The organism is Streptomyces sp. NPDC048270 (assembly GCF_040652335.1).
In the GTDB taxonomy this organism is placed as follows: domain Bacteria; phylum Actinomycetota; class Actinomycetes; order Streptomycetales; family Streptomycetaceae; genus Streptomyces.
This window is the reverse complement of record NZ_JBEZLV010000013.1, coordinates 1-170,381: the sequence shown is the minus strand read 5'-3', so window position 1 is coordinate 170,381 and position 170,381 is coordinate 1. Positions and strand designations below refer to the sequence as shown.

At 74.7% G+C, this 170,381-nt stretch carries 143 protein-coding genes and 4 pseudogenes; 61 read left to right on the top strand and 86 right to left on the bottom strand.

The annotated features are described in order from the left end of the window. Nucleotides 1–123 precede the first annotated feature (123 nt). Entirely contained in the window at nt 124–555 is a 432-nt protein-coding gene (locus AB0D66_RS14780; protein WP_362301997.1) for a VOC family protein, read from the bottom strand. Between the two features lie 227 nt (nt 556–782). On the opposite strand from AB0D66_RS14780, the gene AB0D66_RS14775 reads away from it, so the two are divergent. After that, entirely contained in the window at nt 783–2,078 is a 1,296-nt protein-coding gene (locus AB0D66_RS14775; protein WP_362301994.1) for a phosphoribosyltransferase family protein, read from the top strand. Nucleotides 2,079–2,401: 323 nt separating this feature from the next. Here the strand turns inward: AB0D66_RS14775 and AB0D66_RS14770 are convergent, their stop codons facing one another. The 3 genes from AB0D66_RS14770 to AB0D66_RS14760 form a co-directional block, all read right to left on the bottom strand. Beyond that, nucleotides 2,402–4,351, bottom strand: coding sequence for an NAD-binding protein (locus AB0D66_RS14770; RefSeq protein ID WP_362301991.1), 1,950 nt, complete (start codon nt 4,349–4,351; stop codon nt 2,402–2,404). A 63-nt stretch (nt 4,352–4,414) separates the two neighbouring features. Then, nucleotides 4,415–5,371: an NmrA/HSCARG family protein gene (locus tag AB0D66_RS14765; RefSeq protein WP_362301988.1), complete on the bottom strand. Its 957-nt coding sequence runs from the start codon at nt 5,369–5,371 to the stop codon at nt 4,415–4,417. A 62-nt stretch (nt 5,372–5,433) separates the two neighbouring features. Further along, on the bottom strand, nt 5,434–5,727 hold the full coding sequence (locus AB0D66_RS14760) for a hypothetical protein (protein ID WP_362301985.1): 294 nt from the start codon (nt 5,725–5,727) through the stop codon (nt 5,434–5,436). A gap of 580 nt (nt 5,728–6,307) precedes the next feature. On the opposite strand from AB0D66_RS14760, the gene fusA reads away from it, so the two are divergent. From fusA to AB0D66_RS14740, 4 genes are all read left to right on the top strand, one after another. Beyond that, a complete protein-coding gene (fusA, locus tag AB0D66_RS14755; protein ID WP_362301982.1) occupies nt 6,308–8,389 on the top strand; it encodes an elongation factor G in 2,082 nt (693 codons plus the stop codon). 133 nt (nt 8,390–8,522) lie between these two features. Then, complete coding sequence (locus AB0D66_RS14750; protein ID WP_362301979.1) at nt 8,523–9,065, top strand: FABP family protein; 543 nt, start codon at nt 8,523–8,525, stop codon at nt 9,063–9,065. A gap of 133 nt (nt 9,066–9,198) precedes the next feature. Continuing rightward, nucleotides 9,199–10,074 carry a polysaccharide deacetylase family protein gene (locus tag AB0D66_RS14745; protein ID WP_362301976.1) on the top strand — a complete coding sequence of 292 codons (876 nt, stop codon included), beginning with the start codon at nt 9,199–9,201 and terminating at the stop codon, nt 10,072–10,074. Continuing rightward, entirely contained in the window at nt 10,058–10,561 is a 504-nt protein-coding gene (locus AB0D66_RS14740) for an FBP domain-containing protein (RefSeq protein WP_362301974.1), read from the top strand. The genes AB0D66_RS14745 and AB0D66_RS14740 overlap by 17 nt, the downstream gene beginning before the upstream one ends. 64 nt (nt 10,562–10,625) lie before the next feature. Here AB0D66_RS14740 and AB0D66_RS14735 read toward each other — a convergent pair whose 3' ends face one another. Then, on the bottom strand, nt 10,626–11,165 hold the full coding sequence (locus AB0D66_RS14735; protein ID WP_362301971.1) for a DoxX family membrane protein: 540 nt from the start codon (nt 11,163–11,165) through the stop codon (nt 10,626–10,628). A 115-nt stretch (nt 11,166–11,280) separates the two neighbouring features. Between AB0D66_RS14735 and AB0D66_RS14730 the strand changes: the two genes are divergently transcribed. From AB0D66_RS14730 to AB0D66_RS14720, 3 genes are all read left to right on the top strand, one after another. After that, complete coding sequence (locus AB0D66_RS14730) at nt 11,281–11,772, top strand: hypothetical protein (RefSeq protein WP_362301968.1); 492 nt, start codon at nt 11,281–11,283, stop codon at nt 11,770–11,772. Next, complete coding sequence (locus AB0D66_RS14725; protein ID WP_361756046.1) at nt 11,769–12,119, top strand: metalloregulator ArsR/SmtB family transcription factor; 351 nt, start codon at nt 11,769–11,771, stop codon at nt 12,117–12,119. The genes AB0D66_RS14730 and AB0D66_RS14725 overlap by 4 nt, the downstream gene beginning before the upstream one ends. Before the next feature lie 78 nt (nt 12,120–12,197). Continuing rightward, nucleotides 12,198–13,568, top strand: coding sequence for an MFS transporter (locus AB0D66_RS14720; RefSeq protein ID WP_362301964.1), 1,371 nt, complete (start codon nt 12,198–12,200; stop codon nt 13,566–13,568). Here the strand turns inward: AB0D66_RS14720 and AB0D66_RS14715 are convergent. The 9 genes from AB0D66_RS14715 to AB0D66_RS14675 form a co-directional block, all read right to left on the bottom strand. After that, nucleotides 13,543–15,636: a SpoIIE family protein phosphatase gene (locus AB0D66_RS14715; RefSeq protein WP_362301962.1), complete on the bottom strand. Its 2,094-nt coding sequence runs from the start codon at nt 15,634–15,636 to the stop codon at nt 13,543–13,545. The genes AB0D66_RS14720 and AB0D66_RS14715 overlap by 26 nt on opposite strands. Nucleotides 15,637–15,802: 166 nt before the next feature. After that, entirely contained in the window at nt 15,803–17,956 is a 2,154-nt protein-coding gene (locus tag AB0D66_RS14710; protein ID WP_362301959.1) for a xanthine dehydrogenase family protein molybdopterin-binding subunit, read from the bottom strand. Nucleotides 17,957–18,153: 197 nt separating this feature from the next. Then, nucleotides 18,154–19,170 (bottom strand): xanthine dehydrogenase family protein subunit M, encoded by a 1,017-nt coding sequence (locus AB0D66_RS14705; protein WP_362301956.1) that lies wholly within the window; start codon nt 19,168–19,170, stop codon nt 18,154–18,156. Further along, nucleotides 19,167–19,706 carry a 2Fe-2S iron-sulfur cluster-binding protein gene (locus AB0D66_RS14700; protein WP_362301953.1) on the bottom strand — a complete coding sequence of 180 codons (540 nt, stop codon included), beginning with the start codon at nt 19,704–19,706 and terminating at the stop codon, nt 19,167–19,169. Before AB0D66_RS14700 ends, AB0D66_RS14705 begins: the two co-directional genes overlap by 4 nt. Before the next feature lie 631 nt (nt 19,707–20,337). After that, entirely contained in the window at nt 20,338–21,324 is a 987-nt protein-coding gene (locus AB0D66_RS14695) for an oxidoreductase (protein ID WP_362301950.1), read from the bottom strand. Between the two features lie 78 nt (nt 21,325–21,402). Next, nucleotides 21,403–22,194, bottom strand: a complete 792-nt coding sequence (locus tag AB0D66_RS14690) for a class I SAM-dependent methyltransferase (RefSeq protein WP_362301947.1) — start codon at nt 22,192–22,194, stop codon at nt 21,403–21,405. Between the two features lie 90 nt (nt 22,195–22,284). Next, nucleotides 22,285–24,360, bottom strand: a complete 2,076-nt coding sequence (locus AB0D66_RS14685; protein WP_362301944.1) for a dynamin family protein — start codon at nt 24,358–24,360, stop codon at nt 22,285–22,287. Continuing rightward, a complete protein-coding gene (locus AB0D66_RS14680) occupies nt 24,360–26,204 on the bottom strand; it encodes a dynamin family protein (RefSeq protein ID WP_362301941.1) in 1,845 nt (614 codons plus the stop codon). Before AB0D66_RS14680 ends, AB0D66_RS14685 begins: the two co-directional genes overlap by 1 nt. 96 nt (nt 26,205–26,300) lie before the next feature. After that, entirely contained in the window at nt 26,301–27,737 is a 1,437-nt protein-coding gene (locus tag AB0D66_RS14675) for an Ig-like domain-containing protein (protein ID WP_362301938.1), read from the bottom strand. Between the two features lie 170 nt (nt 27,738–27,907). Here AB0D66_RS14675 and AB0D66_RS14670 point away from each other — a divergent pair, with 170 nt between their 5' ends. Continuing rightward, on the top strand, nt 27,908–28,414 hold the full coding sequence (locus tag AB0D66_RS14670; RefSeq protein ID WP_362301936.1) for a GNAT family N-acetyltransferase: 507 nt from the start codon (nt 27,908–27,910) through the stop codon (nt 28,412–28,414). Nucleotides 28,415–28,426: 12 nt separating this feature from the next. On the opposite strand, the gene AB0D66_RS14665 is transcribed toward AB0D66_RS14670, so the two are convergent. After that, entirely contained in the window at nt 28,427–28,933 is a 507-nt protein-coding gene (locus AB0D66_RS14665) for a GNAT family N-acetyltransferase (protein WP_362301933.1), read from the bottom strand. A gap of 274 nt (nt 28,934–29,207) precedes the next feature. Between AB0D66_RS14665 and AB0D66_RS14660 the strand changes: the two genes are divergently transcribed. The 6 genes from AB0D66_RS14660 (at nt 29,208) to AB0D66_RS14635 (ending at nt 34,252) form a co-directional block, all read left to right on the top strand. Beyond that, the gene (locus tag AB0D66_RS14660) at nt 29,208–30,674 is read left to right on the top strand and encodes an ankyrin repeat domain-containing protein (protein WP_362301930.1); all 1,467 of its coding nucleotides are present in this window, start codon (nt 29,208–29,210) and stop codon (nt 30,672–30,674) included. Between the two features lie 51 nt (nt 30,675–30,725). After that, nucleotides 30,726–31,103, top strand: coding sequence for a VOC family protein (locus AB0D66_RS14655; RefSeq protein WP_362301927.1), 378 nt, complete (start codon nt 30,726–30,728; stop codon nt 31,101–31,103). Between the two features lie 88 nt (nt 31,104–31,191). Next, nucleotides 31,192–31,728: a SigE family RNA polymerase sigma factor gene (locus AB0D66_RS14650; RefSeq protein ID WP_362301924.1), complete on the top strand. Its 537-nt coding sequence runs from the start codon at nt 31,192–31,194 to the stop codon at nt 31,726–31,728. Further along, on the top strand, nt 31,721–32,104 hold the full coding sequence (locus tag AB0D66_RS14645) for a hypothetical protein (protein ID WP_362301921.1): 384 nt from the start codon (nt 31,721–31,723) through the stop codon (nt 32,102–32,104). Before AB0D66_RS14650 ends, AB0D66_RS14645 begins: the two co-directional genes overlap by 8 nt. A gap of 144 nt (nt 32,105–32,248) precedes the next feature. Further along, a complete protein-coding gene (locus tag AB0D66_RS14640; protein ID WP_362301917.1) occupies nt 32,249–33,475 on the top strand; it encodes a mannosyltransferase family protein in 1,227 nt (408 codons plus the stop codon). 33 nt (nt 33,476–33,508) lie between these two features. Further along, nucleotides 33,509–34,252, top strand: a complete 744-nt coding sequence (locus AB0D66_RS14635; protein ID WP_362301915.1) for a tyrosine-protein phosphatase — start codon at nt 33,509–33,511, stop codon at nt 34,250–34,252. Nucleotides 34,253–34,378: 126 nt separating this feature from the next. On the opposite strand, the gene AB0D66_RS14630 is transcribed toward AB0D66_RS14635, so the two are convergent. From AB0D66_RS14630 to AB0D66_RS14615, 4 genes are all read right to left on the bottom strand, one after another. Next, a complete protein-coding gene (locus AB0D66_RS14630) occupies nt 34,379–35,356 on the bottom strand; it encodes a hydroxyacid dehydrogenase (RefSeq protein WP_362302021.1) in 978 nt (325 codons plus the stop codon). A gap of 74 nt (nt 35,357–35,430) precedes the next feature. After that, nucleotides 35,431–36,363 carry a carbohydrate ABC transporter permease gene (locus AB0D66_RS14625; RefSeq protein WP_362301912.1) on the bottom strand — a complete coding sequence of 311 codons (933 nt, stop codon included), beginning with the start codon at nt 36,361–36,363 and terminating at the stop codon, nt 35,431–35,433. Beyond that, the gene (locus AB0D66_RS14620; protein ID WP_362302017.1) at nt 36,360–37,175 is read right to left on the bottom strand and encodes a sugar ABC transporter permease; all 816 of its coding nucleotides are present in this window, start codon (nt 37,173–37,175) and stop codon (nt 36,360–36,362) included. The genes AB0D66_RS14625 and AB0D66_RS14620 overlap by 4 nt, the downstream gene beginning before the upstream one ends. Before the next feature lie 318 nt (nt 37,176–37,493). Further along, nucleotides 37,494–38,813: an extracellular solute-binding protein gene (locus AB0D66_RS14615; protein ID WP_362301909.1), complete on the bottom strand. Its 1,320-nt coding sequence runs from the start codon at nt 38,811–38,813 to the stop codon at nt 37,494–37,496. Between the two features lie 311 nt (nt 38,814–39,124). Between AB0D66_RS14615 and AB0D66_RS14610 the strand changes: the two genes are divergently transcribed. Both AB0D66_RS14610 and AB0D66_RS14605 read left to right on the top strand, forming a co-directional pair. Beyond that, nucleotides 39,125–39,628: a hypothetical protein gene (locus AB0D66_RS14610; RefSeq protein WP_362301906.1), complete on the top strand. Its 504-nt coding sequence runs from the start codon at nt 39,125–39,127 to the stop codon at nt 39,626–39,628. A gap of 192 nt (nt 39,629–39,820) precedes the next feature. Continuing rightward, a complete protein-coding gene (locus AB0D66_RS14605) occupies nt 39,821–41,071 on the top strand; it encodes a hypothetical protein (RefSeq protein WP_362301903.1) in 1,251 nt (416 codons plus the stop codon). Nucleotides 41,072–41,323: 252 nt separating this feature from the next. Here the strand turns inward: AB0D66_RS14605 and AB0D66_RS14600 are convergent, their stop codons facing one another. Further along, on the bottom strand, nt 41,324–41,617 hold the full coding sequence (locus tag AB0D66_RS14600; protein ID WP_362301900.1) for a hypothetical protein: 294 nt from the start codon (nt 41,615–41,617) through the stop codon (nt 41,324–41,326). Nucleotides 41,618–41,824: 207 nt separating this feature from the next. On the opposite strand from AB0D66_RS14600, the pseudogene AB0D66_RS14595 reads away from it, so the two are divergent. After that, nucleotides 41,825–41,986: pseudogene (locus AB0D66_RS14595) on the top strand (cyanate hydratase); the annotation flags it as partial. A gap of 198 nt (nt 41,987–42,184) precedes the next feature. On the opposite strand, the gene AB0D66_RS14590 reads toward AB0D66_RS14595, so the two are convergent. After that, complete coding sequence (locus tag AB0D66_RS14590) at nt 42,185–42,595, bottom strand: rodlin (RefSeq protein ID WP_362301896.1); 411 nt, start codon at nt 42,593–42,595, stop codon at nt 42,185–42,187. Nucleotides 42,596–42,719: 124 nt separating this feature from the next. Between AB0D66_RS14590 and AB0D66_RS14585 the strand changes: the two genes are divergently transcribed. Next, nucleotides 42,720–44,219 carry an AMP-binding protein gene (locus tag AB0D66_RS14585; protein WP_362301894.1) on the top strand — a complete coding sequence of 500 codons (1,500 nt, stop codon included), beginning with the start codon at nt 42,720–42,722 and terminating at the stop codon, nt 44,217–44,219. Nucleotides 44,220–44,351: 132 nt separating this feature from the next. On the opposite strand, the gene AB0D66_RS14580 is transcribed toward AB0D66_RS14585, so the two are convergent. Then, a complete protein-coding gene (locus AB0D66_RS14580) occupies nt 44,352–44,531 on the bottom strand; it encodes a hypothetical protein (RefSeq protein ID WP_362301892.1) in 180 nt (59 codons plus the stop codon). 70 nt (nt 44,532–44,601) lie between these two features. Then, nucleotides 44,602–45,024: a YciI family protein gene (locus AB0D66_RS14575; RefSeq protein WP_362301889.1), complete on the bottom strand. Its 423-nt coding sequence runs from the start codon at nt 45,022–45,024 to the stop codon at nt 44,602–44,604. Between the two features lie 124 nt (nt 45,025–45,148). On the opposite strand from AB0D66_RS14575, the gene AB0D66_RS14570 reads away from it, so the two are divergent. Further along, on the top strand, nt 45,149–45,580 hold the full coding sequence (locus tag AB0D66_RS14570; RefSeq protein WP_362301886.1) for a GNAT family N-acetyltransferase: 432 nt from the start codon (nt 45,149–45,151) through the stop codon (nt 45,578–45,580). Nucleotides 45,581–45,719: 139 nt separating this feature from the next. After that, nucleotides 45,720–46,454: a hypothetical protein gene (locus AB0D66_RS14565; protein ID WP_362301882.1), complete on the top strand. Its 735-nt coding sequence runs from the start codon at nt 45,720–45,722 to the stop codon at nt 46,452–46,454. Here AB0D66_RS14565 and AB0D66_RS14560 read toward each other — a convergent pair. After that, on the bottom strand, nt 46,390–47,100 hold the full coding sequence (locus tag AB0D66_RS14560; protein ID WP_362301879.1) for a lysophospholipid acyltransferase family protein: 711 nt from the start codon (nt 47,098–47,100) through the stop codon (nt 46,390–46,392). The two genes, AB0D66_RS14565 and AB0D66_RS14560, sit on opposite strands and share 65 nt — an antisense overlap. A gap of 255 nt (nt 47,101–47,355) precedes the next feature. On the opposite strand from AB0D66_RS14560, the pseudogene AB0D66_RS14555 reads away from it, so the two are divergent. The 3 genes and pseudogenes from AB0D66_RS14555 to AB0D66_RS14545 form a co-directional block, all read left to right on the top strand. After that, nucleotides 47,356–49,800: pseudogene (locus AB0D66_RS14555) on the top strand (discoidin domain-containing protein); the annotation flags it as partial. Between the two features lie 51 nt (nt 49,801–49,851). Continuing rightward, a complete protein-coding gene (locus AB0D66_RS14550) occupies nt 49,852–50,250 on the top strand; it encodes a discoidin domain-containing protein (RefSeq protein WP_362302014.1) in 399 nt (132 codons plus the stop codon). Nucleotides 50,251–50,409: 159 nt separating this feature from the next. Then, complete coding sequence (locus tag AB0D66_RS14545; RefSeq protein WP_362301876.1) at nt 50,410–53,241, top strand: serine hydrolase; 2,832 nt, start codon at nt 50,410–50,412, stop codon at nt 53,239–53,241. A 124-nt stretch (nt 53,242–53,365) separates the two neighbouring features. Here the strand turns inward: AB0D66_RS14545 and AB0D66_RS14540 are convergent, their stop codons facing one another. The 4 genes from AB0D66_RS14540 to AB0D66_RS14525 all read right to left on the bottom strand — a co-directional run bounded on the left by AB0D66_RS14540 (nt 53,366) and on the right by AB0D66_RS14525 (nt 57,759). Beyond that, a complete protein-coding gene (locus AB0D66_RS14540; protein ID WP_362301873.1) occupies nt 53,366–54,160 on the bottom strand; it encodes a hypothetical protein in 795 nt (264 codons plus the stop codon). After that, nucleotides 54,160–55,437 carry a VWA domain-containing protein gene (locus tag AB0D66_RS14535; RefSeq protein ID WP_362301870.1) on the bottom strand — a complete coding sequence of 426 codons (1,278 nt, stop codon included), beginning with the start codon at nt 55,435–55,437 and terminating at the stop codon, nt 54,160–54,162. The genes AB0D66_RS14540 and AB0D66_RS14535 overlap by 1 nt, the downstream gene beginning before the upstream one ends. A gap of 69 nt (nt 55,438–55,506) precedes the next feature. Beyond that, nucleotides 55,507–57,138 (bottom strand): FAD-dependent monooxygenase, encoded by a 1,632-nt coding sequence (locus tag AB0D66_RS14530; RefSeq protein ID WP_362301867.1) that lies wholly within the window; start codon nt 57,136–57,138, stop codon nt 55,507–55,509. A gap of 210 nt (nt 57,139–57,348) precedes the next feature. Continuing rightward, complete coding sequence (locus tag AB0D66_RS14525; protein ID WP_362301864.1) at nt 57,349–57,759, bottom strand: organic hydroperoxide resistance protein; 411 nt, start codon at nt 57,757–57,759, stop codon at nt 57,349–57,351. A gap of 126 nt (nt 57,760–57,885) precedes the next feature. Between AB0D66_RS14525 and AB0D66_RS14520 the strand changes: the two genes are divergently transcribed. After that, nucleotides 57,886–58,362, top strand: coding sequence for a MarR family transcriptional regulator (locus AB0D66_RS14520; protein WP_362301861.1), 477 nt, complete (start codon nt 57,886–57,888; stop codon nt 58,360–58,362). Nucleotides 58,363–58,409: 47 nt separating this feature from the next. Then, nucleotides 58,410–59,447 carry a PHP domain-containing protein gene (locus tag AB0D66_RS14515; protein ID WP_362301858.1) on the top strand — a complete coding sequence of 346 codons (1,038 nt, stop codon included), beginning with the start codon at nt 58,410–58,412 and terminating at the stop codon, nt 59,445–59,447. Here the strand turns inward: AB0D66_RS14515 and AB0D66_RS14510 are convergent. Beyond that, the gene (locus tag AB0D66_RS14510) at nt 59,434–60,330 is read right to left on the bottom strand and encodes a UbiA family prenyltransferase (protein ID WP_362301855.1); all 897 of its coding nucleotides are present in this window, start codon (nt 60,328–60,330) and stop codon (nt 59,434–59,436) included. The two genes, AB0D66_RS14515 and AB0D66_RS14510, sit on opposite strands and share 14 nt — an antisense overlap. Nucleotides 60,331–60,406: 76 nt before the next feature. Between AB0D66_RS14510 and AB0D66_RS14505 the strand changes: the two genes are divergently transcribed. The 3 genes from AB0D66_RS14505 to AB0D66_RS14495 are packed head-to-tail and all read left to right on the top strand — an operon-like array spanning nt 60,407 to nt 63,104. Continuing rightward, nucleotides 60,407–61,468 carry a 3-oxoacyl-[acyl-carrier-protein] synthase III C-terminal domain-containing protein gene (locus AB0D66_RS14505; protein ID WP_362301852.1) on the top strand — a complete coding sequence of 354 codons (1,062 nt, stop codon included), beginning with the start codon at nt 60,407–60,409 and terminating at the stop codon, nt 61,466–61,468. 59 nt (nt 61,469–61,527) lie between these two features. Further along, entirely contained in the window at nt 61,528–62,082 is a 555-nt protein-coding gene (locus AB0D66_RS14500; protein ID WP_362302011.1) for an isoprenylcysteine carboxyl methyltransferase family protein, read from the top strand. Beyond that, the gene (locus AB0D66_RS14495) at nt 62,079–63,104 is read left to right on the top strand and encodes an NAD(P)/FAD-dependent oxidoreductase (RefSeq protein WP_362301851.1); all 1,026 of its coding nucleotides are present in this window, start codon (nt 62,079–62,081) and stop codon (nt 63,102–63,104) included. Before AB0D66_RS14500 ends, AB0D66_RS14495 begins: the two co-directional genes overlap by 4 nt. Nucleotides 63,105–63,231: 127 nt before the next feature. Here AB0D66_RS14495 and AB0D66_RS14490 read toward each other — a convergent pair whose 3' ends face one another. After that, nucleotides 63,232–64,197: a hypothetical protein gene (locus AB0D66_RS14490; protein ID WP_362301848.1), complete on the bottom strand. Its 966-nt coding sequence runs from the start codon at nt 64,195–64,197 to the stop codon at nt 63,232–63,234. A 189-nt stretch (nt 64,198–64,386) separates the two neighbouring features. Here AB0D66_RS14490 and AB0D66_RS14485 point away from each other — a divergent pair, with 189 nt between their 5' ends. Next, nucleotides 64,387–66,165 carry a carboxylesterase family protein gene (locus AB0D66_RS14485; RefSeq protein WP_362301845.1) on the top strand — a complete coding sequence of 593 codons (1,779 nt, stop codon included), beginning with the start codon at nt 64,387–64,389 and terminating at the stop codon, nt 66,163–66,165. Nucleotides 66,166–66,208: 43 nt separating this feature from the next. On the opposite strand, the gene AB0D66_RS14480 is transcribed toward AB0D66_RS14485, so the two are convergent. The 5 genes from AB0D66_RS14480 to AB0D66_RS14460 form a co-directional block, all read right to left on the bottom strand. After that, a complete protein-coding gene (locus AB0D66_RS14480; protein WP_362301842.1) occupies nt 66,209–68,707 on the bottom strand; it encodes a hypothetical protein in 2,499 nt (832 codons plus the stop codon). After that, complete coding sequence (locus AB0D66_RS14475; RefSeq protein ID WP_362301840.1) at nt 68,704–72,414, bottom strand: DUF5682 family protein; 3,711 nt, start codon at nt 72,412–72,414, stop codon at nt 68,704–68,706. Before AB0D66_RS14475 ends, AB0D66_RS14480 begins: the two co-directional genes overlap by 4 nt. Before the next feature lie 464 nt (nt 72,415–72,878). Next, nucleotides 72,879–74,033 carry an AAA family ATPase gene (locus AB0D66_RS14470; RefSeq protein ID WP_362301837.1) on the bottom strand — a complete coding sequence of 385 codons (1,155 nt, stop codon included), beginning with the start codon at nt 74,031–74,033 and terminating at the stop codon, nt 72,879–72,881. Between the two features lie 250 nt (nt 74,034–74,283). After that, on the bottom strand, nt 74,284–79,164 hold the full coding sequence (locus tag AB0D66_RS14465; protein WP_362302008.1) for a DNA-binding protein: 4,881 nt from the start codon (nt 79,162–79,164) through the stop codon (nt 74,284–74,286). Between the two features lie 59 nt (nt 79,165–79,223). Beyond that, entirely contained in the window at nt 79,224–80,090 is an 867-nt protein-coding gene (locus AB0D66_RS14460; protein ID WP_362301834.1) for a DUF4132 domain-containing protein, read from the bottom strand. 199 nt (nt 80,091–80,289) lie between these two features. On the opposite strand from AB0D66_RS14460, the gene AB0D66_RS14455 reads away from it, so the two are divergent. Continuing rightward, nucleotides 80,290–81,021 carry a DUF1524 domain-containing protein gene (locus AB0D66_RS14455; RefSeq protein ID WP_362301831.1) on the top strand — a complete coding sequence of 244 codons (732 nt, stop codon included), beginning with the start codon at nt 80,290–80,292 and terminating at the stop codon, nt 81,019–81,021. Next, nucleotides 81,018–81,299, top strand: coding sequence for a hypothetical protein (locus AB0D66_RS14450; protein WP_362301828.1), 282 nt, complete (start codon nt 81,018–81,020; stop codon nt 81,297–81,299). Before AB0D66_RS14455 ends, AB0D66_RS14450 begins: the two co-directional genes overlap by 4 nt. Nucleotides 81,300–81,323: 24 nt before the next feature. Here AB0D66_RS14450 and AB0D66_RS14445 read toward each other — a convergent pair whose 3' ends face one another. Then, entirely contained in the window at nt 81,324–81,857 is a 534-nt protein-coding gene (locus AB0D66_RS14445) for a GNAT family N-acetyltransferase (RefSeq protein WP_362301825.1), read from the bottom strand. A gap of 159 nt (nt 81,858–82,016) precedes the next feature. Between AB0D66_RS14445 and AB0D66_RS14440 the strand changes: the two genes are divergently transcribed. Beyond that, the gene (locus AB0D66_RS14440; protein WP_362301822.1) at nt 82,017–83,282 is read left to right on the top strand and encodes a sulfite oxidase; all 1,266 of its coding nucleotides are present in this window, start codon (nt 82,017–82,019) and stop codon (nt 83,280–83,282) included. A gap of 8 nt (nt 83,283–83,290) precedes the next feature. Here AB0D66_RS14440 and AB0D66_RS14435 read toward each other — a convergent pair whose 3' ends face one another. Both AB0D66_RS14435 and AB0D66_RS14430 read right to left on the bottom strand, forming a co-directional pair. Continuing rightward, nucleotides 83,291–84,454 (bottom strand): alpha/beta hydrolase, encoded by a 1,164-nt coding sequence (locus AB0D66_RS14435; RefSeq protein ID WP_362301819.1) that lies wholly within the window; start codon nt 84,452–84,454, stop codon nt 83,291–83,293. Nucleotides 84,455–84,536: 82 nt separating this feature from the next. Beyond that, entirely contained in the window at nt 84,537–85,523 is a 987-nt protein-coding gene (locus AB0D66_RS14430) for a 2-oxoglutarate and iron-dependent oxygenase domain-containing protein (RefSeq protein ID WP_362301816.1), read from the bottom strand. 262 nt (nt 85,524–85,785) lie between these two features. Here AB0D66_RS14430 and AB0D66_RS14425 point away from each other — a divergent pair, with 262 nt between their 5' ends. Beyond that, the gene (locus tag AB0D66_RS14425) at nt 85,786–86,532 is read left to right on the top strand and encodes a VOC family protein (RefSeq protein ID WP_362302005.1); all 747 of its coding nucleotides are present in this window, start codon (nt 85,786–85,788) and stop codon (nt 86,530–86,532) included. A gap of 70 nt (nt 86,533–86,602) precedes the next feature. Here the strand turns inward: AB0D66_RS14425 and AB0D66_RS14420 are convergent, their stop codons facing one another. Further along, nucleotides 86,603–87,445 carry a class II glutamine amidotransferase gene (locus tag AB0D66_RS14420; RefSeq protein WP_362301813.1) on the bottom strand — a complete coding sequence of 281 codons (843 nt, stop codon included), beginning with the start codon at nt 87,443–87,445 and terminating at the stop codon, nt 86,603–86,605. Nucleotides 87,446–87,614: 169 nt separating this feature from the next. Between AB0D66_RS14420 and AB0D66_RS14415 the strand changes: the two genes are divergently transcribed. Together AB0D66_RS14415 and AB0D66_RS14410 are read left to right on the top strand one after the other, a co-directional pair. Continuing rightward, complete coding sequence (locus AB0D66_RS14415; protein ID WP_362301810.1) at nt 87,615–87,803, top strand: DUF6381 family protein; 189 nt, start codon at nt 87,615–87,617, stop codon at nt 87,801–87,803. A 204-nt stretch (nt 87,804–88,007) separates the two neighbouring features. Then, nucleotides 88,008–88,805: a DUF1206 domain-containing protein gene (locus AB0D66_RS14410; RefSeq protein ID WP_362301807.1), complete on the top strand. Its 798-nt coding sequence runs from the start codon at nt 88,008–88,010 to the stop codon at nt 88,803–88,805. 18 nt (nt 88,806–88,823) lie between these two features. On the opposite strand, the gene AB0D66_RS14405 is transcribed toward AB0D66_RS14410, so the two are convergent. Continuing rightward, a complete protein-coding gene (locus tag AB0D66_RS14405; protein WP_362301804.1) occupies nt 88,824–90,185 on the bottom strand; it encodes a M64 family metallopeptidase in 1,362 nt (453 codons plus the stop codon). A gap of 139 nt (nt 90,186–90,324) precedes the next feature. Between AB0D66_RS14405 and AB0D66_RS14400 the strand changes: the two genes are divergently transcribed. Continuing rightward, nucleotides 90,325–91,704, top strand: a complete 1,380-nt coding sequence (locus tag AB0D66_RS14400; protein WP_362301801.1) for a helix-turn-helix transcriptional regulator — start codon at nt 90,325–90,327, stop codon at nt 91,702–91,704. On the opposite strand, the gene AB0D66_RS14395 is transcribed toward AB0D66_RS14400, so the two are convergent. Continuing rightward, nucleotides 91,667–93,190, bottom strand: coding sequence for an MFS transporter (locus tag AB0D66_RS14395; RefSeq protein WP_362301798.1), 1,524 nt, complete (start codon nt 93,188–93,190; stop codon nt 91,667–91,669). The two genes, AB0D66_RS14400 and AB0D66_RS14395, sit on opposite strands and share 38 nt — an antisense overlap. 42 nt (nt 93,191–93,232) lie before the next feature. Further along, on the bottom strand, nt 93,233–93,799 hold the full coding sequence (locus AB0D66_RS14390) for a TetR/AcrR family transcriptional regulator (protein WP_362301795.1): 567 nt from the start codon (nt 93,797–93,799) through the stop codon (nt 93,233–93,235). A gap of 147 nt (nt 93,800–93,946) precedes the next feature. Between AB0D66_RS14390 and AB0D66_RS14385 the strand changes: the two genes are divergently transcribed. After that, on the top strand, nt 93,947–94,450 hold the full coding sequence (locus AB0D66_RS14385) for a DUF6328 family protein (RefSeq protein ID WP_362301792.1): 504 nt from the start codon (nt 93,947–93,949) through the stop codon (nt 94,448–94,450). An 84-nt stretch (nt 94,451–94,534) separates the two neighbouring features. On the opposite strand, the gene AB0D66_RS14380 is transcribed toward AB0D66_RS14385, so the two are convergent. From AB0D66_RS14380 to AB0D66_RS14305, 16 genes are all read right to left on the bottom strand, one after another. After that, nucleotides 94,535–94,789, bottom strand: coding sequence for a DUF6158 family protein (locus tag AB0D66_RS14380; RefSeq protein WP_362301789.1), 255 nt, complete (start codon nt 94,787–94,789; stop codon nt 94,535–94,537). 80 nt (nt 94,790–94,869) lie between these two features. Continuing rightward, a complete protein-coding gene (hypE, locus tag AB0D66_RS14375) occupies nt 94,870–95,946 on the bottom strand; it encodes a hydrogenase expression/formation protein HypE (RefSeq protein WP_362301786.1) in 1,077 nt (358 codons plus the stop codon). After that, the gene (gene hypD, locus AB0D66_RS14370) at nt 95,939–97,075 is read right to left on the bottom strand and encodes a hydrogenase formation protein HypD (RefSeq protein WP_362301784.1); all 1,137 of its coding nucleotides are present in this window, start codon (nt 97,073–97,075) and stop codon (nt 95,939–95,941) included. The genes hypE and hypD overlap by 8 nt, the downstream gene beginning before the upstream one ends. Then, the gene (locus AB0D66_RS14365; RefSeq protein WP_362301781.1) at nt 97,072–97,407 is read right to left on the bottom strand and encodes a HypC/HybG/HupF family hydrogenase formation chaperone; all 336 of its coding nucleotides are present in this window, start codon (nt 97,405–97,407) and stop codon (nt 97,072–97,074) included. Before AB0D66_RS14365 ends, hypD begins: the two co-directional genes overlap by 4 nt. Nucleotides 97,408–97,421: 14 nt before the next feature. Continuing rightward, entirely contained in the window at nt 97,422–99,770 is a 2,349-nt protein-coding gene (hypF, locus tag AB0D66_RS14360; protein WP_362301778.1) for a carbamoyltransferase HypF, read from the bottom strand. Next, nucleotides 99,770–100,633: a hydrogenase nickel incorporation protein HypB gene (gene hypB, locus AB0D66_RS14355; RefSeq protein ID WP_362301775.1), complete on the bottom strand. Its 864-nt coding sequence runs from the start codon at nt 100,631–100,633 to the stop codon at nt 99,770–99,772. The genes hypF and hypB overlap by 1 nt, the downstream gene beginning before the upstream one ends. Before the next feature lie 3 nt (nt 100,634–100,636). Next, nucleotides 100,637–101,038, bottom strand: a complete 402-nt coding sequence (locus tag AB0D66_RS14350; protein ID WP_362301772.1) for a hydrogenase maturation nickel metallochaperone HypA — start codon at nt 101,036–101,038, stop codon at nt 100,637–100,639. Nucleotides 101,039–101,301: 263 nt separating this feature from the next. Then, entirely contained in the window at nt 101,302–101,817 is a 516-nt protein-coding gene (locus AB0D66_RS14345; RefSeq protein WP_362301769.1) for a hydrogenase maturation protease, read from the bottom strand. Continuing rightward, nucleotides 101,814–103,244, bottom strand: coding sequence for a hypothetical protein (locus AB0D66_RS14340; protein WP_362301766.1), 1,431 nt, complete (start codon nt 103,242–103,244; stop codon nt 101,814–101,816). The genes AB0D66_RS14345 and AB0D66_RS14340 overlap by 4 nt, the downstream gene beginning before the upstream one ends. Beyond that, a complete protein-coding gene (locus tag AB0D66_RS14335; protein ID WP_362301763.1) occupies nt 103,241–103,939 on the bottom strand; it encodes a DUF6084 family protein in 699 nt (232 codons plus the stop codon). The genes AB0D66_RS14340 and AB0D66_RS14335 overlap by 4 nt, the downstream gene beginning before the upstream one ends. Continuing rightward, on the bottom strand, nt 103,936–104,595 hold the full coding sequence (locus AB0D66_RS14330; RefSeq protein ID WP_362301760.1) for a DUF5947 family protein: 660 nt from the start codon (nt 104,593–104,595) through the stop codon (nt 103,936–103,938). Before AB0D66_RS14330 ends, AB0D66_RS14335 begins: the two co-directional genes overlap by 4 nt. Beyond that, complete coding sequence (locus tag AB0D66_RS14325) at nt 104,592–105,107, bottom strand: hypothetical protein (RefSeq protein WP_362301757.1); 516 nt, start codon at nt 105,105–105,107, stop codon at nt 104,592–104,594. The genes AB0D66_RS14330 and AB0D66_RS14325 overlap by 4 nt, the downstream gene beginning before the upstream one ends. Beyond that, nucleotides 105,104–106,888 (bottom strand): nickel-dependent hydrogenase large subunit, encoded by a 1,785-nt coding sequence (locus AB0D66_RS14320; protein ID WP_362301754.1) that lies wholly within the window; start codon nt 106,886–106,888, stop codon nt 105,104–105,106. Before AB0D66_RS14320 ends, AB0D66_RS14325 begins: the two co-directional genes overlap by 4 nt. 70 nt (nt 106,889–106,958) lie before the next feature. Then, nucleotides 106,959–108,014 carry a hydrogenase expression protein HypE gene (locus AB0D66_RS14315; protein WP_362301751.1) on the bottom strand — a complete coding sequence of 352 codons (1,056 nt, stop codon included), beginning with the start codon at nt 108,012–108,014 and terminating at the stop codon, nt 106,959–106,961. Nucleotides 108,015–108,086: 72 nt separating this feature from the next. After that, complete coding sequence (locus AB0D66_RS14310; RefSeq protein WP_362301748.1) at nt 108,087–109,856, bottom strand: hydrogenase maturation protein; 1,770 nt, start codon at nt 109,854–109,856, stop codon at nt 108,087–108,089. 234 nt (nt 109,857–110,090) lie between these two features. Continuing rightward, nucleotides 110,091–110,996, bottom strand: coding sequence for a LysR family transcriptional regulator (locus AB0D66_RS14305; RefSeq protein WP_362301745.1), 906 nt, complete (start codon nt 110,994–110,996; stop codon nt 110,091–110,093). Nucleotides 110,997–111,313: 317 nt separating this feature from the next. Between AB0D66_RS14305 and AB0D66_RS14300 the strand changes: the two genes are divergently transcribed. Next, on the top strand, nt 111,314–111,844 hold the full coding sequence (locus AB0D66_RS14300) for a DUF6817 domain-containing protein (RefSeq protein ID WP_362301742.1): 531 nt from the start codon (nt 111,314–111,316) through the stop codon (nt 111,842–111,844). A 9-nt stretch (nt 111,845–111,853) separates the two neighbouring features. Here AB0D66_RS14300 and AB0D66_RS14295 read toward each other — a convergent pair whose 3' ends face one another. From AB0D66_RS14295 to AB0D66_RS14275, 5 genes are all read right to left on the bottom strand, one after another. Beyond that, a complete protein-coding gene (locus tag AB0D66_RS14295; protein WP_362301739.1) occupies nt 111,854–115,180 on the bottom strand; it encodes a TIM-barrel domain-containing protein in 3,327 nt (1,108 codons plus the stop codon). A 206-nt stretch (nt 115,181–115,386) separates the two neighbouring features. Beyond that, nucleotides 115,387–115,593, bottom strand: a complete 207-nt coding sequence (locus AB0D66_RS14290; RefSeq protein WP_362301736.1) for a hypothetical protein — start codon at nt 115,591–115,593, stop codon at nt 115,387–115,389. Between the two features lie 275 nt (nt 115,594–115,868). Next, nucleotides 115,869–117,662, bottom strand: coding sequence for an ABC transporter permease/substrate binding protein (locus AB0D66_RS14285; RefSeq protein ID WP_362301733.1), 1,794 nt, complete (start codon nt 117,660–117,662; stop codon nt 115,869–115,871). Beyond that, nucleotides 117,662–118,714, bottom strand: coding sequence for a glycine betaine/L-proline ABC transporter ATP-binding protein (locus AB0D66_RS14280; RefSeq protein ID WP_362302002.1), 1,053 nt, complete (start codon nt 118,712–118,714; stop codon nt 117,662–117,664). Before AB0D66_RS14280 ends, AB0D66_RS14285 begins: the two co-directional genes overlap by 1 nt. Before the next feature lie 175 nt (nt 118,715–118,889). Then, complete coding sequence (locus AB0D66_RS14275) at nt 118,890–119,882, bottom strand: SigB/SigF/SigG family RNA polymerase sigma factor (protein ID WP_362301730.1); 993 nt, start codon at nt 119,880–119,882, stop codon at nt 118,890–118,892. A 145-nt stretch (nt 119,883–120,027) separates the two neighbouring features. Here AB0D66_RS14275 and AB0D66_RS14270 point away from each other — a divergent pair, with 145 nt between their 5' ends. Beyond that, the gene (locus AB0D66_RS14270) at nt 120,028–120,441 is read left to right on the top strand and encodes a helix-turn-helix domain-containing protein (RefSeq protein ID WP_362301727.1); all 414 of its coding nucleotides are present in this window, start codon (nt 120,028–120,030) and stop codon (nt 120,439–120,441) included. On the opposite strand, the gene AB0D66_RS14265 is transcribed toward AB0D66_RS14270, so the two are convergent. Both AB0D66_RS14265 and AB0D66_RS14260 read right to left on the bottom strand, forming a co-directional pair. Continuing rightward, nucleotides 120,419–121,231: a GntR family transcriptional regulator gene (locus AB0D66_RS14265; protein ID WP_362301724.1), complete on the bottom strand. Its 813-nt coding sequence runs from the start codon at nt 121,229–121,231 to the stop codon at nt 120,419–120,421. The genes AB0D66_RS14270 and AB0D66_RS14265 overlap by 23 nt on opposite strands. A 114-nt stretch (nt 121,232–121,345) precedes the next feature. Continuing rightward, nucleotides 121,346–122,899 (bottom strand): IucA/IucC family protein, encoded by a 1,554-nt coding sequence (locus AB0D66_RS14260; RefSeq protein WP_362301721.1) that lies wholly within the window; start codon nt 122,897–122,899, stop codon nt 121,346–121,348. A 121-nt stretch (nt 122,900–123,020) separates the two neighbouring features. Here AB0D66_RS14260 and AB0D66_RS14255 point away from each other — a divergent pair, with 121 nt between their 5' ends. The 4 genes from AB0D66_RS14255 (at nt 123,021) to AB0D66_RS14240 (ending at nt 128,965) form a co-directional block, all read left to right on the top strand. Further along, the gene (locus AB0D66_RS14255; protein WP_362301718.1) at nt 123,021–124,625 is read left to right on the top strand and encodes an IucA/IucC family siderophore biosynthesis protein; all 1,605 of its coding nucleotides are present in this window, start codon (nt 123,021–123,023) and stop codon (nt 124,623–124,625) included. Between the two features lie 121 nt (nt 124,626–124,746). Further along, on the top strand, nt 124,747–126,198 hold the full coding sequence (gene argG, locus AB0D66_RS14250) for an argininosuccinate synthase (protein ID WP_362301715.1): 1,452 nt from the start codon (nt 124,747–124,749) through the stop codon (nt 126,196–126,198). Nucleotides 126,199–126,363: 165 nt separating this feature from the next. Next, nucleotides 126,364–127,875 (top strand): FAD-binding oxidoreductase, encoded by a 1,512-nt coding sequence (locus tag AB0D66_RS14245; protein ID WP_362301712.1) that lies wholly within the window; start codon nt 126,364–126,366, stop codon nt 127,873–127,875. A 7-nt stretch (nt 127,876–127,882) separates the two neighbouring features. Then, nucleotides 127,883–128,965, top strand: a complete 1,083-nt coding sequence (locus AB0D66_RS14240) for a trypsin-like peptidase domain-containing protein (protein WP_362301709.1) — start codon at nt 127,883–127,885, stop codon at nt 128,963–128,965. Here AB0D66_RS14240 and AB0D66_RS14235 read toward each other — a convergent pair. Continuing rightward, the gene (locus AB0D66_RS14235; protein WP_362301706.1) at nt 128,919–129,311 is read right to left on the bottom strand and encodes a hypothetical protein; all 393 of its coding nucleotides are present in this window, start codon (nt 129,309–129,311) and stop codon (nt 128,919–128,921) included. The genes AB0D66_RS14240 and AB0D66_RS14235 overlap by 47 nt on opposite strands. Nucleotides 129,312–129,387: 76 nt before the next feature. Continuing rightward, on the bottom strand, nt 129,388–130,335 hold the full coding sequence (locus AB0D66_RS14230; protein WP_362301703.1) for an AEC family transporter: 948 nt from the start codon (nt 130,333–130,335) through the stop codon (nt 129,388–129,390). Nucleotides 130,336–130,408: 73 nt separating this feature from the next. Between AB0D66_RS14230 and AB0D66_RS14225 the strand changes: the two genes are divergently transcribed. The 4 genes from AB0D66_RS14225 to AB0D66_RS14210 all read left to right on the top strand — a co-directional run bounded on the left by AB0D66_RS14225 (nt 130,409) and on the right by AB0D66_RS14210 (nt 134,824). Further along, the gene (locus tag AB0D66_RS14225; protein WP_362301700.1) at nt 130,409–131,758 is read left to right on the top strand and encodes a histidine kinase; all 1,350 of its coding nucleotides are present in this window, start codon (nt 130,409–130,411) and stop codon (nt 131,756–131,758) included. After that, nucleotides 131,755–132,435, top strand: coding sequence for a response regulator transcription factor (locus AB0D66_RS14220; RefSeq protein ID WP_362301698.1), 681 nt, complete (start codon nt 131,755–131,757; stop codon nt 132,433–132,435). Before AB0D66_RS14225 ends, AB0D66_RS14220 begins: the two co-directional genes overlap by 4 nt. Before the next feature lie 119 nt (nt 132,436–132,554). Beyond that, entirely contained in the window at nt 132,555–133,598 is a 1,044-nt protein-coding gene (locus AB0D66_RS14215) for an alpha/beta hydrolase (protein WP_362301695.1), read from the top strand. After that, nucleotides 133,595–134,824, top strand: coding sequence for an acyltransferase (locus AB0D66_RS14210; RefSeq protein WP_362301692.1), 1,230 nt, complete (start codon nt 133,595–133,597; stop codon nt 134,822–134,824). The genes AB0D66_RS14215 and AB0D66_RS14210 overlap by 4 nt, the downstream gene beginning before the upstream one ends. A 69-nt stretch (nt 134,825–134,893) precedes the next feature. Here AB0D66_RS14210 and AB0D66_RS14205 read toward each other — a convergent pair whose 3' ends face one another. Beyond that, a complete protein-coding gene (locus AB0D66_RS14205; RefSeq protein ID WP_069923065.1) occupies nt 134,894–135,316 on the bottom strand; it encodes a DUF350 domain-containing protein in 423 nt (140 codons plus the stop codon). Nucleotides 135,317–135,411: 95 nt separating this feature from the next. Here AB0D66_RS14205 and AB0D66_RS14200 point away from each other — a divergent pair, with 95 nt between their 5' ends. Next, nucleotides 135,412–137,175 carry a GNAT family N-acetyltransferase gene (locus tag AB0D66_RS14200; protein WP_362301690.1) on the top strand — a complete coding sequence of 588 codons (1,764 nt, stop codon included), beginning with the start codon at nt 135,412–135,414 and terminating at the stop codon, nt 137,173–137,175. A 13-nt stretch (nt 137,176–137,188) separates the two neighbouring features. On the opposite strand, the gene AB0D66_RS14195 is transcribed toward AB0D66_RS14200, so the two are convergent. Further along, on the bottom strand, nt 137,189–139,225 hold the full coding sequence (locus AB0D66_RS14195; RefSeq protein WP_362301687.1) for an AMP-binding protein: 2,037 nt from the start codon (nt 139,223–139,225) through the stop codon (nt 137,189–137,191). A gap of 137 nt (nt 139,226–139,362) precedes the next feature. On the opposite strand from AB0D66_RS14195, the gene AB0D66_RS14190 reads away from it, so the two are divergent. Both AB0D66_RS14190 and AB0D66_RS14185 read left to right on the top strand, forming a co-directional pair. Further along, nucleotides 139,363–141,276: an ABC transporter ATP-binding protein gene (locus tag AB0D66_RS14190; RefSeq protein WP_362301684.1), complete on the top strand. Its 1,914-nt coding sequence runs from the start codon at nt 139,363–139,365 to the stop codon at nt 141,274–141,276. A 7-nt stretch (nt 141,277–141,283) separates the two neighbouring features. Next, nucleotides 141,284–141,661: a VOC family protein gene (locus AB0D66_RS14185; protein WP_362301681.1), complete on the top strand. Its 378-nt coding sequence runs from the start codon at nt 141,284–141,286 to the stop codon at nt 141,659–141,661. Between the two features lie 156 nt (nt 141,662–141,817). Here AB0D66_RS14185 and AB0D66_RS14180 read toward each other — a convergent pair whose 3' ends face one another. Further along, nucleotides 141,818–142,165 (bottom strand): hypothetical protein, encoded by a 348-nt coding sequence (locus AB0D66_RS14180; RefSeq protein WP_362301676.1) that lies wholly within the window; start codon nt 142,163–142,165, stop codon nt 141,818–141,820. 134 nt (nt 142,166–142,299) lie between these two features. On the opposite strand from AB0D66_RS14180, the gene AB0D66_RS14175 reads away from it, so the two are divergent. Continuing rightward, entirely contained in the window at nt 142,300–143,184 is an 885-nt protein-coding gene (locus tag AB0D66_RS14175) for a sigma-70 family RNA polymerase sigma factor (protein WP_362301673.1), read from the top strand. A 62-nt stretch (nt 143,185–143,246) separates the two neighbouring features. On the opposite strand, the gene AB0D66_RS14170 is transcribed toward AB0D66_RS14175, so the two are convergent. Beyond that, complete coding sequence (locus tag AB0D66_RS14170) at nt 143,247–144,149, bottom strand: DUF3626 domain-containing protein (protein WP_362301670.1); 903 nt, start codon at nt 144,147–144,149, stop codon at nt 143,247–143,249. A 55-nt stretch (nt 144,150–144,204) separates the two neighbouring features. Then, entirely contained in the window at nt 144,205–144,921 is a 717-nt protein-coding gene (locus tag AB0D66_RS14165; RefSeq protein ID WP_362301667.1) for an FCD domain-containing protein, read from the bottom strand. A 134-nt stretch (nt 144,922–145,055) separates the two neighbouring features. Between AB0D66_RS14165 and AB0D66_RS14160 the strand changes: the two genes are divergently transcribed. Both AB0D66_RS14160 and AB0D66_RS14155 read left to right on the top strand, forming a co-directional pair. Then, nucleotides 145,056–145,583 (top strand): gluconokinase, encoded by a 528-nt coding sequence (locus tag AB0D66_RS14160; RefSeq protein WP_362301664.1) that lies wholly within the window; start codon nt 145,056–145,058, stop codon nt 145,581–145,583. Between the two features lie 35 nt (nt 145,584–145,618). Beyond that, complete coding sequence (locus AB0D66_RS14155) at nt 145,619–147,016, top strand: gluconate:H+ symporter (protein ID WP_362301661.1); 1,398 nt, start codon at nt 145,619–145,621, stop codon at nt 147,014–147,016. A gap of 80 nt (nt 147,017–147,096) precedes the next feature. Here the strand turns inward: AB0D66_RS14155 and AB0D66_RS14150 are convergent, their stop codons facing one another. The 3 genes from AB0D66_RS14150 to AB0D66_RS14140 all read right to left on the bottom strand — a co-directional run bounded on the left by AB0D66_RS14150 (nt 147,097) and on the right by AB0D66_RS14140 (nt 152,698). Then, nucleotides 147,097–148,074, bottom strand: a complete 978-nt coding sequence (locus tag AB0D66_RS14150) for a hypothetical protein (RefSeq protein WP_362301659.1) — start codon at nt 148,072–148,074, stop codon at nt 147,097–147,099. Nucleotides 148,075–148,224: 150 nt separating this feature from the next. After that, on the bottom strand, nt 148,225–148,983 hold the full coding sequence (locus tag AB0D66_RS14145; protein ID WP_362301656.1) for a hypothetical protein: 759 nt from the start codon (nt 148,981–148,983) through the stop codon (nt 148,225–148,227). Nucleotides 148,984–149,137: 154 nt separating this feature from the next. Beyond that, nucleotides 149,138–152,698, bottom strand: a complete 3,561-nt coding sequence (locus tag AB0D66_RS14140; protein ID WP_362301653.1) for a S8 family serine peptidase — start codon at nt 152,696–152,698, stop codon at nt 149,138–149,140. Between the two features lie 222 nt (nt 152,699–152,920). Here AB0D66_RS14140 and AB0D66_RS14135 point away from each other — a divergent pair, with 222 nt between their 5' ends. The 4 genes from AB0D66_RS14135 to AB0D66_RS14120 all read left to right on the top strand — a co-directional run bounded on the left by AB0D66_RS14135 (nt 152,921) and on the right by AB0D66_RS14120 (nt 158,010). Then, complete coding sequence (locus tag AB0D66_RS14135) at nt 152,921–154,423, top strand: MFS transporter (protein WP_362301650.1); 1,503 nt, start codon at nt 152,921–152,923, stop codon at nt 154,421–154,423. A 59-nt stretch (nt 154,424–154,482) separates the two neighbouring features. Next, the gene (locus tag AB0D66_RS14130; protein WP_362301647.1) at nt 154,483–155,616 is read left to right on the top strand and encodes an agmatine deiminase family protein; all 1,134 of its coding nucleotides are present in this window, start codon (nt 154,483–154,485) and stop codon (nt 155,614–155,616) included. A gap of 9 nt (nt 155,617–155,625) precedes the next feature. Further along, nucleotides 155,626–156,270 (top strand): DUF6629 family protein, encoded by a 645-nt coding sequence (locus tag AB0D66_RS14125; RefSeq protein ID WP_362301644.1) that lies wholly within the window; start codon nt 155,626–155,628, stop codon nt 156,268–156,270. A gap of 90 nt (nt 156,271–156,360) precedes the next feature. Beyond that, complete coding sequence (locus tag AB0D66_RS14120; RefSeq protein WP_362301642.1) at nt 156,361–158,010, top strand: GMC oxidoreductase; 1,650 nt, start codon at nt 156,361–156,363, stop codon at nt 158,008–158,010. A gap of 60 nt (nt 158,011–158,070) precedes the next feature. Here the strand turns inward: AB0D66_RS14120 and AB0D66_RS14115 are convergent, their stop codons facing one another. From AB0D66_RS14115 to AB0D66_RS14095, 5 genes are all read right to left on the bottom strand, one after another. After that, the gene (locus AB0D66_RS14115; protein ID WP_362301639.1) at nt 158,071–158,550 is read right to left on the bottom strand and encodes a carboxymuconolactone decarboxylase family protein; all 480 of its coding nucleotides are present in this window, start codon (nt 158,548–158,550) and stop codon (nt 158,071–158,073) included. Beyond that, nucleotides 158,547–159,629 carry a dihydrodipicolinate reductase gene (locus AB0D66_RS14110; RefSeq protein ID WP_362301636.1) on the bottom strand — a complete coding sequence of 361 codons (1,083 nt, stop codon included), beginning with the start codon at nt 159,627–159,629 and terminating at the stop codon, nt 158,547–158,549. The genes AB0D66_RS14115 and AB0D66_RS14110 overlap by 4 nt, the downstream gene beginning before the upstream one ends. 84 nt (nt 159,630–159,713) lie before the next feature. Further along, nucleotides 159,714–159,872 (bottom strand): DUF6126 family protein, encoded by a 159-nt coding sequence (locus AB0D66_RS14105; protein ID WP_362301633.1) that lies wholly within the window; start codon nt 159,870–159,872, stop codon nt 159,714–159,716. A 16-nt stretch (nt 159,873–159,888) separates the two neighbouring features. Further along, complete coding sequence (locus AB0D66_RS14100) at nt 159,889–160,512, bottom strand: helix-turn-helix domain-containing protein (RefSeq protein ID WP_362301630.1); 624 nt, start codon at nt 160,510–160,512, stop codon at nt 159,889–159,891. Nucleotides 160,513–160,590: 78 nt separating this feature from the next. Continuing rightward, a complete protein-coding gene (locus AB0D66_RS14095) occupies nt 160,591–162,126 on the bottom strand; it encodes an ATP-dependent DNA ligase (RefSeq protein WP_362301627.1) in 1,536 nt (511 codons plus the stop codon). Nucleotides 162,127–162,288: 162 nt separating this feature from the next. On the opposite strand from AB0D66_RS14095, the gene AB0D66_RS14090 reads away from it, so the two are divergent. Both AB0D66_RS14090 and AB0D66_RS14085 read left to right on the top strand, forming a co-directional pair. Continuing rightward, the gene (locus AB0D66_RS14090) at nt 162,289–165,012 is read left to right on the top strand and encodes an alpha/beta fold hydrolase (protein WP_362301624.1); all 2,724 of its coding nucleotides are present in this window, start codon (nt 162,289–162,291) and stop codon (nt 165,010–165,012) included. After that, a complete protein-coding gene (locus AB0D66_RS14085) occupies nt 165,009–165,872 on the top strand; it encodes an ABC transporter permease (protein ID WP_069923047.1) in 864 nt (287 codons plus the stop codon). The genes AB0D66_RS14090 and AB0D66_RS14085 overlap by 4 nt, the downstream gene beginning before the upstream one ends. A gap of 28 nt (nt 165,873–165,900) precedes the next feature. On the opposite strand, the gene AB0D66_RS14080 is transcribed toward AB0D66_RS14085, so the two are convergent. From AB0D66_RS14080 to AB0D66_RS14070, 3 genes are read right to left on the bottom strand one after another with little or no spacing between them, the layout of a single operon-like run. After that, nucleotides 165,901–166,866 carry a D-2-hydroxyacid dehydrogenase family protein gene (locus AB0D66_RS14080; RefSeq protein WP_362301620.1) on the bottom strand — a complete coding sequence of 322 codons (966 nt, stop codon included), beginning with the start codon at nt 166,864–166,866 and terminating at the stop codon, nt 165,901–165,903. After that, nucleotides 166,863–167,813 carry an aldo/keto reductase gene (locus AB0D66_RS14075; protein WP_362301617.1) on the bottom strand — a complete coding sequence of 317 codons (951 nt, stop codon included), beginning with the start codon at nt 167,811–167,813 and terminating at the stop codon, nt 166,863–166,865. The genes AB0D66_RS14080 and AB0D66_RS14075 overlap by 4 nt, the downstream gene beginning before the upstream one ends. A 51-nt stretch (nt 167,814–167,864) precedes the next feature. After that, on the bottom strand, nt 167,865–168,050 hold the full coding sequence (locus AB0D66_RS14070) for a hypothetical protein (protein ID WP_362301614.1): 186 nt from the start codon (nt 168,048–168,050) through the stop codon (nt 167,865–167,867). 5 nt (nt 168,051–168,055) lie between these two features. Here AB0D66_RS14070 and AB0D66_RS14065 point away from each other — a divergent pair. Then, nucleotides 168,056–168,214 (top strand): annotated as a pseudogene (locus AB0D66_RS14065) (IS982 family transposase); the annotation flags it as partial. A gap of 55 nt (nt 168,215–168,269) precedes the next feature. Here AB0D66_RS14065 and AB0D66_RS14060 read toward each other — a convergent pair. From AB0D66_RS14060 to AB0D66_RS14050, 3 genes and pseudogenes are all read right to left on the bottom strand, one after another. Next, nucleotides 168,270–169,061 (bottom strand): DUF2785 domain-containing protein, encoded by a 792-nt coding sequence (locus AB0D66_RS14060; RefSeq protein ID WP_362301611.1) that lies wholly within the window; start codon nt 169,059–169,061, stop codon nt 168,270–168,272. Between the two features lie 49 nt (nt 169,062–169,110). Then, complete coding sequence (gene galK, locus AB0D66_RS14055; RefSeq protein WP_362301609.1) at nt 169,111–170,268, bottom strand: galactokinase; 1,158 nt, start codon at nt 170,266–170,268, stop codon at nt 169,111–169,113. Further along, a pseudogene (locus AB0D66_RS14050) lies at nt 170,265–170,381 on the bottom strand (galactose-1-phosphate uridylyltransferase); the annotation flags it as partial. The pseudogene AB0D66_RS14050 and the gene galK, both read right to left, overlap by 4 nt.

The following is a 170,381-nucleotide window of genomic DNA, read 5'->3' as shown; positions in this document are numbered from 1 at the left end:
CCCCGGGGTGGGGGGTGCACACCCGCCCCTCCCAGCCGCCACCCCCCACCCCCCCCCCCCACCCCCCCCGCGGGGGGGGGGCGCCCCGGGGGGGGGGGGCGGGGGGGGGGGCCCCCCGCCCGCTCAGCGCTCCGACAGCTCCGACGGGGCCTCCTGGACCAACCAGCCGTTGCCGTCCGGGTCCTCGAACGTCATGAACGAGTTCCAGGTCCCGCCCTTGCCCTCCGTCCAGCCCGACTCGCCGACGTGGCGGACCGGGGAGACCTCCACCCCGCGGGCCACCAGCTCCGCGCGGGCCGCCTCGATGTCCGTCACGCAGATCTGGAGCCCCTGGAGCGTCCCCGGGGCCATCTCCTTCGTACCGGGCGCTGCGGGCATCCCCTGGAGCATCGCGATCGAGCAGCGGGAGCCGGACGGGGTCATCTGGATGATCCGCACGCCGGGGGCGACCTCGTTGTCGAGGTCGACCGCGAAGCCCGCCTTGTCGGCGTAGAACTCCTTCGCCCGGTCCATGTCGCTGACAGGGATCGGGACGACTTCGAGTGTCCAGTTCACGGCAAACGTCTCCTCACGAACGAACGGATCGGGCCGGGTCCACCCTCGCCCACGAAGGAGCGGCCCCGCACGCCGAAACGCCGGATCGCCGGACGGCGCGTCGCCGCCCGGGTCCGGGGCCGCCGATTTGCGGTGCGCCCCGATGTGGGGTTGGTTCGAGGTAGGCGTATACGTGGGTTTCCGACTCCCCGTCTCCCCGTCTCCCCTGGGTTTGGGGGTGAACCACCGTGTTCTTCGCCGACCGCGAGGACGCCGGACGGCGCCTCGCCGCGGTCCTCGGGCACCTGGAGCAAGAGCATCCCGTCGTCCTCGGCCTGCCGCGCGGCGGGGTCCCCGTCGCCTTCGAGGTGGCCCGGGCTCTCGGGGCCCCGCTCGATGTGATCGTGGTCCGCAAGCTCGGGGTTCCGTACCACCGCGAGCTGGGCTTCGGTGCCATCGGCGAGGGCGGGGTACGGGTGATCAGCGAGGAGATCGTGCGCAGCAGCCGGGTCGCGGCCGGGGACCTCGCGGCCGTCGAGCACGCCGAGGAGGCGGAGCTCGTACGGCAGGCCGGGCGGTTCCGCGCCGGCCGGGAACGGGTGCGGCTCGACGGGCGGACGGTGCTCGTCGTCGACGACGGGATCGCGACCGGGGCCACCGCCGCGGCCGCCTGCCGGGTGGTACGGGCGATGGGCGCGGCCCGGGTGGTGCTGGCCGCTCCGGTGGCTCCCCCGGACGCGGTCGCCCGGCTGCGCACCGAGGCGGACGAGGTCGTGTGCCTGTCCGCGCCGAGCGGGTTCTCGGCCGTCGGCCAGTGGTACCAGGACTTCTCCCAGACCCCGGACGAGGAGGTCGTCTTCCTGCTGGCCCAGGCCGCCGGGAGCGGGCCGAAAGCGGAGACCGCGCAGGAGGTGCGGGTGGACGCGGGCGGGGTCAGGCTGGCCGGTGACCTCGCGCTGCCGCCGGACGCCGGAGCCGTGGTCGTGTTCGCGCACGGCTCCGGCAGCAGCCGCCACAGCCCGCGCAACCAGGCGGTGGCCACCGCCCTGCGCCGGGCGGGCCTGGGCACCCTGCTCTTCGACCTGCTCACCCCGGCCGAGGAGGCCCGCCGCGCCAACGTCTTCGACATCGGGACGCTCGCCCGGCGGCTGACGGAGGCCACGCTCTGGCTGCGGCGCCGCGAGCCCCTGCCCGTCGGCTACTTCGGAGCGAGCACCGGCGCGGCGGCCGCCCTGAGCGCCGCCGCGGCCGCCGGCCCCGAGGTCGGCGCGGTGGTCTCCCGCGGCGGCCGCCCCGACCTGGCCGGGGAACTGCTCGCCGGCGTCCGGGCGCCGACACTGCTGATCGTGGGCGGCCTCGACACCACGGTCCTCGAACTCAACCGGCAGGCCCAGGCCCGGCTGCGCTGCGAGAACCGCCTCGACGTCGTCCCCGGCGCCACGCACCTCTTCGAGGAGCCGGGAGCCCTGGAGGAGGTCTCCGGCCTCGCCCGCGACTGGTTCACGCGGTACCTGGGACAACCGGACCGGCCGGCGCACCGGTAGGCCCGGGGCACCCGGCGGACCCGGCGGACCTGCCCGCCCGGGCCGGCGGCCCAGCCGGTCTGCTCCGCGCGGCCCCCCTTGACCGGCGCGGCGACCGTGGCGTCGTAGGACTTCCTCAAGTCGGTGGATGGTGTGCTGTCCGCCTGCCACCTGACCGTGCAGGACCTGAGGGCCGGCGGGATTTCATCCGCGGGCTGCCGCGCGGCGAACGCGGCCGCTGTGGCGGCGGCCTCGATCTCCTTCTCCACCGCCGCGACGTCCAGGCCGCCGCCGGTCCGCACTTCCGTTCGCCCACGGCCGGGATGGCGGACGGCCGCGGCCCCTCAGGGCCGGGAGGCGGAGGCGCCCGTGCGGCCGAGGAGCTCGGCCAGGCCCCGGCGGGTGGCCGCCAGGACCACGCGGTCCTCGGCCTTGAGGACGTAGCCCGGGTGCGGCTGCCACACCAGCCCCGGCCCGGGGACCGAACCCTCGCGCGGCACGGTGGCCAGGTCGGGGCGGCGCTCCGCGGGCGCGGCCGTGTCGAGGGCGACGACCCGCCAGGCCCCGGGGCGGAAGGCCTCGGTGACCGTCCGGCCTTCGAGCCTGGGGTGCCCCGCCACGTCGACGACGGCGAAGAGCAGCACCCGGCGCTCCACTGCTATGGCCCCGAGGATCTGGCGGCCCATCATCGCCCCGGCGAAGGCGGGGGCGGCGAGGTGGGTGACGCTCCGGCTGCGGGTGAGCGCGCCCGGGTGGGCGGCGCGCAGGGTGCGGTAGACGGCCGTCGCGAAGTCGTCCTCGTACAGGCGCATCACCACCCGGAGATCGGGTTTGACCCCGCGCGCGTACAGGGCGGCCTCCAGATTGGTGGTGTCCGAGCTGGTGACGGCGAGCAGGGCGTGCGCCCGGTGGACACGGGCGGCCTCCAGCACGCCCTCGTCGGTGACGTCGCCGACGACCACGGGCACCCGCAGCCGGCGGGCCAGGGCCAGTCCGCGGGCGCGCGGGTCGGACTCCACGCAGACCACCGGGATCTCCAGCTCCCGCAGCCGCGCCAGCACCCGGGTGCCGATCTTGCCCAGGCCCAGCAGCACCACGTGCCCGGACAGCCCGCGGGGCGGGCGGCGCAGCACCGTGGCCGTACGGAAGGCACCCAGCGCCTCGATCGCGGCCGCCACCAGGACGGGCAGCAGCAGGAGGCCGGCGAACCCGGTCAGGATCTGGAGCACCTGCCGCTGCGTCGTGGCGCCGACCGCCGGTTCGTTGATCGCGAAGAGGTCGAGCAGGGTGACGTACGCGGCGTGCAGGGGGTGGTCGCCCGTGGTCACCCAGGAGGCCACGGCCAGCGCGGTGACGGCGGCCGCGATGCCGGCCAGCGACCAGCGCAGCCTCCGGGAGAAGAGCGAGGCCACCGGCAGTGAGGCGGCGCTGAGGCGCGGCGGCGCCGGCTGCGCCGGACCCGTGTGGGCGACCGTCTCCAGGGCCACGGTGGCGCGTCCCGTCGCGGCCGCCACCGCCCGGTCGTCGGGCAGCAGTTGGAGCCCGCGCTCGCCGCCGAGCACCGAACTCTCGCTGCCGGCCGGATCGGTGGACGTCGCGGACAGCAGCGCGAGGGTGCACAGTCCCGGATCGGCCCGCTCGCCGCGCCCCGGCGGCGGGCGCTCCACGGCGCGCAGCAGCAGTCCGTCGGCCTGGACCACCTTGCTCGTTCCGGCGACCGCGCTCGCGGCCAGGGCGGGCGCGGCCGTGTCGGCGTCGGACAGCACGGTCGTGGCGGAGTCCCGGACGCGCGGACCGATCTCCGGCTCGGCCACGATCGCCGCCTGGTCCAGGAGGTCCTCGAGGTGCTCGCCGAGCTTGCGGTTGTAGAGCCGGATCACCAGCCGCAGCCTGGGGTAGAGCCGTCGGGCCACCAGGGCCGCCCGCACGTTGCGGTCGTCGTCCTCGTAGACGAGCGCGAGGGCGGCCGCGCCGGCCGCCACGGCGGCCAGCACCTCCTCGTCCGGCTCCGCGGCCTCCACGATCCGCGGTTCCCGCGGCGGCCGCGCCTGCGCCGGTCCGCGGGACCCGTCGGCCGAGGGGACGCGCCCCCAGCGCCCGCGCCGCGCCGGCGGCCCCACCGCGAGCGGCGGCTCGCTCGCGGGCGGCACGACGAGCGTGACGCGCTCCCCGTACACCTCGGCGAGTTCGGCCGCCAGCCTGCGGGCCAGCCCGTCGTCCCCGCACACCACCATCCGCCCCGTGCCGCCCGGGACTTGAAGAACCTGCTGCGGAATCTGCACGGGCCCCAGCATGCCGTGCGGCGGTGACACCGGAGCCGGCGGGCCCGCCCGGCGCCGGGCCGGAGCCCGCGCGGGCTACTGGGCGAAGGCGGTGCGCAGTTCGTCGCGGTGGGCGGCGAGCCAGGTCCCGAAGTCCTGGAGTTCGGGGTTGAGTTCGCGGATGGCGGTGAGGTCCCGGGCCGCCGTGAACCGGTCCGCGCAGTCGGCGTAGTACTGGAACATGTTCCCGGCCTCGTCGGCACCCGGGAAGCCCTGCGCACGGAAGGCGTCCGCGGTCAGGGGGCGGTAGCGCACGGTTTCGCCGACCGTTTCGGTCAGGGCCGCGGCCATGCCGGCGAGCGTGAGGTGCTCGCCGGCGATGCTGATGGTGGCGGCGATCAGGTCGGTGTCGCGCTGGAAGACGGCCAGGGCCGTCCGGCCGACGTCCGCCACGGCGATGCCGGAGAGCCGGCTGTCGCCCATCGGGACGGCCAGCTCGAGGACGCCGTCCTCGCCGCGCTGCGGGGCGAAGGTGGTGAGCAGATTCTCCCAGAAGAAGGTGGTCCGCAGGAAGGTGGTGGGCACGCCCTCCTCGGCGAAGTAGTGGTCCGCCTCCGCCTTGCCGTCGAAGTGCGGCACCTTGTAGCGCTCCTGGAGCGTGGGCATCCGCGGGTCCTCGAGCGGGATGCAGGCGCGCGTGTCCTCCAGCGTGGACCAGATCGCGTGCTGGATCCCGGCGTGCGAGGCGGCCCGGGCGAGGGCCAGGGCCTGGGCCTTCTCGCGTTCGGCGGACATGTGCTCCCAGAAGTCGGTGACCAGGTACGCCCCGTAGGCGTGCTCGAAGGCGGGGGCCAGGCTCGCCTCGTCGTCCATGTCGCCCTGGACCACCTCCGCCCCGAGCCGGGCCAGCTCCACGGCCCGCGGCGCGTCCGGGTGGCGGGTCACGGCGCGCACCCCGAAGCCGCCCTCCGGGTCCGCCAGGATCGCCCGTACCAGGCTGCCGCCCTGTGAGCCGGTGGCGCCGAACACTGTGATGGTCTTCTTCTCAGCCATGCCCTCCTTCTTCGCACACTCTCCGCGCCCGGGCCGTCACGCCACGCCACGCGCGGGGTGCTTCAGGGGCCCGGCCGCAGCGGAACGTCCGGCATCGGGTACCGCGTCCCGGACTCCATCAGGGCGCACACGGGGCTGTCCGCGGGGTCGGCCGGGCAGGCCAGGTCGATGGCGAAGGGCTGCGGCGGATCACCCGGCAGCTCGGCCGTCAGTACGGTGCGGGCGGCCTTGGGGGCGCGGCCCATGACGACGGTCCTGCCGTCGACGAGCACCTCGACGGGCCGGCGCGGGCCCTCGTACAGCACGCTGATCGAGTGACCGTTCTGATCCAGTTGGAAACAGTGCCGGATGGTCATCACGCACTCCCGGGACGACGCGTCCCCTCCTTCTTTGCATCGTACGGCGCAACTCCGCGGGGCGGGTGCGTAACCCCTTGCGTGGCGGATCGTTTCTCCGTACGTCGCAGATACACACCCGCGTCCCCCGCGGTGTCCGCGGCCCAGGGTCCGGGGAGCACCATCACTCCCCGGGCCCTCGGTCATCCGGCCCCCTGCGCGCCGGGCCGGAAAATACGGTGCCCCGGCCCGGGCCGGTTCCCTAGACTCGCCGCACGCGCTGCCGACAGAGCGGCGCGCGCCTCATGCCGAGTGAAGAGAAGGGGAGCCGGGCCATGTGCGTTCACCGCACCGCAAGCGCCTTCGCCGCCCCGTCCCGGTACGACGTGATCCCGGTGTCTCACGCCTGACGGTGCCGGCTGCGCGGCCGCCACCGTTCCCGTGACGCATCCTCAGTTCCCCGCCCCCGCCCCGCCCTTGCCCTGCCCCCGCCCTGCACGTACGGGCGCCAGTCCGGGCCGGGCCGGCTGCCGGGCTGCGCCGTCCGGGAATCGCGCGCCCTTCTCCTCATCGTTCGACATCATTCGAAAGGCCCCGGGCCATGCGCACCAACCGGCGATCTGCCGCCACCGCCTCCCCCGCCGACACCGTCCGGAACCTGGGCATCCTCGCCCACGTCGACGCCGGCAAGACCACGATCACCGAACGCATCCTGTTCGCGGCCGGCGCCATCCACAAGCGGGGCGAGGTCCACGACGGCACGACCGTCACCGACTACGACGCCCAGGAACGCGACCGCGGCATCACCATCTTCGCCGCCGCGGTCAGCTGCGCCTGGGACGGGCACCGGGTGAACCTCATCGACACCCCCGGCCACGTCGACTTCTCCGACGAGGTCGAGCGCTCCCTGCGGGTGCTGGACGGGGCCGTCGCCGTGTTCGACGCCGTGGCCGGCGTCGAACCGCAGAGCGAGTCGGTGTGGCGGCAGGCCGACCGGCACGGCGTACCGCGGATCGCCTTCGTCAACAAGCTCGACCGGGCGGGCGCCGATCTCGACACGGCCGTCACCTCGATCCGCGAACGGCTGGGCGCCGTACCGCTGGTGGTCCAGCTGCCCATCGGCAGCGAGGACGCCTTCACCGGTGTCGTCGACCTGCTGGGGATGCGCGCGCTGGTCTGGCACCCGGGCGCCGACACGTACGAGACGGGGCCCGTCCCCGAGCCGCTGCGCGAGGAGGCGGCCCGGCGCCGCCGGATCCTCGAGGAGGCGGTGGCCGAGCTCGACGCGGAGGCGCTGGAGGAGTTCTGCGCGGCCTCGGCGCTGTCCGAACGGACCCTGGCCCGCGGTCTGCGCGCGGTGACGCTGCGCGGGGACGGTGTGGTCGTGCTGTGCGGCTCGGCGTACAAGAACCGCGGGGTCGAGCCGCTGCTGGACGCGGTCCTCGCCTATCTGCCGTCGCCCGCCGACATGCCGCCGGTGCGCGGGACGGCGGACGGCGCGGAGGTGGAGCGCGCGCCGGACCCGGCGGAGCCGTTCGCCGCGCTCGCCTTCAAGGTGACGGCGACGCCCACCGGGCGCCTCACCCACCTGCGGGTCTACGCGGGCACGCTGCGCACGGGCGAGTCCGTACTGGACGCCGGTACGGGTCGTACGGAGCGGGTCGGCAGGATCCTGCGGGTCCAGGCGGACCGGCACGAGGAACGGGAGGAAGCGGTGGCCGGTGACATCGTCGCCGTGGTCGGGGTGAAGGCCGCCCGGGCCGGCACCACCCTGTGCGCTCCGGGGGCGCCGCTGGTCCTCGAACCGCCCTCGGTGGCCGACCCGGTGGTGTCCGTGGCCGTCGAGGCCCGTCGCGGCGGCGACACGGGACGGCTCGCGTCGGCCCTGGCACGGCTCGCCGAGGAGGACCCGTCCCTGGTGGTGCGGTCCGACGCGGAGACCGGCCAGACCGTGCTGTCGGGGCTGGGCGAACTCCACCTGGAGGTCGCCGTGGAGAAGATCCGCAGCGGCCACGGGGTGGAGGTCGTCGTCGGCCGTCCGCAGGTCTCCTACCGGGAGACCGTCGTGCGCGGGGTGACCGGCCTGGTCCACCGGCACGTCAAACAGGACGGCGGTGCGGGGCAGTTCGCGCATGTCGTCATCGACGTCGAGCCGCTGGAGGAGGGCGTGACGGGATTCGAGTTCCGCTCGGCGGTCGTCGGCGGCCGGGTGCCGCAGGAGTACGCGCGGGCCGTGGAGGCGGGCTGCCGGGACGCCCTCGCCGAGGGCCCCCTCGGCGGGTTCCCGGTGACCGGGCTGCGGGTCACGCTCACCGACGGGGCGACCCACTCCAAGGACTCCTCGGACCTGGCGTTCCGGGCGGCCGGCCGCTTCGCCCTGCGCGAGGCGCTGCGCCAGAGCACGGTGGAGCTCCTGGAGCCGGTCGCGGAGGTCACCGTGACGGTCCCGCAGGACTGCGTGGGCGCGGTGCTGGGCGACCTCGCGGCCCGCCGCGGGCGGGTCTCGGGATCCACCTCCCGGTCCGGGACCGCGGTGGTCACGGCCGCCGTTCCGCTGGGCGAGCTCTTCGGCTACGCGTCGCGGCTGCGCGGCCGTACGCAGGGCCGCGGGACCTTCACCACCCGCCAGGCCGGCCTCGCGCCGGTCCCGCCCTCCGTCGCGGGGACGCTCCTCGCCCGGTAGCCGCCGCGCGGGAGACCCGGTGCGCACGGTCCCGCCCCCGGCCACGGGGGCGGGGCCCACCCGCACGGCCCGGCCCCGGCCCCGGCACTAGGCTGCGTGTCCCGAGGACCCGTCACGACAGCAAGGTGCGCACATGTTCGAGTCGCCGCAGGAGAATCCGTACCCGGACAGCCACGTCCTCGGCGAGGGACCCGAACCGCACCCGCTGCTGCGGCCCGTGCTGCCCCTGCTGGGGCGCTGGCACGGCCGGGGCCGGGGCGAGTACCCGACCCTGGAGCAGGACTTCCGGTACGAGCAGGAGATCGCCTTCAGCCACGACGGGCGCCCGTTCCTGCGCTATGAGGCCCGCGCGTGGCTGATCGACGCGTCGGGCGCCCCGGTGCGCCCGGCGGGGCGGGAGGCCGGGTGGTGGCGGGTGACGCCCGACGCCACCCTGGAAGTCGTCCTCGCCCACCCGACCGGCATCGTGGAGACGTACGTCGGGCGGGTGTCCGACACGGAGATCGAGATCGAGACCAAGGACGTGGCGCTGACGCCCCTGGCCAAGGAGGTCACCGGCACCCGGCGCCACTACGCGCTCCGGGGAGCCGAGATGACGCTCACCCACGACATGGCGGCAGTCGGTCAGCCGCTGCAGCACCACCTCACGGCCCACCTGCGCCGACGCCCCTGCTGACGCTTCCCGCGTCCCGCGGGCCGCGGAATCACCCGGGTGCCCGGCAGGTTCCGGCCCGCAGCCGGGTCCCCGCTCTCGCATAGTCGAGGTACGCCGTGGCCGCCACGGCGCCGTGCCGGAGGGAGAGACCGTGGTGGATACGGGACGACGTACCGCGATGACCGCACTGCTGGCCGCGGGGCTCGCCCCGGGTACGGCCGCCGCCGCGGCCTCGCGCCGGCCGGCCGACGCCGGGCTCGTCCCGGGTGCCGCGGCCCCGGCCTCGCCGGCGCGGGCCGTGCCGGCCGCCGGGGCGGGCCCGCGCCCGCCGGCGGCACTGCTCGGCGCCGAGATCCGCCGGCTGCCCACGTCCCGGAAGGTCGTGGCGCTCACGTTCAACGCCGCGTGGGACGAGAGCGGGCTGGACACGGTGCTGGGGGAACTGCGCCGCCGGAAGCTGCCCGCCACGTTCTTCCCGACGGGCGACTTCGCCGATGCCCACCCCGCCGCCGTGCGGGCCATGGGCGCGGCGCACGGCCTGGGCAACCACTCGTACAGCCACCCCTACTTCAATGACCTGAGCACCCAGGAGCGGGCGGACGAGGTCGGCCGCGCCGACACGGCGATCCGCCGGGCGTCCGGGACCGAGCCGCTGCCGTTCTTCCGCTTCCCCTACAGCGCCACGAGCGAGGACGCCATCGCCGACGTCAACGACCTCGGCTACGCGGCGATCGAGTTCACCGCCGACACCAACGGCTACCTCGGGCCGGCCCGCGGCATGACCGTGGACGAGGCGGTCCGGCGCGCCGTCGACGCCCTCACGCCCGGCGCGATCATCCAGATGCACGTGGGCAGCACGGGGGACGGCGTCGTCCTCGACGCCCAGGCCCTCCCCCGGATCATCGACGCCGCCCAGGCCGCCGGCTACACGGTCACCGACCTGCGCGACTTCCTCACCGAGGACCCGGAAATCGGGATGCGCGCAGGTCAGCGGGTGCGTAGGGTCGATCCACGTGGAACCACTCACTGAGAAACAGATCCGCTCGTCGTTCGTGAACTGCACGAAGGGCGAGGCAGCGCGCCTGCGGCTGCCGCTGGACTTCGCCGAACTGCCCTGGGAGGACCTGGACTTCCTGGGCTGGGTGGATCCGGGAGCGCCGCTGCGGGCCCATCTGGTGCTGCCCGGGGCCCAGGGACCGGTGGGGATCTCGCTGCGCGTGCCCTCGGTGGGCCGCACCAGCGCGGTGAAGTCCAGCCTGTGCCAGATCTGCCTGACCGGTCACGCGTCGTCCGGGGTCACCCTGCTCGCCGCGCCGCTGGCGGGCGCCCGCGGCCGGGAGGGCAACACGGTCGGCATCTACGTCTGCGCGGACCTGGCCTGCCCCCTGTACGTACGGGGCAAGCGCCAGCCGAAGCTGCGGGCCGGGCGGTACGAGGAGTCCCTGACGCTGGACGAGCGCCTCGCGCGCATGTCGGGCAACCTCGACGCCTTCGCGGCCAGGGTCACCGCGGCGTGACCGGTCCCGGGCCCCCGCCGCGGCGAGGGCGGGGCCCGGGGGCCGGCCTCGGGGGGGCGGGCGGTCAGCCGCCGCGCTGCTCCTCGCGTACCCGCTCCTCCTGCTGCGCCCGGGCGCGCCTGGTCACCACCGCGGCGGCCGCGAGCGCGCTGCCCGCGAAGGCCAGCGCGACCGTCCACGGCTGGTCGAAGTGGTGCCGGGTGACGTGGTCGACGGAGTAGCGGCCCGGCCCGGCGAGGCCGACGGCGGCCGCGGTGAAACCGAGGAAGGCCGGGTACTCGAATCCGCCGCCCTGGTTGAAGAACCCGGCGGGCGCGTGGACCGACACGGCCCCGGCCATGGCCCCCGCCGCGGCGGCGCCGGCGGCCGGTGTGGCCAGGCCGAGGACGAGCAGGGCCCCGCCTCCGGCCTCACCCAGGCCGGCGGCGATCGCGCTCTGCCGCCCGGGCCTGAACCCCATGTGCTCCATCGCGGCCGCCGTCCCCGCCAGGCCCCCGCCGCCGAACCAGCCGAAGAGCTTCTGCGTCCCGTGCGCCATCAGCACCGCGCCGGTGCCGGCGCGCAGCGCCAGCAGGGCGAGGTCACGGCGGTTGATGCAGGTCATCGGGTCTCCTCACACAGCGGTTGCGGTACGCACCATCCGTATCCGTTCCGGCACCACCGCCCACACATATGCCCGCAGATCCTCCATACGGCCGGACTGCGGCGGAAGGGACGCCATGTACTTCGAGCAGGTCTTCACGTACGCGTGGGAGCACCACACGGGCAGGGGCGCCGCCGTGCTCTCCGTGGCCTGTGAACCGGAGGAGGCGGGACGGCCGCGGCGCTGGCTGCTGCTGGCGGCACAGCCGGACTTCAGCGAACTCCTGGCCTTCGAAGATGCCGCGCACGCCCGGGAGTTCGCTACGGCGGTCCTCGAACTGCCGTCGTCGCGGCGGTTCCACGAGCGGGACATCGAGCTGTACGAGACGGGCCCGGGGCAGGACCGCCAGGCCACCCTGACGGTGGGCCGCGACCCGGCCGACGGGCTCCGCGCCTACTTCGCATACCAGTCCTTCTACCTGTTCCCCGACCGCGACGGCCGGCCGGGCCCGGCCGCCCTCGGCCTGGAGGTGGTCTGCGACGACGTCGACGTGGAACGGGCCAAGGCCGAGGCCCGCGCACTGCTCGCGGTCCTCGACGGGGCCGGCCCGCCTACCATGTGCCCATGAGCGCGAGCACGCACCTGGCAGGTGCACACGGTGCGCAGCCGCGAGAGGAGCGGCTGGCGGTCGCGGTGTCCGTCCTGGCGCTGCTCGCGGATGCCACCCGGCTGGCGCTGCTGGACGAGCTGGGGCGGGGCGAGGCCGATGTCGGCACGCTCACCGAGGCCTGCGGTGCGGCCCGGCCCTCCGTGAGCCAGCACCTCGCCAAGCTGCGCCTCGCCGGTCTGGTCACCAGCCGCAAGGACGGACGGCGCGTGGTCTACGCCCTGGGCCACGGCCATCTGCGGCGGCTGGTGGACGAGGCCCTGAGCGTCGCCGATCACCAGCTGCGCGCCCTTCCGCCGCACGACTGAACGCTCCGGGTCGCCGCCTCGTGGACACCGCCACTCCATCATGTGCACAGGTGCGCACATGATGGCTATGGTGGTCCGGTGCTGTCCGTCCTGCGCAACCGCACCTACCGGCGCCTGTTCACGGCGCAGGCCGTCGCCCTGGCGGGCACCGGGCTCGCCACCGTCGCGCTGAGCCTGCTGGCCTACGACATCGCCGGGACCGGCGCCTCGGCGGTGCTGGGCACGGCCCTGGCGGTCAAGATGGTCGCCTACGTCGGCATCGCCCCCCTGGCCGGCGCGCTCGCCGACCGGATCCCGCGGCGCACGCTCATGGCGGCGCTGGACCTCACCCGCGCCGGGCTCGCCCTGGCTCTCCCGTTCGTCACCGAGATCTGGCAGATCCTCCTCCTGGTCTTCCTGCTCCAGGCGGCATCGGCCGCGTTCACCCCGGTCTTCCAGGCCACCGTCCCCGAGGTGCTGCCCGCCGAGAGCGACTACACCCGCGCCCTGTCGCTGTCCCGGCTCGCCTACGACCTGGAGAGCCTGTTCAGCCCCGCCCTGGCCGCCGCCCTGCTGGCGTTCGTCTCCTACGACCGGCTCTTCGCCGGCACCTGCCTCGGCTTCCTCGCCTCCGCCGCCCTCGTCGTCGCCACCGTGCTGCCGCGGCCCGCACCCGCCGAGCGCACCGGCGGCGCCTGCGCCGAGGCCGCCTTCGGCGCCCGGCTGTTCTGGGCGACGCCCCGGCTGCGGGCCCTGCTCGCCCTGGACCTCGCGGTCGCCGCCGCCGGCGCCCTCGTCTTCGTCGACACCGTCGTCCTGGTCCAGGGCCATTTCGGCCGCTCCGCGGGCGCCGTCTCCCTGGCCCTCGGCGCCTACGGGGCGGGGTCCGTACTGACCGCGCTGCTGCTGCCGCGCCTGCTGCTGCGGCGCACCGACCGCGCCGTGATGCTCCCGGCCGCCTTCGCCCTGCCCGCGGTCCTGGCCGCAGTCGCCGCCCTGACCGCGGCGGCGCCGGGCGGCTGGTCCTGGTGCGCGGTCCTCGCCGGGTGGGCCGCGATCGGCGCGGCCTCCTGCGCCGTACTGACCCCCGGCGGCCGGGTGGTCCGCCGCTCCACCGCCGATCCGGACCTGCCCCGCGCCTTCGCCGCCCGCTTCTCCCTGTCCCACGGCTGCTGGCTGCTGACGTATCCCCTGGCGGGCTTCCTCGCCGCTTGGGCGGGGCTCGCGGTGACCGCGCTGGTCCTCGGCGGCGTCTGCCTGGCGGCCACCGCGGCGGCCGCCGCCGTCTGGCCGGCCCGCGATCCGTCCCGGCTCGAACACGTCCACCCCGACCTGCCCGCGGACCACCCCCACCTCGCCGACGCGCTGCCCGCGGCGGACGGCTGGCGGCACGGGCACCACTACGTCATCGACCGGCACCACCACCGCTGGCCGGCCCCCGGCCTCACAGGGCCTTCGCCCGGGCGATGACCAGGGCGACGTCGTCGTGGTCGTCCGGCCGGCGCAGGGTGTCCAGGAGCCGGTCGCAGGTCTCCTCCAGCGGGCGGCTGGTGTCGGCGAGCAGCTCCAGCAGCAGGGCGAGGCGCTCGTCGATGGGCTGGTCCCGGGTCTCCACCAGCCCGTCCGTGTACAGCACCAGCTGGTCCCCGGGCTCCATCGGCACGGCGGTGACCTCGAAGGGGACGCCTCCCACGCCCAGGGGCGTGCCGGTGGGCAGGTCCAGCAGCCGGGGGGCCCGGCCGGCCCGGATCAGGACCGGGGGGAGGTGGCCGGCGACGGCGATGCGGCACTGCGCGCGGTGGGGGTCGTAGACGGCGTACACGCAGGTCGCGATGGTCTCCTCCAGCGCGCTCGTGGTGCGGTCCAGCTGTTCCAGGACACGGGTCGGGTCGAGCGACAGTTCGGCGAGGGTGCGGGTGGCGGTGCGCAGCTGTCCCATCCCGGCGGCGGCGTTGATGCCGCTGCCCATGACGTCTCCGACGACCAGGACGGTGGTGTCGTCGGGCTGGGCGATGGCGTCGAACCAGTCACCGCCGATCTCGCTGGTGGCCGCGGCGGGCCGGTACCGGTAGGCGACCTCCAGACCGGGGGTGGGCGGCGGGTGGTGCGGCAGGAGGTGGTGCTGGAGGGCGAGGGCGGTGTGGTGCGCGTTGCGGTACCAGCGGGCGTTGTCGATGCACACGGCGGCGCGGGCGGCCAGTTCGCCGGCCAGGATGATGTCGTCGTCGTTGAAGGGCCTCGGGTTGCGGGTGCGCTTGAGGTCGAGCGCGCCGAGGACCTCGCCGCGGGCGATGAGCGGCACGGCCAGGTACGAGCGCAGCCCGGCGCGGGCCAGCAGGGCGGCCGCGTCGTCGTCGCGGGCGATGCGGGAGATGTCCCGGGCGTGGACGTGGGCGACCAAAACCGGATGGCCGGTGGTCACGGACTGGGTGACCAGCCGGTCCGCCTCGTAGCGGGCGATGTCGCCCGGCGGGTCGGCGGCGCGCACGGCCTCGCTGGGATAGGAGGACGCCACGGCCAGGGCCCGGAACACCGCCGGTTCGTGGGCGGACGACTTCAGGCTGGGGCGGCCTTCGAGGACGGAGTCGAGGATGTCGACGGCGGCGATGTCGGCGAGCTCGGGTACGACCACGTCGGCGAGCTCGCGGGCGGTCTGCTCCAGGTCGAGGGTGGTGCCGATGCGGACGGTGGCGTCGGCGATCAGGGCGAGGCGGCGCCGGCTGAGGGCGATCTCCTTGGCCGCCTGGTGACTCTGCGTGACGTCCACCACGGAGGTGGCCAGGCCCAGCACGCGCCCGCCGGCGTCCTCCAGCCGGTAGTACGAGACCGACCAGGCGTGCTCGTAGTGCTGGTCGCCGTGCGTGTGCCCCGCCGTGAACTGCTCGACCAGCGGTGTCCCCGTGGCCAGTACCTGGCGCATCGCCGACTCGACGGCGCCCGCGTCGTCGAGGAAGGACAGCGCGTCGCGGACGCTGCGCCCGATGTGGTCGGCGGCGGGCAGCCCGTTGATGCGCTCCAGCGAGGGATTGACCAGGACGTAGCGCAGGTCCGTGTCCAGGACCGCCAGCCCGATCGGGGACTGGGCGACCAGCCGGGCGGAGAGGGCCAGGTCCCGCTCCAGCCGGCGCAGGCGCGTACGGTCCGTGGCGATGCCGAGGGCGAACAGGTCGCCGTGCTCGTCGAGCAGGCGCATGTTGCGGAACTCGACCAGGCGCGTGCTGCCGTCCTTGTGCCGTACGGGGAAGGCCCCGGCCCAGTCGCCGGCGCCGCCCATCACCCGGGCGAACAGCTCCACGACCAGGTCCGCGTGGTCGTGGGACGCCAGCAGCCGGGCGGCGGGCCGGCCGAGGGCCTCCTTCGCCGTCCACCCGAACAGCTGCTCGGCCTGCGGGCTCCACAGGGCGACCCGCCCCTGCGCGTCCAGGACGACCGCGGCGACGTTCAGGACGTCGAGCAGCCCGCTCGGCGGGGACACCCCGGGCGCTGTGCGCCCCGCAGGGTCCGCCCGGCCTCCCCCGAAGGCTCCGGTCGCATCCATCCAAGGCGCTCCCTTCCGGCGCGGCTGTCTTCATCGTCCCCCCAAATCCGCCCTCCAGCCCTCCGGCCCCGCGCGTTCGGCTGGGGGCACGGCCGGTCCCGGCCCCGGACGCCGCGGCGGGAGCGGGCGGCCGCCGCGGTGCGGGCCGGCCCGCACGGCACGGTGCTCAGCCGCTCCCCGCGCCGGAACCGGCCGGCGTGGCCGCCGTGAGGGCCGCCAGGACGCGGTCCGGGGTGAGGGGGAGATCGCGCAGGCGCCGGCCGGTGGCGTGGCACACGGCGTTGCCGATCGCGGCGGCCGTGCCGACAATGCCGATCTCGCCGATGCCCTTGCTGCCCATCGGGTTGAGGTGCTCGTCGTGCTCGTCGATCCAGCCGACCTCGATCTCGGGCACGTCGGCGTGGGCCGGCACGTGGTAGGCCGCCAGGTCGTCCTCGGCGAAGCCGCCGTGGACGGGGTCGACCGTACTGCGCTCCGTCAGGGCCATGCCGAGGCCCATCACCATCGCTCCGGTGAACTGGGAGCGGGCCGTCACCGGGTTCAGGATGCGCCCGGCCGCGAAGACGCCGAGCAGTCGGCGTACCCGCACCTCTCCGGTGACCGTGTCGACCCGGACCTCGGCGAAGTGGGCTCCGAAGGCGTGGCGGGCGTACGGGGAGCCCTTCTCGACCGCCTCCGTGGTGTCGGCCGACGCCGAGAGCCCCTCGGCGGGCAGGGCGCCCCGGTGGCCCGCCAGGCGGGCGGCCAGGGCGGTGCAGGCCTCGTGCACGGCCCAGCCCCAGGAGGCCGTGCCGCAGGATCCGCCGGCCAGGGAGGCCCGGGGCAGGTCGGTGCTGCCGATGGCCACCGTCACCGAGTCCAGCGGGACGGCCAGGGCGTCGGCCGCCACCTGGGCGAGGACGGTCCGGGCGCCGGTGCCGATGTCGGTGGCGTTGATCTCGACGAGGCGGCTGCCGTCGGGCCGGGCGTGGGCCCGGGCGGTGGAGGGCGCGATGTACACGGGATACGTGGCCGCGGCCACCCCCACACCGTGCAGGAACGGTCCGTCCCTGCGCGGCGTACGGGACGCCGTCCAGCCGAAGCGGGCGGCGCCCTCCCGCAGGCACTCCACGAGGTGCCGGCTGCTGAAGGGGCGGTCCGTGTCGGGTTCGAGGGCGGGCTCGTTGCGGACGCGCAGTTCCACCGGGTCCATCCCCAGGGCGTCGGCCAGTTCGTCCATGGCCGACTCCAGGGCGTACATGCCGGGCGCCTCGCCCGGGGCGCGCATCCAGGAGGGCGTCGGCACGTCCAGGGGGACGGCCCGGTGGAGCGTGCGGCTGTCCGGTACGGCGTACATGACGCGGGCCGGGACGGCCGCCTGTTCGACGAACTCCCTGACGCGGGAGGTGTGCGTGGTGGCCTCGTGGACCAGGGCGGTGAGCGTGCCGTCGGGTCGCGCGCCGAGGCCGATCCGGTGCAGGGTCGGCGCCCGGTGCCCGACGACGGCGGGCAGGTGGCGCCGGGGCAGGGCGAGTTGGACGGGCCGGCCGAGGCTGCGGGCGGCCATCGCGGCCAGGACGACGTGCGGGCGGGGGGTGCCCTTGCAGCCGAAGCCTCCGCCGACGTGTTCGCTGATGACCGTGATGCGGTCCTCGGGCAGGTCGAACAGCGAGGCCAGCGCCGTACGGACGGCGCCCGCGCCCTGGCTGGAGTCCCATACCGTCAGGTGCCCGCCGGCCTCGTCCCAGGCCGCGGTGGCGGCGTGCGGCTCCATCGGGTGGTTGTGCAGCGGCGGCACGGTGTAGACGCAGTCGACGCGTACGGGCGCGGCGGCGAGGGCCGCGTCCGGGTCGCCCCGCTCCCTGAGGGCGGGGTGGCCCCCGTTGACCTCCTCGGGCGTGTAGGCGTCGGGATGGCCGGCGCGCAGGGTGCCGTCGTGGTCCTCGGTCGCGTAGCGGATCCGCAGGGCTTCGGCGCCGGCCCTGGCTGCTTCGAGGGTCTCGGCGACCACCAGGGCCACGTACCAGCCGCGGTGCGGGACCTCGGTGTTCTGCAGCACCTGGAGCACGGGGTCGTCGGAAGGGCCCAGGCGGGGCGCGTCGCCGGCGGTGAGGACGCCGAGGACGCCGGGTACCTCCAGGCAGGGGCCGGTGTCGAAGGCGGTGACGCGGCCGCGGGGCACGTCGGCGGGGACCGGCCAGGCGTGGACGCGGCCGGGCGGGTGGTGGTCGGTGGCGTAGCGGGCGGCGCCGGTGACCTTCTGGGGGGCCTCGGAGCGGACGGCGGGGGTGCCGAGGACGGAGTCGGGGCGTTCGGGGCGTCGGGAGCGGTCGGCGGGCATTGCTGCTCCTAGGGGGTGATCTGTCGGGCCGGATCGGGGAGCGGCGTCTGCCGCCGTGGCGCACGTGGCGGAGGAGGAAGTCGATGCGGTGGCGCTCCCCGCCTCCCTGCGGTGGCCGGCGGGCGCCGACGCCCGACGGTGACGTGGCGAGGCGCGGTGCCGGACCGCACGGGCCCGGCCTGAACGGCCACGACCCCCTACGGGGTGCGGGGCTGTCCGGCCTGCGCCTGCCGGGCGAGCGTGGCGAGTGCGTCGCACGCCAGGTTGCGGGCGAGCGTGACCTTGTACGCGTTGTCGCGCAGGGGCCGGGCCTGGGCCAGTTCCGCCTCCACCGCCTCCCGCACGGCCTCGGCGGTGGGCTCGCCGCCGGTCAGCCGTGCCTCGGCCGTCGCGGCCCGCCAGGGCCGGTGGGCGAGGCCGCCGAAGGCGAGGGCGACCCGTCGTACGCGCCGGCCGTCGGGTTCGAGTTCGAGTACGGCGGCCACCGAGGCCAGGGCGAAGGCGTACGAGGCCCGCTCGCGGGCCTTGCGGTAGAGGGAGACGGCGCCGGGGGCGGCGGCGGGCAGCAGGACCGCGGTGACGATCTCGCCGTGCCGCAGGACGGTGTCCTGCTCGGGCCGGTCGCCGGGCAGCCGGTGGAAGGAGGTGGCGGGCACGGTCCGGGCGCCCTCCTCGCCGTGCAGCTCGATCTCGGCGTCGAGGGCGGCGAGGGCGACGGCCATGTCCGAGGGGTGGGTGGCGATGCAGTGCTCGGAGTGGCCCAGAACGGCGTGGTCGCGGTGGACCGCGTCGCGGGCCGCGCAGCCGGTGCCCGGGTCGCGCTTGTTGCAGGCCGCGGAGACGTCCTGGAAGTAGGGGCACCGGGTGCGCTGGAGCAGGTTGCCGCCCGTGGTGGCCGCGTTGCGCAGCTGCGCCGACGCTCCCGCGAGCAGGGCCTGGGTGAGGGCGGGGTGGCGCGAGCGGACCAGGGGGTGGGCCGCGACGTCGCTGTTGCGCGCGGTGCCGCCGATGCGCAGGACGCCGCCGGGGAGTTGCTCGACGCCGTCCAGGGGCAGCCGGGCGAGGTCGACGAGGGTGGCCGGGCGCTCGACGCCGCGCTTCATTAGGTCCACGAGGTTGGTGCCGCCGGCGAGGTAGCGCGAGCCGGGCAGGCCGGCGTGGGCGGCGGTCGCCTCCTGGAGGCTGGTCGCACGCACGTAGGCGAAGGGTTTCACGCGGTCACGTCCCGTACGGCGTCGACGATGCGGGGGTAGGCGCCGCAGCGGCAGAGGTTGCCGCTGAGCCGTTCCCGGATCTCCTCGGCGGTCAGCCGCGCGGGGGCCGGATCGGCGAGGGCCTCGGCGGGTGTGGCGTGCGAGGGGTGGCCCGCGGCGGCCTCTTCGATGGCCCCGAGGGCGGAGCACAGCTGGCCGGGGGTGCAGAACCCGCACTGGAGGGCGTCCCGGTCGATGAAGGCCTGCTGTAGCGGGTGCAGGGCGCCGGAGGGGTCGGCGAGCCCTTCCACGGTGGTGACGTGCGCGCCGTCCTGCGCGACGGCGAGCAGCAGGCAGGCGTTCACCCGGCGTCCGTCGAGGAGCACGGTGCAGGCCCCGCACTGGCCGTGGTCGCACCCCTTCTTGGCGCCGGTCAGGCCGAGGTGCTCGCGCAGGGCGTCGAGGAGGGTGACGCGGTGGTCGAGCCGCAGGACGTGTTCCGCGCCGTTGACGCGGAGCGTGACGGGGGAGGCTGGTGCCCCGGTTCCACTCGGCACCGCCGGTCTCCCTTCGGCCGGGTGGGACGTCCCGTCCGGGTGGGACGTCGCCGCACCACGTCGTATCCCGCCGCGGCCCCGACGGCCACCGTGCCACGCGGATACCTCCCACCCCGGGCCCCCGATCTTCCCTCGGTCGGCCCCGTCCGCATGCCCCGCCCCGACCCGGGCAGGGGCCCCGTACGGGGCGCGGCCTGGCCACCCGGCCGCGACGGGGTCGCGTCCCGGCGAACGCGCCCGTCCGGCCGCTCTCCCCACCCCGGCCCCGGCCCCCGCCCCGGGCGCGGATACACAAACAGCCCGGCGGCGGCCCAGCGCAAGCCCGGGGAGCGGCCCGGCGTAAGCCCAGCGGCGGCCCGGGAGCGGCGCCGGCGCCGTCACACCGCAAGCCCGGGAGCGGCCCGGCGGGGCGGCCCGGCGGCGGCCCGGCACAAGCCCGGGAGCGGCCCGGCGGGGGCCCGGCGCAAGCCCGGCAGCGGCCCGGCGGGGCGGCCCGGCACAAGCCAGGCGGGGGCGGTGCGCAAGCCCGGGAGCGGCCCAGCGGCGGCCCAGCCCAAGCCCGGGAGCCGCGTCGGCGGGGGCGGTGCGCAAGTCCGGGAGCGGTTCGGGCGGGCGGGCTGGCGGCTCGGGGCTAGCCCAGGGCCGCCAGGAGTTCGCGTTCGCGGGTGGGGGTGAGGCCCGTGCGGCGGGGGCGGTGCAGGCCGGTCTCGCGTTCCCAGGCCAGGGTGTCCGTCAGGAGGGCCGTCCGGGGGCGGTGGCGGAGGCCGGCGGCCTCGGCGGCGGCGCCGCTGCGGGCGCAGAAGCCGGCCATTTCCGGGTCGGCCATCCACATGGCGAGGGACTCCGGCCCCATGAACTCGCCCACCCCCTGCCCGAGCAGCCAGTCGCGGCCGGCCGGCACCACCGGCCCGGTGTGGCCGCCGATCTCGCGCGACAGGGCGAGCCACTCGCCGAAGGGCACCTCCGGGCCGACCGCGTCGTACGTGCCGGTCGTCTTCTGCTCGGCGCAGTCGAGCAGCCATGCCGCCAGGTCGCGTACGTCGACCGCCTGGGTCGGGACGTCCAGCGGGTCCGGCACCAGCATCGGCGCGAGCGGCTCCCGGGCCGCGCGGCCGACCCAGTACCCGGTCCGGCCGCTGTGGTCGCCCGGCCCGCCGATCAGTCCGGCCCGCGCGATCAGCAGCCGCTCGCCCAGCGCGGCCGTCGCGGCCTGCTCGCAGGCCACCTTGGCCTGCCCGTACTCCTCACGGCCCAGCTCGTCCGCCGCGGCCGCCGGCAGCAGCTCGGCCGTCTCGTCCGCGCCCGGCCGCGCGTGCGAGGCGTACGCGCTGACCGAGGAGACGTACGTCCAGTGGCCGGCCCGTCCGCCGAGCGCCTCCAGCGCGCCGCGGACGAAGCCGGGCTGCCAGGACACCTCCACCACCGCGTCCCAGTCCCGGCCCGCCAGGCCCGCGTACGCGGACGCCTCGCGGCGGTCCGCGGCCACCAGCGCCGCGCCCTCGGCGACCTCGCCGCTCTCGCCGCGGGCCAGGCACGTCACCCGGTGCCCGCGTGCCACTGCCTGCCTCGAGATCTCGCGGCCCACCCAGGCCGTCCCGCCCAATACCAGAATGTCCATCCGCCCACCCCAACACGGGCGGTGGCGCCGCGCCCAGGGTCTTTCGCCGAGAGCGCACCGCCGGCGCACCGGCCCCGATCAGGCCGCCAGCGCCGTGGTGACCACCAGCGGCGGGCGCCTGCGCTCCGCCTCCCAGTCGTGGCCGCGCGGGAGTTGCGGGTCCGCCAGGGCGAGCGCCTCCTCGACGGTCGGGCGGTGCTGGACCACGTCCCGGAAGCCGGTGCGTTCCAGCAGCGCCGGGATCAGCGCGACGGGCCACGCGTGGTTGCGCACCTCCTGCCAGGAACCGTCGGTGCGCCGGAGCCGTACGGTCAGCTGGTCGCCCGGGCCGTGGGCCTCGCCCGGGCCGCCGATGCGCAGCGAGGCGTAGTCCAGGCCCGTGCAGTCCGGGTCGGTGACGAGCAGCACGAACGGGGCTCCGGGCCGCAGCAGCCGGCGGACCTCCGTGAACACCGCGAGCACCGCGTCCTCGCCGGGCAGCGAGGCGAGCACGTGGTTGCACATCACGGCGTCCGCGCAGCCGTCGGCCAGGCCGGCCGCGCGTCCGTCCCGGACGAGGTGGTACTCGGCCACGGCCGTGCCCGAACCGCGGGCGAGCGCCAGCATCTCGGGCGAGGTGTCCGCGCCCAGCACCCGCGCCCCCAGCCGGCGGGCGGCGTGGTCGGCCACCGTGCCCGGCCCGCACCCGTAGTCCACCAGGACCCCGCCGCCGCCGAGCCGGCGGGACAGCTCCCGGAAGACGAAGGGGTATCCGAGGAGCCAGTCCGTGGCGGCGTCCACCGCCGCGAAGGCCTGCGCGCCCTCGTGGCCCGACCATGCGGCGTTCTCTCCGGCTCGGGGGTCCCCGGAGCCCTGCGACCAGTCGCTCACGGCCTCACTATCGGCCCACCGGGGCCGTGCCCGGGTGGTACGACACGGGGTTCGGCCCGCCTTGCCCGGCCGAGCCCCGCCCCGCGGGGGTCAGGGCTGCTCGTGCTCGGCCTCCGACACGAAGGGCTGGAGGAAGCCTCCGATGAGCTGCTCGATCTCGGTGATGCGCTGTTCGTGCGTGTACAGCTCGTCCCTGAGGTCCGCCTTGCCCTGTTCGTCGTGCCGGGACTCGTCGATGTTGCGCTGGACGATGCCGATGAGGTCCTGGAGCTGGGTGTGGAGCGTCTCGCTGATCCCGCCCCACACGGCGCGCAGATCGGCGGCGCGGCTGTCGGCGTACTGGCGCGCTGCCATCGTCGCCGACTCCTTGACGTGGTCGGAGAACTCCTGCGCCGCACGGGCCTGCAGTTTGCCGTCGGCGAAGAGGACCGCGCCGGAGGCCATCAGCGGTCCGACGGCGGCGCCGATGGCGATCGCGACGCCGACCGGGGGCACGGTCAGCCCCAGGGTGATCAGGCCGGCCGTGGCGGCGGCGGCCGTGCCGCCCGCGACGGCCGCCCCGGTGCCCGCTCCGATGGCCATGAGGGAGCTGGGCCGGTACATCAGCGGCACGTCGTCCCGGCGCCGCCGTCCGCTGCGGCCGTTGCCCTTGCCCGCCGCGATGGCGAGGGTGTAGAGGAGGTGGTTCTGGTCCCGGACCGACTGGGCGCCGGTGAGCTCGGCGCGGAGCTTGTCGAGGAGGTCCGCGTGCGCCCGGATCAGCGGTTCGAGCTGGCGCAGCAGATCGGACTGCCGCTGCTCGATGAGCTGGTCGAGGGTCTGTGCGCAGAAGACCTGCATCCGCTCCTGGAGTTGGGCGGTGTAGGCGTCCATGAGCTCGTGCTGGGCCGCCACGCGGCCGTCCTTGGTGAAGGAGCGGACGGCCCGGCTGAAGCGGCCGGGGCCGCTCGTCACGTGCCAGCCGGAGATCTCGCCGCTGGTGTCGGACAGGAAGGTGGCGAACCTCAGCTGCAGTTCGCTCTCGATGTCGAGGATCCGGCCGCCCACGATGTCCCGGATGGCGTCGGCGCTGGTCCGCAGCTGGTCCTGGGTGGCCTGGCTGCGCACCAGCAGCTCGCGCAGCTCCGCCGTGGACTTCATCAGGATCGCGCCCTCGTCGTGCAGCCGCAGGCGCAGGTTGACGGCGTTGTGCCGGAGGAATTCGGCGAGCCGGACGAACTTCACCCGGGCCGCGTCGCGCATGCAGAAGACCTCCAGGGCGGACTCCAGTTCGCCGATGCCCGAGTCCCGCAGACGCATCTCGTCGCCGTCGATCCGAGCCTTCAGCGCTTGGAGCGCGCTGACGAAGAACACGTTGGAGACGGCGGGCGAATCGGTGTCGCCGCCGAGCTCGGCCACCGCGTTGCGGCAGCGGCTCATGACCTCCGCTCGTTCCTCCTGCTCGATCCGGTCGAACTGGTTCACCACGAAGAAGATGTCGCGGTGTCCGAGCCGCTTGACGCGTTCGAGGTAGTTCTCGGTCTCGTGGAGGGTGAAGGGCCGTCCCGCGTCGGTGACGAACACGACGGCGTCCACCTCCTCCAGGTACCTCAGGGTGACCAGTTCACGGTCCGGGCTCTCGTTGATGCCCGCCGAGTCGACGATCTCCACGGATCTGCGCAGCAGTTCCAGCGGCTGTTCGACGACGGCCAGCGCGAACGAGGGGGCCCGCGGTGCGCCGTGGGCGTCGATCTGGAGGGAGACCTCCCGCTTGAACTCCTCGGTGGTGACGGCTGTCTCGCCGCCGCGCCGGTCCGCGTCCCGGTAGAGCCAGGCCCGCTCGGTCTCGCCCCAGCGCAGGACGGTGGTGAACGCGGTCGCCGGATTGGCCTTGGTGGGCAGCAGCCGCTTCCCCAGCAGGGCGTTGATCAGGGTGCTCTTGCCGCTGCTGAACTCGCCGAGCACCATGATCCGGAAGGTCTCGCGTTCGAAGACCGAGCCGTTGATGCCCAGTTCCAGCTCCCTGACCGGGCCGCCGGGCGGGGCCATGGCCACCGCCGCCTCGCCGGCCACCTGGTGCAGTCGCCGGTAGTAGGAGCGCAGCGCTCCGATGTGGTTGCTCCAGCCGCGGAAATGCGTGGCCGCGGACTCCGGGCCGGGCGGCGGCTGCCGGTTCTCGTGGTCCATCAGGCCCCTTCCAGGGGGGAGAGGTGGGCGTGTACGGAACGGCTCAGCGACCGGGCGGTGCCGCGCAGCGAATTCCAGTGCCCGAAGGAGTCCGGGCGGGCCGCGACGGCCGTCGTGTGCAGCCGCCACCACTGCTCGTCGCGGTCCCTGGCCTCGCTGAGCAGGCGGTCGTACACCTGGCCGATCCGCGCGTCGGTACGGGCCACTTGTTCGGTGAAGGCGGTCTCGACGATGCGCTCCAGGTCGTCGATGGTGCGTTCGCGGCGCTCCGCCTGGCCGTGTTCGAGCGCCTCGGTCACCAGGGCCGTGCCGGCCGCCCCGGCGATCTGTGCGACGACCTCGGTGGAGACGGGGGTCAGCACGCTCTCGATGGCGGTGCCGACGAACTCCGGCAGCCAGGAGGCGTCCCAGCCGGTCGCGTTCTGCGATTCGGCGGCGGCCGCGGTCCCGGCGACCCCGGGCAGGGCGGCCGTCGGCACGATCCGCCGGGAGTCGGGGGCGGCCAGTCCCTGGAACAGCTCCTCGCCGGGCCGGTTGCGGAGCAGGACGTCGCGCAGCCTGCGGGTGTCCTGTTCGAGCACCCGGTCGACGGTGGCGGTGGTCCAGGCTTCGAAGCCCTGGAGCGCTTCCGCGGTGTACGGGATCGTGTGCAGCCGGATGAAGTGCTGTTCCTCCGGGGTCTCCAGCATCCCGGAGAAGCGGGAGGCGAGTTCGCTCGCCGCGGCGGCCCGGCGCCTGCGGGCCTCGGCGGCTATCGCCGCGGCGAGCGCGGCGCGCCACTCCCCCACGTCGGCGCTGAGGACGATCCAGTGGAAGCGGGCGCTCTCGTGCGCCGTGTGCCAGATCTGTGCGGCGCGGGCCCGGACCGGGTCGGAGCGGTCCGCGTCCGCCAAGGCCCGGGCGGCGGCCTCCTCGACCAGGTCGCAGGTGGCCGCGAGCAGGTACAGCCTGCGGATCGTCCGTAACGCGCGGCGCAGCCGGACACCGGCGAGCTGGGCGAGTACGGAGCGCACCCGGTCGATCCCGTCGGCCGCTTCGGCCGCGGACGCCGCGCCGGGTGCGCGGACCGGCCCGGGCACCACCAGCGCCTCGGGGGCCAGGATCCCGACGAGGTGCCGGACGCGTCGCAGGATGTCGGCCGCCTCGTCCTCGACCTCGTCGAGCTTGGTGACGACGACCGCGAGCGGCGGGGTGTGCGGGGCGGCGGCCAGCGCCTTGATCCTGGCCTGTTCGGTGGCGAGCATCGCCCGCCGGGCCTCGGTGACCACGACCACCACGTCGCCGTCGGCCACGATCCGGGCGAGGGCTGCGGTGTCGGGCTGCCGTATGCCGGACCAGCCCTCCCAGCCGGGCGTGTCCACGAGTTCCACTCCGGCCCGGGCCAGCCAGGAATCCGCCGGCACCGGGACCCGTACGGTGCGCGGCCGCGCGGGATCGGCGGGCTCGGCACCGGCGGCCGTGGAGGGCGCCTCCGCGGTCCCGGGTCCCGCCGCCTCGTGTCCTGCCGGTCCGGCTTCCGCCGCTCCGGCTTCCGCAGTCCTGGCGTCCGCCGCTCCGGCGGCGGGGTCCGGCCGGACGACGACGGGCGGCCCCTTCGTCGGGTGGACGGAGACGGGCAGGCAGTCCTCGCCGACCAGGTCGTTGACGAGCCGGGACTTGCCGACGTTGCTGCCGCCGATGACGCAGATCCGGGCCAGCGGGGATTCGGCCCTGCGGGCGGCCCGGCGGATCAGCGAGGCCGCCGAGTCCGCCCCCGCCTGGTCCGCGAGCAGGGCGACGCGCTCCGCCAGTTCGCCGATCGGCTCGCGCCGCGGCTCGCCCCGGGGCAGATCCCGCCCGTGCATGCCCGTACCGCCCACGGCGCCGCCACCCCACCCCGTCCCGACCGACCCGCCGCGACCATGATGCCAACGGACGCGGCCCGGTGTCGGCGATTCGGATCAGGTGGTGGGATGCAGGCGGGCCGGTGCGAGCGGCGCGGCGCCGTGCCGGCGCGCGTCGGCGGCGGCCAGGGCGCTGCCGGCCAGCCAGCTGCCCCAGTCCACGTTCCAGTCGCCGAAGCCGTTGTCGAAGGGGGCCATCATCTCGCCGCCGCTGTTGACCACTTCGACGATGTCCCCTTCGCGCACCGTCTCGAAGAACCAGGCGGCGTCCTCGGTGCTCATCCCCGTGCAGCCGTGGCTGACGTTCGCCTCGCCCTGCGCCTCGACCGACCAGGGCGCGGCGTGGATGTACTCCCCGCTCCAGGTCACCCGGGTCGCGTAGCGCACGGGCAGGTCGTAGAACTCCGCGGTGCCGCGCTTGATGCCGACGGTGTCGCCCCGCATGCGGACCTTGGACTCCTTGCGGAGCACGACCTTGATGCCGGCGCGCGTCCTGAACCCGGGCTTTCCGGTGGTGACCGGGATGGTCCTGATGACCCGTCCGTTGCGGCGTACGGTCATCTCGTGGGCGGCGGAGTCGGTGACGGCCTCGATCCGGTCCCCGACGGTGAACTCCAGCGGCTCCGAGGGGCCGCCGTGGCCGAGGTCCCCGAGCTCCACCCCGTCGAGGCCGCTGCGCACCCGGACCACGGTGTGGGCGGGCCAGTAGGTGCGCGGCCGGTAGTGCAGCGTGGACGGGCCGACCCAGTGCCAGGCGCCCTCGACCTGGGGTTCCGAGGTCACCTGCAGGGCCTGTTCGACCCGTTCGCGGGCCAGTGGGTCGTCGGCGGGCACCGGGCGGCTGAGGTCGGCGGTGACGATCTCCCCGGCGCCGTAGGTCCCCGGGCGGGGCCCGAACTCGGCCGTCAGCCGGCCCCCGTCGGCGGGCGGGGCGGTCCGGAAGGCCATGGTCACGCCGACCGGGGTGCCGGCCGCGTCCTGGGCGCCGACCTGCACGGTGTACGTCTCGCCCGCCCGGAGCGGCTCGGTGTTGAGCCAGTGCCCGCTGTCGGGGCCGAGCTCTCCGGCCAGGTGGCGGCCGTGGCCGTCGGTCACGGTGACGTCGGTGAGTCGTCCCGGTTCGGCGAGGGCGATCTCCAGCGGGGCGCCGGCGTCCGTGGGCAGCCCGTCCGCGCGGGCGCCGTGGGAGGGGTCGCCGAGGGCCGGCATCCGCAGGACGGTGCCGTTGCCGCGGGCGGTGGCCCGGACCCGCTCCTCCCGCCAGCCGCCGCACAGTCCGGGCCGCGAGGTGTGGACCGAGCAGCGGCCGACGCCCGTCCGCCCGCCGTCGTCCACCGCCCGGCCGACCAGCAGGGTGACGGCCGCCTCCGCCGCCGCGCGCCCGGCCGGGTGCTCCGCGGCGTCCGCGTCGGACGCCCGGCCCGGCGCCGCCGCGGCCACCAGCATGGCTCCCGTCACGGCGGCCACCACGCCCCACGCCTTGGTCAGTTGCATTCGTTGCCCTCCCAGATCGCACACGGCCGGATGGCAGTATCAAAACGATGGGGAGCCAAAATGATGATCATGAACTCGGCTCTGCGGCCGAACGGGCGCCCCAAGTGAACTCGTACGGAGCACACGCCCGGCCGTTGGCCGTCGCGATCGGGGGTGCGTAGCATCCGGGCATGTCCGCCTTCCCACGGCTCCAGCGCCTGCGCGACGACCACGCCCCGGCCCTGCTCGCCTTCGAGCGGGAGAACCGGGCCTACTTCGCCGCGTCGGTTCCCGACCGCGGCGACCTCTACTTCGTGCGCTTCGGCGAACGGCACGCCGCCCTGCTGGCCGAGCAGGCCGCCGGGCTGCACCACTTCCACGTGCTGGTGGGCGAGGGGGGCGAGGTGCTCGGACGGTTCAACCTGGTCGACGTGGCGGACGGTTCGGCCGAGCTGGGGTACCGGATGGCCGAGCGGGCCGCGGGCCGGGGCCTGGCCACGGCCGCCGTCGGCGAGGTCTGCGCCCTGGCGGCCGCGGAGTACGGCCTGACCTCCCTGCGGGCCGTCACCACGCTCGACAACGCCGGCTCGCGGGCGGTCCTGGAGCGTGCGGGTTTCACGCCCGCCGGCGAGATCGAGGTGGACGGCCGCCCGGGCCTGCGCTTCGTGCGGGCCCTCGGCGCCGCGTCGCACGGATAGGGCCCCGGGCGGTCAGAGGGTCCGGCGCATGCAGGTCCGGGGCCACAGGTCCAGGCCGTGCCGCGCCTCCCGTGCGCGGATCTCCCGCAGGCCCGGTGTGAGGGCCGCGTCGTCGAGCGGGAGGAAGCCGCAGCGCGCGTAGTACGGGGCGTTCCAGGGGACCTCGGTGAACGTGGTGAGGGTCAGTGCGGGCGCCCCCTCGCGGCGGGCGAACGCGGCCAGGTGGTCCAGGAGCGACCGGCCGATGCGGCGGTGCGCGCTGTCGGGGTGCACCGACACCTGCTCGACGTGGAGGTTGCCGTCGACGCGGTCGGCGATCAGATACGCGACCGGGGCGCCGGTCGGACCCGCGGCGACCCAGGCCAGACCGGCCCGCTGGTAGCCGGCGAGTTCGCCGACCGGCAGCGGTTCGTCGTCGGCGATCTCCGGCATGCCGATGTCCCGGAAGCACAGCCCGGCCGCCCGCTCGATGTCCTGGAGCAGGGGCAGTTCGTCCGGGCGTGCCGCTCGTATGCGCATGGGGGCATTGTCGGGTAGGGGCCGCGCGGTGCCACCTGGTTTACCGGCGGTCGGGGAGCTGGTCGACGCGGACCGTGGTGAGGTCCTCGTCGAAGCCCTGCTCGGCGAGGGGCCGGAGTGGTGGGCGGCGGGCCGTCGTTATGATCACCGGCGGCAGGGCCGTAGCGCAGAGGTCGTCGCACCTGGCTTGCTCAGCCGGAGGACGTCGGTTCGAATCCGACCGGCCCCGCCACCCGTTCCCCGCCTCCCCTCCCGCCCCGAAAGGTGCTGACTCGTGAGCAGAGAACCGCTGGTGGGCGGGCTCCCCGTCGAGGAGGTCGCCGTGTGGCACCGGGTACGGCGCTTCGCCGTACCCCGCTGGATGATCGAGGATGCGACCGGGGCCCGGCTCGCCGGCGACTGGCGCGGGGCCTGCGCGGCCGCGGCCGTGGACGTGGCGCTCGACCCGGCACGGATCGGGGCCTCGCACGGCGGCGCCGTACGGTCCGCGGTCGAGGCCGACCTCGCGCACCTGGCTCCCGACCTGCTCCGCTGGCACCTGCCCCGGGCGCTCGCGAGCGGCACGATGCTGATGGGGGGACGCACGGTCGTCCTCGCCCGCCACGGCGGCCGCCGGCGCGGCTTCCGGGCGAAGGCGCCGGCGTCCTGCCTGGTCGTCCGCACCCCCGCGGGGGACGCCCCGCAGCGGCTGGTGCTGGACTTCGTGGCCGCCGACGACCCCGGCCTGCGGCGCGAGTACCTCGTCGACGACTGGACCGCGGCCCGCCACTTCTGGGACGCCCGGCACGCTCCCGGGCTCCGCGCCTGGTGCGGGGGCGACGCGGAGCGGCTTCCCTTCTTCCGCGCGGACGGCACCCCGCTCGGCCCCCGGGAGCTGCCCGACACCGATCCCGGATCCGCCGACCCGGTCGCCCGGGAAGAGTGGATCGCCGTCCTCCAGGCCCGCGGGGACACGGTGGCCGCCTTCGCGGCCGCGGGGGTGGAGGTCGACCTGGCCACCTGGTCGGGCCCCTCGCACTGGGGGCCGGCGCAACCGGAGGTCGTCGTCACGAAGCTGCCCCTGGAGCTGCCCCGGATCGTGCGGGAGGTACGGCGCCTGCTCGCGGCGGGCGACGCCCCCCGGTTCCGGATACCGGGTGCCTACCGCGGCGACTTCCTGCTGGAGCCGGCCGGCCCGGGAGCGCACGCCGCCCTGCGCGCCCATGTCGGCGCGCCGTACGCGAGCACGGGCGCGACCGCGCTCCCGGACATCGTGTGGCGCCGGCTGCCCGACCTCCAGCTGGTCCGGACCGGCCGCCTCACCCCGGAGGAGCTCCATCCGCTGGTGGCGGCCGCGCTCTTCCCGGCCTCGGGCCCCGGCTGCGGTCCGCCCGGCCCGCCCGCCGTCCTGGAACCGGTACGGGTCCGGTGCGGCGGCGCCTGGCACCTGGTCGGCTTCCGCGACGGGGAGCTGCGCATCCCGCACAGCGCACGGGAGCAGCAGCGCGAGCAGGCCCTCATGGCCTTCGGCGGCGCGGTCTCCGGCTGCTTCGCCGTGCGGCAGGCGTGGGCCACGGGGCGGGGGCGGCTGCCGCGCGCCCTGCGGCCGCTGCGGCGGGAGGTCTTCGAGCGCGCGCGGCACGGCGACGCCCCGGGGGTCGCCGCCCTGCTGGCCGCCGGGCTGGATCCCGCCGTCCGGGACACCGAGACCGGCCGCTCCCTCGCGCAGGCGCTGGGCCGCTTCGCCCCCGAGGCAGGCTGAAGCCGCCGGGAGGAGACTGGGAGGGGGGCCGACGCGGCGACGGGAGCGGTCATGTTCCAGGACAGCAAGGCGTTCAGCGGCTTCTCGGTGGACGACATCGGGAAGGCCAAGGAGTTCTACGGCGGGACGCTCGGCGTACGGGTCTCGGAGGAGAACGGCATGCTCGCCCTGCACCTCGGGGGCGGCGGCACCGTGCTGGTGTACCCCAAGGACGACCACCGGCCGGCGGAGTTCACCGTCCTCAACTTCCCGGTGGACGACGTCGACGAGACCGTGGACGCGCTGACGGCGCTCGGGGTGGCCTTCGAGCGCTATCCCGGCTTCGACTCCGACGACAAGGGCATCGTCAGGGGCCAGGGCGAGGGCATGCCGACGATCGCCTGGTTCAAGGACCCGGCGGGCAACGTCCTGTCCGTGCTCACCGAATAGGGCGCCGCGGGGGTGCGGCACGGGGGTGTGACGGCACTCACACGATTTCCTGCCGATCCGTGTCGACCGGATGCTGTGCGGCGGGCGTATGCCCGGTGAGAGGGACACATGGATTCGGGAGCGATTTTTGACCGTCGAGGAGTTCGAACAGTTCTACGCACAGGCGGCGGGACGGCTGACGGGCCAGTTGTACGTGATGCTCGGCGACCACCATGAGGCGCAGGACGTGGTGCAGGAGGCCTTCGTCCGGGGCTGGGGCAGACGCCGTCAGCTGGACCGCGACGGCCGGCCCGAGGCATGGATCCGCACCGTCGCCTGGCGGCTCGCGGTGAGCCGGTGGCGCGTGCGCCGGCGCAGCGCCGAGGCCTGGCAGCGCACGGCCCCGGCGGGCCATGTGGAGGGGCCGGGGCCGGAGGCGGTCGCCCTCGTCGACGCGCTGCGGCAGCTCCCGCTCAAGCAGCGCCGGACCATGGCGCTGCACTACGTGTGCGACCTGACGGTCGAGCAGATCGCCGCCGAGACCTCCCTGTCCGCGAGCACGGTCAAGACCCACCTGTCCCGGGGGCGGACCGCCCTCTCCCGCCATCTGCAGGACCCCCGCATTGAGGAGGCACCCGATGCATGACGCCCAGGATCCGCTGCGGTCCCTGTTCCGGGAAGCGGCCTCGGCGGGGCGGAGCGGTGCCGTCCTCCCTCCCGTCTCCGTCATCGCCCGGCGCGGCGAGCAGGTCCGGCGGCGCCGGATCGTCTCCGTCGCGGCCGCCTGCCTCCTGGTCCTCGGCGGCAGCAGCGCCGCCGTGGCCGCGCTGCTGCCGCACGACCCGGGTCCCACCCTCCCGGCGACCACTCCCTCTCCCCGGCCGCCGTCCCCCTCGGCCACGTCTCCGGACTCCCCGCCCACGCCGGTGAGGACCTCGACGTCCCCCGGTCCCCCGCCGGCCACGGCCACCTCGCAGCCGGACACGTCCACCACGCCCACTTCGCGCCGCCCGCCTCAGTAGCCCCGCCGCACTAGCCCGCCTCAGTAGCCCCGCCTCAGTAACCCCGCCCCAGGAGACCTTCCCCCTTCCGCGTTCCCCCGGACACCGGCCCTTGGACCACGGCCGGCGGTTCCGCACGCCTTCAGCCGAGCAGGAGATCCCGACATGTCCGTTTCCGCCCCGCCCCGGCCGTCCGCACCGGCCCCTCACCGGCCCCCCGCGCACCGCCCTGTGCTCGCGTGGCGCCCGGTGCTCGCGTGGCGCCCGGGCCGTGCGGACCTCGAGGTGCTGTGGCTCTACCTGCTGACCCGCATCGGCCTGTGGACCACCGCGGGCGCCGTCCGCTGGCTGTTCCCCTCCGACAGCCAGGCCCGGGAGCCCGCCTCGTTCCTGTCCCCCTGGCAGCAGTGGGACTGGCAGCACTACCTCCACATAGCCAGGGACGGCTACTTCCCCGGCCAGGCGGGGCCCTGGACGGCCGGCTGGGACAACCGGGAGGCCTTCCTCCCCGGTTTCCCCCTCACCCTGCGCGCCGTCCACACGGTGGTCCCCGACTGGGCCGCGGCCGGAGCGCTGATCTCGTTCGCCGCGGGCGGGGTCGCCGTCCTGGCACTGGCGCGCATCGCCCGCCACCACCTCCCCCACCCGGACGCGGGGCGCCGTACGGTGCTGTTCCTCCTGCTCTCGCCGTGCGCCGTGTTCCTCGCCGCCGGCTACACCGAGGCCCTGTTCCTGGCCCTGGCCCTGCCCGCCTGGCTGGCCGCCCAGCGCCGGAACTGGCCGGTCGCCGCGGTCCTGGCCGCGCTGGCCTGCTCCGTACGCGTCACCGGGCTCTTCCTCGCGGCCGCGCTGGTCCTGCACTTCGTACGGACCGCCGCCCGGGACCGGCGGGCCTGGCGCGCGGCGCCCTGGCTGCTGCTGCCCGCCCTCTCCCCCGCCCTGTTCAGCTGGTACCTGCAGGCGCGCACCGGGGACTGGATGGCCTGGAAGCACGCCCAGGAACGCGGCTGGTACCGGGACTTCCACACGCCGTGGGAAGCCTGGTCCCACACCTGGGAGGCGGCGTTCCACCACCTCCACCCCACCGGGTACGCCCTGATGTGGCAGGCGGAACTCCTGGCCATGCTGGCCGGGTTGGCCCTCCTGATCGTGCTCGTGCTGCGCCGCCGCTGGCCCGAGGCTCTGTACATCGGCCTCACCCTGTGGGCGCTGGGCACCTCCTACTGGTACACGTCGGTGCCCCGTTCCACCCTGCTGTGGTGGCCGCTCTGGATCGGCCTGGCCTCCTGGAGCCTGCGCCGCCCCCAGGTGCTGACCGCGTACCTGTGCGTCGCGGCCCCGCTGGCCACCGTCGTCGCCATCACCTTCCTCACCGGGCGGTGGGCGGGCTGAAGCCGCCCGCCCGGCCCGGCATAGAGTGCCGCCGTGGACAGACACGTATCCTTCGGACGGCTGCACAACTTCCGCGACCTGGGCGGCTATCGGGCCGCGGACGGCCTGGCGGTGCGCTGGAACCGGCTGTACCGGTCCGACTCCCTGGGCAAGCTGCGGGGCGGGGACTGGGAGCGGTTCCTGGAGCTCGGCGTGGGGGCGGTCATCGACCTGCGCTACTCCTGGGAGATCGACGCGAAGGGCCGGGTGCCCGAGCACCCGTCCTTCGCCTACCACCACCTCAGCATCGAGCACCGCCCCTACGACCAGGCGGCCCTCGGCCCCGGCGTCGATACCGGCCCCTACCTCGCCGAGCGCTACCTGGAGGTCGCCCACGACGGCGTCGGCGAACTGGGCTCCGCCCTGCGGGTGATCGCCGCCGCGGAGGGCCCGGTCGCCTTCCACTGCGCGTCCGGCAAGGACCGCACCGGCCTGCTGGCTGCGGTGGTCCTGGCCCTGCTCGGGGTGTCCGAGGAGGTCATCGTCGAGGACTTCGCCCTCACCGGGCTCGCGACCGGCCGGCTGCTCGCGGACTGGCGGGCGGAGCACCCCGGCCGGGAGCCCGCCTGGCCGGGGTACGGGCAGGCTCCCGCCGAGGTGATGCGCCTGTTCCTCGACGCCCTGTCCCGCGAGCACGGGTCCGTACGGGCCTACGCGACGGACCTGTTGGGCGCGGACGACGCCCTGGTCGCGGCCCTGCGCGCGCGCCTGCTCGAACCCGCCCGGCAGGACGCGTGAGGCGGACCCGCCCGGCCGCGCCTCCTCGCCGGCCCGGCGGGTGAAGCCGCAACCGCCCCCGACCGCGCCGCGCGCGGCTTCGCCGCCGAGACTCGGGATCAGGCCGGCGGAGCCGAGCCTGCCGGGTCATGCCGAGCGCAGCAGCTCGTCCGGGCCGACTCCGTGCGCGAAGGGAAGGCCCTGTGCGTAGCGTTCCACCTCGTCGATCGCCCAATGCGCCATACGCGTCAGCTCGTTGCCGAGCGAGCCCGCGATGTGCGGGGTGAGGAGGACGTTGGGCAGGGTGAAGAGGGGCGAGCCGGCGGGCGGCTCCTCGGGGTCGGTGACGTCGATGACGGCGTGGATGCGGCCGGTCCGCAGCTCGGCGACGAGGGCGTCGGTGTCGACGAGGGAGCCCCGGGCGGTGTTGACGAGAGTGGCGCCGTCGGCGAGCCGTCCGAGCATCTCCGCGTCGAACATGTGCCGCGTCTCGGGGAGTTGGGGTGCGTGGATGGAGACCACGTGGCTCTGCGAGACGAGTTCGGCGAGCGGGAGGGGACGTACCCCGAGCGCTGCGGCCTCCGCCGGGTCCACGTACGGGTCGTACAGGAGCACGTCGAGGTCGAAGGGGCGCAGCAGCTCGATGACGCGGCGGCCGATGCGGGAGGCGCCGACGATGCCCACGGTGCGCCGGTAGTTGCCGTGCCCGGCGAAGTACGGCAGGAGTTCGTACGCGCTCTGTTCTTGGCGGTAGCGCCGGGCGCTCTCCAGGACCCGCTTGTTCGCGAAGAGGATGGCGGCGAGGGTGAACTCGGCGACGGGCTGGGCGTTGGCCCCCGCGGCGGAGGAGACGGTGATGCCCCGCTCCCAGACGGCCGGGGTGATGTGGTGCTTGACGGACCCGGCGGCGTGCACGACGGCCTCGAGCGCGGGCAGCCGGCGCAGCGCGTCCTCGTCGAGGACCGGGGAGCCCCAGTGGGTGAAGAGGACCTCGGTGCGGGCGAGCAGCTGCGGGTCGGCGGCCCGGTAGTCGGTGACGAGCAGGCCGGGGTCGGTGTCGGCGATGCGGGGCAGCCGCTCGAGCGCGGCGGCCCCGAGGAGGGTGCGGTGGATGGCGGCGCCCATGGCGAGCACGGTGCGCGGGGGTGCGGCCGCGGCGGGCCGGCCCGGTCGCTGTACGGGTGCGGTGGTGGTCACGGTCACTTCACCGCGCCCGCGGTCAGGCCCGAGCGCCAGAAGCGCTGGAGGCAGACGAAGGCCACGGCGAGCGGCAGGACGGAGACCAGGGAGCCGGTGATGAGCAGGGCGTACTGATCGGGGTACTGGCTCAGGGTGGCGTTCCAGTTGAACAGGCCCAGTCCCACCGGGTAGAGCTCGTGGTCGTTGAGCATGACCAGCGGCAGGAAGAAGCTGTTCCAGCTGCCGGTGAAGGAGAAGAGGAAGACGGTGACGAAGGCGGGGGCGAGCATCGGCAGGGCGACGGAGCCGAAGATGCGCAGTTCCCCGGCGCCGTCCATGCGCGCGGCCTCCAGGGTCTCGCCGGGGACGTAGCCCTCGGCGAAGATCCGGGAGAGGTAGACGCCGAAGGGGCTGACCAGGCCGGGGATCAGGATCGCCCAGTAGCTGTTGACGATCCCGACCTTGGAGGCGAGCAGGTACATGGGCAGGGAGATGACGGTGGCGGGGACCAGCAGGCCGAGGAGGATGAAGCCGTACAGCTTCTCCTTGCCCCGGAAGTCGTACTTGTCGAAGGCGTAGCCGGCGCCGATGCTCAGGATGGTCGAGGCGAGGGACCCGAGGACGGAGTAGACGAAGCTGTTGAGCAGCCAGCGCCCGAAGATGCCGTCGTTGTACGCGATGAGGTCGCCCAGGTTGGCGAACAGGTTGAAGTCCCCGAGGGTGAAGCCGGGCTTGCCGAAGAGGTCCGCGTTGTTCTTGGTCGCGGCGAACAGCAGCCAGGTGAGCGGCATCAGGGTGTAGAGGGCGATCAGCACGAGGAGGCCGTTGACCGCGGCCTTCGAGGCGAGGATCCGGCCGCCGGTGCGCGGGCGGCGGGGCGGGTGCGGGGGGCGGCGGCGCGGGGGGCCGTCGGGCGCGGGGGGCGTGGTCTTGTCCAGGGTGAGGGTGCTCATGCTTCCTTCCACCGGTTTCCGAGCCTGGTGACGACAAAGGACAGCAGGGCGCCGAGCAGGGCCAGGATGAGCGAGGCCGCGGCGGCGATCCCGTAGTCGTGCTTGGAGAAGGCGGCCTGGTAGATGAACATCGTCGGGGACCACTCGGCCGACAGGCCGGTGGCGTCGTAGCGGAAGGTCTCCGGCTCGGTGAACAGCTGGATGGCGCCGATGCAGGTGAAGAGGGTGGTGAGGACCACCGAGGAGCGGATCATGGGGAGTTTGACGGACAGGGCGGTGCGGACGGCACCGGAGCCGTCGACGATCGCTGCCTCCAGGGTCTCGCGCGGGATCGCCTGCAGGGCCGCGTAGAAGATCACCATGTTGTAGCCGATCCACTGCCAGGCGGTGGTGTTGGCCATCGAGAACAGGATGGCGTCGTCGCCGAAGAAGTCGACCCGGGCGCCGGCCCAGTCGAGGAACTGGTGGATGGGGCTGAGGCCAGGGGTGTAGAGGAACACCCAGATGATGGCGGCGATCAGTGCGGGCACCGCGTGCGGCAGGAAGGCGGCGAGCTGGAAGAACCGCTTGGCGCGGGCCAGGGTCGAGTCGATGAGCAGGGCGAGGACCAGGGCCCCGCCGATCATGACGGGGATGTAGACCGCGCAGTACGCGGCGATGTGCAGGAAGCCCCTCTGCAGGGCGGGGGCGGTCAGCGCCCGGACGTAGTTGTCGATGCCGCTGAAGAAGGTCTGCGTACCGCCGAATCCGAGGCCGGAGGACTGCTCTCGGAAGAGGCTGAGGTAGGCCGCGTACCCGATGGGCACGACCATGACGGCGAGGAAGAGCAGGACGAACGGTCCGATGAGCAAGGTGGCGGCGGTGCGTTGACCGCGTCGGCTGCGGCTGCCTGGGCGCCGCGTACTGCTGGGGGCGAGCGGTGCTGTCACCGGGGCACCTCCGGGGCCGGGGGAAGGAAGGACGGGGTAAGGACGGACGGGGACGGACGGACGGGGACGGACGGGCGGCGCGGGGCGGGGACGGACGGCGAGCGGGCGGGCCGGGGGTGCGGAGCGGGGGCCGGGAGTGCCGAGCGGGGGCCGGGGCCCGGCGGCGCGCGGTGCGGGCGCGGGCCGGGCCCGGCCGCGCCGCTACTTCGCGAGCTTCAGACCGCGGTCGTTGATCAGCTTCTCGGCCGTGGCCTGAGCCGTGTCGAAGGCGGGGGCGAAGTCGCCGCCCCGGGCCTTGGCGAGGGCGGAGGCGAGTTCGACCGCGGTCGCGTTGTGGACCGGGCTCCAGATCCAGCCGGTGGCGATGTTCGGGACCTGCTCGGCGGCGGCGGCGTAGATGTCCTGGCCGCCGTAGAACGTGGTGTCGAAGGAGGCCTTGGCCGTCTCGCGCAGCGCCGCGTCGGCGGGCAGGGCACTGGAGGTGCCCAGGCTCAGCCGGGCCTTGACGGCCTCCGGGCTGGTGGTGGCCCACTTGATGAACTCGGCGGCCGCCTCCGCCTTCTTGCTGTCCTTGATGACGGCGAAGGAGGAGCCGCCCACCATGCCGATCTTGCCGTCACCCCAGCTCGGCAGCGCGACGGAGGCCCACTTGCCCTCCTGCTTGGCCTGCTCGGTCTTCAGACTGCCCGCGCTCCAGGAGGCACCGAGCCGGGTGTACACCTTGTTCTCGGCGGCCGCCTTGGTCGACTCCGGGCTCCACGCCTTGTGGTTGAAGACCAGGTCGTTCTTGACGAGGTCGCCCCAGTACGCGGCGACCTTCTTGGTGGCGGCGTCGTTGATGCTCACCTTCCACGCCTCGCCCTCGGTGCCGTACCACTTGGCACCGGCCTGCTGGGCCAGGCCCGCCCAGGTCGCCGCCTCGTCGCCCCAGAACGAGGTGATGCGCGCCTCGGGGTCGGCCTTCTTGACCTCCTCGGCGGCGGTTCTGAACTCCGCCCAGGTCTTGGGCACGGTGATCTTGTGCTGTTCGAAGAGGTCCTTGCGGTAGTAGAGCATCTGCGGGCCCACGTCGAAGGGTGCGGCCCACTGCTTGCCGCCGAGGGTGACGAGGGCCTGCACCTGCTCCGGCTGCTTCTTGACGGTGGGTCCGAGGAGCTTGGAGGAGTCGGCGAGCAGTCCCTGGGTGACGAGGTCGGGGATGGCCTGGTACTCGATGTTCATGACGTCGGGGCCGTTTCCGGCCTTCACGCCGGCGGCGAGCTTGTCGTAGCCGCCGGACTGGCCCGCGGGCACCTCGGCGAACTTCACCTTGATGGTGTCGTGGCTCGCGTTGAAGGCCTCGGCCGTCTGCTTCGTGCCCGGCATCCAGGACCAGTAGGTGATCTCCACGGGCTGGGCGGCGGTGCCGCCCGCGGCCTTGTCGGAACCGTCGCCGTCACCGCAGGCGGTGGCCAGAAGCCCCAGGGCGGTGAGGGTCGCGGTGGCGGCGGCTATGCGGAACGAACGTGAAGTGCGCGACATGGCACGGCTCCTACGGGGGCCTCGTACGGAAGGAGTGGAGTGAACGGGCACCATCGTTTGTCCGAAACCGATCACAGTCAAGGGTGAACGCACATAACAATCGAGTAGGCAGGGCGATTTCGCGAGATATCGATCGAGACGTTCAATACGTTCACCTCAAAGCGCGACGGGCGGCTTCAAGCCAGTCCTTGAGCTGCACCTGACAATTCAAGGTCCCTGTGCGACTCTCCGTGACGCACTCCCGCACGCACTCCCGCGGGGCCCTCGGGCCCTCGCATCACCCCCACAAGGACGTGGCAAGGAGGAGCGACATGAGGCACATCCCCACACGCACAGCACTCGCCGCACTGGCGATCGCGGCTACCGTCGCCGGCACTTCGGCGGCCGTCGCGGCGGGCCCCACCGTCGACCAGAAGGTGGACGGGGTCATCGTGGTCGCCGGCAGCACCTGCACCTGGACCAACGCGAGCACCAGCGCCGTCCCGCCGAGCGCTCTCACCGTCGACCGCACGACGATCAACGCACCCGGCGGCAACCTCGCCTGCAGCGGCGGCATCACCGCCTCCCTCAACAACAACCCCGCCTTCACCTTCGACGACGCCGGAGCCGTGGCGAGGACGGACGCCATCGACATCACGGGCAGGCAGAGCTTCATCTCCTGCCGGTACAAGGCGACGAACCTCGTGTGGGACCGGGACGGAACCACCCGCAAGTACCTCAACAGGGCCTTCACGGCCACCAAGACCTCGGGCAGCTTCCTGTGTCCGGGCTCGGTCGCCACCCCGGCCGGGGACGCCTCCATGCTGTTCCACTGAGCACCGGCGCCCCTCGGGCCCGGCCGCGTCCGGCGCTCCCGCCGGCGGGGCCGGGCCTCCCCGGCCCGGTCAGGGCCATGAACCGCCGTCAGCCGGGCGGCCGCGACCGCCGGTTCGGGGTTTGCGCGGCCGCGCTGCCAAGATCTACATTCTCGCCACATGACCATGTCACGCAGGACGATCATCAGGGGAATGGCTGCCGCGCCGTTCGTCACGGCCGCCGGCGCCGCCCTCGCCCCCGCCGCGGCCGAGGCCGCGACCATCACCCCGGGCCAGTTCACGCTCGCCGAGCGGACCTCCAACTCGTCCGGCCCCTACGCGGAGCACATCGCGGGCTTGGCCCGGACCCTGCCCCGGGCGCAGATATCCGATGTGCTGGCCGTCGCCAACCGCGACGCTACCCGCCTCTCCTCGGCCCCCGCGGGGGTCGGCGGCTTCTCCCACGGCTTCACCTGGAACACGGGCGACCAGGACGCGGTCGAGTGGATCCCGCAGGGCATCACCACCAGCGCGGACGCGCTCGGCGCCGGCCTGTGGCCCGCCGGGGGCAAGCGCGTGGTGATGGTCTCCTGGTACTTCGAGACCGACCCCGACGGCAACGGTGTCGACGACTTCCTCCTCGACAAGGGCATCCGCGTCAGCTTCGTCGACCTCACCTCGGCCGCCGCGCCCGTCTACCGGCACGTGCTGCTGGTGGAGCCCGTGCGCGGAGCCGGCGGCACCTTCACCTACGAACCGGTCCGCAAGCACGCCGGCGGCATCATGTGGTACGGAAACCGGCTGTACGTCGTGGACACGTACAAGGGCCTGCGGGTCTTCGACCTGGACAACATCCTCGAGGTGGCCACCGGCCGCCCGGACGCCTGCGGGCTCCAGTCCGACGGCAGTTACCACGCCTACGACTACCGCTTCGTCCTCCCGCAGTGCGCCGCCTACGACAACACGGGCACGCTGCTGCGCTTCTCGGCGATCGGCCTCGACCGCGCCTCCAGCCCGGACAGCCTCACCGTGAGCGAGTACGCGACGAGCCTGACCAGCCCCGTGGTGGACTACTCGGGGAACGCCTGGAACGGCAACGGCAAGACGGTGGCCCTGCCCAAGGTCGTCCGCTGGCCGCTCGACTACACGACCCGGGGGCTCGCCTCCACCACGGCCACCGAGGCCGTCACGGTCAAGCAGGGCAAGATCCAGGGCGTGGTCTCGCGCAAGACCAGGCACTACCTGTCGGCGAGCGACGGCCCGAGCTCCAACGGCAGCCTGCGCGCCGTCACCTCCGGCACCGACGTGCCCTCCACCGTGGTCCGCCTCGGCAAGGGCTGCGAGGACCTCAGCTTCCACAGTGCCGACGCCGCCGACTGGGCCTACCGCGAGTCCGTGGTCTGGAACCTGAGCGAGTACGCCGGCCGGCGTGACGTCTACGCGGTGTTCGCCGACGGCTCCTGAAGGGCCCCGCACCTGCGCCCATGCGCATGCGGTGCGTCCGCCGCTCCGGCCGGCGGTCGGTGATCGGCCGATGACCCGGTCCGCGGGCTCCTCCCCCGCCCGGAGGAGGAGCCCGCCGCCGCACGGCATCAGCCGGTACTCGGGGAAGTTGCCCGGCAGCCGCTCACCCGCGGGGCCGCCGCTGTCCGCGTCGGTGCCCGCGGCACGGCGGCAGGGCCGGACCGGCGGGGAGCGCCTCTGCGCCGGCGGGCCCTACTGCCGCCGGCCCGCCGCGCCCTTCCCCGCGTCCGGGGCGATGAGGGCCGTCATGCCGGGGTCCAGCTCCGATCCGTCCACCAGCACGGCCTCGACCGTGCGGGTGACCGGGTCGATGTCGGCCTCCATCCCCTCCCCGACGTAGCGCGGGTAGCCGGAGGCGCCCGTCCTGCCGGTCGCCTCGACCACCGCCGATCGCAGGGGATGGTCCGCCTGGGGAGCTGCACCGCTCCGGTTCTTGACGTGCTCGGGTACCAACAGGATCTCGAAGCGCTGCGGCTCGGTGGTCATGTCCCGACGCTAGACACCGGCCCTCCGGGCATGCAAGAACCCGTGGGCCCTGCGGGGAGCACTGCGGCCAAATGTCACGAGGTCGGCTCTGTGGCGGGGCGGGGGCGGGACACCGCGCCCGCGGTTCCCCGGCCCGCGGGCGCCGGCCGGTGCGCTACGCCGGGAGGTGGCCGCGGGAGCGCACAGGCCCCGGAGGAGTCCGGTGAGGGCACGGGACGCCGCGCTCTCGTGGTCCACGAGCAGTTCGGGGACGGCAGCATCAGCGCGATCGACCTCACGCTGGACGTCCGCAAGGTGGCGGACCCCGAGGGCGGGGAGCGCGCCGTCATCCCCCTGGACGGCGAGTACCTGCCGACCAAGCCCTGCTGACCGGCCCCCTCACGTCAGAGAGCCTCTCGCCCGGCCGGCGAGAGGCTCTGTGACGTGAGGACCGGTGCCCGTCCCGGCGGCCCCGGGGCCGCCGCACGCCTGCGGAAGGGTCGGATCCGCGGATCCGGGTGGAACAAGCCGGGGCCCCGTGGGCACTCGCGCAGGCGTCGGAGGCCCCGGCTCGCAGAGGGAACCGCGTCAGCTGCCGGCCGAGAGGTTGCCCGACAGGACCGGGATGTTGCTGAGGATGTGCGACAGCGGCTCGTCGCCCTTGGCCTGGGTCGAGTTCTCGGTGCACTGCTGGTTCATCGGGTTGGACAGGACGTTGATGTCCTGGACGCCGACATTGATCAGCGCGACCAGCGACTGGGCGTTGACCTTCGCGGGCAGGCCGATGCAGGGCTTGTTCAGGGTGCCCTGGACCAGGCCGAGCTGCGGGCTCAGGTCACCGTGGGTCTTCTGGTTGCCGTAGACCTGCGAAGCGCCGTTGCCGTTCACGGTGTTGATGCCGTTGTCGTTGCCGATGGCCATGGCCGGGGCGGCCACAGCGGCGCCCGCGCCGACGAGGGAGGCGGTGGCAGCGGCGGTGGCCATAATCTTCTTGATCATCAGTGGTCCTTCTGTTGCACGAGTGCACGGTGGTGAGCGCCTTGATCAACGCGTCGACCGCACCGCTGGTTGCGGGGGTTCACCCGATCAGCCCCGCGACGGGGCCCGAAGAGACAGGCAGCGCATGGTGGCCGCACGGTATGTCACGGAACTGACGGAAGCGCTGGAGCAGTACGCGGACCGGCCCGCGATCGGCGCCGGGCCCGTCCTCATGTCCTACGCGGACGTACGGGAGGACACCTGGCGGCTGGCCGGGGCCCTCGCGGAGGCAGGGGTCGGGCGCGGGTCCGGACTCGCCTGCGTGGCGGGCCGCAACCGGCCCGAGGTCCTGCTGGTGCGGCTGGCCGCGCACGTCCTGGGGGCGCGGCTGACCCAGGTGGTCGCCGGGCCGGCGCTGTACGGGCTGGAGTTCATCCTGCGCGACTGCCGGCCGGACCTGGTGCTGCACGACACCCCCGTGCCCGACACCGGCACGCCCCGGCTGGGGCTGGACGGGCTGCTGCGACGCGCCGCCGGCCGCGACCCCGTGCCGGTGGAGGTACGGGCGCGGGAGGACGACGTGGCCCGGGTGACCTACACGGGCGGCACGACGGGCCTGCCCAAGGGCGTGGCCTCGACCTTCGGCGCGATGGCCGCGCGCAACACCGGCCGGGCGGCCGACCCGGACCGGCCGGACCCGGTCTACCTGTCGGTCACCTCGCTGGCGCAGCGGTCCGGAGGGCGGTCCCTGGAGCAGTTGCGGGCCGGGGGGCGGGTGGAGGTCCTCGACCCGTTCACGCCCCGGTCGTTCGCCGAGGCCTGCCGCCGGCTGGGGCGGGTGTCGACGTACCTGACGACCTCGATGGTGTACCGGCTGCTGGACGATCCCCTGACCGCCCCGGGCGTGCCGGGGCTGGAAGCGGTCTCGTACGGGGACTCCCCCATCCTCCCCGCGCGACTGCGGGAGGCGGTGACCCGCTGGGGCGGCCGGTGGCGGCAGGGCTACGGCATGAACGAGGCGGCGGTGATCTGCCGCCTCACTCCCGAGGACCACGCCGCGGCGGTGGACACCCGGCCGGAGCTGCTGGCCTCCGTGGGGCGGCCCGTGGCGGGGGTGGGGGTCGAGGTGCGGGACACGGCCGGCGCCGCGCTGCCCCCGGGCGGCACGGGCGAGGTGTGGATGCGGTCGGCCGCGATGATGGCCGGCTACTGGGGCCGGCCCGATCTGACGGCGGCGGCGCTGCGCGGCGGATGGCTGCGCACCGGGGACCTCGGCCACCTGGGCGAGGACGGCTACCTGTACCTCGACGACCGCGTCGAGGACGTGGTGATGGTGGACGGGGACAACGTGTACTGCGTACCGGTGGAGGCCGCGCTCGCCCGGCATCCCGCCGTGGGCGAGGCGGCGGTGGTGGCCCGGCACAGCGACCTCACCGGCGAGGAGGTGTGCGCCTTCCTGGTACCGGCGCCGGGGTGCGCGCCCGGCGCCGGGTTCGCGGACGAGGCCTGTGACCTGGTGGAGAAGGCGCTGTCCCCGGCACACCGGCCGACCGCGGTGTTCTGGGAACGTGCGCTCCCGCGGACCCCGCGCGGGAAGCCGGACAAGCGGCGGCTGCGGGAACGCGCGGCGGGCGCGGGCGGCTAGAACGGCGGGGCTCGGGCGGCGGGGCGGGGGCGGCGCGGGCCGCCAGAACCGGGGCGGGCTCGGTGGGGGGCTGCGGGCTGGGACGGTCGCGGCGGCGGCCTCGGCCTCCGCCGGCCGCCTTCCCGGCCTCGGCTACGCGGCGGGCACGACCGACGCGCGTATCGCCGCGGCCCACTCCGCCAAAAGCATGGCGTGCCGCACGCGTTCGGTGTCGGTCAGGCGGCCTTCGGCGCGGGCGAAGAGGCCGCGGATGTCGGCGTTGATCTCGGCGAGGGGGCGCTCGGGGGCCGGGTGGTCAGGGGTCGGGCTCACTTGATCAAGAGTAGGCGGTGCCACTGACAACGGTGACCGCCGTCCGGCATGCGGACGGCGCCGTCCGTGATCAGGACCCTTCCTCCTGCACCGGGGCCTCGCCCACCGGGTGCACGACGACGGGATAGTTCGGCGCGCCCTCGGGGATCGGGCAGGCGAAGGCGCGGGCGGCGATCTCGGCCGCCCGGTCGAAGTCGGCGACGTCCACCACCCAGTACCCGGCGAGGACCGCGCTGGTCTCCCCGTACGGAACGTCGGACACGTGCGGTGTGCCGTCGGCCCCGGCGGTCACCAGGCGGGCCCGGCGGGGTTCGGCGAGTCCCTGGGCGTCGACCCACTCCCCCGCGGCGACCAGCTCCGCGTTCAGCGCCTCCATGTGCTCGACCATCGCCTTGAGGTCGGCCGGCGACCAGGCCGGGCCGTCGCCGCCCGCCCGGCCCGCCATGGCGTCGTAGTCGGCCTGCTTGCCCAGGAGCATCAGCATGTACTTCATGGGTGCCGTTCCTTCCGCCCGCTGACAGCGGTCCCTCCCATTCCGACACATCGGCGGGGGCGGCGCTAGACGGCGCTCCGTCCCCGGCTCTTCCGGGAAGGCCGGTCCCGTTTAGGCTGGCCCCATGAAGATCATCGACCTGGAGCCCGGCGACGCGCGGCTGACAGACGACCTGCTCCCCGTCCTGCTCGAGCTCCGCCCCCACCTGACCGAGGACCTGTTCCGCTCGATCCTCTCGGAGGGGCAGAGCCAGGGGCTGCGCTTCACCGCGGCCTACGACGAGGAAGGCGTCTGCGTCGGCGCGGCGGGCTGGCGGATCGTCGCGAACACCTACCTGGTCCGCAAGCTCTACGTCGACGACCTGGTCACCGCCGCCGCCTCCCGCTCCACCGGCGTGGGCCACGCGCTCCTCGCCCACCTCGAGGGACACGCCAGGGCCGCCGACTGCACCGTGCTCGCCCTGGACTCGGGCACCCAGCGCACCGACGCGCACCGTTTCTACTTCCGCGAGCGGATGGCCGTCACCGCCTTCAGCTTCGAGAAGCCCCTCGCCTGAGCGGCGGGCGGGAGGCGGTGGACGGGTGCCGCGGCGGCGTGACCGAACCGTCTCCGCTCCGATGCCCGACCGACCTCGTCGGCGCGGCGCGGGCTTGTTAGGTTCCTCCCTCAGCTCACCCCGAGGAGAACCGATCGCCATGCCCCCCTCCGCCGACCGCCGCCGTGCGTTCACCGCCGCGGCCGCGGCCGCCGTGCTGCTGGCGAGCCTGACCGGCCTGACCGGATGCGGGGACAAGGACGCCGCGACCCCGGCGGCGGCGTCCCCCGCCGGGTCCGCCCCGGCTTCGGAGACGGCTTCCGCGACGGCTTCCGCGACAGCGGATCCCAACGCCCGCGCCTCCCCGCCGGTTTCGGTACCGCCCTCGCCCTCTCCCTCCGCGCCGTCCGCCCCCTCCTCGACGCGCGCCACGCCCCTGCCGGCGGCCCCGACCCGGCTGCGGGCCGCGGTCGACACCCGGGGCGGCGGGCTGGCCCTGGTCCGCGGCGGCGCGGCGCAGGAGTTCACCGTCACCCTGCGCAACGGGAACTCCGCCGAGTACCGGCATCTGCTGGTCGCCTTCCAGATGGAGTCCCTCGTGGGCGAACCGGGCGACCGGCCGGGCAGCGGACCGGGCTTCCTGCTGGAGCGCCTCGACCCGGCCTCGGGCACCTGGCGCCCGGCCGCGCTGCGCGTCGCCAACGACCACATGCCCGCGTCCGTGTTCACCGGCGGCACTCCGCTCGCCCGCGAGGCCGTCCGCTCCGAGCGCTACCGGCTGCGGGCGACCGCGGTCGGTGCCACCGGCAGCAGCCCCCTGGTGGTGTCCTTCATCGACACCGACGCCGACCGGGAGGCCGCGGCCCGCGTGGTCCTGGCGCACACCACGCGCTGACCGGCTCCCCGAGGGTGAGCGCCGCGGTACGCCAGGCGGCGGTGACCGCCTCGCGGGCCTGCTCCGTCGCCTCGGGCACCCGGTCGGGCAGGTGGAGCGGCGAGCCGATGTGCACGTGCAGGCCGGGCCGCCGCAGCGGGGCGGTCAGGGCTCCGGCGAGCTGTTTGGCGCGGCCGCCGGAACACAGCCGGCGCGCCCCGGCCTGGCCCACGGGCACCACCGGGGCGCCGGTCACGGCGGCGAGCCGGGCCAGGCCGCTGCGGAAGGGACCGGGAGCGGCCTCGCCCGCATCGCGGCGGCCGGGCAGTCCGCCTTCCCCGTAGAGCAGCACGCTGCGGCCCGCGGCGAGGGCGGCGGCCGCGGCGTCGAGGGAGTCGGCGGCGCGCCGCGTGCCGCGGTGGACGGCGATGTGGCCCTCGCGCCGCAGGGCGGCCCCGAGCAGAGGAACCCGCCATAGACCGCCGGTGGCCAGGATGACCGGTTCGATCCCGTACCGGCGGAGCGCGGCGACGACCACCGCGGGATCGGCGAGGGAGGTGTGGTTGGCCACGAGGATGCTGCCCCCGGCGGGCCGCGCCCCGGGGTCGGCGCTGACCGTCAGGGTGCCGAAGGCGGGTACGACGGCGGCGGCGAATCGGCTGAGCATGGACGACCCCGTTCGGATGGTGCGGTGGTGGTGTGCTCCATGGTCGGCGGCCGTCGCGGCACGGTCATGAGTAGCGGTACTCACCCGGCGTAGGCGGGTGGACGGCCCCTACCCAGGCAGCACCCCACAGGGATATTGCGATGTCGAGTCGATTTTTTGCGTCTCTTCATAGACTTCCTTCCGGCGGAGTCGTAGCCTCCTGCGTTGAACCCGACTCCCCCACCCGCCCATCGAGCCGCAAGGACGTGCCTGCCCATGTCCCAAGCTCCGCCCAGCCAGGCCCCCACTCCCGGACAGGTCCGCCGGATCAGACGCCGGGGCGCCGCCGTCTTCCTGGCCCTGTCCCTGACCGCGACCGCCGCACTGACCGCCCTCACCTTCGCCGGAGCCCCCGCCGCCCACGCCGCGGGCGTGCCCGCCCCCTCGCCGATCGGCATACCCGGCCGCGGCGCCGACGTGCCGTTCACCGAGCTGGAGGCCGAGTACGCGCAGTCCAACGGCACACTGATCGGCCCCGACCGGTACTACGGCCACCTGCCCTCGGAGGCGTCGGGGCGGCAGGCGGTGACGCTGAACGCCGCCGGACAGTACGTGGAGTTCACCCTCACCAAGCCGGCCAACGCGATGTCCCTGCGCTACAGCCTCCCCGACACGGCCGACGGGAAGGGGCGCGACGCCACCCTGGACGTGCGGGTGAACGGCCAGTCGGTGCGCACCCTGCCGGTGACCTCCAAGTACAGCTGGTACTACGGCGGTTACCCCTTCAACAACAACCCGGGCGACACCAACCCGCACCACTTCTACGACGAGTCCCGGGCCCTGCTCGGCGCCACCTATCCGATCGGCGCGAAGGTCCGGGTGCAGGTGACCTCCACGGCGCAGTCGCCGAGCTTCACCATCGACCTCGCCGACTTCGAGCAGGTCGCGCCGGCCGCGGCCAAGCCGGCCGGAGCCCTCGACGCCGTCGCGGACTTCGGCGCCGACCCCACCGGAGCCACCGACTCCACCGCCAGGATGCAGACGGCGGTCGATGCCGGGCGTGCGCAGGGCAGGACGGTCTTCGTGCCGCCCGGCACCTACACGCTGTACGACCACGTGGTGGTGGACGGGGTCACCGTCCAGGGTGCGGGCCCCTGGCACACGGTCTTCGGCGGCCGCGACCCCGTGCAGCGCAACCGGGCCGCCGGGTTCTACGGCAAGTACGTCCCGGGCGGCGGGTACACCGGTCCGGTCCGGCCGCACGAGGCGAACGGGCCGAGCAGAAACGTCACGCTGAGGGACTTCGCGATCATCGGCGACATCCGCGAGCGGATCGACGACGACCAGGTGAACGCCATCGGCGGCGCGATGTCCGACTCGACCGTGGACAACATCTGGGTGCAGCACGTCAAGGTCGCCGCGTGGATGGACGGTCCGATGGACCGCTTCACCATCAAGAACAGCCGTTTCCTCGACATGACGGCCGATGGCGTGAATTTCCACACGGGTGTCACGAATTCCCGCGTGACCAACACCTTCGTGCGCAACGCCGGTGATGACGGACTGGCCTCCTGGCCGCAGGACAAGCCGAACGTCAACATCAGCTTCGACCACAACACGGTGGTCCTGCCGATCCTGGCCAACAACATCGTCACGTACGGCGGCAGGGACTTCACCATCTCGGACAACGTCATGTCCGACACCGTCAGCAACGGCGGCGGACTGCACATCGCCAACCGCTACCCCGGCGTCAACTCCGGGAAGGGCACCGCCGTCGCCGGCACGATCACCGCGGCCCGCAACACCCTGATACGGGCCGGGAACAGCGACTTCAACTGGAACTTCGGCGTCGGCGCGATCTGGTTCTCCGGACTGAACGAGCCGGTACAGGGCGCGGCCATCAACATCTCCGACACCGACGTACTCGACTCCTCCTACGCCGCCATCCACTCGATCGAGGGCTCCATCAGCGGGGTCAGCCTCACCAACGTCACCATCGACGGAGCCGGCACCTACGCCGTCCAGGCGCAGGCCGCCATCGCGATGAAGTTCACCAACGTCACGGCGAAGCACATCGCGCAGGCCGCGACTCCGGTCCACAACTGCATCGGCACCGGCCTCCAGATCACCGACGGCGGCGGCAACTCCGGCTGGAACACCGGCCAGACCTGCTCCGGCACCTGGCCCGACCCGGTGTGGACCAACGGGGGCGTCCCCGGCGGCGGAGGCACCACGCCACCGACCACGCCCCCCACCACCCCGCCCACCACTCCCCCGACGACCCCGCCGCCCACCACCCCGCCGAACGGCAACCTGGCGCAGGGCCGGCCCGCCGCCGCCTCGTCCTCGGTCCAGTCGTACAGTGCCGCGAACGCGGTGGACGGCAACGCGTCGACCTACTGGGAGAGCAACGGCAACTCCTTCCCGCAGACGCTCACCGTCGACCTCGGCGAGGCGAAGACCGTCGGCAGGGTCGCGCTCAGGCTGCCGCCCTCGGCGGACTGGGCGACGCGGACCCAAACCCTGTCGGTGCTCGGCTCCGCCGACGGCAGCTCCTGGTCCACGCTGAGGGGTTCCTCGGGCGTCACGTTCGATCCCGCCACCGGCAACAGCGCGACGCTCACCTTCGACGCGGCCTCCGTGCGCCACGTCCGGGTGCACGTCACCGGCAACACCGGCTGGGCGGCCGGCCAGGTCTCGGAGTTCGAGGTCTACGCCGCCGGCGGCGAACCGACGGCCCCGCCGAGCCCTCCGGCGGGCACCAACCTCGCCCTGGGCCGGGCCGCCTCGGACACCGGCCACAGCCAGGGGTACGTGGCCGGCCACACCACCGACGGCCAGGCGGGCACGTACTGGGAGAGCGCCAACCAGGCCTTCCCGCAGTCCCTGACCGTGGACCTCGGCGCCCAGCGGACGGTGGGCCGGCTGGTCGTCAAGCTCCCCGCCCCGTGGGGGACCCGCACCCAGACCTTCTCGGTGCTCGGCTCCGCGGACGGGACCGCGTGGTCCACGCTGAAGGCACCGGCCCCGTACGTGTTCTCAGCGGGGGTCAACACCGTCACCATCCCCCTACCGGCGGCGGCCGGCGTCCGCCATCTGCGGCTGACGTTCTCGGCCAACACGGGCTGGCCGGCGGGGCAGGTGTCCGAACTGGAGGCGTACTCCTCCTAAACGGAACGCCGAATATGACCAAACGGTCACAGCCTCGGGCCGGTGGAACGGGCCGGGCCCCCCGGGCATCTAGCACATCGGCGCGGCTCCACGGAGGGCCGCGCCGGTCGTGTTGGCAAGACCGGCGGCAGCCGGGTACGAGGGCAAGGCGGGGCTGGGATGAAGGCGACAACGGTGGCGGGCGGTTCCCCGGACAATCCGGAAGCCGAGGAGACGGACACCCCGGCCGCGAGCCCCGTCCCGCCCGAAACCACCCCCGGAGCCCAATCTGATGCCGAGGCGGGTGCCCGCGCCCGCGACGAGGTAGTGGCGCAGGCGGGAGCCGACCGCGTCGCGGCAGCCAAGGCCGAGCCGGGACCGCGGGCGAAGGCCGGGTCCGAGGGCTCGGCAGAAGCCGGGGCCGAGTCCCGGAACGGGCCCGACGCACAGGCCGAACCGGACACGGTAGCCGAGGACGAGGCCCCGCCGGCAGGGCCGGGCGCGGCGCGGGGCAAGGCGGGAGGCCCGGGCGCGGGGCATGCCCAGTCCGAAGGCCCGGGCGCGGCGCGGGCCTCGGCCGACCCCCGCAACGCCGGGGGCGCCCGCACCCCCGCAGCCCCCGAGCCCATGGCCGCGCCGCGGCCCGTAACCGGGACCGCACCCGAGCCCGAAGACGCGGGCGACACCCGCACGCCCGCGGCCGCGCCCAAGACCGAGATCCCCGACCCGCGCGGGGCCGCGCCCCGGCCCGAACCCGAGGCGGGGCCCGCGACCGGACCGGAAGCCGAGTCCGCTCCCGAAGGCCCGGGCAACGCCGGCAAGCCCTCGACCGCGACCCAGGCCAACGGCAAGGGCGCCGCACGCTCCGACACCCTCCGGCCCAACGCCCGGGCCGACGCGGAGCCGGAGGCCGCGCCGCGGCCCGAAGCCGGTCCCGACTCCGAAGCCGCTCCCGAGAGCGCGGCCAACGCGGACAGACGCGCAGCCGCACGCCAGCCCGAAGCGAAGACCGAAGGCCCGGCCGTCTCCGGCACCCCGGGGGCCAAGCCCGCGCCCACCGCCTCGGGCAACACCCCCAAGCCCCCGGCCACACCCGAGCCCGACGCCAAGACCCACCCCACGGCCGGCCCCGCCACCCCCGACGCTGACCCCGAGGCCGCACCCGGGTCAGACGACCTCACCATGGCCGTGCGACGGCCCGCAACCTGGCCCAAGGCCAAGCCCACGCCCACCGCCTCGGGCAACACACCCAAACCCCCGACCACACCCGAGCCCGACGCCAAGACCCACCCCACGGCCGGCCCCGCCACCCCCGACGCTGACCCCGACGCCGCACCCGGGTCAGACGACCTCACCATGGCCGTACGGCGACCCGCAACCTGGCCCAAGGCCAAGCCCACGCCCACCGCCTCGGGCAACACCCCCAAGCCCCCGACCACACCCGGGCCCGACGGCGCGGGCAGCTCCGGCGTGCCTGAGGCCGAGGCCTCGTCCGGGCGGCCCGGCGCGGGGACCCGTGACGCGGCCGAGGGGTCCCGGCGCGTGCCCTCCTGGGCTCAAGGGCAGGCGGGCGGGAGCGACTCCGAGCGGACGAGCAAGTTCGTCGCGCTCAAGCCGCTGGACGCCCCGGCTCCCGCACCGGCCCCGGCATCCGCATCCGCACCCGCACCGGCCGGAGCCATCCGCCGGCCGGCCCCGGCGGCCCCCTCGGCAGAGGCCCCGGCCCCCCTCGGGCTGCTCGCCGAGCTCACCAACACCGCGCCCCCGCCGGAGACCCCGCGCCGCAGTGCCCTGCGGCGCGTCAAGATCTGGACCCCGATCCTCCTGCTCCTCGTCGGCGGTGTCGCCGGCGCGCAGCTGCTGCGCCCGCTGCCCGCCCCGGAGATCGTCGCGGCCGAGACCGGCCACACCGTGGCCGGGCAGCTGTCCATCCCCTGGCCCGCCAAGGGCCAGGGCGCCATCCGCGTGCCCGGCTCCGGCGACATCGGCACCTTCGGCGAGCAGAAGCCCGTCCCGACCGCCAGTGTGGCGAAGGTGATGACCGCCTACGTCATCCTCAAGAACCACCCGCTGAAGAAGAACGACCCCGGCCCTTCCATCAAGATCGACGCGAAGACCGTGGCGGACGGCACCTCCGAGAACGAGTCCCGCATCGTCGGCCTCACCGCCGGCACCGAGTTCAGCCAGCAGGACATGCTGAAGATGCTGATGATCCCCTCCGGCAACAACGTCGCCCGCCTGCTGGCCCGCTGGGACACCGGCAGCGACTCGGAGGCCGCGTTCGTCGAGAAGATGAACGCCGCCGCCAGGGAACTCGGCATGGCGAACACGGTCTACACCGACCCCAGCGGCCTGGACGCCGGCACCGTCAGCACCGCCACCGACCAGCTGAAGCTCGCCGAGGCCGTCATGAAGGACGAGGTGTTCCGCGCGATCGTGGCGTTGCCGAACGCCCCGGTCGAGGGATTGAGGCAGCCGCTCGACAACAACAACGACCTGCTCAACTCGAGCATCAGGGGCATCAAGACCGGCTCCAGCACGCCGGCCGGCGGGGCGCTGATGTGGGCGGCGTACAAGTCGGTCGGCGACGAGACCCCGCTGGTCCTCGGCACGCTGATGGACCAGCGCGTCGACGGCCCGGACCCGAACGCCACGAAGAGCCTGAAGCTGGCCCTGGACAACAGCAAGAAGATCATCGAGGCGGTACGGACGGCCCTCGCGTCGGCCCCGGTCGTCCGCAAGGGCGACACCGTCGGGTACGTCGACGACGGGCTCGGCGGCCGCACTCCGCTGGTGGCCGCCAAGGACCTCAACGTGGTCGGCGTGCCCGGGCAGCAGCTGAAGCTCGCCCTCAAGCCCGGCGCCTCGCCGCTGCCGCACACCGCCAAGGCCGGCGCCGAGGTCGCCGTCCTGACGGCGGGCGACGGCGAGGGCGCCAGGAGCGTGCCGGTGGCGGTCGGGAAGCAGCTCGCCGAGCCCTCGTTCGGGACCAGGCTCACCCGCCTCCGCTGAGGCCCCTCACCGGCAGCCGCACGGGGGCGGGGAGACGCGGGGAGAAGCGGGAGCACGACGACGGCCGGGTCCCGGGGGAACTCCCCCCGGGGCCCGGCCGTCCGTCGTGCGGCAGCCGCCTCGGTCAGGCGCGGGGCGGCACCCGGGACGGGCGGCCCGAGCCGCGCGTCAGGGAGTAGCCCAGGATGCCCGCGAGGGCGCCGAGCACCCCGCCCGCCGCGGTCCAGATCCAGCGGTCCGACCACCAGCCGCCGGACCAGCCGTCCTCGGGCTCGCGCAGCGAGCCGGTCACGGTGGCGGGGACCAGCGGCGCGGAGAGGGCGCCGTCCACGGCGTACGCGCCGCCGGCCTCGTGCACCGAGGCCTCGACGGCCGCGCGCAGCGGCAGACCGAGGTCCTCCTCCGGTACGTCGACGACGGTCAGGCGTACGTAGTAGCTGCCCGGCAGCGGGTCGTCGGCCCACTGCTCGGCTCCGGCGCGGACCGTGCGCAGGGTGCAGGAGAGCTCGACCGCGGCCGCTTCCGGGGCCGCGGCCCGGGTCTGGGTGCCGTAGGCGCACGGCTGGCGGCGGCGCAGTCCGTCGTAGACGTCGAGCTGCCAGGTCGAGGCGCCGTGCCGGCTCTTCGCCTCGGGCAGGGTGACCGCGGCCTTCACGGTCAGCCGCTGCTGCGCGTCGACCGGGACGACCCAGTAGAGGTAGTCGCCGGTGGAGGCGTCGGCCGTGGCCTTCTGGCCCGGCCGGAACGCCGCGGCGGTCCGGAAGCCGGTGCCCGCCTCGGTCGGGGCGGCCGCTTCCCCGGCGGACGCCGAGCGGGGGCTGGGGCTCGCCGAGGGGGTGTCGGCCAGAGCCGTCCCCGTCACCGTGAGGGCGGCGACCGCGGCCAGCAGGCCGGCGGTCAGGGTGCGTACGGTACGCATCAGTTGGTCCTCCAGACGGAGATGCGCCAGCGCGAGATCCAGCCCCACACCACACCGGCGGCCAGCCCGGCGAGCGCCAGGACGGCCAGCAGCCACCAGCCGCGGCCGAGCCCGAAGGCGGCGGCGTCGGACGCCTCGTCGGGACCGTCCACCACGTCGATGGTCAGCTCGACGGGCATGCCGGGGGTGGTCTTGACGGAGGCGGGGGCGGAGAAGGAGTTGCTGACCTGGAGGCAGACGGTCTCCGCCGCGTCCTCGGCGGCGCCGTCGGTTCCGCCGGCCTCGGCCTTCGGATAGCGCAGGCCGGTCGACAGCACGTCCGTGCGTCCGTCGCCCGCCTCCGAGCCCCGTACGATCTCGCGGCCGTGCACGGTGGTGGCGCGCAGCAGGACGCCGTAGTCGTTGTTGACGGCCCGGTCCGCGGCGAGGCTCACCGAGGCGCGCAGCTCCTGGCCGGGGCGGACGTCGACCCGGTACCAGCGGTGCTCGCCGAAGGTCTCGCGGTCGCTGTAGAGGCCGGGCTTCAGCCGGGGGGCGTTCGCGCACTGCTTCGCGCCCTCGGTGGCGACCGGGTTGACGACCGGCTCGGCGGCCCGGTCGACGAGCTGTTTCACCCTGCTGGAGAGTTCGGCGGTGTGCTGCACCGAGGTGTACGTGCCGCCGGTCGCCTCGGCGATGCAGGTGAGCTGGGCGCGGATCTTGGCGTCCGGGACCAGGCCGAGGGTGTCGATGACCAGGTGGATGCCCTTGGCGGCGATGTCGCGCGCGACTTCGCACGGGTCCAGCGGGGCGCAGGTGTCCTCGCCGTCGGTGATGAGCACGATCCGCTTGGTGCCGTCTCCGCCGTCGAGGTCCTGGGCGGCGGCGAGCAGGGCGGGGCCGATCGGCGTCCACCCGGTGGGGGCGAGGGTGGCGACGGCGGTCTTGGCCTCGGTCCGGTTCAGCGGGCCCACCGGGTACAGCTGCTTGGTGTCCTTGCAGCCGAGGGCCTTGTCCTCGCCGGGGTAGGTGGCGCCCAAGGTGCGTATGCCGAGCCGCACTTCGTCGGGTACCGAGTCGATGACCTCGTTGAAGGCCTGCTTGGCGGCGGCCATCCGGGACTGGCCGTCGATGTCGTTCGCCCGCATGGAGCCGCTGACGTCGAGGACGAGATCGACCTTCGGGGGTTCCTTCGCCGTCGGCCCGTCGGCGGCGGTGGCACTCGCCGGGAAGAGCCCGACGGCCAGGGCGGCGAGCAGTCCGCACGCCCGGGCCGCAAGCCGTTTTCTTGTGATCATCGCCGGATCGTATTGAGGATCTTCCGGCATTCCAAAACGGGCCGCCGGCCGGGGTCTTCGGGCGGGGGACTACTCCTCGGGCCCCGGGGCGAAGGTGGTGGCGAGGTGGGCCGCCAGGGCCCGCGGGTCGGGTGGGGAGAGGCGGGCGGCGAGGTGGCCGTCCGGGCGGATCACGAAGGCCGCCGGTCCGTCCACCGCGTAGCGGCGGGCGAATTCGCCGCCGGTGTCGCGGTATTCGGGCAGGCCGGTCGTCTCGGCCGGGGCGCCGGGGTCGAGGATCGCGCAGGCCGCCATCCCACCCGCCGAGGACTCCCGTGCCGTCCGCGCGAGTTCGCCGGTCCGCGGATCGTCTCCGTAGACGAGCAGGACGTGTCCGCGGTCGCGCAGCAGGTCGTACAGGCGCAGCGGGTGGGCGGCGATCGGGCCGGTGAGGCCGCCGCAGTCCGGTGCCCGGTCCCCCGGCCGCGGTCCCGGGCCCTCGCCGGACGGGTCCACGATCGGGCTGCCCCGGTACGTGACGAGCAGTTGGGCCTCGCGCAGCATCACGGTCTCGGGGGCGTCCGGGTCGGCTTGGACGCCCGCTTCGGCGTGCCGGACGGTGCGGCCGACGACCTCCTCGCCGACCGGGCGGCGTTCGGTGTCGTAGCTCGCGAGCAGGCCGGGGCGGGCCCGGCCGTCGACCGCGAGGGCGAGTTTCCAGGCGAGGTTCCAGGCGTCCTGGATACCGGTGTTCATGCCCTGGGCGCCGGTCGGCGGGTGGATGTGCGCGGCGTCCCCGGCGACGAAGACCCGGCCGTCGGCGTACCGGTCCACGATGCGGTGGCTGATGCGGAACACCGAGGCCCAGCGGATGTTCGAGGCGGTGGCGGGCTGCGGCGACAGCCGGTCCAGGACGGTCTGGATGTCGGGGAGTCCGGGAGCCCGGCCGGTCTGCAGGCCGTGCGCGACGCCGCCGGAGACCGCGTCGGCCTGCTGTGCGGTGGAGAGTTCGGGCGGGACCAGCATCGAGACCCGGTACCGGCCGGGGCCGGGCAGCGGGATGCACACCAGCACGTCGTCGATCGCGCCGGCGGCGCCGCGGTGCATCGAGCGGACGGCGTAGCCGTGCGGCAGGTCCCAGTCGACCTCCACATCGCCGAGCATGTACTCCTCGGGGAAGGCGCCGCCCTCGTAGCCGAGGCCGAGCCCCTTGCGGACGATGCTGTGCGCCCCGTCGCAGCCCACCAGGTACCGGGTGCGCACCTCTTCCTCCGCGCCCGAGGGGGTGAGCAGCCGGCCGGTCACCCCGTCGGCGTCCTGCGCGAACGACACCAGTTCCGTGCCGCGCTCGACGGCGGTCCCGAAGCGGGCGAGGAACTCGTCGAGGATGCGCTCGGTCTCGTACTGGGGCAGCGCGGCGAACCCGTACGGCACGTCGGGCGGCAGTGCGAAGTCGAGGCGCGGCTGCTCTGCGCCGTTGAGATAGGCGAGCTGCCCGCGCAGGGGGACGGCCGCTTCCATGGCGGCGCGGACCAGTCCCATGCGGTCCCACAGTTCCAGGGTGCGCGGCTGGATGCCGACCGCCTTGGCGAACGGGAGCCGGGCGGGCAGCCGGTCGACGATCCGGCAGGAGACCCCGCGCCTGCGGAGCTCGACGGCGGCGGTCAGGCCGACCGGTCCCGCGCCCACGACCAGTACGTCTGTTGAGTAGGTGTGCGCCACTGGCGCCTCCCGGCGGACGACCCCCGTGCGGGGCGATGCCCTTCCATGGTCGCCGCCCGCGGTGGTCCCGGCATCTCCGGCCGCGGCCGGAACCCCCCGGGCGGCCGCGGCCGCAGCCGCCGGCCACGCCAGGGCGGCCGACACGTCGGCCACCCTGGCGTCTGGCGTCTGGCGTCTGGCGTCTGGCGTCTGGCGTCCGGCGTCCGGCGTCTACTCGATGACGAGGTCCACGTCGATGTTGCCGCGCGTGGCGCGGGAGTACGGGCAGACCTCGTGCGCCTGCTTGACCAGCAGGGCGCCCGTCTCGCCCGCGAGGGATTCGGGGAGCTCGACGCGCAGGACCGCGGCCAGGCCGAAGCCGGCGCCGTCCTTGCCGATGGAGACCTCGGCCGTGACCGAGACCTCGCTGGTGTCGACCTTGGCCTGGCGGCCGACCAGGCCGAGCGCGCTGGCGAAGCAGGCGGCGTACCCGGCGGCGAAGAGCTGCTCGGGGTTGGTGCCCTGTCCGTTGCCGCCGAGCGCCGGGGGCATGGCGAGGGCGAGGTCGAGCTGGCCGTCGGAGCTGACGGTGCGGCCCTCGCGGCCGTTGGCGGTGGCGACAGCGGTGTACAGCGCGTCCATCGGAGTTCCTCTCGCAGAAATGTCCGTTGCGGCGGCCGGTGGTCGACCGCGCTCCACCATTAGAGCACGCAATTCAGTTGTGCACAATTCAATGCCTCACTGCACTCCCCGGCTACACTGGGCTCCATGACCGAGCAGCCGACCGCACTCCACCCCGACCAGGACTTCCTGCGCCTGGACGGCCAGATCTGCTTCGCGCTGAACGCGGCGAGCCGCGCCTTCGGCGGCCTGTACCGCGTGGTCCTCAAGGACCTGGGCCTGACCTACCCGCAGTACCTCGTGATGCTGGTGTTGTGGGAGCACGGCGAGCTGCCGGTCAAGGAGATCGGGCAGCACCTGCGCCTGGACTCCGGGACGCTCTCCCCGCTGCTCAAGCGGCTGGAGGCGGCCGGCCTGGTCCGCCGCGAGCGCAGCACCGAGGACGAGCGGTCCGTCCGCGCCCGCCTGACCGGGGAGGGCGCCGCGCTGCGCGCCCGCGCGGTGGAGGTCCCGCGCCGGATCGCGGCGGCGACCGGGTTCGAGCTGACCGAGATCCTCGAGCTCCAGACCCGCCTGAACCGCCTCACCGCCGCGCTCGACGCCGCCGTGCCGCAAGAGGCGTAACCGGGCGGACCGCCGGACACTGGGTCCGGGAGGCAGGAGGTACGCCGATGGACCCGGTGGCGGCGCTGGACCGGATCGCGTTCCTGCTGGAGCGCGCCCAGGAGCCCACCTACCGGGTACGGGCCTTCCGCACGGCCGCGGCCGCCGTCCAGCACCTGGGCGAGCAGGAGACGGCCGAGCGCGTGGCCGCCGGCTCCCTCGAAGCGGTCAAGGGCATCGGCCCCAAGACCGCCCAGGTGGTGCGGGAGGCGCTCGCCGGGACGGTCCCGGCCTACCTGCGGAAGCTGGAGGACGAGGTCGCCGCGCTCCCCCAGGGCCCGCCGGCCACGCCCGCCGCCACCGCGCTGCGGGAGGCGCTGCGCGGGGACTGCCACGTGCACTCGGACTGGTCCGACGGCGGCAGCCCGATCGAGGCGATGGGCCGGGCGGCGGCTTCGCTGGGGCACGAGTACGCCGTGCTCACCGACCATTCGCCGCGGCTCACGGTCGCCCGGGGGCTCTCCCCGGAGCGGCTGCGCGAGCAGCTGCGGGTGGTGGCGGAGCTCAACGAGGCCTGGGCGCCGTTCAGGCTGCTGACCGGCATCGAGTGCGACATCCTCGACGACGGTTCGCTGGACCAGGAGCCGGAGCTCCTCGACGCGCTCGACCTCGTCGTCGGCTCCGTCCACTCCAAGCTGCGGATGGAGGCGCCCGCCATGACCCGGCGGCTGCTGGCGGCCGTGGCCAATCCCCTGATGGACGTACTGGGCCACTGCACGGGGCGGCTCGTGACCGGCCGGACCCGGCCCCCCTCCCGGTTCGACGCCGAGGCCGTCTTCGCGGCCTGCGCCGAGTCCGGCACAGCCGTGGAGATCAACAGCCGGCCCGAGCGGCTGGACCCGCCCCGGGAGCTGCTGCGCCTCGCCGTGGCCGCCGGGACCTCCTTCGCGATCGACACCGACGCCCACGCCCCCGGCCAGCTGGACTGGCAGATGCTCGGCTGCGAACGGGCCGCGGAATGCGGGGTCCCCGCCGAGCACGTGATCAACACCTGGCCGGCCGAGCAGCTCCTGGAATGGACCCGGACCCGTACTAGGCCGGCCTGAGCTGCACCACCAGCAGCAGGACATCGGCTCCGGCCACGGCCAGCACGGCCAGGAAGGGGAGCCGGCCGGCCGGGCGCCGGGCCGCGAGGAGCAGCCCGGCCGCCGTCCCCGCCAGCAGGCCCCAGCCGTACGCCGTCACCCGCCCGGGCGGCCCCGCCACCAGGGCCGCGGCCGAGCCGAGGACGAGGAGCGCGGCGAGCGCGGCCGAGTACCGGGCGCCGAGCCGCTGGGGCAGGCCCGCTACACCGGTGGCCAGGTCGTCGGCGATGTCCGGCAGCACGTTGGCGAAGTGCGCGCCCGCTCCCAGCAGGGCCGCCGCCGCCGTGAGCCAGGGTGGCGGCCAGGGCGCGCCGGGCAGGCCGAGGGTGATGAACGCGGGCAGCAGGCCGAAGGCCAGGGCGTACGGGAGCCAGGACGCGGCCGTGCGCTTCAGCCACAGGTTGTACCCCCAGGCGGCCGCCACCCCGACGAGGTGCACGGTCCCGGCGAGCAGCCCGCCGGCCAGCGAGAGGGGGACGCAGAGCAGGAGGGCCAGGGCCGCCGCGGCGGTCACGGCGGCGGGTCGCACCGTACCGGCGACCAGCGGTTTGTCCCGGCGCCCCACGGCCCGGTCGCGCCGCAGGTCGGCCCGGTCGTTGCTCCAGCCGACCGAGAGCTGCCCGGCGGCCACCGCGGCCGCCGCGGCGGCCCCGCCCGCGAGATCGTGCCCCGCTGCGGTCGCGAGCGCCGCGGCGAAGAGGGTGACGGCTGCCGCCGGCAGCGGATGGCAGGCCGCCAGCAGCCCCGCGGCCGGGCCGCCGCGCAGGCGTCGTACGGCCGCGGCGGCGGCGGTGGCGGTCGTGGGGGCGGTGGCAGGTCCGGCTGCCGTGGTTCGTGCGGGCACGGCGACACGCTATGCCGCGCCGCGCCCGGTTCGCCTGATTCATAATGATGTGTCAGTTGTTTTCTATGGTGAGCGAATGACGCGTGTCCTGGCAGTGAGCAGCGTGTTCCCGCCCCACCTCCATCAGCAGGCCGAGATCACGGCCGCGCTCGCCCGCTTCCTGCCGCCGGGCTCCGACACCGCCCTGCTGCACAGGGTGCACGCCTCGGTGCGCGTCCACAGCCGCCACCTCGCCCTCCCGTTGGAGCGGTACGGGCCGTCGAACGACTTCGGCACCACCAACGCCCTGTTCCTGGAGGCGGCCCTCGAACTCGGCGGCCGGGCCCTCGCGCTCGCCCTCGCCGAAGCCGGGCTGGCGGCGGCGGAGATCGACCTCGTCATGTCGACCACCGTGACCGGGCTCGCGACGCCCTCGCTGGAGGCCCGCCTCGCCGCGAGCGCCGGACTGCGCCCCGACGTACGGCGGGTGCCGCTCTTCGGCCTCGGCTGCGCGGCGGGCGCCGCGGGTGTGGGCCACCTGCACGACCACCTGGCGGGCCGGCCCGGCCACGCGGCCGTGCTGCTGTCCACCGAACTGTGCTCCCTCACCCTGCAGTGCCAGGACACCTCGATGGCGAACCTGGTGGCCGGGGCCCTGTTCGGAGACGGGGCGGGCGCGCTCGTCGCGGTGGGCGACGAGCACCCCCTGCACGCCACCGGGGCCGGACCCTCGGTGGTGGCCGCGCGCAGCCGCCTCTACCCCGGCACCGAGCACCTGCTCGGCTGGGACATCGGCCACTGGGGGATGCGCATGGTCCTCGGCCGCGAACTGCCCGACCTGGTCAGGCTGCACGTGGCCGAGGAGGTGGAGACCTTCCTCGCCGCGCACGACCTCAAGCCCTCGGACGTCGACGCCTGGATCTGCCATCCGGGCGGCCCGAAGATCCTCGACGCGCTGGGCGAGGCACTGGCCCTGCCCGCCTCGGCGTTCGCGGCGAGCCACCGCTCGCTGGCCGCCGTCGGCAACCTCTCCTCGGCCTCGGTCCTGCACATCCTGGGCGGCATCCAGAGCGCGGGGCCGCCGCCGCCCGGATCGTTCGGCCTGATGCTGGCCTTCGGACCGGGCTTCGCCTCCGAACTCGTCCTGCTCCGCTGGTGACCACTGCGGTGGCCGCCCGACTCCCCCTGGCTGGTGACTCCATGGCCCTCACTCCGTCCATGACCTGGTACCTGCTGCTCATCGGCCTCGTCGCGGCCGAGCGGCTCGCCGAACTGGCCACGGCCCGCCGCCACGCGGCGTGGAGCCTGGCCCGCGGCGGCCGCGAGTACGGCCGCGGCCACTACCCCGTGATGGTCGCCCTGCACACCGCGCTGCTGGTGGGCTGCGTGGTGGAACCGTGGGCCGCCGGACGTCCGTTCCTGCCCGCGCTCGGCTGGACGGCACTCGCCCTGGCCCTCGGCGCGCAGGCCCTGCGCTGGTGGTGCATCGCGACCCTCGGACCGCGCTGGAACACCCGGGTGCTGGTCGTACCCGGACTGCCGCTGGTGGCGGCCGGGCCGTACCGGTGGATGCGCCACCCCAACTACGTGGCGGTGGTGGTGGAGGGCGTCGCGCTGCCTCTCGTGCACTCCGCCTGGCTGACCGCACTCGGGTTCACCGCGCTCAACCTGCTGCTCCTGCGCGTACGCATCGGCTGCGAGGACGCCGCGCTGACCGATGGCGGACGTCTGCGCGCCCCCGCCTCCGTACCGACCGCCGGCTCCCCCTCGTGATCGACCTGCTGGTCGCCGGCGGCGGCCCGGCGGGCCTCGCCACGGCCATCCACGGCGCGGTGGCGGGCCTGGAGGTCGTGGTCGTCGAACCGCGGCCCACCCCCGTGGACAAGGCCTGCGGCGAGGGCCTGATGCCGGGCGCGGTCGCCCGGCTGCGGGAACTGGGCGTCGACGTGTCCGGGCAGCCGTTCCGCGGCATCCGCTACGTGGACGGCCTCAGCGGGCGGCACGCGGACGGGCTGTTCCACTCCGGTCCCGGTCTCGGCGTCCGCCGGACCGTGCTCCAGGCCGCGCTGGCGCGGCGCGCCGCCGAGCTGGGCGTCCGGGTGGTCCGCGACCGCGTGGAATCGGTCGGCCAGGCCGGCGACAGCGTCCAGGCGGCGGGGCTCACGGCCCGCTACCTCGTCGCCGCCGACGGCCTGCACTCCCCCGTCCGGCGCGCACTGGGCCTGTCCGCGCCGCCCGCGCCCGGCAGGCCCGCACGGTACGGGCTGCGCCGCCACTACACCGTCGAACCGTGGAGCGACCTCGTCGAGGTGCACTGGGCGGCACGCTGCGAGGCGTACGTGACGCCGCTGGGCCCCGACCGCGTCGGCGTGGCCGTACTCACCACGGAGCAGGCCCCGTTCGACGTCCAGCTCGCCCGGTTCCCGCTGCTGGCGGCGCGGCTGCCCGAGTCCCCCAGGGCGCGGGTGCGCGGCGCCGGGCCGCTGCGCCAAGGGGCGCGGGTACGGGTGGCGGGGCGCGTGCTGTTCGTCGGGGACGCGGCCGGGTACGTGGACGCGCTGACCGGGGAGGGGCTGACCCTGGCCCTGACGGCGGCGGGCGAACTGGTGCGCTGCGTACGGGCGGGGCGGCCCCAGGCGTACGAACAGGCCTGGCGGGAGCTCTCGCGCGGCTACCGCACGCTCACCGAGTCCCTGCTCTGGGCGCGCCACCGGCCCCCGCTCGCCCGGCGGATCGTCCCGCTGGCGGCCCGGCTCCCGCGCGTGTTCACCCGGGCGGTGAACCTCCTGGCGTGACGGGCCTGGCCCGACCCGGCACCACCCGGGCGTGGCCTCCCGGCGGGCGGTATCCGGCGTGCGCCTCCCGACGTGCAGCGGCACCCCGTGCGGCGTGCGCACGGGGTGCCGCTCGGTCACCGCCGGGTCAGGCCGCGTTCTCCCGCGGGTCGCGCAGTGCCACTCCCGCGAGGACGGCGCCGGCCGCCGCGCTGAGCATGACGACGCTGCCCGCCCAGGCGACGGAACCGCCCACCGCCCCGGCCAGGGGGTCGACGGCCGCCGCACCACCGAACACGTGCAGTGCGACCACGCCGAGGGCCGTCACCGCCGCGGCCCGCCACACCGGCGTGGTGTCCCGCACCGCCAGCAGCGCCCCGAAGCCGATGCACAGCACCGTGACGAGGAGCGGAAGGAAGTCCAGGGGAGCCGCCGACGACAGGGCCGCCAGGTCCGTGGGCAGGTGCGGCACTCCGGTGACCAGCAGGGCGATCGCCACCGGCCAGCGCAGCATGTGGCGCAGCACCGGCGGTCCGGAGCGGGCGGGCTGGGAGCGGGGCGGCTCGGGGGCCGGCTCGGCGCGCCGGCGCGGCTTCTCGTACGGGGCGTCGTACAGCTCCCTGTACGGCGGCTCGTACGGCTCCTCCTCGTACGGCGCGGGGTCGGGCGGCCCCGGAGGTTCGGCCCGGTCCGCCCCGGGCTCGTCGAGCGCCTCGGGCCGCGTGGCGGACTGGGCCGGGTCGTCCGTGCCGAGGATCGTCACCAGCAGGGCCACGTCCTCGATCGGGCGTCCGACGGCGGCGGCGCGCAGCGTGATGTCCGCCGCGTCGACCTCGTGCTGGGGCTCGCCGAGGAGGGCGACCATCTGCCGCACCTCGTGCACGGGGCGGGTCACGGCGGCCGTGCGCAGCGCCTCGTGTCCGCGGTTGGGCTGCTGGCCGCTGTCCTTGAGGAGGCTCACCAGGGCGGTGACCTCCTCCAGGGGGCGGCAGGTGGCCGCCGTGTCCAGCAGGGTGCGCACGGGCTCGGGGCCCGCAGCGTCCGGAGGGGTGGTGTCGGGGGTCTCGTGGCGGTCTTCTCGGTCCGTCGCCGCGAGGGTGATGGGGTCATTCATGGAAAGCTCCGTTCGCCGACACGCGGGTCTACACATCGCGCGCCGGTCATCGTGCGTCATGGGAAGCGCACGCTTTGTTACATTGACGACCAGATCCGCCCACTGCGCCATTCGGGGCGGGCAAACGGGGGGCGCCGGGTGCTCCGGCCCCGGCCCTGCGGAAAGGCGTGACGCGTGCCCTGTGTGCGGATGTCGTGGCGCCGGTGGGCACGGCCGCTGGCGCTCGTGCTCCCGGCCGTACTGCTGCCGGCGGCCGCCGCGCCGGGCCCTGCGGGGCCGGCGGTCGAACGGCCCGTCGTGGAGCGGCCCCTTGCCGAGCGGCCCGTCGTGGGGCGGCCGTTCATGGAGCGGCCCGTCGTGGAGCGGCCGTTCGTGGAGCGGCCGTTCGTGGAGCGGCCGTTCGTGGAGCGGCCCGTCGTGGAGCGGCCGTTCGTGGGGCGGCCCGTCGTGGACACCGATCGGGGGCGGGTGCGCGGCCTGGACCACGGGACGCACCGCTCCTTCGAGGGCATCCCGTTCGCGGCTTCCCCGACCGGCGCGCTGCGCTGGCGGCTTCCGGAGCCGGCGCCCCGGTGGGAGGGGGTCCGCGACGCGGGTGCCCCCGGCCCGCGCTGTGTGCAGCTGCCCGCGATCGGTCCCGGCGGGCCGAGCGGCTCCGAGGACTGCCTGTACCTGAACGTCACGGTGCCCTCGGCCGCCCCCGCCCGGGGCACGGCGGGGCGGGCCGTCATGGTCTGGTTCCACGGCGGCGGCTTCGTCAACGGCGCGGGGGACCTGTACCGGCCCGAGCGGCTCGCCGTGCGGGGCGATGTGGCGGTCGTGACCGTCAACTACCGGCTGGGCGTCTTCGGCCTGTTCGGCCATCCCGAACTCGGCGGGGCTCCCGGCTTCGCCCTCGCCGACCAGCGGGCGGCGCTGCGCTGGGTGCGGGCGAACGCGGACCGGTTCGGCGGCGACCCGGGCAACGTCACGGTGTTCGGCGAGTCGGCGGGCGCCCTCAGCGTGTGCGCGCACCTCGCCTCGCCCGCCTCGGCCGGGCTCTTCCAGCGGGCGGTCGTGCAGAGCGGCTCGTGCTCGACGGCGATGCCGCCGTGGTCGCTGCTGCCGACGCTCGGTGCGTACGAGCCCTTCGTGCCGGAGCGGGCCGCGGTCTCGGACGGGGCCCGGGCGGCGGCCCGGCTCGGCTGCGAGGGGCCCGACCGGGTGCTGGACTGCCTGCGCCGGCTGGACGCGCGCGAGCTCGCGACCCCCGAGCTGATGCAGACCTTCTCCAAGGTCCCCTACGGGGGCTCCCTGCTGCCCGTGGAGCCCCGACGGGCTCTGGAGGCCGGGCGGTTCCACCGGGTGCCGGTGATGCAGGGCAGCACGCGGGACGAGATGCGCATCTTCCTCGGGGCGACCCTGGCGGTGTACCCGATGCCCGACGGGGCCGCCTACCGGGCCCGCCTGGAGCGGTCGTTCGGGGCCCGGGCGGCCCGGGCCGTCGGGGCGGCCTATCCGCTCGCGGCCCATCCGACGCCGGCGGTGGCCTGGGCAACCCTGCTGTCCGACGCCTCGTTCACCTGCCCGACGCTGCGGGACAGCGGTGCGCTGGCCCGGCACGTGCCGACGTACGCCTACCGGTTCTCCGACCGCGGGGCGCCCAACTTCACCGGCCTGCCGCAGGCGCCGGGGCTGCCGTACGGCGCCTCGCACGGCTTCGAGCTGCCGTACCTCTTCGAGCTGGCGCCCCTGACGCCCCCGCAGCGGGCCCTGGCGGACCGGATGATCGACTACTGGACAGCCTTCGCCCGCACCGGCGACCCCCGTTCACCGGGATCCCCGCCGTGGCCGCGCTTCGACCCCCGCCGCCCCCGTGCCCTGTCCCTGGCCCCGGGCCCGTCCGGAACCCACCCGGCCGACACCCGCACCGCACACCACTGCACCCTGTGGGACACCCACGGGACCCGGCCCGCCACCCGCCCCTGACGCCGGCCCTCCGGCGGGCGGACGCGCCGGCGCGGTGTGCGGATCAGGAGGGCGGGGCGGCCGCCCAGGAGGCGGAGACCAGGGAGCGTTCGGCCGCTGCCAGGTGGGTGGCCGCGGACAGCCAGGCGTGGGCGTAGCCCTCTGCCGACGGATCCGCCAGGCGGCCGAAGGCGTCGCGGGGGCGCCGGTCGGCCTCGGCGGCCAGGGCCGCGGCCAGGTCGGCCGCGCCGGTGAGCCCGGCGCGCCGCAGCGGGCCGTACGCGGCGAGGGGCTCGGCGCCGCGCGCCGCCTCGGCCACGGCTCGGCGGCCGCCCGCCACCCCGGTCTCCAGGAGGCGGCGTACCCGCCACAGCGGGGAGTCGGCCAGCGGGTCCGGGCCGGCGGGAGCGGGCTCGGGAGCGGGGTCGGGGTCGGCGGTGGCCCGGGGCGGGAAGTGGACGCCCTGGAGGCGGTCGTAGCCGAGGTCCGCCCGGCCCAGCCACTCCTCGGGCAGCCGCAGGGTGTACTCCGCGCCCGGCACCGGGCCGACGGCCAGGGGGCTCAGGGTGGCGGCCCGGTCGAGGTCGGGGCGTCCCAGGACGCGCAGGTGCAGACCGGGGTACGAGCCGAGGCGGCGCAGGTTCGCCGTGTGCGCCAGCTCGGGGTGGGGGTGGGCGGGCCGCAGCCGCAGCAGGGGCGCGCCCGGCCGCAGCTCGCGTACCAGGAGGTGTTCCCCGGCCGCGCCGACGACCGCGACCTCGCAGCCGAGCAGGGCGGGTTCGGCGCCGTCCGGGTCCGCGGGGCGGTCGGCGACCGCCTCGGCCGCGGGGCGGGCGAAGAGGGCGGCGGCGGCCCCCTCGGTCCACGGGATGCCGCGCAGCGGGGTCGCCTTGACCCCGCGCCCGGCGCCGAGCCGGCCTTCCGGGGAGACGGTCGCGCCGACGATGCGCAGGCCGCCGCGGGCCAGCCCGGCGTGGTCGAGGACGGCTCCGCCGAGGGCGACGGAGGCCGATCCCGCGCCGCGGGCGCGGGCGAGTCCGCCGGGGCGCACGTCGGAGAGCGAGTACGCGGCGCCGTCCGGGGCCAGCAGGTGGGTGACCACACCCCCGTAGCCGGTGGCCGACAACACCGGTTCCCGGCACAGGCCGTACACCTGGAGGCTGCCGCCGGGCGCGTAGGCCCGGCGGGCGGTGCCCGCCAGGGCGGGATCGGCTCGGCCGGCGGCCAGCAGTGCGGCGGTGCGCAGCAGTTCGCGGAACGCCTCGGTGAGCGCACCGAGCCGCTGCCCGGACTGCTGCCCGCGGGCGGCGCGCAGCCCTCGTACGACGCGCAGCGCGGCCGCCTCGGCGCGTGGCAGCCCGGCCAGTCGGGCGGTGTGCGCGGCGCGCAGCAACTCGGCCTGGACCACGGCTCCTCCGGCGGTGACCCCGGCTGCGAGGGCATCCGCGGCGGCCCTCCAGAGCCCGGCCGCGGCCCGGCACTGGGCCGCCGTGAGCGTGGCCTGGGATGGGGGCGGCTGGGAGGGGGCGGCAGGCTGGGCCGACTGGGCGGGCTGGGCGGGCTGGGACGGCTGGGACCACTGGACGGGTTGGGACGCGGGCGGTGCCCCGTCCGGTACCGGGACCGGGACCGGGCCGACGACCGAGACCGGGCCAGTAGCCGGGCCGGTGGCCGAGGCCGGGCCGGTGGCCGGGGCCGAGCCGGTAGCCGAGACCGGGCCAATAGCCGGGCCGGTGGCCGAGGCCGGGCCGGTGGCCGAGGCCAGGCCGGTAGCCGGGGCCGGGCCGGTAGCCGGGGCCGAGCCGGTGACCGAGGCCGGGCCGGTAGCCGGGGCCGAGCCGGCGGCCGAGACCGGGCCAGTAGCCGGGCCGGTGGCCGAGGCCGGGCCAGTAGCCGGGCCGGTGGCCGAGGCCGGGCCAGTAGCCGGGGCCGAGCCAGTAGCCGATCCGGTAGCCGGGGCCGAGCCGGTGGCCGAGACCGGGCCAGTAGCCGATCCGGTAGCCGGGGCCGAGCCGGTGGCCGAGACCGGGCCAATAGCCGGGCCGGTGGCCGAGGCCGGGCCGGTAGCCGGGGCCCGGCCGGTGGCCGCGCCGGGGGGCGAGGGGCGGGTGTCGGCCGTGTCGGGGCCCGTCATCGGGATCTGGGCATGGGCCGGCTCCGGGCCCGCCGGCGGGGCCGGGGGGTGGGGACGGCCCGCGTCAGGGGCAGGGGCCGGGGCTCCGGCCTGGGCCTCCTGGGGCGAGGCCGCGGCCGGAGCCTCGTACGGCGCCGGGTCCGCCAGGGGGGCGGCCCCCAGGGCGGCGGCGCGGTGGAGGCAGCGGGGGGCCAGCAGGCAGGTGCAGACGGCCTGTCCGGGCTCGGTGACGGCCCCGTCCGGGCCGGGCCGCAGGGTGACGACGGCGTCCTCCCCGAAGGCGAGGACGACCTCCCCGTCCGCCCCGCCCGAGGCGAGCGCACCGCAGCTCGCGGTGGCGGCGTCCAGCTTCTTGAGCAGCCGTGCGCTGAGCTGCTCGACGGCTTCGGCGAGCACCTCGGGGGCGACGGGCGGCAGTGCGGTGGTCAACGGGCTTCTCCACGGAGTCGGTCGCCCACCCAGCGGGCGAGGGCGAGCGGGCTGAGGGCGGCCACCGGCATCCCGGCGGCGACGAGTTGCCGGGCCACCGGGACCGAGTACCGGGGCGTGCCCGTGTCGTCGAGCGCGGCGCAGCCGAGCAGGTGGGCGCCGGAGGCTGCCAGCGCCCGGACCTCGCCGAGCAGCCCGCCGATCGGGGCGCCCTCCTCGAAGTCGCTGACCACGACGACGAGGGTGCGGCTCGGCACGGTCATCAGCGTGCGGGCGTGCGCGAGTCCGGCGGCGATGTGCGTACCGCCGCCGACCCGGACCTCCAGCAGCAGCGACAGCGGGTCCTCGACCCGGTCGGTGAGGTCCAGGACCTGGGTGGAGAAGGCGAGGAAGTGGGTGGACAGGGTCGGTACGCCGCCCAGCACGGCCGCCGTCAGCGCCGACCAGATGACGGAGGCCTCCATCGAGCCGGACACGTCGACGACCAGGATCAGCCGCCAGTCGCTCTCGCGACTGGCCCGGGTGCTGAACACGGGCCGTTCCGGGACCACGACCACGCTGCCGTCGGGCCGCCGCCGGGTGTGCGCGAGGTTGGCGCGCAGGGTCCGGGCCAGGTCCAGTCTGCCGCCGGGGCGCCGGGTGGGGCGCGGGGTGGCGAGGCCGGAGAGGGCCGGGCGCAGCCGGGTGGCCAGCTCCTTGGCGAGTTCGTCGACCAGCCGCCTGACCAGCGGCCGCAGCCGGGCGAGTTGGGCCTCGGGCATCCCGCCGGCGAGGGACAGGACGGAGCTCAGCAGTTCCACGGAGGGCCGTACGGACGCCGGGTCGAGCTCGGCGAGCACGTCGGTGCGGCCCGCTTCGGCCGCTCCGCCCAGCACCTCCTCCCGTACCTCGGCGCCGAACAGCGCCTCCAGTTCCCGCGACCACTCCCGGGCGGTGGGGAAGGAGGCTCCCTGGCCGCCGCCCTGGCCGCCCGCTCCTCCCCGGCCCCCGTCGAGGTCGGCGGAGCCCTCGCCGCGGCCGGCGCCGTAGAGCTCGTCGAGGGCGTGGGCGTAGCGGCGGGCCCCGGCGGGGAGCCGGTCGCGCTCGCGGCCCAGCAGCAGCCGCCAGCGGTCGGCGGGGGCGAGGCGCAGCCCGGTCGCGGCGGCCGGTCGCGCGGCCCCGGCGGTCTCCGGCGGCGCGGCCCCGGCGGTCTCCGGCTGCACGGCCGGGGCGTGGGGCCGTTCCCGGGCCGGTACGGCCGCGCCGGCCGGCGGGAGTTCCCCGAGCGCGGCGAGTCCGGCGGCGTCGGCGGCGGCCCAGAGGGCCAGCAGCGCGGGCGGCGCGTCGAGCGCGAGGTCGACCCGGTCGCCGAGCCGCTCGCCGACGGTGTCCAGCAGCCGGTCGCGGGCGGCGGGCGACAGGACGTCGAAGCCGCCGCGCAGCGCGGGGAGGCGGTCGAGGAACTCCTGGTCGCCGAGGTGCTCGACCCGGTCGAGGAGCGGGGTGAGCGCGGCCGGCGAGGACTGCAGGAGCGGCCCGGCGGCGGTGAGGACTCCGCCGAGCCGGCGGGTCAGGGCGCGGCGCCCGTCGGGGGCGGTCGCACCGTCGATCCAGCCGGCGGCGCGCTGGCCGAGCCGGGCGGCCGGATCGAGGTCGAGGAGGACCCGTACGGCCAGCGCGGCACCCTGGATCAGCGGGGAGGCGGCGGCGGCCAGGTCGGCGAGGGCCTCGTCGGTGCGCAGCCCGAGGTGCCGGGCCGCGGCGCGGTCGGCGAGGGCCACCAGGGCCGCGGCGTCGGCGGTGTCCTCGCTGCCGGCGAGGCCGGGCAGGGAGCGGACGGCCGCCTCGAGCAGTTCGCCGGTCAGCGCGGCGGCGGTGGCGCGGGACCCGGCGCCGGTGCCGGGGAGATGGCCGCGGTGGAGGGCCTCCAGGAGGTCGAGGGCGTCGAGGAGTTCGGGCAGGGTCGCGGTCTGCGGCAGGACGGCGGCCGCCTCGTGCAGGCGTACGTCGACCAGCTCGGGCAGATCGCAGCGCGCGGCGGCGGCCAGCCCGGCGAGGATCTGCGCCGGGGTCGGCCCGCCGTCGGCGGCGGCGCGGCGGGCGGTGTCGCGGAGGGTGCCGGCGGCGGCCTGGGCGGCGGTGACGCCGCGGACCCCGGCGAGATCGAGGCGGGCGGGGACCGAAGGCGTCCAGGACAGCCGCCACTTGGTGCCGAGGGCGGTGCCGTCGCCGGTGGTGGCGACGTCGAGGGGCTCGCCGTAGGAGGCTCCGCAGGCCTGGAGCCGCTGGAGGAGGATCTCGCGGCGGCCGTCGAGGGCGGAGCGCAGCGGGTCGAGGCGGACCTCGCGCGGGGCGGGGTCCTCCGGGCCGGGCAGCCGCAGCTCCGTCAGTTCGGCCTCCACGGAGGGGCCGAGGCCGGAGCGGGGGGCGTGCGGGGTGATCCGGCCGCGCGCGGTGCCGACGAGCACCGCTTCGAGGGCGCGGGCCAGCGCCCGGCCGCGGCCGAGCGGTTCGCCCTGCCCGAGGACGGTGGTGACGGCTTCGAGGAGTTCGCCCCGGCCGGGTGCGGGGAGCCCGCGCAGGACGGCCAGGTCGCAGGCGAGCCGCAGGGTCTCGGCGGCCTCGCCGGTTCCGGCGGTGTGCCCGGCCCGGCGCAGTTCCCGGCAGACCCCGGTGACGGCGACGGAGGCCGCCTCCCGGACCGAGCGGGGTTCGCCGCCGGCCTCCAGGACGGCCTGCTGCCAGAGCGGGTCCCGGATCCCGGCGGGGTAACCGGAACGGGAGTCGAGCAGATCGAAGGAGTACGGGACGAGCGAGGTGACGGCCTGCTCCTCGCCGCGGGCTCCGGCGCCTGCCCGGCCCCCGCGGCCGGGTGCCCGCCCCGCCCGCGCGGGGGCCGTGGCCGCATCGGCGGCGGCCGTGGCGGCGGAAGCGGCCGCGGCCGTCCCGCCCAGGAGGGCCGGTGCGTGGAAGGCGCCGATCACGGCGGCCACGCGGTGGCCTTCGGCGAGGGCGCCCGCGATCACCCCGCGCATGTGGGACTCGCGGGCCAGGTCCGTCGCCGGGACGGCGGCGGCGTCCGCGCGCAGCGCCCAGCCGACACCGAGTGCGGCCCGCCGCACGGCTTCCGGGGAGCAGCCCGGGGCGAGCACCTCGACGGCGCGGTCCCACATGTCCTCGCCGTCCCGGCCGGTTCCGGCTGCGGTGAGGGCGTCGGCGAAGGTACGGCCCCGGGCGGGCGCCGGGCCCTGGCCGGGGGCCTCCCCGTCCGGCGGCGCCGCGGCGGCCGGTCCCGCGGCCCGGTCCGTGTCCGGTCCCCGATCCGGGGGCGCGGGGGCCGGGGCCCAGGCGTCGGCGGACAAGGGGAGATCGCAGCACAGGACGGTCGCCCCGCGCGCGGCGGCCCAGCGGATCGCGGCCAGTTCCGGGGAGAAGTCGGCGAAGGGGTAGAAGGCCAGGCGCCCGTCCCGGCCCGTGCCCGCCAGGGCGACGGGGGCGACGGTCTCCGGGTCGGCCAGGTGGTCGAGCCACGGCTGGAAGTCCGCCGGGAGCTCGACGCAGACCACGTCCGCGCCGGAGGCGTCCAGCAGGTCGGGAACCAGCGCCGCGAGCGCGGGACTGTGGTGGCGCACCCCGAGCAGATACGGCACGCGGGAGGCGGCCAGCACCTCGACGGCGGCCCGCGGGTCACCCGACGCCCCGGCGCCCTGACCCGGACCGGCAGGCACCCTGCCGGTCGCACCCGGGCAGGCCGACGCCTCGACGCCGGTACGCGGGCCGGCGGACGCCCCATCGGGCGCACCCGGGCCCGCAGGAGAGGCGACAGCCGTACGCGAATCCACGGACGTCTCCTCGTACGCACCCGGGCCGGCATCCGTCTCCACGCGCGAACGCGGGCGGCCGGCGGACGCCTTGTCGGGCGCACCCGGGCCCGCCGGGAACCCGACAGCCGTACGCGAATCCGCCGACGTCCCGTCGTACATACCCGGGCCGGCACCCGCCTCGACGCGCGCCCGCGGGCCGGCGGACGCCCCATCGGGCACACCCGGGCCCGCCGGGAACCCGACAGCCGTACGCGAATCCGCCGACGTCCCGTCGTGCATACGCGGGCCGGCGGACGCCCCGTCTGGCGCGCCCCGGCCGGCCGGGGGCTCGACGGTGTCGTGCGGGGCGGCCGAGGTCTCGGGCGGGGTCATCGCAGGCTCCCGCGCAGGTCCCACAGGCGGCGCCACATCGCCGAGCCGTCCTCGGCCCGGCGGCGGACCGGGCCGTCCCAGTAGCCGAGCAGGCGGCCGTGGTCGGCCGGGTCGTCCTTGCGTACGACGCCCAGCAGGTGCCCGGGCAGCAGGTCCAGGACGTCCCCGCCCGGCAGGTACGCGGCCGCGACCCCCAGCGAGGCCGCCACCTGCACGGCTTCCGCGGTGGACATGACCGTACCAGGGCGCTCCACGTCCCAGCCCTCGGCGGAGCGTCCCGAGCGCAGGTCGCGGAAGACGGTGACGAGCGCGTCGAGCACGGCGTCGTCGACCCCGAAGGCGGCCCCGGCCCGCTGGACGGCGGCCACCGCCTGGCGGCGGATCAGGGTGGCTTCGGCGTCCGCGTCGGCGATCGGCGCGACGGTCTCGAAGTTGAAGCGCCGCTTGAGGGCCGCGGACATCTCGGAGACGCCCCGGTCGCGCAGGTTGGCGGTGGCGATGACGGTGAAGCCGGGGGCGGCGCAGACCACCGCGTCCTCGGTGGCGGTCAGTTCGGGCACGGTGACCCGCCGGTCGGACAGGATCGACACCAGCGCGTCCTGGACCTCGGGCAGGCAGCGGGTGATCTCCTCGACGCGGACCACCCGCCCCGTCCGCATGGCGGAGAGCACCGGCGAGTCGACCAGGGCTCCCGCGCTCGGCCCCTGGGCGAGCAGCAGCGCGTAGTTCCAGCCGTACCGGAAGGCGTCCTCGGTGGTGCCGGCCGTGCCCTGGACGGTGAGGGAGCTCGTGCCGCAGACGGCCGCGGCGAGCAGTTCGCTGAGCATGGACTTGGCCGTGCCGGGCTCGCCGGTGAGCAGCAGGCCGCGCTCTCCGGCGAGGGTGACCACACAGCGCTCCACGAGGGCGCGTTCGCCGACGAACTTGGGGGCGATGACGCGCTTGGCACCGCCCTGGGGCAGGGCGAGTTCGGCTCCGTCGCTGCCGCAGACGAAGGTGACGACGCTGCGCGGGGTCAGCGCCCAGCCGGGCGGACGGGGACCCGGGTCCTGGGCGGCCAGGAAGGCGAGTTCGGCGGCGTACCGCTCTTCGGCGGGCTGGACCTGCCGGGCGGGGGCGGCCGCGCCGGCGGCCTGGTCGGTGAGCGTCATCGGAGTACTCCTGGTGCGGAACGAGGTGTGCGGAACGAGGTGTGCGGAACGGGTGGCGTAAGGGTGGGGGAGCAACCGGGCGGGGCGGGGCGCAGACCGCCCCCGCTCCCCCGCCCCGGCTCCCGCGCCCGCCTGGGGCGAACGCGAGGAGGGCGCGGGGGCCGGAGACGAGGTGCAGGGCCGGAGGCGAAGGGTGCGCCCGCGCCGGGATCGACGCGGTGCCGGGTACCGGGCCGGCGGGCAGCCGCGGTCAGGCCTTGCGGGCGCGGCCGCGCGTGCGCTTCACCTTGAGCTCCTCGAAGCGCGGGGAGTCGCCCTCGCGGACCCGCTGCCAGGCCTTGCGGTAGAGGTCGGCGGCCGGTTCGGCGGGTACCAGCGGGCCCAGCAGCCGGTGCCCGTACATCGGGAGCTTCCACTGCTCCACGGGCAGCACCGGCGAGGCCATGTCCGCCCAGCCGCCCGGCAGGAACAGCGAGCGCCCGGCCCGGCTCCGGCCGGCCGACACCACCAGGTCGGTGGCGGCCATTTCGGCGCGGGCGGCCTTGAGGCGGGCCGGCTTCCAGCCGGTCCAGCGTGCGGTGTTGCGGTCGGTGGGGTCGGGCATGGCGAGCAGCATCAGGTAGAGCGCGGCCGCGTCGGTGCCGAGTCCGTGTTCTGCGGCGGCCTCCGCCACCAGTTCGGGGACCGAGCGGCCGGGGTCCTGCGGCCACCAGGTGCCGTCCTGGTCGACGGCGCCCGCCGCCGGGGCGCCCGGGTCGGCGAGGAGGGCGGCGAAGCGCGGGTCGACGGCGGCGCGCAGGGCCGTCTCGATCGCGGAGGGCCGCTGGTCCTCGCCGCGCAGGACCGCCAGGTACGGGTCGGAGCCGGTGGAGTCCAGCAGCGCCGGGCGCAGCGCGGGCCGCGGCCGGTAGTCGTGCGTGGCCATGATCACCGCGCCGTAGCGCTCGAAGCCCTCGCCGGTCTCGGTGGGTGTGCCCGCCGCCTTCCGGAAGTCGGTGAGGTCGGCGTAGTGCCCGATCTCGATCAGCAGTTCGGGGGCGGCGAGCCGCTGCCGTACGGCCGTCAGCGCGGGCGGCAGGGCGGCTCGTACGGGGTCGCCCGCGGGCAGCCGGTGGGCGAGCCAGGCCATCGCGCCCAGCGCGGCGGTCAGGACCGCCGAGGTGAAGGGGCGGGTGGTCGGCTCGCGGGGCTCCACGTGGTCTCCCTTCACCGTCCACGCCACGTCGGCCGAGAGCTCCGGCGAGGCGGAGGGGTCGAGGAGCGCGGACAGGGCGCGGGGCACGGCCCAGCCGGTGCGCAGGACCCGCGCGCCCTCGGTGAGCAGCCAGTCGGGTACCGGCGTGCGGCGGCCGACGCGGCGGTTCCACACCTCGGCGGCGGCGGCCGCGTCGGGGCCCTCGGTCCACAGCAGGGCCGGGTCGGCGGGCAGCAGCGCGGCGACGACGGCCCGCCGCACCACGACGTCGAGGCTCTTGAGCTCGTCCCGGGCGTGGGCGGCCTCGGTGGCCTTGACGCCGAGCAGGGTGCGCAGTTCGGGGGTGAGGAAGTTGGCGGCCCAGCTCTCGACGGAGGGCAGGCCGGCGATGACGAGCCGGGCCAGGGCCGTGGGGGCCCCGGTGAGCCGGGCGAACTCCTCCGCGGCTTCGGGGCGGAAGGGCGCGGGACCCCGGGCGGCGGCTTCGGCGAGGAAGCGGGCCAGCCAGTCGGGGCCGCGCTCGGGGTCGCCCAGCGGGGCGTCGCCGCGCAGGGTGTAGGGCCCGGGGACGGTGAAGCGGCCGGCGGGGTCGTGGAGCAGGGCGCCGAACTCGTGGCCGTCGGGGACGGATGCGGTGTGCTCGGTCGTCGCGAGGACGGCTCCGCCGCCGAGCGGGAGCACGGCGCGCAGGTGCACGCTGCGCTCGGATCCGTCGGGGTTGCGCAGGTGGCGCTGGTCGAGGTGGACGAGGACGCGGCGCCAGTGGTCCGCGGATCCCTCGGCGGAGGCCAGGCCCGCCGCGTCGATCTCGCGGAGCAGGCTGACGAGGGCGGCGCGCTCCTCGTCGGTGGTCCCGGCGGCGACGGCGCGGTAGGCGACGGCGGCGGGCTGGTCGAGCAGCGGGGTCCACGGCAGCGCGGAGTAGGGCAGTGCGGGCACGTCGAAGTGCAGCCTGCCGGGTACCGCGGCCGCCCCCGTGTCGGCCCGGGCCGCCGCGAGTTCGCGCAGGAAGCGGTGGGCGGCGTCGGAGTCGGCGCCCCGGTGGTAGTAGCCGGTGCCCGTGAGTCCGCTCAGCGCCTGGTCGATCAGCTGGTCGGTGGGGCCCTGGGGGCCGGTCTCGGCGGCTTCGGCGCCCTGGCCGAGGCGGGCGGCGACCCTGTCGAGGGCCTTCTGCTGGACGAGGGTGAAGCGCAGGACCTCGATGATGCCGCCGGTCAGCGCGGGTGCGGTGACCTGCGGGAGGGCCGTGTTCACCAGCGCGGGCAGGTCGTCGGCCTTCTCCGCCGCGGCGGCGGCCTTGAGCAGCGCGGCGACGGTTTCCCGGTCGGCGGTGCGCAGCGCGGCCGAGCCCTCGGGGTCGCGGGGGCGCAGGGCGTACCAGTGGGAGAGCGGGGGGAGGTCGACGCTGCCGGTGGCGAAGGGGACCCGCCGCTCGTCGTCGCGCGAGGCGGCGGTGACCACCCCGTCGGGGTCGCTGATGCGCAGCTCGCGGTAGTGGGCCGACAGGGCGCGCGGCCGGTCGTCGCCCGGGAAGGCGAGCGCCGCGAGCGGCATGTTGGCGCCTTCGGGGGCGGTGACGGTGCGCCCGCCGGTGTCGGTTCCGCGCCAGCCGTGGCCGGGGACTCGGACGGCGCGCCAGCCGAGCAGGCCGTCGGCGGGTGCGCCGAGCGCCGAGTCCGGGACGGTGGGTGCGGGCCGCAGCCGGCAGGAGGACCCGGCGTGTGGCGGCCGCTCTCCGGGGGCGGTGTCGGTGAGGAACGCGGGCAGGGAGAACCGGCCGAGGTCGCCGGTGGCGGGGTCGTACTCGCGCCAGCCCCGCTCGTCGGCCTGGTCGCGGTGCTGCCATACCCAGTACGAGGTGCCGTCGGACAGCATCGGCCGCTCGTCGGGCAGTCGGGTGTCGCCGCGGTGCAGGATGCCGCCGCCGGTGGCGCGGCCGCCGTCCGGGAGGGGCAGGCTGAGGTGTTCGGAGCGCAGCTGCCAGTGCCGGCGGTCGGTGTCGAGGGTGAGGACGGTGCCGGGCGAGGTGTGCCAGTAGCCCTGGGTCTCGTTGGTGTTCCAGGAGTTCCAGAAGACCAGCAGTTCGCCGTCGACGTAGTGGAATCCGTGGCTGTAGTGGTTGCCGTGGGGGATCCGCAGGTCGTGGGTGAGGACGGTGGAGTCGGCGTCGATGACCCGGGCCTGCGTGGAGTTGGCGACGATGAGGTGGGGCCAGGCTTCGACGACGGTCAGGCCGCGCCGGTCCTTGGTGGCCAGTTCGGCCACGGCGCTTTCCCAGGAGGGCCAGGCGAGTTCCTCGAAGAGTCCGCCGCGCAGGGTGCGGGCGAGGGTTTCGGCGAGGTCGGCGGCGGCCGCTTCGGCCACCTCCTCGGGGGCGAGTTCGAGGGCTTCGACGGGCAGCCAGGTCAGGCGCTGGATGGCGTCGGGGACTCCGGGCAGCCCGGCGGCGGTGGAGGCGCGGGCGACGCCGCGTACCCACTCGGTCAGCAGCGGGCGGCCGCCGGGCGCGGCGGCGACGCACCGGATGATGTCGTCCCCGCTTTCGCCGAGGCTGTTCAGCGCGCGGTGGAAGGCGGGGTGGAACCGCTCGTCCGCGGCGAGGGCGAGCAGGTCGCGGCGCTGGTCGGAGGCGGCCCAGTCGGCCAGGTTCAGCCGGTCGTGGTGGTGCCTGCGCTCCTTGGTGTCGGGGTCGGCGACGGGCACGCCGAGGGTGAGCAGCAGGTCGAGGAAGTCGGCGTCCTGGACGCCGACGCGCAGGCCCGCTTCGCGGCCGGGCCGGGCGAGTTCGGCGCGCAGCTGCGGCGCGCAGCGCTCGACGAGGTCGAGGAGCACGGCCGGTGTGGTGCGCCGGCCCCAGCCCGCGTGGCGGGCGGCGTGGAAGCGCTCCAGCCAGCCGGCGGTGCCGTCGGCGCAGCGCTGGTCGGCGGGGACGTCCTCGGATTCCAGCCCGGCGGTGGCGCCGGATGCCTCCAGGACGTCCAGCCACAGGCCGGTGAGCTCGACGCTGTCGCCGCCGCCGGGCGGGGTCAGCCCGAGGAGCGTGCCGCGTACGGAGGGCACCCGCCGGGCCAGCTCGACGAGGGCGGACCGGTGGGCCTTCCACCAGCCGAGCGGGGCGCGCAGGGTGGCGGGCAGGGGCAGCAGTTCGGCGAGGTAGTCCTGCTCGGGTTCGGTGCCGGCCAGGCCCGCGGCGCGGGCGAGGCGGCGCAGTTCGGTGGCGGCCTGCGCGGAGGGCGGCAGCCCTCCGGCGGTGCGGCGCACGCACAGGCGGCGGAAGCGCCGGTAGGCCTCGGCGGGGCTGACCCGGAGGGCGAGGTCCTTGCCGTAGCCGGTGAGGACCTTCACGGGGAGGGCGCCGGCCAGGGCGAATTCGAGGAAGACGGCGTCGAGCCGGTCCTCGTCGACGCTGAGGCCGTGCTGGGCCTCGGCGGTGCGGGCGCGGCCGAACAGCTGGGCGGCATAGGTGGTGTTCTCGACCGCCAGGAAGGTGCGGGCGGCCTGCTCGTGGAAGACGGGCAGGAAGTGCGGCACGGAGGCGGCGAGCCGGCCGGCCAGTTCGTTGCAGGCGTCGAGGGCGGCTTTGGGCTTCGTCTTGGCCTGACGGCTGATGCGGTCGAGTTCGGGCACGACGGCGAGGGCGTGGTGGCCGTCCTCGGGGTGGTGGACGAGGACCCATTCGGGGAAGCCGAGTGCCTGGCGGTGGCCGAGGCCGACGACGGGCGGTTCGGCCTGCTCCGGTACCAGGCCCAGGAACCCGGCGGCGAGGTCTTCGGCCGCGCCGAGCTCGGCGGCGGCCAGCCGGACGACGACGCGGTCGTCGCCGAGGGCGGGGTGGCGGTAGGAGCGCGCGGTCAGGTCCACGGCGGTGCGGCCCGCGTCCGGGGTGCCGAGCGGCAGCACCGCGCCGGCCCTGAGCAGCAGTTCGGCCTCGCTCACGGGCGCGCCGTCCTTCCCGGTGTCAGTGGTGGTGCTGGTGTTGGTGTTGTCCGTGGTGCTCACGCGTCCCCGCCCTCCTCGATCTTGCGCCCGGCGTACAGTGCCGCGGCCATCCGCATGCCCTCGGACCAGGCCACCGGTCCGACCTCGGCCGGGCGCACGGTCCGGCCCTCCCCGTCGTGCCAGGTCAGCGCGCCGGTGCTGGTTTCCTCGTCGTAGTAGGGCTCGCCGATCCACACCGCGGCCTCCGTGGCCCGGCCGGTGTCGCGGACCTTGCAGGTGGCGTAGCCGCCGGAGACCCGGTAGCCGAGGCCCGTCGCCCGCGCGGCGAGGCTGAACCGGGTGGGGAAGACCCCGCCCGCGTAGTCCTTCACCTCGGTGGCGGTGGCGGCGAGGCCGGCCGGCTTCTGCCAGGTGGCGCGGTGGATCTGCTCGACCCGCTGCACGATGCCCAGTTCGGCCGCGAAGTCCCGTACGTCGTCCAGGTCGGGCAGCAGCACGGGGTGGGGCAGCAGCACCGTGCGCGGCGACAGCCGGACCGTCTCGCCGTCGAGGTTGACCACCTTGAGCTCACCGGACTCGGTGGCGTCCCGCAGGAAGCCCACCTCGTCCGGGTCGTCGCCGACGACGGCCAGGTCGCGCAGGGCGCTCTGCCAGGCCTCGTCCGGCCAGACCCGGGCGAGCAGCGCGGTCGGCACGGGCAGCGAGGACACCATCCAGGTGTCGACCTGGGCGACGCAGGCCGCCTCGTGCCGGTCGAGCCATTCGGCGAGCCGGCGCAGCCGGTCCACCTCGGGATGGTCCTTCAGCGTTTTGGGCAGGGTCTTCAACTGCCGCCCCGCGGACCGGCCCGTGACGGACCGCGCCGCCACCCGCCCTTCCACGAGGGCGATCTCGTACCCCTCGCCCGCTGCCACCCATGCCATCAGCCCGTGTCCCTCCGCCTGTCCCGGCCCGGTCCGCGCAGCCCGGACAGGAGGGTGGGAACCCCCCTGAGCTGCGGTATGCCGGGAGACTAGCGAGCGCCACTGACAACGCCCGCCGGAGGGTGGGTGGTCGGTTCTTTGTCCGGTTCTGGGTAGTGTTCAGGGGACGTTGACGCGAAGTCGGTTGGGGGTGGGGTCCATGGTTCGTCAGATACGGGTGCCCGGCGCGGTGCTGGCGGCTTCCCTGCTGCTCACCCTGGCCGGCTGCGCCGGTCCGGCCTCCCCCGGCGCGGACAAGCCCGCGGGCCCCGCCCCCGGGGCTTCGGCCCCGCACGGCGCGCCCCCCGCCCCGGGCGGCGAACCCGCCGGCGGGGACGTACTGCCCGGCATGGTCACCGTGGCCGTGGCCCGCACGCAGCTGGCCGCGCTGAAGGTGGCGCCGGTCGGCACGATGGCCGGGTACAGCCGGGACAGGTTCACGCACTGGGCGCAGCAGGGCAGCAAGTGCGACACCCGCGAGGTCGTGCTCGAGCGGGACGGCACCGACGTGAAGCGGGACGCCGAATGCCGGGCCGTGTCCGGCGCGTGGAAGAGCCTCTACGACGGGGTGGCCGTCACGGACGCCGCCAAGATGGACATCGACCACATGGTGCCCCTCGCCGAGGGCTGGCGCTCCGGCGCGGCCGGCTGGGACGCCGCCCGCCGCAAGGCCTTCGCGAACGATCTCGCCCATCCCCAGCTGCTCGCGGTGACCGCCGCCTCGAACCGGTCGAAGGGCGACCAGAGCCCCGATCTGTGGCAGCCGCCGGACAAGTCCGCCTGGTGCCAGTACGGGCGTGCCTGGACCACCGTCAAATCGGCCTACGGGCTGACCGTCACCGAACCGGAGAAGAAGATGCTCGCGACCATGCTGGACACCTGCGCCTCATGACCGGCGGACAGCGGTGGCAGGACGAGGTGCCCGCCGGGCCGGGCGGTGCGATGACCGACGAGGTCGGCGTCATCACCGGCCCGCTCACCCTGCGCACCACGGCGGTGGACGGGGGGCTGGCCAGGTTCGAGGTCCAGTACGAGGACGCCGACGAGTGGTACACGCTCACCGGCAGCCCCCGGCCCCACGGCGGCGACCCGGCCGCCCTGCACGCGGCGGCCCTCGACGCGGTCCGCGCGGGCCGCGCGGCCCAGGCGCCGGGGAGCGGCCCCGGCTAGTGCTGTCCGGGCCGGCCGCGGGCCTCAGGCCTCGTACTCGGTGAGGTCGATGGTGTGGATCCGCAGCAGGTGGCCGTACTCGGGGTGCGAGGTGTCGCGGTCGGCGACCATGCCCAGCTTGCGGATCACGTTCTCGGACTCCTCGTTGCCGACCCGGTTCACCGCGACGACCCGGTCCAGCCCCCGGTCCTGGAGGGCGTACTCCAAGGTGGCGTGGGCGGCCTCGGAGGCGTAGCCCTGGCCCCAGTACTGGCGGCCGAGGCGCCAGCTGATCTCGACGGCCGGGAGCACCTCGGGCAGGTACTCGGGCACCGAGAGGCCGACGACGCCGATGAGCTCGCCCGACCCGAGGAGCTCGACGGCGAACAGGCCGAAGCCCTCCTCGTCCCACTCCTCCTCCCAGCGCTCGATGTCCTCGGCGGTCTCCTCGAGGTCGCGCACCGAGCCGTCGCCGATCCAGCGCATCACCTCCGGGTCCCCGTTGATCTCGGAAAGGGGGACGAGGTCGTCGTCGGTCCAGCGGCGCAGGATGAGGCGGGGGGTGAGGATCTCGGTCATGCTGCCCATCCTGCCGAAACACCGCCGGCCGGCGGTAATCGGGTCCCGGCCATTGCGGGCGTGTTGCGGGTTCGTGGCCATCGGGGCGGGTAGCTTCCGGCGGCTCACCCCCGGGCCTACGGTCCGTCGGGAACCGCGACCAGCAAGGAGTGTCCCCGCATGCCCCTCGACCTGTCGGACGAGAGCCGGTACGACCGCGCACGCCTGCGCCAGTGGGCGCGCGGCCGTGCCCGCTCCGCCGGTATGGACCGCCGCGACCTGCTCAGGCTCTTCGCGGCGGGGGCCGCGGCCGGGGCGGTGGGCCTGGGTTCCGCCGGCGCCGCGGCCGCAGCCGCCGCCCCGGCGGCCGTGCCCGGTACGGTCAAGCCGCTGCCGCCGGAGCTGTTCACGATCCGGGGTACCAACGCGGAGACCAATTTCGCCGCCCTGCGCGGCACCGGCCCGCTCACCCCCGTCGACCGGTTCTTCGTACGGAACCACACCTCCACCCCGCGCATCGAGGCGGACGCCTGGAGGCTCACCGTGTGGGGGAACGGCCTGGCGGGCGGGCCGGTGGAGTTCTCGTACGACCGGCTGCGCGCACTGCGGGCGGTCGAGCGGACGGTGTTCATCGAGTGCGCGGGCAACGGCCGCAGCTTCTACGCCACGCAGCAGGGCCAGCAGGTCAGCGGCACCGCATGGACCCTGGGCGCGATCGGCGTCGCGCGCTGGCGCGGCGCGCGGCTGTCGGACGTGCTGCGGCAGGCGGGTGTGGCGCGCGCGGCCGTCGACGTGCTGCCGCGGGGGCTGGACGACGAAGTGGTCGCCAACGGGGTGAACCTGGGGCGGGTGCGGCGCCCGCTGCCGGTCTCCAAGGCGCTGGACGACGTACTGCTCGCCTACGAGATGAACGGCCGGCCGCTGCCGCCCGACCACGGCGGCCCGGTCCGCCTCGTCGTACCGGACTGGATCGGGATCTCCTCTATCAAGTGGGTCGGGGACATCGAGGTCAGCGACGCGCCGCTGTACTCGCCGTGGAACACCGACACGTACCGGCTGTTCGGGCCCTCCTACGCGCCGGAGGGGGCGCCGCTGAGCCGGCAGACCCTCAAGAGCGCCTTCGAGCTGGAGCTGGGGGCGTCCGTGCCCGTGCACCGGACGCGGCTGCTGACCGGGCGTTCCTGGTCGGCGGCCGCGCCGGTGGAGCGGGTCGAGGTCAGCACCGACGGCGGTGTCCGGTGGCAGCGGGCCCGGCTGCACGACGCGCCGCGCCGGGGCAGCTGGGTGCGCTGGTCGGTGCCGTGGACCCCGCGGGCCACGGGTGCCACCGCACTGCTGGCCCGGGCGACCGACGCCACCGGGCGCACGCAGCCCGCGACGACCCCGCACAACACGCAGGGCTATCTGTTCGACGCGGTCGTGCGGCACCCGGTGACGGTGGTCTGAGCGGTGGCTCAGGGGGTGTGGAAGCGGACTTCCGGCGCCTCGGGGGACGGGCCGTCCAGGAGGGGCTGGGGCCTGCCCTTGAGGTGCTGGTCGAAGAAGGCGGCGACGTAGGCCCGGGTCAGTTCGACGGAGCGGGCGCCGCCCAGCGGGGCCTCGGGGTCGGGCAGGCCCAGCTGGTCGGCGAGGGCCGGGAAGTCGCTGAAGGTGAAGTGGCCGGAGTCCGCGAAGGTGATCCAGCGCTTCCAGCCGTCGAGGCGGGGCCAGTCGCGGTCCCAGCTCGCATTGCCCCCGGGGACGCCGTCCTGCGCGCCGATCAGCATGAAGGGGCGTGCGCCGATTCCGGTCTCGGGGGCCGGCGTGGCGAGTCCGCCGTCCATGTTGATCCCGGCCCGGACCCGCGGGTCGGCGGCCATCGCGGCGAGCGCCGAGGCGCCGCCGATGGAGTGGCCCGCCATGGCGATGCGGCTCGTGTCGATGAGGCCGGCGTGGCGCCAGGCGGGGTGGCGGCCGGTGAGGCGGTCCAGGAGGAAGGACACGTCGCGGGCGCGGTTGTCGCTGACCGCCCGCATGGGGGTGCCCGCCTCCGCCTTCTCGCAGGCCAGGCACTCCAGCACGCGCCCGCCCGGGAAGGCGGTGCCCACGCTCTCGTAGGCGTGGTCGACTGCGGCGACGACGTATCCGCGGGAGGCCAGGTCCTCGGCCAGCGCGGTGAGGGTGGAACGGTGGACGGTGAAGCCCGGGGAGAGGACGATCAGCGGGTACCGCCCGGCGACGGGCCGGGCCTGGGAGCGGGCGTGCGCGGCCGTTCCGGCGAGGGCCTCGACCGGGATCACCCCGTCCAGCTGCTTGTCGACCAGCAGCAGCCGGGCCTCCTCGCGGGTGAGGTAGCGCACGGGGCCGCCGGTGCCCCGCTGCGCCGGATAGCGCATGGTGACCATCAGCTCGCGCGGGCCGGACCCGGCCCACGGGTCCGTGCGGCTGCGGTCCACGAGGTGGAGCGTCTCCTGCCCGACGGGGAAACGGCCGGTGGGGCGCGGGAGTTCCAGGGCGGTGCGGCGGCTCTCGGCCGCGGACGGGGCCTCGGCGGCCGCGGACGTGCCGGCGGCCGCGAGGGGGAGCGGCAGGAGCAGGGCGAGTAAGGCTGCGGCGGTGGCCGCGCGGCGTCGGTTCATGCCTCCGAAACTACTGAGCCCGCCCTGGCGGATCGTCAGCTCACAGGAGGAGGCGGCCGTCCGCCTCCGGAAGGGCGCCGGATCACCCTGAGGTCGCACTCCCGTCGGTGACGCTGATGGCGCGCAGCTTCTCCCGCAGGTACAGGTGGGAGTCGACCGGGTCGTGCACGACCCGCCCGACGGGCGCGGGCAGGGACTCCACGCGGGTGTGCGCGTCGCATTCGTAGAAGTAGACCAGCGAGATCAGCTCCTCGGCGGGCGCGTCGGCGGGCGGCGGCAGGACGCGGTGGCGGCCGGCGCGCCAGCGGTCGCCGGTCCAACGGGCCATCAGGTCGCCGATGTTGACGGTGAGCGCGGCCGGGTCGTACGGGGCGTCCTGCCAGCCGTCGGCGTCGGTGTGGATCTGCAGCCCGCCCGCGCCCTGCTGGCGGTCCAGGACCGTGACGGTGCCGAAGTCGGTGTGGGCGCCGATGCGGAACTGGCCGGGCAGCGGAGGGCCGACGCGCTCGGCGCCCGGGTACCAGTTGACGTTGAACCCCCAGGTGGGGTGGGAGGTGTGGCGGGTGAAGTGGTCCTCGTCGAGGCCGAGGGCGGTGGCCAGCAGTCGCAGCAGCTCGTCGGAGAGGGCCCGCATCAGGTCCAGGTATGCGGTGACCAGCGGCCGCAGCGAGGGCACTTCCGCGGGCCAGGCGTTGGGGCGGAACCACTCGGCGTCCACGGCGGGCACCCCGGTGGGGTCGTCCGCGGCCCAGGACCAGGACTCCTTCAGGTCGGGCGGCGAGGCCGTCCCCTCGGCGTAGCTGTTGGCCTCGGCGCCGGGGCCGAGCCAGCCGCGGCCGCCGACCGTGACCGCGTACGGCTCCTTGGCGCGGCCAGGCAGCAGGAAGAACTCGCGTGCGGCCGCCCTGATCCGCGCGGGCAGCGCCGGGTCCACTCCGTGCCCGGTCACCAGGAGGAACCCGGCGGCCCGCAGGGCCTCGTCGACGCGGGCCGCCGTACGGGCCCGGGCGGCGGGCCCGCCCGACCGCCAGGGTTCGAGATCGATCACGGGGACGGGGGAACGCGCCATGGGGGACCTGCCTTCCGGGCCGGGCGCGGTGGCGTCCGCGTCGCGGGCTTCCGAGGCTATCGTCGCGCGGTGCTCACTGCCAGTGACAGCACGGCCACGCTCCCCGCCCCATCGGTCGAGTGGATCCTCCCGAAAAGGACCAGAATGGGACGGTAGGGGCGGGGGCGGGCCGGTGGTGCGGGCCGGGGGCTCACGAGGGACGGAGCGAGCGGTGAAGGTATCGACGAAGGAGGTCTTCGGAGCCCCCTGCTGGGTGAGCCTGATGGCCCGCGACCTCGGCACGGCCCAGCGCTTCTACGGTGCGGTCGTGGGCTGGACCTTCCGGCGGGCCCGGCTCGGCGACGCGTTCTCGGTCGCCGAACTGGACCGCGTACCGGTGGCGGGCATCGGCGCGCTCGCCTCCGACCTGGGGGTCGCGGTGGCCTGGACCCCGTACTTCGCCGTCGACGACGCCGATGCGGCGGCGGACCGCATCCGGGAGCGCAGCGGCACCATCGCGGTCGGGCCGGTCTCCTTCGCCACCGGCGGCCGCGCGGCGCTGGTCGCCGATCCCGACGGCGCCGTCTTCGGCATCTGGCAGGGCGCCGTCGCCGCCCACTGGCGGGTGGGCAGGGGCCCGGCGCCGGCCTGGCTGGAGCTGCGCACCCGGAACGCCTTCGACGCGGCGATCTTCTACGGGGCGGTGCTGGAGTGGGCCACCGGCCGCACCGGCTGCTGCGAGGTCTCCTACGAGGAGGAGCAGGTGGTGCTGAGGCAGGGCGGCGAGCCCGTCGCACGGCTCAACAGCGGCCCGGTCGAGCCGGCCGCCTACTCCTCGCACACCCGGCCGCGCTGGCACGTCCACTTCCGCGTCCCCCGGCTGCGGCCGGCGATCGAGGCCGCCGTCGAGCTCGGCGGGCGCACCGTCTCGGACATCACCTCGAACGCCACCGAGCGGTGGGTGGCGCTGCGCGATCCGGACGGGGCCCTCTTCACGCTGACGACCGCCCTGGCGGCGGAGCCGGGCTGAAGGCGCCGGGCTGAAGGCCGCGCCCCTCCTAGTGCTGTGGCCGGAAAGGTGAACCTTTCCGGCCACCGCACTAGGGTTCGGGCACGAAGGGCAGGTAGTCCACGCCGGGAGTGGAGGGGATCACCGCGTAGCTGGCTTCCGGCAGTTCGTTCCACACGCCGGGCAGGTCGCCCAGCGGCTCGGAGACCACCAGCCGCGTCGCGTCGGAGACCTCGGCGAGGAAGGGCAGCTCGGGGTGGAGGTGGCGGACGGTCTCGGCGGCGCTGCTGTAGAACAGCGACCTGGACTTGCCCTCGCTCGCGTACCGGAACGCCCACAGGCGCTCGCCGTCGCTCACCGCGACCGTCATCTGGAGCGGGTCGCTCACTCCGTGCTCCTTGCCGACCCGCTCCACCAGGCCGACCATCCGGGCCACGGCGCCCGGCGCGTCCTGGTCGAGGCCGTAGGTGACCGCCAGGTAGAACATCACCTCGGAGTCGGTGGAGCCCTCGATGCAGGGGAAGAGCGCCGGGTCCACGGCCATGCAGAGGTCGCGCTGCAGCCGGTGGAAGTCGGCGATCGCCCCGTTGTGCATCCACAGCCAGCGACCGTGCCGGAAGGGGTGGCAGTTGGTCTGCTGGATGGCGGATCCGGTGGAGGCGCGGACGTGCGCGAAGAACAGCGGAGAGCGGACGTGCCCGGCCAGCTCCCGCAGGTTGCGGTTGTTCCAGGCCGGCGCGGTGTCCTTGAACACGGCGGGGGTGCCGTCCCCGCTGCCGTCCGCGCTGTACCAGCCGACGCCGAACCCGTCACCGTTGGTCGACTCGACGCCCATCCGCGCGTACAGGCTCTGGTTGATGAGCGAGTGTTCCGGGCGGTAGAGGACCGCGTCGAGCTGCAGTGGTGAGCCCGAGTAGGCGAGCCAGCGGCACATGAACACCATCCCCTTGTCAGCCCTGGTCCGAGCCTAAGCCCTGTCGGCTGCGAACGGCGTGTTTGGCCTTCCGGGCGGGTCACGCTCGGTGACGGTTCGAGATGCGGGCGGACGGCCCTGCTGCTTCGCTGGAGCCGCCCGCTCTCCCCCCACCGATCAAGGAGCGATCATGAGCGTTTCAGGCGAGTCCCGCGGCCGGTCCCAGCAGATGCGCGCCAAGGCCCAGGAGCTGAACGATGCGGCCGACCGCTCGCAGGACCCGGAGGAGAAGCAGCGGCTGCGCGACAAGGCCCGCCGTCTCCAGGAGCAGAGCGAGCAGGAGGGCCGGATGGACGACCGGGGCATGGACCCGATGTAGTCCCCCGGCGTGTGCGCGTCCCGGCCGGTGGCCGCCGTGATCCCCGTCGCGGCGGCCGCCGGCCGGTGCTTCGCCCGTGAGCCGGCGGGCCCCGCCGCGCGGCGGCTCCAGCATGGACGGGCCCCCTGCGGGTAGCCGCCAGTCATGACGGGTCGCGAAGGAATACACGAGGGTGCAGGGCTCAAGGGTGCACGGCGCGAGGGTGTGAGGACGGCGTCCCAGGGCGGTACGGGCCGGGCCGTGGTGGCACGGTGCGGACTGGCGGCGCGCGGCGTGCTGTACGTGCTCGTCGGCGTGCTCGCGCTGCGGGTGGCGTTCGGTGAGAGCGGGCCCGAGGCGGACCGGACGGGCGCGCTGCAGGAGCTCACGCGGCAGCCCCTCGGCGGCTTCCTCGTGTGGGCCGTCGGCATCGGCCTGGTGTGCATGATGCTGTGGCGGCTGTCCGAGGTGGTGTTCGGCGCGGGAGGCCCCGACGGCGGCAAGGTCGGCAGGCGGCTGGCGTCGGCGGCGCGGACGGTGTTCTACGCGGTGGCCGCGTTCTCGGTGCTGTCGTTCGCCGCCGGGACCGGCGGCCAAGGGTCCAGCGACGAGCAGTCGCGCGATGTGACGGCCAAGGTCATGGAGCTGCCGGGCGGCCCGTGGTGGGTCGGCCTGGCCGGTGCGGCGATCGCCGTCGGAGGCGTGGTGATCGCCGTGCGGGCGGCACTGCGCAAGTTCCGCAAGCACCTGAAGACGGAGCAGATGTCCGAAGGGGTCCGCAAGGCGGTCGAGTTCCTCGGCGTCACCGGCGGCGTGGCCCGTGGCGCCGTGTTCGCCGCGGCGGGCGGCTTCGTCGTCTATGCGGCGGCCCGCTTCGACCCGGCGGAGGCGAAGGGCGTCGACGACACCCTCCGCGCCTTCGCCCAGACCCCGGCGGGACCGTGGCTCCTCGTGCTCGTCGCCGCCGGGCTCATGCTGTTCGGTCTGTTCTCCTGGGCGATGGCCGTCTGGCGCCGGGTCTGAGGTGCCTGGCGGCAGGGCTCAGAGGCGGACCTTCCACTCGGCCGCGGACCGCAGGGTGCGGGCGGTCCCGGGGTCGCGTACCGCGGGGGTGCGGTCCTCGGCGGTGACCTTGAGCCGGTGGGTGCGCAGGTCGAAGAGCCACAGGTCCGCGACCGCCACCTCGGTGCGGCCCTCGAAGCGCTTCAGCTCCCTGCCGTCCAGGTACCACCGCACCAGGAGCTGGCGGCCGTCCGCTCCGGCCAGCCTCGGCACGGCCGCCTTCGCCGTGTGCCGCAGCCGCAGGGTGCGGTCGGTCGGGGTGAGCGGGGTGACGGTCCGGGCGTGCCGGTGGAATCCGCCGATCATCGCCTCGACGCCGGGCAGGTTGAAGGGCTTGCCCAGCACCCGCATGAGCGAGTTGTCCGTGGGCCGGTACAGCCCGGTGGCGAAGTAGCCGCCGCCCTCGTACGCGCCGACCGTGCCGCCGTCCGGCGAGGTTTCGCCGAGCCACCGGTACCACTTGGCCCGCTGGGCGGCCATCCGGTCCGCGGGCAGGGCGGAGCTGTTGGATTCGGCGGGCTCGGGGCCGGTGTACTCCTCGTACTCCGGGACGTCGGCGTAGAAGTACTCGTCGGCGAGCTTGCCGAGCGAGTGGCCGGTCTCGTGGATGGCCACCTGGCCGGACTTCGGGTGGCCCGCCGAGGCGGTCGATATGCCCTCGTAGCCCAGGGCGGCGCTGGGCTCGTTGTAGCCCGCTCCGCCGTATTTGGCGCTGTTGGCGAGCACGATGACCAGGTCGGCCTCGGGCGCCTTCGCCACGTACGCGTCGACCTTGGGCTGGTCCACGCACAGCAGCCGCTCGATCTCCTCGCACCAGAAGTACGAGCCGAGGGCGGTGTCGCGGACGGTGGCCGGGGCGGGGTCGCCGGAGACTCCGGACTCCCGGGAGACGGCGTCGACCGTCCACACGTTGAACAGGTTCCGGTAGGTGGTGTACGGCTCGACGGCCGTCACCTCCTCCCACTTCTGGCGGGCGTCGGAGTGGAACCGGTCCAGCTCGGCGGCGGTGTAGCCGTCGCCGATGACGACCACGTCGAGGCGGTCGCCGGTCGGGCCGTTGTCGATCATCTTGGCGACGTCGCCGTCGGCGGCCCGCTCCGCCGCGGAGAGCCCGCCCTCGGTCTTCGCCCGGGCTCCGGCGGCCGGGACGCGGATGTGGCCGGATCCGGCGTCGCCGCCGTGCTCCGGCCCCGGTATCTCGACCTCGACCCCGGCCCCGGCCGCCGGCGGTGCGGCTGCGGCTCCCGCCGGTGCGGCCGGCACCAGCACGGCGGCCGCGCAGGCCGCCGCGAGGGCCGCGCGCAGCGCCGGACCCCTGAACCGGCCTCTGACTGGACGCATGAAGTCCTCCCCCTGGAAAGGAAGTTAAGCATGAAGTTAAGTCTGCTGAATCGGTTGCTTAAACTAGGGGGCGCGCGGGGAGTGCGCAATGACCTGATCCCCCTGAATACTGGGGAGTTCGAGCAACCAGGGGGATGCCATGGACGAACCGGCCCGCATCGGCAGCAGGGTTCAGCGGATGCGCACCGAACTGGGCCTGACGCAGAGGCAGCTGGCGGAGCCCAGCTACACGCCCGCCTACATCTCGACGCTGGAGTCGGGCCGGGTCCGCCCGTCCGAGACGGCGCTGCGCTTCCTCGCCGAGCGGCTGGGCACCTCGTACGAGGAGCTGACCACCGGCCGCCCCGCCCACCTGGCCACCGAGCTGCGCCTGGCGCTGGCCGAGGCCCAGCAGACGCTCGCCACCGGCGAGGCCGGGGAAGCCGCCGCACGGTACCGGCGGCTGCTGGACGAGGCGCACGGGCTCGCGCTGGTCCCCGAGCAGGCGGAGGCGTTGCTCGGGCTGGGCGAGTGCGCCCTGGAATCGGGTGAACTCCCCGATGCGATCGGCCACTTCGAGGCGGCCGAGCGCCTGCTGGCGGACGAGCCGCTGCCCCGCCGGGCCCGCCCCATCCGCGGCCGCGCCGTCGCCCACCTGCTCGCGGGAGAGCTGCGCTACGCCTGCTATCTGCTGGAGTCGACCATCGACGAGCTGGGCGCGAGCGGGCTGGCGGACCCCGAGGCGCTGGTCCTGCTCTACGCCGCGGTGATCGGACCGTACATCGACATGGGCGCCCACGCCCGCGCAGCCCACGCGGCCGAACTCGCCCTCGCCCTGGCCCCGCAGGTCAGCGATCCGGCGCTGGTGGCGGGGATGCACCGGCAGGTGGCGCGGACGTTCCTGGCCGAGGGCCGGGCGGCCGACGCCGACGCCTCGCTCGCCAAGGCCCAGGCGATCTACGGGCAGCTGCGGCTGCGGACCGACCTGGCGCACTGCCACTGGATGCGCGGGTACGTGCAGGCGCAGAACGGCGAACTCGACGCGGCGGAGCGCGAGCTGCGCACGGCCCGGGAGATGCTGGCCGCCCGGCGTGCGGCCCTGTACACGGCGCAGGTGGAGGTGGAGCTGGCGGACGTGCTGCGCCGGCTCGGCCGGTCCGGGGAGGCCGCGGAGCTGCTCTCGGCCCTGCTGGACCTGGGCGACAGCCACGGCGCCGTGCACGCGGCGGGCGCACACCGGCTCCTGGGCCTGATGGCCGAGGAGCGCGGGGAGCCCGAGGCCGCCGAGGAGCACTACGTGCAGGCGCTGGCGCTGCTGGAACGCAGCGGAGCCAGCGGCGACCTGGCGGACCTGTGCCGGATGCTGGGCGATCTGCTGCGCCGCACGGGCCGGACCGAGGCGGCGCTGGACGTGTACCGCACGGGTCTGGGCCACCGGGCGGCGCCGGGGACCACCACCCTGGGCCCGGCGCCCGCCGCGCCCGCCTTCGGATCGGTGCGGATCAGTGGTTCTCGGTGGGCTGGAGGTCGCGCGGAATGAGCGCCCAGGTCGTTGCGGCCGCGGCGACCGCGAGCCCGCCGGCCATGAGGAACGCCGGGGTGATCGCGAGGGTGTAGGCCTGCGAGGCGGTGTCGATCAGGGCCTGGCCGACGGCGCCGCCGAGCGTCTCGGCGATGTGCGCGGCCTCGCCCACGGAGTCCCGTACCGCTGCGGCGCTCGCCCCGTCCAGGTCCAGGGCGGGCAGGTTGCCCCGGTAGAGGGCCGCCGCGGTGGAGCCGAGGATGGCCACGCCCATGGCGGAGCCCAGTTCGTAGCAGGTCTCCTCGATGGCGGCGGCGCTGGAGACCTCGTCGGCGGGCGCCGAGGAGATCAGCGTGACCGAGGCGACCGTGGTGGCGATGCCGGCGCCCAGGCCCATGACGGTCAGGGCGGCCGCGAAGGCCGGGTAGCCGAGGTCGGTGAACTGCTGGAAGGTCCACGGCAGGGCCATGCCCGCGGCCAGGACGACCAGGCCCGCGCCGAGCACGTGCCGGATCGCGAAGCGCTGCATCAGGGCGGGGGCCACCATCGAGGCGCAGATCAGCGCGAGCGGGGCGGGCAGCAGGCGCAGGCCCGCCTCGAGCGGGGTGTAGCCCTGGCCGTACTGGAACCACTGGGTGACGAGGAAGAGGATCGCGCCCATGCCCACCATGGGCAGGAAGATCGCGGTCGCCGCGACGCTGAAGGCGGGTTTGGCGAACAGCCGTACCTGCAGCAGCGGGTTGTCCCGGTGCAGCTGGCGGCGGACGAAGACGGTCAGCGCGATGGCGGCCACGGCCAGCAGGGCCCAGGGCAGCGGGTCGGCGACACCGCTCTTGCCGAGCTGCTTGATGCCGCCCGCGAGGGCGAGCATGCCGACGATGGACTGGCCGACGCCCCACCAGTCCCAGGCGCCGGTGCTGCGCGGGGAGCGGGACTCGGGGAGGTAGCGCAGGCCCGCGGCGACGATGACGGCCGCGACGGGCAGGTTGAGGAGGAAGGCGGAGTGCCAGCCGTGGTCCTGGACGAGCAGCCCGCCGACGACCGGGCCGAAGGCCATGCCGCCGCCGAACACGGCCGCCCAGACGGCCAGGGCGAAGGCGCGCTCCTTGGCATCGGTGAAGACGCTGCGCAGGATCGACAGAGTGGAGGGCATGATGGCCGCGCCGCCGATGCCGAGGAGGGCGCGGGCCGCGATGACGTGCCAGGCCTCGGTGGCGAAGACGGCCATGAGCGAGGCCAGCGAGAAGATGCCGAAGCCCGCCATGAGCAGCCGCTTGCGCCCCCAGCGGTCGCCGAGCGCGCCCGCGGTGACCAGCAGGCCGGACAGCGCGAGCGCGTAGACGTCGATGATCCACAGCTGCTGTACGGCGCTCGGCTGGAGGTCGCCGACGAGCGAGGGGAAGGCCACGTTGAGGATCGTGGTGTCCATGGAGATCAGCAGGAGGCTGCCGGAGAGGATCGCCAGGACGATCCACCGGCGGGGGTCGAGCGCGGCGGGGTGCATGAGGTTCCGTTCGGGGTCGTGCGCGGGGTGGCGGGCCGGGAGCTACGCGGCCGGGGGTCCGGGGGGCCGGACGGCGCCGAGGAAGGACGTGAGGACCAGGCCGCCGGTCTGGCGGGGGGCGAGGTGCCCGTCGCGGACGCCCTCGGCGGCCGCGTCGAGCAGACCCCACAGCGCGTACCAGATCCAGTACGGCGGCAGGTCGGCGCGCAGCCGGCCCAGCCGCTGGCCGAGGGTGAGGAAGGCGAGCGCCCGCTGGTCCTGGCGGTCGACGCCGGCCCGGAACTCCGGGTCTGCGAGGACGGTGGCGTCGCGCGAGGTGAAGCCGTACAGGTGCGCCGCCGGCAGCAGGCCGAGGACCAGTTCCTCGAGCGCGGCGTCGAAGGCCGGGCCGTCGGCGGTCTCGGCCAGGTCGGCCGGGGCGAGGCAGGCGTCGACCACCTGGATGGCCCGGACGGCGACGGCTTTGAGCAGGGCCTCGCGGGTCGCGTAGCGGCGGCCGAGCGTGGCGCGGCTGGTGCCGGTCCCGGCGGCGATCTGCACCATCGAGGCGCTGTGATCGCCGGCGAGGACGCGCGCGGCGCTGTCCAGCAGCTGTTCTTCCGACACCATGATGAGCCTCCTTCGCCTCGAACGATACAAAATTGTCTCATCCGAGGCAAGTGTGACCCATTTCAGGCTCCTCTCCGCACCTGCCGTTCGCGCACGCCGGGGGGACCATGGACGAGAAGGGGTACGAGAGCGCCACCGGGAGGCGTCATGCGCGAAGAAGGAGTCGACGCCGCGCGGGGTGACGGCAGGGACGAGACCGAGGAAGAGCGCGCGGACCGGCAGTGGCAGGAGCTGGTGCAGGAGATCCGGGTCGCCCAGACGGGAGTGCAGATCCTCTTCGGCTTCCTGCTGACCGTCGTCTTCACCCCCCACTTCCAGGGGCTGGCGCAGACGGACAAGACGATCTACATCGTGACCGTGGTCCTGGGATCCCTGTCCACCGGCGCGCTCATCGGCCCGGTCGCCTTCCACCGCATCGTCTCGGGCCGCCGGATGAAGCCCGAGGCCGTCGTCTGGGCCTCACGGCTCACGTTCGCGGGCATCCTGCTGCTGCTGGCCACCCTCACCGCAGCGCTCCTGCTGGTACTGCGCGTGGCCATGCACAACGCCTTCGTGCCCTGGCTGGTGGCCGGGGTGCTGGCCTGGTACCTGCTGTGCTGGTTCGCCCTGCCGCTGTGGGCGCGCATGCGCTACACGAACAAGGACGGCTGACCGCCGCCCCGGCTCCGCCCTCCGGGCGCGGCGGGCCGCCGGGGCGCGGAGCCCGCTCCGGCGGCCCGCCCGGGCGCGCGGAGGCTAGTCGGAGCCCTGTTCGGCGGTCCCGCGGGCCCGGGCGCCCGAGCGGGTGCGGCCGGCCGTCTGGGCCCGCTGCGGGTGGCGGCGTACGTACTCGTGCTCCAGCTCGTTCATCCGCTGCGTGTGGGTGACCAGGGCGTCGTCCGACCCGTGCAGCAGCGTCTCGTGTCGCGTGCGGTGGATGGCCGCCAGCTCCTTGAGCAGCCGGCCTTCCTCCAGATTCCGCGCCGACGGACCGCCGTCGTGCTCCGTCATGGCACGCACACCTCCTCCACGCTCGGTCCGGCCTTCGCAGAAACGGCCCTCCCCTTCCATCATCTCCTGCCCGGCCCCCGTCAGCAGATGCGCGGCAGTTGCTCCCCGATGGGCAGGTCGACCACCCGGGTGCCGCCGAGGCCCGTACGGGCCACGACCATGCCGGGGTGGTCGGCCACCGCCTCGCCGATCACCGCCGCGTGCCGGCCCAGAGGGTGGGCGCGCATGGCGTCGAGGACGGCGTCGGCGTGCTCGCGCGGGACGAACGCGACCAGCTTGCCCTCGTTGGCCACGTACAGCGGGTCGAGGCCGAGGATCGCGCACGCGTTCCCGACGGCGGCGGGGACCGGGACCCGGCCCTCCTGGATGACCACTCCCGTCCCGGAGGCCGCCGCGATCTCGTTGAGGGAGGCCGCCAGACCGCCGCGGGTGGGGTCGCGCAGGACGTGCAGGTCCGGGGTGACGGCGAGCATGGCCTGGACGAGACCGCCCAGGGCCGCGCAGTCGCTCTCGATGTCCACGCCGAACTCCAGCCCGTCCCGGACGCTCAGGATGGCCACTCCGTGCAGGCCGATCTCGCCGCTGACGATCACGACGTCACCGGGCACCACCCGCTGGGGGCGCAGGTCCACCCCGGCGGGGATCAGCCCGATGCCCGCGGTGTTGACGTAGACGCCGTCGCCGTGGCCCGCCTCGACGACCTTGGTGTCGCCGGTCGCCACCTCCACCCCGGCGGCGCGCGCGGCGGCCCCGAGCGCCTCGGCCACCCGGGCCACCACCGACATCTCGACACCCTCTTCGAGGATGAACCCGCAGGAGAGGTAGGCGGCCCGGGCCCCGCTCATGGCGAGGTCGTTGACCGTGCCGTTGACCGCGAGGTCGCCGATGCTGCCGCCCGGGAAGAACAGCGGCCGGACGACGTACGAGTCGGTGGAGAAGGCCAGCCGGACCCCGCCCAGGGTGACCGCGGCGCTGTCCCCGAGCTGCGCCAGGACCTCGCCGCCGAAGGCGGGGGCGAACAGGTGCTGGACCAGTTCGGCCGAGAGCGCGCCGCCCCCGCCGTGGCCCATCACCACGCGGGGGCGGTCGCGCAGCGGGGCCGGGCAGGTCCAGCCGGTGATGTCGAGTGCGGTCGTGTGCGGTGCGGTCTCAGGCAACGGGGCTCGCCTCCGGCGAAACGGCGGTCCGGGCGGGAGTGAGCTCCAGCCGGCGGTACAGGTAGTACGCGGCGCACGCCCCCTCGCTGGACACCATCGTGGCGCCGAGCGGGCTGCGCGGGGTGCACAGGGTGCCGAAGGCCTCGCACTCGTGCGGCTTGAGCAGCCCCTGGAGCACTTCGCCGCTGCGGCACTCGGCGGGCTCGAGGGTGTTGATGCCGGTCACCGAGAAGCGGTGCTCGGCGTCGTACTCGCGGTAGCGGGAGGACAGCCGCCAGCCGCTGTCCGGGATCACTCCGATGCCCCGCCAGGCACGGTCGGTGACCTCGAAGACGTCCTCCAGCATGGCGAGCGCCGCCGGGTTCCCCTCGGGCCGCACCGCACGCGCGTAGGCGTTGTCGACGGTGTGCTCGCCGCGCTCCAGCTGCCGTACGGCCCGCCGTACGCCTTCGAGGATGTCCAGCGGTTCGAAGCCGGTCACGACGATCGGGACCCGGTGGCGGGCCGCCAGCTCCGGGTACTCCCCCATGCCCATCACACTGCACACGTGCCCGGCGGCGAGGAAGCCCTGGACCCGGCAACTGGGCGAGCGCATGATCGCCTCGATGGCCGGGGGGACGCGGACGTGGGAGACCAGCAGGCTGAAGTTGCGGATGCCGAGCTTCCTGGCCTGGTACACCGTCATGGCGTTGGGCGGGGCCGTGGTCTCGAAGCCGATGCCGAAGAACACCACCTCGCGCCCCGGGTTCTCCTGCGCGATCCGCAGCGCGTCGAGCGGGGAGTAGACGACCCGTACGTCGCCGCCCTCGCTGCGCACCTGGAAGAGGTCGCGGCCGGTGCCCGGCACGCGCAGCATGTCGCCGAAGGAGCAGAAGACGACGTCCGGACGGGAGGCGATCTCCAGGGCCTTGTCGATGACCTCCAGCGGGGTGACGCACACCGGGCAGCCCGGGCCGTGAATCAACTCCACTTGCTCGGGGAGCAGTTGGTCGATGCCGTGCCGGATGATGGTGTGCGTCTGGCCGCCGCAGACCTCCATCAGGGCCCACGGGCGGGTCACGGTGGCGTGGATGTCGTCGAGCAGCTTGCGGGCGAGCTCGGGGTTCTGGAACTCGTCGATGTACTTCACGGGCGGGCTTCCTCCTGCGCTGCGGCTGCGTCCGGGTCGTCGGTGAAGGGCCACGGCTCGCCGCCCGCGGCCGCGGCCTGTTCCCAGGGGTCGCCGAACTCCTCCTGCAACATGCCGAGCTGCTCGAAGAGTTCGAGGGTCTGGCGGGCCGACTCCTCGTCCAGGCGCTGGAGGGCGAAGCCCACGTGGACGATGGCGTACTCGCCGACCTGGAGGTCCGGCAGGTACTCCAGGCACACCTCCTTCTGCACGCCGCCGAAGTCGACGGTCGCCATGCGGGTGCCGTCCCTCTCCCCGATGTCGAGCACTCGTCCCGGAACCGCCAGGCACATGGGCTTCTCCTTAGCTAGGAATGGTGATCCGTGGCGTGGACCGCTGCCGCCACCATGAGCTGGCCCAGCGACAGGCCGCCGTCGTTCGGCGGGATCCGGACGTGGCGCAGGACGGTGAAGTCCCGCTCGCGCAGGATGCGGGCACAGGCCGAGGAGAGCAGGGTGTTGGCGAAGACCCCGCCGGTCAGCGCGACGGTGTCCAGGCCGTGGCGCTCGCGGGCCAGGCCGCACAGCGCGCCGACGAGTTCGGCCACCGCGGTGTGGAAGCGGGCGGCGATCCACGCCGGCCGGGTGCCGGCGCGCAGGTCGGCCACCACGGCGGCCAGCACGGGCGCCGGATCGGCGGCCACCGGCCCCTCGGCGCCGTCCGGCGGCAGGCGCAGCGCGAAGGCGTACCCGGGCACGGGTCCGGAAGCGGTGAGGTCGGTGAGCGCGGCGGACTCGAGCTCGATCGCGGCCTGCGCCTCGTAGCCGGAGTGGTGGCAGACCCCCGCCAGCGAGGACACCGCGTCGAAGAGGCGGCCCATGCTGGAGGTGGGGGCGCAGTTCAGGTTCCGCTCCAGCTGCCCGGCCAGCACCCGCAGTTCGTCGGGCGGGCAGGCCGCGACGCAGGGCAGGTCCGGGGTCCACGCGATGCCCGCGGCCCGCAGCTGGGACAGGGCCATGCGGTACGGGCGGTGCACGGCCGCGTCGCCGCCCGGCAGCGGGACGTAGGCGAGGTGGGCGAAGCGCGTGTAGCCGGCGTAGTCGGCCAGGAGGAACTCGCCGCCCCACACCGCGCCGTCGTCCCCGTAGCCCGTGCCGTCGAAGGCGACGCCGATCACCGGCCGGCCGCCGTCCAGACCGTGTTCGGCCATCGCCGAGGCGATGTGGGCGTGGTGGTGCTGTACGCGGACCAGCGGCCGGCCGGCGGCGTCGCGCCGGGCGCGCTGCCCGGAGCGGTAGCCGGGGTGGAGGTCGGCCGCGAGCACGGCCGGGGTGACGCCGGTGACCGACTCCAGCTGGCGCTCGGCGCGTTCGCGGGCGTACTGGGTGGCGAGGTCGTCCATGTCGCCGATGTGCGCGGACAGCCAGGCCCGGCGTCCTTCGCCGAGGCAGAAGGTGTTCTTCAGGTCTCCCCCGGCGGCGAGGACCGCGGGCACCGGCAGCGGGAGCGCTACGGGCAGCGGGGCGTATCCGCGGGACCGCCGCAGGATCAGCGGCTCGCCGTCGCAGACGCGCACCACCGAGTCGTCGCAGGGCACGTGGATCGGGCGGTCGTGGGTGAGCCAGGCGTCGGCGAGCGGAGCGAGCCGGTCCAGGGCCTCGTCGTCCTCGGTGACGATGGGCTCCCCGGAGAGGTTCCCGCTGGTCATGACGAGCAGCCGGGGACCGGGCGGGTCGCCGGGCAGTCCCAGCAGCAGGTGGTGCACGGGGGTGTACGGGAGCATCACGCCGAGGTCGGGACAGCGCGGCGCAACCTCGTCGGCCACCTCCCCGGCGGGCGCGTCGGCGCGGCGGCGCAGCAGCACGATCGGGCGGGCCGCCCCGGTCAGCAGGGCGCGCTCCTCGGGCCCGGTGTGGACGAGGTGTTCGAGGCCGGCGAGGTCTCGGGCCATGAGGGCGAAGGGCTTGTCCCCGCGCGCCTTGCGGCGGCGCAGTTCGGCCACCGCTCCGGGGCGGGAGGCGTCGCAGGCGAGGTGGTAGCCGCCGATCCCCTTGACGGCGAGGATCGCTCCGGCGGCCAGCAGCCGCCGGGCTTCGGCGACCGGGTCGGCGCCGGTCACCTCGTGCGGCGGGTGCCCGTCGAGCAGCCGCAGCCGGGGCCCGCAGGCGGGGCAGGCGACGGGCTGCGCGTGGAAGCGGCGGTCGGCGGGATCGGCGTACTCGCGGGCGCAGTCGGGGCACATCGGGAACGCGGCCATCGTGGTGTGGGCCCGGTCGTAGGGCAGTCCGGTGACGATGGTGAAGCGCGGTCCGCAGTGCGTGCAGGTGATGAAGGGGTGGCGGTGGCGGCGGTCCGCCGGATCCGCCAGCTCGGCCAGGCAGTCCGCGCAGGTGGCCACGTCCGGGGGGACCAGCGTGCGGGCGGGGCCGCCGGCCCGGGAGGCGACGATGGTGAATCCGGTGCCGCCCGCGACGGGCACGCGGCGGTGGTCGACCGCGTCCACCACCGCCAGCGGGGGCGCGTCGGCCGCGAGCCGGTCGCAGAACGCGGTGACGGCGTCCGGTGCGCCCTCGACCTCCGCGACGACCCCCTCGGGGGTGTTGGTGACGTGCCCGGCGAGGCCGAGGCCCGTGGCGCGGGTGTACACGTACGGCCGGAAGCCGACGCCCTGCACCACGCCCCGGACGGTGATCCGGCGCCGCTCGACGGTCTCCATCAGCGCGTCGGCACCACGGTGTGCGAGGTTCCGTGGGTGTGGCCGTGGTCCCCGTGGTCGTGGTCGTGGTCGCCGTGGTCGTGGTCGCCGTGCTCGTGGTCGCCGTGCTCGTGGTCGCCGTGCTCGTGGTCGCCGTGCTCGTGCCGGTGGCCGTGGTCGGGCCCGTGCGTGTGGGGCCGGCGCGCCATGACCGGCGCGTGCGCCGCGGCGCCCGCGCCCACTGCCAGCGCCCGGTCCAGCAGCAGGCCCGTGCCCTCCCCGGCGCGGGCGGACGTCAGCGCCACCTCCACACCGGGGTTGACCCGCTGGACGTTGGCACGGAAGGCGGCCTCGTCGAAGGCGACGGCCTGCGCGATGTCCGTCTTGGTCACCACCACCAGCTGCGCCAGCCCGAAGGCGGTCGGGTACTTCAGCGGCTTGTCCTCGCCCTCGGTGACCGAGGCGAGCACCACGCGCAGGGACTCCCCGAGGTCGTAGGAGGCGGGGCAGACCAGGTTGCCCACGTTCTCCACGAACAGGATCCGGGTGTCCTCGGGCAGCCAGCCGTCCAGGTGCCGGCCCAGCATCCCGGCCTCCAGGTGGCAGAGCCCGTCGGTGAGCACCTGCTTGACCGGTACTCCGGAGCGGGCCAGCCGGCGGGCGTCGTTCTCGGTCGCGAGGTCGGCGGTCAGCGCGGCCACCGGCACCCCCCGCTCCCGGGCCAGGAGCAGTTCGCGTTCCAGCAGTTCCGTCTTCCCGCTGCCCGGGCTGGAGAGCAGGTTGACGACCACGGTTCCGCGTGCGGTGAGTCCGGCGCGCAGGGTGTGCGCCGCCTCGTCGTTCTTGGCGAGTACCGCCTGCCGTAGATCGACCACTCGGCACATGGTTCAGCCCTCCTCGGAGATCGGTTCGCTGGTACGGGCGGCGCGGGGGGCGGGACCGTCCTCCCAGTCCACGGTGCGGATCCGCAGCTCGCGGCCCGCGACCAGCTCGACGTCGGTGGCCCGCGCGCAGCCGGGGCAGCACAGCTCGGGGGGCATGCCGGTCGGCCACACGTGCCCGCAGGAGCCGCACCGGGCGCGGGCCGCCACCGTCTCGGTGACGAGGCGGGCGCCTTCCAGTACGGTTCCGGCGCAGGCCAGTTCGAAACAGAAGGCCAGGGCGTCGGGGACGACCCCCGCCAGCTCACCGACCTCGAGCCGGACGGCTGTCACCGCGCTCGCGCCGCCGGCCCCGGCCGCTTCCTCCACCTGGCCGACGACGGCCATGGCGATCGACATCTCGTGCATCGGACTCCGTCCTGCCGGGGCTCATTACACCGGCAGGACGGAGGCGGGGCGGGCGGGCACGCCGAGGCGCGGCACGCCCCGTACGCCGTTCGGGCGCACGCCCCGCGTGCGCCGGGGGGGCACCGGGCGGGCACCGACGCGGGCTCCCGGGCGGGCGGCGGCTCACATCCTGGTCAGCCGCAGGTAGCGCCTGAGGTCGGGAAGGACTTCCTTCAGTACGAGGAGGAGCGCGGCGGTGGCGGCCCCGCAGATCACGGCCTTCTTCATGTGGTTCTCCTCAGTGCGGCGCGGGAGGGCGTCGCGGTCTCGTCGCGGAGCAGGTCCAGCACCATCCGGGCGGCCAGCGGTACGGCCGCGGCCACGGGCGGGCTCAGGCCGATGCCCTCCTCGACCGAGGCCGGTTCGCAGCCGACGACGAACGTCCGGCGGGGCGGGACGGTTCCGGTGCCGGCGCACAGGGTGTCCAGCAGCGCGAGGACCGCGTCGGGGGACATGTGGTGGCCGTCGAGGACGGCGCCGGCGGGCCCCGCGCTCCCGTCGGCCTCGATGAGGTAGAGCGTGCCGGGCTCGCCGCCGCGTGCGGTGGCGTCGACCATCACGAGCGTGTCGTAGCCGTCGAGGAGCTGGTAGGCGAGGTGGACCCCGCGGACACCGAAGTCCACCACCTCCACTCCGTCGGGCAGCCGGTGCGCGGACAGGGCCCGCACGGTCTCGACGCCGAAACCGTCGTCGCCCAGGAAGACGTTGCCGATGCCGGCGACCAGCGTCCCGCCGCTCACGCGTCCTCCAGGGGGGTGACCTCGTCGGGCTGGAAGTAGAGGAAGCGGCCCTGCTCGCGCCGGATGTCCGCGCCCGGGTCGCCCTCGACGGTCACGGCGAGGTGGACTCCCCCGTCGACGTCGTGCAGGACCGCCTCGACCCGGGCTGCCATGCCCTGGAGGAACAGGTCCTGGGCGTCGGTGCGGCGCAGGCCCGGGCGCAGCAGCACGCGGCTGCCCACGCCCACCGGGGTGCCGTCGACGAGGATCCGGTCGCGCGCCGGATCGGCGGTGTCGTCCTTGGCCGGGTCCCACCAGGGTGTGTCGGGGCGGAACACCGCCTCCTCGTCCGGGAGTGCGGTGAAGGCCTCGGGGAGGTCCGGCCGGCCTCCGCCCGGGCCCGTGATCTCGCGCAGGGCGCGCACCGCCCCGTGCAGCCGCTCCAGGACCTCGGGCGGCATGGTGTCGGCGAGGTCGATCACGGCGGCGGCGCGGGCGTCCGTGCCGCGCGCCTCGCGCTTCTCGCGGTCGGTGAGGGCCGCCGTGCGCAGGGCGAGGATCTCGTCGATCTCGGTGGCGTCGTACATCGCGCCGAGGCTCTCCGGGGCGATGGCGGGGTGGTCCTCCAGGATGATCGGGGAGGACAGGACCACGTCGGCGCGGCCGGGTTCGCCGGCCAGTACGGGCCAGGTGTGGCGGTTGGCGCAGGAGGCGACGGCCGCCTTGGCCCACTCCGGGGGGTCGGTCATGGACAGGAAGGAGCCGGCGTCGAGCCCCAGCAGGAGGTGGGCCGCGACCAGCGACCGGGGCAGGGCCGCGTCACGGTCGGCCGCCCCGTCCGGCGGCGTCCAGGGGCTGGTGTTCTCCACGACCGCCGTGAGCTTGAACACCCGGTAGGCGCCTTCGAGTTCGGTGGCGCGCAGGCGGACGACGCCCTCGATCTCCTCGGTGCGCCGCACCAGGCGGCCGATGGTGCGGCCGTCGGGGCCGAGCACGGGCTCGGTGCTCTCGCGGGCGGGCCTGCGGAAGGGCAGGGTGAACCCCTCCCCCGCCAGTTCGGCGACGCCGACGGACAGCTCGACCCGCTCCTCGGTCCCCTCGTCCCACGGGACGAGGACCCGGTCCGCCAGGTGCAGTTCGGCCACGTCCGTGAAGGTGCCGTCGGGCAGCGCCTCCTGGACCGTGCGGCGCTGCGCGTGCAGGAAGCGCAGCTCGACGGCGAGGCGCGCGTCGCCCTTCGGCTCCATCAGGACCTCGGTCCGCTGGTGCGCGTGCTCCTCGTGCGCCGGGCCCCAGGCGGGCGGAACCAGGACGCCGAACTGCCAGCGCAGCCGGTTCTTGGCCGCCGAGGCCCGGTAGGGGTAGAGCACGTAGCCCTCGAAGAGGACGGCGTCCGCCACCTGCCGGGCGGTGGCGAAGCGGGAGTCCGCCGCGGCCGTCGTGGTCATGGCGCCGTCCTCTCGGTGGCACGGGGCCGTACGGAGCCGAACCGGACAGGCGGGCGCGGCGGGTCCGCCGCGGCGGACCCGTCGAGGAGGGTGCGCACGGTGGCCTCCCAGGAGGCGAGCGAGTTCCGTGAGCGGAAGGCGAGCAGCTCCGCCATCATCTCGCGGGGCAGCCGCAGCCAGCCGCAGCCCGGGAAGTGCTGCTCGATCATCTCCCGCCACACGGGTACGGGCAGCCGGTACGAGGCTTCGCGGTCCCAGGGGACGGGCTCGACCCGGAAGCCGCCCGCGCCGGTGAAGGCGGTGCCGGAGAACAGCATCAGCAGGGGCGCCTCGCCCTCCTCGAGGGCGTGGAAGTAGCGGGTCGCCGCGATGTCCATGTCGTAGGTGCAGGGGACGGCCAGGTCGATCTCGGTCTCCCCGGTGAATCCCGGCACCATGAGCGGGACCTGGGCGAACTGCACGGGCTGGAGGGTGGCCCCCCAGCGGCTGCGCTCGCCGAACAGGTCGGCCAGGCCGTCGGCCTCGGCGGGGCCGTAGCCGCGTCGGGCCGGTTCGATGCGGATCTGGCAGCGCAGGGCGAGGGCGTGCACCCGGGCGTTGCCGGCGGCGGTGATCCGCAGCCGGAAGACGAGGGTCGGGCCGGCGGCGTAGCCGTCGGCGCGCACCCCGGTGCAGGTGAAGCCGAGTTCGGTCATCGCGGCCGCGCCCCGGCGGTGTCGGCGGGCACCTTGGCCCGGCGTTCCACCTGCTCGAAGAAGGCGTCGAGGGCTGCGCGGGCCTCGGCGCCGCCGTCGAAGCCCTGCCACAGCAGCCTCATGCGGCCCACCAGTTCGTAGCAGATGTCGATGGGCACGAGGTAGCAGGCGGTGCGGCCCTCCGAGCGGCGCAGCAGGAGGGCCTCCACGTCGGGTTCGAGCAGGGCGGCCAGCCGGCCGCCGCCGAGCACGGTCTGCCAGGTCTGCGGGTCGAGTTCGCTCTCCGTGGCCCCGGCCGGGCTCGGGTAGAGCGCGACCAGGCGGTCGAGGGCGGCGTTGCGGAAGAAGAAGGCGACGCCGACCGGGATCTGGAGCAGTTCCCAGGCCCCCTCGTCGAGCGGGTGGCCGGGATCGGCGAGGTAGCGGTCGGGGACCGCGCGGTACCGGCCGGTGGCGGTGCCCGGCCGGTCGAACCGCAGGGCGCAGGCGGTGCAGGCGCACACCAGGGCCCGCTGCTCGGTCTCCACGAGGTGGCGGTGGCCGTCCTCGGGCACCACCACCCCGCACAGTTCACAGGTTTCGGGGCGCGGCGGACGCGGGCCCGCGAACCGCCGCAGTCCGCGCGGTGCGCCCGTACGGGCCGCCTGGCGGTTCACGGCACCCGCGCCGGGGAGTGCGGACGGGCGGAGATCTGCAGCAGGGCGGGCTGCGGGGCGGCCTGCTCCGTCTCGACCCGGGTGACCTCGGGCGCGAAGGAGGCCAGGGTGTCCTCCAGCGACTGCTGCCCGCCGGCGCTGCCGCAGCCGCAGCCGGACCCTCCGGACTCGGTGCGCAGGCGCAGCACCCCGGTGCCCTCGTCGAAGCCGAGCACCTGGGCGGTCTCCCCGGCGGCGGCCAGGGCGCGGCCGATGCGGGTGTGCACGTCCTCGGGGTGGAGGTCGTGCAGGGCCAGCAGACTGGCGACGAGCTCGTCGTCGAGCAGCGGGCGCAGCGGCTCCGCGCCGAGCTGCCCGACGATCCGGGCGAGGCCCGCCCCGTAGAAGTCCATGAGGACGCGCACCAGTTCCTCGGCGGCCGCGCACGCCTCGCGGTCGCCGGTGGCGGCGAGCCGGTCGAGCACCTCCTCGACGCGGCGGCCCGCCTGCCGGGCGTCGGCGGCCGGGCTCATCCGCCCAGTCCGCTCAGGCCGGTGGGCACGTGCATGGTCTTCACGGTCTTGCCGCCGCCCACGTACATGTGGACACCGCACGGCAGACAGGGGTCGAAGCTGCGCACCGCCCGCATGATGTCGATCCCCTTGAAGTTCTCGGGGGTGTTCTCCTCGAAGATCGGGGTGTTCTGGACGGCGTCCTCGTACGGTCCCGGGGTGCCGAAGGTGTCGCGGGTGCTGGCGTTCCAGGGGGTGGGCGGGTACGGGTGGTAGTTGGCGATCTTGCCGTCGCGGATCACCATGTGGTGCGAGAGGACGCCCCGTACGGCCTCGGTGAAGCCGACGCCCAGGCCCTCGTCGGGAACCTCGAACTTCTCCCAGGTCTGGGTGCGCCCGGCGCGGACCTCGGCCAGCCCCTTCTCGGCGCAGTGCAGGGCGATGGCCGCCGCGTACGCCTGGAAGTAGGTGCGGGCGCGGTTGCGCTCCAGCGCGTTGCTCCACTTCGGGATCTTCCACTCGAAGCGGGTCTCGGGCTTGGTCATCGTGCGCGGCAGGGTGATGACGACGCTGTGCCCGGTGGCCTGCACGTAGTCGGTGTGGACGAGCCCGGACAGGGCGGTGGACCACAGGCGGGCGATGGGGCCGCCGCCGGTGTCGAGCGCGAGGTGGTCCTTGCCGTCGAACCAGCGGGGCGACATCACCCAGCTGTACTTGTCGTCGAAGTTCCGTTTCTGCGGGGCGGGGATGGTGTGCTGGTTCCACGGGTGGCGCGGGTCGACCGGGTTGCCGAGCGGGTCGTGGGTGACGAACTGCTCCTGGCCCTGCCAGTCGTCGTAGTACGAGCTGCCGAGCAGGATGCGGATGCCGAGGTTGATCTCGGTGAGGTCGTTGGTGACCAGTTTGCCGTCGACGACCACGCCCGGGGTGACGAACATCTTCCGTCCCCAGTCGGTCATGTTGGCGTAGGTGAAGTCGCAGTACTCGGGGTCGTTGAGCGCGCCCCAGCAGCCGAGCAGCACACGCCGGCGGCCGACCTCCTCGTATCCGGGCAGGGCCTCGTAGAAGAAGTCGAACAGGTCGTCGTGGAGCGGGACGACGCGCTTCATGAACTCGCAGTACCGCATGAGGCGGCTCATGTAGTCGGTGAAGAGCTGCACGGAGGCGATGGTGCCGACGCCGCCCGGGTAGAGGGTGGAGGGGTGCACGTGGCGGCCCTCCATCAGGCAGAACATCTCGCGCGTGTAGCGGCTGACCTGGAGGGCCTCGCGGTAGAACTCGCCCTCGATGGGGTTGAGGGAGCGCATGATGTCGGCGATGGTCTTGAAACCGTGCTCGCCGGCGTGCGGGGCGGGGGTGCGCTCGGCCAGTTCCAGCACGCCGGGATTGGTCTCGCGGACCATCTTCTCGCAGTAGTCGACCCCTACCAGGTTCTCCTGGAAGATGTTGTGGTCGAACATGTACTCCGCCGACTCGCCGAGGTTGATGATCCACTCGGCGAGGTGGGGCGGCTTCACCCCGTAGGCCATGTTCTGGGCGTACACGGAGCAGGTGGCGTGGTTGTCGCCGCAGATCCCGCAGATGCGGCTGGTGATGAAGTGCGCGTCGCGGGGGTCCTTGCCGCGCATGAAGACGCTGTATCCGCGGAAGACCGACGAGGTGCTGTAGCACTCCGCGACCCGCTTCTGCTTGAAGTCGATCTTCGTGTGGATGCCGAGGCTGCCGACGATCCGGGTGATCGGATCCCAGGCCATCTCCACCAGGCCGCTGCCGTCGCCGGCCGCCTTCGTCTTCGGTGTCATCGTGTCTGCCGTGACCCTTCCTGCTGCTGTGCTGCGCGAGTTCGTGATCGGACGGGGAGGTGCGGGGCGCTCACCAGGGCGGGCGGTAGCCCGTGGTCAGCTTCTGGCCGGTGCGGCGCCACTTGGGCTCCTGGTCCACGGTGTGCGCCGTGATCGACCGGAGCTTGCGGACCACCGCCCCGTACGCGCCGCTGGCCTTGCTGGACACCTTGGCGCCGGGGGGTTCGTCCATGAACGGCATGAACTTGTCGGGGAAGCCGGGCATCGTGCAGGCGATGCAGATGCCGCCGACGTTGGGGCAGCCGCCGATGCCGTTCATCCAGCCGCGCTTGGGGACGTTGCATTTGACGACGGGGCCCCAGCAGCCGAGTTTGACCAGGCACTTGGGCGAGTCGTAGGTGTGGGCGAACTGGCCCTGCTCGTAGTAGCCGGCCCGGTCGCAGCCCTCGTGGACGGTGGCGCCGAACAGCCAGGTCGGGCGCAGCTTGTCGTCGAGGGGGATCATCGGGGCCGATCCGGCCGCCTGGTAGAGCAGGTAGGTCAGGGTCTCCGAGAAGTTGTCCGGCTGGATCGGGCAGCCCGGCACGCACACGATCGGGATGCCGGCCTTCGAGGTCCAGTCCCAGCCCAGGTAGTCGGGCACGCCCATGGCGCCGGTCGGGTTGCCCTCCATGGCGTGGATGCCGCCGTACGTGGCGCAGGTGCCGATGGCGACGACGGCGAGGGCCTTGGGGGCCAGCCGGTCGATCCACTCGCTGGTGGTGATGGGCTGGCCGGTCTCGGGGTCGTCGCCGAAGCCGCACCAGTAGCCCTCGGGCTTGATCTTCTCGTTCGGGATGGAGCCCTCGACGACGAGGACGAACGGGTCGATCTCCCCCCGCTCGCCCTTGAAGAACCACTCGATGAACGTGTCCGCGCCCCCGACGGGCCCGCATTCGAAGTCGATCAGCGGCCAGTGCACCGCGATCTTGGGCAGCCCCGGCAGGACGCCCATCACGATCTCCTCGATGCTGGGCTGCATGGCGGCGGTCAGCGATACGGAGTCGCCGTCGCAGCTCAGCCCCGCGTTGATCCAGAGGATGTGGATCGGGGGGTCTTCGACCGGGGCCGACGTCGCTGGATCCATGGGGATGCCTCCTCGGGGAGGTGCTCGGGACGGAGTGCGGGGCGAGGCGGCGTTGAGGCCTCGCCTTTCTTGCTAACAGCCGGACGCCCTGCGTGCCGCGTCTTGTGCGGCCAGTCCAGTGACCGGGCGCTGCCGGGACGGCAGCGGCTCGGTGTGCCGGCCGGCCACGGCGCGTGCCAGGTGGGGCGGGGTGGCCGTCGCGGGCTCCTTGCGTACGAAGGCACGCCGCAGGGCGTGGTAGGGGGCGTCGGGGTCGAAGAAGGTCTGCCGCATCAAAGCCAGTTCGGCCTCCCGGTAGGCGGCCAGGGGCTTCTCCGCCTCGTCGCGGTCGCGCCGCGCCTTCTTGGCGGCGATCCGGGAGGCGGTGGAGGGCAGTCCGGCCAGCCGCGTGGCGAGCCGCGCCGTCTCGTCGGCGAAGGCCTGGGGGGCGCAGGGCACCGTGCGGTCGGCGAGCCCCAGCCGGTGCGCGGCCTCCGCGCTCAGCGGCAGGGCCTCGGTGGTGAGGCGCTCGGCGACGCCGGTGCCCACGCGGCGGGGCAGGGTGTACGTCCAGTACTCGGAGCCGTGCAGTCCCATGAGGCGGTAGTGCGGGTTGAGGACCGCTCCGGAGCGGCACCAGACCTCGTCGGCGGCGAGGGCGAGCATGGCTCCGCCGGCGGCGGCGTTTCCGCCGAGGGCGGCGACGACGAGGCGGTCGGTGGTCGTGAGCACCGCTTCGACCAGGTCGTCCATGGCGTTGATGTTGGCCCAGGACTCCTCGGCCGGGTCGGCGGCCGCCTCGATGACGCCCAGGTGGATGCCGTTGGAGAAGAAGTCGCGGCCGCCGCCGAGGACCAGCACGGCGGTGGGGCGGGAGCAGGCGCTCCGGTAGGCGTCGAGGAGGCGCCGGCAGTGGGCGGTGCTCATCGCGCCGCCGGGGAAGGCGAAGGACAGGAAACCGGTCTGCCCCTCCTCCCGGTAGCCGATGTCGGACCAGGTCCGCCGGCCCGTGCCGGTGAGCGGCGGGGCGGGGTGTTCGGGCAGCGCGGGCAGCCGGCCGGCGAGGGCCGTGGCCGCGGGCAGCTTCGGGGCGGCGGGCCCGCCGGGGGTGCGCGCGGCGCGGAGTTCGGGGATCCAGACGGCGCCGTCGGCGGTGGCCCGGCAGAGGGCGCCCGCCCGGGTGGCCAGCAGCTCCCCGGGGCGGCCGCGCAGCGCGTCCTCGGCGTGGCCTCCGTGCAGGAACCACTCGGCGCCGAGCAGTTCGTCCCGTACGCCGGGCTGCGAGTCGGCCGCGCGCAGGGCGCCCAGGACGCGTGCGGTGGAGTCCGTCCGCCAGTCGATCCGCCGGTGTTCCTGGCGCATCGCGGGGCGCGCCCGTCCGGCGGTCTGCGGCTGCGGGGTGTACGTGCCCGAGGCGAACCGCCCGACGGCGAGGAGTACGGCTTCCAGGGCGGCGTCGGCGATCTCGCCGCGGTAGAGGTCGCTCTTGCCCACGGGCGGTACGGGGCACGCCACTTCGGCCCAGACGGCTCCGGCGTCCATCTCGGCCTCGGCCTGCAGGACCGTGACCCCCCACCGGGCGGCCTGCTCGTGCAGGGCCCAGTCGAGCGAGGAGGGGCCCCGGTCGCCGACCGGTCCGGGGTGGACGATCAGGCAGGTGTACGCGGCCCAGACCTCCTCGGGGATGGCGGTGCGCAGCATCGGGGCGATGACGAGGTCGGGCCGGTGCCGGTGGACGGCGGCGGCCAGGGGCGCGTGGGGCAGCGCGAGTTCGACCGCCACGCTGTGGCCGTGGTCGCGCAGTTCGGCGTGGACCCGTTGGGTGAGGCTGTTGAACGCGCTCGCGACGAGCAGGACGTGCACGTGGTCTCCCCGCGGCGGCCCGGATCCGCGGCGCCGGCGCGCCTCGGCTGGTCATGGCCGGACGCCGACGCGAACGTCATGACCGGCCGCCTGAGATGCTCGGGCACCGCGGCGGCGGGGAGCCGGGCGCCGAGCGGTGGTGTCACCCGAAAGCGCGGCCCGCGGGGGCCACTCGGCCCTGGGGGCGTCGTGGCCACCGGGCCGGGCTCGCGAGGGCGGGGCCGCCGCCCGGGGTCAGCGGGCGGCGGCGCGGGCCGTGCAGCTGCGGGCCACCTCCGCGGCGAAGGCCCGGGCCGGCGGGGCGAGGGCGGTCCAGCGGCGGACCGCCCAGCCGACGGCGAGGGGCGGCAGGCCGGGGATCGGGACCAGGCGCAGCGGGCCGTCGGTGCCGGGGACCCGCCAGCCGGGCAGCGCCGGTACGACGGCGTGGCCCAGGCCCAGTTCGGCGAGGAGCAGGGCGGTGTCCCAGTCGGCCACGCTGGTGTCGGAGCGGACCCGGATCCCGGCTTCGGCGAAGGCGGCGTCGAGGCGGGCGCGGGAGGCGGAGTTCTCCGGGAGCCGGACGTGGCGGATTGCGGAGAGGTCGGCGAGCTCGATGGCCGGGCGGGCGGCGAGGGGGTCGTCGGCGCCCACCGCGAGCACCCAGGGGAGTTCCATCACGGGCCGCTGTTCGATGCCGCGGACCGGCGCGCCGATGGTGATCCAGGCCAGGTCGAGGTCGTCGGCGGCGAGCGCGTCGAAGCAGCCGCGGCTGGAGTTCTCGGTCTGGAACTCCAGGCTCACCCCGGGGTGCCGGCGGCGGAAGGTGACGACGGCCTCGGACATGAAGTGCCGCACGGTGGTCGCGCCGGTGGTGACGCGTACCGAGCCGCCGCCTCCGTGGACGAGGTCGTCCAGGCGGCGCAGGGCGCCGTCGAGGCCGGCGATGCCGTCGGCGGCGGCCGCCTGCAGGATGCGGCCGGCCTCGGTGGGCACCACCCCGCGGGCATGGCGCTCCAGCAGGCTCGCGCCGGTCTGCTTCTCCAGGCGGCGCACGTGCTGGCTCACGGCGGACTGGGTGCGGCCGAGGTCGCGGGCCACGGCGCTGAGGCTGCCGGCGCGGCAGACCGCCACGAACACACGGAGGTCGTCGAGGGTCATGAGCCCCAAGCTATCGCTTGGGTTCGGAGAGCGAATCAGAGGATTGACTTGGGTGTCGGGCAGGACCACGATCGGTGCAGGGCCCGGGCGGCAACCCGTCCCGCGTCTTCGCCACGGGGTCCGGACCCCCGGCGCGGACGGAAGACGGGTGCCGACCCACCGCCTTCCCCTCTTCCCGACTGCCCGACTGCCGACTGCCCGACTCGTGGCGCCGGCCGCCCGCGTCCCGGGGTTTCCTAGTCCCCGGGGTTCCCGGGTTCCCGGGTTCCCGGGTTCCCGGGTTCCCGCGTTCCCGCGTTCCCGAAAGGACGTGCCCCGTGCCGGACCATGTCGTCGCATGGCTGCGGGAGCTCGGCGCCGACCGCGTCCCGCATCCCGGCGGAACCCTGCTCGTCCACCTGGTGCGGGTGCGGCAGCTGCTCGCCTCCTGGGGAGCACGGCCCGAGCTCCGGCAGGCGGGGCTGTGCCACGCGTTCTACGGGACGGACGGGTTCGCGACCGCCCTGCTGCCGCTCGCGCGGCGGCCCGAGCTGGCCGCGGTGATCGGCGCCGAGGCCGAGGAGATCGTCTACCTGTACGCCTCCTGCGACCGGGCGGCGTCCTATCCGGGGCTCGGCGACGGGACGGCGTCCTTCCGGGACCGGTTCACCGGCCGTGTCCACTCCCCCGCCCCTCAACTGCGCCGCGACTTCGCCGAGCTGTCCGCGGCCAACGAGCTCGACCTCGCGCGGACCGATCCCGCCTTCCGGGCGCGGTGGGGCGCTGGACTCCTCTCGCTCTTCGGCGGGTTCCGGGAGCTGTTGAGCGAGCCGGCCTGGCGGGAGTGCCAGGCCGTGCTCGGCGGTTGACGGGCGGGGTCAGGGGGTGAAGGTCCAGCGTTGGGCGGGGCTGTCGGTGCAGGCGGCGCGGGTGAGGCGGGTGCCGTTGGCGGTGCCGGATCCGGCCGGGGCGAGGCACTGGCCCGAGGTGCGCAGGGTGCTCTGGGGGCCCGCCTGCCAGGTCTGGCCGGCGCTTCCGTCGCAGGTCCGGATCGTCACCCGGGCGGCGTCCGAGCCGTCCAGGCAGACGCCGGCGAGACCGGTGAGGCGGCCGTCGCCCTGGAGGGTCCAGCGCTGGTTCGGGCCTCCGTGGCAGCTGTAGAGGGTGGGCTCGGTGCCGGGGGTGGTGGAGCTGTGCGGCAGGTCCAGACAGCTCGCCGAGGCCGCGTTGACGAGGGTCCCGGCCGAGGGCAGTGGGGACGGGCGTCCGGTGAGGGTGATCTCGGCGGCGCTGGTCCACGGGCCGCGTCCGCCGGCCTCGGTGAGGGCTCTCAGCTTCAGGTAGCGGCCGCTCTTCACCGACAGGGCGGCGCTCTTGGCGGCCGCGGTGTCGGCGAAGGTGCCGCTCGCCACCGGTGAGCCCCAGTCGGCGGTGGTGTCGGAGACGTAGACCTCGTAGTCGCCGATGCGGCCGTTGACCCCGCCGTCCTGCCGGGGCAGGTAGCCGAGGCCGTCCACCGCGTAGCGGGCGCCGAGGTCGAGCTGGATCTCGTGCGGGAGTGCGGCCGGCTTCCCGGAGGACCAGGCGGTGTGCCACAGCGTGGCCGGATTGCCGTCGAAGGCGCCCGCGGCCGCGCCGTTCTCGGCGGCGGTCTCCTGGCTGTCGGCGGAGACCAGGGACCAGCCCGACTGCGCGATGGGGGTGGCGGAGGGCAGGGCTCCGGCCGTCGGGACGGTGGTGCCCGCGGCCGAGACGCTGAACGCGCCCGACTTCGTACCCGTTTTGATCCACAGGACTCCGGAGCGGTCCGCCGGGTCGAAGAACCAGCCCGAGGCGGCCGTGTCGTAGGCGGCCTTGGAGGTCAGGCGGGGCAGGGCGGCGCCGTCCGCGGTGAGGGCGGTGGGGGCGGAGGCCACGTGGAGGGTGAACTCGTACCCCCGGGAGGCGGGTTTGCCGGTGTAGCTGCCGGTGGGGGCCCCGACGGAGACGGTGACCGTGCCGGAGCCGGAGGCGGGGGCGGTGACGTCGACCTGCTGGCGGGCGTAGGCGCCGGACTGGTAGGCGCGGGTGAGGCCGTCGTCCTCGTAGAGGCTGAAGGAGGAGTTGCCGCGCGGGTGGATGTCGTAGGTGAGGGTGGAGACGGGCTTCTCGCCGGTGTGGTTCATCTGCGGCCACATCGGCACGATGGCGCCGCCCTTGACGAAGAGCGGAAGGGTGTCGAGCGGGGCCTGGTAGCCGCTCAGCCAGCCCGGGCCCGCGTAGGTGCGCCCCGTCCAGTAGTCGGTCCAGGTGCCGGCGGGCAGGTAGATCCCGTCGCGGACGGAGGTGTCGGAGACGACGGGCGCGACGAGGAAGGAGTCGCCTGCCATGAACTGGCCGCTGGTGAGGTTCCCGCGGGCCACCGGGTCGTCGGGGTGTTCGAGGACCATCGCGCGGGTGCTGGGCACTCCGGTCTCGTGCGCGGTCCTGCTCATGGTGTAGAGGTACGGCATCAGCCGCATCTTGAGCTGGAGGTACTTGCGGTTGATGGAGAGGTAGGGCTCCGCGAAGCGCCAGGGCTGCTTGTCCTGGTAGCCCGCCGAGGGTCCGGTCGCGCCCCAGCCGGACATGGTCATGAAGGCGGGGGTGAAGGCCTTCCACTGCAGGTCGCGGGTGTACGTCTGGGGGCTGCCGCCGAAGATGCCGTCGATGTCGCCGGCGGCGTAGTTCAGGGCGGACAGGCCCGCGCCGGTGATGGCGGGAACGTGCCAGCGCATGTCGTCCCAGGTGCCGTGGGTGTCGCCGGTCCAGACGACGGCGTTGCGCTGGGTGCCGGCCCAGCCGTCGACGGTCCAGACGTAGCGCCGGGCGTCGGAGTTCTTCTCGATCCCCTCGACGGCCTGCCGCACCCCGTCGAAGGCGTACTTGTAGCCGCTGCCGATCCAGGCCACGTCCGTCTTCACCCCGCGGGAGCCGGCCTTGCCGACCTCGTCGGCGATGGAGCCGAGCCCGGTGGAGGTCCACAGTCCGGTCTGGAAGCCCTTGGCCCGCAGCGCGTCCACGGTGGACCCCAGCGGCGCGGTGTAGCCGCAGCCGTAGCCGTCGTTCGGCAGGAACCAGCCCGAGGGCATGTCGGCGGCGCGGGCGTCGGCCGCGTACCCGACGACGTCCGGGGTCGTCTGGTGGCGCAGGCGGTCATGGTCGCCCTGGTAGTCGGGATTGGAGGCGTTGAAGCAGTCCGCGTTGCCCAGTTCGAAGCCCCACATCGGCGCCATGAACGGTTTGCCGCTGACGTCGGTGTACGCGTCGAGCACGGACTTGAGGGAGGTGCCGGTGAAGTACCAGGCGTCGAAGCGGCTCTCGTGGTGGGTGAGGGCGCTCGGCGCGTTGAAGGCGTAGGAGCCCGGCGCCCAGGTGTTGCGCATGACGCCGTAGCCGTTGGTCGACATGTAGAAGGGGGCGGGGCTGGCGTTGTCGTTCTCGCGCCACTTGTTGTCGACCGCCACGGGGACGGTCTTGCCCCGCAGCGCCCATTCGCCCAGGCGCAGGCCGGTGCCGTAGAACTGCTCGTCCGCGCCCCGGGCCAGGTACTGGGTGGTCTGGCTGCCGGTCCAGCTGGTGGGCTGGGTCTCCTGCCAGACGAGGGTGCTGTTGTCGGCCCGGTAGACCGAGAACCGCAGGGGGGCCTTGTTGACCCGGATCGACAGGGCCCCGGTGGTGATCCGGTAGTAGGCGCCCGCGTCGGTCCAGCTCGTCGTGACGGGGCCGAAGTCGGTGGTGGGCGCGAGGTCGGCGCCGGCCGGGTCGTCGGTGAAGGCCCCGTCGGGTGACAGCCAGAGCCGGAAGATGTCGGCCCGGGCGACGACCACGCGGGCCTTGGCGCCGCTGGAGGCCGTCACGGTGAAGGTGTTGCCGGTCTGGCCGAAGCCGGTGACGTTGCCGGCCGTGGCCGTGGCCCCGGCGGGGGACGCGGCGGCGGACGGCGCCCCCGGTCCGGCGGCGGCCAGGCCCGCGACGGCGAGCAGGCCCGCGAACAGGGCCGCCCGGGTGCGCCGCAGCCGGGCTCGGGGCCCGGGTCGGGTGGTGTGCGCGGCCCCGAGCCTGGGGCTTGCCTCGGTCCCGGCCCGGGTCCCGGCCCGGGTCCCGGCCCGGGTCCTGCTACCGGCGCTGGTACCGGCCCTCGTCCTGGTCCTCGTCCTGGTCCTTCGGATGCCTGGCAGTCTCATGGGGCAGCTCCTCGTGCGGTCCGGATCGCGGACACACCTCTTTGGCATGCACCTGGCAAGATAGCGCTCGGCGGGGCCTCACTGAAGGATGATGCTCGAAATCTCCACCTACCACGCATCTTTGAGCATGGATCCGGCGGGTCGAAGGGCGCGCGGGCAGGCTGGACGGAGGCGGGGCGGCCCGGCCGCCCTCCGCGCCCCTCGGCTCAGAGGGTGACCGCCAGCACCGGCGGGGCCGGCGAGGTCCACTGGTGGCCGCAGGGGTCGAAGACCAGCACCACCGGACGGCCCGGCCGCTGCCGCCAGGAGATGCGTTCCGGAGCGCCCTCGCAGACCGGGCAGCAGGGCAGCGGACCGGGCTCCGGAGGGCACGCGGGTGCGGCCGCGAGCGGCGTGGCGTGCGGATCGCGCATGGAGGCTCCCTGGTCGTGCGGTTGGACTGATCGCACTGTGCCATGGGCAGGCCCTGGTCCGCACGGGCGAATCGTCCAGTGTTTTGGCTGGTCAGAGGTGTGGTCACCAGGAGGATTCCGGTCCTCTTGGGGGCACTTGGTGACCAACCGCACGCGCCGCCGGCCGCTGCCGCCGCCCTGTCCGCCCGCTCGGCCCGTCACGGGCCGGCAACGACACCGCGCCCCGGGGTCCACAGCGGTGTGGTCCCCGGGGCGCGGGTGGTCGGACCGGCCCGTCAGGCCAGCCGGTCGACCTCGGGGTTCTCGGCCAGCCAGGCGCGGACCGCCTGCTGCTCCTTGCCCTTGCCGGTGTCCTGGATCTTCGCCTCCAGGCTGGTCAGCTGCTGCTCGGTGAGCTTGAAGGAGCTCAGCCAGCGCGCCACCTCGGGCTCGTCGGCGGCGAACCCCTTGCGGGCCAGGGTGTGGATGCCGTCGCCCTTGCCCCAGACGCCCCTCGGGTCCTCCAGCTTGGTCAGCTCGTACGAGGAGTACGCCCAGTGCGGGGACCAGAGCACGGTGACGACGGGCTCCTTCTTGTCGTAGGCCCGCTTGAGCTCGGCGAGCATGCCGGGCGTGGAGCCGTCGACGACCTGGTACTCGCCTTCGAGGCCGTACTCCTTGAGGACCTTGTCCTTCAGGATCGACATGACGCCCGCACTCGGCTCGATGCCGATGATGCGGCCCTTGAACTGGGCGGACTTGCCCTTCAGGTCGGCGAGCGAGCGCACGTCCTTCACGTACGAGGGCACGGACAGCTCCAGCGAAGTGGGGCCGTACCAGGAGCCGAGGTCCTCCAGCTTGTTCCCGTACTTCTCCCAGTACTGGGCGTGGGTGACGGGCAGCCAGGAGTCGGTTTGGAAGTCCAGCTGGCCGCCGGCCAGGCCGGTGTAGAGCGCGCCGGCCTCGAGCTGGCGGGCGTCGACCTTGAAGCCGCGCCGCTCCAGGAGCTCCTTCCACAGGAAGGTGGAGGCGATGCCCTCGTCCCACGGGATGTAGCCCACGGAGAGCGTGCGGCCCTTGCCGATGTCGGCGGCGCCGGCCGGCCCGTCCTTGGCGGCCGAGCCGCCGAAGGTGCCCAGGCCCCCGGCCACGAGGGCGAGCACGACGGCCCCGGCGATGGCGTAGGCGGGCTGGGGGCGGTGGCTCCACACCTTGGCCGCGCCGGTGGCGGCGGACCGCGCCTTGGCGAGGGCGCGACGGCCGAGCGGGGAGACCTGGCGGCCGAGCGCCCCGGTCATCCGGTCGAGGTACATGGCGAGGATGACGATCGAGATGCCCGCCTCGAAGCCGAGGCCGATGTCGACGTTGCCGATGGCCCGGTAGACGGCGCCGCCGAGGCCGCCGCCGCCGACCATGCCCGCGATGACGACCATGGACAGGCCCAGCATGATGACCTGGTTGACCCCGGCCATGATGCTCGGCAGGGCGAGCGGCAGCTGGACGCGGACCAGGGTGTCGCGCGGCGCGGTGCCGAAGGCGTCGGCCGCCTCGACCAGTTCCGGCTCCACCTGGCGGATGCCGAGCTCGGTCATCCGTACGCCCGGCGGCAGCGAGAAGATGATGGTCGCGATGATGCCGGGGACCACGCCGACCCCGAAGAAGATGATGCCGGGGATCAGGTAGACCATGGCCGGCATGGTCTGCATGAAGTCCAGGACGGGCCGCAGGACGGCGCTGACCCGGTCCGAGCGCGAGGCCCAGATGCCGAGCGGGACGGCGAAGAGCAGCGTGACGAGGGTGGCGACGAGGACCAGGGACAGCGTGGACATGGCCTCGGACCACAGGCCGACGGAGTCGACGAGTGCGAAGCCCGCGAAGGCCAGCAGGCCCGCGAGGAGTCCGCGCAGCCACCAGGCTCCGACGGCGAGGATGCCCGCGAACAGCAGGGGGGCGGGGGCGGACAGGACGGCGTCGATGCCGTCGTAGAGGCCGGTGACGACCGTGCTGATGGCGTCGAACAGCCAGGACAGATGGCTCTGCAGGTAGTCGACACCGCTGTCGACCCAGGCGCCGAGGTGCAGGCGGGGCATCAGGCGGCCACCTCCACGCAGGCCATCGGGGGCCGCGGTTCGTCGCCGATGAAGGCGATGAGGCGGTCCTGCGGGACCGAGCCGATGACCGCGCCGTCCGCGTCGGTCACGGCGACCGGGTGCGGGACGCGGGCGCTGACGGCGCACAGGTCGGCGAGGGGGGTGTCGCCGGGGACGGTGGGGCAGGCGCAGGCGTCCGCGCCGGCGGGGGGCTCGTCCATGACGGCGTCGGCGGTGAGGACGCGCGAGCGGTCGACGTCCTGGATGAAGGAGGCGACGTAGTCGTCGGCGGGGCGGATGAGGATGTCCTCGGCGGTGCCCTGCTGGACGATGCGCCCGTCGCGCATGACGGCGATGCGGTCGCCCAGGCGCATGGCCTCGTTGAGGTCGTGGGTGATGAAGACGATGGTCTTCTTCAGCCGCCGCTGCAGTTCGAGGAGCTGGTCCTGCATGTCGCGGCGGATCAGCGGGTCGAGCGCGCTGAAGGACTCGTCCATCAGCAGCAGGTCGGCGTCGGTGGCCAGGGCGCGGGCCAGGCCCACGCGCTGCTGCATGCCTCCGGAGAGCTCGTCGGGCCAGGACCTCTCCCAGCCGCCGAGCCCGCACAGCTCCAGGGCCTCGCCGGCCCGGCGTTCACGCTCGGCCCGGGGGACGCCCTGGACCTCCAGTCCGTACGCGGCGTTCTCGAGGACATCGCGGTGCGGGAACAGCGCGAAGTGCTGGAAGACCATGCTGATCTTGGTGGAGCGCACCCGGCGCATCTCGCGCGCGCCCAGCGCGGTGAGGTCCTCGCCGTCGAAGAGGATGCGTCCCGCCGTGGGCTCCAGCAGTCCGTTGAGCATGCGCAGCAGCGTGGACTTGCCGGATCCCGAGAGACCCATGACGACGAAGATCTGGCCGGGCTCGACGCTGAAGGAGGCGTCGATGACCGCGGCCGTCGTGCCGTCGGCGCGCAGCTCCTCGCGGTCGGTGCCGTCGCGGAGCGCACGGACCCCTTCGTCGGCTCGTCTCCCGAACACCTTGTAGACGTGCTCGGCCTGGAGCGTGGACACATACACCTCGCGGGTCGTACCGGGTACGGCGCGCCGGCCTCCCGGCCGGCGGACCGCGGAGCGGGGCGGGATCTGCCCGCGTGCGCCACGCACTCCGGCGGGCTGCGCCGGAGCAGGTGGTTCCACTCCAGCCTCGCTCGTTCCCGGCGTTCACCTGCGCAAACGCAAAGGTGATCTACCTCACGGATGCGGTCCGGGCGGGGGCCTGCGGCCCGTCCTCGAGCATGGAGTCGCGCAGGTGCCCCAGGATCCGGTTCAGCACCCGCGAGACCTGCATCTGCGAGATGCCGAGCGCGGCACCTATCTGCGCCTGGGTCAGCTCCTGCCCGAACCGCATCCGCAGGATCCGGCGCTCGCGCTCGCCGAGCCGTTCCAGCAGCGGCGCCAGGGTCTGGATGTCCTCGACCAGTTCCATGGCCGGCTCGTCCTCGCCGATGACCTCGGCGAGCGTGTGGCCCTCGGTCTGGCCGCCGCCGTACTCGTACGGAGCCGCCTGCGGGGCGTCCAGGGAGCCGCTGGTGTGGGCGTTGGCGGCGAAGAGCCCCTCGATCACCTCTTCCTCGGAGAGGTCGAGGCGGTCGGCGAGGTCCGCGACGGTGGGCGACCGGTCGAGCTCGCTCGTCAGCGACTCCTTCGCCTTCGCGATGTCGATGCGCAGCTCCTGGAGCCGGCGCGGGACGCGGACGGCCCAGGAGGTGTCGCGGAAGTGCCGCTTGATCTCGCCGGTGATGTACGGCATGGCGAGCGTGGAGAACTCGTTCTCGCGGGCCGGGTCGAACCGGTCGATGGCCTTGATCAGGCCGATGGTGCCCACCTGGACGATGTCTTCCATGTCACAGCCCTCGCCGCGGGTGCGGAAGCGGCGCACGGCGTACTGGACGAGTGAGGCGTTCATCTCGATGAGGGTGTTGCGGACGTACTGGTACTCCGCGGTGCCCTCGGTCAGCGAGCGCAGCCGCTGGAAGAAGACCTTCGAGAGCTCCCTCGCGTCCGCGGGGGCCATCTCCCGGGGGTCGTCGATCCGCGGCACCCCGGCGCTGCGGGCGGCCGATTCGGCGCCGCGGCGCGGGCTGGGGACGGCGGCCGAAGCGCGGGTGGCGTGCGCGGCGGGGGCCGAGGCGCCGCCAGAGACGACGCCGGTATGGGAGTACGGGGCAGGGACCGGCATGGGGTTCGCTCCTTGGGCTGGTCGGCTTGCGGCGCGGGACCTTGACTGCCGTAGATGTTGGCCCTCTTCTCGTCTCCCGTCAAGAATTACCGGAAATGCGTTTCACGTCTTGCGTCACGTGAATCACTCGTCGCATCATGACGGCATGGGGAGCATGTCTCAGCGCAATAACTGGACATTCCTGACGAATCACGCCCGCGTTCTGGTGACCATCGCCCGGGACCCGGCCGTGCGGCTCAGGGACGTCGCCGCTGTGTGCGGCCTGACCGAGCGCACCGTTCAGACGATCGTCACCGACCTGGAGACGGACGGCTATCTGCGGCGCGTCCGCGACGGCCGGCGCAACCGGTACGAGATCTCCCCCGGCGCGGTCTTCCGCCACCCGGCCGAGGCGGGCGTGCAGGTCGCCGGCCTGCTCGCCCTGCTGACCGGCGCCGCCGCCGACCGGGGCGCCCCGCCCCCGGCCCCGGAGATGACCGGGCGGGAGGCCCGGGAGGCCACCGAGCTCCTCGGCATCCGCCCGGCCCTCGACCCCTCTACGTCACGCGGAAGCCGGTGACCGGACGGTCGCGGTGATCGCGGTGATCGCGGTGATCGGGCAGGTCACGGTGGAAGATCAGCCGGTCCCAGGTGGGAAACGCCAGGTCCGTGACGGCCAGCAGCCGGCCCGCGGCGTCGTGCAGGGTGCGGCGCACGGTCAGGCCGCAGGCCTGGGCGGCGGCCGGCGGATGGGTGATGCGCGTCATGGTCAGCGTCTCGGCGACCCGGCCGTCCGCCTCCGCCCGGTCGAGCCAGCGGTGCACGGGGGCCAGGTCCCCGTCCCGGACCGCCGCAGGCCGGTCGCGGTAGCGGGCGAGCTCGGGGCTGCCCGCGACGGCGTCCCGGCTGAGGTAGGTGACGGCGTGCCGCAGGGTCTCGCCCGCCGGGCCGCGTTCGCGCCGGTGGTGGACGAGGGTCCGCTCGCCGCCGCTCATCCCGAGCAGCGCGGCGAGCGAGGGCGGCACGGTGACCAGCGTGAGCCAGCTCTGCGCACGGACGGACCCGGGCGGGGGTGCGGACACGGGAGCGGATCCCGCCGCGGGTCCCGGCGCGTGAGGCGCGGCCGCGTCGGCCGCGACGGCGCGCGTGCCGCGGCGGCCGGTGACGACGAGGCCGTCCTCGCGCAGGTGCTGGAGCGCGGCCCGGATGGTCTGCCGGTTCACCTGGTAGCGCGCGGCCAGGCTGCGCTCCGAGGGCAGTCTGCCGCCGGGGGCCTGCGCGGCGCGGTCGAGTTCGTCCCGCAGCGCTGCGGCGATCCGCTGGTACTTGGGCATGGCGGCCGGGCCGCCGCCCCGCGAAGGGGAGGGCATGGCTTCTCCTCTGACGGGTGGTCAAGGACTGCGCGGTCTGCCCGACCAACCTAGCATTGGTCTATACCTTTGAGTGAGAGGAGTTCGCGGACCGGGCACACCTTGGCCGGTTCCCTACCCCCTCAGCGGATTCGGGAGCGGCAGGTAGCGGGCGTCCGCGCCGTCCGCACGGGTCCAGCGCAGCAGCAGGTTGGTCTTGGCCGGCAGGGCGGGGGCGGTGAGCAGTTCCGCGATCTCCGGGAGCCCGCGCTCCGCGTCGTAGCGCAGGAACTCCTCCCGCACGGCCGGCCACACGAGCGCGGAGATGTCCGGATGCCGTTCGCCGAGCGCACCGGCGATCTCCGCCAGGTGGTTGACGACCAGGCAGTAGACCAGCCGCTGCCAGGCCGCCCCGCGCTCGAGGTCGGACAGCAGCTTGACCCCCTCCGCGTCGCGGAAGAGGGCCTGGACCGGCAGGCCCGCCGCGTCCACGGCGATCACGGTGTTCTGGAGGTGCGCCTCCAGGACGACTCCGTGGCGGGCGAACAACTCCAGCACCGGGGGCACGACCTGGCGCAGGTACGCCCGCCACCACGCGGCCGGGTCGGCGGTGCGCTCGAGGGGGCTCCCGGCGAAGCCCTCGGCGAGGGCCGCGGCCAGCAGCGGCGTGGCCCCGGGAGCGGTGTGCGCGGGCCCGCCGCGGGCACCGAAGCCGTCGCGGACGAGGACGGCGAGCTCCTCGAAGGCGAAATCAGCGGTGCGGTAGCCGCGGTCGGCGAGCCAGGCCGCGCCCGCACCCGCCCGGCGCAGCGCGGCGAAGCCCGCCTCGACCGCCGCGTCGGTGCGGCGCAGCTTCAGCAGGTCGTGGCGCCACAGCCGGCGCACGTCGTTGGTGATGCGGACGTCGAGGCTGAACTTCACGAAGAGGTCCGCGGCCCCCGGTACGTACAGGGTCCGGATCGAGGCGGTCGGCCAGGCGGGCAGGCGGCTCTCGCCGAGCCGCAGCAGCCGCCCGTCGGCGAAGGCCTCGCGCACCGCGGGCCGGGAGCCGACCAGGTCCAGCTGCCAGGGGTGGGCGGGCAGCAGCCGGTAGCCGGCGGGCGGGCGCGGTCCGCCGAGGGCGTCGGCGAGGGAGTCGACCGCCGCGGCGGCGGCCGCCCCGCCCTCCTCGGCGGCCTGGTCCTCGCGCAGCCCCAGGAAGGCCAGCGGGAAGCGGGCGTGGGCCTCGGGGGCGTACGGCAGCCAGCTCGCGGCCGGGGCCCCGCCCCTGGCCTTGGGCGCCGGGTGGTGCGGATGGCCCATCAGCAGGGACTGCTCGGAGAGCAGGTACGGGTCGGCCGGCGGCTCGGCGGCGGCGCGGGCGGCCAGCAGCGCGGCGACGGTGTCCCGGCTGTCGTCGATCTCGACCGGCAGCTCGTCGTTCGGGACGCCGGTGTACCGGCCCAGTTCGTCGGAGGTGAGTTTGACCAGTTCGCTGTGGCTGAGCGGATGCCAGCCGTCCGCCGTGCGCAGTTCGGGATGCTCGGGCCGGCGGGCGCCCCGCACCCGGAGCAGCCGGCCGCTGCCGCGGAGCCGGTGGACCCCCGCGCCCTGGTCCGCGGCCGGCTCGGCGGCCTCCCGGAGCAGACAGTTCAGGAGTGGGGTGGCCGCGTAGGCGTCGGCGGCGGCGTTGAAGTCCACTGGTTCCATTCGGTCCTGTCCGGTGCGCCGGGGGGGGCAGCGGAAGCTCCCACCGGCCGTGATCATCAGTATCCGCGATGATGACGTGATCATCCTGAAAAGCGGTATCCCGATGTACGGAGCTCCCAGCATGTATCTTCCCGCTTCCCCCGCCGAAGAGGCGGTCGCGGCAGAGCTGGTATCGGTGCGCCCCGCGCTCGAACCGGCGTACACCGGCGCACTCGGCGGGGCACGCGCCGCCGTACTGACCCGGCTGTGGCGGGCCCTCGCCTTCGAGCCGCTGCCGTGGGTGGCGGGCCGGGAGCGGGGCGCCGACGGGCTGACGCTGCTGCTGGCCGGGGGCGGCCGCCTGGAGGGCCCGCTGCCGGACGCCTACGCCACCACGCCGTACGTACGGGAGGTGCTGCTCGACGGAAAGCCCCACCGGCAGGCCGCCCGGCTGATGGCGGCCCTGGGCGTGCCGCACGGGGAGGGGTTCGCCGCCGAGCTGGACGGCAGCACGGCCTCGCTCGCGCTCTCCCGCGCCGGACAGCCGGCCGCGGGCGGGGACGGGGACGCGGGCGGGGGCGCGGGCGGGAACGGGTACCCGGTCCGGGACACGGACTGGGGCACGGTCCGGGGCGAGGACCCGGACGATCCCGGCCCGCGGACCACCCGGGAGTGGGAGCAGCGCGTGGTCGACGGCCATCCGTACCACCCGAACTGCCGTTCCCGGCCCGGCTTCTCGGTGGCCGAGCAGCTGGCGTACGCACCCGAGCACCGGCCGGTGGTGGAGCTCGGGCTGGTCGCCGTACGGGCCGAGGAGTGCCTGGTCACCGAAGGCTGGCCGGCGGAACTGCGGGACGGCGGGCGGGTCCTGGTCCCGGTGCACCCCTGGCAGGCGGAGCACGTGCTGGGGCACGAGCGCGTGCGGGGCGGCTTCGCGGCGCATCCGCTGATGGCGCTGCGGACGCTCGCCCCGGTGGCGGGCGGGGCGCACGTCAAGACCGCGCTCAGCACCCGGCTCACCTCCTCGGTACGGGACATCTCCGGCTACTCCATCGAGACGGCCGCGGCCGTCTCCGCCTTCGCCCAGGCCCTGTCGGAGCGGCTCGACGGGCGGCTGCACGTCACCCGCACCCTGGGCGCGGTCACCGCCCACAGCCCGGACCTCGCGGCCGTGCTGCGCGAGCCGCCGGAGGTGTACGCGGACGAGGCCGCGGGCGAGCGGGTGCTGCCGGTGGCCGCGCTGGCCTGGTTCCCCCCGGCGCGCTCGGCGTCCTGGCTGGCCGAGTTCGCCCGGCTCGCGCTGTCGGTGTCCCTGCGCGTGCTGGAGCTCGGCGTGGCCCTGGAGGCCCACGGCCAGAACCTCCTGGTCGTCCTGTCCGCCTCCGGCGCCCCGGTACGGCTGGTCTACCGAGATCTCGCCGACATCCGGATCAGCCCGGCCCGGCTGGTCCGGCACGGGCTGCCGGTACCGCCCCTGTCCGGACGGCTGATCACCGACGACGTGACCGCCCTGCGCCGCAAGCTCTTCGGCTCCGTGCTGACCGGGGCGCTGGGCGCCACTGCGGGCTCGGCCGGCGCCTTCGCCGGGGCCTTCGCCTCCGCGGCGGCCGGGCTGCCGGCCACCCCCGACACCGAGGCGCTGCTGACCGGGCCCCTGCCCACCAAGGCGCTCACCCTGATGCGGCTGAGCCCCGGCGTGCCGGGCGACCAGTGGGCGGAGCTGCCCAATCCGCTGGCCGGGGGGTGAGTGGCGGCGCCGGCCTCACCCGAGCGGACGCCGGGGGCTCGCGGCCGGCGCGCGCACCCCGGTCCGTGGGCTCCGGAACGGCTACGTTGCATGATCATGCATGATGCCGCATACTCTTCCTATGTCTAAGGTTCTCACCTCACTGCCCACCGGCGAGCGCGTCGGCATCGCCTTCTCCGGCGGACTCGACACCTCCGTCGCAGTCGCGTGGATGCGCGACAAGGGTGCCGTCCCCTGCACCTACACCGCCGACATCGGCCAGTACGACGAGCCCGACATCGCGTCGGTCCCCGGCCGTGCGACGGCGTACGGCGCCGAGATCGCGCGCCTGGTCGACTGCCGCGCCGCGCTGGTCGAGGAGGGCCTGGCCGCGCTCACCTGCGGCGCGTTCCACATCCGCTCCGGCGGGCGGGCGTACTTCAACACGACGCCGCTCGGCCGCGCCGTCACCGGCACCCTGCTGGTCCGGGCGATGCTCGAGGACGACGTGCAGATCTGGGGCGACGGCTCCACCTTCAAGGGCAACGACATCGAGCGGTTCTACCGCTACGGCCTGCTCGCCAACCCGCACCTGCGCATCTACAAGCCGTGGCTCGACGCCGACTTCGTCACCGAGCTCGGCGGCCGCAAGGAGATGTCGGAGTGGCTGCTCGCCCACGACCTCCCCTACCGCGACAGCACCGAGAAGGCCTACTCCACCGACGCCAACATCTGGGGCGCCACCCACGAGGCCAAGACCCTGGAGCACCTCGACACCGGCGTCGAGACCGTCGACCCGATCATGGGCGTGCGGTTCTGGGACCCCTCCGTCGAGATCGCGGCCGAGGACGTGACCATCGGCTTCGACCAGGGCCGCCCGGTGACGATCAACGGCAAGGAGTTCGCCTCCCCGGTCGAGCTGGTCATGGAGGCGAACGCCATCGGCGGCCGCCACGGCCTGGGCATGTCGGACCAGATCGAGAACCGGATCATCGAGGCCAAGAGCCGCGGCATCTACGAGGCCCCGGGCATGGCCCTGCTGCACGCCGCGTACGAGCGCCTCGTGAACGCGATCCACAACGAGGACACCCTCGCCCAGTACCACAACGAGGGCCGCCGGCTCGGCCGCCTCATGTACGAGGGCCGCTGGCTCGACCCGCAGGCGCTCATGATCCGCGAGTCGCTCCAGCGCTGGGTCGGCGCGGCCGTCACCGGTGAGGTGACCCTGCGGCTGCGCCGCGGCGAGGACTACTCGCTCCTCGACACCACCGGCCCGGCCTTCAGCTACCACCCGGACAAGCTCTCCATGGAGCGCACCGAGGACTCGGCGTTCGGCCCGGTGGACCGGATCGGCCAGCTCACCATGCGCAACCTCGACATCGCCGACTCCCGCGCCAAGCTGGAGCAGTACGCCGCTCTCGGCATCGTCGGCAACACGCACGAGACCCTGATCGGCGCCGCTCAGGCCGCTTCGACCGGGCTGATCGGTGCGATGCCGGAGGGCGGCGCCGAGGTCATCGCCTCCCGCGGCCTGGCCGAAGGCGACGACGAGCAGATGCTCGACCGCGCCGCGATGGAGTTCGGCACCGACTGACGGGCGCCGGCCCGGCCCGCACCTGCCGGGACCGGCCGGCACCGACCCGCACCGGCCCACGGCCGGCCGGCCCGCGCCGGCCGGCCGTGGGCCGTTCGGGGGTCAGCCCGGTGTGTGGGGGCCCGCCTTCACGCCCTTCGGCGCGGGCGGTGGCAGGAAGGAGGCATGAGCCTCCGTCGGCGCCAGGTCCTGGGCAGTGCGGCCGCGGCCGTCCTCGCCACCGTGGGGGCGGCCGGCCGGGGCCCTGACTACGCCGCGCTCGCCCGCGGGATCGACGGGCGGCTGGTGCTTCCCGGCGACCCCGCGTACCCCGAGGCCCGGCAGCTCTTCCAGCCCCGGTACGACTCCGTGGCCCCCGGGGCGGTCGCCTATCCCGCCCATGCGGCCGATGTGGCCGTCTGCCTGGACTTCGCCCGCCGCTCGGCCGTGCCGGTGGTCGCCCGGGGCGGCGGGCACGGCTATGCGGGATGGTCCACCCGCGCCGGGGGCCTGGTCGTCGACGTCGGGGCCATGGCCGCGGTCGAGGCCGACGGGGACGGCGTACGGATCGGCGCGGGGGCCAGGCTCGGGGACGTGAACGCCGCCCTCGCCGGGCGCGGGCTCGCCGTGCCGACCGGGCTGTGCCCCTCCGTCGGCATCGCAGGACTCACCCTCGGCGGCGGCCTCGGCCCGGCCTCGCGGGCGTACGGCGCCACCTGCGACCGGCTCACCGCCGCCCGGGTCGTCACCCCCGACGGGGCCGTGCGCGAGGTGTCCGCCGACCGGGACCCGGATCTGTTCTGGGCCCTGCGCGGCGGCGGGGGCGGCAACTTCGGGGTGGTCACCGAGTTCCGGTTCCGCACCCACCCGGCGGGCGACTGCGCCCTCGCCGAACTCCACTGGTCCCACGGCGACTCGGCGGCGGTCCTGCACGGCTGGCAGCGCTGGCTGTCCGGACTCCCGGACCCGTTCTGGTCCCAGGTGGAGTTCACGGTCGAGGCGGGATCCGCCGCGCCGCCCCCGGCGGTCCGCGTGGTGTGCCTCGACGGGCGCCCGGAGCTGGAGCGGCAGCTGACCCGCCTGGCGGACCTGGTCGGCCGCCCGCCCCGGGACAGCTGGAGCACCGTACGGAGCTACGGGGACACGGTACGGACCCTGTCGGGCTGCCTGGAGCGCAGCGCGGAGCAGTGCCGGCTGCCGGGCACCCTGCCCGGCCGGGACCCCGCGGGCCTGCTGGGCCGGGACTCGTACGCGGCGCGCTCCGACTTCTGGACGGGCGCCGGGCTGCCGGACGCGGCGGTCGGCGCGGTGCTGGCCGCCGTCCGGCGGTACGGCGCGGAGGTTCCGCCGGGCGGAGTCGGGGTGGTGCAGTTCGACGGGGTCTGCGGGGGCGCCCTGAACCGGGTCGGGGCCCTCGACACCGCCTTCGTGCACCGCGACAGCGCCTTCCTCGCCCAGTACCTCGCCTACTGGCCGCGGTCCGCGACGGCCGCGGAGGCGGCCCGGCACCAGTCCTGGCTCGACGGGCTCTGGCAGGACCTGCGCCCCTGGGCGAGCGGCCGGGCGTACCAGAACTACGCCGACCCGCGGCTCGCAGGCTGGCGCGGGGCCTACTACGGGCCGAACCTGTCGCGGCTGGAGGACGTCCGCCGCGCCTACGACCCCGACCGGTTGTTCCGCTTCCCCCAGGCGCTCTAGGAGACCCATGCGACGTACGTTGACGATGGCCGCGGCGGTCGCCACCCTGCTGCTCCCGGCCGGGCCGCTGCCCGGCGCCGGGGCGGGCGGCGGCGCGCAGGCGGCGGTGGGCCGGTGGTCCGCCCGGGAGGCGCAGGCCTTCTGGACCGCCGAGCGGATGGCCTCGGCCGCCCCGCTGCCCCCGGCGGAGCCCGCACCGCCGGCCGGGACGCTGCCGGCAGAGGCGCCGTCGGGCCCGGTGGCCGAGCCGGGCGAGCCCGTACCCCCGTCAACGCCCACCCCGGCCGCCCCGTCGTCCGCTCCCGCAACCGCGCCCGAGCCCGCTCCCGTCCGCAGGCCGGCTGCCGCGCTGCCCGCCGCCGCAGCGCCCGGGGTCGGCCAGAACTTCGACGGCATCCCGGTCGTGGGCCGGATGTTCGTGGTCAAGGGCGCCGGGTCGTACTTCTGCACCGCGAGCGTGGTGGCCTCCCCGGGGCGCAACCTGGTACTCAGCGCGGCGCACTGCCTGCTCGGCGCGGACACCCAGCGGGTGGCGTTCGTACCGCGGTACACGCGCGCGAAGCCCCAGCCGTACGGGATGTTCCCCGTCCTGCGGGACGCCGCCGGGCGCTCCCGGATCTGGATCGACCCGCGCTACCGGTCCCGGGGCGTCGACCGCGCGGCCGGGCTCGACGTGGCTTTCGCACAGGTGGGGCCGAACGCCGCCGGGGTCCCGGTGCAGAACGTGGTCGGCGGCAACCGCCTGGTCACCGGCGCCGGTTACGCGCATCCGCAGGTCACGCTGATCGGGTACCCGTCCTCGGCGGCCCGCCCGCGCCGGTGCGTCAACCGGACGACGAAGTTCACCAGCAGGGACGCGCGGATCCCCGGCTCGTTCCTGCGGATCGACTGCACCGGCTACCCGGGCGGGACCAGCGGCGGCCCGTTCCTGGTCCGCTACGACGCCCGCACCAGGACCGGCGACGTGGTCGGGGTGATCGGCGGCTGGAAGACCGGCGGGGACACCGCCGACACCTCGTACAGCTCCTACTTCGGCTCGGACATCAGGAAGTTGTACGCGAAGGCGGTTGCCGGGGCAAAGGCGGGGTGAGCACCCGCACCCACCGCGTCCGGCGCGGGTTGCCGACCGTCCGCGGCGTCGCCGGCAGCCCCGCGGCGGTCAGCGGGTCGGCGGGCGCGAGGCCGAGCCGGCGGCGCAGGTCGGCGAGCGCGGCGTGGACCGGCGCGAGCACCACTTCGGCCCCCGGGTCGATGTGCGCGAGGGCGTGCGCGGTGGTCTCGATGGCCTCGGCGGCGTCCTCGGCGGCGGACCGGCTCCACCCTCCGGGCGCGCCGGTCCGCCAGGGCGCGACGGTGTCGTAGAGGTGGCAGGCGGCATCGGCCACGGCGTCGGCCCGTTCCCCGACGCCCGGCGCCGCGATGGTCGGCAGTTCCATACCGGCCCAACGAGCCGCTGCCCTCCGGGGGTACGACCGGATGCCGCGGCAGCGCCGCACCGCGGCCGCGGGGTCGTCAAGAGGCCACGGCGTGGAGCCACAGGGGCAGGAGGAGGAGGGAGGCCAGGGAGGTCTTGATCACTATGGAAGCCGAGAGGGCTACGCCGACGTCGTAGCGCTGGGCGAAGATGAACAGGTTCTGCGGGGTGGGCATCGCGGCGAGTACGACGAGGTACGCGAGCCATTCGCCCCGCACGCCGACCAGGGCCCCGCACACCGCCCAGGTCAGCAGGGGGAAGGCGAGGCACTTGAAGGCGATGAGGGCCAGTTCCTCGCGGGTGGTGCCCCGCAGGTCCAGGCCCAGGCCGCCGAGGTGCAGGCCGAGGGCGAACAGGGCCACCGGGGAGGCGCTGTCGCCGACGAAGGCGGCCGCGTCCAGGACCACGGCCGGGACGTGCACGGACAGCAGGTTGAGGAGGATGCCCGCGTTGCAGGCGAGGACCAGGGGGGTGGCGAGCGAGGCGCCGAGGGCCCGGGCCAGGCGCCGTCCGGGGCCGCCCGCGCCGGGGCCCGCCCGGCCGAGCTCCATCACGGCGATGACGGCCAGCGACAGCACGCAGACCTGGAACAGCAGGACCGGGAAGATCGGGGCGGCCGTCCCGAACACGGTGATGAAGACGGGGACGGCGAAGTACGCGGTGTTCACCTGGACCCCCGCCATGACGCGCAGGGCCACCCCGCGGGGTTCCCTGATCCCGTGGGCCACGGCCGCCGCCGCGACCGCCGCCGCCGCGAGGGCGGCCGCCCCGGCGTAGCCGCCGATCGCCCGCCAGTCGAACAGGGCCGCCAGGTCGCCGGCGTAGATGTTGCCGAAGAGGTAGCAGGGCACGGCGAACAGGAAGGCGTAGTCGGAGAAGGCTTTGGAGGCCTCGGCCGGCACGGCCTTGCGGCGGGCCAGCAGCACTCCGCCGCCGAAGGCCAGCAGCACCGGCACCAGCTTTTCCAGCGCGGCAGCCCCGCCCATGCCCACAGCTCCCCCGTGATCGTCCGGCCGGCAGCCTATCCGCCGGTCCCGTTGCGCATAGGCTGGCCCGATCATGAGCGACAAAGCCCGCTTCCGGCTGCGCGGCCGGACCCGCGACGTCCCTGCCGTCCCGTCCTCCCCCGGCCCGCGGGTGCCCGGCGCGCTGGCGCAGCTGGCCGTGGTGCTGCGCACGCCCGCCCGGGCGGCTCAGCCGCTGTTCGCGCAGGCGCCCAAGGCCTGGCAGCGGATGCTGCCGTTCGCCGTGGTCGGCGTCTTCGTGGTGACCCTGCTGCCGGTGACCATCGCCGTGCTGGCCAACGACTACGGGCTGGGCGGCGGCTGGGCGGGCGCGCTGGGCGTGGCGCAGACCGTGCCGCTGCTGCTCGCGGTGACCCGGCCGCTGCACGCCTGGGCCGTGGTCCTGCTCGCCGACACGATCGGCGCGATGCTGCTGATCCACGCCGAGCGGGTCGCCGCGCACCCCTGGCCGTGGACGCCGATGGTGATCGTCGGGTACTTGCTGCTGATGGCCTGCCTGGGGCTGCGCGAGTCCATCCGGACCCTGGTCGGGGTGTGGCTGGCGACCGGCGCGGTCGGGGTGGTGCTGGGCTTCTTCCAGCCGGACGGCACGATGAACACCGCCGCGCTGCTGTTCGTGCTCGGCGGGGTGATGCTGGCGCTGACGGGCGCGCTGCGCGGGCTGGGCGACGCGCAGCAGCGGATCGCCGAACAGGAGAGCATCAGCGAGGCGGAGCGGGCCCGGCGGACGCTGCTCGAGGAACGGGCGCGGATCGCCCGGGAGTTGCACGACGTGGTGGCCCACCACATGTCGGTGATCACCGTGCAGGCCGATTCCGCGCCGTACCGGCTGCCGGGCATGCCGGAGCCGGTGCGCGAGGAGTTCGCGGCGATCGCGGCCGCCGCACGGGAGTCGCTGGGCGAGATGCGGCGGCTGCTGACCGTGCTGCGCGGGGACGGGACGGAGCGGGCCGAGGGCGAGAAGGCGCCGCAGCCGGGGATCGGCCGGATCCAGCAGCTGGTGGAGGCGACCGTACGGGCCGGGCAGCCGGTGGAGTTGTCGCTGGCCGCCGGCGCGGCCGAGGCGGCCCCGCCCGCCGTGGACCTGTCGGCGTACCGGATCGTGCAGGAGGCGCTCGCCAACGTGGTCCGGCACGCCCCCGGGGCGGCGGCGCGGGTCTCGGTGACCGTCGACGAGGACGAGGTCCTGGTGCTCGTGGTCAACGGTCCGGCCCCGGACGCCGTGGTGGCGCTGGAGAGTTCGGGCACGGGGCACGGCCTGGTGGGGATGCGGGAGCGCGTACGGTTGACCGGCGGGACGCTGGACACCGGTCCGCTGCCCGACGGCGGCTTCCGGGTCGCCGCCCGCCTTCCCCTGAACACCCCCGACGAGGAACCCAGTTGACCATCCGAGTGATCATCGTCGACGACCAGGCCATGGTGCGGGCGGGGTTCGCCGCGCTGCTGTCGGCGCAGGCCGACATCGACGTGGTGGGCGAGGCGCCCGACGGCCGGCAGGGAGTGCAGGTGTCCCGCTCCACGCACCCCGACGTGGTGCTGATGGACGTGCGGATGCCGGAGATGGACGGGCTCACGGCGGCCCGGGAGCTCCTCGACCCCCCGCGCGGGGTGGTGCACCGGCCGAAGGTGCTGATGCTGACCACCTTCGACATCGACGACTACGTGTACGAGGCGCTGCGCGCGGGCGCCTCCGGGTTCCTGCTGAAGGACGCGCCCCCGGCCGACCTGATCGCCGCCGTACGGGTCGTCGCGTCGGGCGAGGCGCTGCTGGCGCCCTCGGTGACGCGCCGGCTGATCGCCGACTTCGTGCAGCAGCGCCCGGCGCCGCGCAAGGATCCGGCGCTGCGGCTGGCCGGCCTGACCCCGCGGGAGACCGAGGTACTGGAACTCATCGCGCGCGGGCTGTCGAACCAGGAGATCGCGGGCCACCTGGTGCTGGCGGAGCAGACGGTCAAGACGCACATCGGGCGGGTGCTGGCCAAGCTCGACCTGCGGGACCGGGCGCAGGCGGTGATCTTCGCGTACGAGGCGGGCCTGGTGCGGCCGGGCGACTCCGGCTGAGCGCGGCTTCTCCTCCACCCCCTACCGGGGTATGACATCCGACTTGGCTCCACGGTCCGACGTACGGGCCGGTACCTCCTTCCTACCTTCCCCCTCGTCACGAGGAGAGGAGAAGGGGCATGCGCCGCTTCGGAAGGACGATGGCCACGGCCGCGCTGGCGGTCGCCGTCGTCGGGGGGACCGCGGGGTGGGCCTCCGGCGACAGTCAGCGGGTGGTCACCGGGCCGCCGCCCGGCACCGCCGCCTGGCGGGCCGACACGGTGTCCGGCCGGGCGCTGCCCGATCCGGCGACCGCGGCGCCGCACGAGGTGGCCCGGTTCTTCGCCGGGCTGGACGGGGCCGCGCGCCGGGAGCTCGTACGGTCGCACCCGCTCGTGGTGGGGAACCTGGACGGGGCTCCGCTCCCCCTGCGGTACGAGGCCAACCGGATCGCGATCGCCGCCACGGGCGAGCCGCGCTACGCCTCGCTCGGGGCGCCGGGCCGGCAGATCCTTGCCTTCGACCCGCGCGGCCGGGGCCAGGTCGCCGAGGTGTTCGGGGACCTGGAGCACGCGGCGCACGTCTCGGTGGTCGTGCCGGGGTCGGACAACGACGCCACCCGCCACGACGCCCGGCGGGGGCCCGCCACCGGTCCGGCCGGGATGGCCGGCGCGCTGCGCGCGGCCGCCGGCGGGTCCACCGCGGTCATCGCGTGGATCGGCTACACCACCCCGGTCGGGGTGGGACTGGACGCGGCCGACGGCCGGCTCGCCGAGGCCGGGGCACCGCGCCTGGCCCGGTTCACGGCGGGGCTGGACGCGGTGGGCGCGCCGGACCCGGTGCTGTTCTGCCACAGCTACGGCTCCGTGGTCTGCGGGCTGGCGGCCCGGCACACGGACGCCACCGACATCGTGGCCTTCGGCTCCCCCGGCATGCGCGCCGGCACCGCGGCCGCACTGCGCACCGGCGCCCGGGTGTGGGCGGCCCGCGGACCCTCCGACTGGATCGCCGACGTGCCGAACGTCGAGTTCGCCGGGATCGGCCACGGCTGCGACCCCACCTCCGCGGCGTTCGGCGCCCGCCGGGTGCCCGCCGCCGACGTGCAGGGCCACACCGGCTACTTCGCACCCGGCACCCAGTCCCTGGCGGCGTTCGCCGCGATCGCGGCGGGAGAGGTCCGATGACGGCGCCGCGCACCCGGGCCCTGCTGGAGCGGACCGCCGACCGCATCGAGCGGCGGACCCCGGCCCACCGGGACCGGGCGGTCGACGGACTGCGCGCCCTGGCCCTGCTGGCCGTGCCGACGGGCCACTGGCTGCTCGGCGGTTTCACCCTCGACGCCGACGGCGGGCTGCACAACGCCAGTCCCCTGTCGGCCTTCGGCGCGCTGGCCCCGGCGAGCTGGGTGCTGCAGATGCTCGGCATCTTCTTCCTGGTCGGCGGCTACGCCTCGGCGCTGTCCTTCCGGCGCCGCACGGGCTCGGCGGGCGCGTGGCTGAAGGGGCGGATCGTCCGGCTGGGACGTCCGGTGCTCGGGGTGACGGCGGTGTGGGCGCTGGCCGCGCCGTTGCTGTACGCGGCGGGGGTGCCGGAGGCGACGCTGCGGACCGGGGCGACGCTGGTGATCCAGCCGCTGTGGTTCGTCGGGGTGTATGTGGCGATCACCGCGCTGACCCCGTACTGCGTGCGGGCGGCCGGCCGGCTCGGCGGCTGGGCCGCGGCTCCGCTGCTCGTCTCGGTCGCCGTGGTGGACTTCCTGCGCTACGGGCCGCTCGCCGGCTCGGTGCCGGGCTGGGTCCCGCTGCTCAACATCCTGCCGGGCTGGCTGTTCGCCTACCAGCTGGGTGTCGGCTGGGGTGAGGGGCGGATCGGGCGGCGCGGCGGCCGGCTGCTGCTGGCCGGCGGGATCCTGCTGTTCGCGGCGCTGCTCGCGGTCTTCCACTACCCGGCGTCGATGGTGGGCGTGCCGGGGGCGGAGCGGACCAACTCGCACCCGCCGTCGCTGCTCGTACTGGCCCTGGCGGCGGCCCAGTCGGGCGCCGCGATCCTGCTGCGCGACCGGCTGGCGAGGCTGCTGGCCCGGCCGGCCCTGTGGGCGCCGGTGGTCGTGGTCAACCTGTGTGCCATGACGATCCTGTGCTGGCACCAGACGGCCATGCTGGCCGCGGCGCTTCCCGGCTCGTTCCTGGGCGAGGTGGCGGGGCTGACGACGGCGCCGGACAGCCTGGGCTGGATCGCGGGCCGGCTGGCGTGGATGCCGGTGTTCGCGCTGCTGCTGGTCGCCATCGCCCGCTACGCGAAGCGGTTCGAGGGCCCGGCGCGGGAGGGACGCACGGCGCCGGCGGTGCGCCGGACCGTGGCGGGGCTGCTGGCGGCCGGGTTCGCGGTGTTCGCGCTGGGCCTGGCGTAGACCGCCCGGAACCGGATACGACGAGAGCGCCGCTGCCCGGGGGGAGCGGCGCTCTCGGTCGTGCCCGTGTCAGGCGATCGATGCCGCCACGATGGCGGCCACGGCCAGGTTGCAGGCCGAGGAGACCCAGACCGCCGGGTGGGGCTCCGGGTCGACGACGATGGCGCCGAGCTTGCCCGGGGTCACCACGTCGAGCACCAGGAAGGCCACGGCCATCAGGATCAGGCCGAGCAGGCCGAAGGCCGCGGTCGACAGCAGGCCCTTGCCGAAGTCGTCGTACGTCGTCCAGATCGAGGTGAAGACGATGCCGCCGATGCCGAGGAGCGCGGAGCTGAGGAAGAGGGCCGCGTTGCGGTTGCGCTCCTCCCAGATCTGCTTGGGGAGCTTCCCGGGCGTCAGCACGTCCACCAGGACTATGCCGAGGATCAGCAGCACGAGGCCGAGGGCGCCGTACGCGCTGGTGCGGCCAAGTCCGTTGATGATGTCGCTCATTGAGAAGCCTGTCTCCGCGTGGGTGGGAAATGATGTGCCGTGGGCTGGCCGAATCTATCGCACGGCCCTGTCGCGGACCATGGGGAGGTCAGGAATTGGCAAAGGTCAGGGGCGCGCGGACGGCCGAGGCGGAGGCCCTGACGGGGCTCGTGATGCGGTCGAAGCAGTACTGGGGATACCCGCCGCAGACCCTGGCGGCCTGGGCCGGGGAACTGCGGATCCACCCCGCCGACGTGACGGCCCGCCGGATCGTGGTGGCCGAGGACGGCGGGGGCGCGGTGCTCGGACTGGCCTCCCTGGACGGCGCCGCCCCGCTCGCCTCGCTGGGGCTGCTGTTCGTGGAGCCTTCGGCCATCGGGCGGGGCGTGGGACGGCTGCTGTACCGGGACGTGCTGCGCCGGGCGGCGGAGCTGGGGGTGCGCCGCCTGGTGATCGACTCCGATCCGCACGCGGCCGGCTTCTACCGGGCGATGGGGGCGGCAGCGGTGCCGGGCGGTCCGGACGGGCTGGTGCGCTTCGAGGTGTCCCCGGCCCCGCTCGCCGACTGGGCGCGGGCCTGGACCGGTGGCGGGCGCGCCGTCCACCTGGGGAACGTGGCCGAGTTCAACGCCCAGTTCGCCGACGCCACCCTGGACCGGGAACAGGCGGCCGCGCACCACTACGCCTGCCTGGCCGCCTTCTACAGCCCCTGCCCGGCCGCCCTGGTGCTGCCCCGGGCGGTGCCGCGGGGCTGGACCGAGCTGGTCGGCCGCCAACTGGGCTGGACCGGGGTCGAGGTGTACGACGGCCTGGCCGGGCGGGGTCCGGGGCTGCTGGACCGCGTACGGGAGCGGCCGGCGCTCGCCGCGCGGCTGACGGGGGCCGGGCTGCCGCTCGTTCCCTGGGGCCTGACCCGGCCCTTCGGGCGGCTGGCGGGGCGGCCGTGGCGGCCCGCGGAGCTGCGGTACGAGGCGAAGTCCGCCGCGCACGGGCTCTTCGGCCGGATCCTCGCCCGGGGCGGGCACCCCGGCATCGTGCTCCCCGCGCAGTGGCGGCCCGCGACCCGGTGGGCGGCGGCCCGGCTGGTGTCCGCGCGGGCCCGGGCGGGCGCGGGCAGCGTGCTCAAGTCGGAGCACGGGGTCGGGGGTTCGGGCACCACGGTGGTCACCGCCGGACAGGTCCGGGCGGCGGGCGGGGGGCGCGGCGTGCTGCGCCGGCTGCCGCGCGGGCCGCTGCTGGTGGAGGAGTACGTGCACGCCCCGGCGCGGGACGAAGGGCCGCGCGATCTCACGTACGACGGGTTCGTGGCCGCCGACGGCCTGGTGCACGCGGTCGGCGGGGCGGTCATGGACGTACGGGACGGCTGCTACGCGGGGGCCACCGTGGGGCCCGGGGTGCTGCCCGCCTGGGCGCGCGAGCCGCTCGGCGCCTTCGGGGCGGCGGTGGGCCGGGAGCTGGCGGCGAGCGGCTACCGCGGCTGGTTCGACGTGGACTTCGTGACCGCCGGCGAGGGGCGCCTCGCGCCGACCGAGGCCAATCTGCGCCTGACCGGGCCGGCCGTCGCCTTCATGGTGGCGGCCCGGCTCGACGCGCTGCGGGGCGCCGGGCACCTCGTACGGATCGCCGACCGGGTGGAGCTCGGCGCGCGGCTGCCCGCACCGCAGCTCGACGAGCTGTGCGCACGGCTGGCACGGGAGTGCGCCGAGCTGGGCGCGGTGTTCGTCCCGGCGATCCCGACGGCCGCCTTCGAACCCGCGCCGTGGCTGGGCTTCCTGGTGGCCGCGCACAGCGCGCAGATGCTGGACGCGGCCGAGGACCTGGTCCGGGCCGGGGCCCTGGCGTGCGGGGGGCTGTTCGGGCCGGGCGAGCCGGGGCGGTGAGCCCCGGCCGGGGTCAGTCGTCGAAGTCGAAGGGGTCCGGCGGTTTGGCGACGACGTAGGCGGCGACCACGGCGGCCGCGATCATCAGGGGGATGTTGAAGGTGTAGACGAGTGCGGCCTGCCGCGGCCAGTCCTGTTTGGCCGCGAGCCGGTAGAGGTTGTCCTGCGGCCACCACGCCATCAGCAGGTAGGCCACCGCCAGGTGCGCGGAGCCGGTGAGCCGGCGGCCGCGGCCGCGGCGCGGCATCCGGGCGCGGCCGGCGAACAGGAAGACCAGCCCGATGCCGAAGGCCGCGCACTCGACGAGGTAGAGCACGAGGAAGAGGAACGCCCAGGGCTGCGGTACGCCGGTGAGGTCCGTCGATCCGGGCCAGAAGACCTTCGTGAGGACCAGGCCGACGAAGCCCGCTCCCAGGCCCCCGCAGGCGGCAGCCCAGCGGCTCGGGAACGGACCGGCCGGACGGACCGCCGGCCGGCCGGACTTGCTCCCGGCGGGCCGCGCCGCGGCGCCCAGGATCGGCAGGGGCAGGGCGGCCCGGTCCTCCTGCCCGGCCCGGTTGCGGGGCAGGGCGCGCACCGGCACCACCCGGAGCGGGACCTGCTCGCGGGGCAGCTTCCCCGCCAGGTGTGCGCGCAGGTCCTCGACGTCCGGCAGCCCGCCGCCCGGCGGCCACGCGGGCGCTCCGGGCCGCGGGGACGCGTAGGCGACGAGGCTGCGCGGGCCGCGGCCCCCGTCCACCCCGTTGACGATCACCGCGCCGATGCCCTGGTGGCCGCGGATCACGGACTCGACGGGGTGCGGGTCGAGGGAGCGGCCGTCCGGGAGGGTGATCCGGTCGCGGATCCGGCCCCGGAACTCCAGCAGTCCGTCCTCGCGGAGCACGCCGAGGTCGCCGGTGGGCACCGGCTCGCCGCCGCCGGGCGGCGTGAGGTGTACCTCCCCGTCCCGCACCTCGGCCCGGCAGCCGGGGAAGGCGGTGCCGAGCAGGGAGCGCTCCTCGGGGCCGTCGAGCGGGCGCGGCAGCTGGGGGAGTTCGAACCAGGTGCCGGCGCCGGCGGTCTCGGCCGTGCCGTAGACGTTCAGCACCCGCACTCCGGGCCGGAGCACGGCGTGCAGGGAGGCCATGTCGTCGAGGTGGAGCCGGTCTCCGGAGAAGGCGAGCAGCCGCAGCGACCGGACGGCGCCGCCCGGGGCCGGGCGGGCCTGCGGGACGGACGCCTGCGGGAGGGGTGTCCGCGGGACGGGTATCCGCGGCGCCTCGGGCGGAGCCAGCAGGTGGACGGCGTCCGCGGGGCCCGCGTGGAGCACGGTGACCTGCTCGGACTCGACCGCCGCCGTGATCTCCTCTCCCCTCCAGGGTGCGCGGGAGGGGAGCACGAGTGCCCCGCCCGAGCACAGGGCCCGGGTCCAGCCCGCGGCGAAGGCGGTGACGTCGGGGCGGGCCGTGATCAGGTGCCGGTCCTGCGGGGCCGGCCGGACGGCCTGCGCCCAGGCCTCGTACGCGGCGAGGAGCAGGCCCTGGCCCACGGGGACGGCCCGCGGCTCGGCCGCCCCGCTGAACAGGACCGCCGCGGTGCGGGCGGGCCCGGGACCGGGCGTTGGCGCGGGCCGGCCGCCGGCGGCCGCGGCCTCCTCGCCGAACCGGATCACCCGCAGGCCGCTCCCGTCGTCCAGGGCTGCCTGGTGGGCGGCACGGGTGAGCAGGAGGTCGGGCTCGGCGCCGGCGAGCTGGCGCCGCCCGGTGCGCGGGTCCTCGACGTCGATGACGAGGTAGGCCCCGCCGGCCTTGAGCACGGCGAGGAGGGCGGCGACCAGTTCGGCCTGGCGGCCGGTGCCGACGGCGACCCGGGCGCCGGGGGCCAGTCCCGCGGCGAGCAGCAGGCCCGCGAGCCGGCCGGCGCGCGCGTCGAGCTGCCCGTACGTGAGGCTGTCCGGGCCCGCGATGAGGGCGGGGGCCTCGGGGGTGTCCCGGGCCCACTGCTCGAAGCGGTGCAGGACGGTGTCGGCGGTGCGCCTGCCGGAGCGTGCGGACTCGGATCCCTGCGTCATGGACCGATGATGGCACCGGGCACCGACAGTGGCCGCGGAACGCGGAATCCCCTCACTCGAGCCGCAGTTGACCCGCGTCGGAGCGGACGGCCCGCCTGCTTGACCTCGACTTCGGTTGAGGTCATAACGTTCCGGCCATGGACATGGAAGTCACCGCCTGGACCTCGCTGCACAGTGCGATCAACGCCCAGCAGGACCGCCGCCCGGTATCCCGGGCGAGCCTGCGCCGCGTCGCCTCCTTCGCCCGCCCGCACCGCCGCGGGCTCATCCTCTTCCTGCTGCTCAGCGTCGTCACGGCGCTCCTCGCGGTGGCCACCCCGGTGCTCGCCAGCCGGATCGTCGACGCCATCGTGGGCGGCCTGGACAGCGGGACCGTGACCCGGCTCGCCCTGCTCATCGCACTGATCGCGGTGGCCGAGGCGGGCCTGGGGCTGCTGACCCGCCGGCTCTCCTCCACCCTCGGCGAAGGGCTGATCCTCGATCTGCGGACGGCGGTCTTCGACCACGTGCAGCGGATGCCGGTCGCCTTCTTCACCCGGACCCGGACCGGGGCCCTGGTCAGCCGCCTCAACAACGACGTGATCGGCGCCCAGCGGGCGTTCGCCAACACCCTGTCCGGGGTCGTCGCCAACACCGTGACCCTGCTGCTCACCCTCGCCGTGATGCTGAGCATCTCCTGGCAGATCACCCTGCTGGCGCTCGTCCTGCTGCCGGTGTTCGTGCTTCCGGCCCGCCGCATGGGGGCCCGGATGGCGGCCATGCAGCGGGAGGCCGCGGCGCTGAACGCGGCGATGGGCACGCAGATGACCGAGCGGTTCTCCGCGCCCGGCGCGACGCTGGTCAAGCTGTTCGGACGGCCGGCCGACGAGTCCGCGGAGTTCGCGGCCCGGGCCGCGCGGGTGCGGGACATCGGGATCCGCACGGCGATGGCCCAGTCCGCCTTCATCACCGCCCTCACCCTGGTCTCGGCCCTGGCCCTGGCCCTGGTCTACGGGCTGGGCGGGTTCTACGCCCTGCGCGGGACCCTGGACGCCGGCTCCGTCGTGGCCCTCGCCCTGCTGCTGACCCGGCTGTACGCGCCGCTGACCTCGCTCGCCGGGGCCCGCGTCGAGGTGATGAGCGCGCTGGTGAGCTTCGAGCGGGTCTTCGAGATCCTCGACCTGAAGCCCCTCATCACGCAGAAGCCGGACGCCCGCACGGTGCCGGACGGGCCGGTGTCGGTGGAGTTCGACCGCGTCTCCTTCGCCTACCCGTCCCCCGACAAGGTCTCGCTCGCCTCGCTGGAGGAGGTCGCCACCCTCGACGCCCGGGGCGGTACGCCGGTCCTGCACGAGGTCTCGTTCCGCGCCGAGCCCGGCCGGATGATCGCCCTGGTCGGCTCCTCCGGCGCCGGCAAGTCGACGATCGCGCAGCTGCTGCCGCGCCTGTACGACGCCGACGCGGGCGCGGTCCGCATCGGCGGGGTCGACGTACGGGACCTGACGGCCGACTCGATCCGCGAGACGCTCGGCATGGTCACCCAGGACGGGCACCTCTTCCACGAGTCGGTACGGGCCAACCTGCTGCTGGCCCGGCCGGAAGCCGGCGAGGAGGAGATCTGGGAGGCCCTGCGCCGCTCCCGTCTGGACGGCCTCGTCGCCTCGCTGCCCGACGGGCTGGACACGGTCGTCGGTGAGCGCGGCTACCGCCTGTCGGGCGGTGAGCGGCAGCGGCTGACCATCGCACGGCTGCTGCTGGCCCGGCAGCGGGTGGTGATCCTCGACGAGGCCACCGCGCACCTGGACTCCACCTCGGAGGCGGCCGTGCAGGAGGCCTTGGGCGAGGCCCTGGCGGGCCGGACCGCGGTGGTGATCGCGCACCGGCTGTCGACCGTGCAGGCGGCCGATCTGATCCTGGTGGTCGAGGAGGGCCGGATCGTGGAACGCGGCACGCACACCGAACTCCTGGCGGCGGGCGGGCGGTACGAGGAGCTGTACCGCACCCAGTTCGCGACGTCGGACACGCCCGCCGACGTGGCACCGGACGGCGCGAGGACCGTCTCTGGAGCATGATGCCGCCATGGACATCAAACTTGAGCTGGTCGCCGTGCCCGTCACCGATGTCGACCGGGCCAAAGCCTTCTACGAGAAGATCGGCTTCCACGCCGACCACGACCACACCGTCAGCGAGGACGTGCGCTTCGTCCAGCTGACCCCGCCCGGCTCGGCCTGTTCGATCGCGATCGGCAAGGGGCTGACCCGGATGGCCCCGGGGTCCCTGGACAACATGCAGGTCGTCGTCGCCGACATCGAGGAGGCGTACGAGGACCTGCGCGGCCGCGGTATCGAGGTGACGGAGATCCAGGACCTGCCCTGGGGTTCCTTCGTCTACTTCTCCGACCCGGACGGGAACGGCTGGGCGGTCCAGCAGACGACTCCGCGCAAGACCGCGGAGTAGGGCGCGCCGTGGACCGCGGAGCCGTGGATCTCGGGTCCTAGTCGAACGGGCGCGCAGCGGACGGGGGGTCGCGGATGAGCCGCTCCGCCCGCCGTGTCCGCCGCCCTGCCCGCCGCGTCGCGATGCGGCGGGCAGGGGTCCGGCCCGGCGCGGAGGTCAGCCCTCCACGGTGACGGCGTGGTGGTCGAGTTCCCAGGCGTGGTGCTTGAACTCGTGGCGGAAGTCGGCGTGGTCCTCCCATTGGCGGGCGATCCCGCGCAGCACGTCCCAGTTGTGCTCCACCGACTGGTCGATGACGCGCCGCATGGCCGCGTCGGCCGACTCCCGCTGCGCGATGAGGCCCTTGATGGCGGAGGCCTCGAGCACGGCGTTGCGCAGCGCGCGCAGCGCACGGGAGGTGTCGTCCATCCCGAAGCCGTACTCGCTGCCCGTCTCGGCGTCGAACAGCGGGGTGAGGCGCGCCTCGATGAAAGCGGTGATCCGCTCGAAGTGCTGCACGTCCATCGGGGCTCCATCTCTCCTGCCGGACCGCCAGACGGGTCCGGCGTCTCCATTGCCTATGCTGCTCAGCGCCATTATCCAGCAGCGGCTTTCCGTTGATCCGCCTTGACGGTCGTCCGCGAGGAAGGACCCCGCCCGTGGACGAGCAGTCCCGCCTGACGTCGCGTTTCGAAGAGCACCGCTCCCATCTCAGAGCGGTGTCCTACCGGATGCTCGGCTCGCTCAGCGAGGCCGAGGACGCCGTCCAGGAGGCGTGGCTGCGCCTGAACCGCGCCGACACCGGCGACGTCGAGAACCTCGGCGGTTGGCTGACCACCGTGGTGGCGCGCGTCTGCCTCAACATGCTGCGTGCGCGCGAAACCCGTCGCGAGGACTCCCTGGAGACGTACGGCGCCAGTCCGTCGGCCGGCCGCGAGGAGGCGGTGGACCCCGAACAGGAGGCGGTGCTGGCCGACTCGGTCGGGCTGGCCCTGCTGGTGGTGCTCGACAGGCTCACGCCGGCCGAGCGCCTCGCCTTCGTCCTGCACGACCTGTTCGCCGTGCCCTTCGAGGACATAGCCCCGATGCTCGACCGGACCCCGGCCGCCACCCGGCAGCTCGCGAGCCGCGCCCGCCGCCGGGTCAAGGGGGCTCCGCCGGCGCCGGAAGCCGATCCGGCCCGCCGGCGCCGCGTGGTGGACGCCTTCCTCTCCGCCACCCGCGGCGGGGACTTCGAAGCACTGGTCGCGCTGCTCCACCCCGACGTGGTGCTGCGGGCCGACCCGTCCGTCGTGCCCAGCCCGGCTCCGGTCCTCATCAGCGGCGCGGTCACCGTCGCCCGGGGGGCGATGGCCGCCATGCAGCGGGCGCGGGCCACCCGGCCGGCTCTGGTGGGCGGCGCGGCAGGCCTGGTGATGGCCCCGCTGGGACGGCTGTTCCTGGTCCTCCGCTTCACCATCGAGGACGGCCTGATCACGGAGATCGACGTGGTCGCCGAGCCGGAGCGGCTGCGCGCGCTCGACCTGGCCGTGCTCGACGCCTGAGCCGCCCTGCCGGCGGTCTCACAGCCCGGAACACATCCCGCCGTCCCCCTGGCACCAGCCCCTCAGCGAAGGCCGTCGCGTACCGCCCCCTCCATCGGGGCCGGAGCCGCCGATCCGTCCGCGGCCTTCCAGGGGGCCCCGAATCGCGCCAGGTGGTGCCACACCTTCTTGACCGCCTGGGGGTCGTGGAGGCCGGCGCGTGCGGCGTCTCCGATGATCCGAGGATCGAGCATGCCGTCGACCGCGATCCGCGTGCCCAGGTCGATGTACTCCTGGCCGCGGTAGTCGGGGTGGCGTCGGAGTTCCTCGACCCCCAGTCGGAAGCCGGGGTGCCACTCCACCGGGCAGCCGAGGCGCAGAGCCGCGTCCTCGACCGTCGTGCCCCGGTAGCAGGGGTCAAGCACCAGCGCCTCCACATCGCGGTGCAGCCGGACCGGCCCGTGCACCTGCGCCTCGATGTAGTCGTCGAGCTCGTCCTGGCGATCGGCGAGGGCGAGCTCGATGAGTCCCATGCGGGCCGCGACTCCGAAATCCGACGGTTCGAGGAAACTGTCCGGGTAGCAGAAGGTGCTCCGCGCCAGCGTCCGGGCCCTCAGCCGGAAGTGCGCCGAGCCGAACCGCGGCGCCCCGCCGACCGGCTTGCGGCGGAAGTTCAACGCCCCGTAGACGGGCCGCTCATGAGCGGGGGCTTCGTCGTACGCCCCGTCGAAGATCCGGCTCTCCCAGCGCCACCGGTCGCCGCCCGGATGCGCGGTCAGGCCTCCGTTGCTCGTCCCGGTGACGAACTGCGAGTGGTAGGCGCCGCCCTCGGCCATGGCGTCCAGGATCGGACTGCCGTGCAGCAGGCGGTCCGGGTGGAAGTTGAGGGTCACCCGCAAGGCCGGGTCCATCGGCGGGCCCGACGCCAGTACCGCGACATGCCGAAGGGCCCGCTCCCGCGCCGGCCGGGAGGCTGCATAGTTCATCGGCACAGTGTTCCCCACCGTGATCAACCGGTGCACGCGGATTGTCCACCGCGTCCTAGGGGGCGAGTACGTTCAGCTCTTCGAGGGCGCCGACGGCGATCTGCCGGGTCAGGGACTCGGCACGCGCCGCGTCGCCCTCCCGGACCGCCTCGGCCACCTGCACGTGCAGGGTGACGGCCGCCGGATCGGGATCGTGGAACATCACCGCGTGCTCGGTGCGTCCGGTCAGCACCTCGGCGACGACATCGCCGAGGCGGGCGAACATCTCGTTGCCGGAGGCGTTCAGCACGACGCGGTGGAAGGCGATGTCGTGGCGCAGGTAGCCCTCCAGCTGGTGGCCGCGCGAGGTGCGGACCATGCCGAGGGCCGCCTCGGTCAGCTCTGCGCACTGATCGGGCGTGGCCCGGGCCGCCGCGAGCCCGGCCGCGACCGGCTCGATCGCGGAGCGCAGCACGGTGAGGGAGCGCAGCTGCCGCGGCCGGTCGGTGCCGGCCAGCCTCCAGCGGATGACCCGCGGGTCGTAGACGTTCCACTCCTCGGTGGGACGCACGGTGACGCCGACCCGCCGTCGGGACTCGACCAGGCTCATCGACTCCAGGACCCGGACGACCTCGCGCACCACGGTGCGGGAGGCGTCGAAGCGCTCGGCGATCTCGTCCGTGCGCAGCACGCTGCCGGGCGGGTACTCCCCCGCCGTGATCGCGAGCCCGAGGGTGTCCAGCACGTGGGAGTGGAGTCCCTGTCCCGGTCCAGGACTGCCTTCGGTGGTCATGGCGTAAGCGTACGGTGACACCCCGGCGAACAAAAGGTGCGATGTTTTACCGCCCACCCCTTGAATAAGTAGTACTTAATAGGCTTCAGTGGTGCCCGCACGGACCGATGTCGACGAGGACAGCGAGGTACGACGTGAGCTCCCAGCGCGTCATTGTGGTGATGGGCGTGGCCGGCACGGGGAAGACGACCGTGGGCCGGCTGCTCGCGGAGGCCCTGGCGCTTCCGTACGCGGAGGGCGACGCGTTCCATCCCGCATCCAACGTCGCGAAGATGTCGGCCGGCACCCCGCTGGACGACGCCGACCGCCTGCCCTGGCTCGACGCCATCGGGGACTGGATGCGCGAGCGGGCCGGACTCGGCGGGGGCGGGGGCGTGGTCGCGGCCTCCTCGCTCAAGCGCTCCTACCGCGACCGGCTGCGCACCGCCGCACCCGGGGCGGTCTTCGTCCATCTGACCGGTGAACGTCCGCTGATCGAGCGGCGGATGGCGGCCCGCACCGGCCACTTCATGCCCGCCGCCCTGCTGGATTCGCAGTTCGCCACCCTGGAGCCCCTCCAGGAGGACGAGCCCGGCCTCGCCGTCGACGTGTCCGGCCCCCCCGAAGAGATCACCGAACGGGCGCTGGCCGCCCTGCGCCGGCTCCCCATACCCGAGAACTGACGAACCACCCGAGAACGAACGAAGGAAACGTCACCGTGACCGGTCTCAGCGTCGAGACACTGGCGGCGGCAGGCACCGGGCCGATCACCTCGGCCGGGAACACCCAGCTGGGCATCGCCGTGCTCGCGGGCATCGCCGTCATCGTCCTGCTCATCACCCGCCTCAAGCTGCACGCCTTCCTGGCGCTGACGGTCGGCTCGCTCGCCCTCGGGGTGTTCGCGGGAGCGCCGTTGGGCAAGACGATCACCAGCTTCACCGCCGGGCTCGGGTCGACGGTCGCGGGCGTGGGCGTGCTCATCGCCCTCGGCGCGATCCTCGGAAAGCTGCTGGCCGACTCGGGCGGCGCGGACGAGATCGTCGACACGATCCTGGCCCGGGCCAAGGGCCGGGCCATGCCCTGGGCCATGGTGCTGATCGCCTCGGTGATCGGGCTGCCGCTCTTCTTCGAGGTCGGCATCGTGCTGCTGATCCCGGTGGTGCTCCTGGTGGCCAAGCGGGGCAACTACTCCCTGATGCGGATCGGCATCCCGGCCCTGGCCGGCCTGTCCGTGATGCACGGCCTGATCCCGCCGCACCCCGGGCCCCTCGTCGCCATCGACGCGCTCCACGCGAACCTGGGCGTCACCCTCGCCCTCGGTGTGCTGGTGGCGATACCGACCGTGATCATCGCCGGCCCGCTGTTCGCCCGGTACGCGGCGCGGTGGGTGGACATCCCGGCGCCGGAGCACATGATTCCGCAGCGGCCCTCGGCGGATCTGGAGCACCGCCCGCGCTTCGGGGCGACCGTCTTCACCGTGCTGCTTCCGGTGGCGCTGATGCTGGTCAAGGCCTTGGTCGACATCGTGGTCAACGACCCGGCCAACGCGGTGCAGCGCGTCACCGACGTCGCGGGCTCCCCGCTGATCGCCCTGCTCGCGGCGGTGCTGGTGGGCATGTTCACCCTCGGCCGGGCGGCCGGGTTCACCAGGGAGCGGCTGTCCACCACGGTCGAGAAGTCGCTGGCACCGATCGCCGGCATCCTGCTGATCGTGGGCGCGGGCGGCGGCTTCAAGCAGACCCTGATCGACGTGGGCGTCGGCCAGATGATCCTGGACCTGTCGAAGAACTGGGCCATCCCGACCCTCCTGCTGGCCTGGCTGATCGCCGTGGCCATCCGCCTCGCCACGGGGTCCGCGACGGTGGCGACGATCTCGGCGGCCGGACTGGTGGCCCCCCTCGCCGCGGGCATGTCCACCACCGGGACCGCGCTGCTGGTGCTGGCCATCGGGGCGGGCTCGCTGTTCTTCAGCCATGTGAACGACGCCGGGTTCTGGCTGGTCAAGGAGTACTTCGGGATGACCGTCGGGCAGACCCTGAAGACCTGGTCGGTGATGGAGACCATCATCTCGGTGGTCGGCCTCGGCTTCGTCCTGCTGCTGTCCCTGGTGCTGTAGCCGCCACGCCGTACCCGCGGCCCCGGCCGCTCGCCCGCTCGGCCGCTCCGGCGGCCAGGCGTCCCCGGCGGCCCGGCGGTTCAGCCCGGCAGTCGCTCCTCGCCGAGCTGGCCCGCTGCCAGCGCGAAGCCGTTCGCCGCGGTGGCGCAGCGGCCCGCCAGGGTGGCGACCTCGGCCCGCAGGGCGTCGTCGTACGGGACCTGCCAGGCGGGTGCGGCCGTCGCCCGGCGCAGCCGCCCGGCGTGGGAGCGGAGCGCGGCGGCGTGACCGCGCAGGCTGCCGGGCCGGTTGGGGTGCCGGTAGGGATCCGGTCCCAGCGGCGGGACCGCCCTCAGCCGTCGGGGCGGGGGCCCCGGCGGCTCCGCCGTGTCCCCCGCGTCGGGGGCGCCGCCGGCGGGCAGGCCGGGACCCCGGTCGCAGAACGCCCGGAAGGCGGCCCCCAGTCCGAGGAGCGGCGCGGCGGGCACGGCCCGGCCGGTGGCCACCTGCCAGCCCGCGTGGTCGTTGAACGGGTTGGCGTCGGTCAGCGCGTGCCAGGCCAGGATGTCGGCGAAGGCCGGAGTCAGCAGCGAGAAGGCGTGCTCGGCGCCCCGGTCGCGCAGGAGGCGCCGGAAGCGGCGGACGGCCTCGGCCTGGCGTCCTTCCGCGACGGCTCCGAGGACCGCGGCGGCGCCGGGGTCCGCCAAGAGGTCGGGGCGACGGGCGTTCGCGGCGCGGATCCGGGCTCGGAGCCCGCAGACGGCGACGCTGACGGCGAGGCTCTCACGGCCCGCCAGCGCCCCCGCCAGCCGCCCGGCCCGCGCCGCCACGCCCCGGCCGCGCGGCGCCCAGCCGAGGCCCGCCGGGTCGCTGAGGGTGTGCAGCAGCGTGCGCCAGCCGTGCCGGCGCGGGCCGCCCCGAGTGAGGGCGGTGGCGGGCAGGCGGGCGCCGAGGGCCAGCCCGGAGGCGTAGCCGGCGGCCTCACCGACCGCGTCGGCGGCCTCGGCGAGTTCGCGGCAGAGGTCGTCGAGCAGGTCGACATCCGTGGCGTCGAGCGCGGAGGTCACGGCGTCGGGCATGGGGTCCTCGCGTGGTCAGCGGCGGTGACATCGGCTTCACCGTACGTCGCTCCCGCGCACCCCGCGCTCCGAGCGCCGGCCGCCGGACCGGTGCGGCCCAGGTCGTCTCCCCGGGGCCTTGTCGGCCCGGCAGGATCCGAAGGAGACGGCCTAGGGCAGGGCGAAGGCCGCGTCCCGGAAGGCCGCGCGCAGGGGGGTGTGCCGGTCGGGCGGGAGCGTCGGCAGGAGCAGCGCCCAGCGGTGGCGGCCCGGGCAGACCCACAGGGCCGGCCCGGTGACGGACGGCGCGGGGTGGGTCCAGACGCCGTGCGGGGCCGGGTGCCACAGGAGGCCGCGGGCGGGGGTCAGTTCACCGGTGCGGATGCGCAGGGACTCGGCCGTCCAGGCGCGGGTGATGCCGGTCGGGCCGTCCCTGTCCGCGGGGTCCGCGGGGTCCGCGGGGTCCGCCAGGTGGCTCAGGAAGCGGACGAGGTCGGCGAGCGGCGCGTGCAGGGCGCCGTCGGCGTACCGGGTGCGGGCCATGCCCAGGGGGTGCCAGACGCGGGTCGCGGCGAGTTCGGCGAGCGGGCCGCCCGCGAGGTGCTCGGCGAGACGGGTGAGGGCGGCCGTCCCGTCGGCGTGGGTGAGCAGGTGGTGGGCGGTGGTGCCGGCGGGGGTTCCGGCGGCGGCCTCGTCCCCGTAGGCGGTGAGCGGGGTGTGCAGCCGCAGCGCGCCCTCCTCGACGAGGGTGCCGAGGGCGGGCCAGAGGGCGAGGACCGCGGCGAGGGGGCCGAGGTCGAGGGCCGCGCCGTCGCAGGCGTGCGAAGCGGCGTGGACGCCGTCGGGGCCGCCGACGGCCCAGGTCGCGCCGGGGTCGGCGGAGCCCACGAGGGCCCGGATGTCATCGGCCTGGTCGCTCAGGAGCGTCATGGTCGTTCAGGCTAGCGAGGCCGGTGCGGCTTCCCCCGCGCGTCGGTGCGGATTCGGGCCCCCGCCCACCCGAATGCTCCCCTCCGCGGGCGGGGCGGCACGCACCGCGGAGGGCGGGGCGCCCTGGAGCGCCCCGCCCCCGCCAGTGGTGCGGTCAGCTCTGGTCGGGCCGGTCGGTCACCCGCAGGCTGTTGATCAGGGGCTTGCCGAATCCGCTGTGCGTGACGAAGCGGATGTTGAGCACCCCGTCCGTCACCTTGACCGTGTACGTACGGGTCAGGGCCGTGTAGGTGCCCGCCTCCAGGGCGATGTCCAGGGAGGGAAGGACCTGCCGGCCCTCGGCCAGGACGTCGAAGACGCGCTTGTCGGGCCGGGTCGAGGACAGCTCGGCGAAGCCCAGCTCCACCGTGTAGGTCCCGTTCGGCACGTTGTCGAAGCGGTACTCGTACATGCCCTCACGTGCGTTGCGCAGCAGCCGCTGGTCCTGCGTACCGGCGATGGTGCGAGTGGTGCTGCGGGTGGAGCTGCTGCCCTGGTAGCCGTACGAGCCCGCCGTGTACTTGCGGTCCGGGGACCAGGCGTCGCCCAGGACGTCCGTGCTCGCGGAGTCGCCGCCCGCGTCCAGTGCGACCTGGTAGCGCGGGACGACGACCTTGACCGGGACGGTCAGGACCGGGGTCCGGCCGCTGGCCGAGGCGATCTTCAGCTCCGCGGTCAGGACCGTCCCCGGGGTCAGCCCGGTCGTGTCCACCGCGAGGGTGAGCGCAGCCTTCCCGCCCGTCGGCAGGTTCCCGGTCCCCGGCGTGGCCGTCAGCCAGGCCGCGTCCTCGGTCACCGTGAAGGCCGTGCCGAGGCCCGGGTTGGTGAGGTCCAGGGTGCGGCTCCGCCGCTGGTTCGCCTGGGCGACCACCTCCACGGCGGGCTGGGACGCGGTCACCCGGCCGGTGCGCAGCGACTGCGTCACCGTCGTGACGTCGGCCGCCTTGACGTCGACGGTCGCCTGCCCGGACTCGTAGTGCGGCGCGGAGAGGGCGACGGGCCGTGCGCCGGACGGGCTCTGGACCACGTATCCGCCGTCGGCCGCCGTGGTGGCGGAGACGGCCGAGTCGCCGGTGCCGACGGTCACCGTGGCGCCCGCGACGCCGTTGCCGTCGTTGGCGTCGAGCACCCGGCCCGCCACCACGCCGCTCTTGGTGGTGCGGAAGGCGATGCCGAGGCCGTCCGTGATGACCGGCGTGTTGAAGGAGTACTTGAAGGCGTCGGTGCCGGTGGCGTTCTCCACACCGACCGTGGCCGTGGAGCCGGCCTTGATGCCGGTGCCGCCGGTGCCCTTGTAGGCGTAGGAGACGCTGCCGTCCTCGCCGATGGACGCCGAGAAGGAGAACTTGTCGGCCTGCGCCGACCAGTGGGACACCTCGCGCCACTCGATCACGTAGCTGCGGTGCGGGGCGGTGCCGGTGACGGCGGTGAAGACGCCGGAGCCGCTGCCCGCCGCGCCGACGACCAGGTCGTCCCAGAAGGGGTAGAGGGCGGCGTTCGGGGTGGCCGTGCTCGGCAGGTCGCCGTTGATGTCGGCGGTGTTGTTGCCGCCGAAGCTGACGGTGCCGTTGGTCCCGATCCAGGCCTGCCCGTACGTCTTGCCGTACAGCGGCAGCGGGAAGGGCAGGTCGACGCGCTCGGTGGTGTTGTCGCCGGTCAGTGCGAGCTGCCGGGTGCCCGCGGGGTACGGGCGGTCGTTCGTGGCGGCGCAGGCGTAGCCGTAGGTGTCGGTGCGTTCGGGCAGGTTCACCGTGACGGTGGTGTCGCCCGCGACGGTGGCCGGGGCGGAGCCGCCGGTGACGCAGCGGGACGGGTGCGTGGCCCGCACCTCGTAGGTGCCGTGCGGCAGGGTGACCTCGAAGCGGCCCTGCGCGTCGGTGGTCGCGGTCACGGGGGTGTCCGCGATGGTGACGGAGGCGCCCGCGGCGGGTCCGGAGGCCGCGGTGACCGTGCCGGTGAGCTTGCCGGAGGCGGCCTGGGCGAGGGTGAAGTCGCCGGTGGCCGTGGCGTTCTCGGTGACCGTGGCGGTCGCGCTCTGCGATCCGTAGCCGAACTTCGCGGCGGTCAGGCTGTAGTCGCCCACCGACAGTGCGGTGAACCGGTAGGTGCCGTCGGCTGCGGTGGTCGCCGTACGGTCGATCGGGCCGTCGGCGGTGACCGTGGCGCCCGCGACCGGCGCGCCGCCGGAGCGGACGGTGCCGGCGAGGGCGCCGATCGCGCCGCGCGGGGCGGCGTTCAGGGCGGCGAGCGCGTCGAGCTTGCCCTCGCCGAAGACGTTGTTGTCGGCGGCGGTGCCGCCGCACTGCGCGCTGTCGGTGTCCTGGGCGGTGCCGTCGAGCAGGGCCTCGGTCTGTGCGATGTCGCCTTCGAGGGCGGGCGCGGCGGACCAGAGCAGGGCCACGGTGGCCGCGGTGTGCGGCGAGGCCATGGAGGTGCCGGAGAAGGCCTCGTAGGCGCCGCCGGGCACGGAGGAGCGCACGTTCACGCCCGGGGCGGCGATGTTCGGCTTGATCAGGCCGCCGGGGCCGGCGCCGCGCGAGGAGAACGACGCGATCGTGTTGTTGATGTCGAAGGCGCCGGAGCTGTAGGAGCTCGCGTAGTCGCCGGGTGAGCCGCTGGTGGAGCAGCCGGGTCCGGAGTTGCCGTTGGAGAAGGCCGGGAAGATGCCGGCGGCCCGCCAGGTGTCGACGATCTCCTGGTACCAGGTGTCGCCGCCCGGGCCGCCCCAGGAGTTGTTGACGACGTGCGGGGCGAGGTCGGGCCGCGGGTTCTGGCCGCTCGCGTCGGTCGGGGCGACGATCCACTGGCCGGAGGCGAGCAGGGAGGCCTCGGAGCAGGAGTTGGACTCGCAGCCCTTGGCGGCGATCCACCGGGCGCCCGGGGCGACGCCGATCTTGTTGGCGCCGCCGTCGTCACCGACCATCGTGCCCATCGTGTGGGTGCCGTGGTCGTTGTTGTCGCAGGGGGCGGTCCCGGCGCACACCCCGGCGGGGTCGAACCAGTTGTAGGCGTGGGTGTAGCTGCCGTCCGCGTTCTTGCCGCGGTACTGGCCGTTCACGGCGGGGTGGGTGTAGTCCACTCCGCTGTCGATGTTGGCGACGACGATGCCCTCGCCGCGCACTCCGGCCTGTTCCCAGACCTGGGGGGCCTTGATGCGGTCGATGTTCCACTCGACGGCGTCGGCGAGGGCCCGCTCCCGCTCGCCCTCGGCGGGCTTGGGCAGCTCGACCTTGTCGTCGGCGTCGATCCGGGACACCTCGGGGCGCTGTGCGAGGGCGCCGGCGAGCTTCTCGGTGCCGACGACGCGGACGGCGTTCACGATCCAGTACGAGGTGTACTCGGCCTTGGCGCCTTCGAGGGCCTTGACCACGTCGGCCTGGCTGCGCGCGGCGTGCTCCTTCTTGGTCCGGAGCACGCTCTCGGCCTTGGCGGCTCGGGTCTGCTGCCTGCGCGCGGCGGTGAGGTCGGCGGCGCTGTCGAGGTAGACCCAGAAGACGGCCTTGTCGGTGCTGTCGAGCTGGGCGCGGAGCTTGGGTTCGATCTTGCGTTCGGCCGCGCCGGGGGCGGGGCCCGGGTCCGGGGCGGCCGCGGCGACGCCCGCGCCGAGGGGGAGGAGCAGGAGCGAGGTGAGGGCGGCGAGCGCCGCGCGTAAGGAACGCCTGTTGCGTTGGGCCACGTGTTGTCTCCTCGTACGCCGTGTGCAGGTTGTGCGGGAAGAGGGTGCGTGATGTGCGTGATGTGCGCGGGTCATGGTGAAACAACGGCATGTCCATTACAAGAGGGCCTATTGAGCCGCACTTCCGCACCCGGCGCGCGCCCGGTGGCTCCCGGCGCCCGACCGGTGGCCCCCGGTCCCCGCCCGGTGGCCCCCGGCGCCCGCCGGGGCCAGCCTTGACTCATGGCCACACCCGCCCGGCCGGCCGGGCCCGGCGTCCCCCTCGCGTCCGCGCAGGGCCGCTGGATCCTGCTCACCACGGTGCTCGGGTCGGGCATGGCCATGCTCGACTCGACGGTGGTCAACGTCGCCCTCCCCCGGATCGGAGAGGATCTCGACGCGGATCTCGCCGTGCTGCAGTGGACGGTGAACGCCTATCTGCTGACCCTGGCCGGGCTGATCCTGGTCGGCGGGGCGCTCGGCGACCGCTTCGGCCGCCGGCGGATCTTCGTCCTCGGCGTGGTGTGGTTCGCGGTGGGCTCGCTGCTGTGCGGCCTCGCGCCGAACGCCGGGGTACTGGTGGCCGCCCGGGCCCTGCAGGGCATCGGCGGGGCCCTGCTGACGCCCGGTTCGCTCGCCCTGATCCAGGGCTCGATCCGTGCGCGGGACCGGGGCCGGGCGGTGGGACTGTGGTCGGGACTGGGCGGGGTGGGCGCGGCCGTGGGGCCGTTCCTCGGCGGCTGGCTGGTGGACGGGCCCGGCTGGCGGTGGGTGTTCCTGCTGAACGTGCCGCTGGCCGCGCTGTGCGTCCCGGTGGCCCTGCGGCACGTACCGGAATCGCGCGATCCGCAGGCGCACGGGCGGTTCGACGTGGCCGGCGCCCTGCTGGGCGCGGCCTCCCTCGCCCTGATCACCTACGCGCTGATCGAGGCCCGCACCGCCACCGCGCCGGTGATCGCCGCGGCGGTGGGCGGCGTGCTGCTGGCCGGGGTGTTCGTGTACGTGGAGCGGCGGCGGGCCGATCCGATGGTGCCGCCGGAGATCTTCGCCTCACGGCAGTTCACCGCGGTCAACCTGGTCACGCTGTGCGTGTACGCGGCGTTCGGCGGGTTCTTCTTCCTCGTCGTGCTCCAGCTCCAGGTGGTGTCGGGGTACTCCGCGCTGGCGGCCGGGGCCGCGCTGCTGCCCACGACCGTCCTGATGCTGCTGCTGTCCGCCCGCTCCGGGGAGATCGGGGAGCGGATCGGCCCCCGCATCCCGCTCACCGTCGGGCCCCTGATGTGCGCGGCCGGGACGCTGCTGATGCTGCGGGTGGGTCCGGACGCCTCGTACGCGGCCGACGTGCTGCCCGCGATGCTGGTGATGGGCGCGGGCATGGTGACCCTGGTCGCCCCGCTCACCGCGACCGTGCTGGCGTCGGTGGACCCGGGCCGGGCGGGGCTGGCGAGCGGCATCAACAACGCCGCGGCGCGGGCGGCCGGCCTGCTCGCGGTGGCCGCGCTGCCGCTGCTGGCCGGAATGGGGCCGGAGGCGTACCGCTCGGCGGACCAGTTCGACGCGGCCTTCGGGCGGGCCATGCCCTGGTGCGCCGGGCTGCTGGCGGCCGGTGCGGCCGTGGCCTGGGCGACCGTGCGGACCCCCGCACCCGGGGCGGCGCACCCGCAGTGCCGCACCCAGTGCGCGGTGGGGGCCCCGCCGCTCGAACCCCCGCGGAGGGCGGCGCCCGGCTCCGAGAGGCTTGACTGAATTTTCAGTCAATGCCACAGTGCCGCTACCTCTCATCCACCCCTCCTTCGGAGGTTCGTATGAACCCAAGCCGTAGAACCGTGCTGCGATCGGCGGGCGCCGGGGCGGCCGGACTGACCCTCGGGACCCTCGCCGGCCCGCCCGCCGAGGCCGCCCAGTCCGCCCGCCCCGCCCGGAGCGCCGCCGGCCGGATGCGCGTGCCGCTCGACGACGTACGGCACGTCCGCACCTGGATGGCCTGGCCCTCCAGCCGCGCGATCTGGGGCCGCGACCTCGCCGGGATACAGCAGGACATCGCCCTGATCGCCCGCACCGCCGCACGCTACGAGCCGGTGCTGATGTGCGCGGCGGACGAGAGCGCGGCCGCCACCGCGCGGGCCCGCTGCGGCTCCGCCGTCACCGTCATCTCCTCGATCCCCGTCGACGACCTGTGGATGCGGGACTCCGGCGCCGTCTTCCGCCTCGACGGAGCCGGGGCGGTGGACGCGATCGGCCTGAACTTCAACGGCTGGGGCGGCAAGCAGACCCACCGCAAGGACGCCAAGGTGGCCCGGCTGCTCGCCGCGCACGAGTCCCTGCCCTTCACCTCCGCCGGCTTCGTGGGCGAGGGCGGTGCGGTGGAGACCGACGGCGACGGGACCGTGATGGCCACCGAGAGCAGCCTGGTCAACAAGAACCGCAATCCCGGGCTGAGCCGGGCCCAGGTCGAGGCCGAGGTGCTCGCCGCCTACGGCGCCGACAAGATGATCTGGGCGCCCGGGATCAAGGGGCAGGACATCACCGACGACCACATCGACGTCACCTCCCGGTTCGTGCGTCCCGGCGTGGTCATGGTCCAGGTCCCGCCGGCGGAGCGCACCGACATCTGGGCGAAGGACGCCCGCCAGCAGCTCGCGATCCTCTCCGCCGCCACCGACGCCAAGGGCCGCAGGCTCCAGGTCATCCGGGTGGACGGCCCGCGGACCCTGCGCTCCGACAGCCCCGACTTCGTGGACTCGTACCTGAACTTCCACCTCGTCAACGGCGCGGTGATCACCTCCCAGTTCGGGGACCAGGCCACGGACGCGGGGGCCCGGCAGGCCCTGGCCGCGGCCTTCCCCGGCCGCACCGTCGTCCAGCTCGACGTGGACCGCCTGATGGGCGGCGGCGGGGGCATCCACTGCTCGACCATGCAGCAGCCGGCCGCGCCGTGAGGTGATCCCATGTGCTGGAGCGCGACGGCCGATCTGACGGCGGGCACGGCCATCACCGCCGTGGGCGTCGTGTGCCTGGCGCGCACCGCGCGCGCCCGGCGGGCCCGCGACCTGCCCGTCGCCGCGCTCCCGCTGCTGCTGGGCGCGCACCAGCTGACCGAAGCCGCCGTCTGGAACTCGGGCGGCGGCTGCTCCGCGGCCGCCACCGCCTGGGCCGTGATCGCCTTCCCGCTACTGGCCGCCTGGGTGCCGCTCGGGTTGCTCCTCGCGGCCGCGCCCGGGGGTCGGCGCCGCCTGTGGGGGCCCGCGGCCGTGGGCCTCGCCACCGGCGCGGTCCTCGCGTACGGCCTCGCGACCCGGCCGGTGAGCGCGGAGATCCGCGGTCACACGGTCGGCTACGGCGTGGACGTCCCGTACACCCCGCTCGTCGTGGCGGGCTACCTGTGCGCAACGCTCGGCGCCCTGCTGCTCGCCGGCAACCGGCGGCTGCGGCTGCTCGGGGCCGTACTGGCCGCCGGCGCCGTCGTCTGCGGGGCCCTGTGGCGGCTGGAATTCGCCTCTACCTGGTGCGCCTTCGCCGCTGTCGCATCCGTGCTGGTCCTGGGCTGGGTTCGGCGCCCCGAGGCCGCGAATTCTGTGACACGACCGGCCTGAAGTTACGAAGTTACCCCGAGGTATCTAGTGACTTCACACGCCCGTAGCAGTAGAACTCGTTCTCATTCAGCCGAGAGTGAGGAACGTCACATGAGTGACAATGGCGTGCCCAGAAACGGTTCCAACGGATTCTCCCGTCGCGGATTCCTTGCGAGAACAGGTTCTATTTTGGGGGCCGTGGCCCTCTCTGCACAAGTCACTTCCGCTCATGCGGCGCAGACCGCCACCGCCACGGCCGCCGCGATCGACGACGGAGCGCGCGTCCCCGTCCTGATCATCGGCACCGGGTACGGGGGCTCCGTCGCCGCCCTGCGCCTGGCCCAGGCCGGCGTCGACGTCCACATGGTCGAGATGGGCATGGCCTGGGACACCCCGGGCACCGACGGCAAGATCTTCGCCCACACCACCAAACCCGACTACCGGTCCTACTGGCTGCGCACCAAGACCAAGGCGCCGCTCAGCAACTTCCTCGGATTCCCCATCGACAAGAACGTCCCCAAGTACACGGGCATCCTGGACGCCGAGGAAATGGGCGGCATCATCGTCTACCAGGGGCGCGGGGTCGGCGGCGGCTCGCTCGTCAACGGCGGCATGGCCGTCACTCCCAAGCGGGCGAACTTCAGTTCCGTCCTGCCGTCGGTGAACGCCGACGAGATGTACGACACCTACTACCCCCGCGCCAACGCGGGACTCGGGGTCGGCCTCATCGACCCGGCCTGGTTCGACACCGTCGCCTGCTACCAGTACGCCCGCGTCGGCCGCAAGCACGCCCAGCGCTCCGGATTCCCCTTCGTCTTCGTACCGGACGTGTACGACTGGGACTACATGAAGAAGGAGGCGGCCGGCACCGTCCCCAAGTCGGCCGTGGACGGCGAGATCCTCTACGGCAACAACCACGGCAAGAAGTCGCTCCAGCAGACCTACATCGCGGCCGCCAAGGCCACCGGCAGGGTCTCCGTCTCCCCCCTGCACCAGGTCACCTCGGTCGCCCCCGCGTCCGGCGGCGGCTACACCGTCACCATCAACCAGCTGACCACGGACGGCTCCGTCACGGCCACCAAGACCGTGACCTCCGACCGGGTGTTCTTCGCCGCCGGCAGCGTCGGCACCAGCAAGCTCCTGGTCCGGCTGAAGGCCACCGGCGTCCTGCCGAACCTGAACGACGAGATCGGCAAGGGCTGGGGCGAGAACGGCAACGTCATGTGCGGCCGTGCCAACCACATGTGGGACGCGACCGGAAAGGTGCAGGCCTCCATCCCCTGCGGCGGCATCGACAACTGGGACGCGGGCGGCGCGTTCGCCGAGGTGGCCCCGCTCCCGACGGGGATCGAGACCTACGCCTCCTTCTACCTGTCGATCACCAAGAACCCCCACCGCGCCCAGTTCTCCTGGAACGCGGCGGCGGGCAAGGTCGAACTCAACTGGCAGACGGCCTGGAAGCAGCCGTCCATCGACATGGCCAAGACCATCTTCGACAAGATCAACTCCAAGGAGGGGACGATCTACCGGACCGACCTCTTCGGCACCAACAAGATCTGGGGCGACCACCTCACCTACCACCCGCTCGGCGGCGCGGTACTGAACAAGGCCACCGACAACTACGGCCGCCTGCACGGCTACACCGGCCTGTACGTGATCGACGGCGCGCTGATCCCCGGCAACACCACCGTCAACCCGTTCGTCACCATCACGGCACTCGCCGAACGGAACATCGAGAAGATCATCGCCACCGACCTGTAGCCAGGTCCGCACGCGCGACAGCCGGGGCCGATCGGACGACCGAGCGGCCCCGGACCCATGTCAGTGGCCCGGCAGCATGCAGACGCTGTCGAGGCCGAGCACGTGGTTGAGCCGGCCGAAGACCAGCCAGGACCCGATGCTCATCGTCAGCTCCACGATCTCGAGCTGGGTGTAGTGCCGGTTCATCCGGTCCCAGAACTCGTCGTCGAGCCCGTGGTGGTCCAAGGTGAAGCGCTCGGCGTACTCCGCCGACATCCGGGTGCGCTCGTCGAAGCGGTCCGTGGTGCGCCACTCGGTGACGGCGTCGGAGAACTCCTCCTCGACCTTCTCCCCCTTCAGCTCGGTGCGCCAGTCCAGGCAGAAGACGCAGCCGTTGATCTGCGCGACCCGCAGCCGGGCGGCCTCGAACTCGCGCAGTCCCAGGGTGGTGTGGGCGTACACGGACAGCGAGAAGTTGGCGGCGGCCATGCCGATGCCGGGGACCAGGTCGCCCCACACGTACTCGATGGGGTGCTGGCCTTCGGGAATGTCGATCCTCATGACTGCTTCCTTCCGAGTTTGCCGATGGCGGGGCGCAGCGGGACGTCGAGGGCGTCGTACAGCCCGGGTTCCGCCTCGGTGAGCCAGTCGATGGCGCTCACCAGGCGGCCCACGGCGGTGGCGTTGCCGCCCGCCGAGCGGTTCTCCCCCTCGTCGGTGGCCTCGATGGTGACCTCGATGCGCGGGCGCCCCTCGATGACGACCCGGTGGGCTCCGTCGCCGCCGTCGGGCGGGCTGGGCCAGTCCGGGGCGCACGAGGCGTGGATGCGGGTGACGTGCTCGATGACGATGCGGGGTTCGCCCTCGACGATGCCCTGCACCTCGAAGCGGATCGCTCCCTGGGTGCCCGCCTCGAAGGCGCCCATCGTCCGGGTGGTGACGGTGGTGTCGAGGGCGCGCCGGTCCACCGTCTCGCGGATCTCGTCCAGTTCCACGCCGAGGGCGCGGGCCATCATGCGTATCTGCCCGCCCCACACCATGGTCGGGATCGAGGGCATGAGCATCATCGGCTCGTAGTCCATGGGCTGGCCCATGCCGACGAGGTAGCGGACGGAGTCCGGCTGGTCGTAGGTGGAGTAGTCGAAGATCTCCTGGCAGCGGATGGCGTCGACCGTCGTGCCGAGGCCGCTGAGCAGGAGCGGGAGGACGTCGTTGCCCCAGCCGGGGTCGACGCCGGAGGCGAAGAGCGAGCCGCCGCCCTCCGCGATGGCGGCCAGCACCGGATCGCGGAACTCCGGCGGTGCGCCGCGGTGGTCGTACAGCGGGTACAGCGCGGGGCTGACGACGACCGCGCCGGAGCGGATCGCCCGGGTGATGTCGGCGAGGGCGTCGTCGGGCCGGACGTCGCCGGAGGCGGCGTACACCACGGCCCGGGGGCGGGCGGCCAGGACGGCTTCGATGTCGTCGGTGGCCTGGACCCCCAACAGGTGGTCGAGTCCGCCGAGTTCACCCGCGTCGCGGCCGACCTTGGCTGGATTGTGGACGATGACTGCGGAGAGTTTCAGCGCGGGATGGGCCTCGACGGCGCGGATGGCCAAACGGCCGACGTTGCCGGTACCCCAGACAACCGTGGAAATCATGCGCGGAGGGTAGCCACAGGACCTGGACGTTTCCATAGTCGTGCGGCCGCAGTCGTGCGGCCCGGGGCCGCGCGCCCGCCGGCGTCACTGGTTCTCGGCGCCCAGGACGAAGAGGAGGTAGACGAAGAAGGCGAAGAGGTGGCCCACGAACAAGTAGGCGATCAGCCGGATCACCAGACCGCGCGGGAACTTGCTCTCGATGCGCGCCCGCACGGTGGTGACGGGCTCCTGTCCCTCTGACATGGGTACGGCTCCTCTGCTATCGGTGGTGTGGGGTGGTGGCCCCGCCCAGGCACAGCCCGGCGAGGCTGCTCTGCAGCAGGGTGTGGACGAACAGCAGGTCCGCGCCGCCGGGTTCGGCCCCCGCGATCCGGTGCGGCGTCAGCGAGTCGAAGTGTGCGCTGTCACCGGGGTCCAGGAGGTGCTCGGCCTCCCCCAGGTGCAGCCGCAGCCGGCCGCTCAGGACGTACAGCCACTCCTCGCCGGGATGTACGCGGACCAGCTCGCCCGGACCGCGGCCGTGCGGGACGTGCACGCGCAGGGCCTGCATCCCGCGCCCCGGGCCGCCCGCCTGCCAGTAGGTCCAGCCGTCGGCCTCGCGGGCGCCCGGTCCGCCGGCCCGTACGATGGGGTCGGCGACGGCCGGGGTCTCGCCGAGCAGTTCGGAGACCGTCGTACCGTAGGTGCGGGCGAGCGCGAGCAGCAGCGGCAGCGAGGGCCGGCGCCGGCCGGTCTCCAGGCGGGACAGGTGGGCGGGCGAGAGCCTGGCCCGCGCGGCGGCGGCTTCCAGGGTGAGGCCGGCGCGGCGGCGCAGGTCGCGCAGTTGCGGGGCCACGGCGGGCAGCTCGTCGCCCGCTTCCTCGGGGGCAGGACCGGGGTTCATGCCCCGATTGAGCCAGAGTCTTGCCTCTGTGGCAATCCGACTTGCCTCTGAGGCAAAAACCCCCGCCGGGCGCTGTGATCAGCCGCCGGTGCCGCTCGCGAGGACCGCCTCCACCGTGTCGGCCTGCTCCGCCGTCTTGTCGGGGCGGTGTCTGAGCACCCGCGCGAAGCGCAGCGCGACCCCGGCCGGGTAGCGGGAGGAGCGCTGCAGGCCGTCGTAGGCGATCTCCACCACGAGTTCCGGCCGCACCCGCACGGTGAAGCCGTCGTCCGAGGTCGCGAGCGCGTTCAGCGCCCGGGTCTGCCAGCGCAGCATCTCGTCGGTGAGCCCCTTGAAGGTCTTGCCGAGCATGGCGTAGGTGCCGTCGGCGGCCCGCGCGCCCAGGTGCAGGTTGGACAGCAGTCCGGTGCGCCGCCCGTGGCCCCACTCGGCGGCGAGGACGACCAGGTCCAGGGTGTGCACCGGTTTCACCTTGAGCCAGTTCTTGCCGCGCCGGCCCGCCGCGTAGGCGGAGCCGAGGCTCTTGACCACCACTCCCTCGTGGCCGCGGCGCAGGGTCTCGGCCGAGAACTCCTCCGCGTCCGCGCCCTGCGCCGCGGGGTCCTCGACCACCAGGCGCCGGACCCGGGCGCTCTCGGGCACCAGGGCGGCGAGGACCTCGTAGCGCTCGCGGACCGGGAGGTCGAGCAGCACGTCCGCGCCGGCGGCCAGGACGTCGAAGAAGTACGGGGCCACGGGGAGCGTGCGCCGGGCGGCCTCGACGTCGATGCGGGAGCCGACCCGGCTCGCGATCTGCTGGAAGGGGACCGGGCGGCCGTCCGCGGCCCGGCCGATGACCTCGCCGTCGAGGATGAACCGCTCCCCCGGCAGCGACCGGGCCAGCTCGGCCACTTCCGGCAGCCGGTCGGTGATCTCGTCGAGGGAGCGCGTGTACACCCGGACCTCACCGCCCTCGCGGTGGACCTGGACCCGGATCCCGTCGAGCTTCTCCTCCACCGCGCAGGGCCCGAGCGCGGCCAGCGCCTCGCCGACGGACTTCGCGCTGCCCGCCAGCATGGGCTGCACGGGCTGCCCGACCCGCAGGGTGAAGCCGCCGAGCGCCGCCGCGCCCCCGGCCAGCACGGCCGCCGCGACCCGGGGCAGCGAGCCGTCCAGCATCACCGCCCGGCGCAGGTCCGCGGCCTGGACACCGGCCGCCGCGGCCACGCCTTCCAGGGCCACCGCGTCGAGCGCGCCCTGGCGCACCTCCCCGGACAGCAGGCTGCGCAGGAAGCGCTGCTCGGCCTCGGTGGCCGCGCCCAGCAGGGTCTCGACGACCCGGCGGCGCCCCGCCTGCGATCCCGCGCCCGCGACGGCGCCCAGCTCGCTGACCGCGTCGTCCACGGCCCGGACGGTCAGGGTGGGCTCGTGCGCCGGCGCCACGTCCTGTCCCAGGGCGCGCCAGCCGATGCCCGGCCGGCCCTGCGGGAGGCGCCCGGCGAGGTAGGAGATCACCAGCGCGGCCTCCTCCGGGGGCGCGGCGGCGAACAGCTCCGCGAGCAGGGCGGTCTTCCGGGACCGGGCGGAGGTGTCGGCGACCTCCCGGGACACGCGCGCGACGTCGGCCAGCAGCATGCGGCCATCCTCCCGCCCGGGCGCGCTCGGCGCAGGTCGGGATCCGGCCACCGCGCATACCGCGGGCGCGGTACGCGGGGCGGGCGCCGTACTCCTGTGGAAGGTGGGGACATCCCCCTGGGGACGCTCGGGCGGGGCACGGCGGGCGATTAGGGTTCCCCTATGAAGCTCCGACTGCCCAGGCGCCGCCGGGTCCGCCTGCTCGCCGGCGCCGCCGCGCTCGCCGTCGTCGCGGGAGCCGGTACGTGGACCGCCGCGGCCGCGGCCGGCGACGATCCGGCCGTGCACCGCGAGGACCGCGTGGTGGACATGCCCGGCGCCGCGATCGACACCTCGTACTTCACGGCGGACGACGGCTCCGGCAGCGGCGCGGGCGGGGGGAGGAAACGTCCCGCCGTGCTCCTCGGCCACGGTTTCGGCGGCAGCAAGGAGGACGTGCGCGCCCAGGCGGAGCAGCTGGCCCGCGACGGCTACGCCGTCCTGACCTGGTCGGCGCGCGGCTTCGGCCGCTCCGGCGGCCGGATCGGGCTCAACGACCCCGAGTACGAGGTCAAGGACGTGTCCCGGCTCATCGACTGGCTCGCCACCCGGCCCGAGGTACGGCTCGACGCGGAGGGCGACCCGCGCGTCGGCATGGCCGGGGCCTCCTACGGCGGGGCGGTCGCACTGCTCACCGCCGGGTACGACCGGCGGGTGGACGCCATCGCCCCGCAGATCACCTACTGGAACCTGGCCGACTCCCTCTTCCCCAACGGGGTCTTCAAGAAGCTCTGGGCCGGGATGTTCTTCACCACCGGCTCCGCGGGCGGCATGCAGCCCGCGCGGCCGGGCGCACAGGCGCCCGATCCGCTCGCCGCCCCCGGCTGCGGGCGGTTCCAGCCCGAGCTGTGCGCCATGTACGAGCGGGTCGCGGTGGCCGGGAAGCCCGATGCCGAGGCCAGGGCGCTGCTGGAGCAGCGCAGCCCGTCGGCGGTCGGCGCCCGGATCAAGGTGCCGACGCTCATCGTGCAGGGGCAGGACGACTCCCTCTTCCCGCTGGACCAGGCCGACGCCATGGCCAAGGCCGTCGCGGCGAACGGGGCGCCCGTCGCCGTGGACTGGACCGCGGGCGGACACGACGGCGGCATGCGCGAGGCCGACCGGACGGCGGAGCGGACAGCGGCCTGGTTCGACCGCCACCTCAAGGACGACGAGTCCGCCGACACCGGGCCGGCCTTCCGCGTCTCGCGTTCCGGCGGCATCGACTCGACCGACGGCCAGGTGCAGCTGCGCGGCGCGAGCGGCGAGCGGTACCCGGGGCTGGCTTCGGCCCCGAAGGAGTTCGCCCTGACCGGGAGCGAGCAGAGCTTCGCCAATCCGGCGGGCGGCGCCCCTCCCGCGCTGTCCTCGCTGCCGGGCATCGGCGGTCAGCTCGCCTCCTTCGGAGCCGGCCTCTCGCTGGACTTCCCGGGGCAGAACGCCCGGTTCGAATCAGAGCCGCTGGCCGAGGAGCTGCGGATCACCGGAGCGCCGACCATCACCCTGAGGGTGAGGTCGACGGCCGCGGACGGTTCGGCCGTGCTCTTCGGCAAGGTGTACGACGTGGGCCCGGACGGCCGGCAGCAGGTGCTGCCGAGTCAGCTGGTGGCCCCGGTCCGGGTGGAGAACGCGCAGCAGGGGACCACCGTCGAGCTGCGGCTGCCGGCGATCGACCACGCCGTCGAGGCCGGGCACCGGCTGCGGCTGGTGGTCGCCGCGACCGACCTGGGCTACGCGAGCCCGGCCGCGCCGGCCGCCTACACGGTCTCGGCGCAGGGCCCGCTGGCCGTGCCCGTGGCCCCGGACGTACGGACCGCCACGGCCGGACTGCCCGCCTGGACCTGGAGCCTGCCCCTCGGCGCGGCGGCGCTGGCCGCGGCGCTGCTCGGGATCCGCAGGACCGGCCGGGGCGGCGCCGGGGGCCGGGGAGCGCAGCCCGCCCCCGCGCTGGCCGACGTACCGCTGGAGATCACCGGCCTGACCAAGCGGTACGCGAAGGCGGAGGACCGCTACGCGGTCCGCGACCTGTCGTTCCGGGTGGAGAAGGGGCAGGTGCTGGGGCTGCTCGGACCCAACGGGGCCGGGAAGACCACCACCCTGCGGATGCTGATGGGGCTGATCTCGCCGGACGCCGGGGAGATCCGGGTGTTCGGGCACGCGGTGCGCGCCGGTGCGCCCGTGCTGTCGCGGGTCGGGGCCTTCGTGGAGGGCGCCGGCTTCCTGCCGCACCTGACGGGCCGCGCGAACCTGGAGCTGTACTGGCAGGCCACCGGCCGCCCGGACGAGGACGCGCACCTGGCGGAAGCCCTGGAGATCGCCGGGCTGGGCGACGCGCTGGAGCGCGCGGTGCGCACCTACTCGCAGGGCATGCGCCAGCGCCTCGCGATCGCCCAGGCCATGCTCGGGATGCCGGACCTGCTGATCCTCGACGAGCCGACGAACGGCCTGGACCCGCCGCAGATCCGGGAGATGCGGGACGTGATGATCCGCTACGCGGCGGGCGGGCGGACGGTCATCGTCTCCAGCCACCTGCTGTCCGAGGTGGAGCAGTCCTGCACCCACCTGGTGGTCATGGACCGCGGCAGGCTGGTGCAGGCGGGAGAGGTCTCGGAGATCACCGGCGGCGGGCACACCCTGCTGGTGTCCCTGGCGGGGCCGGTGGACGACGTGGCGGTCGAGAAGGTGGCCGCACTGGAGGGAGTGGGTTCCGTGGTGGCCGCCGACGACGGGCTCCTCGTACGGCTCGAGGGCGCGACCGCCGCCGGGCTGATCGCCGAACTCGTCCGGCTGGAGGTGCCGGTGAGCGGAGTGGGGCCGCACCGGCGGCTGGAGGACGCGTTCCTCACCCTGATCGGAGGTTCGGCATGAGCGCCGTACAGGAGGTGGCCCCGGGCTACCAGGCCGGCCGGACGCTTCCGCTGCGCGTGGAGGCGCTGCGGCAGTGGCGCCGGCGGCGGACGCTGGTGATGTTCGGGGTGCTGGCCGCGCTGCCGTTCATCATGCTCATCGCCTTCGCGGTGGGCGGCGGGCCGGACGGCCCCGAGGGGGGCAACGGCCGGATCACGCTGATCGACACGGCGACGGCCTCGGGCGCGAACTTCGCGGCGACCTGCCTGTTCGTCTCGGCGGGCTTCCTGCTGGTCGTGCCGGTGGCGCTGTTCTGCGGGGACACCGTGGCCTCGGAGGCCAGCTGGTCCTCGCTGCGCTATCTGCTGGCCTCACCGGTGCCGCGGTCGCGGCTGCTGTGGAGCAAGCTGGTAGTGGCGCTCGGCTTCAGCCTGGCGGCGATGGTGCTGCTGCCGGTCGTGGCGCTGGCGGCGGGCACGGCCGCGTACGGATGGGGGCCGCTGAAGATCCCGACGGGCGGGGCGCTGGCCGCCGGGGACACCGTGCCGCGGCTCGCACTGGCGGTCGCCTTCGTCTTCGTGTCGCAGCTGGTGACGGCGGGGCTCGCGTTCTGGCTGTCCACCCGGACGGACGCGCCGCTGGGCGCGGTGGGCGGTGCGGTCGGGCTGACGATCGTCGGCAACGTACTGGACGCGGTCACGGCGCTCGGCTCCTGGCGCGAGTTCCTGCCGGCGCACTGGCAGTTCGCCTGGGCGGACGCCTTGCAGCCGCAGCTGGAGTGGGGCGGGATGGTCAAGGGCACGGCGGTGTCGGTGTCGTACGCGCTGGTGCTCTTCGCCCTCGCCTTCCGGGGGTTCTCCCGCAAGGACATCACGTCCTGAGCGCAAGCCCCCCGGAAGCCCGACCCGGTCAGGGCAGTACGCGCACGGGTGAGCCGTCGAGGAACGCCGCGATGTCCTCGACGGCTTCGCCGTAGTAGGTGGCGTAGTTGGCCCGGGTGACGTAGCCGAGGTGCGGGGTCGCCAGGAGCCGCGGGGCGGTGCGCAGCGGGTGGTCCCCCGGCAGCGGTTCGGTGTCGAAGACGTCGAGCGCGGCGCCCGCGATGCGGCCCGCGCGCAGGGCCGCGAGGAGCGCGTCCTGGTCGACGATGGCCGCCCGTGAGGTGTTGACGAGGTAGGCGCTCTCCTTCATCAGCGCCAGTTCGGCGGCGCCGATCAGGCGGCGGGTGCGTTCGCCGAGGGCGAGGTGGACGGAGACGAAGTCGCTCCGCGCCAGCAGTTCCTCTTTGGAGCCGGCGAGCTCCACGCCCACCTCGGCGGCCCGCTCCCCGGTGAGGTTCTGGCTCCAGGCCGCCACGTCCATGCCGAAGGCGAGCCCGATCCGGGCGACGCGGCTGCCGATCTTGCCGAGGCCGAGCAGGCCCAGCCGGCGGCCGTGGAGGTCGGCGCCGACCGTGCTCTGCCAGGGGCCGGACGCGCGCAGGGCGTTGTTCTCCCCGACGATGCCGCGGGCCAGGCCCAGCAGCAGGGCCCAGGTCAGCTCGACGGGCGGGGTGGCGGAGCTGGCGGTGCCGCAGACGGTGACACCGTTGCGCGCGGCGGCGGCGTAGTCGATCACCGAGTTGCGCATGCCGCTGGCGACGAGCAGCTTGAGGCGGGGCAGCCGGTCGAGCAGGGAGGCCGGGAAGGCCAGGCGTTCGCGCAGGGTGACGACGATGTCGACGTCGGCCAGGCGCTCCGCGAGCCGGTCCTCGTGGGAGAGGTGGTCGGTGTAGGTGACCACCTCCACCCGGTCCGCGACCGGGGTCCAGTCCGCGAGGGAGGTCGCGGCCTCCTGGTAGTCGTCGAGGACCGCGCAGCGCAGCACGGGATTCACGCCGCAGCCCCCGGCGCCACCGCGTCGATCTCGGCGAGCAGTGCGGCGTCCAGCGGGCGGTCGGCCACGGCCGCGTTGGCGCGCACCTGCTCGGGGGAGGTGGCTCCGGCGATGACCGAGGCGCAACCCGGCTGGGCGGCGAGCCAGCCGATGGCGAGTTCGAGGACGGTGCGGTCGTGCTTCTCGGCGAGGGCGGCCAGTGCTTCGACCACGTCGAGCCGCTCGTCCGTGAGGTAGGCGTCGCGGCCCTCCAGGCGGGATCCGGCCGGGACGGGTGCGCCCCGGCGGATCTTGCCGGTGAGGAGGCCGTTGGCGAGGGGGAAGTACGGGAGGACGCCGACGCCGTAGTGCCGGGCCGCCGGGACGAGCTCGCGCTCGGCCGAACGCTCCAGCAGCGACCACTGGTTCTGCGCGGAGACGAAGGGCACCGAGCCGGTCTCGCGGGCGGTGTGCGCGGCTTCGGCGAGCTGCCAGCCGGTGAGGTTGGAGTGCCCGATGTAGCGGATCTTGCCCTCGGCGACGAGCTCGGTGAGCGCGGCGAGGGTCTCCGCGATCGGGGTGGCCGGGTCGGGGCTGTGCAGCTGGTAGAGGTCGATGTGGTCGGTGCGCAGGCGGCGCAGGGACTCTTCGAGGGCCCGCCGGATGTAGGCGCGGCCGCCGCGCGATCCGGCGGCGGGCCCGTAGTTCATGTCCATGCCGGCGTACCCGAACTTGGTGGCGAGGACGACCTGGTCCCGGCGGCCCTTGAGGGCCTGCCCGAGGTGGTTCTCGGAGCCGCCGAGGCCGCCGTAGATGTCGGCGGTGTCGAGGAGGGTGATGCCCGCGTCGAGTGCGGCGTCGACGACGGCGCGGGTGGCCTGGGCGTCGAGGCGGCCGCCGAAGTTGTTGCAGCCGAGCCCGACGGTGGAGACCTGAAGACCCGAACTGCCCAGGGGGATATAGCGCATGTGATGCGTTCCTCCGCACTCGTGCGATGCCTGACCGGCCGTCGGGTCAGTCTAGAAGAGGCCGGCGAGCCGCTTCCCGATGCCCCGGGCCTCCTGCGCGGTGCAGGCCGCGGGGGCGAGGTCGCGGAGGCCGTCCGGGGTGACGGTGGGGGAGGTCGGCGCGCCCGTGGTGGCGCAGCGTCCGGCGGCCCGGCTCGCCGGCTCCTTGAACACGACCGGGGACATCAGGACGTCCATCACCCCTCAAGGGCCAGCTCGACCTGGAACAGCACGGCGGCCGGACTTTCGAGGGCGTCGCCGTCCGCGTCGCCCAGCGCGTCCTGGCACGGGCCGCGGCGATCTGGCACAACCACAAGACCGGACAGCCAGTCATGCGATCCCTGATCGCCTACGACCACTGATCACATCGGAATATCCCCAGGGGGCCGGCGTGGCCCGCTTCGGCGCGCCGTGTGCTCAGCGCTTGATGATCCGGTCGAGGGTCTCGGCCACCGCGGCCTTGACCGCCTCGCGGTGGTGAAGGGCCACCGGTTCCGACTCGGGGTTCGGCCGCACGCCCCGGTCCGCGAAGAGGTGGAGCATGCGCAGCGTGCGCAGGCAGTTGGTGAGGTGCGCGGGGACCGGGGTCGGGATGTGGGCGGAGCCGAAGTTGGCGGCGATCGGCTCCAGCCATCCGGTCGCGTCGTACTCGCTCATGTCGGACCGGGTGAGCACCCGGGCGAGTGCCCTGGCCAGCCGGTCGTCTTCCAGTTGGTTCCATACGTGGCCGGTGGGCGCCGTCAGCCGCGCGGCGGCGAGGTCCAGCATCCGCACCGGATCCACCTCGGGATGGCAGCCGAACCGGTTCAGCAGGTCCGCGCCGTGCGCGACCGCGTGGAGCCAGCCAAGCTCCTCGTCGTAGCCGCGCAGGTCCGTCTCGCTCGGGTACCACCGCTCGAAGGCGTCTACCCAGTCGGCCTTGAAGTCTCCTCTGGTCACGAGCATGTCGAGCACCAGAGGTGCGAACGTGCGGGCCTGGACCTCCGGGGCGGCGAAGCGGGCGGCCATCTCGTTCCCCAGCGCCAGCCGCCGGGGCTCGTCGATCACCCCGCGTTCTATCCAGGCCGAGAGGACGGAGTGAGGCGCTCCGTCCCGGATCTGCGGATCGGGATCCGCAAGGGCATCGGAGAGTATGCGCACCATACCTTCCATGGGGCGGTCGGCCGGCACGGCGCAGTCAGCGGCTTCGATCTGGTTCCAGTTGATCACGGCGCGCAGGATAGCCCCGCACCACCCTGCCGCATGGCGAATAAACCGTCTAGCGCAGGCGGGCGGCCCCGGCCGACGGGGACGCCGAGGTGATCCGGGGCGGCGTGTGGCCCGCCCGGCGGAAGGCGTCCGTCACGGCCCGCGTCACCGCGGGTTCGGCGGCCGCGTCGATCAGGGCCAGGGCCGAGCCGCCGAAGCCGCCGCCGGTCATCCGGGCCCCGTAGGCCCCGGCCGCGTCGGCCGCGGCCACCGCCAGGTCGAGCTCCGGACAGGAGACCTCGTAGTCGTCGCGCAGCGAGACGTGCCCCTCGGTGAGCAGCGGCCCCGTCTCGCGCAGCCGCCCGGCCCGCAGCAACTCCTCCATCCGCCGCACCCGTTCGTTCTCGGTGACCACGTGCCGGACGCGCCGGCGGGCCACCGGATCGCCGAGGCGGTCCAGTGCCCGGTCGAGATCCCGGTACGGGAGGTCGCGCAGCGCCGCTACGCCGAGGGCCGCGGCCGCCTGGTGGCAGGAGGCCAGCCGCTGCGCGTAGGCCCCGTCCGCCAGGGCGTGCTTGACCCGGGTGTCGATGACGAGGAGGCGCAGGCCCGCCGCCTCGCAGTCGAAGGGGATGTGGCGCTGTTGGAGGCTGCGGGTGTCCAGGTGGAGGGCGTGGCCTTCGGTGGCGCACGCCGAGGCCATCTGGTCCATCACCCCGCAGGGGACGCCGACGTACGCGTTCTCGGCGCGCCGGGCGAGCGCGGCCAGTTCGGGCCGGGTGAGCGGGAGCCCGTGCAGGTCGGCCAGGGCCAGTGCGGTGGCCACCTCCAGGGCGGCGGAGGAGGAGAGGCCGGCGCCGGTCGGCACGTCGGACCGTACGTGCAGATCGGCGCCCCTGACCGGAAGATCAGCGTCCAGCAGGGCCCAGAACACCCCGGCCGGGTAGCCGGCCCAGCTCTCCGCGCCCTGCGGCGGGTGCTGCGGGTCCAGGGCGGCGAGGTCGAGGGTCACCACACCGGCGGGGGTGTCGGCGGAGTGGAGCCTGAGGATCCCGTCAGCGCGCCGGGCCGCGGCCACCTCGGTGCGCTGCGGCAGGGCGAAGGGCAGCGCGAAACCGTCGTTGTAGTCGGTGTGTTCGCCGATCAGGTTGACCCGGCCGGGCGCCGCCCACACCCCCTCGGGCGGGTACCCGTACAGCTCCTGGAACTCCTGGGCCGTCCTGGTCACCGGCTTGCCACCTCGCGCAGGCGGGCGGCGGCGTCTTCGGGTCGGATGTCGTTGATGTAGGCCTCCATTCCGGATTCGGTTCCGGCGAGGTATTTCAGTTTGTCTGCGGTGCG

Coding starts and splice junctions, on each gene's coding strand:
- AB0D66_RS14190 (WP_362301684.1), top strand. CDS start 139,363: ATGGACATGGAAGTCACCGCCTGGACCTCGCTGCACAGTGCGATCAAC.
- AB0D66_RS14145 (WP_362301656.1), bottom strand. CDS start 148,983: ATGACGCTCCTGAGCGACCAGGCCGATGACATCCGGGCCCTCGTGGGC.
- AB0D66_RS14640 (WP_362301917.1), top strand. CDS start 32,249: ATGTCCGTTTCCGCCCCGCCCCGGCCGTCCGCACCGGCCCCTCACCGG.
- AB0D66_RS14090 (WP_362301624.1), top strand. CDS start 162,289: ATGAAGCTCCGACTGCCCAGGCGCCGCCGGGTCCGCCTGCTCGCCGGC.
- hypB (WP_362301775.1), bottom strand. CDS start 100,633: ATGTGCCGAGTGGTCGATCTACGGCAGGCGGTACTCGCCAAGAACGAC.
- AB0D66_RS14735 (WP_362301971.1), bottom strand. CDS start 11,165: ATGACCTGCATCAACCGCCGTGACCTCGCCCTGCTGGCGCTGCGCGCC.
- AB0D66_RS14535 (WP_362301870.1), bottom strand. CDS start 55,437: ATGATCACAAGAAAACGGCTTGCGGCCCGGGCGTGCGGACTGCTCGCC.
- AB0D66_RS14195 (WP_362301687.1), bottom strand. CDS start 139,225: ATGACGCAGGGATCCGAGTCCGCACGCTCCGGCAGGCGCACCGCCGAC.
- argG (WP_362301715.1), top strand. CDS start 124,747: ATGTCTAAGGTTCTCACCTCACTGCCCACCGGCGAGCGCGTCGGCATC.
- AB0D66_RS14350 (WP_362301772.1), bottom strand. CDS start 101,038: ATGCACGAGATGTCGATCGCCATGGCCGTCGTCGGCCAGGTGGAGGAA.
- AB0D66_RS14695 (WP_362301950.1), bottom strand. CDS start 21,324: ATGGACATTCTGGTATTGGGCGGGACGGCCTGGGTGGGCCGCGAGATC.
- AB0D66_RS14645 (WP_362301921.1), top strand. CDS start 31,721: ATGCATGACGCCCAGGATCCGCTGCGGTCCCTGTTCCGGGAAGCGGCC.
- AB0D66_RS14285 (WP_362301733.1), bottom strand. CDS start 117,662: ATGCCCCGCCTGCACCTCGGCGCCTGGGTCGACAGCGGTGTCGACTAC.
- AB0D66_RS14290 (WP_362301736.1), bottom strand. CDS start 115,593: ATGCGCGATCCGCACGCCACGCCGCTCGCGGCCGCACCCGCGTGCCCT.
- AB0D66_RS14615 (WP_362301909.1), bottom strand. CDS start 38,813: ATGTCGCGCACTTCACGTTCGTTCCGCATAGCCGCCGCCACCGCGACC.
- AB0D66_RS14085 (WP_069923047.1), top strand. CDS start 165,009: ATGAGCGCCGTACAGGAGGTGGCCCCGGGCTACCAGGCCGGCCGGACG.
- AB0D66_RS14545 (WP_362301876.1), top strand. CDS start 50,410: ATGAAGGCGACAACGGTGGCGGGCGGTTCCCCGGACAATCCGGAAGCC.
- AB0D66_RS14430 (WP_362301816.1), bottom strand. CDS start 85,523: ATGGCGCGTTCCCCCGTCCCCGTGATCGATCTCGAACCCTGGCGGTCG.
- AB0D66_RS14210 (WP_362301692.1), top strand. CDS start 133,595: ATGACGGCGCCGCGCACCCGGGCCCTGCTGGAGCGGACCGCCGACCGC.
- AB0D66_RS14225 (WP_362301700.1), top strand. CDS start 130,409: ATGAGCGACAAAGCCCGCTTCCGGCTGCGCGGCCGGACCCGCGACGTC.
- AB0D66_RS14600 (WP_362301900.1), bottom strand. CDS start 41,617: ATGACCACCGAGCCGCAGCGCTTCGAGATCCTGTTGGTACCCGAGCAC.
- AB0D66_RS14650 (WP_362301924.1), top strand. CDS start 31,192: ATGCCCGGTGAGAGGGACACATGGATTCGGGAGCGATTTTTGACCGTC.
- AB0D66_RS14340 (WP_362301766.1), bottom strand. CDS start 103,244: ATGACCACGACGGCCGCGGCGGACTCCCGCTTCGCCACCGCCCGGCAG.
- AB0D66_RS14770 (WP_362301991.1), bottom strand. CDS start 4,351: ATGCTGGGGCCCGTGCAGATTCCGCAGCAGGTTCTTCAAGTCCCGGGC.
- AB0D66_RS14560 (WP_362301879.1), bottom strand. CDS start 47,100: ATGCTCAGCCGATTCGCCGCCGCCGTCGTACCCGCCTTCGGCACCCTG.
- AB0D66_RS14685 (WP_362301944.1), bottom strand. CDS start 24,360: ATGGACCACGAGAACCGGCAGCCGCCGCCCGGCCCGGAGTCCGCGGCC.
- AB0D66_RS14540 (WP_362301873.1), bottom strand. CDS start 54,160: ATGCGTACCGTACGCACCCTGACCGCCGGCCTGCTGGCCGCGGTCGCC.
- AB0D66_RS14505 (WP_362301852.1), top strand. CDS start 60,407: ATGACGCGTGTCCTGGCAGTGAGCAGCGTGTTCCCGCCCCACCTCCAT.
- AB0D66_RS14405 (WP_362301804.1), bottom strand. CDS start 90,185: ATGCGTCCAGTCAGAGGCCGGTTCAGGGGTCCGGCGCTGCGCGCGGCC.
- AB0D66_RS14750 (WP_362301979.1), top strand. CDS start 8,523: ATGTTCGAGTCGCCGCAGGAGAATCCGTACCCGGACAGCCACGTCCTC.
- AB0D66_RS14335 (WP_362301763.1), bottom strand. CDS start 103,939: ATGACCGAACTCGGCTTCACCTGCACCGGGGTGCGCGCCGACGGCTAC.
- AB0D66_RS14470 (WP_362301837.1), bottom strand. CDS start 74,033: ATGACGCTCACCGACCAGGCCGCCGGCGCGGCCGCCCCCGCCCGGCAG.
- AB0D66_RS14105 (WP_362301633.1), bottom strand. CDS start 159,872: ATGTCAGAGGGACAGGAGCCCGTCACCACCGTGCGGGCGCGCATCGAG.
- AB0D66_RS14245 (WP_362301712.1), top strand. CDS start 126,364: ATGAGCCTCCGTCGGCGCCAGGTCCTGGGCAGTGCGGCCGCGGCCGTC.
- AB0D66_RS14205 (WP_069923065.1), bottom strand. CDS start 135,316: ATGAGCGACATCATCAACGGACTTGGCCGCACCAGCGCGTACGGCGCC.
- AB0D66_RS14230 (WP_362301703.1), bottom strand. CDS start 130,335: ATGGGCGGGGCTGCCGCGCTGGAAAAGCTGGTGCCGGTGCTGCTGGCC.
- AB0D66_RS14295 (WP_362301739.1), bottom strand. CDS start 115,180: ATGAGACTGCCAGGCATCCGAAGGACCAGGACGAGGACCAGGACGAGG.
- AB0D66_RS14315 (WP_362301751.1), bottom strand. CDS start 108,014: ATGGATCCAGCGACGTCGGCCCCGGTCGAAGACCCCCCGATCCACATC.
- AB0D66_RS14610 (WP_362301906.1), top strand. CDS start 39,125: ATGAGGCACATCCCCACACGCACAGCACTCGCCGCACTGGCGATCGCG.
- AB0D66_RS14100 (WP_362301630.1), bottom strand. CDS start 160,512: ATGAACCCCGGTCCTGCCCCCGAGGAAGCGGGCGACGAGCTGCCCGCC.
- AB0D66_RS14395 (WP_362301798.1), bottom strand. CDS start 93,190: ATGCACCCCGCCGCGCTCGACCCCCGCCGGTGGATCGTCCTGGCGATC.
- AB0D66_RS14095 (WP_362301627.1), bottom strand. CDS start 162,126: ATGCTGCTGGCCGACGTCGCGCGCGTGTCCCGGGAGGTCGCCGACACC.
- AB0D66_RS14125 (WP_362301644.1), top strand. CDS start 155,626: ATGTGCTGGAGCGCGACGGCCGATCTGACGGCGGGCACGGCCATCACC.
- hypF (WP_362301778.1), bottom strand. CDS start 99,770: ATGGAGACCGTCGAGCGGCGCCGGATCACCGTCCGGGGCGTGGTGCAG.
- AB0D66_RS14680 (WP_362301941.1), bottom strand. CDS start 26,204: ATGCACGGGCGGGATCTGCCCCGGGGCGAGCCGCGGCGCGAGCCGATC.
- AB0D66_RS14760 (WP_362301985.1), bottom strand. CDS start 5,727: ATGACCATCCGGCACTGTTTCCAACTGGATCAGAACGGTCACTCGATC.
- AB0D66_RS14460 (WP_362301834.1), bottom strand. CDS start 80,090: ATGGCATGGGTGGCAGCGGGCGAGGGGTACGAGATCGCCCTCGTGGAA.
- AB0D66_RS14730 (WP_362301968.1), top strand. CDS start 11,281: ATGTACTTCGAGCAGGTCTTCACGTACGCGTGGGAGCACCACACGGGC.
- AB0D66_RS14120 (WP_362301642.1), top strand. CDS start 156,361: ATGAGTGACAATGGCGTGCCCAGAAACGGTTCCAACGGATTCTCCCGT.
- AB0D66_RS14425 (WP_362302005.1), top strand. CDS start 85,786: ATGGCCCGCGACCTCGGCACGGCCCAGCGCTTCTACGGTGCGGTCGTG.
- AB0D66_RS14440 (WP_362301822.1), top strand. CDS start 82,017: ATGCCCCTCGACCTGTCGGACGAGAGCCGGTACGACCGCGCACGCCTG.
- AB0D66_RS14485 (WP_362301845.1), top strand. CDS start 64,387: ATGTCGTGGCGCCGGTGGGCACGGCCGCTGGCGCTCGTGCTCCCGGCC.
- AB0D66_RS14570 (WP_362301886.1), top strand. CDS start 45,149: ATGAAGATCATCGACCTGGAGCCCGGCGACGCGCGGCTGACAGACGAC.
- AB0D66_RS14590 (WP_362301896.1), bottom strand. CDS start 42,595: ATGATCAAGAAGATTATGGCCACCGCCGCTGCCACCGCCTCCCTCGTC.
- AB0D66_RS14130 (WP_362301647.1), top strand. CDS start 154,483: ATGAACCCAAGCCGTAGAACCGTGCTGCGATCGGCGGGCGCCGGGGCG.
- AB0D66_RS14255 (WP_362301718.1), top strand. CDS start 123,021: ATGTATCTTCCCGCTTCCCCCGCCGAAGAGGCGGTCGCGGCAGAGCTG.
- AB0D66_RS14665 (WP_362301933.1), bottom strand. CDS start 28,933: ATGCGCATACGAGCGGCACGCCCGGACGAACTGCCCCTGCTCCAGGAC.
- AB0D66_RS14110 (WP_362301636.1), bottom strand. CDS start 159,629: ATGATTTCCACGGTTGTCTGGGGTACCGGCAACGTCGGCCGTTTGGCC.
- AB0D66_RS14235 (WP_362301706.1), bottom strand. CDS start 129,311: ATGGAACTGCCGACCATCGCGGCGCCGGGCGTCGGGGAACGGGCCGAC.
- AB0D66_RS14500 (WP_362302011.1), top strand. CDS start 61,528: ATGACCTGGTACCTGCTGCTCATCGGCCTCGTCGCGGCCGAGCGGCTC.
- AB0D66_RS14270 (WP_362301727.1), top strand. CDS start 120,028: ATGGGGAGCATGTCTCAGCGCAATAACTGGACATTCCTGACGAATCAC.
- AB0D66_RS14185 (WP_362301681.1), top strand. CDS start 141,284: ATGGACATCAAACTTGAGCTGGTCGCCGTGCCCGTCACCGATGTCGAC.
- AB0D66_RS14265 (WP_362301724.1), bottom strand. CDS start 121,231: ATGCCCTCCCCTTCGCGGGGCGGCGGCCCGGCCGCCATGCCCAAGTAC.
- AB0D66_RS14420 (WP_362301813.1), bottom strand. CDS start 87,445: ATGTGCCGCTGGCTCGCCTACTCGGGCTCACCACTGCAGCTCGACGCG.
- AB0D66_RS14385 (WP_362301792.1), top strand. CDS start 93,947: ATGCGCGAAGAAGGAGTCGACGCCGCGCGGGGTGACGGCAGGGACGAG.
- AB0D66_RS14710 (WP_362301959.1), bottom strand. CDS start 17,956: ATGCCCGCCGACCGCTCCCGACGCCCCGAACGCCCCGACTCCGTCCTC.
- AB0D66_RS14135 (WP_362301650.1), top strand. CDS start 152,921: ATGGCCACACCCGCCCGGCCGGCCGGGCCCGGCGTCCCCCTCGCGTCC.
- AB0D66_RS14170 (WP_362301670.1), bottom strand. CDS start 144,149: ATGAACTATGCAGCCTCCCGGCCGGCGCGGGAGCGGGCCCTTCGGCAT.
- AB0D66_RS14115 (WP_362301639.1), bottom strand. CDS start 158,550: ATGAGGATCGACATTCCCGAAGGCCAGCACCCCATCGAGTACGTGTGG.
- AB0D66_RS14605 (WP_362301903.1), top strand. CDS start 39,821: ATGGCTGCCGCGCCGTTCGTCACGGCCGCCGGCGCCGCCCTCGCCCCC.
- AB0D66_RS14630 (WP_362302021.1), bottom strand. CDS start 35,356: ATGGGCGCCGCCATCCACCGCACCCTCCTCGGGGCCGCCGCGCTCGAG.
- AB0D66_RS14490 (WP_362301848.1), bottom strand. CDS start 64,197: ATGAATGACCCCATCACCCTCGCGGCGACGGACCGAGAAGACCGCCAC.
- AB0D66_RS14675 (WP_362301938.1), bottom strand. CDS start 27,737: ATGCAACTGACCAAGGCGTGGGGCGTGGTGGCCGCCGTGACGGGAGCC.
- AB0D66_RS14415 (WP_362301810.1), top strand. CDS start 87,615: ATGAGCGTTTCAGGCGAGTCCCGCGGCCGGTCCCAGCAGATGCGCGCC.
- AB0D66_RS14070 (WP_362301614.1), bottom strand. CDS start 168,050: ATGGACGTCCTGATGTCCCCGGTCGTGTTCAAGGAGCCGGCGAGCCGG.
- AB0D66_RS14215 (WP_362301695.1), top strand. CDS start 132,555: ATGCGCCGCTTCGGAAGGACGATGGCCACGGCCGCGCTGGCGGTCGCC.
- AB0D66_RS14515 (WP_362301858.1), top strand. CDS start 58,410: ATGGACCCGGTGGCGGCGCTGGACCGGATCGCGTTCCTGCTGGAGCGC.
- AB0D66_RS14715 (WP_362301962.1), bottom strand. CDS start 15,636: ATGGATGCGACCGGAGCCTTCGGGGGAGGCCGGGCGGACCCTGCGGGG.
- AB0D66_RS14525 (WP_362301864.1), bottom strand. CDS start 57,759: ATGGACGCGCTGTACACCGCTGTCGCCACCGCCAACGGCCGCGAGGGC.
- AB0D66_RS14075 (WP_362301617.1), bottom strand. CDS start 167,813: ATGCGCTATATCCCCCTGGGCAGTTCGGGTCTTCAGGTCTCCACCGTC.
- AB0D66_RS14725 (WP_361756046.1), top strand. CDS start 11,769: ATGAGCGCGAGCACGCACCTGGCAGGTGCACACGGTGCGCAGCCGCGA.
- AB0D66_RS14180 (WP_362301676.1), bottom strand. CDS start 142,165: ATGGACGTGCAGCACTTCGAGCGGATCACCGCTTTCATCGAGGCGCGC.
- AB0D66_RS14150 (WP_362301659.1), bottom strand. CDS start 148,074: ATGCCCGACGCCGTGACCTCCGCGCTCGACGCCACGGATGTCGACCTG.
- AB0D66_RS14450 (WP_362301828.1), top strand. CDS start 81,018: ATGACCGGCGGACAGCGGTGGCAGGACGAGGTGCCCGCCGGGCCGGGC.
- AB0D66_RS14305 (WP_362301745.1), bottom strand. CDS start 110,996: ATGACCCTCGACGACCTCCGTGTGTTCGTGGCGGTCTGCCGCGCCGGC.
- AB0D66_RS14400 (WP_362301801.1), top strand. CDS start 90,325: ATGGACGAACCGGCCCGCATCGGCAGCAGGGTTCAGCGGATGCGCACC.
- AB0D66_RS14320 (WP_362301754.1), bottom strand. CDS start 106,888: ATGACACCGAAGACGAAGGCGGCCGGCGACGGCAGCGGCCTGGTGGAG.
- AB0D66_RS14275 (WP_362301730.1), bottom strand. CDS start 119,882: ATGCCGGTCCCTGCCCCGTACTCCCATACCGGCGTCGTCTCTGGCGGC.
- AB0D66_RS14670 (WP_362301936.1), top strand. CDS start 27,908: ATGTCCGCCTTCCCACGGCTCCAGCGCCTGCGCGACGACCACGCCCCG.
- fusA (WP_362301982.1), top strand. CDS start 6,308: ATGCGCACCAACCGGCGATCTGCCGCCACCGCCTCCCCCGCCGACACC.
- AB0D66_RS14445 (WP_362301825.1), bottom strand. CDS start 81,857: ATGACCGAGATCCTCACCCCCCGCCTCATCCTGCGCCGCTGGACCGAC.
- AB0D66_RS14575 (WP_362301889.1), bottom strand. CDS start 45,024: ATGAAGTACATGCTGATGCTCCTGGGCAAGCAGGCCGACTACGACGCC.
- AB0D66_RS14620 (WP_362302017.1), bottom strand. CDS start 37,175: ATGGTCGTGCCCATCGGGTACGCGGCCTACCTCAGCCTCTTCCGAGAG.
- AB0D66_RS14365 (WP_362301781.1), bottom strand. CDS start 97,407: ATGTGCCTGGCGGTTCCGGGACGAGTGCTCGACATCGGGGAGAGGGAC.
- AB0D66_RS14565 (WP_362301882.1), top strand. CDS start 45,720: ATGCCCCCCTCCGCCGACCGCCGCCGTGCGTTCACCGCCGCGGCCGCG.
- AB0D66_RS14260 (WP_362301721.1), bottom strand. CDS start 122,899: ATGGAACCAGTGGACTTCAACGCCGCCGCCGACGCCTACGCGGCCACC.
- AB0D66_RS14520 (WP_362301861.1), top strand. CDS start 57,886: ATGACCGAGCAGCCGACCGCACTCCACCCCGACCAGGACTTCCTGCGC.
- AB0D66_RS14435 (WP_362301819.1), bottom strand. CDS start 84,454: ATGAACCGACGCCGCGCGGCCACCGCCGCAGCCTTACTCGCCCTGCTC.
- AB0D66_RS14165 (WP_362301667.1), bottom strand. CDS start 144,921: ATGACCACCGAAGGCAGTCCTGGACCGGGACAGGGACTCCACTCCCAC.
- AB0D66_RS14585 (WP_362301894.1), top strand. CDS start 42,720: ATGGTGGCCGCACGGTATGTCACGGAACTGACGGAAGCGCTGGAGCAG.
- AB0D66_RS14240 (WP_362301709.1), top strand. CDS start 127,883: ATGCGACGTACGTTGACGATGGCCGCGGCGGTCGCCACCCTGCTGCTC.
- AB0D66_RS14325 (WP_362301757.1), bottom strand. CDS start 105,107: ATGAGCCCGGCCGCCGACGCCCGGCAGGCGGGCCGCCGCGTCGAGGAG.
- AB0D66_RS14765 (WP_362301988.1), bottom strand. CDS start 5,371: ATGGCTGAGAAGAAGACCATCACAGTGTTCGGCGCCACCGGCTCACAG.
- AB0D66_RS14380 (WP_362301789.1), bottom strand. CDS start 94,789: ATGACGGAGCACGACGGCGGTCCGTCGGCGCGGAATCTGGAGGAAGGC.
- AB0D66_RS14390 (WP_362301795.1), bottom strand. CDS start 93,799: ATGGTGTCGGAAGAACAGCTGCTGGACAGCGCCGCGCGCGTCCTCGCC.
- AB0D66_RS14625 (WP_362301912.1), bottom strand. CDS start 36,363: ATGAGCACCCTCACCCTGGACAAGACCACGCCCCCCGCGCCCGACGGC.
- AB0D66_RS14655 (WP_362301927.1), top strand. CDS start 30,726: ATGTTCCAGGACAGCAAGGCGTTCAGCGGCTTCTCGGTGGACGACATC.
- AB0D66_RS14455 (WP_362301831.1), top strand. CDS start 80,290: ATGGTTCGTCAGATACGGGTGCCCGGCGCGGTGCTGGCGGCTTCCCTG.